The following is a 214,326-nucleotide window of genomic DNA, read 5'->3' as shown; positions in this document are numbered from 1 at the left end:
CATCGTCTCGTAAGCTTAGTTCGACGGCTTTGATTTTGAAATTAACAGGGTAAAACCATGTCCTTCTAGGTTGGGTATATTTGGGCATTGTAGCCTCCTCAAAGTGATGAGGAGGTGTCCACTAAAACGGGGGAAGAGCATGTTTTAACATTAACCACTTGTTATAATTAATACTTGGTTAGTCCCGCTTATGTCTTAATAGCAAATTTCACCAATTCACATTCTCCTTTAGTTGCAAAAAACTACTGTTCTCATAATGGGTTACACCACTTGTTACTTTAGGTTAGAGTCTCTGAGGTAGTTTCAATTTTTAGGCTTGTATAGCATGTCGAACTTTTTATCTTTAAGAGCTGTTTTTCCTGGGTTGTCTGTTTCGATTATTGTTGGTTTGGCAGCGCTATTTTTAAGCGAGCATTATGGCGCACCTGCTATGTTGTTTGCATTGTTGTTGGGTATCGCCATGTCATTTTTATATGAAGATACTCAATGTCAGCAAGGTGTTGAGTTTGCTGCAAACCATGTTTTACGGTTTGGTGTGGCATTGCTGGGGTTTAGGATTGCCTTTGGTGACTTACTTACTTTGGGCTGGAAGACTGCTTTACTATTGGCGTTTGTGATCGTTAGCACTATTACTATAGGGGTTGTGTTATCCAAGGCCCTTGGTTTAAATAAACGTTTTGGTGTCTTAACTGGCGGAGCTGTGGGAATCTGCGGTGCTTCGGCTACTATGGCTATTTCAGCTATTCTTCCTAATGATAAACATAAAGGCAGAGACACTCTTTTAACTGTGATAGGCGTCACCTCGTTATCTACAGTTTCTATGGTGCTATACCCTGTTATTGCAGATGCACTTGGATTAACGCAAACAGAAACTAGTATCTTTTTAGGGGGGACCATCCATGATGTCGCGCAAGTAGTCGGTGCTGGGTATTCTGTTTCAGAGCAAACTGGAGATTTAGCCACATTAACTAAACTAGTTAGAGTGTCTTTTTTAATGCCAGTTGTACTGTGTATATTATTGCTGCTTAAGTTGAACTTAGATAAAGGCATTGAGGCTAAAAGCCCTAAATTTCCTGCTTTTTTAATCTTTTTTGCCATATTTATGGGATTAAACAGCGTATTTGAGATCCCTGCTTTTGTGACCCAAGCAACAACCGACGTCTCTCGTTATGCTTTGGTTATCTCGATTGCTGCCATAGGCATGAAGTCAAACTTAAGACAAATATTAACTATAGGTGTAAAACCTATTTTACTGCTATTACTAGAAACGATTTGGATTGCCTTGGTTATTTTATTGGCATTGCCTTATTTATAATGATTAGTGTCACCTTTAAATGGCATGGATAATAAGTTAATCAAATTGCTGTTAGATTTTGCGCTAGAGTATTCTGTTAAACCAATATTGATGCCTTCATCACCATTGTTTGCTGATTCGGTGTAGCTACCGAATAGCCTGTCCCATATTGATAAATTGAAGCCAAAGTTACTGTCTGTTTCGCTCACAATTTGGCTGTGATGAATACGGTGCATGGTTTGAGTGACAATGATTTTACGCAGTGGTTGTTCAATACGCTTAGGGAGTGCAATGTTAGCATGGCTAAACATTGCGGTGGCATTGAGAAGTACTTCAAAAACCAATATTGCCAACAAAGGTGCGCCTAATACAATTACCGCAATGAGCTTAATGGCAATACTTAAAGCTATCTCAATTGGGTGGAACCTAAGGCCAGTGGATACATCAATATGAGGGTCTGCATGGTGAACCCGGTGAAGCCGCCATAGTAAAGGTACGCGGTGGAACACTCTATGTTGCCAGTAAATTAGGCAATCAAATAGCACAACAGTAATAGGTATTGACCACCACAAACCTACAGAAAATTGATTCCATAAACCTATATTCTGCTGTTGTGCCCACAGAGCTACCGCCGCCAAACCAGCAGGAATAAGCAAGCGCACGACTAATGAACCAATAAATATTAATCCAAAGTTAGTCGACCAACGAGCCAGCTTAGGTACCGGAGATTTTCGGTTAGGTGTGAGTGCCTCCCAACACATCATAATTGCTAAAATACCAATAAAAACACCGAGTCTTACCCACATTTCGGTTGTGCTACTAATTATCATATTTGTTTATGTCCTAACCTTTTATGGAACAATTCGTTTTGTGGTCATTATTTGTATATTATCATCGATTCGAATTGCTATTTATCATCACATCACAGGACCGTATTATTTATGAAAATTACTACCTTAATTGCAGGCATTTTTTCTGTACTTGCATTATTGCTGTCAGGCCCTTTGTATCAGGCTGAAGTTTTAGAGCTTAGGCAGGCCTTTATGGGGTTTCGTGTGGCGTTGATTATTGGTGGGATTACCCTAGTGTTGATTGTGATTCAACTTATCTTTATGCGTAAAAATATCGGTTGGGGATCGACAGGTTTAGCTGCATTGTGTGCTGTGGTCGCGATTGGTTTGCCTTTAAGTATGATGAATAAAGGTAAGTCAGTACCTGCAATTCATGACATTACTACTGATTTAGTTAATCCACCTAAGTTTAATGCCATTCTAGCTTTACGAGCAGACGCACCAAACCCTGCGGCCTACCAAGGTGAAGAAATTGCAAGCCAGCAACGCAGCGCTTACCCAGAGTTACAAACTCAAAGTTATAAAGAGTCTAGTGATAAAGTTTTTGATGCAGCGCTTGCCTCTATTGAGAATCTAGGTTTTGAAGTGGTAACAGCAAATAAAGCTACCGGGCAGATTGAGGCCTTTGATAAAACAACTTGGTTTGGTTTTATAGATGATGTGGTTGTTAGAATTCAATCTGCAGGTGATATGACTTTATTAGATGTACGCAGTAAGTCACGTATAGGTCGCAGTGATTTAGGTAAAAATGCCGAGCGAATTCATGCCATTTTAGATGGTATTGTGCTGTAGAAAAAAAGCTATTTTAACTCTCTGTTAATAGGTTTTTTGAATAAATGTTGTTGCGTAGACTACGCAACAACATTGTTACCAGAGCTCGATTGATGAGTGCAAATTTACCTGTAATTGCTTTATATAATTTTTATTTAGCTGCAATGTTTTTAGCGCTAAAATATCTAGAATCACTGAAGTCTTCGCCCTTTATTTGCGTCAACACATTCATGTAACTCCCCTCAATAAACATCTTTTCATATAACGAGACTAAATCTTGTTTAGTGGTTGACTTAACAAAGTTAATCAAGCGATTTTGGCTAGCGAAGTCTAGCTTGTTTTGCTCCCAATCTTGTAAAAATGGCACGACTTCAGTCAAAATATTTACTGGTTTTTTTTGTAACTCATCAGCGAGCGCTTTTGCTAGTGTCTCTACAGTGTCTTCGTTAATATTCTTTAATGTTAAGTAAAATCGATATTGAAAATCAATAATGTATTCTTTGAGTTTCTGTAGCTCAGTATTGTCACTAACGACTAAAATACTGAGGCTGGGGAAGCCATGTATGTTCTCTTCAGCACTTTTTACAATATAGCCAAGTTGCTTATTGGTTCTCAAATCATTAAAAAGAGGTGTCGTCATTAAACGGTTAATAACATGTAATTGTGATAAAACCTGTTCGGACTTCTCTGGGTAAATATAGGTATCAACAAGTCCCACCCCATCTTTGTTTGATACTACATTTTTAAAAAGCGCTCTGCCTTTATGCATCTTAAAATTAGAGCCAAGATGCCAAGGCTTGGTTTGGCTAGTTCCTAATTTTTCCCTAACGGACTTAGAAAACTCAACTATCTCTTCGGGAGAGAAGTTACCGTGAGAATAAATATCGATATAATTTTCTTTCAATATTGTTGCGTGCATTTTTTTAACGCTTTCTAAGGTGGTTTTGCTCAATGCTTCAAGAATCACATCTTTTTCAAAAAGATATGGAGGGCGATGTGTTGCGTTCATTGCATAATAATTTAGCTGGTCTAAAAGCTTTTGGTCACCAATACTTTCTAAGCTATCTTTATACAGTTTTACTGCATTTAGAAAGTTCTTTTCATTTATTTCGATATTAACAAAACCATCAATTAGTTTATTGGTAAGGCTTATCTGTTTTCTGCTTCGGCCAAACAAACGAAAAGTAGCATTGCCCGCGCCGTTTAACATGGTACTTATCATTACACCGTCTCTTTGCTGAGCTCGCTGAAATAAACGTTGATTCTTCTTTAAATAAATCGTGTTTAAGATATATGCATTTATTAAATTGTCTGCATTTTCAGCAGGAACATCTGATACAAGTGAAAGGTTTAGCACTCCATCCTTCCCTTTATGATGCAAACTTTCTGACATAAATGCGCGTACACCTGGTTCACTGTAAACTACTTGAGGAGTAGAAAAATCTCCATCTAATTTAACTATGACCTCTTTTTCTTGCCCTAACACTTGCGGAGTAGGTAAGTTCAAAGCGACTTCGGTTGATAACCAACTATCTTTTTCTTTTACAGATATTGGTTTTGTTCGATATTCACCGTCAGCGTATTCTAATTTTTTTTCTGCTTTTTCATTTGGGCTTATATGATAAATGCGAGCAGAATCAACGGTTAATTGAGACAGTACCTTGTTAATTTTTTCTTCTTCGAACCTATCAACTAAGTAGTCAGCATCAATAATATTCTTAACGGGGAAGTCAAAAACTCTTTGAGACAATGTCATGGCTAAGTTAGGTGCAGGAAGGGCTCTGTAGTCTTCAAATTGCATTGATTTTATTGCTGAGAGCTCATCAAAGTAAGCTTGCTTTATTCCAGATTGCTTAATTAGCTCTATATATTGGAAAGTATTACGTAATATATCATCTTGGTTATTCTGGCCTTTTTCAGTGAGTACATATTCTAAGAAGGCAGAACCAGTATGGCCCCAGATGTTTGGAGCAAATATACTTCTACCTGTTTGGATATAGCCTTGCTCTCGTAAAGTGAATAATAGCGAGCCTTCTTCTTCAGAATTTAACAAATGAGTTATATATTCATTGGGTTTGTTTTTCCAATCCGATAGGTTGTTTGCAACAGGAAACTCTATAGTTAAGATTGGTAGTTTAACTTTACTTTTTATATAGATGTGTTGACCTAAATTTTCAGCGTTATATGCATTAACTGAAGTGACTGGGCGATTTATCTCTTTGTTTTCTATGCTAGAAAAATATTCCTTTGCTAATTTTTTTAGTTGTTCAGAAGATTGTTTGCCAACTAAGGTTAATTTCATAATATTGGCTGAGTAATGTTGGTAGTGAAAATTTTTCAGTGCTGCTACTAAGTCACTCCCCTTTTTGTTTAGTGTTTTATTGTTACCCACACCTAGTTTGAATCTTGGGTGCGCAGTGTTACCTGTATGTGCTGCTACCCGCTGCCATATAAATTGGTCAGCTTGATAATGTAACAACCATTCTGAGTTTACTGCGTTTATTTCTTTCTCAATCATAGTCTTGTCAAACAACGGAGACGCTATGGCTGAGCTCAGGCGATCTAGTGCGGGTGCATATTGCTCAGCATTAATTGATAATAAATAAGTGGTTTGTTGTGGTGCGGTAAAGGCATTAGCATTACCTCCATTATTTTTTATAAATTCAAGATACTCATTTGGTTTGGGGTGTTTTTCTGAGCCCATAAAAATCATATGCTCTAAAAAATGAGCTAAGCCTTGGTGTGATTCTGGGTCTTGATATTGGCCGACTCCAACACTTATGGTAGCAGCCGAAGTAGTTAGTGATGGATCACTAACTGTTATCACTTCGATGCCATTCTTTAATGTAAACGTATCGTATGTACGGGAGTCTGCTGGGCTTTTGTTTATTAAATCAGCTGCAATGCCTGTAGACATTGTTAACAGAACTAAAACGATTGAAAACGCCTTAGTTAGTTTTATTAACGGATTTATCTTCTCGTGTGTTGGTAATCTTGAGCATAGGTATTGATGCTTAATAAACTTATTAATACTATGTTCTGAAGTAGTCGCTCTGTGTTTAATTGTTTTGTTTTTCTTTAGCATGTCGCCCCCGCGTTAAAAATGGAAATATGCTTATCAGGTAAGCATGCTAAAAAGGATAATAAACATACCTATTTAATACAGGCTGATTGTATGTAAAATCGAGATGACTATATTTAAATATGGGACAGTAGCTTGTTCATGTTTAATTTTAGGACATCACAATCAAAAATTGAGACAAATGAGTAAAATGACAACCTCCAAAACATTAAGTAAATTTCCAAAGTGATATTTTTTAGATTGCGAACTATTGTCCTTTATTTTTTTCTTTTAAGTGAATTTTCCTATAGCTCAACCTCTACCCTTAATTCTCAGAATGTTTTTTCGGACCAATCAATTGGTGTAATCAATGCAATACATCAAGGAAAAGACACTATTTGGTTAGCCACCGAAAATGGCTTGGTTGGATTATTAGGCTCACAAAAAACAGTGTATGACTCTACTAATAGTTTCTTAAGTGAAGAGAAAATTTATGCTCTACTTGAAGATGAACTTGGCAGAGTTTGGTTAGCCACCTATGGCGGGGGTATCTATATTTTTGATCCTTACACTCAGGCAATGCTTAACATCAGTACGAAAGATGGTTTGGTGTCAGATAATTGTTTTGATTTGGCAATGTCAGGCAAGGGCAAGGTTTATGCTGCCTGTCAAACTGGTTTAGCTTCAATAGATATCCATTCCCTTAAAACCGAAAACCTATTAGCTCATATTTCACAAGATACGTTAAAGCCGAGTTCTATTTATAGTTTAGCAATCGATACAAATGATGATATTTGGTTTTCTCAAGGTAATAGTGGTGTGTTTGTATATTCAAACGCAGACCATAACCTTACTAATTACAATACAGACAACGCTCAATTGCACGGTGTGCAAGTGCAAACTATATATGTTGATCGACAAAGCCAACTCTGGGTAGGTACTGAATTAGGATTAAATAAATGGGATGCTGATCATAGCCAGTTTTCTCATTTTCCTTATCAACCAAAAAGCGGCTCTGAGCATTATGAGAATGCAAGTTCTAACATCACCAGCATCTTTGAAGATAGTGCTGGAGTGTTGTGGGTTGGGGCAAAGAAACTATTAACAGTAAACCATATAAATCAAACTGTTGAACTTGCAGTTGCAATTTCTTCTCAATTACAAAACGAGCTGCTTAATATTTTTGCTATTGATGAATCAAATCAAGGGGAGTTACTTATTGCTTCTTTTAATATTGGTTTGTCAACATTACCAGCAACGAGAAGCGATATATTGTATCTCAATCTAGAAAAAGGTGGGTTAAAACGTTTATTTACTGCAGCTTACGTTGACCAAGAGCATATTTTATTAGGGGGGAGAAATAACCTTTACTCCTATAGTTTTTCAACTAAGCAACTAAAACCTTTAAAAACTAATATCGGTGAAGTCACAGTTACATCAGAAATGTTAAATAAAATTTACGTCGCGACAGATAATAAGCGATTTTTTGTTGTTACGAAAAGTGATATGTCAGTTCAAGAGCTGAAACTAAACGATATGACATTTTTAGAAGGGCCTAGGAGTACTACTACAGGATTAGTAGCTGACGCTGATGGAAACCTAATTTTTTTAGTGTATGGAACTAATGCCCCAGGCGTGTACAAAGTCACGCCTGAAGGTTTAGTCGTGCCAGTAATTATAGATATTCACCCTACCATGGGTATGTTCAATCATGCTGGTGAGCTTGTAGTTGCAACATTTGGACAAGGGCAGTTTGCAATTTCAGGTGATACTGTGCGGCCCATTGCTAATAATGAAGTTCTAAAAGACTTAATGGGAAGGTGCCAATACGAAGACCAATTAAAGAACTTATGGTTGTGCACAAATGATGGTTTAAAGGTGTTAGAAAAGGGAAGTACAAAATACAAAGCTATTGAGTCAAATTTAACCGGTAATGCAAACATGATTCATGACATAGTGCAAGATACTCAGGGCTATTATTGGGTGACAACCAATAAAGGTCTGGTTAGATATGACCATATTAAAGAGCACTCCATCAAAATCGGCATGGAAGAAGGGGTAATTGATACAGACTTTCAATTTGAGACTGCTTTGAATTTATTAGACAGCAAAATTTTTATAGGGGGCGATCTCAAAAGCTATGTTATCGATACGCGTGCGTTAAATGTGTACCTAGATAACCGTATAGATAGAAAAACTAAAGCTATTGTGACTGACATAGTCGTTTCAGATAGAGAAAGTGGCAAAAAAGAACTAAAAAACAGAGGCTTAAGTTTAAATAAGAATGAAACAAAACCCGCCTTAGAACTTAATCATAACGAGTACCTCTTAACCATAAAATTTACGGTTGATAACTATCATGAAAGAGCTCTGCTCGAGTATGAATATAGACTGCAAGGATTAAATGACGACTGGATAAACGCCAAAGCAAGAGAAAACTCTGCAACTTATACTACGTTACCAGCAGGGGATTACGAGTTTCATGTGAGGGTATTCGACCCTAAAAGCCAAGCTGTTCAACCCATCACTAGCCTTGCCATCAAAGTACATCCGCCCTATTGGCTTACATGGCAGGCTAAAGCGCTGTATCTCACTTTGCTGGTTTCTATTTTAGTTTTTATTTATTGGCTTAGAACTCGCCACTATAAAAAAATGAATGCGGCATTGGAAAAAGCAGTATTACAGCGAACCACAGAATTACAGAAAAGCAACCAACAAGTCTCAAGCCTACTCAAGCAAAAACAACATTTATTTGCCAATGTATCTCACGAAATCCGTACTCCACTTTCTCTTATGATTGGCCCACTAGAGCTGTTGTTAAATAAAATATCTGAACCAAATATGTTTCGGCAGGCTTCATTAATCAACCGAAATGCTAAGCGGCTGCAAAATCTGGTGGAGCAAATTCTTGAACTAGAGAAATTGGAAACAATTAATCAACCTAGTAGAAAACTCTACAGATACCCAGATGCTCTTAAACTAATAGTCGAGTCATTCACACCTTACGCTATCTCTAATGAGCAAGTATTAATATGTGACGCCACTGACACTGTGACGTTAGAGCTGGTGGAGGATTCATTTGAAAAAATCATTTCAAACTTATTGTCTAATGCTATTAAATATACACCTAAAGGAGGCACAATTAGTGTCACTAGTGAACATAAAAATGAGTGGTTATATATTCAAATAAGCGATACAGGGATGGGCATTGAAGCGGATCAATTGAAAAATATATTTGAAAGATTCACAAGGCTGCAAAGTACGATTTCTGTTCACGGTACGGGTATTGGTCTTGCTTTAGTAAAAGAATTAGTAAAAGCCAATTCGGGCAAAATTAGTGTCAAAAGTGAACAAGGTAAGGGTTCTGTTTTTACTGTAGAACTTCCGATATCGAAAAAAGATGCAACGCAACAGTTAGTAGACACCACTTTTAAACCTTCGGTGCTTGTTCCAACTGTCGAGTTACAACAGGATAGGTCTAATCTAGAGTCAATCGCTGAAAAAACAGAGAAAGCCTCTGTACTCGTGGTAGAAGATAACAATGATATGCGAGACTTTATCATGAGTTGCCTTGAGGATGAATACCATTGTATAAGCGCTGAAAATGGCCAAAAAGGCTTAGCTTTAGCCATTGAGACGATACCCGAATTAATTATCTCTGATGTCATGATGCCTGTGATGGATGGTTTTGAGTTAGCCAAAAATATAAGAGGTAATGAAGAAACCTCTCATATACCTATCATACTGCTTACCGCAAAAGGAGATGAGGATAGCCGGCTTAGTGGCTGGAGAAATGAAGTGGATGATTATATTGTAAAACCCTTTAACGTAAGTGAACTACACTTGCGAGTTGCTCGCTTAATATCCATAAGAGAAATATTGAAAAAACGCTATTCTCGAGAAGCCTTTGGGCAATCAGAAAAAACTATAACGGAGGGAAATGAGTTAAGTTTCCAGAATATTCAAGACCAGAAGTTTTATAATCGTTTTACTGCGTTAATTAAAGAACACTATACAGACGAGAATTTCAATCGGCGAATAGCTGCGGAAAAACTAGCTATCAGTGAGAGGCAGCTCAATCGTAAACTGGGAGCGCTCATAGATTATAACTTTTCGGAATTTTTGAGAAAATACAGATTAGAAGAAGCAAGAAAAGCAATAATAGCAGGTCGTCAAATTACAGAAGTCAGTTATAGTGTTGGATTTTCTTCCCCTTCCTATTTTAGTACCTGCTTTAAAGCAGAGTTTGGTGTATCACCCGCCAATTTAATTTTGTAGCCCAAAGAAAGAACCAGATTTTACAGAGTAAAATTAGAGTATTCGCGTAGAAAGTAGTTTTTAGTCTGAACAATAGGCTTATTTTAAGGGAGTAGTATAGAGCTGGGGCGCTTGTAGTGTTGTAAAGCAGACTGTATTTTTTATAAAAATCAATGCGTTTTGTTACATCTGCTTAGTATCGATAAGAATAAGTCGCATTGACAACCTGAGAATTTCAACGTAGTTTTATCTGCCTTCGAATTGGTTAATTTGATTCTCATAAGAAGTAACGGAGCGGTTTAAAAATGGAGCTTTTTTTAAGCGAAATATTTAGTTTTCCCATCATATTATTTACCATTCCTTTAATTGTATTAATGCTGTTTTGGCTAACGGCTTTTGCTGGTTTGATTGATATTGAAATTCTTGATTTTGATACTGACAGCGATGCTGAAGCAACCAGTGGCACGTGGATAGAAAGCCTAGGGTTAGATGGTGTGCCGTTAACGGTTGTCCTCACCTTAGTAGATATATATGCCTTCGCCTTTACCTATTTAGCCCGCAAATATTTAATGCCCTTATTCGATGGCGTGCTCACTGCTACCGCGGTTGGTTTTATTGTGGCAGTGTTTGCTGTGGTGATAGCGATTCCGTTTGCCGCTATATGTTGTAAACCTTTGCGTAAAGTTTTTCACACCCACGAAGCCGTCTCGAAAAAAGACCTAGATGGTGTGATTTGTACAGTTACCACACAAACTGTCACTGAGTCTTTTGGTCAAGCCACAGCTGACGACGGCATGGTGTACACCATTATGGCTAACGTTCCTAACGATTTAAGTAAAGGCAGCCGTGTTGTGTTGTTAGAGTATTCTGAAGGCACTGATAGCTATACGGTTGCCAGCGAAGCCGAGGTGATGGCGATGTCATCTGCAAGCGTATAACCCTTTCCCCAAATTTTAGTTGTTAATGGAGTCAACGAATGAATACTGAAAGTAATTTGATTTTTTGGATTTCTCTTGCCGTAGGCATTTTTGTATTAGTTATGGGGATCACGCTTATGCTTGCCCGTTTATACAAAAAAGTAGAGCAAGGCCGTGCCATGATCATTAACAAAATGGGTAACGAACCTACGGTTACTTTTACTGGTGGTGTTGTGATACCGGTATTTCATAAAATGGAAATTATGGATATCTCATTAAAAACGATTGAGGTTGACAGAAGCGGCTCTGATGGTTTGATTTGTAACGATAATATTCGTGCAGATATCAAAGTGGGCTTTTTTGTAAAGGTGAACAAAAACCGTGATGACGTAATGAAGGTGGCTCAAGCTATTGGCTGTGAGCGAGCGTCTAACATTGCCACATTAGAAGACTTGTTTAGTGCCAAATTCTCAGAAGCCCTAAAAACCGTCGGCAAGTCTTTAGAGTTTGAAGACTTATACGCCAAGCGTGACAAGTTCCGTGACATGATCATCGATAATATTGGCACTGACCTAAACGGTTATGTACTTGAAGATGTTGCTATTGATTACCTAGAGCAAACGCCCCTAGAAAAGCTTGACCCAAATAATATCTTAGACTCGCAAGGTATTCGTAAAATCACGCAACTTACAGCAGAGCAACACATAGAAACCAATGTGTTTCAACGTGATGAAGAGATGAAAATCAAGCGTAAAGACGTCGAAACCCGCGAAGCCATTTTAGAGCTAGAACGCCAGCAAGCTGATGCTGAAGCGAAACAAAAACGTGAAGTTGAAACTGTGGTTGCCCGAGAAACTGCGGAAACAGAACGCGTTCAGCATGAAGAAAAACTCAAATCTGAACAGGCACGAGTACAGGCAGAACAAGAAATTGAAGTGCAAGAACAAAACAAACAACGTGAAGTTGAAGTGGCCGAGAATAACCGCTTACGTGCCGTTGCCATTGAAGAAGAGCGTGTTGTAAAAGCCCGCGAGCTAGAGCAAATTGAACGTGAGAAAGAAGCATCGTTACAACGCATCGCTAACGAAAAGCTCCTAGAGCATGAAAAGCGTGAAATTGCCGATGTTATTCGCAGCCGAGTAGAAGTAGATAAAACCGTAGCTGAAAAAGAAGAAGAAATTAACGACGTACGTGTGGTTTCTGAAGCAGAGCGCTTGAAAAAAGCCAGAGTAATTGCCGCCGAAGCCGAAGCTGAAGAAGCCTTAGTGAAAGACATTAAAGCCGCCGAAGCCGCTGAGAAATCTGCTGAGTACATTGCCAAAGAGAAATCTGTGATTGCGATGGCTGACCTAGATGTGGCCGAGAAACTAGCTTTGTCACAACGTAAAGAAGCAGAAGGTAAAGAAGCGCTTGCTGCAGCTACTGGGTTAGCAGAGGCTAAAGTGATGGAAGCACAAGCCATTGCTAAAGAACAAGAGGGCATGGCCGAGGTTAGAGTACAAGAAGCCTTAGCCGATGCTGTTGAAAAAACCGGTGTGGCAGAAGCTGAAGTCATGGCCAAAAAAGCTGCTGCCGAAGCTGAAGGTATGACTAAGAAGTTTGAAGCTATGGGGACTATGTCTGACAGTCAGCGTTCACACGAAGAATTCAGAATGCGCCTAGACAAACATCACGAAGAAAACATGGAGTCTATTACTACCAACGTTGAAATTGCTAAACAACAAGCTCTAGTGTTATCTGAAGCCTTAAAAGAAGCAAACATCGACATTGTGGGTGGCGATACCAGTTATCTAGATAGCTTTGTTAAATCTTTGTCTGTGGGCAAGTCTATTGATGGCACCATAGGTAAAAGTGAAACGCTACAAACAGCCTTTGCAGATCACTTCAATGGCGATGCCAGCTTTGTAGAAGACGCCAAAGAGTTAATTGCTGGGTTTGGTGGTGCAAGTGGTAATGCTAAAGACACGGCTATTACCGCACTGGTTGCTAAATTTCTAAAAGAAGGCGGAGACAATCCCCAAATTATGGATTTAGTTGCCAATGCCTTAAGTAAAAAGAACGACAGCACTTCAAGCTAATAAACAGTGTTTGGGCAGTGATATCGCTGCTCGTTTTCATTAGCTGGGAGAGGCTTTATGGCAGAACAGGCTACAACAGATCAAAACCAAGTTGACCAAGCGGTTGCCGAGGGCGGGGCTTATGAAGTTATTCGCGCTCGCTTAAACGAGCAAGCGTCAGCTCTTAAACAAAAAGTTGATGCCCTTAATCAAGCTCGTATTGATGAGTTTGGTCAAGCGAAATTGGATGTACTTAGCCGAGTACGCGTCAGAACTGAAAACAATTGTGTAGCCAGAGATATAGTACCAGTTGGTGAGCATATTTTATTTGGCTACAACGTATTCATTGGCCTTAAAAAAGAAACCAAAGTACAAGATGTATTTGGTTTGTTTAAGCTCAAGCAAAGTGACGCAGGATATGATCTTGAAGCCCAAGACCTAGCAGGTAGCTTTTTAGCGGAGACTAACTTTGTTAAAGAGTTCAGTGAGCTATATGTTTATTACAAAGAAGCTCGATTAATTCAGCTTAAAGTACAAAATCAAACCCTTTTTGCTGTGTTTCAAATTGGCCGAAAAATTGAAGACACCCGAGTATTTCAATGGCGAGTAAACAAAGACGGTAGTGCTACCTACATAGATAATCGCGGTGAGCGGTCCATAAAAACCGCGCCATCACATGATTTTGAATGGTTGAAAGTAGGCCGCGAGCAACACGTAACAGGCCAGCATCCTCATGTTAATATTCTTGATTCTGTGTTTGTTGAAACCCTAAGCGGCCAGCTCACTATCAAGGTCGAAAATAATACAGAAGACGGCTTAGGCATTTATAATGAGCCAGTAGAAGATCAGACTCAAAGTCTTGCTGATGCCGATATTCAATACGCAAAAATTGGCACGCTAATACTGCTAAAAATTCAGCCTTATCGTGAAAAACAATACCGCTTTTTGGTGTTTAATACTCGCACGAATCAAATTAACCGAATTGATGCTATTGGGCTGGCTTGTGTTTCTTTGCCAGAAGACCACGGCATTATTTTCCCCGGTGGTTATTACCTACAAAATGGTGAAACTAAGTCTTTCCCAGATGAAATAGAAGGTTTACGTTTTAAGCGTACCATTCGCTCCCCTAATGGCGAGGATGTGCTTTACGTATTTTACGAACCAGAATCTGGATTGGTTGGCTTGTATTCTTACAATCTTATTCGTAAAGAGTTACAAAACCCTATTTATGCACATGGTTATAGCGTGTTTGAAAATGGCACTATGGTGGTGTTTGTGGCTGAAGACGAAGCAACTCGCGTACACCCTATGCAAGTATGGGAAACCCCCTACTTCAGCCAAGAGCATGCCGCTAAGCAACCCACAACCGATAGTTTTTTTAGTCGCATTGGCAATAAAGAATTAGTACGGGGTATTTCAGATTTGATTGCCATAAATCGTTCTGTGGCTAACCCAAATCCCAGTCGTAATTTATACGAAGACTTAATCAAAACCTGCCGCACTATGTTCGACAGTTATTATTGGTTATCGGAGCCAGAAGTTAACGGCTTAGGTGAGGTTGTACACAGTATTACTGCTACCGCTGAGCTGGTAATTGATGAGTTTATAAAGGTTGAGCAAATACGCTTACAGGCTGACAAAGCCCTAGCTCAAGCCGAGCAAAAACAGGCTGATGTGTTAGCTACTGTTAAGATTAGTGATTGGCAATCGCCCGAACAATACGTGGACTGCTTGACTGCATTACGTCAGCAGCGGGGCCATTTAATCACTTTGAAAGACCAGCGCTATATAAATAAAACACGCATCGCCGAATTAGATACTCAAGTAACTGAAAAATTCGAAGAGGTAAGCAGTGCTACCGTAGCGTTTTTAGCAGCTGATAAGGCGTTACAACCATACCATGACAAAATCTCCGCTTTAGAAGGTAACGTGGCAGTCGTGGCTCTAGTCGTAGATATCAAGCCTCTTATTGATGAACTAGATGGACTATCTGTTGGCTTAAATTTACTAACCGAAATATTAAACGGCTTAAAAGTTGATGATGCTACTGTAAGAACCAAGATTCTTGATGATATTTCTGAAATTTACGCCAAGTTAAATCAAGTTAAAGCCCAAGGCAAAAAACGTCGTAAAGAATTAGGGTCTGGCGAATCTTCTGCCGAGTTTGCTGCACAATTTAGGTTGTTTTCTCAAAGTATAAATAGCGCAATAGCTATGGTAGATACACCCGAAAAAGCTGACGAACAACTATCACGGCTAATGATTCAGCTCGAAGAGTTAGAGTCTAAATTTAGTGAGTATGACGAGTTTTTATCCGACATTATGGATAAACGAGAAGAACTTCACAGCGTATTTGAGAGCCGTAAACAAAGTCTGATTGAAGACCAACAGCGCCGCTGTCAAAACTTATTTGGCGCTGCTGAGCGTATTTTAAAAGGTGTTTCTAGGCGGGCTGCGGGGTTTAACGATGCCGATCAGCTCAATACTTATTTTGCTTCTGATCCTATGGTTATGAAGCTTGCTGACTTAGTTGCACAGCTTCGTGATTTGAACGATCCGGTTAAAGCTGATGATTTAGAGGCCCAGCTTAAAGCGGCTAAAGAACAAGGTATTCGTAGTTTACGTGATAAACAGGATATCTTTGAAGATGGCGGTGCTGTCATCAAGTTAGGTAAGCATAAGTTTAGTGTGAATTCACAAAATCTAGACTTAACTTTATTGCCCCGTGATGATGGGTTATATCGTCACTTAGTGGGGACGGATTATTTTGAGCCGCTCGACAGTCAAGAATTAAACGAACTCAAGCCGTATTGGCAACAGGCGTTAGTGTCTGAAAATGACCAAGTCAGTCGTATTGAGTATCTCGCCTCTTTAATTATTCGTGATGCAGAGCTGCAACAGAGTGGACAGTCTATTAACGGTTTGTACGAGTTAGCTAATGACTCAAAAGCGTTATTAGACTTAGTACGCGGCTATATGTCTGAGCGTTACCAAGAAGGCTACGAAAAAGGTGTTCACGACTCGGATACGGTAAAGGTATTACAGGCTATTTTGCCTGTGCATCAAAAAGCCGATTTATTACGTTACTCACCAAAATCCAGAGCGTTGGCAATGATGTTTTGGGGATTTTCTAGTCGAGACAAAAACCAAGAAAAAATCTGGCAAAGCCATGCCTTTAGCGCCCAGCTGTTGGCTAATTCTTTTAATAGCCTTAAGGGTTTTGAGCAATTACAACAAAGCTTGCAACATAAGCTACAAGAGTTTTGTGAGCGATTTGCTTTAACCTTCGCCCACAACGAAATTGAGCAAAGTAGTCATTATTTAAGCGCTGAATTAGCGCAACCTAAATTGGCGTTTATCAGCAGTCAGCCTGCCAAGGGGTTAGCTGCAAACTTTGCCAAGCAATTAGACACTCTAGGCCATGGTCATGAATTCCAATCTGCCATGGCACAGTTTAATCAATTAATTGAGAGCGCTTCGTCAAATAGTTTTGTTATACATGGTTTAGAGGAGCAGTGGTCACTTACTAATGCATGGTTGTCCGCTACTTTGTCAGAAAATGATAAGGCTCAATTAGGCCATTATTTACCAGAGGCTGCGGCACTTATTATTTGCCAAGATAAGCTCAGTACTCGGCCAAGTAAAGTAGACTTAAATATCACCATTGATGGGTTACTTAGCGATCATAAAAATATTAAAGATAGTCAGTTAAACATTGCTTTAGATGAATATAGTGAAAGGCTTAATCAGTATCATGTGCAACATGTGGCAAACTTTCATCGATATCATGAGTTACGCCAGCAACAAATGCAGCTAAGCAAACAAGAGTTACAACTGGATGCCTATAAGGCTAAGCCGTTAAGTTCCTTTGTACGTAACCGATTAATCAATGAAGTATATTTGCCCATTATTGGCGATAACTTAGCGAAACAAATGGGTACAGTAGGTGACAATAAGCGCACCGACTTAATGGGGCTATTATTATTAATATCGCCTCCCGGTTATGGTAAAACCACCTTGATGGAATATGTAGCCGACCGCTTAGGTTTGGTGTTTATGAAAATAAACTGCCCGTCACTTGGTCATGATGTGACATCTATCGACCCAGAAAATGCCCCTAATGCTACCGCTCGTCAGGAACTTGAAAAGCTAAATTTGGGCCTAGAGATGGGTAGTAATGTCATGCTGTATCTAGATGATATCCAACATACTCACCCTGAGTTTTTACAAAAGTTCATTTCTTTATGTGACGGGACCAGACGCATCGAAGGAGTTTGGAAGGGCCAGTCGAAAACCTATGATATGCGCGGCAAAAAGTTCTGTGTGGTCATGGCGGGTAACCCCTACACAGAGTCTGGGGATGTATTTAAAGTGCCTGATATGTTGGCAAACCGCGCTGACATTTACAACTTAGGGGATGTACTAGGAGGCAAAGAAGAGCAGTTTGCACTGAGCTATATCGAAAATGCCCTGACATCTAATCCTGTTCTTGCACCCTTAGCATTAAGAGATATGCAAGACGTATATAAATTCGTTGTTATGGCGCAAGATGGAGAGTCTAGTAGCAGTGATTTAAGTCATCAATATAGTGGCGCAGAAGTAAACGAAATCACCAGTGTGTTAAAGCACCTTAGCGCAATTCAAGATGTGATTTTGAAGGTGAACTTACAATATATTCAATCAGCGGCTACCGCAGAGGACTATCGCGAAGAGCCCCCGTTTAAATTGCAGGGTAGCTATCGAAATATGAACAAAATGGCCGAAAAAGTCTCGGCTGTGATGAATCACGATGAACTGATGCAATTGATTGGCGACCACTATACGGGTGAAGCACAAACACTCACCTCGGGTGCAGAAGAAAACCTACTTAAACTGGCAATCTTAAGGGGCGTAATGAATGCAGAGCAAACTGCTCGTTGGGAACATATTTGTAGTGCCTTTAGCAGTAAGCAAACCTTAAAAGTAGAAGGAGACCCCACTTCGCAAGCAGTGCAACAACTTGGCCAAATGGCGAGTTCGTTAGAAGCCATTAAACTAGACATGCAGCAATCCGATACCACTGACTTAATTAAGCCTATTAATAGGGTCGCCACTGCCATGCATTTATTAAGTAAAGTGTGGTCTGGAGCTAATGAAGATGATTTTAAGAAAAATAAGTAATATAGATGAAAACTTCTTTTAGGTTTCGAATCGATATTTTTGTATTACTATCATTAGGTTTAATATTGTTACCTCTTGGTGCGGTTGCTACTTACTTACAGCCAAAAGATGTCGATTTGATAAACGCGCCTATAAATTCAATACAAAAAACAATTTGGAAAGGGTTTCCTGTGATCATACATCGCAGAACTGAAGTGCAATTAGAGTCAATTAGACAATCCTTTAAAAATACACCTTTGGAAAAACAGCGTTTTCTAGCCTACCAATCGATAGCACGCAAAGAAGGAAATGTATTTGCTAGTGCGATCAGACAGTTTACTGAAAATTATATCGCCAAAAATAACCTGTATATGAGTGAAATTCCCGAATATGGAATTTATAGTCAAGTGAGTCCCGTACTGGGGTGTGCTATCTTTATGGAAGAGTTTGATTTCATCGACCCTTGTAACAACATTCGGTTTGATTTTGCTGGAAAAGTCAAGGCCCATAAAGGGTATGAACACTTAAGACTCACAATCCCCCCTCATAAAATTGTTAACAGTACCCTTATTTTTATCGAAGATTATGAAGTAGAAAACGTTATAGATTTTACTCCAGACATTTTAGAAATGAGTGTATCCAATATTGAAAAAGCGCTTCTTGCAATAGATTGGGAGAGGTTAGATATCCTAAAGGTAATTGTAGAAGATTCACCAGAGGTTTTAGTTCAAACAATTCAACATGGTTCAAATGTGCTCCACCTTGCAGCATCACATGAAACTACACTTGATTACTTGCTTGATTTTAAAAACGTTCAAGTTAATCAGATTAATAACTCAGGATACTCTCCACTTCTTTTTGCTATTTTGATGGAACATTATCAAAATGCAGAAAAGCTCATACAACGCGGTGCTAAGTTAGAAGCCTATTCGATAGGTGGTAAATCTGCTCCATCTGTTTTTGAATTCATAGTAAATGAAAAGCAACGCTCACAAGAATTTGCAAATGATGTTGTAGAGAAATTAAAGCAATTTAAAAAGAATAAATAGTTTCAAACCTTAAGTGGGCCAACCAAGGTGTGTTATAAATTAAGAATAAAGAGTCTTAAGTATAAATGGTGCAGGTGGTAGTTCCGGCGGTATCGTCTAACTTCAGTTTAAATTCACGTTTATTTGGGGGGCAATAAGCCCAGTGTTACCTGCGGTTTGATCATGGCCCTCTTTATATTTGGCATTGAATTGGTATTTTTCAATGTTAAAATTATGCTGGGTTGGTTGCTAACGTTAGGGTCAATCACCGCATTGATATTCGGCGTGGTTTTGTCAGTACGTCTTAATCTAAGAACTATGGCTTTTTTTGAACTCATATTGGTTTTAATACTAGCCTTGGGAGGTTTAGGACTAGTTTTACGGCCTTTGAAAAAGATTGATGCAAAATATAGCTGAGTTAGAAAATGTGTCTAAGTGCATATCAAATGAATATTAATACCCTAGTTAAGTTGTGCTGTGAATCTAGTACATTATTGATTACTCTGATATTCAATAAAGCGTAAAATAGGCCGATATGATGCTGTGCAAGGTACATTACCCGATAATAATACTTACGACTTCTACTCTACGTTGTTCACCTGTAAACTAATTTCAGATACTAGATGTATAATATCGAGAGCAATGCCTATAAGATCTCTATTTATCTGTTTAGCTAAATTTTATAGTTAGTTATTGTGCCAACTATGCTGGCAGTTGATGCCCAAATGTTACAGCATTGAGCATCGGCATAGTTTTTATTAAAGTTTTTTTTAATGGATAATTTACAATTAATATTTTGCTAAAACGACGACATAAGTGGATGTATTAAGATGAATGAGTCCGAGTATAGGGCGTTAGTAAATGAAAATAAGAAGCTAAAGAGTCAGCTTAATGACGCTTGCTTTGAAAGAGACAAATATAGAAAGTTATTTGATGTTTCTGCTGATGCCCTTTCAATCATAGACTTGAATTCTGGTGACTTTATTGAATGTAACTCGTCTGCCGTCACTATGCACGGGGTTGATAGTGAAGCGAGTTTTCTTAATCTAAAACTAGCTGACATATTTCCAGAGCTTCAACCTTGTGGGCGAAAATCTCAAAATATGGCAGCGGAATATATCGAAAAGGCTATTGGTGGTGAGCCACAAGTTTTTCAGTGGCTGCACGCTAAGTTAGATGGTTCAACATTTCCAAGCTTGGTGTCGTTAACTGCCATCCCTGTAGGAGACAGATCCCTTGTTCTTGCTGTAGTTAGAGATGTGTCTGATTTAGTGAAAACTCAGATCAAATTAGTTGATGCTAATGTTGATGCCAAACACTTTGAACGGGCATATTTATTAGAAAAAGAAAAATTTAAACAATTTGTTAATATAGCCCCTATTGGGGTAGCCATAAATAGAGTAGAAGATGGTCTGTTTGATTATGCCAATCAAGAATTAGTTCGTTTTTCTGGTTATGATTTAGAAGAGCTTAATGGATTGTCTTATTGGCAGCTCACTCCAGAAAAATATAGAGAATTAGACGAAGAACAACATCGTTTATTAACAGTTACAGGTCGCTACGGGCCTTACATAAAAGAGTATATTCATAAATCAGGGTATAGCTACCCAGTACAGATGTCAGGCGTTAAAATTGAAGGTGAGGATGGCAGAGATTATACCTGGTCAGTGATTCAGGATATAAGCGAACGGCACCAAACAGAAAGTTTACTTCGAGCAGCAAAGCAGCAAGCAGAAAGTTCTAATAGTGCTAAAAGCATGTTTTTATCAAATATGAGCCATGAAATACGCACCCCATTAAATGCCATATTAGGGATATTACAGCTACTACAGCACGATATAAGTAACGTTAAAAACCAAAGGTTAATTCCACAAGCAATTTTTTCTGCAAATTCTTTGCTGCGAATAATTAACGATATTCTGGATTACTCCAAGATTGAAGCAAACCAATTAACGGTAGAGAAAATTGAGTTCTCTATGTTAAGCATAATTGAGTCTGTTATCTCTGATATGTTACCCGTCGCACTTGAAAAAGATATTGGCATCAACGTATGTTTTGAGGAAGATTTTCCTAGAATTTGGGTCGGTGATCCGGTCAGAATTAGACAAGTTCTGCTTAATTTGGTTTCTAATGCTATTAAGTTTACTGAAGAAGGTGGCGTGACTATTCGCCTTAGTGATACTCAAAAGAATACTGTGCTGGGTGTGGCAATTGAATTAACAGATACAGGTATAGGCATGTCTGAAGAAGCGCTAGGTGGCCTATTCGACAGGTTTACTCAAGCTGATACTTCGATTACCAGAAAATTCGGTGGCACTGGACTTGGTATGTCGATTACTAAGGATTTGGTGTCTTTAATGGAAGGTGACATTAGTATTAAGAGTACCGAAGGTAAAGGGACTACATTTACTATTTTCTTACCTCTAACAAAATCGACAAAGGTGGAAGCTCCAAAAGCTGAAGTGAAGCCTATTGAAGTTCCTGATTTTAGCGGTAAGCGAATTCTTGTTGCAGAAGATAATATAATCAATCAAGAGATTATAAAGTCGATGTTAGATGAAACGAATGCAGAGCTTCATATTGCAGAAAACGGAGAAGAGGCCGTTGGTAAGTTTAGTTTATGTCATCCTGATATCATTCTTATGGATATTCAAATGCCAATCATGGATGGAAAGCAGGCCTTTAAAGTTATTCGACAACAGGACACAAATATTCCAATTGTTGCGTTAACCGCAAACGTAATGTCAGAAGATATAGATGAGTATATGTCCATAGGGTTCACTGGCTTTTTAGGTAAGCCCTTCGATATACAGAATTTATATTCTTATTTAAGTGAGCAATTTGCATTACAAGCTTCAAACATAAGTTAATAAGCAGCATAGGTGTGGTGAATACATAGACTACCTTTACGTTTTTTAATTTTGCCTTTGAGGTTTTTTGAGCTACAGGGGCAACCATAAAATTAGTTATGTATTTGGCTACAACGACTGGTTTTTCTTCTACTGTAAAATGCACTAAATCTAACAAGTGTAATTCTGCATTAGGTAACCTTTTAAGTCGGCTTGTGCACCATCCACGTTAAGGGCTGGACCCTTTTTACCCCATATTACTAAAGCTGGTGTTTATTCACTAAGATTTTCGTAATGATATTTTTAAAATGTTTGTAAGTGTTTACTTCTTACTAGCGTTAAGTAAAAATTGAGCCATTTTTTTTGCTGTTATTGCAGAATTTTTAACACCTCTAGTGTGTGCCATGACAATAGCCCCCTCAACGAGCAAACTAATTTGCTCTGCTTGACTTGTATCTGTTGCAGCTAACTGTGTCTTGATAAGGTCCACAACTGCTTGTTTATGTCGCGCGGCAAACACATGAATAGGGTCTAGGGAGGCGGCATATTCAGCGCTAGCATTTATAAAGTTACAGCCATAGAAATCATCACTATTGAACCATTCATCTAGTGCATCAAATATTCCAAGGACTGGATGCGTGCTTTTAAGAGCGGTGTGCTCAATCTTGCTGTTGATCATGGATAATATTTGATTATGGCGCTGGTCTAGTACCGCTAAAATTAATTCATCTTTACTGCGAAAGTGTTTATAGAGTGTCGCTTTTGACACTTTTGATTGGGCTAAAATTAAGTCGATACCAGTGGCGTGATAGCCATATTGATTAAATAAGGTTAATGCGGTGTCGACTAAATGTTGTTTTCGAGGCTGCATTTTATTTGGTCTTAGTGTTTCTAATTTTTATAAATTATAAACATTTTTGCCTTGACGTAAACAAGTCTGTTCACCTATTATGGGTGTACAGATTTGTTCACCTCCTGTAAATAACATTATTATTAAGGTCACTCTCTATGTGCAGTTCATCTACTCAAGCTAATGTTGATACAACCTCAATTACCACGTCAGGCATTCATCATTTAGGCTTAAACGTGCCAGATATTAAACAAACTGCGGCGTTTTTTATTGAGCAATTAAACTTTAAAAAAGTCGGTGAAAAGCCCGATTACCCTGCGATTTTTGTTTCTGATGGTACGGTAATGCTCACCCTCTGGCAGGTTGCTGATGTGAGTAATATGGTCTCCTTTAATCGCAAACAAAATGTTGGCCTACATCACTTTGCACTTAAGGTGGCAAACTTAGAGGCTCTAAATAGTGTGTATCAACGACTTAGGTTGCTTGATAGCGTTGAAATTGAATTTGCTCCCGAGCCATTAGGTGATTTACCTATTCAGCATATGATGTGTTTTATTCCTGGTGGGATCCGCCTCGAACTTATTACGGCTTAAGGAGTATCCATGAGTAATGAGCTGCTGTCAGTTTGGCATAAGGGTGAAAAGAATATTCAGAAAAGGGCTGGCACTTACCAGCGTATGGTTGATATTGGGCCTAAGTTTATCCGTGAGTTTATGCCGCAGCAGCATCGAGACTTTTTTAGCGATTTGACCATGATTTATATTGGTTATATGGATCATCGTATGCAGACACGGGCGAGTTTGTTGTTTGGGGTACCGAATTTTATCCAGTCACCGTCAGGTACTGAATTAGTTATCAATACTCAAAACTCGTTAGGAGATTTCATTAACGATGACATCAAAGTCGGTGACCGAGTGGGGTTATTGGGTATTGAATTTGACACCAAAAGACGTAATCGTGCTAACGCTGTAGTTACTGATATTAATCAAAAAAACATCCGTTTAACGATATTGCAAAGCTATGGCAATTGCCCTAAATATATACAGCCTAAAACGTTGCTGCATAATCATCATTACGGTGAGTTTTCTTTAGTCACAGACCTACATCTTAATCAGGCAGATAAAGACTTTATATCTAACGCCGATGCATTTTTTATTGCGAGTCATTTTGATGATGGGCAGCAAGGTAATAATCGTGGTGCCGATATTTCTCATCGTGGTGGCAGTGCTGGTTTTGTATCTATCAATTCAAAAGGACAATTGTTGATAGATGATTATCCTGGAAATGGTTTTTTTAATACGCTGGGTAACTTAATAGAAAACCCGCTTGCAAGCTTGTTGTTTTGTGATTGGTACAGTGGCCATGCATTACATATTAGCGTGTCGAGTAAAATTATTTGGCATAATGACGAAAATCATCGCAGCCATTTATTGACGACAAAAAAGGATACAGGCAGTGATCGAATCAAGCGTTCTTTGTGTTTTACACCCATTGAAGTAGAGCGCTTAATCAATGGTTTGGCTTATAAACAAACTCTACCTTAGGTTAATGGTGCGTTTAACGAGGTGTTAAGAATGATTGGTTTTTATTGATAGAACCAGTCGTGTTTGGGGTTGCAACTTGCCAATTAAAGTCTCGATAGGATTGTCCGTTCCCAGAAAGTTGTAATGAATGGCCTATCGGAGTAGAGCTAGTTTCACTGACGTTAATATCTATTGAAGTTAATCCATTAGCATCACCACTGGTGGCGGTTAAGGTGCCTTCGTAACTTAAGAATTGAATCACGCTACCTTTGTCATTGATTAAGGCTAAGGCGTCTGCTGCACCATTTTGTAAGCCACTGATATTGAATGCCAAAGTGCCAAATCCGTTTTGTTGATTGCTGATAGTGCCAGACAAGAATGTGGTTTTATAAGGGCTACCGTTATTCCCGTTGTAGGCCACTAATATCCAGCCATCTAGGTTGCTATTGGCAATACCTGCAATCTCAACAAATTCATTTTGGTCTGTGCCGCTATTGTCATAATGAAGTTCATTTATCCATGCATTGCTTAGACTTGGAGCTGTGAGATCAGGAGCCGAATTCGTTCCAGAACAATTGTTTTCAAATATGCAGCTGACATATTCGGGATGGTCGATAAAGGGATTACGATTACCTTGGTAAGTATAAACAGCGTTGTTGTGGCGGCGCTCGAAGTCATCAACTGGGTCGTCTTTGTGCCATTGAATTAAGGTACTTCTTAATCCCATGTAGGCGATGGATAAATTATCCCCAGTATTCGACTGGCCAATTAAGGCTCGGTTGTCTGTTAACCTAAGATCGGGTTCGGGTTTGCCTGTGACTGAGTGTGTGCCCCCCTCGTACCTGACGGCTAAGTACAGAAGAGCGCGAGCGGTGTCACCTTTACGTTCGCTCCATGTTTCCCAACTTCCTGTAAAACCTGAGCCGATAGTCCAATTAGATTCACTGTCATCGCCCCCTCGATTATGGTTTGCTGTGGTTACTTTTTCAGCACAGCCATAGTCACATTCAGCATAGGGTTTATTATTACGACTAGAGTTGTAGCCACTGTCAGCCAAAAATAGGTGATGAGCATCTGTATATGGATAATTACCAGAGCCGTTATCAGGAAACCCATAGGACTTTGGCCATGCATGTTCGCGGTTGTAATGGCTATTACCGCCGCCTGCTTTAGGGTAGGTTTTGTTGGTATAAATGCTAATAATTTTGCTTGGGTCGCTAGGGTTCTCATCGGCTTTTTCGAGTATATCCCAGGTATCGGTGGCACTAGATGTATAAGGAAATCTTTGATGGTCATTAATTATTTGATGCAAAGACTCTTGAAGGGCTTCTGCTGATTGAGAGTTGACCGAATCATAATAACCTGCAGGTATAGCCGCTGAGGTAAAGTCAGAAAAAACTACAGACGATGCAATAAATACCATCCACAGTATGTGACTTATTTTTTGCATGATGATTAACCTTTACGTTTTTTAGTGAGTTAAAAATGGTGATTTAAAATGGAAATTGGCTATCGCCATAACTTGCCGAATAACGATAGTATTTTTGCCTCGGGGAAATATACGTTCTTTAACTAAAAATTCAATATAAACAAATATTAACGGTAATTTTATTGCGCATTATTAAACTTTAAGAATGATTGTTATTAAAGGTGAGAATAAAAAGTATGTTTGCATTTAAGGAGAGGTTTTTAGAGGTTGTATTACAGCTATAAAAAAAGCGCCGCAGCGCTTTTTTAAAGTTGTTAACTAAGCTTGTTTAAATACTAGCTTTGCTCACGGGCAATAGCACGATAAGCAATATCATCACGATAGAACATGCCGTCCCAGCTAATAGTTTTTACAAGTTCATAAGCATTTTGTTGAGCTTCGGTCACTGTGTTACCTAATGCGGTAGCGCAAAGTACACGGCCGCCATTAGTGGTGACATTACCATCAATGTTTTTAGTGCCAGCATGAAACACTTTAGCCTCGCTATTACCTAACTCTAGGCCAGATATCACATCACCTTTGTTGTAGCTACCAGGGTAACCACCCGCGGCAAGTACTACACCAACAGATGCTCTTGGGTCAAATGCTGCGCGAATTTGGTCAAGCTTGCCATCAAGGGCTGCTTCAACCAATTCAACCAAATCAGATTGTAAACGTAACATGATAGGTTGAGTTTCAGGATCACCAAAGCGGCAATTGTATTCAATTACTTTAGGTGTGCCGTCGGCCATAATCATTAAGCCGGCGTATAAGAAGCCTACGTATGTATTGCCTTCAGCCGCCATACCATTCACGGTTGGGTAAATGACTTCATCCATCACTCGCTGGTGGATGTCTGGAGTCACAACGGGTGCTGGAGAATAAGCTCCCATACCGCCTGTATTGGGACCTGAGTCGCCATTACCTACACGTTTGTGATCTTGGCTAGTGGCAAAAGGTAAAACGTTTTTACCGTCAACCATAACAATAAAACTGGCCTCTTCACCATCAAGAAACTCTTCAATCACCACACGACTTCCGGCTTCACCAAATACGTTACCCGCTAACATATCGCGAATCGCATCTTCGGCTTCATCTAGTGTCATCGCAACTATGACGCCTTTACCCGCTGCTAAACCATCAGCTTTAATAACAATAGGTGCGCCTTTTTGCTGTACATAAGCAATAGCCGGCTCTATTTCAGTAAAGTTTTGGTAGTCGCCAGTGGGTATTTTGTGACGTTCTAAAAAGTCTTTAGTGAAGGCTTTAGACCCTTCAAGTTGAGCCGCGGCCTGAGAAGGACCAAAGATGGCTAAACCTTCAGCCTGAAACGCATCTACCACACCTAATACTAAAGGCACTTCTGGCCCAACTATGGTTAAGTCCATTTGGTTTTCTTTAGCAAATGCTAGCAATGCAGGTACGTCTTCAGCCCCTACATTAACATTGACTAATTTATCTTCAAGGGCAGTACCGGCATTACCCGGAGCTAAAAACACTTGGGTCACTTTGCTAGATTGTGCTGTTTTCCAAGCTAGAGCATGTTCGCGACCACCGCCGCCAATAATCAATACTTTCATCAAATTAGCCTTTAATGCTTATTTATAGAGAAACGGTTCTTAGTGCTTAAAGTGACGCATACCAGTGAAGACCATAGCAATGCCATGTTCGTCCGCTGCATCAATCACTTCTTGGTCACGCATTGAGCCGCCAGGTTGAATAATAGCGCTTATACCAGCTGCTGCAGCGGCATCAATACCATCACGGAACGGGAAGAATGCATCAGATGCCATTACCGAACCTTCAACTTGTAACTCTTCGTCAGAAGCTTTGATCCCCGCTATTTTGGCAGAGTAAACACGGCTCATTTGACCAGCGCCTACGCCGATTGTCATACTGTCATTACAATAAACAATGGCGTTAGATTTGACGTATTTGGCGACTTTCCAAGTGAACATTAGATCTTTAAGCTGGTGTTCGGTAGGTTTTACCTTAGTAACAACTTGCAGTTCGTCTTGTTCTACCATACCAAAGTCACGGTCTTGCACTAATAAACCACCATTAACACGTTTAAAGTCATGACCTTCGGTTAGCTGCCCTTGCCAATCACCGCATGCAAGTAAACGTACATTTTTCTTTGCTGCGACTACTGCAACAGCTGCATCGCTAATCGTTGGCGCGATAATCACTTCAACAAATTGACGGTCAACAATAGCTTGGGCTGTTGCTGCATCTAACTCGCGGTTAAAGGCAATAATGCCACCAAAGGCTGAGGTTGGGTCTGTTTTAAAAGCGCGGTCGTAAGCGGTTAAAATATCGTCGCCTAATGCTACACCACAAGGGTTTGCGTGTTTAACGATAACACATGCAGGCACATCAAATTCTTTAACACATTCTAAGGCAGCATCGGTATCGGCGATATTGTTGAATGATAGCGCTTTACCTTGAAGTTGAGTCGCAGTAGCAACCGAGGCTTCTTGAATGTTGTTCTCAACATAGAATGCTGCTTCTTGATGGCTATTTTCACCGTAACGCAAATCTTGCTTTTTAGTGAATTGCATATTGTAAGTACGTGGAAATTGGCTGCTCTCAGGCTCACAAGACTCCGCTTCTTCTATCATTGTGCCAAAGTAATTAGCAATCATGCCATCGTACTCTGCAGTATGTTCAAAGGCGGCTATGGCTAAATCAAACCGTGTTGCTTGGGTAACGGTGTTACTATTGGCCTGCATTTCTTTAGTTACACGTGCGTAATCTTTCGCGTTTACAACAATCGTCACATCTTTATTATTTTTGGCTGCGGCGCGCACCATAGTGGGTCCGCCAATGTCGATATTCTCAATGGCATCTTCTAAGCTGCAGTCGTCGTTGGCAACTGTTGCGGCGAACGGGTATAGGTTGACTACCACTAGATCGATTGGCTGAATATTGTTGTCTGCCATAACTTGTTCGTCTTGACCACGACGAGCGAGTATTCCACCGTGGATCTTAGGGTGTAAGGTTTTCACGCGGCCATCCATGATTTCAGGATGACCTGTATAATCAGAGGCTTCAATAACTGTTAACCCGTTGTCGCTAAGTAGCTTTGCGGTACCGCCTGTAGATAACAACTCTACACCTTGGCTTGCTAAAAATTGTGCAAACTCTAACAAACCTGTTTTATCAGATACGCTGAGAAGTGCTCTTCGGATGGGTGTTACTGGAGAATCATTTTGCATGCTGGTTCCACTATTAATTAAAGCCAAAATACGAAGATAGGGTTTACTTGACTATTTGGTCATAGTCTTTACAAACAAAAAGAGCACCATAAGGTGCTCTTTTCTATACAGACTGGCTTAGTTCATGCCGTACTGTTTTAATTTCTTGCGGAGTGTACCACGGTTGATACCTAACATGATTGACGCACGGGTTTGGTTACCACGAGTGAAGGTCATGATTTCTTCTAGCATAGGTGCTTCAACTTCAGCCATAACTAACTCATATAAATTTTCGATGTTAGTGTTATCAAGTTGCTTAAGGTACTTGTTTACAGCTTGTTTTACAGAGTCGCGAAGAGGCTTTTGAGCCTGAGTTTGCGAAGGAGTCGTTACCGTAGTGGTAAAAGGAGAAGTTACATTTTGTTCGAACATATAGAAATCTTGCTCTTTAAGTTAGTCGTTATCATACAGCAGTTGAAGTAAGCGCGCCCAAAGACGTTATAGCTTGTTCATCTGCCAATTTATCAAAGTACACCGCTAATTCATCGAGTTGCTGCCTTGCATCTTCGATAACATTAAACTTTGCACGGAACAGCCGTTGCTGATCTTTTTCTGCCAAATACCAACCCACATGTTTGCGAGCAATTCTGCATCCCATAAAATCACCATAAAATTGATGAACATTGGCGACGTGTTCTAGCAATACGCTACTCACTTCTTCAATGCTGGGGGCAGCCAGTATTTGACCTGTTTGCAGGTAATGTAAGATTTCTCGAAAAATCCAAGGGTGACCTTGGGCGCCTCGACCAATCATTACAGCATCTGCTTCGGTGTATTCCAGAACGTACTTAGCTTTAAGGGCGTCTGTAATATCACCATTGGCGACAACAGGAATAGACACAGCTTGTTTAATAGCCTTAATGGTGTCGTATTCTGCATCGCCTTTGTACATACAGGCTCGGGTGCGACCATGCACCGCTAATGATTGAATGCCGTTGTCTTGTGCAATTTTAGCTATTAATAAGCCATTGCGATTTTCGACATTCCAACCTGTGCGTATTTTTAAAGTAACCGGAACATTTACTGCTGCAACCACGGCCTGAATGATTTTCTCAACCAGAGCTGGGTCTTGTAATAAAGCTGAACCGGCTAACTTTTTATTTACTTTTTTAGCGGGGCATCCCATGTTGATATCAACAATTTGTGCCCCGTTTTTAACATTAAATTGTGCCGCTTGTGCCATTAGTACGGGATCAGACCCGGCAATTTGCACAGAACGTAAGTCTTCTTCACCCTCATGATCCATTCGTTGTTTGGACTTATCTGTGTTCCAAACCTTAGGGTTAGAAGAAAGCATTTCTGATACCACTAGGCCCGCACCTAAACGTTTACATAATTGTCTAAACGGGCGATCAGTTACTCCAGCCATTGGCGCGAGCATTAAATTGTTTTCTAACGTATGCGGACCTATCTGCATCATATAAGGAGTTGTTTGCCTTTATTTAAATCGTGCAAAAAATGTTCGTCATGTCAAAAAGGGGCGCAAGTTTACGGTTTTTTTGTGAGCTTGAAAAGGCTCCAAATAAAAGATATTTGTACTTTTTTTAGTCAAACCATATTGACTTTAAAAAAACATAGGTTTTTTGAGGGATTCTTTCGATTTGCAGATGGGTTGACTGTAGAAACGGTCAACTTCAAAAAATTTTAAAAGGGGATTTATTTAAAATACTATTATATTTAATATGGAGCTCGCTGCTCATTTTTACGCTCTTGTCGCTGTCTATCTATTTCTTTTTGGCTTTTTAGATTCCAGCCCCACTTTCCGCGATCAGATTCTTGAGTTTCTGAAGCTGGTATTGGCTCACTAGCCGTTCTAGAAGTTTTTGCACAACTATTAAAAATCAAAACTATAAGTACACATAATAAATATTTCATAAAACCTCCTAATAATAAAAAATCTGTATGTTCAGTCTTAAATATTACAGTACAGCTAAAAGGGAATTTTTCCAAGTAATATGTCTTTGAACATGACCCAATCACCTAATAGGCTGTAAAAAGGATGTTTAAACGTAGCGGGTTTGTTGTGTTCAAAAAAGAAATGTCCTACCCAAGCAAAGCCATAACCTAAAACGGGTAATAACCATAACAGTGACCACTGATCGGTTACTAAAGTGTAAGCAACTAATATTAAAATTAATGCTGAACCAACAAAGTGTAAGCGTCGACAGGTGTTATTTTTATGCTCTGACAAGTAATAAGGGTAAAACTCAGCAAAGCTTGTAAATGTTTGTTGGCTTGTGGTGGTCATAATTAACGTTCCGTTCAGCGATTGTTCAAAACGGTAACATAGTGAGGTTTATGGAAATGTCTACTTAGCGACAATTCAAACAATATATAAATGGGTGATAAACGTGAAGGTAGCTGTAAGGCCATCAATGGAGTGCTTAATTGATCCGCCAATATGGCGTGTCACCAAAATAAGCTACTAGAAAGTCTATAAGTCCCCTGACCCGTTGTGATAGGTGCCGAGTCTTAGGGTAAACAGCATAGGCATTAACTGCCTTACCTGTTAGTTGTTCACAAAATAGTGGTACTAACTGTCCGGCGCTTATGGCTTGATAACAAATAAAGTCTGGCCCTAACAGTAAGCCTCTGCCAGCAATGGCTTCTTCACATAAGTAGCTGCCATTATTTGAGCTCACTGTAACGGGGATTTTGATTGTCACTTCTGCACCATCACCTGAAGTAAATCGCCAAGCATCAGGGATGAGGTTATATCTCAAGCGAACATGTCCATTGTTTAAATCGCTAGGGGCTTTAGGTTCACCATACCTTTTTAAATAAGCGGGGCTAGCGCATAAAACAGGGGTCATAGAGGTTATCTTTCTGGCAATTAGGCGAGAGTCTGCCAAATTAGAAATTCTGATGGCCAAATCGTACCCATCCTCTATTAAATCCACTTTTCGGTCGTTGAAGTCCACATCAAAAAAGATATTGGGGTGCGCATCGTTAAATTGGCGTAGAGCGGGTGCTAGGTGTTTAAGCCCGAAGGAAAAGGGCACTGAAAGTCTAATTTTACCTGCGAATGAACAGTGCTCATCTTTTATACTAGACTCAACTTCGGCTAAGTCTTCTATGATACGAATACATTCTTGGTAATAATTGCGACCTGAATCAGTCAATATTTGCGAGCGAGTCGTGCGGGTCAATAATGTTACACCCAGACGCTTTTCTAATTCGGTTAACTTACGGCTTACCGCCGATTTCACTATGTCTAGCTGTTCTGCGGCTTTAGTAATGCTGCCTGCCTCAACAATACGTACAAAGGTTTGCATATCTTCAAATTGATTCATTCGCTTTTTAGTCCGCCCCTTTTCAGTTACCTCTAGCGAAGAGCCTAACATTTAGTATTATTGTTCACAACAGGAGAACAATGATTTCAGTTTTAGGTTATTTTTCTTTTTTATATCAACAGTAATATAGCTATCAGTTCAGAATCATTCCTTAAACTTTATTGGAGAATATAAAAATGAAAACAGTTTTATCAATTAATTCCAGCGGTCGTTACCAAGATTCTTTAACCAGACAAGTGTCTGCAAAGTTAATCGCAGAACTTAAAAGTCAGCATACAAATTTACAAATAAATGAACGGGACATAGCCTCAGGTTTATCTTTTATCGATGAGCAGTGGATTGGCGCAAACTTTACTGACCCTGAGCTAAGAGGGCAGCCTCAGAAGGAAGCGTTAGCTTTTTCTGATGTGTTAGTGAAAGAGCTGCAAGATGCAGACGAGATTGTCATCGGTTCCCCAATATATAATTTTGGTGTTCCTGCTGTCCTCAAAGCCTGGGTTGATTTAGTGGCTCGTGCTCGCGTCACTTTTCGTTATACCGAAAATGGTCCAGAAGGGTTACTAAAAAATAAAAAAGTGTACTTGGTTATGGCTTCAGGTGGTGTACCAATTAGCAGTGCAATGGATCTAGCGACTCCCTACTTAAAGCAGGTAATGGGCTTTATCGGGATCACAGACGTTACTGTCGTAGATGCGACTAAAATAGATTTAGGCAGCGATAACATACTTACCAACTCGCAATGAACTTAATCGTGCATATTTTTTAATTTGAAAAAAGGAGCCCCAAAATGGCTAAATTTAGAAATATACAACAGGTGTATAGAGGGCTACCTGCTTCAGATGGCGCTGGGGTGCAATTGACTCGTATTATTGGTACTCCTTATATCAATATGCTTGACCCTTTTTTATTGTTAGATGCCTTTGGCTCTGACCAGCCTCAAGATTATATCGCAGGATTTCCGCCTCACCCCCATCGCGGTTTTGAGACTGTCACTTACATGCTAGCAGGCAAGATGCGACATCAAGACAGTACAGGTAACAACGGCATTATAGAAGCTGGTGGGGTGCAGTGGATGACAGCAGGAAAAGGAATTATTCACTCAGAAATGCCAGAGCAAGAACAAGGTTTGTTGTCTGGGTTTCAATTGTGGGTAAACTTACCCAGCTCAAACAAGATGACCGAACCCAGTTACCAAGAGAAAACCCATGATGAAATTCTTATCGAAGAGCGTCAAGGTGTAAGTATAAAGGTTATTGCGGGCACCACACAAAATGGCACCCAAGGCATAGTAAATAATACATTTGTTGAACCGATTTATTGGGATATTCATCAGCAAGTAGGTACGAATTTTACTAATACTGTCACTCTAGGACACAATGCTTTTATCTATGTTTACGAAGGAGCCATTCTACTACATGGCTCAGAGGAGACTATTACCCATGGTCAACTAGCCGTGCTGACAGATGGTGATTCGGTTGATATAACCGCGATAAAGGATGCTAAATATTTGCTCATTGCTGGTAAACCATTAAATGAGCCTGTCACCCGTGGTGGACCTTTTGTGATGAATACTCAGGAAGAAGTCAATCAAGCATTTAGTGATTACCAAGTGGGAAAACTTGCTTAATGCCAACCCCCATTCATAAGTCGTTACTCAGCGAGAGTTTAAATGTGCTTAATCAAGGTGTTTGAATGAATAGTGGTGCTCTTTTGAGTCCGAGCAACCCAAAATCGCTGCAATATGAGTTGTTAGACTGCTTCGAAAACCAATAGGTATCCTGTATGCCCTAAGCAACTAGCCCCATCTAGAGAAGTGTATCAGGTGTCTAATAAACGACAATTTAAGTAATAATGAGACAAAAAAGCCACATCAGACAGTTTGGCTGATGTGGTTTTCTATAGATGCTTTATATGACAACATCTTAATGAGTCACTTTTCTACGGAAAAGCAAGGCTCCTAAGCCTAGTAATAAGAATCCTAGGCCAGTTGAACCACCTGAACCATTGTTAGATGAGGTGTCATCGTCTTCAGGTTCCTCTTCTGGCTCGTCAGCGGCAAACCTTACAGATACGATGAAAGGGTCGTGGTCAGAACTTCTATATGAGCCAAGGTCAGTAAAGGCATAACCATCTTTAACACTGAAGTAACTTAGTGCTTGGTCATATTGCAATTGGTAAACCTCAACAGAGTTGATGTTCCAGTGTGTGGCATCAACAATGTCATCCATAAATGCACTACTAGCTAAAACATGGTCTAAACTCCCCACCTGCATAGAACCGTAATACCAATAAGAGAAGCCTTCAGGATCAAAGGTTTCGGCTACGTTTTCATAACCATAAGTTGTGGTAACGTCTACCGAAGCACCTTCATCTAACTCTGTACGAGCTGCTGTGGTGATAGTGTATCCACGCTCTGCAGGGTCGTAATCAGTTAATACGGCAAGAGGATCTTCAGCTGAGTATGCATTCAAATCACCTAAAATCATCACTCTGTCTGTTAAATCAGCGGCCTCTAAGGCGTCACCTAAAGTCACGGCTGCTGATACACGTAGCGCATTACAACTACCTTGAATGCTATCAGTATCTGTTGTTTCTACAGAATCTTCATAACATCCTGAGCCTTTAGACTTAAAGTGGTTAACGACTACTGCAAATGACTCATTGCTTTCGTCATGGGTGAAGCTTTGTAACAAAGATACACGCATCTGTGCATAACTAGTGTCATCAGATAACAACTGTGATGGCATATCAATTTTAATAGCATCGCTTGATGGCGTAACAACAGATGCACGGTAAATTAAGCCAACGGCAATTGCATCACTACCTATTAAACTTTCGTCTTGGGTAGCAACAAAACTGTATGCATCAGTGTCGATTTGTTCTGCATTGATGGCATCAACAAGTGAGTGAATAGCACTAGTGTCATCAAAACCATCGTTTTCAATTTCCATTAAACCAATAACGTCAGCGTCCATTGAGGTAATGGCGGCTACTATGCGAGCTTGTTGTAATACAAATTCAGTCTTGTTTTCAGCTCCACGGTTGGTGTCGTAGTCGAATGTAATACCGCCATGACCATCGTCATCACCATTAAAATAATTCAGTACGTTGAAGGTGGCAATTTTCACGTCTCCTTCATCAATGCTTGGTGCGGCTTCACGCGCGCTTTGAACCGTAAAGCCTTGTTCTGTGGCGTTTATGCGGTACTTACCGGAGTAATAATTAAGTGGACCACTTGCAGATACGGTATCACCCACACCAATTGCATCGGTGTAACTAAAGTTATTATAAAAACTTAAGCTTTTTGGGTAACTGTTAGAGGTATTATCTTCAACGTAAATCGTTGTGGCCGCATTATCTAGAACTACCTTTTTATATTCGGTGGTTAGCGGTGCATAAAGGTCTGTTGGTTGGCGTTTAAGTCCTTCACTTAGTCCTAACTCTCCATATTGCCAAAGTGTTTTGGTATCAAATACGGTCAATTTTGAAACGCTTACTACCATGCCCTCGTAAAACTCTAAGTCATCACCTTCATCTAATGGCAGATTGACTGTAGCTGGGGTTGTTGCAGTAGCTTCTCCGCATTCTAGTACCTTTGTTACGTCTTTAACCTGAGTTAAATCGTGATATTCATCTACTGTACCCAGTAAACGTACACTTGTATTTATCGTCGGTAAATTGTCTGAGTAATAAACAAAAATTCCTTCTGAGGTTCGGCTGTCTTCATCTTCATCAGTTGTTTCTTCTTGCATGAAAAAGCCGTTATTACGAAGACCAGTTACCACCCCTTCAATGATCACTGGTGAACCATTTAGAGGAGACTTGGTACCTGTGCCTTGAACGGCGCTTATATATTGGAAGCCTTCAGAATCAGTCGCATGACATGCACCTATTGCTATTGGCTCTTCTGCGAATTCATTTAAATGTTGCTCAGCAATTATTTCTTCAGCGTAAATTAAAAGCAAAATAGCCAAAACTAAGTAAGTTGGAATAGCTTTTAACATGTTCTTCTCTCTTAAATATTGTGTTTATTTTTATGTTTCGGCTAAATTTTTAAAGACTATGAGAATCATTAAAACTCATGAGATTAGATAAGTTGAACTGTTTGGTCAAGTGTTGCAGTTTTGGCAAAAACTATAGATAGTTTGAGTCTTAAATTACATTTGAAGCATTGTGACATGAATAAATTGACTTGCTAATTAATTTTGTTTTTCAGCTAAAAGTTGCTCATTGGCAGCGGCTGTCTCTTCATTTCATCTAATGAGCAATTAGATAGTCCATATTGAGTAACCAAAAATTATTTTCAATCTTAAAAAGAGGCCTTCTTTCTGAGCCTGGTTGTGCGTTATATAATATGAGATTAATTAAGTCAGAGCTTACTGCTGGGTTACTATGAAAATAATCATGGCCAATAAAGCTATTAGATGTAGGTACTTTAATTAAGCTTACATTTCCAGCTGCTTTAAATATTTCTCGTTCATTCACGTTAATATCTTGGGTATTTAACCTTCCAAAACTAATCGTATTCGTTAACCATTGTGATAACCCCAGCGCGCTATCTTCTTGAGAGGTATAAATGGTGATCTTTCCAAATGCAGGCCCAAACTGCTCTGCCATAAGTCTTTGCTTGATAATGCCAAAATCTAAATCTGGGGCTGCGAGTATTAAGTTTTCAATACGCAAATCTTGCCTTGGATTTCCCCCTGCCGCTCTATTTTCAATAATGAGCTCTCGCAGAGTAGTTGTTACTACATCAGTCCCGCGGCTGTGGGCAATTATATGCATGTTTTCTATTTTAGGATTGTTGAACAATGCCCGTAAAGTTTCTTTCAAATGAAAAATGGTAAACTGGCCAGATTCTTTGTCAGCAAAGTAACCAGTTATACCACCAGCAGCGGCTGGCCATGAGTAAACAATAGGTACCCCTTGGCGCTGTAGAAAATGCCAAATTCCTGCAAGTGTAAAAATAGAGTCTTCAAACGTATTATTAAACCCATGTACAAATAAAATAACGTCATTGTTTGTAGAGAGTTCTAATTGGTCGTTAACTATTTTATTAAGTTCATTCTCATGGAATTGCTTTTTTTCTTGAACAGACTTATCAATACTTAGCCGCCCTTGTACTTGGGTAAACTTATATGGCGACATTGGGTAGCGGCCTAATTCCTCTGTTTTTTCTAATACATAGCCCAAATCAACAGACCGTTTAGGAGCGTTGCTTTGAGCTACCAGTTCGTTCCATGGTAACGAAGGCTCTTCAAAATTAACTTTTGCTATGCCGTAAGCCATAGATGATGACCGCTTAGCATTATATTTTTGGCCAACTTTCTGCGAGACTGCCCGATCGGTGACATAAATTAACTTCATACTTGTTTTGCGTAGAGCAACAGGTACTTTGCTTTCTAAATACGGTGTGTTGAGAAATACATTGGGTGTTGGCATTAGAGCAGGTTTTGAGGTACACGAAGATAATAAAAAGGCAAGTGCAGCAACAAAAATGTAATATGTATTTATACAACGATCAAACATATCTTGCCCCTTAGTAACTTTATGAGGTTATTTGATAGTGGAATATATAGATGTGAAAGACTAATTAGTTATTTTCATTCAACGAATCAATAAATCATTTATTTAATACACTACACCTTTGTGGGTAATGTTAGCACTGAAAATGTATTTTTTTCATTTAGAGATAAGAATGGGTTGGTTTATATTTCGTCAAAATGACAAAGTTACGCTCCATAAAAGGATTGCTGTTGTTCCTTGAAATCAGCGTTTTCGGCCCCATCCCCTTTTCAACAGAATTACTATGGATACCAATATGAATAGTGTTATCAACATCACCCCAGAAAACTTCCAGCAGGTTATCTTGCAAGACTCACAAACTAAGGTTGTGATGGTGGAGTTTTGGGCCGAAGGTTATGAGCCAAGTCAGCAACTTGCACCTGTGTTACAAAATGTAGCGGCTAAATTTAGTGACAACCTTATTCACGCCCGAGTCGATTGCCAGACTCAGCAGGAAATTGCGGGGCAGTTTGGTATTCAAAACTTGCCAACGGTTATGTTGATAAAAGAAGGTCAGCCTATTGATGGTTTTGCTGGGGTGCAAACAGAAGCAGAAATTATTGCCAGTTTTGAAAAGCATTTACCCAAACCAGAAGATGGTTTGTACCAACAAGCCGTTGAGCTGGTAACAAATGGTGATTATCAACAAGCGTACACGCTGCTAAAACAAGCTCATGAGCTTGATGCCACCCGCGCTGATATCAAATTATTACTTGCTGACTGTCAAGTTGAATTGGGGCAAATTAAACCAGCAAAAGCTTTGTTAGAGACAGTCGGTTTAGTTGATCAAGACGCCCTGTATAATAGTATTTTAGGTAAAATAGAGTTAGCCGAACAAGCTGCCGAGTCACCCGAAATAAAAGCACTTCAAGCTGAACTTGCAGCTAACCCTGATGACCTAGAGCTTAAAGTAAAGTTAGCAGTACAATTACATCAGGCCAATCAAACCGAAGAGGCGTTAGAGCTTATTGTTTCTGTGTTGCTAACAGACTTAAACTTTGGTGAAGCGAAAAAACTAACCTTAGATATGATTAATGCACTGCCCGATGGCGACCCGTTAAAATCAAAATATCGCCGAAAAATTTATAGTTTGTTGTATTAACACGTCAGGTTAGGCGCTGTTAATACAGCTTGTTGGTACAATAGATATTTAAAATTAGATTGAGACAATAGAAATGAATGATAATAATGAAGCATTAGTAGAAGAAAATAAAAGCTCTGGTTGCACCAACACTAGTTGTTGCCCCCCTAAAAACCCTATAGTACGTGACACTCCTAAAGTTGGCCGTAACGACCCATGCATTTGTGGCAATGGTCGTAAATATAAGAAGTGTTGTGGTAAGTAACTTCTCAAATTTAAATGTCTAGGGTAGAGAAGCTGGGTTTAAAAAAAGATTAGTATGGTTGGCGCTTTTTGCTAGGTTCGTGTTTTAGCAGAGTTTTGTGTTATCTCTACATTATGAGAAACCTCTTTTAAGCTATTATTTTGAGTATTACATAGCATGAGCCAACGTCCTCACAGTAATAATGGCAGGTAAATGTGCCTCATCTCGTCATTCTTACTTTATTGAGAGCATGAAAGTATTCTATTGCTGACATTGATTAAACGTTACTAATTAACGCTTTAATAAAAAAATTACCTGTTGTACATTAAGTTCTAAGATTAAAGTAAAGGGAATTAATCACGCATTTTAAATGCGACTCTCTTTGGTCTAATCATTTTGGCTGTTTTGAGGTATGACATAGAGAAAAGGGAAATTAAAACGCCAATATTGACTGCGGTAGTAGATTTTTTCTGCTCTTATTCCCCCTTTGGCTCTAATATTTATAATCGTGCTAGTTTTAAAAAATGACTTAAAGCTTTAAGTCATATCGATTACTAATTTATATATATACTTATCGAAACACAGTGAAATTTTAGTGTGTAGGGTACAATACAAGTTAATTTGAATTGCTTAGAGCTTCATAGAATGTAGTGAGAATTACATACAAAATGGGCTTGGTACTTTTAATAATTTATAGGTAATGGAAAATTGACTGCATATCAAAAAATTAAGAGCTCATCCAAATTGAAGCTTTATTTGCTGATTTCTATTTTGATGTTTTTATTCATACTTATGGGATTTGGCCCTGATTTTTATATGTCTGTCATGGGCGGTTTCCATCAAAGCCTAATGCTGCATATCCATGCCATTATATTTATAGGCTGGTTTGTACTTTTTGCCATACAAGCAATACTCCCCGCGTTTGGTAGATTGGATCTGCATATAAAACTAGGGCAGTTTGCTTTTTTCTATGCGATTTTAGTCGTTGCAAATGGGCTTTATGTCACGCTAACAACATTTCAATTTCGTATAGGTAATGTTGGTGAACATCTTGCTCGTTATTGGTTACTGCAGCCCTTAACGGATATGATAGTATTTCCTGCTTTGGTATCTGCAGCGTTTTATTATCGTAAAAAGCCAGAAATTCATAAACGTTTAATGCTCTTAGCTACTTTAGTCATGACCATTGTTTCTCTCGTTAGGGTGACGTATATACCGATGCATGGGGCTAAGCTTGTCATTTGGCTTGCGCCAATAATCATTGCTATGGGTTATGATTATTATACGAAAAAGATAATTCACCCTGTTTATATGTTTGGACTAGTTTTGTTTACTATTATTTATTGTAGAAAAACATGGCTTTTCGACACTCTGATTTGGACAAAATTTTCAACTTGGTTAGTAGTTGTAGTGGGGTGATCAACGCTATTGAAATGGGGTGTTTCAAAGCGTCATCTTAAATTGTAATGTATTAACTAATTTTTTGTTGTGCTTCTTTAGTTGGTTCATAGATGTGAATTAAAGTACTTTCATCTTTTTGTTTGATTATTATGTTGACTTAGAATAAGTCATAAAATTAAGCTCACATCTCTCCAAAATATTAGACGATATTGCGTTAATAACATGCTACATTTTTATCACTCTTGATTTTATAATGGCATTATTATTTGTTAACGATAATCCGCTCATTTTGTTTGTTACTTATCTCAATATTTAGCTCATGCTCAGTCGCTAAACAGGTTTCTATCTTAAAAGCCGACGGTTCTAATCAAGGGTTAACGGCCTACGAGTTAATTCAGAGTTTTGGTGGTAAACGGTCAATAGAATCTCCTGATTTATATCCAGACAATCACCCTAGTGAAAAGCATATTTATGAAGATAGCGACGATATAGTTGGCAACCACTTTGTCTTTGTCTTGCATCGCGATCTTGATAAAGATAGAGACAAATACGTCAAATTTGCTGATAGGCAACGCAATGAGATAAAAGCCTACGGTGGCTCTAAATCGAGTTTAAAAGGCCTTGAAGGCGAAACCATGACATACCGCTGGAAATTTAAGCTAGAACCAGAGATGTCACTTTCTAAAAATTTTAGTCACTTTTTTCAGTTAAAGTCGGTAGATGATGGCATTGGTATGCCTATTTTAACGATTTCAGCGAGGAGTTACCGAGGTGACAGATGGTTAGCTTTGTCACATGCGCCAATAAAAAAAGCCGTGATATTAGATAAGACTCTTTGGTCAGAGGTTGCAGATGTATGGTTAGAGGCTGAGTGTACCGTAATTTATGGAAATAATGGCGCGTTAGAAATTAGTGTTAAACGCATGCCTGATAAACAAACGGTATTGGCTTTTAAGTCAGAAAACATAGACATGTGGCGTGGCACCCAAAAAGACCATTTTGTAAGGCCTAAATGGGGTTTTTATCGCTCCCTTAAAAGCAAGGAAATGCTTAAAAATGAAAAAGATATAATTCGCTTTGCTGACTTTGAAGTGACTAAGCATTAAGCATCTAAAACGTTGCCTTATGCCATGGTCCACAATTGTATTGCCATAAGGGTTAATATGGCGGCCATTATGCTATCGAATAATCTCCAGCGGGCAGGTGAACTTAGCAACACTCTTAGCTTGGGGGCAAATGCTGTAAGGCTTCCAAACCAAAATGCTGAAGCTACACAAGCTCCCGCTGCGAAGTAAGCTGGGCTAGGTTGTAAAGCCCCTAAACTACCCAGTAGCACTACCGTATCTAGGTAAACATGGGGGTTAAGTAAGCATATAGCTAAAGCCGCTATGGCTGTCACCTTCCAGTTTTTAGCTTTACTGTCATTTATCTTTAACCCAGAGCTGCCTTTAATTGCGCGCATGGCCGAGCCAAATGCTATGTATAACAAAATCATTACACCTGCGTAGGTCAACCAAGGTATAAGTGAAGGCATGAGTAATTTGATTTCGTTAGCTGCAAACACGCCAACAACAATTAATAAGGCATCACAAATAATACATACAAGGGCAATGACTAAACGGTTAGCGCCTGACATACACTGACTTAACACCCATACATTTTGTGCGCCAATAGCGACTATCAAGCTTAAGCCAAGCATAATTCCAGAGAAAAAAGATCCCATTTTTATCCTACTTTTAGTTGTTCAGTGCAGTACTCATGACTTAACGTGATGCACTCGTCTCTCGTATCAATGACATTAATGATATCTTTTGTTTTGTTAGTAGTATAATGAATATAAATATCGTTACATGAATAAAACTCATGATTGATTACCCATTACTACAAGCCCTTGCTGCTGTGATCACTGAAAAAGGGTTTGAAAAAGCCTCTAAAAAACTCTTTATTACCCAATCAGCGGTCAGCAGAAGAATAAGGCAACTTGAGTCAACATTAGGTGAGCCTGTTTTAGTGCGCTCTCACCCTCCTAAATTAACCCTCACCGGTCAACGTTTACTGAATCACCTACAGCAAGTTATGCAGTTAGAGGTGTCACTAGGCTTGGCAAATTTTGCTGAAGATTTGGCGTACGATAAACCACTAACAGTAAGACTGGCTACTAACGCAGACTCGCTGGCCACATGGTTGCCAGAGGCTTTAGCGGTTCCTGATTCTGCTATGGCGGGTAAGTTAAAATTTGAGCTGGTGGTAGAGGACCAATCTGTAACCTTAAATAGAATGAAAGCTGGAGAAGTGATGATATGTATATCTTCTCATCCTGAGCCAGTTAATGGTGGCTTGGTAGATGTGCTTGGGGCGTTACCCTATAAAGCTGTGGCTAGCCCTGCTTTTGTAGAGCGTTATGGGGTAGATGCCGATTTATCCGTTTTGCCTTGCTTAGTATTTGACGAAAACGATTCATTGCAGCATCAATTTCTAGAAGATTTTAAGTACGACGAACCTAAATACATTCATTCTTGCCCATCTTCAGAGGGGTTTAAACAAATGATTGTAGCTGGGCTCGGGTACGGGTTGTTACCAGAGCTACAAATAGGCAACTCATTAGATAATGGCGAGTTAGTAGACTTAAAACCTAATTACGTTATCAACACGGTATTATTTTGGCACTATTGGAATACTGAAAGTCCACAACTTAAAGCATTACGAAAACACGTGTTGTCTGTGTCCAAGCATAGACTTAAGCAATCAACCTCTTTTGATAAAGCCTAATAATATTAAGGAGTTAAAGGTGAATCTAAATCAAGTTACATTACCTGTTACAAACATACCTCAAGCTGTTGAGTTTTATACAATTCTAGGATTCAACTTGATTGTTGATACCCCTCACTATGCACGGTTTGAATGTCCTGAAGGTGAGGCTACCTTTTCGTTAGTATTAGAAGTAGGCGCTGAACATGGCGCGGTTATCTACTTTGAGCATCAAGGTTTAGATGCATGGGTAGAGCAATTAATAGCTAAAGGGATTGAATTTAAACAGTTACCCACAGACCAAACCTACCTGTGGCGCGAGGCCATCTTATTTGACCCGTCGGGTAATAAAATTAAGTTGTATTGGGCTGGCGAAAACAGACTCAACCCACCATGGCGGGTGAATTAAGTGTTTACAATTTTAACAATTGGCCGTTTAAAGCTAGTGTCTTGTTTTCATGTAAGGCTTTTAACAACAAAGAGGCGAGCGTAGATGGCACTTGTGTATTTGGCCATAGCGCATACACAGGGCGTGTAAACAATACACCAGACCTATATTCATATTCGCATTCAGATTCTTCAAGCAATTGTTGTACTTCAGTCATGGGCAATAAGCCGGTTCCCATTTTATCTTGTACCATTAATCTGGCAACCGTGATGTCGTTGGTTTTTATCATTTTGGTGAAAGAGTTATGACTATCTGTTATGGCCCGATCGTGCTCAGAAAATTTATCGTATGGCGTGACTAATACCTCTTTTGATAAACAATCCTTTGCGCAAACTAAGGCTACAGCTATTTCACCTATGGCTTTTTGATAGTAGGCAGAGTCTTTTTGTTTACCAACACGGATAGCCATATCAAATGATGTTTGACTGAGAAGTACATTGGCATTTGAAGGCTCTAAGGTAATGTTTGTTACCATAAGTTCCGGCAAGCTAATAAATTGAGATAAGGCCTTATAAAATGGGCCTTGCATTAAATTTTGCGGACAATGTAGTATAAATCGACTAGGTAACGATGTATCTTTTGCGAGCAACGCATCATTTATTTCTAGTAAGCCGTTGGCATGCTTTTCGTACATATCTTGGCCATAACTGGTTAATGATAAGCCCCGTGAAGAACGAATAAATAAAGGCGTGCCTAAGCGGTCTTCTAAAAAGCTAACGCGCTTTGATAATGTTGGTGACGTTAGTCTAAGTGCTTTAGCAGTTTTTGAAAAACTGCCTCTACGGGCGACTTCTACAAACAATAAAAAATCATCTAGCATGGCAAATCCCTCATACTTAAGTTTCCAAAAACCTTGTTCTAGAAAATTCTAAACTCTATAACCTAGCATTTATTCTATCGCTAAATTGGTACGAGTAATGACTCGATTGATTTTTACTTTTTTATTTTCGTTTTGCCTGTCTTTGCTGATGTCTGCCTGGGTAACTTTTATCAATCTCGGATTCGTTTCTGATTTTCTAAACTACTGGATGATAGCGTTTATCAATGCATGGCCTGCCGCTTTTTGCGCGGCGCTTATTTTAACTAAGCCCATATCTAACGTTACGGCTTATACCACTACAAAACTGAGGTTCTCATGATCGATATTGTTGCATTTATTCACCCTAAACCAGAAAAATTTGCCCATTGCCGTACCCTAATAACAGAAATCTTAGCCCCTACCCGCCTAGAGAAAGGCTGCCAGCGTTTTGAGCTGTTTACCGAAAACAGTACCACCCTAGTGCTAGTTGAAACGTTTGAAAGTCAAGAGGCGTTAGATTTTCATTATAATCAAGACTACGTGAAATACGTATTCGCTGAGTATGAATTTGCTCTGGAGAAAGAGCCTGAAATACATAAGTTAATGCGAGTTGGAAGTTAATAAGCAGTATGTACTTATTTATTTAACGCAGAAAATGCACATTACTCTCTTGCTGTATCAAATGGTATTCTGGACAATTCATATAGGGGGGAGTAATCAATTTTCCCGGGGCAGTGTAAACTTTATATGGTCGAGTAATCTTTTATTAGATAAGGTGACTTAGTACAGGTACACAGCTAAATAATGTAAATTTAGCTTAGCTAATGTCATCAACTTTGGGGGTATGTGTGAGAAAAATAGGCGTTTTTATAATGTTGATTGGAGTGTTAGCTGCCTGTTCAAACACTAATTGGCGAGAAGCCAGTCGTGAGCCTGCAGGCTTGGCGGTAAATCCTGCCATCACCAAAGATGCCGTGATTGAATTTTATGCTGCAGACGCATTTAGTTGGCGCGGCTGGTTTGCAGTGCACACGTGGATTGCCGTTAAACCTGAAAACGCAACTGAATATACCGTTTATGAAGTAGTCGGTTGGCGAGTAAAGCAGGGGTTGCCTGCCCTAAAGCAATATCAAACCACAACGCCAGACCGTTATTGGTACGGTGCTAAGCCCGATAAAGTGTTATCTATTCAGGGTGACAAAGCTAAACAGCTGATACCCGAAGTCACCGCAGCGATAAATCGTTACCCATGGGCGAATGAATATACGCTATTTCCTGGCCCAAATAGTAATACCTTCCCACAGTGGGTGGGGTTGCAAGTACCTGAACTTGAATTAGAACTACCCTTTAGAGCCATAGGTAGTGGTTATGCTGATTAGGCACTTGCTTTTGTGCCTTTAAAATAAAAAATAACCACACCCACAATCCCTGCCAAACTTATTAGTGTTAAACATGCCGCAATATAGGTTACCATCTCGCTTTGAGCATCAGAGTTACTCAAAAAAAGCCCCCCTAATATCAAAAATGCAAGTGATACAAACGCGAATAATAGCTATATTATTTTGGTGCCAATGCTATCTACTTGTTTTTCATCCATCAAAATCATCTCCTTTTTATTATTGGCTAATTACTTTGGGCTTAAATACCTTCAACATATAGCTTAACACCCTTATGAATTACCGTTAGGAAAAGCGCCTTAAGATGTTTTAATCACGCTTTATGGTAGTTAGCGTTTTGTAGTAATAAATTTAAAATTATCATGAAGTTGGTTGTAAATATGTTGATGGGTTAAAGCCCAACTTACAGGTTCTTTGTATTCTTTTCATTGTCCCTACAGCGTATCTAAACAGCCTGCCTACCGCCTAGCTTTATTGGGATTCTCACTATTTGTAACACTAAACACACTAGAATTAGCACCATACCCAACCAGCCCCAGCTATTAAACTTCTCACCCACCACTATTACCGCCAGCAACGTAGCTAACACTGGCTCTAATAATGTGATCAAGGTCGCTTTGCTGGCTTCAATATGTCTTAAACCATAACCAAATAATAAGTAGCCAATGAACATAGGTACCACGGCCATATAGATAGATACAGCTGTGTTGGTTGGGGTGGCGAACAAGTTGTCACCTGTAATGAGTAACGAAGGCAGCAATAACACCGATGCAAGGCCAAACATACTCGCCATCGAGGCATTCGAACTAATGCCCTGGTCAATTATTTGCTTGGCGGCCCATGCATACGCGGCATAGGTTAACCCGGCAACAAGCCCTAAAATTAAGCCAAAGTGCGTAGCACTTAACCCTAAATATTCTGTATTGTTGATAAGCGTTGGCTGCCCATGTGATTGCTTACCCGTAGCGATTAAAGTAACTCCTATCACGCCAAAAACAAAGCTCACCACCCAGCGTTTTGAAATGGTAATTTTGTTGACGAGACGCTCAAATAAAACAGAGAAAAAGGGTGCAGAGCCTAACGACACGACTGTGCCTATCGCCACACCGGCGAGTTTCATCGAGCTATAAAATGCTAGAGGGTAGATCGCTATGGATAGACCACCAAGCACTAAAAAGGCCGGAACCTGTGTGAGTTGAATGCGCTCTTTAATGATTGTTCTAGAGGCGGTTGCTAACAATAACAATCCTGCGGCACCCATGGAAAAAGCACCTATGGCTAACGGGTTGATGGCAGGAGCAAAGTTGGCGGCTGTACCTGTGGTTGCCCATAATGCGCATGCGGTAACTATACAGATAACTGCAAAGGTGGCGTTACTTCTCAAGGTTAACTCCCTATATAAAAAACACGTTAGAGCTTTATGGTGTCTAAAATTCAATAAAGTTAGTTTACCTTTTCTTATCACATTAACTTTGCAGAAAAGACGCTTTTTTGTGCTGGCTCGACGCAATTATATTCAGCTATTTTGAAAATCGCCTAATTCGTGATTTTAGAAGGAGGTAAACCAAAATGTTGGGTAAAGCGGCGACTAAAAGCGGCGTAGTCTGAATAGCCCACTTGCTCTGCAATAATCTGTGTAGGGTAGTCTGTGTGAATGATTAGGGCTTGGGCTTTTTCCATACGCAGTTTAATGACATATTGCATGGGAGTGATCCCCAGTTGTACTTTGAATAGCTTTTTGAATTGAGTTGGGCTTAAGCATGCTATTTTTGCAAGTGCTGCTATGGGCATGACGTGAGTGATGTGTGCATCTATATATTCAAGTACAGCTCTAATTCTATGCTCAACTTGCTTTAGTGGGCGCTGTTCGCCAAGTAAAGCAAAAAAATTTTGGTAGCAAATATTCTCGATATCACGGTTTACTTGGTATTCTAATTGCGATTCGATAAATCTAAGGTAATGTAATAAAGGGGAATTAATTGAGAAGGCTGGTGAGGTTGATAAGGAAATGTTGGCAGGCAGAGTGGGCATATCTGCCACCACAAACCTTGCTTGTGCTTCAGCAGTAAAATGATGCAGACTGTGGGCTTTAATGACTACACATTCTCCCGGCGCAACCTTGCCTTTGAATTGTCCCACTTCAATATTTATGACCCCTCGAAGTGGTAATACAATCTGATGAAAATCGTGGGTATGTTTGACTTTTTGTCTACTGTAAGAGCGTATAGATATGGTGCTTGGCATATTTAAGTATTAGCTTAGTTACTCTGGCTGAAATCAAAATAATACAGCTTAGCGTCAAATGCTAGTCACGACGTTATACAAGCTCTGATAATACCTCTTCACTTCTTAACGTTAGGACTTCGAAGCCAGAGTCAGTCACAAGAATAGTATGCTCCCATTGTGCTGATAGCTTCTTGTCTCGGGTAACAACGGTCCAGCCGTCTTTCTTTTGTTTGGTGCGATAAGAACCCTGATTAATCATTGGCTCTATGGTAAATGTCATACCTGCTCTTAGAGTTAAGCCAGTGTGAGGCTTCCCAAAGTGCAGAATTTGTGGTTCTTCATGCATTTCTTTACCAATGCCGTGGCCGCAATATTCACGTACCACGCTAAACCCGTGTTTTTCGGCATAGCTTTGAATTGCGTGGCCTATATCTCCGGTTCTGGTGCCTGGCTTCACACACGCTATTCCTTTCCACATCGCTTGGTAGGTAACATCGACTAATTGTTTTGCAATAGGTAAGGCTTTGACCATAGTGTACATTTTGCTGCTATCTGCGATGTATCCGTTTTTTTCTAGTGTGATATCGATATTGACAATATCCCGCTCTTTTAGTTTTTTAGCCGCAGAAGGTACTCCGTGACAAATCACTTCATTAATAGACGAATTCAACACGTACTCATAGCCATATTGACCTTTACTTGCAGGCCTAGATTGTAATGTGGTTACGATATAGTCCTCAACAAAGTCATTGATGTCCATAGTAGACATGCCTACTTTGATTACTTTGTCTAGCTCACTAAAAACTTGCGCTAATAGTTTGCCTGATTCTCTCATTAAGGCTATTTGTTGTGGTGTTTTTATGAGGGCGTTACTCATTTATAAGCCTGACTTGGGTGACATTTTGAGTTTTCATTTCGCGGCTTAATATCTGCTCATAGGTCAGTGTGGGATTTTGTTCCGCAAGTCTGCCAATCTTTAACCAAAATTCAGCTTGTGAGTTGATAGAGCGCTCCATAACAGCACTGTTTTTACGCACTTCTTCGTGAAGTTCATTTGAGATTTTAACGATACCCATTAATAGCCGCGATATATATTTTGTAGTGAAATGTAGCATATCGCATGTTTTTAGATCTTGCTACTAAGTTTGTTTTCAATAACGAGCTAGGTTTTTGCAAACATTTTCCTGCTTTAGAAATTTGTATAGTTTTCGTGATACTTTCGGGATAGTTATCTGTGAAACTTCTCCTTGTTCTAACAAAAAACATGATTAAGCGAGGAAATTTTAATGAAAAAATTACAACAATTCTGTGCAGCCACTGCCTTAGCTGTGACTGCACTACCTACTTTAGCCGCAGACGTTACTGTTGAAATTCAAAACATCACTCAAGGTCTTCATTTTACGCCTATCGCTGCTGTTGCACATACACCGGACACCAGCTTATTTGAAGTGGGTGAAATGGCCAGTGCAGAGATTCAAGAAATGGCAGAAGGCGGCAGTCTAGCCGGTATTACTACAGTGGCCACATCAATAGGGGCTGACATGTTAGCTGAGCCTACCGCTGGACCGTTAGCACCAACTGAAAAAGTTGCTGGTACTTTTATGACAACAGATGGCAACAGCGTACTATCTATAGTGGCAATGATTTTACCTTCTAATGATGGTTTTATCGGTTTAGATAATTGGGAAATCCCAACTGAAGTAGGTACTTATACTATTTACTTAAATGCTTACGATGCAGGTACCGAAGCCAATGATGAGTTGGTAGGCAGTGGTATGCCAGGTATGCCGGGTATGCCAGCTCCACCTTTCTTAACGTTAGGTACAGGGGGTTCTGGTGTAGCAACTACTGAGGCCAATGCTACAGTACATATACATCCAGGTAATATTGGGGATGATTCTTTAACAGATGGCGCGAGTGATGTTACTAACTCAATTCACCGCTGGTTGAACCCCGTTGCCAAAGTAACAGTAACCGTTAACTAAGGAGGCTGTGATGTTAAATCAATTTAAAAATAAGCCCATCCGCATCGCTTTATTACTTGCATTACCTCTGGCCATCAGCGCTTGTAGTGATGATATTAGAGAGGTTGAAGTACCGGTTGAGGTAATTGTAGAAGTGCCGGCCCCAGAGCCCGTTCCAGTTGACATCAGTTACGAGATAACTGTTACTAACTTAACGAATTCTCAGCCTCTTTCTCCTGTTGCAGCGGTGTTACATGCTGATGGAAATCTTTTTTCTATTGGAGATGTTGCTTCGGTTGAACTAGAAAAAATGGCCGAAGGTGGAATGAACGATGGGTTACTAGCACTAGGTATGGCATCTACTTCTGGTGCTGCACCAATTGGCCCGGGTGGTAACGAAACTATCACTGTCACTGTTCAAGATGTTACTGATGCTAAATTATCTGTTTTAACTATGCTAGTGAATACAAATGATGGGTTTAGTGGTCTTAATGCATTGGATTTGAGTACATTTGAAATAGGCGACACGTGGACTGGCCTAGCTGGTGTATATGATGCAGGTACTGAGGTAAACTCAGAAGCAGCCGGCACTATACCTGGCCCTGCGGATGGCGGTGAAGGTTTTTCAGCTACTCGTACCGACACAGGGTATGTATCTATGCACCCAGGTGTTGTTACAAATGATGACGGCTTAAGCTCTTCTGTGTTAACTGTACAACATAAGTTTGATAACCCAGCTTTACGTATAGTAGTAACACGTACAGAATAAAGTGTTGAGTCAATTAAAAAGCGCTCAATACTATGGTGTTGAGCGTTTTTTGGTTTTTGATACAAATAACATGTAGTAGGAGTGAATGATATGTCTGACAACGTATTGTTAGTAGAAGACGATCGAGATATTGCAGAGCTAATTCGTGTTAATTTACAAGAATTGGGAGTCGAGGTTAGCATTCAAGAAAATGGGGCTAAGGCTTTATCCCTTGCTTTAGATAATGATTATTCACTACTAATACTTGATGTAATGCTACCCGAAGTAAGTGGGTTAGATATTTGTCGTCAAGTGCGGGATAAAAAGCCTTCTCAAGCTATTATTATGTTAACTGCTAAGACGTCAGAGATGGATCGTGTGCTAGGCTTAGAACTTGGGGCTGATGATTATATGACTAAGCCTTTTAGTGCTCGAGAGTTACAGGCTAGGGTTCGTTCTCAGTTACGTAAAGTACATGTGATGCAAACAGCAAATATTCACGTTGCCCCTGTTTCAGATGAAAAAATACTTACCATTGGTAGTTTACAAATCAATCAGAAAAATCACCAAGTCGTACTGGCAGATAACACCCTTGAATTAACCGCGACAGAGTTTGAATTACTGCATCATTTAGCGAGTCACCCTAATCAAGTATTCAATCGTAGTCAGCTTTTAGAGACAGTTTGGGGCTATCATCATAGTGGTTACGAGCACACTGTAAATTCACATATTAATAGGTTGCGAGCTAAGATAGAAGTAGATGCTACCTCCCCACAAATTGTGCAAACCGTATGGGGGGTGGGATATAAGTTTAACCCTGAAGGAGTAGTGCTCAATACTAACTAACAATGGTAGCTTGGGCTTGGTACTCACTATAGGTTAACCTGTGTGAGTCTTTAGTCGTTGAGCACGTTATTATGAGTTATACCCTAACCGAATCTTTATTAATTGCACTGGCTGCAGTGTTAGTAATTGAAGGTTTTGGGCCTATGTTGTTTACAAAGAAATGGCAGCAGTATTTGTTATTAATGTCACTACAGCCTATGAACCACTTAAAAACTTCAGGAGGTGTTTTAGTCACAATTGGCTTGGTAAGTTTGCTGTATCTTATATAGCCCTTTTTTATCCAGTCATATTTCTGTTAAATTGATTATAAGCTGCACGATTTAGCTATTTAGCTGCTGGATGTTTTTTGGTAGAATCCCCGCCTAATTTTTCTGACCCATCCAATTCCATGGCTAAAAATGTTGTTGTACTCGGAACCCAGTGGGGCGACGAGGGTAAAGGTAAGGTTGTTGATCTACTAACAGATCAGGCAACCTATGTAGTGCGTTATCAAGGAGGCCACAACGCGGGTCATACTCTGGTAATAGACGGTGAAAAAACAGTACTTCATTTAATCCCTTCTGGTATTTTACGTGAGAACGTAACATGTGTTATCGGAAACGGAGTAGTACTTAGTCCAGAAGCACTCCTTAAAGAAACGGCTATGCTCGAAGAGCGCGGTGTCCCAGTTAAGGAACGCTTGCGTATCAGTGAAGCTTGCCCGCTAATTCTGCCGTATCACATTGAACTTGATGTTGCCCGTGAAAAAGCTCGCGGTAATAAAGCAATTGGTACAACAGGTCGCGGAATCGGCCCTGCCTACGAAGACAAAGTGTCTCGTCGTGGTTTGCGTGTGGGTGACTTGTTTAATCCAGAAGATTTCGCTGTAAAACTAAAAGAAATCCTTGAATATCATAACTTTATGCTGACTAACTATTACAAAGTAGAGCCTGTAAGTTACGAGAAAGTTCTAGCAGACGCACTTGCAGTAGCTGATATTTTAAAAGCTATGGTAGTAGACGTTACAGATGTTTTAGACAAAGCCCGTGAGCGTGGCGATTGCATTATGTTTGAAGGTGCACAAGGTACATTATTAGACATAGATCACGGTACATATCCTTATGTAACATCATCAAATACGACAGTGGGTGGCGTTGCTACCGGAGCAGGCTTTGGCCCGCTGAACCTTGATTACGTATTGGGTATTGTTAAAGCCTATACTACGCGTGTTGGTTCTGGCCCTTTCCCAACTGAACTTGACTGTGAAGTTGGCCAACACCTTGGTGTTAAAGGTCATGAGTTTGGCGCAACCACAGGTCGTAAACGTCGTACAGGTTGGTTTGATGCGGTAGCTATGAAGCGCGCAGTACAAATCAACTCAATTACAGGCTTTTGTTTAACTAAGTTAGACGTACTTGACGGCCTTGAAAGCTTAAGTATCTGTACCGGATACAAAGACAAGCAAGGTAACATCAGCGATGTACCACCTATGGCTGCAGACGGTTATGAGTTAATTGAACCTGTATATGAGTCAATGCCTGGCTGGAGTGAAAATTCGTTCGGGGTAACAGATTATGATGAGCTACCTCAAGCGGCTAAGAATTATATTAAGCGCCTAGAAGAGTTGACAGGCGTGCCAATCGATATAATCTCTACTGGTCCAGACAGAAACGAAACTATTGTATTACGTCATCCGTTTGACGCATAAATAGTCGTTATTCACTGTTTGAAAAAAGGCTGCCATACGCAGCCTTTTTTGTGCCTGCAAGAATGTTGAAACACCCCTGTTATCTAATCTAGTTAGATCAGTTGAGGTAACTAGACAATCCACTTTATTTAATAGCAATATTCTGCATATCTAGCTTTGTAATGGCTTCTGATTTTTACGGGACAATCTTAAAAAATAAGGTAGACTTTTGTCTTTAAATTCAAATTTTGTAATTAACTAAGACTACACATGCCCTCTAAACGTTCTTCTCAGTTTTGTATTTTAGTCGCTGACGACAGGTCAGACGTACGCTTATCAGCACGGTTTGCATTAGAAGATAATAAATACCAAGTACATGAAGCTGGAAGCCCACAAATGGCAAAAGAATTAATTAAACAAACCCGCATTGATTTGGTCCTGCTGGATATGAATTATTCCCGTGATACCACATCAGGAGCTGAAGGTTTAGCGCTACTGGCTTGGTTACAAAAAGAAGAGTTGGGTATCCCCGCTGTTGCGATGACAGCGTGGTCGAATGTGGAACTGGCAGTTAAGGCTATGCAACTTGGAGCAGGTGATTTTCTTGAAAAACCATGGAAAAATCAGCGTCTTTTACAAGTTGTTGCGCAGCAAATTAAAGTCAATGGCCTTAAAAAACAAAATCAAAAACTTCAGCAACGATTAGATAATAACAATATCCAACAAGACCAATATCAGTGGCTATCGCCCTGTATGAATGAGTTAATGTTACAAATAAAGAGTGTCGCCAGAGCCAATGTTTCAGTCTTACTCACAGGCGATAATGGAACAGGAAAAAGTCAGTTAGCAAAGTATATTCATGCACAATCGCAAGTCGACAACGGCCCTTTTATTGCGGTAAACATGGGGGCAATATCAGAAACTTTATTTGAAAGTGAAATGTTTGGGCACACCAAAGGAGCTTTCACTGATGCTAAGTCTAGTCGTATAGGTCGCTTTGAATTAGCCAAAAATGGTACGTTATTTCTAGATGAAATTGCTAATATTCCATTATCACAGCAAGCTAAGTTATTGCGGGTATTAGAAACAGGTGAATATGAAGTGTTAGGCTCTAGCCAGACACAATTTTCTAGCATACGTTTGATCAGTGCCACTAACAGTCATTTCAAAGAGCTAATTGAAAAAGAGCTATTTCGCGAAGATTTATTTTATCGGATCAATACGATTGAGTTTAGAGTGCCATCTTTAAAAGAACGCTCATTGGATATTGTGCCTTTAGCTAAGCATTTCATTAATATGAACTGTAACAAGTATTCGAAGCAACTGGTTACCCTCAGTTCTGAGGCCGTTGATGCATTGCTGGGGTATCACTGGCCCGGGAATATTCGGGAGCTGAGCCACTTGATGGAAAGGGCGGTGTTACTTTGCCGAGATGATAGATTAACGGCCAGTGATTTGAATATTAAAACAGATCAGCAAGCACCTTCAAGAGGTGTTAGTTTACCCATGATGACCTTAGAAAATGCCGAAAAGCAACTTATCACACAAGCACTTAATCAGGTGAATCAGCATGTCCCTAAAGCGGCCAACTTATTGGGGCTCACTAAGTCGTCACTCTATCGAAGATTAGAAAAATATGCAGATCTTCAAAAGTAAAAGCTTAAACACCTATATTTCTACTATTTTAGGGAGCTTTGCCGTATTACTTTTATTTTTTATCGCTTGCTTACTTGTTGTTGCACACTGGCAACTGTGGAATATTGGGTTAGCTTTAGTGGTTATTGGTTTATTGTTATTTACGGGGATATTGCGATTTAAACACCGGGTGATGTCATCTTTCGACCGCGCTCTTTTGCATATCGAAGCGGTGAAAGTGGAAGACTATAACCAATACGCCAAATCTGAATTCAAAGAGGGCGTAACGGCTCATTTTCATAATGAGTTGACCCTCCTCAGTGAAAAAATGCAGACCCATAAATCACAATATGACCAACATGCTTTACTGTTGTATCAACTGATTGACCAATTAGACACGCCTATGCTGGTGTTTAATCAAAAGCAAAAACTCACTTACGCTAATGCCGCTTTTTCACCGTTATTTGGACAACCTTGGCAAATGTTACGACTTGCTTCGCCCAAATTATTGGGGTTAGTTCAAACGGATAAAGGCTGGATTTTGCCCAACAAAGGCCAGCAATGGCATGTGAGTCAAAGTGACTTTATTGACTCGGGGGAGCGTCATCAGCTGTTAGTTTTTACTAACATTGATTCAGCAATCCGTGCCAGCCAAATTAATGCGTGGCAACAAATTATCCGCGTGATGGGGCACGAAATCCGTAACTCTCTCACGCCTGTTTCTTCTTTAGCCGAAAGCCTCGAGAGTCATTCTAAATCCCCTCGGGAAAAGCAAGCATTAGCGGTTATTTCACAGCGATGCCATCATTTGCAAGATTTTGTTAATCGCTACTCGTCTTTGTCGCAAACTCTTAATTTGGACATACAACGTATTGATGTGACCACATTCGTATCCCGTCTTAAAGGCTTATTTACTCAAAATAATTTAACATTTTTTCATAAATCAAAGTGGTTATGGGCTGATCCAACTTTTATTGAGCAAGTGTTTATCAATCTACTAAAGAATGCTTTTGAAGCAGATGCCACACAAGTCAAAATTGAAATCAGCGAAAGAGGCCAAGCGTCTCTTATTAACATTATTGATGACGGCCATGGTTTGGCTAATACCGATAATTTATTTGTGCCGTTATTTACAACTAAGCAGCAAGGGCAAGGTATTGGTTTAACGTTTTGCCGGAATATCATTGAACAACATGGAGGCGTAATCGATATGAAAAATAATGCACTGCCTGCAACAGGTATGACGGTATCGATTGTATTACCTATGTCTTCGTAACGTCATACTTTCCCGTCTCGTTTTTAATGACGTGTTTCGATATCGAACTGAATTAGTCCGATATCGGACTGATTGATATTGATTCTATTCTATTTAATTCTTAACTACATGATATATATGGATTAAATATTTTGGCGCGGATCTTGTAGATAACCTAGCATCACTCGATTTTTTATATCGAGATAAAATCAGTTAGGGGAATAGAATGGATATAGCGAAGGCCAAAAAATCGTCTTCTTTACCGTTAAGTAAAGGCAACATCATAATCGGTTTAAGTGTTGTGATTGGTGTACTTGTATATTTTGCTATGGGCAAAAATGGTAGTGTATCCGTTGACCGTGAAAATGTGCTAATTGAGTCCGTTCAACGGGGGGATTTAGCCGTTTTGATAGAAGGTTACGGCACCTTAACATCAGATAAACAACAATTAATCACGTCATTTTCAGCGGCTACTGTGAAAGAAATTGTCTTAAAGCCGGGCGCTACAGTGAATACAAACAGCGTAATTGTTCGCCTAGAAAATCCAGAGTTGGTACAACAGCTAGAGAATGCTGAGCAAGAGTTAATTCAAACCAAAGCTAATTTACGCCAATTAAAGTTGAATAATCAGCGAGAAAAACTCAATGAATCGGCGAATTTAGCCGAGATCACTGCCAGTTTTGATACAGCTACGCTAAGAAGAGTGGCCGAAGAAAAGCTAGTTGAGCAAGGTATCGTTTCCCAGCTGACCTTCCAGCAAACAGTGTTAAATGAAAAACAACTCAAACAACGTATTGCCATTTTACAAGAACGCACCGAACAGCTTGATTTGGTACATGAAGAGTCGGTCAATATTCAACAAGAGCGAGTTAAGCAGCAACAAGGGCGTTTAAGCATTGCCCAATCACGTTTGGATAAATTAACGGTAAGAGCTGGGTTTGACGGCGTGTTACAGCGTTTGTCGGTAGAATTAGGACAAAGCCTTACAGCAGGTCAAGAGGTGGCTTTGATTGGCAGCGTGACAAGTCTTATTGCGCTTATTCAGGTGCCACAAAGCCAAGCACAGCTTATCACTGTAGGTAAAGAAGCTATCATTGATACCCGCCGCGACAAAATTGAAGGCGTGGTAAGCCGGATTAATCCTGTTGTAGAAAATAACACAGTAGAAATCGAAATTGCGTTACCTAATGTACTCCCCGCCAGTGCTCGGCCACAACTTAGTGTGGATGGCGTTATTGTTGCTGACACTCTGCAAAATGTTAATTACATCAAACGTCCAGCTGGTGCTAAATCAAATACGGGAGCATCACTATACCGCTTAGATACCCCACAACGTGCCACCTCACAAGATTTACGTTTTGGCGTGCAAGCTGGGCAATTTATTCAAATTCTATCTGGCGCATCGGCTGGCGAACAATTCATTATTTCGGATTTGTCTAATATGCAAACGATCAGCGAAACACTGAGTATTAATTAAAACCGTTCAAATATTTTAATCATTAACGTAATAAATTAACCATTAAGAAACTTACAGGAAAGCACTTATGAGCGATATTAAAATTCAAATGAAAAACATCTCTAAGGTTTTTGAAACAGATGAGCTTGAAACCCATGCTTTAAAAAATGTCGATATCACTATTAAATCTGGCGATTATGTGTCGATTTCGGGCCCTTCTGGTTGTGGTAAATCGACTTTATTATCCATTTTAGGTTTATTGGATATGCCTTCTGGTGGTGAATATTTCATTGAAGGAACCAACGTGACCGATTTGTCTCTCGATGAAGCCGCAGAAATTCGTAATAGTAAAATTGGGTTTATCTTTCAATCGTTTAATTTGATTGATGAATTATCAGTTTTCGACAATGTGGCCTTGCCACTGCGTTATAAAACGAAAGTGCCCAGCAATAAAGAAATCACAGACCGCGTGCATGAGTGCCTAGCGTTAGTCGATATGAGTCACCGTACAAGTCATAAGCCAAACCAACTATCTGGTGGGCAGCAACAGCGTATTGCTATTGCTCGTGCGCTTGTGGCCAACCCCGCAATTTTGCTGGTGGATGAGCCCACAGGTAACTTGGACTCTAAAAGTGGCGATCAGGTGATGGACGTACTAGAAAAACTAAACGACAGCGGCACCACTATTTGTATGGTGACGCACGACCCTCGTTATGCGGATATGGCGAATATTCAGCTTAAGTTATTAGACGGTTCCATATTGACCACACCTGAGTTGAAGGAGGCAGTATGAGCCAGTTCTTCTACCGGCAAAAACAAGCGTGGGTGAGCCTTAAGAAGAAAACAGGCTTTGTAGCCACAGTGGTAACGACTATGGGCACCACGTTAGGCGCATTATTATGTGTGCTGACTCTAGGCTACCTCCTGATTATCGAGCCTTTGCCTTACCCTGAGCAAGATAAATTATATAACGTGGTACATCATATTGGTGATAAAAGCGGTGAGACAAATGCCTCCTCGTTTACGTACCCTGGACTTATTCATTTGTACAAAAATCAAGATGTTTTTGATAACGTTGCGCTTATCCAATATGGGCAAGATGTACTCACATCTTTGCCTGACCAACCTACACTCAGAACGGGGTACGCTACGCCAGAGTGGTTCCAATTGTTAGGCGTGACAATGCAGATGGGACGACCTTTTGAAAGTACAGAAGCACTAGATACATTTAATCCTGTTGCCGTGCTGAGTTATAAAACATGGCAAGAAAAATTTGCATCGGCTCCTGATATACTTGATAAAAAAGTCTCTTTTAGCGGAGTAAGTTACCGGGTTATCGGCGTGTTAGGGAAAGACTTTGTTGAGCCTCAAATAAAGCAAACTGGGCGTGATGCAGGTATATGGTTTCCATGGGATTATAACCTTGATGTGAGTTTTAAAGAACGCTGGGGGAATATCAGTGGTGCCTTGACCTTTGTGGGTAAATTAAAAAGTACGTTAAGTGCAACACAAGCAGAACAAATTATTACACCACTGGTGAACGATACATGGGTTGAAAATGTTGCTTCTGTTGCGTTTTTCAATGGCTGGTCAATTAATATAGAGCTTGATTCTTTCCAAACTGCCATAGTGGGAGACAGTCAAAATACCGCATATAAATTATTAGCGGGGGTCATGGGATTGGTGCTCATTGCTTTTGCTAACATCGCAAATTTGTTTATGTCTCGTACAGCAGAGCAGCAAAGGCAACTAGCCATTTATGCAGCCCTAGGCGCTAAAAAATCTCATTTGTTTCGTAGTTTGCTGGCTGAGTCAGGATTGTTGATGTTTCTTTCGTTATTGCTGGCACTCGTTATTGCGTCTTTGGGGTTTTCTTTACTACAAACCAACTTGGCGTCTGAGTTACCCCGCATCAATGAACTTGGGTTAGATTTTATTACCTTTGCTGCATCGATCATTTTGGCGTTTTTATTTGCACTGTTATTTGCTTTTCTCAGCAGCAAAATGATTAATTACCGAGCACTAAATTCTATTCTTCAGTCTAGTGGTAAAGGCACAGGGGTACAGGTTTCTAAGCGTTTTAGGCAAGGGCTTATTGTGAGTCAAGTGGCGATAGCAACAGTACTGGTGTTTGCCAATATTACCCTGTTTAAAGAAGCCATTGATACGATCAATAAACCTGCTGGATACAGCGTAAACAATATGACACAAATGAGTTTATCAGTGTCAGCGCCAGAACTTCCTGCGCAAGAAGAAGTTGCCGCCACAATGATTGCGCTCAAAAAGAGGCTTTTGGCATTACCTCAAGTAGAAAGTATTTCACATTCAGGCTCGGTTTTAGATGGTTTTGGTTTATGGGCGTTAACCGCAGTAGCGACAGGAGAAAATTTCACACCTGAGACGACAGGTGCAAGTTACAACTATTTTACCATGATTGGTCAAGAGCTACTAGAAGGCGATTATTTCAGCAAAGCTGATGTGTCAGACCAAAATCGTGTGATGATAGTTAACGATGAATTTGCCAAACGTCTAAACCCAAATGGGAGCCCGATTGGTTTGCAGCTTTCCCCTGGAGCCGGACGAGATCCATTTACAATTATAGGTGTGGTAAAAGGGGTAAGAATGCCTGCCCAAAGTGACATACCAATGCGTGTATATATCCCAGCTAGGTTAAGCAGCACTCAAATGACATTAAAGTTACGTGATGGACAAAGTGTGAGCCGCACAGAAGTGGTGACGGCCATTAGTAGCGTGAGTAATTTGTATGCGCTGTTTAGTTTACAAACGTTAAATAGTCAGAAAAAACGCAGATTATTTACCCAGTATACTACAGCGGCTACTACCTCTGTGTTGGCTACTGTCACTCTGTTTTTAGCCAGTGTTGGCCTATACGGTATCTTGAGCTATGGCACTCAAATGCGCCGTTTTGAGCTAGGCACTCGGATGGCTATTGGCGCTAAGCGGAAGGTTTTAGTGGGACTGATAGTTAAAGATAATGGATGGGTAATTTTACTCGGTATTGCCTTAAGTGTGGTGATGATACTGAGCGTTTACATAGGCTACAAAGATATATTGTCTGCTTATATGAATATAGATGCGTTACCTTTGTTTATGATAACCGTATTATCTATCGTTTTACTGTCACTCTTTGCTTGTTATTGGCCACTGCGTCAATACATCAACCGCCCGGCAATTCACTCGTTGCGTGGTAGTGACTAAACGTGAGCCAGTATCTACATTGGCTAAAACAAGCTTGGGTGAGCCTTAAAGGCAAACCTGGGTTTGTTGCAGCTGTTGTGACGACTACGAGCCTAACATTGGGCGCCGATATGGCACTAGGGCGAGGGTTTGAGTCAACAGAAGCCCTTAATACTCACAACCCCGTCGCAGTACTGAGTTACGAAACTTGGAAAAATGAATTTGCACTTGATACCGATATCTTGTCAAAAAAAGTACAATTTAAAGACATCAGTTATCGAATTATAGGTGTGCTCAGCGATACATTCGTTGAACCTCATATTTATGGTGTGGGCAATAAATCCGGTGTTTTTTTACCGTTTGATTATAACTCTGTCAGTCTAAGTGAACGTAAAAAATGGGGTAATGATGATAGCGGGTTGATGGCTATGGGTAAGCTAAAACCTAATCAACCTTTAGCTCAAGTTGAACAGCAACTCACTATGCTAGTTAGTGATAACTGGCAACAACAGGTGGTAGGTCACGCATTTTTTAATGGGTGGAGCATAGGCATTAAACTCCACTCTCTAAAATCGATTATTCTGGAAAATAGTCAGAGCACCGTTTATTTGTTAATTGCAGGTGTGTTTGGTTTGGTGTTAGTCGCCAGCACAAATATTGCCAATTTGTTTATGTCGCGAACGGTACAGCGTAGCCGGCAAATCGCTATTTGCGCAGCAATCGGTGCTTCTCGTCGGCATATATTTAACATGTTGTTAGCGGAATCAGTTTTGCTGGTAGGGCTATCTAGTTTAATTGCTTTGTATATTGCCTCTTTAGGGTTTAAAGGCATGCAGCTTTATCTAAACCACTACTTACCAAGAATTGACGAGTTGTCATTACATTTCAGTACCCTTGCTTGCGCCTCAATTTTGTTGGTCGGATTTGCCCTGTTTTTTGCTTGTTTAGGCATGCGAATGATTGATTACCGTGTTTTAAATCAATCGATACAAAGCACAGGAAAGGGCACCGGTGTGCAAGTATCGAAGAGCTTAAGGCAGGGTTTGGTTTTGTGTCAAATCGCTGTAGTGACTCTATTAGTCTTTATTAATATCGTGTTGTTTAAAGAGGCGGTTATCACCATTAATCATCCTTCTGGATTTGAGACACAAGATAGGTCTTTTATCGTACTGTCTTTACCATCGGTAAGTGAAGCTGAGCGAGCCGGACTGGTGGCACATGTTGCTGATGTAAAGAGTAAATTAGCCGCATTGCCCCAAGTAGATGCAATAAGTCAGTCTATGGCACCTATGCCTTTTTTTACTCGGGCATTGAGTCGCTTGGGCGGTAAAGAGCGTTATTCAATTAAAGCGAAGGATGTCGATCACTCTTATTTTCAGTTGATTAACCAGCCGTTGCTTGAAGGTCATTATTTCACGGCTGCAGATGTTAAAGGTAGTAATAAGGTCATGATAATAAATGACGTATTTGCCCAGCAACTTGCGCCTAATGGCAGTGCCGTTGGTTTGAGTTTTGATAACGGTGCCACTGTTATCGGTGTGGTGAAAGGTATACTTGTACCAGCACAAAATTACATTCCCCCTCGTTTTTATTTCCCTGAATCACCCACACGAAACATGTTTTTAGTGAAAACCAAAGTAGGGCAGGCCATTACACCAGAGCAAGTGGTGAGCGTTTTACAACAAGTATCCAGCGAGTTGAAACTCTTTAGTTTGTCTACCCTTGATTCCCATCGTGTTGACCGTTTGTTTGGCCAATACACCACCGCCATAACGACAGGTGCTTTAGCGGTCATTACTTTTCTATTAGCTGGTATAGGGCTGTACGGAATATTAAGTTACAGCACCCAAATCCGCCGATTTGAAATTGGCACTCGGCTAGCCATAGGTGCCAAGCGTAGTGATGTTGTAAAACTTATCGTTAAAGATAACGCATCGATGATTCTACTGGGAATATTAACAAGTGTATTGGTATTGCTGGCACTGTATTTAGGTTTTAACGATAACTTAGATAATTACCTCGGTGGCAACTTAATCATCGCATTTGTACTGACCGTTGTACCCATAACCTTGCTGTCTTTATTTGCCTGCTATTGGCCATTACGCAAATATATCAATCAACCGGCTATTTATACGCTACGTGGTAGTGATTAAGGACTTATTTATGGATCAAATACCTTATTTATTCAAACAAGCTTGGGCAGGCCTTAAGACAAAATCGGACTTTGTGGTTAGTGTAGTTGTAACCTTAGGAGTAACTTTAGGTGCATTATTATGCGCAGTAACACTCAACTATTTGTTATTAATTGAGCCTCTTACTTACCCTGATCAAGAGCGAATAGTTGTCGTCGAACATCGAATTGTGAATGCTGAAAAAACAACGAAAAAGGTTGCTTTTAGTTACCCAGGTTTAGTGCATTTATATAAGAGCAATGAAGCCTTTGAACAATCGGCCATGATGTACTTTGCGCAAGATGTCATTACATCGACAGAACAGCAACCTTTGGTAAATGTCACTTTTACGACACCAGAACTACATCAATTTCTTTCGTCTTCAATGGCTATTGGGCGAGCCTTCGAAGAGTCTGAGGGGCTGAATAAAGACAACCCAGTAGCGATACTAAATTACAACACATGGCAACGAGAGTTTTATGGTCGCAAGGACATTTTGGCGCATAAAATTACCATAGGTGGTGTTAGTTATCGTATTGTAGGCGTTTTGGCTGAGGAGTTTGTCGAACCAGAATTGTATGCAATTGGTAGAAAAACGCATGTTTGGTTGCCTTGGGACTTTAACCATGCTGCCAGTAAAGACAAGGAGAGCTTTACTAATATTACTGAGAATTATCGGTATGTTGGACTTTTGAAAGAAGGCTTTTTTAAGGAACAAGCACAGATGGTGTTAATGCCTAAAGTGAGTGATCGTTGGCAAAAAGGCGTTGCGCATATGGCCTTTTTTAAAAATTGGTCAGTGATAGTTGAAGTGAGGCAACTAAAGGATGTCGTGCTAGGAAATAGCAGTTCAATATCAATCATGATATTAATTGGTGTTATCGGATTAGCGCTAATAACCTGTCTAAATATTTCCAATTTATTTATGGCTCGCATAGCGGAAAAACAACGCCAATTGGCTATTCAAGCTGCTTTAGGTGCGACTAAGGGACATTTATTTAAAGCAATATTCGCCGAAGTTAGCATCTTATTGTTTATGTCAATATTTCTTGCTCTTGTTGTCTCTCAAATCGGTTTTAATATTATGCAGCGGTATTTAAATGCAGTTTTACCTCGTATTGAAGAATTAACATTAAGCATAGTTACTTTTGGGAGCGCGATAATTTTATGCATAATGCTAGCTTTGATTTTTTCCAAATTGTCTTCCAATTTGGTTAACTACAAAGAACTAGAGAAATCTCTGCAAGAAGTGGTAAAGGGAGTGGTATACAAGTATCCAAAAAATATCGTCAAGGGGTAGTTACTAGCCAAATCGCACTTGCAACTGTTTTAGTTTTTGCCAACGTTACATTATTTAAAGATTCTCTAGAAAAAATTAATTCGCCTATCGGTTTTAATACAGAAAACTTGGCAACGTTGATCCTGAATTTTAATGCACCGCAACACCCCACTCAAAAAGAAGCAATGCCGATAATGGCTGAGATATTGGAAAGGCTAAGATCATTGCAACAAGTCGAGTCGGTAGCCCAAGGAAGCACGCCGTTGGATGGATTTAGTTTTAAAGCTCTTACTGTTAATAATGAGCAGTTTACACCATACCGTAAAATGATAGATGAGAATTACTTCAACTTGATAGAACAGCGATTAGTACAAGGAGACAACCTCAGTATAACTGATCGCTCAGACAACAGTCGTTCAATGTTAGTTAACCAAGCATTTGCTAATCAACTCAAAATACACGGAGATGTTATTGGAATGCGCTTAACGTCAATAAATGAGCCTGAGTATAAAATAATTGGAATTGTAGAAGATATCAATATCCCAGGAGAAACCACAATTGGAAGTGGCGATGCTAGCGTTCCACGAATGTACGCACCCAACACATTGAGTGAGCAGACCTTTATTTTGAAACTGAAATCAGGCCAAGGCTTAAGCCGTGAAGCACTGGCTAAAGTTATTGGAGAAGTGGATAAAAGGTATTCTGTTTTTGATTACATTATAGCGTCAGAATCTCTTACCAAAAGGTTATTTATAGACATCACCACCGTTGTAACAACCTTAGTTTTAGCATTTATTGTATTGGTTCTAGCGGGTATCGGAATATATGGAGTTTTGAGTTATTCCACGCAAATGCGCAAATTTGAGCTGGGAACTCGTATGGCTTTGGGCGCAAAGCGTAAACATATTATTGGCCTTATTTTAAAAGACAATGCTTGGGTTATTGTCATAGGTGTGACGAGCAGCATAGTGGTGATGTTATTACTTTATATTATTTATCAAGAGCAACTTAGTAACTATATCGGTTTGGAGTTGTTAGGGATGTTCGCCCTAACGGTGGGTTTTATCATTTTACTGTCACTTTTTACCTGCTATTGGCCACTGCGTCAATACATCAACCGTCCGGCAATTCACTCGTTGCGTGGCAGTGATTAGCAGGTTTACCTGATGCCCCGATACCGATAGGAATGTATGAATTTTTTATCATTTAAAACATTTGCTAATGTTAGTTAAGTTAGCTAATCAATAAGCTCAAAAAATCCCTAGCACTTTATAGCTTTTACGCAGTTATACTTTTTTTATGGAACAATTAGAGAATAAACAAGGATAAAGATGAAATACCTGCTTTTAGCTTTATTAGTTTTACCTATTTTAAGTCAGGCAGAAGCCCTGTAAAAGCTGAATTTTATCTGCCTAACGATTTGGGTTAACATGGTTTCTTAAATGCACTAGAGACAAAAGCTAGCTATGTTGACCGCCTCTTCTTCTCGAAATAACACCACAAATTTATCTCTAATAGGCCCAAAAATTGAGGGCTTGCGTCAGACGTTTGCTGCAGGCCATACAAAAAATATAGCGTGGCGTATTACGCAGTTGCAGCAGATCAAAAAACTTGTTGTTGAACAGCAAGAGGCAATATTACTTGGGTTGCAAAAAGACTTAGGGCGCTGTGATATGGAGTCTTGGACGGCAGAGCTAGGAGGCGTGATAAGCGAAGTAGAGCATACGGTAAAGCATTTAAAAAAGTGGATGAAACCCCGTAAAGTTTCCACTCCAGTCGTGACACAGCCTGCTAGTAGTTATGTGTTGCCCGAGCCTTTGGGAAGTGTCCTTATTATTGGTGCTTGGAATTATCCAATATTGTTAGCGTTGGGGCCTTTAATTGCGGCTGTGAGTGCAGGTAATTGTGCATTAATAAAACCGTCTGAATTATCACCCAATACATCAGCTTTAATAGCACAGCAAATTCCTAAATATTTGGATCAACAAGCCGTTGCAGTTGTGGAAGGTGCAGTAGATGAAACTTCTGAGTTACTGAAGCATCAATTTGATCACATTATTTACACCGGCGGAGAGCTCGTAGGCAAAGTTGTGATGCGCGCCGCAGCTGAGTTTTTAACCCCTATTACCCTTGAACTTGGTGGTAAAAGCCCTTGCATTGTGGACAGCAATACAAACCTTGAGGTCACAGCCGCACGAATTGTGTGGAGTAAGTTTATGAATGCGGGGCAAACTTGTGTGGCGCCTGACTATGTATTGGTAGAAAAGTGTTTTGCACCTCAGTTAATTGAGGCTATAAAGGTAAAAATTGAAGCATTTTATAGCGCTAATATTTCTGAAAGTAATGACTATGGGCGAATTGTAAATGGTCGACATTTTTCTCGTCTTGTTACCTATCTAGAAGGGCAAAATATAGTCTATGGCGGTGATAACGATGCTGATTCAAGCTATATCCAGCCTACCATTGTGCTTGATCCTGCTGTAGACAGTCCATTAATGGAGCAGGAAATTTTTGGCCCTATCTTGCCCATTATCACCCTTGAAAACATTCAGCAGGCTGTACCTTTTGTCACTAAAAGAGCAAAGCCTTTATCTTTATATTTATATACAAAAGATAAGAATTTTGAGCAAGTTGTACTAAAGCAAACCAGTGCGGGCATGGTGTGTATCAATGATGGTTTTATGTTTGCTGCTAATCCTAACTTACCCTTCGGGGGAGTAGGTGCGAGTGGAATGGGGGCGTACCATGGTAAAACAGGATTTGATAATTTTAGTCATTTAAAAACGATTATGAAGCGAAGCTTTTGGTTTGATATCCCGCTTAGGTACCCACCTTTCACATCAAGTAAATTTACACTTCTTAAAAAACTGCTATAGCTAAAAATGTAATAGGCGACCATTTCATCAAGCTATTCTAGTTATTGTGTAGAAGAAACGGCGGTGTCTTTTTCTGACTTTAGAATTGTCTTATTATTCATTTTTTTAGGTAACGTATAGGCTTGATAGCGGCCAGGTTTATGGTTTACGGCTACTAATAAATTTAAGGTAATCGCACCTAAAATGGATAAAAGCACCAAATCAAAACTAAATAGAAGCATTGAGGATAGTATAATTGTGGCGTCTACTATCAAACCAAAGTTTCCTGCGCGAACATTAAAGCGATTTTGCAAATATAGGGCGAGAATTCCTAACCCTCCCAAACTTGATTTGTGCCTGAACATAATGAGTACGCCCATACCAATCATGATCCCTCCCACCACGCTTGAAAAAATCGGGTCTACATTTGAAATATCAATGAAAGTATCCATTTGCTCTGTCATTACAGATACGACAGCGACAGATATAAAAGTATTGATAGTGAAACGTTTACTTAAACGAGTCCAAGCAATGTAATAAAAAGGTAGGTTGACTAAAAAAAATAACACACCAAAATTTAGGTTGGTAAGGTGGGTGGTAATAATCGCTATACCAGCGGTGCCTCCGGTAAGTAAGTTATGCTTACTAAATAACATGATCCCAAAAGATACCAACACACCCGCACAAAACAATGCGATTAAATCTTCATAAAACTTATGTGTTGGAAAATTCATCATGTTGCCTTTCATTGGAGTGATGTTTAAGGGCGCGGATTTTACACAAAGCGTCGTGGTTGAATAGCCTCCCCCTAGAGATAGGTAAGGGAGTTTTTAGCTGAAGTGTATAACTTTCTTTACGAATTACTGGTTAATAGTGGCACTAAAGTGATTTTTAGTCTGATAGCATTTAACCATCTAAATGCTCCCTGTTTGCCATTTAAAGAATTTAGATTTCTACAATTGTGACTTCTATTCCTAGTCTTTTTAAGCCATCTAAATAGTCTTGAGGAATGTTTTGATCTGTTACTATCCGACGAACACCTGCAGGCTCTAAAATTTTATGAAGGCAAACTTGGCCAAATTTTGAAGAGTCAGTTACAACGATCACTTCACTCGCTACCCGGCACATTAGCTTGTTAAGTAGAGCTTCTGCCTCAAAATGAGTAGTTATCCCTCGTTCCATATGGAAGCCGTCTACTCCTAGAAATAGTTTATCAACATGCAAGTCTCTTAAGGTGTTCTCAGCACAACTTCCAAAAAAAGACTGGCTCTTACGTCTAAGGGTGCCGCCAAGTAGCATGACATTAAGCTTTTCATGATGAGACAATTCATTCAAAATGTTTAAGCCGTTAGTCACAATAGTTACATTTTCTTTATTGGCTAAGTGAGTGGCTATTTGTAGCGTAGTAGAACCAGAATCTAAAATGATAGAGTCGCCATCTTTAACTAAGTCTGCTGCTACCGTTCCTATGCATGATTTTTCTTCAGCGTGTAAAGTTTGTTTATCATTAACAGTGACTTCTGTTTCAATTATGCCGTTTTCTTTAAGCATCGCACCACCGTATGAACGAGTGGCAATGCCTTGCTGTTCAAGAAACCTCAAATCTTTTCTGATGGTGACAGTCGACACGTTATATATACTAGCTAGGGCAGGCACTTGAACACTGCCTTTATCTTTAAGCATTTTAGAGATTTCTACCCGTCTTTGGCTAGTATCACGCATTAAAACTCCTTATGGTTCTTTCGATGTTATATGTTTTAGTCGATATGATACTCACAGTGAAACTTTTATTCAATAAATGCTTTCACTTTGCTTAACTGTCTTTCAGGTTTATAACGTTAAATTACATTTCAGCAATTAGTTTCTGTAAAACTGCTTCAATAAATGGTTTATGGTTTGGTTTAAACCCTCTATGTATAAGTCTTACGTTTCCTTTGGCATCAATAAATATACCAGTTGGCATGGCGTTAACACCGTAGGCTTTGTCAACACTGGTACCAAAACCATTAAGGTGCCCAAAAGACACAGGGTATTGATGCAAAAAAGCTTCTGCAAGCTGGGGATCTTCATCTAGGTTAATCGATACAATTTCAAACCCTTGTGCATTGTAGTTTTGATAAAGCTCAGACAGAATAGGGAAAGATGTTCGACAAGGGCCACACCAAGAGGCCCAAAAATCCAGATACACCACTTTTCCTGCAAAATCGCTTAGTTTAACAACATTTTCATTATGCATAGATGATAGAGAAAAATTTGGAGCGAGATCACCAGCCTCCAACGCATTCACCTGCTTGCTAAGTCCTGCACTAGTAAACATAATTAATAAGATAACTAACTTCATAGCCATAGTCCCTGATTATCTATTGAGTGATGGGAGTGAGTTCGAGCAGCAGGTAATCATTAAATGCTATTTCTAACATTGCATTGGGCCCACTGACTTTACCTAGATCTTGCTCATTGATGTAATCATAGACTTGATAGTGACCGGCTTGTAAACCGCGCAGTTCAATATCACCATTCCACTCTTTAGCATAAAACCCGTAGTAAAGGCGCTCACCTTTGGCGATAGCGTGAGCTTCTGGTAGGTCAAACCCAATATCGTAAAGTTCCCCTAAATACTCACCTTTAGGCAGCATTTTTTCGTTGTATAAGGCAATCCATTTACCCCACTCTTGTTCTTGTTGGGCATTTAATAGAAAGGCTTCTGCAGCTTTGTTCCCTGAAGGAATAGTAAACTTCGTTCCTACTACAGCTCCTATTCCTAGTGACGATGCAAAATCACTAGCATTATCACTTAATTCGACATGGTCACCATAATAAGGGGCTGAGTCTCCCATTAACCCTTTTAATGTTTTGCCCTTGAGACGAACTTGCCATGATGTCAGTGGATCTGAACTAACAGCTTGGTTCATGTAAGGTAAGTTATGAAACGCGTAAGAAGTGCCACATGGACATATTTCAACTACAGCTTGTTTGTCTATTTCAAGGGCAGTGTCGTACACCACTTTCCAAAATTCAGCTAGTTTTTCTACAGACTCATTCGGTGATTTATGATTGTGTTTAGGGTTATAACAGGGTGGCACCCCGTTTAAATGTTGACCGTCAATTTTTAACCCCGAAAAGCCCCAAGTGCCCATCATTTTTTTAACCAGTTCTTTGGTATATTCAATGGTGCCTTCATAGGCTGGGCAGAGGTAGAAGCTATTCCACCATGTCACATCATGCACTGCACCTTTTTCGTCAAGGAGTAACATGTCTGAATGCTCATGTAATAAGTCGGTACCTGGATCCACTGCTAATGGCGCCCACCATAACTTAGCTTTTAAACCTTGGTCGTTTATTTCTTTTACAAAGGCTTGCATATCTTTGTCGCCATTCGGGAACTTCTCTGGGTGTAAATACCAGTCACCTTCTGCTGTTTGCCAGCCATCATCTAATACAGCCCACTTTAGCCCCATTTCTTTGGCTTTAGGCAGAGTGGCCAGCACTTCGTCAACACTAAAATCTCGTTCGTAACCCCATGCACACCATATGGACTCATAGGCTGAATCGGGAATGTCATCCATTTTTAAGCCTTTATCAGCCATTGCGTTTCGATAATTTTTGAGAGTGGCGTAGTAGTCGCCTTTGTGTGCATTCACGAAGGTTTCAATTGTTTGAATCGATTGTCCTGGTGCCAGCCGAACGGTTTGCTCTAGCTCTATGTGTAACTGCGCTGTGTGACTATTTTCTGGGTAGCTAACGGGAATCGCTACCAGTTTAGGGTCCACTTCACTATGACCTACAGCTAGCCCTATGTCTTTTCTCCATATATCCGAAATTGCTGTACCGCTACCATAATCTGAAGCATTCATGCCCATATAATTTTGTTGCGAAAAGCCTGGTTTTAAAGGCATAACCCAATCACGTCTGTCAGAGAATGAAGCCCCTTGGTATGACCAAAATGCAGCTTGTTGTGACGTACTATCTGAGTCGCTAGTCAGTGCGTAGTGATTATTGACCCACTTTATAATTTGCATCGGTTGTTCTGAGGTATTCTCATAAATCAGGCTGAAAAATAGCATCGAAGGGTATGCATCGAAACGTCTTATTGAGATTGTTTTTCGTAACCCTGAAGTCGAATCTCCAAGTATAGTAACTTGCTTTCCTGGGCCTAGTTCAGTGTTAATGTCATGTTCAGAACGACTAATAAAAGCAAACTCACTTACGACCTTACCCCCCTCCAAGATTACATATTCACTGGCTTGAAAATTGCCAAGCTTCTGTATAGTGCCGTTTAGGTTAGAGATGACTCTGCTGTGTAAATTTTGGTCGTACTCAATGCTAATTAATTCGTTCGTTACTATGTAAGTAGCCTGTGGCCTATCGTGATTTTTCTCTACTAATGATTGGCTGGTGTGAGTGCAACCAATTATGCTTAATGTCAGCAAACTGCTGAACAACAAAATTACCATATGTTTTTTCAGAGTCATCTTCATAATACGTCCTATTGTAAAATTGAAAGATTAGTGCTTTTCAATTTTGTCTTTGTCTTCGGGTTCAATGGCGAGAATAACTGCGGCAATGATTGCCAAGGCTATACCTAGCATTTTTGCGTCTGAGGGAACGACACCCATTAATATAATGGCCAGCACAGCTGATATAAGGGGAGCACCCGCATTTGTTAGGGGAGACACTAAAATAGCTTTGCCGTGTCTAAATGCATAGACCAAGCAAAGCGCGCCAATCGAATTTAGTACTTGGATGCCTGCAGTGGTTAATAATACCGAGCCACTAGTGTTTATTTCTTGAGTGAAGTCCGTCATGGCATATGCCATAGGGATAAGCGCTAGTGCGGTGATTGTCATGTAAAAGAAAATACTTTCAGCACTCATGCTTTCATTCGAAAATTTCATAAAGAATGCCTGTAATCCCCAAGCAGCCATCACAAATAAAGCTAAGGCAAACCACAGCAAACCTTGGCTCTGAGACTCTGCTGGCCCAGCAGAGTATTCAAATAAAGGTAAGGCAATGAGCGCTAACACTATACCGAATGCTCCAAGCTTTCCGGTGCGCTCCCCTAATAGCCCAAAAGATAAGGCGATGGTGATAATGGGAGAAAGAGAAACAATGGGAAATATTAAATAAGCAGGGCCTACATTGACGGCTTGAAATAGCAACATTTGGCCACCGGAGCCAAGTAAACCAATTGAGCACCCAAGTATCACTGAGCGTTTATCATAATCTAATTTCCAAGCAATGAGCTTTAGAGCAATAAGGCAGGGTGGGATCATCGTTAATGCCCATATTGAATAGACCAAAGTAGAAGGGATGGTTTCATCAGCGAACAAGCCTGTCATAGCCCCCCATAGACCCCAAGATAAGGTGGTGATCAAGGCAAACATTAGCCACTTTTTTGATTTCATTTTTTTCTCCATAACATGCTATTTATAATCCGTTAGAAAATAAAAACATTGTTTTATTATAAAATTTTCACTCGTTCTCAATAAGCTGAAGTGTGCTAATAGGTCGCTTTGAAAATGTTTTTTTAAGACGAATTAAGTCGTATAAGTTGTAATGAGATGCAAGTAACGTATACGTAGGTGCAAGGTAGCCATGCTGATGTCCCAAGCTTAGTGCGTCTGGTGGGAGTTGCTGTAAAGCGCTTGCGTCGATGCTGTACATCCCATTAATGATACTTTTTTCACCGGATGAATATTTCATACCTAAACGCACAGGTTTCAGCAATGAGAATTCCAAAAGCCATTCAATGAATGCCATGCTCTGTAATTTTTGTTCATAGGTTTGCTTTAAACGCTGTAAGGTGGTGTTTAGTGTTTCACTAGGGCGACCGGAATTATAGAGTGGTTGCCCTTGATCATTGGATAACAGCGGGCTGCTGATATCGATATGGGGTGACCATTGGTTGTCAGGTGTTTTTGCCATAGTAAAAGGCCAACATTGCATACTTTCAGAAACATAACTTGCACGCCATTGTGTATCGCTGTAGAACAGGTTTTCTTTTTCTTCTAGCCCAAATAAAGCCACACTAAAGAGCTTTCCTGTTGTTCTGTCCTTAATGAAGTAAATTGGGTAACAGGTGCTGGCTGGAGCAAATTCATTTACATTTAATGGAGTAAACTGAATAGTTTTAGTGTAGGTAAATAGAGGGTCGACATTTAATTTTAAGTCTTTGTGGGTGCTAGGATCTAGGGCTTGTATATGAGAATTTACCATCTTAAATTTCCATGAATCCATACTGATGAATTTTATCTATTAATTCTCTGTGTTTAGGTAGCCTAATAGAAAGTTTTTGTTGTTCCTGTTGTCTCAAGTCAAAAAATTTATTCGCAAGTTCTGAATTGTCTAATGTGTGCTTGGCGGCGGCAAAGTTAGTTTTAAAACCCATACCATAGAGTACATATTGGTAACTTGGGGCTCGAAATATGTCTAGTTGACTAGCAAAGTCAATATCTGAGGGAGGCATATATTTCCAGTCTTCTAGTAGCGCTTGCAATGAGGTTGGTATTGAGCTGGCTTCGCGGTTGTCACGCCAATATTGTTCTGAGCGTTGGCTCAAAACGTAATGTAGTTTGAGAAAATCAATGACTCTGTGCCATCGATAGATAAAAGCATGGTTGAACCGCTTGGCACAACTCGGCATAGACTCATACGTAGCCGGAAATTGATCAGCGAGCATAGTGGCTGCGGTTTCTACAAACATTAATGCCGATGCCTCTAAAGGCTCGAGAAAGCCAGCAGATAGTCCAATGGCTACGCAATTATTTTTCCAAGATACCTCCCTGTGGCCCGCTTTAAATGAAATTTTACGAAATTCAGTGGGTACAGATTGAGTACCTATATACATCTGTAGCTGCTTTTTAGCTTGTGTGTCAGAGCAGTGCTGGCTTGAATAAACATACCCCACGCCCCGGCGGTGGGGTAAACCGATATCCCATATCCAGCCTGCAGGTTGGGCGCTAGAACGAGTAAAACAAGGAATAGACTGGTCTTCACTTGCATAGGGAACATGGGCGGTTATCGCGCTATCGTTAAAAAGGATATGCTGTTTAGAGATAAACGGCACATCAAGTGCCTTGCCTAACAAAATACTTGAAAAGCCACTACAATCTATAAATAAGTCTCCTTGCACAGTTTGATGATGCTGGGTAACTACTGCACTAATGTTTCCTGCTATACAGGTTTTTACGTCAACGACTTGGTCTTCAATATGTTTGACATTAAGCTTGGTTAAACAGTGCTTTTTTAAAAGAGAGGCAAATTTCACCGCATCTAAATGGTACCCGTAATTAGCCAAATCTTTGTATTCTGCGGTACTAATTAATTTGGGCGCTAAACCTTGTTCACATAATGATTCTTGGCAACTTACAGCCCTAGAGAATGAGGCGTCAATCGCACTATCTTGCCCCCAGAAATTAGCCAGGTTAATACGTGGGTATCCCTTAGTACTATTGAATGGGTGAAAATAAACATCTGATTTATCACCCGTTACCCATCCCTCAAATTTACTGGCTTGTTTAAAGGTAGCATCGCATTGGGTGATTAAATCAGTTTCAGTAATACCTATACGTTTTAACGTATTGCGCATGGTGGGCCAGGTCCCCTCACCCACTCCTACAGTAGGCACATTCTTTGACTCAATTAAGGTGACTTTAGGTGCTCCTTGGATTGAGGCGAATTTTTTTGCCAAAATGGCTGCGCTAATCCAACCTGATGTTCCGCCACCTACAATGACTATGTTATTGACTGATTTATTCATGACAAAAGAAGAAACTTTTATTGATTAACTCAAATAGCAGCAAAATGGGTGAGCATTTTGCTGCCAGCTATTGTTGTTAAAAAGTATAACGAGCGCCGAATTTTAACGTTCTACCGTAGACTTGAATATTGCCTGGCAGATCGTTGCGACCTTGGAATGTGCGGTTTGACTCGCCTAATAGATTGTTTCCTTCAACGAACAATTGGGCATTGTCATTTACGTTATAATTAAAAGAAGCACTTACCATGGATACGGCATTCGTCGTACTTTGATAGTCATCTCCAAGAGGGCTGAATGAATCTGCAACTAACTCACCTGTGTAGTCCAATGCTATTTGTGTACTGATTTTGTCTTTTTCGTAAATTAGAGATAATGAATAAGAATTGTCAGCCACCCCAACTAGTGCTCCGGCATCAACGCCATCGACTACTGTGCTAGAGTCGGTATAAGCATAACTTGCAGTTACACCAAAACCATTTTCAAAAAACTTCTGGATACCTAATTCAAACCCTTTAACTTTAGCCGTATCGCCATTAATTGGCTGAGTCACTGTAAAGTTTTCACCTGCAATAACTACATTGGTGGTATTCAAGGTGATAAAACCATCTAAATCTTTCCAAAATAGAGAGGCGCTGAGTAAGCTGTTCTCTTCAAAATACCATTCTAATGCCGCATCGATTTGATTTGAGTATACGGGCTCAATGTCAGGGTTACCGCTAATATTCATAGTGAATAATCCTGATTGAGCATTGTCTGTTGTTAAAGGAGCCATTTGGTCAATTGTGGGGCGAGATAGTGATTTTGCAGCAGCTGCTCTAAATAATAAATCTTCTTGCAGGTAAATGCCGAAGTTGGCCGCAGGTAAGAACTTTGTATAACCTCCTTTTGCAGTTTGCGCGGAACCATCAGAATATTCTACATCCCATGAAGGATTTGACGAGTCTGGATCAACAACGTCTATCGACAGAATGTTGTTATACGAATATGCGGCAGTCACATCGGTATCTATTACCCTTGCGCCAATATTTGCGTACCAATTGTCACCTTCTAAATTGGCTTGCGCATATAAGGCTGTTGTATCTTCTGTTATGTCATAAGAATTAACTGGGTTGTAGACTGGCTCCCAAAGAGCTGATTCATTTTCGCCAAATGTACGAGTGTTGCCGTTATAGTCTGTTAGTGTCATTCCGTCAGATGCAGCAAGTCCTAAAGCATAATCAGGAATACTGAAAATAGGGAACGATCTAGGAAAGTTGCCAGATTCGCCGTCGAAAAGGTTGTCGTAAGGAAAAGGTAATACAACATCAGCGCCCACTTCACCAAAAGTAAAAGGGTATCCACAATAATTACATGCTCCTGCGCTGTAGTTATCATAGGCTGTATTTGTTTTATTTCGACTGGTATATGCAATGCCAAAGTCTACACTCACCAAATAGTCATGACTGAATTGCCAATCACCATCCAAGGTATAACCAGTGACTTCATCTTCTATATCACTGCCATCACGTGCTGCCCAGTGAGGTGAAAAGTCATCATTTCCAAAGTCATCGGAGCTACGGCCTTCGGTCCAGTTAGGGATGTAATCTGGTAAGCCACCCGCATTTAGGCTATAGGTACCTGAGTGCGCACCAGGCGCACCCGCTACTACAAAGGTGTTTTTTCCTCCTGAATCACGCTCAGAGCTAGATCGGTAAATATCACCTTTAATGGTTAGATCATCAGTTACCATATACTCAGCACTTAACGCGAACATACTACTATCTACTGTGCGGTGTTCATCTAATGTTACTACTTCCATAGTCACATCTGCGATATCCATTTGAGTGACTACGTTACCATCTAATACAATGTTGGTAAGGCGGTCTTGTGCAGCACTTGCATCTACCATATAAAATGATTGAGTGTAGCCTGTAGAGTCCGCTTCTAATTGAGTTATCATCATATCTGCAGTGACTTCTAAACGGCTATTTGGGCGCCACTGTAATGAAGAGGTTAGGCCATTGCGTTTGAAGTCTGTGGCATAAGCACCTAGAGCGTATGACCCCGGGATCACTAAATTTTCTTCATCTGAACTAATCGTGCCATCATTGTTGACGTCATAACTCAAACCATCATTTACGCCAAACACATAGTTGTCTATCATCTCATCAGCTCTTTCAGTACCTGATGACGAACTAAGACTGACAATAAAGCCAAGAGTGTCATCCGCAAAAGTGTTACTGAATACACCATTGAATTTTTTACCTACCTCTTCAGAAAGGTCATTGTAATCGCCTGTGACAGATACAACTCCCTGCATGCCTGGATTATCAAATGCGCGGGCTGATTTGAGGTTTACCGCACCACCAATGCTGCCTTCAACATTTTTAGCTTGAACTGTTTTCCATACATCTGCACCGCTTATCATTTCTGAAGGGATAACGTCGAAAGCAAAATTACGCCCTCCATCGTCGGTCGCTAAAATTCGGTTGTTGAGGGTAACGATACTAAACTCTGGTCCTAAGCCTCGAATATTAACGTACTGAGCCTCCCCACCACGGGTCCTACTTACTGTAATACCAGAAATATGAGAAAGAGAGTCTGCGACATTGTCATCTGGAAAGCGTCCTAACTCCTCAGCTGCTATTGAGTCTACAAGAGATTTTGCTTCCTTTTTGTTAGACAAAGATTCTGCCAAGCTACTTCTCACTCCAGAGACTGAGATGACTTCTGTATCATCCTGTGCAATAGCCTGTGGAACTGACATAACGGATACAACCGCTATAGATAGTGCTGTTCTTCTAAACTTTCTTTCCAGTATTTTTATCATCTCTTCACCCTCTCATTTTTATTTCAGTTTGTAATGTTGTTTTAGTAGTCAAACAAAATTTGATAAGCTTCAATCGATAATGAAGCTAAATGAAATTTAAGTCAAGGCAATAAGAAATAAAATGAAGCGTTTAGGTTTTTTGGTTTCATTTATTGTTTTTTAATTTAGCTTTATTATACTTTCACTTAAAATAAATAAGAATATGAAACATTTTGTGTTATATTCTATTCGTTTTTGTTTCACTTTATTCCTTTGGTGGAGTTTAATCGTTAGATAAGAGGTAAAAGATTTGGAAGCATTATTACAAATGGTGCAAAGGCACAAAGCAGGTGAGGTAACCGGTGTTTATTCGGTATGTTCTTCTCACCCTTTAGTCATTGAGGCTTCAATGCGTCATGCGTTGAAGCAAGGCGAAACCTTAGTTATTGAAGCAACTTCTAATCAAGTGAACCAAGATGGTGGTTACACGGGGATGCGCCCTAATGACTTCTGTAATCTGGTTTTTTCGATAGCAGATACAGTAGGTTTACCGCGAAACCGTATCATCATGGGTGGTGATCACCTAGGTCCAAACTGCTGGCAAGATTTAACTGCTGAAGAAGCTATGCAGAAGTCAGATATATTAATTGCAGACTATATCAAGGCAGGCTTTAGAAAAATTCACTTAGACTGTTCAATGTCATGCAGTGATGACCCTGTGCCTTTAGGTGATGATTTGGTTGCATTAAGAGCGGCTAGGCTTTGTGCGGTTGCAGAACAAACGTGGCAACAAGTGGGTGGCGAAACACCCGTGTATATTATAGGAACTGAAGTGCCAGTTCCTGGTGGTGCTCAGGAAGGTTTAGATGAACTGACTCCCACTTCAGTAGAGGCGGCAACCGAAACCATTGCAATTCATAAACACGCTTTTTTTGATGCAGGCCTTAAATTAACATGGCCGAGGATCATTGCATTGGTTGTGCAGCCAGGTGTTGAATTCGATCATCATAAAGTGATGGCGTTTAAGCCAGAAAAAGCCCAGGCACTTAGTCAAAATATTGAAAATGATCCCCTTATGATCTATGAAGCGCACTCAACAGACTATCAAACTGCTGAGCACTTGGCTGATTTGGTTAAAGGACACTTTGCGATTCTCAAGGTTGGACCATGGTTAACCTATGCTTTACGTGAAGCATGTTGGGCGCTAGATTTAATCGAGCAAGAGTGGATTGAGCAGGCAAACCGTGCAAATTTGAAACAAACTTTACTGCAAGCCATGCAGGACAAGCCTGTCTATTGGAAGAAGTATTATTCACAAGACACCAAAGAACAGGCATTGGATTGTCAATATAGCTTGAGTGACCGTATTCGCTACTACTGGCCACAACCGGAGGTCACAGCTAGTTTGAATAAACTGATTGAAAACTTAGATAACACTCCTCCACCTCTAACATTAGTGAGCCAGTACTTGCCTAATCAGTATGGCGCTATAGTGAATGGAGAGATAGGTACCAGTACTCAAGAACTGATTTTTCATAAAATATCAGAAGTGTTAGCACAATATTCAGCTGCTTGTCATAGCAATTAAGCCGAACTACGAAGGAGGTGTAAAATTATGACCTATTTAGATTACTCAGAAGCAACATTACGAAGTATGGATGCTTATTGGACTGCCAAAGAAATTGAGCAGCAACCCGCGACATGGCAAAAAACTTATCAAATGCTAGAGGCTAACAAAGGCAAAATAGAAGCGTTTTTAAGGCCAGTGTTAGACACCAAAAATATTCGCATAATTTTGACTGGTGCAGGTACTTCAGCATTTGTAGGTGCCAGTATTGCCCCTGCTATTTTAAAAAGCTTTGGTGGTCGAGTTGAAGCCATTCCAACTACAGACTTGGTGTCTAATCCCCATGAGTTCTTTCAAGAGGATGTACCCACTTTATTAGTGTCATTTGCTCGTTCAGGGAATAGCCCAGAAAGTGTTGCAGCATTTGAGTGTGCAGAAAAACTGGTAAAAAACTGCTCTCAAATTGCGATTACTTGTAATGCAGAAGGGGCCTTGTATAAACGTTGCCAAGGTGACAATAAACTTGCGTTGCTTATGCCAGAAGAGACCAATGATAAGAGCTTCGCTATGACTTCAAGTTTTAGTTGTATGTTGTTGACTGCTCTTTACGTGTTTTGCCCCTCGGATGCTTTCGAACAGCACTTAACTGCAGCGATTAATGCGACCTCAGCATTATTGAAAACCTACAATATGATGTTGAAAAGTGTGGCAATGAAAAAGTTCGAGCGTGTGGTTTATTTGGGTAGCGGTGTATCTAAAGGCTTGGCTCAAGAGGGAGCTTTGAAGTTACTTGAACTAACAGACGGGCAAGCATTGTCTACCTTTGATTCACCTCTAGGGTTTCGCCACGGGCCGAAAGCAGTGGTTAATGATAAAACCTTAGTGATTATTTTTATTTCAAACGATCCATACACTCGACAATATGACCTAGAGTTACTCGCAGAATTGCAGAATGATCAAGAAGTTGGGCAGATTTTATCAATTACGGCTAAAAGTGACCCAGTGTTTAAACAAGGTGAGTGTGTGATGTTGGATAGTATGTCTGAGGTTGACGATACTTATTTAATATTCCCATTTATTGCGTCAGCTCAGGTGTATGCCTTACAACATTCTTTGGCGATAAATAATACGCCAGATAATCCAAGTTCATCGGGTACGATTAATCGTGTGGTTCAAGGAGTGCATATCCACGCTTTGTAAGTGAGATATGGTTAGAAGAGGTAAGTCTCATGTTTTTAGGTGTTGATGGCGGGGGTACAAAAACCGCGTTTGTGCTCATTGATAAAAATGGTCACATTTTAGCTGAACATTCAGAGCCAACCTGCTATCACATCCAAGTGGGACTTGATGGAGCAAGGAATGTCATTGAAAGTGGCATTTCAAAGACGCTACATTTAGCTAAAAAAAACGTTAATGACCTTACTTACGCTTTCTTTGGGTTACCCGCTTTCGGTGAAGATAGTGAAGTCGATAACCGCATCTCCGAGTTGCCCAGTAGTATATTGTCAGCAAAGCAATACCAATGTGACAATGATATGGTGAACGGCTGGGCAGCTGCATTTGGTGGGCAGGACGGCATTAATATTGTAGCTGGAACTGGATCTATTGCTTACGGCGTGCGAAAAAATCAGCGTGCTCGTTGTGGTGGTTGGGGAGAACTGTTTAGTGACGAAGGCTCAGCATATTGGGTTGCCATAAAGGGGTTGCGTGCATTCTCACAAATGTCTGACGGTAGATTAAAAAAAGGGCCTTTATACGAAGTCATTAAACAAGACTTAGCTATTGGGCAAGATTTAGATATTACCGGACTCGTATTGTCTAAGTGGCAAGGCGAGCGTAGCCGGATTGCAGCGGTATCAACTTTGGTGAGCAAAGCTGCGGGTTTAGGGGATTATGAAGCTTTGAGGATCATGGAAGAAGCCGGCAAAGAGCTAGCTAAAATTGTACTCAGTACCCGTGACGTGCTAGGTTTTACTGAAAATGAGCATGTTAACCTTTCATTTTCGGGCGGTGTGTTTCGCTCGGGCTCATTGGTTTCTAAGCCAATGAAAGACGCCCTTAATCAAACTACATTGCGTTTTTCTATTTCATCACCTTTGTATAGCCCTGTAATTGGTTCGGCTTTGTATGCTATGCATTTATCAGGTGAAACTGCCTCTAAGTCATGCTTACATAAGTTGCAAAACCTCTAAATTCAGAGTCATGCTAGCCAATCAAGTAACAGTCAGAAAAGCATAGTAAATGGTCATAGGTAATTTCTGACATCTGATTTTATCAAGATGAATCTAATTCTATTAACCCCATCCAATATGAACCACGCTTTTAGGGTGGTTTGCGTTACGCTCCGATGAGCCGCTCTATCGCCGGAGTATGTTTGGAAACCTCAATAAACCTGCAGTGATGATACGTTTCTTGAATGGGATTTAACCTTAACTTTAACGATATTCCCTAATTGCTGCAAAATGAAATTTACCATGTCTTTTCTATATAAAAAATCATTTTTTAATGTCACTTTTTGTTTCACTTATGTTTTTTTTGACTATTTATGTTTCGTTTTGATAATGTTTTGAGATTTCATTTGATTTCAGTGTTTCTTTTTGATAAAAAGTTTATGACATATTGATTACACATAATAAAAAACTAAATCGAGTGGTGAAAATATGAATAATAAATTTAGGAAAACAAGACTGACTCTGGCAATAAGCCTGCTATGTAGTTCGGCATTTACTTATGCTGCTGATGAAGAAGTCATGGAGGATGAATATGAAGTCATCACAGTGACTTCTTCTCAGAAAAGTCTTATCAAGGCGTTGGATGTGAAACGTGAGAGCGATTCTATTGTCGATGGCATTACAGCAGCTGAGTTAGGTGTTTTTCCTGATGCTAACGTAGCAGATTCGTTATCACACATCACAGGTATCACCATAGATAGAACATCTGGTGGTGAAGGACAAGGCGTGAGTATTCGTGGTTTGGGGCCAGAATTTAGTATTGTTACAATCAATAATCGTATTATGGCAACAGATTCATCAAGTCGTGACTTTGCTTTTGACGTTTTACCTTCTTCGGTTATTTCTGAAGCTTGGGTGCATAAATCAGTTACCGCTTCGCAATTAGAAGGCAGTATTGGTGGCGCTATCAATCTTAAAACTGCTCGACCGTTTGACAACGCTGGTACTCATGGTGCTTTCGGAGCAGAAGGTATATATCGAGAACAGGCAGATAAATATGGCTACAAGTTAACAGGCGTAGGTAGTCATACATTTAATGATGACACTATGGGTATTTTAGTTTCTGCACTATATAGCAGAGCGCCAACTCGAACTGATGAATTGTCAGATAATTGGTGGGAGCCTTCAACCAGTACAAATTGGTCTTGGGATCGAAATGGTGATGGCCTAACGAACGACCCTGCGGATAACGAGTTAATTTTCCCAGGTACCATTGCCTATACCGCTCGTGAAGAAAACAAAGAGCGTACAGCGATTTCTGCCGCATTCCAATACAGACCTAATAGTGATTTAGATATTGTTGTTGACGCATTATGGACTCGTTTAGACACGCCCAGTAAAGGCTATACCGAATCTTATTTTTTCCCAGACGTCATCGCAAGTGGCACAGATGCTACATATGGTGGAATAAAAACTGAGTTGAATCCGCTAGGCACATTAGTTACCGGTCTAACCGTGCAAAATCTCTTACCGCAATTGGTGACGCTTGAAGAGCATCGTGTTGTAGACACTGTCAATTTGGGGGCAAACTTTACCTATAACGTGACTGAAAACTCAGTGTTAACCGGTGATGTATATATGTCTAATGCAACTCGCGAAGCCGGTGGCAAAGATAGATTTGTTGTTTCTGTGCCTGTAGTTGCTGGTGAGACAACCGCTAGGATGGAATTAACAGATGGCGGTTTACCAAGCATTACCTTAGATTTTGCTGATAATGAGGGGGGGATCACTGAAGTCAGTGACATTGTTGGAAATGGTCAATTTGGTCCTCATTTTACTCGGTTAGAAGGCATTAATATTGACGATGAAGTGATAGGAGCTTCATTGGAACACCAGATTTTTTTGGATTTGGACGTTATAAATAGTGTCGAATACGGTGTGGTATACAACAAACGAACTAAAGAACGTGAGCAGTATGACAATAGCGCCAACATGTCATTGTATAGCGGAGCGCCATTTACATGGGACGATGTTGATGCTGATGTAGTAAAAGCTTTTCCGTTTGATAATTTTCTTGATGGCGTAAGTGGAGATTTTCCTCGCGAGTTTGCGATATTTGATGTTGCCAATGCATTTGAAGCTATCAAGTCAGCAGATGGGAATACTAATGTTATCAACCCTCTTACCGGTGAGCCCTATGTCGATGGCTACTCGGATGCATTGTTTCCCGTTTTTAACTCTAATTTGTCAGGCGCTGTTGAAGAAGAAACTGTGTCTATCTTTGTACAAGCTAACTTTAGCACCGAATTCGATTTTGTGAATATCTCCGGTAATCTAGGTGTGAGGTATGTGCAAACTGATGTGACATCCACTGGTTGGGATAGACCCATTTTAAGCGTATCAGAGGCGCCTGAGACTATTTGGGCTTCTGTAGTTGATTATGGGCCTACCGTTGCAATTTCGGTCGAAAATGATTACGACAAACTATTGCCTTCTATGAATCTTCAGTTCGAATTTTCAGAAGAGTTACTTGTACGTTTGTCATACGCCGAAGTGATGTCAAGGCCGGGCATAGACCAGCTATCAACACAGGTAGATCATGACGCGCTTACTTATAATCAATGGTACATCACTAATATTGGTGACCCCAATTTAAGCCCTGTAACCGCTCAGCAAGCCGATATATCTATTGAATGGTACTACAAAGAGGGTTCTTCGATTAGTGCCGCTGTATTTCAAAAAGACATTAGAGGCTTTGTGCAATCAGGTATAGATCTTTATCAAGATAATCCAGAAGATAAACCTACTTATCTTGTGGAAAACCCAGTACGTTGGGCCCCATCAGGTATGTATGAAGAAGTGGCCTTTACGATTGCAGGACCAAGAAATTTAGACCAAGCAAAAATCTTAGGATATGAATTTGCCTTGCAACACTTCTTTGATTCAGGTTTTGGTATTACATCTAATTATACTTATATCGATACAGAGTCTATCGTCAGTGGATTTTCAGTCGGTGTTTTAGAAAATATACCAGACACCTCTTACTCTCTCAGCCTACTGTATAACAACGATAAGATGAGTTTAAATTTATCGGCTTATCATTCAGAGGCTTTTGTAACCAGTCATTGGTCTCCACTCAATGTTTATGATGCAGATGGTAGTGTTACCGATACCTATAAAAGTATGGCTTCGCCAACTACATGGGCATCTGCATCGGCAACCTTCTATGTGGCTGAAGGTCTAGAAGCTTACGTGCAACTAGATAACTTATTAGATGAAGGCTGGCATGGTTTCAGTGGCACCACTAATTTACCGGGTAGTTATGCTGAGTGGGGCCGAACCGCAAAAGCCGGTGTACGTTATAAGTTTTAATCAATATACCCGATCCCTTAAAAATCATGATGGACACCCATAAAAAGTTGGCGTCTATATATTAGGCGCCCATCAATAAACATATACAGCAGAGCAATTTCTTATGAAGAGTTTAAAATATATATTTGTACTGAGTTTACTGTCTATAACGTTAAGCGGTTGCTGGGAGCAAGAGCTAGAAAGTAATGTAGAACCAGTTGATGAAGCGCTTGTCGCTGCTATTGCAGAAGCAGAAGCAGAAGCCGCTGCACAGGCGGAAGCAGAAGCCATTGCCGCAGCCGAAGCTGCAGAAGCCGCAGCCTTAGCCGCCGCAGAAGAAGCCGCAGCAAGTGCAGAAGTCGCACTACTTACCGAAACCGATGATGATATTAGCCCACTTGGAAATGATATTGACTATGTGTCTTATAAAGTTGTCGATACTGACTTAGTCATAACACAAGCTCATAAAGCTGCTAAAGACGCATGGCATACCATTCGAGTATATGTAAATACCGATGACACCGAGACCACAAGTACGCCGATAGCGGGCGGGGCGGCAAGCTTAACTGGCTTAGTTGCCGAATATGGATATAACTTTGAATATACTGGAGAAGGCTGGAACGCTTCGAAGAAAGACGTGGTTCAAGGTGGTTGGGTTGATGCAGATACAACTGCAACAGCGACAGGTGGTGACACTGTAATTACGACTATCACAATTCCATTAAGTGAAATTGGCGAACCAGTGGACGTCGCAGCATTCGATATTATGTTTGTAGGCACCGGAGCTGGGTGGGGAACAGATCAAGCCCCCAATGATGCAATGTTTCAATTTGATAAACCAATAACCATTGAAATTGAGGAAGCAGATGATGATATTACCCCTCTTGGTAATAACATTGAGTCAGTCACCGTTAATATAGATGACAGCGACTTAGTCATTACACAAAAGCATAAAGCTGCCAAAGATGCTTGGCATACGATCAGTGTATATTTGAACACAGATGATAGTGATACCACTACTGAACCTATGGCTGGCGGTGCGGCAAGCCTAACAGGCTTAGTTGCTGAATATGGATATAGCTTTGAATATACCGGAGAAGGCTGGAATTCTTATCAGAAGGTTGTGGATCAAAGCGTTTGGGTCGAAGCAGAAACCACGGCAGCTGCACAGGGCGGTGATTCTGTTTACACGACCATGTCTATTCCGCTAAGTGAAATTGGTAATCCTACAGATATAACGACAATTAAAATGATGTTTGTAGGAACAGGAGCTGGGTGGGGAACAGATCAAATACCTGATGCTGGTATGTATGATTATACTGCTGAAGCACCTTAAACCTGTCTATTAAGCTAGATAAAACGGTGCCTTGGTTAGGTGCCGTTTTTCTCAAAACATTCTCTATGTGAACCTTCTTCTTGCGTCAAAAATTCACACTATTGTGGAAGAGGTAAGGTTACATGCCAACAACAAAGACTCCTGTTCGTATTAGCGTCATATAAGGTTTTTATCTACTCATTTTCATTGGCAAGCTTGTCGACATTATTTCTGTGTTCAGGATAAAGCTGACTTAGACAGGGTACATTAGGAACTTATGATAAATTTTCAAAATATATTGGCACTTACTTTGCTGGTCGCAGTTTTATTAGGTTGCAGTAGCAGTAGTGTTGAAGAAAATGTAGGCGACAATGAGACGCCAACTATTCCGAGTGTTTCTGAGCCAGAAACAGCACCCGAAGCTGAATTATTAGCGGGCTTCTCTGTAACGAACAAATATTATATTAAATCTGATGAAGACATTGCTAACCCTAGCAGAGGTTTCTATCAGCACACAGAAACACAAACCAGTGCGTTTATACCTTTAAATAAAGACGATTTGGTCGCCAATAGAAATGGCTATCAAGCAGCTGATGCGAGTTATAGCGTTAATGCCACCATTATTTTAAGAGCTTTTATTTTAGATAACTACGTTGACAACGCAACGTTGTCGAGCCAGACCTTAAGCCAAATTCAAACTGATTTTGATACCGCCCGAGAAGCTGGCATTAAGATGGTGGTACGTTTTTATTATCATAAAAATGCTAGTGAGCCTTATGGCGATCCTGATAAAGCCACAATTCTAGCTCATATTGAGCAACTACAACCCATTTTAACCGAAAATGCTGATGTTATATTAACCATACAACAAGGTTTCATTGGTGCGTGGGGCGAGCAATACTACACCGATAACTTTAGTCCCGCCGGAGACGTTAGTGCTAGCTATACTGACCAAAATTGGAATGACAGAAGTGAAGTATTATCAGCATTGTTAGCAGCAACTGCCGAGTCAATTATGGCGCAAGTAAGAACACCACAAGCGAAACAAAAGCTTATATACGGCGCTGATGCGACAATTACTGCCGGACTGAGTGGAACAGAAGGTAGCTTAACGGCCGATAGCGCGTTTAGCGATGAAGATATTGCCCGAGTTGGTTTTCATAACGACTGCTTTTTAACCGATGCTTCTGATACGGGTACCTATGCTGATTATGGTACTGCCGGAGGAGAAAAACAGGGTAATGCAGTGGGCATTTTAAAGAGTTACCACCAAAACGATAGTCAATTTGTTATTGTGGGAGGAGAGACTTGTAAGGATGAGGATTGGGCTATTCCGCCAGTGTCTTATGCAAATGATTGTAGTGATGATGTGGTTAATACCATGGATGAGCTTAATTATAGTTACCTTAATACTGATTATAATAATTCCGTCAATAACGATTGGACCGAGGGTGATAATGCCTGCATGGACGAAATTAAAAATAGATTAGGATATCGCCTAGCGATGACTAGCTCTACTGCAGTGACTACAGCCAATGCTGGTAATTATGTACCGTTTTTGTTGACTGTTGATAATGATGGTTTTACGTCTGTTGTTACTGCCATGGAGTTACGACTTATATTAAAGCATCAAAGCACAGGACTAGAAACGACTATTGTTTTGGAGGCTGTAGGTCATGATATACGCACTTGGCAATCAGGCACCACAGAATTAGGTGAGTACATTAAACTACCTGATAATTTGGCCATAGGTAGTTACGATTTATTCTTACATATCGCAGACGTGTCGAATCATGGTGAGATAGCCACACGCCCTGAATATAGCATTCAACTCGCTAATGTTGGCTTATGGGATGAGTCAAACGGTTATAATAATCTCGAGCAAACTATTACTGTTGCGGCATACGTGGAGGGAGAGGATAAAAACACAAAGCCTACAGAGCCTTTAATCGAGTTTGAATCAGAACCGTCCATTCAGCCCGAGGTTGTGAATATTTTAATTGATGGTAATGCTGATGATTGGGATAGTATTTCGTTACTCGCTAGTGCCGAAAATCAACAAGTCACATCATTAAAAGTGGTTGCTGATGAAACATATTTATATATAGCGATGGCGGGTAACGAGATGGGGCCTTATTTTGACTTGTTTATCAACTTTGACGGCGACAATTCTACAGGTTTTCAATCATCTGATTGGGCGTTATCAGGTGCTGATTATTTAATTCAACAAGGCACTGGTGGCATAGTTACTTTATATAAATCAACGGGTTCAGATTGGAGCTGGGAGCCACAAAATACACATAGTATTGAAGCTAACAGTGCTACTAACTTTATTGAGCTAAGTATAGAACAGAGCGATATTGACCCCATTAACTCGAGCATTAATATCGGGGTAAATGATGTTGATGTTATGTGGCAGGTCCAATCACGGTTACCGCTGGCCAATGAAGTCATGTCGGCCTATAGTTTCCCTTTCACTGATTGAAATCAATCAGTGAGCAATCAGAGTACCTTCAGAGATGTCTAAATAGGGTGTTATTTTAAATTAAAACTTATTCGTACGGCCATTTACGCCCGTTAATCTGCTGAAAATCCAATAACTTGGCCCTCAACCAGATAGTCGCTTTCTATCGCAAAACTGGGTTTGTCACCCCCTGAATCTATGAGAAACTCTATAGTCTGATTTGGGAGTAACCCTTTTAATGATAAGTTCGATCGCACACCATTAACAGCAGGGTAGGCGTCGTAATAGAGAGGAGCGACGCCAATATTCGAAATGCTAATGCGACTTTGCTCGTTAGAAGCCTCAAAGCTGTTAACATGAAACTTGTAGCCCATTGACATAGAAGCTTCTCTAATTCGCTCTGGTGCTTGATAACGAAACTGATCATTACCAATGATGTAGCTAAGATGAAATTGATCGACAAAGGATTCAAAGCTTCTGCCCCAAGCACCACCGGGATAGGTAAGTACGCTTTTTTGATCATAATCAGAGTAGTAACTGAATTCACCGCCCATCATCCTTTTTTTGTAGCGTTCAATTCCAAAAAACTTCCAAGATGAGAGGTTGTATTCATCTTCAGTAACTGAGTGGGTTTTATGCATCATAGAGTCGTCAAATAAACCAAAGTTAAGGTTTGCATGTTCAGCTTTACTAGAAAATGGACCATAGTCAGAATTTGCAGCGTCAATAGATACGGACCACTGTGTTGTATCGAACTTGTCATTCATTGTTTTAAAAAAAGACGTCTGAAATTTCTTTGTAGGAAAGGTCTTACCGAGCACTCTCGGCCCATTATATAAGTGATATTCTGCGTAGGACCCAAAGCCTACTTGAATCATGGCCAATCTAGGATCACCGTCGTAGCGAGCGGCAAAATTGGCAAAAAATTGTGTTGTGAACGTCTCTAGTTCTTTAAAACTCCAGTCAGGCACAAAGGTTTTTTTATTTTCGACTGTTGCTGAGGTGCGGGCGTAATCTTCATCATTAAAGATATAAGCAGGTACTGATCTTTTGACTTTACCAGGATATGTATAGTGAAAACGTAATATTGCTTGATGTTTACGACTGGCAATATCATTGAGTAAATTGTCTATGACTTCCCATTTGTAATGACCTTTAGTTTCAATGACATCACTATAAGTTAAGTAAGAGAACTCTAGCTGAACAGTGTCTCCAAGGGCTTCAAGAGCTTTGTTGTTGCTTGCCCAAAAGGCTATACCCGTCATGGGTTGAACTTTGTTGATTGATGTCGACAATCGAATTGGGCTAAAGGTGTTTTCAGTACCATATAAAAAACCTTGATAAAACAATGTGATTAAATAAATCAGCTGTAAATGTTTCTTTTTCACCTTTATCACTCCCTATGTTTGAATCAGTCTCTGTAGCCATGGTTATTGCTAGTTTCACAGATGTAACTGGTTAACGTAGTGCCCTTTCAAATTAGACATAGTGGTTTTATGTTTCACTTTGAGCGAGCGTGCCTTTCAATTATTTTGCTTTGCTAGTCTTTTGTGGTTTCATTTGGTTGCGTTTTATTGAATTTTTGGATTATAATATTTAAAAAGAAATAAAAGAAACATAAACGTTAATTGTTTTCCTGAGAGTAAATATTATGTCGTCATTTTTTAACCTGAAAAAACTATTACTTCCAATCTTCATTGCTTTAGCTGTCATTGTTACGTTGGCGGCTTCTTATCAAGTGAAAGCAAAGCAAACTCCAGCTAAAAGTTCAGCTCAGAGTCTGTTTTGGTCGATTTATACAGATGGTGACGATATTGCTGAAGGATACAATAACCTGTTAAAGAATCGCCTAGTGAATGACAGTCAATTTTTGTACTTCTCTTTTGATAACAAAGACAATATTTCGAGTTGGCACCGTCATGAATTGTATTTCAGCATGGATACTAAGGGGCGCACTGCCAATCCTTTACCCGCAGGAGCTACGAGTCTTAAACAGTTAGATGCAAGTTATGGGTTTCGTTTTATGACAAACGATAGCATGCAATGGGTGGTTGAGCGCTATGAGGCTCAGTCTGGTAGCTGGTCATCTGCCCTACAAAGCAATGCATTAACTTCAAGTGTTGTTGATACTCCTAGGCAAATTAAAGGAAGAATTCCTTTAAGTGAATTGGGTTCACCCGTTACAGGTACTGCTATTAAAGTAAAATTTGTATCTACAGGAGAAGGTTGGGCGACCGATGAAAGCCCAGATAAGGCGATGGCAACATACACCTTTAAATAATATCAGACCAAATCACTCGATGAATATATCTAAAAATAAAATCGTCGAGTCCTTATTTGGGATGAGGTGACCTTTAGCATGTTCTCAAATTTTATATCAAAAATAGGTATTCTATGTTTAAAAAATTTTACGGCCCAGTTATAAACGCTGCTTGCCTAACCAAATCGTTTCTAGTGTTAGGTCTGTGCTTGGTGTTGTTCAGTTGTAGCTTAAATAGCAGTACCGGCCCTACCCATCAGGTTAAATATACTGTTTCTGACGAAGATATCATGAACCCAGGTCGTGGCTTCTACTATCCTTATGCAACGAAGGCTAGCAGTTTTGAGGCGGTCACTGAAGAGGAGCTGCTCAGGTTGCGTAATACGTACTCCACGCCTGTAGGCGGAAATTATCAAATCAGACATGGACTTTTTCTTAGGCAGTACATTTTAGATAGCTTTGTTAACACTAAAGAGCTGTCTGAGACCTTTTTACAGCAGTTACAACATGACTTTGATACAGCCAGAAAAGCTGGGGTTAAATTTATTGTTAGATTCTCCTATAACAATGTTCCACCAACGGGTGATTGTGGCTCTTGGATATGCCCTCCTTATGGTGATGCTAGTAAAGATATTGTCTTGGCGCATATAGAGCAAGTCTCAGAGGTATTGAGTAAAAACCATGATGTACTTTTGACTTGGCAGGCTGGTTTTATAGGAACATGGGGAGAGATGATGTTTACTGATCATTTTGGTGACTTTGATGCCCAAGGTAGGATTTACAATGAAAATTGGGATGACCGAGTTGAAATGGTTAAAGCAATATTAGACTCTGTACCAAAAGATATAACTGTACAAGTTAGAAAACCTCAATTAATTCAAAAGTTTATGCATGGACCTGAGGCTCCAGTCACTGCCGCCCCATTACACGAATTGCAGGCATTTAATGGCTCTGATGCTTCTAGGTTAGGTTTATACAATGATTGTTTTCTTGCTACATCAGATGATTGGGGAACATTTGCAGACTACGGATCATCTGCTAAAGCCCCAGTTAATAACGACAAAGTGGTAAATGCATTAAAAACTCATCAAGCTCAGCACAGTCGTTATACTATTGTGGGCGGAGAAACTTGTGATGACGGCTACTCTCCTCAAAACAACTGTAGTCATAACGTAGTCGATATTATAGATCGATTTAACTATACCTATTTAAACTCAGCGTATAACAATCAAGTTAATAATGACTGGCAAGACGAAGGCTGTATGTCGGATATCAAACGTCGTCTTGGTTATCGTTTAGCCATGGTGAAGGGTGAGTTCTCTAGTGTTGCGAATGCTGGTGGACTTATGATTTTCTCGTTAGATATAGATAATCTAGGTTTTACGTCTCCAATGTTCCCCATGCAGCTGAGGGTTATATTTACTCATAATACTAGCGGGCAAGAGTATGCAGTTGTGCTCGACTCTGAACGTTATGATATTCGAAGCTGGCGTCCAGAAAGTAACGTTAGAATTGAAGAGAATTTGCAACTGCCTGCCTCTATGGAGAGAGGCCAATACCATTTATCGCTGCACATAGCAGACGTGAGTAATGGTGGAATAATAAGTCATCGCCCTGAGTACAGTATTCAATTTGCGAATCAAGGTACATGGCAGCCTCAAAAAGGGTATAACTCGCTACTTCAAAGTATACAGGTAAATAATTGATTTCGTTTTCTTTCATTATTCAATCTTGTGAAAGATAATGAAGGGTGGTAAGGTTTCTTTATACATGTGGTAATTATTAATATATTGCCCCTTTTTTGTTTTATAACATAACCGGTGTTCTACATGACAAGCACAAATAATCATTCTTCTCGTAGTTTGCTCCCTATGCTGATAATCGGCATATTGTTTTTTATGTTTGGCTTTGTGACTTGGCTCAATGGGTCTTTGATTCCGTTTTTGAAGGTCGCGTGTGAATTGAGTCATTTTGAAGCTTTGCTAGTGACATTTGCCTTTTATATCTCATACACCGTGATGGCGTTACCTATGTCATATATTTTACGCCGTACGGGTTTCAAAGACGGTATGGTGCTCGGATTATTTGTGATGGTAGTGGGGGCCTTAATATTTATACCTGCTGCTTATTTTAGAATGTATAGCATTTTTTTAGTGGCTTTATTTATGTTAGGTACCGGTCTAACGATTCTGCAGACTGCTTCTAACCCTTATATCGTACTACTTGGTCCACGAGAAACAGCCGCTGTTCGCATTAGTATTATGGGTATTTTAAATAAAGGTGCAGGTATTGTTGCCCCACTTGTATTTACCGCGTTTGTGCTAACAGATATGTCTCAATTTACCGAAACTAGATTGGCCTCATTGGACATTGAGCAAAGAGCAGTGGAACTTGCAGAGTTGTCATCACGTTTGATCACGCCTTATTTGATTATGGCGGGGATGTTATTCGTACTTGGCTTGTTTATTAAATCGGTTCCTTTGCCTGATATCAATTCAGATGAAGAAGCAAATGAAGATGACGACAGCAGTATTTTGCAAAAGCCGCGGGTCATACTGGGTGCAATTGCGCTATTTTTCTACGTCGGTGTCGAGGTGCTTGCCGGTGATACAATTGGTTTGTTTAGTAAAGAGTTAGGTGTCGCTAATTTTGGTGAGTTAACCTCCTACACTATGGGTTTTATGGTTGTTGGCTACATGTTAGGAATGTTGTTTATCCCACGGATGATCAGTCAAAGCCTTGCTTTAGCAATTTCTGCAATCGCAGGGGTGACTTTTACAGTACTACTGTTGAATGCGAGTACTGTTTCAACAGACTTATGGGACGTACTTTTTAGTTGGACTGGAATTTCAGCTATTCCAAATGCGGTGTTATATGTCGCCTTACTTGGTTTATCTAACGCTTTAGTTTGGCCTGCCATTTGGCCATTAGCTCTTGTTGGTTTAAACCAAAAAGATACCAGCACGGCGTCTGCGTTATTGATTATGGGAATTGCTGGTGGTGCGATTGTTCCGTTGATTTATGGCTATCTCGCAGATGGTTCGGGTGACTTGCAAAGCCCTTATTGGATTATGCTGCCTTGTTATGCCTTTATTGCATTTTATGCAATAAAGGGACATAAATTGAAATACTGGCGAGCTAGTTAATTGCCTAAAGCGAATAGGCTTTGAGAAATAATAGTGAATAATGAGTTGGCTATCTCAGTTGCTCATATTGTAAAAATATAGGTTAGAAAAATTATATGCATTACGGTCTGGACGTAGGGGGCACAAAAATCGAATTGGCGATTTTTAATGCCGACTTCACACTAAACAACTCATGGCGAGTAGCAACACCAGTAGATAATTATCAACAGCTTTTAGCAACCCTAGCTGAAATGGTAAACAAAGCTGATGACAAAACTGGTTGCCAAGGGTCGGTAGGTATCGGGTTTCCGGGTATTGTTGATATAAATGGATGTGCTGTTTCAGCCAACATTCCTAGTATAAATGGCCGACCTTTAGTGGCAGATACCCTGAACATTTTGAATCGTCCTGTTGGGTTTGAGAATGATGTTAAAGCCTTTGTGTTATCTGAGGCTAATGGTGGTGCTGGTCAAGACAAGCAAAACGTATTGGGCTTAGTCTTAGGGACAGGAGTCGCAGGTGGGTTGTGCATTGATGGACAGCTTTACCGTAGTAAGCAAAATGTGGCTTGTGAATTTGGACATATTCCTTTGCCCGCGATTCTGCAGCAACGTTATCAGTTCTCGCTACGTCAATGTGGTTGTGGCTTATTGGGTTGTGTTGAAGAATATCTTGCAGGTCCAGGGCTACTGTGGATGTGCTCACACTTTGAGGCGGGTTATACATCTGTACCCGCTCTCATCAAAGGTTTACAAGCGGGTCAAAGCAAAGCGCAAGAAACCTTTCAGGCTTATATCGACTGCTTGGGCTGCTACTTGGCACAACTAACCTTGATGTATGACCCTGACACCATCGTTTTAGGAGGGGGACTATCAAATATTAATGAACTATACCCTCCTTTGGCTGCAGTAATGAAACAATACTTGTTTAAAGGGGTTACGGCTCCTGATGTTGTTGCCCCTAAATTTGGAGACTCTAGTGGTGTTAGAGGAGCAGCGTTTCTTGGAAAATGTGCAAATTAAGAAGCTTGCAGCGCTTAAGAAAATAACTTAGATAAAAATTAATAAAAGATGATTACAAGCTATGACTACAGCACTTATCAATGCTCAAATATTTACAGGTCAATCCGTACTTCAAGACCATGCCGTTATTGTAGATAGCGACAAAGTCGTTGCGGTAATACCTCAAAGTGAACTACCCGCTACAACAGAAATCCAATATAACTTGTCAGGACGTTATCTCGTTCCTGGGTTTATTGACCTTCAGGTTAATGGTGGTGGTGGTGTGATGTTTAACAATGCCCCAACTGTTGAAGGACTGCGAACTATCGCCAGTGCCCACCGACGATTTGGTACGACAGGCTTAATGCCGACTTTAATTACAGACAGTTTTGACGTCATGAGACAGGCTATTTCTGCGGTAAAGCAAGCTATTGATGAGGGGGTGCCTGGTATTTTGGGTATTCATTTAGAAGGGCCATTCTTGAACCCTGAGCGAAAAGGGGCTCACGCAGAAGAAAAGTTTTGCCTGATTGATGAAGAGGGCTTAGAGGTAGTTAGCTCATTAAATGTAGGAAAGACCATAGTCACAATTGCACCAGAGTTAACTACGACAGATATGATCAAGCGAATCAGCAATAAAGGCATCACGATTTGTGCAGGCCATACGGGAGCTGATTACGAGCAAACATGTGATGCATTAGCTGCAGGTGTAACAGGCTTTACTCACTTATACAACGCAATGACACCTCTTCAAAGCCGTGCGCCTGGTATGGTTGGAGCTGCACTTAACGATGAAAGTAGCTGGTTCGGAATTATTGCCGATGGTTTTCATATGCACCCTGCGGCGTTTCGTGTGGCTGTAGCAGCTAAGCAAACTGGCGGGGCGGTGTTGGTAACTGATGCTATGTCAACCGTGGGGGCGATTGATAAGTCTTTCGTGCTAGATGGTGAAACTATTCATGCAGTTGATGGGCGCTGTACTAATGCAGCCGGATCACTTGCTGGCTCAGATTTAGATATGAATGCAGCTATTAAAAACGCGATGAAGTTTGCTCGGATTAATTGGACTGAAGCGGTTCGGATGGCGTCTCTCTATCCAGCTCATGCTATCGGTTTGGAACATCAATTTGGCCGCATTAAATCAGGCTATCAAGCGAACTTTGTCGAACTAGATGAGGAACAAAATGTAATGGGCACTTGGGTTAGCGGCCAGAGATACTCTAGCTAGTGAGCATAATGTTTTTGCCTTTAACTTAAGAATAATACTGACTTACCTGTCGTTCTCTGTAGAAGATGCTTTGTTTTTAATCTGCGTTCGGCATTGGCCTTGCGCATTTCTTAATGGATAAATATTGATTATGAATAGAAGAAAATTTTTAGTTAACACTGCTGCAGGTGCAGCATTAGCGCTTTCAACTTCGCCATTTTCTTATGGCGCATCAACGGCTTCTACTAAATTACGTTTAGGTTTTATCGGAATTGGTGCGCGAGGAACAGGACAACTTGCCCTTACATTAAAAAGAGAAGATATTGTCGTAACTGCCGTGTGTGATGTAGACAAAGAGAGGCTCGAAAACTCCGCAAAAATGGTTGAGAGCGCAGGCATGGCTAAACCTGCCATGTTCGGTGCAGGCAATGAAGATTATAAAAACCTTTTGCTCAGAGATGATGTTGATGCGGTGATTATCTCAACACCTTGGGTATGGCATACACCTATGGCGATTGATGCAATGGAAGCTAAAAAAGCAGTCGGCCTTGAGGTAGCGGGCGCATTTGATATCGAAGAGTGTTGGGCATTGGTCGACGCCTATGAACGAACACAAACGCCTTTCATGATTTTAGAGAATGTTGCCTATCGCCGTGATGTGATGGCTGTTTTAAATATGGTTAGACAAAACCTTTTTGGTGAAATTGTTCACCTCCAAGGTGGTTATCAACATGACCTTCGTCATGTTAAATTTAATAATGGTAAGCAGTTGTATGGCGGTGGCGTAGAGTTTGGTCAAAAAGGATACAGTGAAGCGCGTTGGAGAACCAATCACTCGGCGCTTCGCAACGGCGACTTGTATCCTACTCATGGATTAGGTCCGGTAGCTAATTGTATTAATAATAATAGAGGTAATCGCTTTGAATACCTCACATCAACGGCTACAAAAGCCCGTGGTTTGAATGAGTACATTGATGAGCACCCAAAGGGTGGGGAATCCCATCCGAATGCTTCTGTTGATTTTAAGCTGGGAGATATAGTTACTACCGTTATTAAATGTGCTCAAGGTGAAACCATAGTGTTAACCCATGATACAAACTTACCTCGACCTTATTCTTTAGGGTTTAGGGTACAAGGCACTGATGGTATTTGGATGGACTTGAATAAAAGTATACATATTGAGGGCATGAGCCCCGCCCATGAGTGGGAAAAAGATGCTCCCTATATGGAAAAATACGACCATCCATTATGGAAAAAATATCAAGGCGATGCTGAGGGTGCAGGTCACGGTGGCATGGATTTCTTTGTTATCCATGCTTTTGTTGAAGCATTAAAAAGGAATGAGCCTATGCCGATGGATGTATACGATCATGCGTCTTGGGCTGCGGTCACTTGTATGTCTGAAAAGTCTATCGCTAGTGGCGGTAAGCCTATGCACTTTCCTGATTTCACCCGTGGTAAATGGTTAACACGACAACCTATATTTGGATTAGACGACAGGTATTAAATCGAAAAAAGTGTGTGTGATTAAATACACATTGTATTCTGTTACTTATATGTCTTTGTTAACAATAACAAACGCAATTGAAATATCGTGGGGGCCTGAAATAAAAATGAAAGTAAATTTCAGGTTTCTGTATCTAATGGATGTTAACGGAGTATTCGATAGACTTTGAATTACGTTTTTATTTTAAAGACTTAGATAGAAATATACGTTTGGGCTTTATGTGTAATATTTTAAGTTGACGAAACTCCAGTAACAATAAATTTTAGAAAGCCATGATATGTTTCTCAACTCTGAGAAATGACTATAAGGAGCAGAATGATGACACACATTTCCACCGAACAGATCCCCCAGCAAGCATTTGATTGGTACGATGATTACGCACATGGTGATATCGACCGTCGTACTTTTATGAGTCGTTTAGCGACATTGCCTATTGCTGGTCTAACATTTGGTGCGGTAGCCGGTGCACTCACTCCTAACTACGTATTGGCTGAGCAAGTATCTTTTAATGATTCGGCTATTAAAGCAACTTATGAAACCTTTGAGTCTACGAAAGGGCACGGTACTGGTCAGGGGTATTTGGTTTTACCTACTGAGCTAAAAGCCAAGGCTCCAGCGGTTTTGGTGGTTCATGAAAATAGAGGTCTCAATCCGTATATTAAAGATGTCGCTCGACGTCTAGCAAAACAAGGCTTTATTGCTTTTGCTCCTGATGCTTTATTTCCCCTTGGTGGATACCCAGGTAACGACGATGAAGGTCGTACTATGCAGCGGGGAATGGACCGTTCTAAAATAGAACAAGACTTTATTGCTGCAGCTGAGTTTTTGAAAAAACATGAGGCTACAACGGATAAATTAGGAGTGGTAGGTTTTTGTTTTGGTGGCTACATAAGCAATATGTTGGCAGCCGCAGCACCAGAGTTAATTAATGCTGCCGTACCTTTTTACGGAACGCCTGCTAAAGATGAGTTGGTTAAAAACGTAAAAGCTCCGATTATGTTGCAATTCGCTGAAAACGATAAGCGGGTGAATGCCAGCTGGCCAGCCTATGAAAAGGTTTTAAAAGCTAACGGAGTTACCTATCAAGCTAATGTTTATCCTAGTACCCAACATGGGTTTCATAATGATTCTACAAGCCGCTATAGTCCAGAAATGGCAGAGCTTGCTTGGTCTCGTACATTATCCTTTTTCAAACAGCATTTAGCCTAGATATCTAGCTTATGCAGATATAAAAAAAGCTCCATCAGGAGCTTTTTTAGTTTCATAATTAGTTTGCTGTTTCCTAAACCCGTTCAAACACTGTCGCGATACCTTGTCCCAGCCCTATACACATAGTTGCCAAGCCAATTGATTTGTCGTTAGCTTCCATCAAATTAATCAAGGTGGTTGAAATACGCGAACCAGAACATCCTAGTGGGTGGCCTAACGCAATGGCACCACCGTTTAAGTTGACTCTGTCATCGTAGTTATCAATCCAACCTAACTGTTTAATGCAGGATAGCGCTTGAGCTGCAAAGGCTTCGTTAAACTCAGCTAGTTCGATATCAGCCATGGTTAAGCCTGCACGTTTTAGCGCTTTTTGTGTGGCAGGTACTGGGCCAAAGCCCATAATTGCGGCATCACAACCCGCAACCGCTATGGCGCGAATTTTAGCTCGTGGTGTTAATCCAAGGGCTTTAGCTTTATCGGCAGACATAATTAACATAGCTGAGGCACCATCAGACAAAGCGGATGATGTACCAGCTGTTACTGTGCCGTTAACCGGATCAAAAACGGGTCTTAAGGCCGACATAGTTTCAACAGTTGAGTCAGGACGAATGACTTCATCTACGGTAATAGATTTTAATACGCCATCTGCATCATGGCCTTGTGTGGCTACGATTTCACTTGCCCAGCGGCCTTCAATGGTGGCTTGGTTAGCACGTTGATGTGAACGTGCCCCGAATGCATCTTGCATCTCACGGGTAATGCCATTTTGGCGACCTAGTAACTCAGCTGTCATCCCCATGCTACCAGAGGCTTTTGCTGCGTGTTTGGCGATCCCTGGGTGAAAGTCTAGGTTGAAATCCATGGGTACGTGGCCCATGTGTTCTACACCACCAATCATATAAACATCACCACGGCCAGACATAATACCGCTGGTGGCATCGTGTAGGGCCTGCATAGATGAACCACATAAACGGTTTACAGTAACTGCAGCCGTTGAGCGTGGAATGTCAGTCAGTAATTGTGCATTACGGGCGATATTAAAGCCTTGCTCTTTGGTTTGTTGTACGCATCCCCAAATGATGTCTTCTATCTCACTTGGGTCAAGGTTTGGATTACGTTCTACTAATTTTGACATTAAATGTGCAGATAGGGTTTCTGCACGGACATTTCTAAATATGCCTCCTTTAGAGCGACCCATTGGTGTACGAATACAATCGACGACTACGACTTCTTTCATGATCTTCTCCTTAGGCTATTGTGTAAAGTATGATTTATTAGAGGCGGCCATTTCGCGCACACCATCTGATATTTGATAAATAGGACCTAAGTCTGCGTATTTATCTGCTAACGCCACAAAGTTGGCTAAGCCCATAGTTTCAATGTAACGGAATATACCGCCTTTAAATGGAGGGAAACCTAATCCATAAAGCAAGGCCATATCTGCTTCGGCAGCACTGGCGACTATGCCTTCTTCAAGGCAACGAATGGCTTCGTTAGCCATAGGGATCATCACACGTGCGATGATTTCATCTTTGTCGAACGCTTGTGTTGCGGCACAATGTGGTGCAAACAATTCATAGGCTTCTGGTGCGGCTGTTTTAACAGGACGGCCGCGTTTGTCTAGGCTGAAGTTGTAAAAGCCTTTGGCATTTTTCTGACCAAAACGTTCTGCTTTGTATAGTAAGGTGACCGGGTCGTTAGCAATTTTTTGCATACGCTCTGGAATGCCATCAGCCATCACGCCAGATGCGTGATCTGCTGTATCCATGCCTACAACGTCTAGCAAAAATGCTGGGCCCATGGGCCAACCAAATATTTTTTCCATGACTTTATCAACGGCAACAAAATCGGCACCGTCCATCACTAACTTGCTAAAACCTGCAAAGTAAGGGAACAACACACGATTCACTAAAAAGCCTGGGCAATCGTTAACTACGATTGGGGTTTTACCCATTTTTAAGGTGGCAGCAACGACGGCAGAGATGGTGTCTTCAGTGGTATTTTCGCCGCGAATAATTTCAACCAAAGGCATTTTGTGCACAGGGTTAAAGAAGTGCATACCGCAGAAACGCTCAGGTTTCTGTAAACTCTCTGCTAATTTATTGATTGAAATGGTAGAGGTGTTAGAGCAAATAATGGCATCGTCAGCAACATGTGTTTCTGTTTCTGCTAACACTATGCCTTTAACTTTAGGGTTTTCTACAACCGCTTCAATCACAAGATCGACATCTTTTATGGCTGAATATTCAAGTGTGGGAGTGATGTTGTTTAGGGTGGTGGCCATTTTAGTCGCGTCCACTTTACCGCGCTTCATGCCTTTACCTAGTATGGTTGCGGCTTCTTTTAACCCTAAATCTAAAGCAGTTTGGTTGATATCTTTCATGATAACAGGTGTACCTTTAACCGCAGATTGATATGCGATACCACCACCCATTATGCCAGCACCTAAAACAGCAGTTTGCTTTACTGCTTTTGTGGCGGTTTTAGCTTGCTTTTTTCCTTTAGCTTTAACTAATTGATCTGCTAAAAAGATACCTACTTGAGCTCTAGCTTCATCGGTTTTAGCAAGGGTCGCAAACCCTTGGTTTTCTAATTTAAGTGCCCCTTCTCTATCAAGGCCTGCTGCTTTCGCTACGGTATCGACCATCATGTGAGGGGCGGGGTAATGTTTACCTGCTTGCGCTGCCACCATAGCTTTTGCTGTTGAGAAGCTCATCATAGCTTCGTTTTTGTTGAGTTTAAGAGGGGATGTTTTCTCAGTACGACGAGCTTGCCAATCAAACTCGCCAGCAATGGCATCTTTAAGCATGCTGACTGCGGCGTCTACTAGTTTTTCTGGAGCAACTACTGCATCCACTGCACCTTCTGCTAAGGCTTTAGCTGCTTTGCGATCGCGACCGGTAGTCATCCACTCTAGTGCGTTGTCAGAGCCAATTAACCTTGGTAAACGAACGGTGCCGCCAAAACCAGGCATAATACCTAATTTGACTTCAGGTAAACCTAGGCTAGCCGTTGTATCGGCCACACGAAAGTCACAGGCTAGGGTCATTTCACAGCCGCCGCCTAGGGCAAAGCCGTTCACTGCTGCGATAGTAGGGAAAGGTAGATCTTCAAATCTATCAAACACATGCGAGGTTTTAGCTACCCAGGTTAATACTTCTTTATCAGGCATATCGAACAAGCCCGTAAACTCTGTAATGTCAGCACCTACAATAAATGTGGACTTTGCAGAGCGTACAATCAACCCTTTTACATCTCCATTGGCTGTTAACGCTTGAGTGGCATTATTGAATTCAGCAACAGTTTGTTGATCAAACTTGTTTACTGAGCCTTGTGCGTCAAATACTAATTCAGCAATACCATCTTGCAGTAAATTAACCGAGAGGCTCTTACCTTCGTATATCATTATCATCTCCTATGAGCCAGAGCGCAGGATGCAGCGCGCACTCTCGTTCTTAAATTGTAGCGGCAGTGTTGTTAAAAAAAAGTTTCACCTGAAATTTAATTTTAACAATATTTACCAAGAATAATTACATGAGGGCAACTATACTGATTTCAACTGGTCATTCCAGTTAAACTTGATTGTTTTTGTGAAATTTTCAGCTTTCTTAAATTAGCAACGAAAAGACTTAGGTAAATTTGTTAGTATTACTGCTCGCCTTTGTTTAGTTTTCCTTAATAACTGTGGAACCTGTGATTACTCGTTATTTATATTGGTTAGTCGTATTGATTATCTTGAAGCCTCAGGTCAGTTTCGCTGCAACAAAACTGACCTTGGTGGAGCAAAGAGCGTTATTCATTGAGGCCGAAGCTTTCACCGATAAGCCTAATAGCAAAACGTATCAAAGTTATATGCAGCAGTTAGATGGGTATCCATTAAAGCCATACCTTGAGCTTAATACTCTTGCTAGATTTCCTATTATGGCGAATAAAGCTCAAATTGAATCCTTTCTAATAAAGTACGAATCTTCACCTCTCGATAGACCATTGCGTAAAAAGTGGCTTAATTATTTGCAGCAGCAAAATCATGATGAATTGTTTGTTGCTTCTTATCGTGACGTCGGTGATACAAAGTTAACCTGTCGTTATGCTGAACTTCTGATGAAAGATGAAGATACTAGAGCTAAAGCCTTAAAGCTGGCTGAAGCACTTTGGGTGGTTGCAAAGTCACAACCTAAGGTTTGCGATTCTCTTTTTAAAAAATGGCAAGGGCAGGGGCAACGTACTTCAGAACTTGTGTGGAAACGATTAGTTAAAGTGGCTAAGGGAGGCAAGCAAACCCTGATTCCATATTTAAAAACCTTATTGCCCCAAGAGCAAAAGTACTTGGCTGACCTTTGGTTAAAAGTTCGTCGACATCCAAGTCAGGTGAGTCGCCCTTCTAACTTTCCAAATACAATCTCTAACTTAGAAACCGAGATTGCTACTTATGGTTTAAAACGTTTGGTTTGGCAAGATAGGGATTTAGCCTTGCGTAGTTGGGATGAACTGAGTAAACGACTTGTTTTTACTAAAGATCAGCAGAAACAAATATTTCATAGGTTTGCCGTTGCTCTAGCCCTTAGCAACCATGAACAAGCGGATCTTTGGCTTGAGAAAGCCATTGAGTTTGGGGTCGACTCTGAATTATCTCGTTGGCATTTAGCCCATATGATTCGAAAACAAGATTGGCAACATGCTCTGGATGTGGCTGATTATGCCATTGGTCAAGGGGGCATAGACAATGTATTTAGATATTGGCAAGCCATAGCCTATAAGGAATTAGGGGCTGACGAACTTGCAGAGCAAGGGTTTCAATACTTAGCCAAACAACGTCATTACTATGGCTTTTTAGCCAGTGCCCAATTATCGGTGAACACCAGCTTAAACAATAACCCAGTTCACATCCCCCAAGCAGAGATTAATGTGCTGATGTCAGAGCCGTCGGCTCAACGGGCTTTTGAGTTTAGAGCACTAGAGCGAAATTTAAGCGCTAGAAGAGAGTGGTATTACTTACAAAGTAACTTGAATGAACAGCAGAAAGTGGCCGCTGCAGTATTGGCTGATCAACAAGGTTGGCATGCCCAAGCTATTTTTGGCTTTGCGAGGGTAGGTTATCTAGATGACTTAGATAAACGGTTTCCAATGCCTTTTGATAATGAAGTTCAAGTTAATGCTGAAAAAAATGATGTTGACGTTGCTTGGGCTTTCGCCATTGCTAGGCGCGAGAGCTCTTTTATGGCTGATGCAGCCTCCGGTGCTGGGGCATTAGGCTTAATGCAGCTTATGCCGGGTACAGCTCATTATTTGGCTAAGAAAAAAGTAAATAGAAAAGTGTTATTTGATCCACAGCAAAACGTAGAGCTCGGGACCCAGTACATGCGTTACTTGTTAGACAAAATGGATAATAACCCAGTACTTGCAACCGCTTCTTATAATGCAGGCTGGCGTAAAGTTAAAGAATGGCAACCTGAGATGGGTACTATGCCTCTAGATGTCTGGATTGAAACTATTCCCTACAAAGAAACACGAAACTATGTGAAGGCTGTTTTGGCTTATCAGCAAATCTATCATCAGCATCTCGGAAACAAAGATAATATGTTTCGAGATTGGGTGAAAATGCAAATAGCCCCCAAAAGTTAAGCTTTAGCCTATGGCAAGTCATCACTACCCTATCTGACAAGGTAGTTTTGACATAAAGTACAGTGTGTTAATCTACCTATTATTTATTGTCGAGAGTAACTTATGTCTTTATTGGCGCAGACTTACCCTGAGCATCTAGCTGAATTACAAAATCGAACTCAGGAAGCCCTTCAACGAGAAAGTATTGATGGGTTAGTCATTCATTCCGGTCAAAGCAAACGTTTGTTTTTAGATGACAATAATTATCCTTTTAAAGTAAACCCACAATTTAAAGCATGGCTACCCGTTCTTGATAACCCGAATTGCTGGTTGATTGTAAATGGGATCGATAAACCTAAACTTGTGTTTTATCGGCCAAAAGATTTTTGGCATAAAGTACCTGATGAACCTAATGATTTTTGGGCTGAGCATTTTGATATTATTTTGCTCACCCAAGCTAATGCAGTTGAAAAACATCTACCATTTGATAAGCAAAAATATGCCTACATTGGTGAGTATATAGAAGTAGCTAAAGCACTTGGGTTCGAGTTGGTTAACCCGGATAGAGTGATGCATTATTTGCATTATCAGCGTGCCTATAAAACAGATTATGAAATGCTGTGCATGCGTGAAGCCAATCGTATTGCGGTAGATGGGCACCGTGCTGCAAAGTTGGCATTTGAACAGGGCCTAAGTGAATTTGATATTAATTTAGCTTATCTATGTGCCGTTAGGCAGGGAGATAATCAGGTGCCTTATAATAATATTGTGGCCTTAAATGAAAACGCTTCAATATTACATTACACCGAACTTGCCACTAACCCTCCCACAAATTTTAATTCATTTTTAATTGATGCCGGCGCTAGCTTTAACGGTTATGCAGCAGATATAACCCGAACATATTGCCAGCAAGATAATCTGTTTTCAGAACTTATTAAGGCGATGGACAATATAACGACTACTTTGGCTAACGAGCTTAAGCCTAACGTGCCATACGCAAAAATTCACGAAAGTGCCCATGACAAAATTGCACAGCTACTGACAGACTTTAATATTGTGAATTTAGATGCAGCAGGTATCTTGGAGCAAGGTATTGTCAGTACGTTTTTCCCCCATGGAATTGGCCACTTTTTAGGGTTGCAAGTACATGATGTTGCAGGACACGTTTCTGATGATAGAGGCACGCCAAACCCTGCTCCTGCAGCGCACCCATTCTTAAGAACCACGCGAATTATTGAATCGAAGCAAGTGTTTACTATAGAACCCGGCTTGTATTTTATAGATAGCTTATTAAACGATTTAAAAAGTACTCAACAATCTCAGTTTGTTAATTGGAATATCGTTGACCAACTAAGGCCTTATGGCGGTATTCGAATTGAAGATAATATTATTGTGCATCGAGATAAGAATGAAAATATGACTCGAGACTTAAACTTAAAATAACGAACCATAGTTTGTCCAACTAACTGGTTGATCTAATGTATAGAAGTGTTTTTGATATGTCGCTACTCTACCATTCAAATTACGTATGAAGTGGGAACAAGCTTGAAACTGTGTCTATGGTATTCATATAAAATTAATCCTCTAACTAAAGTATTTGTAGGTTATTCTTACTCTGCTTACGAGGATGATGTCCTTAGTGCATCGGCTTAAGATCAGCGTTTGATATCTATGAAGCTAAGTTACGCTTGGATGAACTAGTGACGTAAATACAATTGATCACGCTACATTAACCACTCTTTTTGGTTATGTTCAGCTAACCAAACAAGTAAGTCATCTGCTTTGATTGGTCTACAAATATAATAACCTTGGGCTAGTTCGCATCCCCACTTGGCGAGAAGGCGCAACGATTCTAGATTTTCTACGCCTTCAGCAACGACATTCATATCAAAGTTATGGGCGAGATTGATAACTGTTTGTACAATCTTTTTATCGCCCTCTTGCTCATGTAAATTCATTACAAAACTTTTATCTACTTTTAAGGTATTAACGGGTAAGTTTTGGAGGTATGCCATTGATGAATAGCCTGTGCCAAAGTCATCAATGGCAAGCTTAAATCCAGCATCTTGGTAGGCCTGCATATGTGCAATAGCTTTAGCATGGTCTTTAACTAAGTCGCCTTCAGTTAATTCGAAAGACACACAATCTCTGGGGAGATTACGGGCGTCTATTAACTCCACAATTTGTGTGAGTAAAGAAGCGTTCATTATGTCTTTGGCTGATAAATTAATAGCCACCGATTGGGGAAAGCCTGCGTGATAGAATTTTTCAGCATCATTGATGGCCTGTTTAATCACCCACTGAGTGACATGTTGAATAAAGCCCGCTTGTTCAGCAATGGCTATAAAGTCTTCAGGTGATACAAACCCTAAGCGCGGATTGGTCCAGCGAATTAGGGCTTCAACATGGGTGACTTTTCCTGTTTGGATGTTTAATTTTGGTTGATAATTAAGAGTAAGCTCATGGGGTGCATTTTTAAGGGCATTTTTGAGCTCTGTAATGATAGCAAGGCGTCTTGAATATCTAGCTTCTAAGCTTGGGTCAAAAGGTAGAATAAATTGCCTTGTTATTTGTGCTTCATCTAATACTATATTCATACTTTTGAATATTTCTTCAGGGGTTTTGGCATCTTTGGGACATGTCATTAAGCCTAGTGCTACTTTAAGATCAATGTTGAATTCGCCAATGTTCACGGCGGCTTCTAACTTAGATTTCATAGTTGTTATAAAAGTATCGCTAGGAATGCCATCAGGTAACCATAGGAGTTCACCTCCAGTTAACCGAGCTGATATACCGCCAAAACTACTGAGCCTAAGAGCAAGTTCAGTTAAACATTTATCCCCATTGTGATAGCCAAAGATGTCATTAATACCCCTAAAACCAAAAATATTGATACCAATCACTAAGAAAGGGCTACCGGCCTCAAATTTTTTCTCAATTAAGGTTTCCACGAATTGGCGGTTATATAGTGAGGTCAAATTGTCGTGGCGAGCCTGAAAGGTGATCTTTTCTTCCCGCAATTGAATATTACCTTGCATCGAAGTAAATGCCTCTGATAACTGACTCACTTCTTCCGTTGAGCAATGCATGTCGATTGGATTAGAGTAATTCCCTACAGAAATTTCTTTTGCTTTTATTGCTAGTAAAGCCAAGGGTTTAGCTATTCTATTTGAAAATAATGCGCCCAATAAACTTGCCAATAAAATAGCTAGGGTTCCTGTTATAAATAACCTTAGTTGTAAGTCTGTAAAATCTGAGAATAATCTCTGTACATCTTCGGATAAGGTTAAAACGGTCTTATGGCCTAATTCATCACCGAGGATGAACTGTCTAGATATATAGGGAATATCCCGAGAAACTGTGATAGATAACCAAGAGGGCCGTGTTTCAATTTGAGACAAGGCTTTTTCCATATTAGGGGGACTAAGGGTACTAATCTGATAGGTTTCTTGTTTATTGTTAAATACCTGAAGGCTAGTGTTTAGCTTGGTTATTGCGGTTAACTCTTGCAGGGTGACTATATCTAGTTTAAAGCCAATTAATGCTAATGCTATAGGTCTTGGGGCATTTACAGTTAACATGATGACTTGGTATAGCTGCTGATCTAGCATCATTAGTACGCTAGTCCCTCCACCTTTCAAAATGTCGTTGAATATAGAAGTGTATGGAAAGTCTTTGTTTGGGGGTAATATATCTGGCGCACTGGTAATCGTCTTACCGTCTAGAGCGATAAGGGCCATAAGGTCTGCGTTTATTCTCGAACCATGGTTTTCCAAAGCGCTGTCTATAGTAGCCTTATCTTTTGAGGCTACAGCTTGCTTAAAGCCAAAGTCAGCGGCTAACACATGTGCTGAAGTAAAGAGTAAATCCTCTCTACTTTTTAAAACTCGTTCTAGTACGTTTTGACCAATTTCTAATCCCGCATCAAGGCGTTTTTGGGTTTGGTTTATTGTTGCCAGCCAAACTATTAAAAATAGCGTAATTGAAGTGAAAACAATTAAACCAACAACGAGCCGAAATATACTTTTGTTAAGGGATTTTCTAGCCAACTATTTATCCTTATTTACATCGGTAGGATTACATTAATACCATATAAATTTTAGCTGCTTAGCTAAAATTATTAAATTCGTACACACTAAATAAAAATTTATCATAAAGCGCATTCACTTAGCTCTGCTTGATGTCTTTGATAATGGGTTCTGGTTTATCAAAAGTGTTACTTATCTTTCTTTATTTGGCGACTTCCCCAGCAGTTATAGTCGCCATAAGCTGCAGAGCTTTAATGGGTACGTTAGGAATTAACATTAGGCCTTGTTTCATCTATCTCTCTTGGTCGAACACATTAACTGCTAAGAATGAGTCTTATTATAGTTACAATATCATCGTCTGTTTTAAATCGCTAAATTTTGAATTTACTTGGTATTAATTAATATACCTAAAAATTAAAATTCCTTAGCTTGATATCTGAGTATAGACCCAATGTACTGATATATATTTAAGTTATTGGCTCTTGTATTTAAGTGGTAAAACTCATATAAACGTAAGAGCTCTTTTATTGAAAGTACAATCGTAGATATTTTAAATGGCCGAACACAGACCTCTATTCAAACATATTAGAAATCATGACATCCTTTTTGCAGAGTTGGCAGTTGTTAGAAACGCCTATGCCCATAGTTTGGGATTAGCTCATTATGATTATCATAAAACCCCTAAATTTGTTACTGAGGATGGCCGTAGGCTTACTATCGAACCTGAGCGTAGTATTGTTGTGAATGATTATCGCGATTTACGTGGCGTCAGACATATTCTAGAGCGACAGATTCAAGGCTTGAATATTATTAGTAATAGTGACATTGGGTTTCGTTATCCAACCGCTGCAATTGCTGGGTTAGATGCTCCATTTATTAAACGGTTTCGATCAGAATTTTTTCATAAAATTGATGAAGATAGAAGTATTTGTCGACCTTTGAATTTGTCATATGGCATTAAAAGCCGTGGTAAAGCTGATAATCGTCAAGAATACGAAGTTTGGGTTGCCGATGATAATTTACAGCAAGACCCGTCACCATTGTTTATTGATAAGTATGGTGAAGACTTACCCGATGATATTCGTTTGTTTGCAGCAGAACAACCGATAGTTCATGGCTGGATGGGAGTAAAGAGAGCTGCATTTGAAGCCATCTATCAGGATAAGAAAAACATGGGAGATATTGCTATTAATATTGGGCTATCGGTAGATGCCTATAATATTGGTTCAATGCCTGACCTTTCCTATTCACCACTAACTGAAAGTTCTATTGCAGTTGGGAATGCTGAATTGGAATGGGAGGTTATGGGATATTATGCGCCTGCGGGTGTGCGAGTGGAACATGACCAAGTGTGGTCTGCTATCAATCACGCTATTGAAGCCGTTGGTGGGCCAATGGGTGATAATTATGCAAATGTGACTTTAGCGATCAATGAAAGCAAAACAGAGCGTATATTAAGTACTATACGTGACCAACAAGTTACAAATGAACACATTAGAGAGTTAGATTTGAAACCCTGGGAGTTTTTACAAACAGCAAGTGATCATAGACGTAAAGCCCATGACCCATCACGGACTGTTAATCTGTTAGGACGACTAAATCGACTTTTTTACCAAGAGTCTCATCAATTACCTTCGTTAAATGAAATCCATGATTTAATTGCGGATCCTACAGGTTGTTAGTCGATATTAATCGAGTAATGTTAATTGTGCCCTGATAAACTTTATGGTTTCGACGTTCAAATATTTTATGGTTGTCATGATTCCTCATTTAGTTGATTTATCTCCCGTGAGATTATGAAAAACCATTCGGTTAGAACTATTACTTGCCTTTTAGTTCTTTACCTAAAAACCTCAAAAGTGTAATAGAAATAACTTTATTTTAGGCTCTCATTGCCGTACCACAGGGCTTTCTAAAAAAATGAAATTTAAGAAGATATTATTGGTATTTGGTACCCGTCCAGAAGCCATAAAAATGGCTCCATTAGTACTAGAGCTGAAGAAACATTCAAAGTTGGATATTAAAGTATGTGTCACAGCACAGCATAGAGAAATGCTTGATCAGGTGCTTGATTTATTTGCAATTAAACCTGATTACGATCTTAATCTTATGCAGCCTGAACAGGATTTGTTCGATATAACCATCGGGGCACTGCAAGGATTAAAAACCGTCTATGCTGAGGCTAAACCAGATTTAGTGCTAGTTCATGGTGATACAAGCACTACCTTTTCTGCTTCTCTGGCCGCATTCTATCAAAAAATTGCAGTTGGCCATGTTGAAGCTGGATTGCGAACTGGTGATATAAACAGCCCATGGCCTGAGGAAATAAATCGTAAATTGACAGGCGCTTTGACTCAGCTGCACTTTACCCCTACAAAGCAGTCAAAATTAAATCTATTAAAAGAAAACATCAGCGAAGATACTATTTTTGTAACGGGTAATACTGTTATTGATGCCTTGTTACAAGTTGTCAACCTTATAAAAATCGATACTAAGCTTAATGAAAGTTTAACTAAGCAGTTCGATTTTTTGAACCCAACTAAAAAGCTGATTCTTGTAACTGGGCACCGAAGAGAGAGTTTTGGTCAGGGATTTGAAAATATCTGCCAAGCCATAAAACAACTAGCGAATAGAAATGATGTGCAAATTGTTTATCCGCTGCACTTAAACCCAAATGTGAAAGAGCCTGTTGAGCGTATTCTTGGTAATGTGACTAACGTGTTTTTGGTTAAACCCATAGACTATTTGCCTTTTGTTTATTTGATGAACTTGTCGTATTTAATTTTAACTGACTCTGGTGGCATCCAAGAAGAAGCCCCTTCTCTAGGTAAGCCTGTGTTGGTGATGCGCAATAGCACTGAGCGCCCTGAAGCGGTTGAAGCTGATACTGTGAAGTTGGTGGGGACTCAATTAGCTTGTATAGTTGAGCAGACTGTCAACTTGTTAGATAACAAAGAAGCCTATAAAAAAATGTCAGTTGCACACAACCCCTATGGTGATGGCAGGGCCTGTAAAATAATTACCGAAGTCATTGTTTCACAATGCTAGGCCTCTAAGCAACTTTCAGCCTAAGGGTAATGGACTATATGGCAAATATCGTAGTGAAAACGTCAGAGGTTTTTGACAGTGTTTTGAGTTCTCACTAGGGCCTGAGTTGGGATTTTTTCTAGCTGTAAAGGTCTCATTATTTGCCGATGTTTGCAGAAAGTTTTCAGAAATAACGCCGATATTACATCCCGCTTTTGCGATTACTTGATGGGCAATCGTGTCTTTTGTTAATCCATTGCCTTTTTGCAACCATAACTTGAATCCCATGCTAGTTAATTGGTTTATATCAAAAAGAGCGGCTTTCAGTGGTGTAGTCTCAGAAAGAAAATAGCTAACGGCTATATTTTCATCAATGGTCAAAATAAAGGATTGTAAAGCATGGTTCAGGTCTGCCCGACCTTGGTTAGGGGGAGATGTGAGATATTCATGGGTAAGTTCCATTGGGAGATACCAGCCAGCAAAGTTGTCCTTATTAATTAAAGATAAAACCTCTAACAAGCTAACTCGTCTGCTATTTTCTAATAATACTCTTTGGAAATACTCTCTAGAATCAGGCTTATTATTACCCATTATTTGATAGTAGTCGTCAGGTAGGTATAGCCCTAACCAAATACGAAAATGCTTATTTTCAGCCATGGTCAGTACTTCTTTTAAAAAATTGTTTTTGGTCGCAAAGTTAGTGGGGCCGTATTGGGTCCACTGGATTACGATTTCTCGGTAACCTTCTTCATAAACCTTATCTAATAATGCATTCCATTGAGGAACTGTTATGAGCGAATCCTGGCTTAAGGGTTGATAAAATATGGTGTCAGCAAATATTTTAGGTGCATGCAAACTACAGCATGCTAACAGCACAAGCAGGCCTTTGCTAAAGTAGAAAAGCAAGTTGCGGGTTGTGGATTTCATCCTAGTAAAAGTAACTACCAATTAAGAATATGCCATGATTGTCATTGGTCAGGTTTCCTGAAACTGTTAATCGCCACTCTAGAGCTAAGCTGTATGAATGCACTCGATCGTAGTAAAATTCGGGAGTGGTATACAAGTTCCATTTTAATCCTAAACCTAATGAACTTTGATTATAGTTAGATAGATTGCCTAATGGACCTATTTGTAGTCGACGAAAATCATATTGAGCTAGTCCATAGTAGCCGATAGTTTGTTTGGATGAGGTCTTTAGCGCTTCAGTATAGCCAATATCAAATCTACCTAAGCCTAACAATTGTTCTGATTTCGGAAGGTATAAAAAATCGAAATAAAACAGTCTTTGCCACCAAGCATCCTCAAAGCGCCAGCCATTGCGCCAACCTCCTTGATCGAACAAGCCACCATTTACTCGAACTATGGCTTCCCAGTCACCAGACACAAAGCGTTGCGCTCCTAGACTTGTTTTTATATTGTATTCATCAAATATTTTGTAACTCACTCCGAGTTCTTGGCTCCAATCACTCAAGGGGTGAGAATTACTACCGTTGGCTGAAAGTTGAGCGTATACAGACCATTTTTTATTAGTGGTGTTGAAAAAGTATTCAGCTCGGCTGCTTATATTGTTGGTCGGAAGTGAAGCTAGCCCTAAGTCACTATTTTCGTAAAATACATCTCCTAATATGGCTCCACTACCTTGAGAGAAGCTAGCGGTGAAATGCCAGTTTTGGGATAAATCTCGATAATATTGATGCAGATTCCAGTTTAGCTCTGCTGTTTTAGGCGCACTACCTTGGGAGTTAGTTTCTATTCCTTTTTTTACATAATGGATGGCGGCATCTTGTTGGTTATTTTTAGCTGCGATATAGCCTAATTGTTGCCATATTATGGTGTCTATTTCAGCTTCTCTCTCAGTCAGATTTTGGAGGATTTCATAGGCTTGTTGAGGTTGTGAATCAATTAAGCTATATGCTAAAGACAGTTGATAGGTTTCTTGTTCTGGAGCGAGTTTAGTGGCATTTTGCCATGCTCGTATTTCTTTGTTTTTTTGCCCTGTACCCTGATAAATTATGGCTTGCCTAGCCCATTGCTGTTCATTGAACTGATTTCTTTGGTTAATAAGCTGAGTCGATAGAGCTTGGGCTTTTGTGTATTTCTGTTGTTGAATTGCTAGCTCAATACCAAAATCTAACCAAGTCTCAGTATCACTCTCTGCTAAGAGCCAGAACTCCTCCGCTTTTTGGTAGTTTTGCTGTTGATAATACAATTGCGCTAAATTCAAAAAGTCTGGCTGAGTCCAGTTTGACTTACCCAGTTTATTTAGAGTATTTATGGCAGCAGTCGGATTGCCTAAGTTACCGTGTGCATAGGCTATGGCTCGTAATGTTTCATCACTGGGTGATTGTTCATATGATTTTTGCCAATATTTCAATGTTAGTACAGGGTCTTCGTTAGCACTGCACAGCGCTCGAGTGGTCCAACTAAGGGCGGTATTCATATTACTTTTCGCCAAAATATCTACGGCACTCTTACAATCTTGATTAAGTCTTAGCATTTCTGCGACAACATCTTGATAAAAACTAATTTTGGCTAAGCTTTTTATGGCAACTGAGGATAGTTTGTTTGTTTGTTGTTGGTATAACTGAGTCAGTCGTTCAACTAAATTTTGAGACATGCTTTGAGGCGCAGTAACCAGCCGCTTCTCAAGCAGCGATAAAGCTTCTTTATTTTTATTTTGCTTTAATAAAAGAAAGCTAGCGGTATCTAAATACTGGTCATTGTTGCTAGCATCATATAACTTCAAGAATTGCTCTGTTGCTAAATCAAGTTGCCCTAATTTTTCGTAACTAAAGGCTAGGGTTTCATTGTAGTTGCCTGCTAATTTGGCTTGGATTATTTGATTGATTGCAAGTTGATATTCTTGCTTAGCAACGTATCTTGAAATAAGTATTTTTGATATAGATGTGGAGTACTTGGCCCCGCTGGTAATGAGATCTTGTAACTGTTGATTACTTAACAGTGTTGCTGCATAGGTTAACCATAATTCCTGCTCCATGGTGTTTTCACAACGGACCAAATCTTGTTCTGCTCTACTTGTCCAATTAAAAGATAGGGCAAGTTCAATACGCCTTTGACAGCTTTTATGAAGTTGAGGCATGACAGCAAAGGCAGTGTCTCTGTCTTTGGTGTGGATGGCATGTTCAAATTTTTGTTCTAATAAGCTTGGGTTGAGCTGATGATATTTTTCAATCCATGCAAAGGCTACATTTGTTTCAGGTATATCACCATTTGCAATGTTAGCCTGCAAATACTGATAGTAAATATCAAAGCTAAGCCGTGATTTTGGCTTTTCTTGGGCAAAATTTAGTGCCGCTTGAGTTTTACCTATTTTGAGTAACGTAAATGCATATAGGCGCTCTGCATCTGTAGTGCGCTTCTCTAATGGAATGTCTAAAAAGTAATTCTCGACTTCACCAAACTCCCCAAGTTTGCTTGCTAATCTCATTTGTACTTCTAGTAGCTCTGGAGGTAAATTGTCAATTTCACTTAACCATTCATATGTTAAGGCGTCTTGCCCTTTTGCTATGAGTCTTGATGCAACGACTTGATAATGGTATTGACGATGCTGTGATGGTGTTTCTTCAATTAACTGTTTAAGTTCAGAAGATAATTGCAAGTTATTGTCTATAATTTGCGCTTCGATTAGGCGGTTTAATAGGGTTCCTCTTGAGTCTTTTGATATTGCGGTATAGACAGAAAACGCTTCATTGGTTTGATTATTCGCCAATAGCAACTCAAATAGTAAAATTTGATAGGGTTGATGTTCTGGTGCAAATTCAATGGCAGATTTTAATTCTAAAATGGCAGAAGAGTACTTACCTTCTCCTTGCAAACGATAAGCCTTCTCAAGGTAGGGATAAGATACAAACTGCTGATAGTCGTTCAGTTTTGCAAAAGTTGTTGGAGCAAATAAAAGTAATAAAATAACCGTAAAAGATAGACTCATTTGAAAACTCATTCTTTCTCCCTTTTCAGGTTTTCATAGTGGAAGATAAGAGAGTCGATGTTTTGTTGCCTTGAGTTTTGCAGCGCAATTATATCCTTTACTACTTGCTCACTGATTACTTGTTGTTTTACTAGGTAATCACCTAATCGCTGGTGACTAGAGTAATCAAACCCCAAAATGATCTGGTTAAAAACTGCGGGCTCTATGAAACCGGCTTGTTGCAAAGCATCACCAAACATAATTTGAGAGTTATAGTATTGGTCTAATATGACTTGCTGCATATCACTGGCTAAGGTGCCTGCTGCAACTTTTTGCTCGATTTTTGCCGTTGGGTTACTTTCTGCATCACCTAGGTAATGGTATCTAATGCCAACGGTGCATGCGCCAAGTTGACACAATTGATACTCTATTTTTTTGTTGAGCTGTCTTTCAATAGAAGCCATAGCTACTGGAGATAGCTTGTTCTCCCCGGTTAAAATAAGTAGGCCCTGTTCTTCTTTTAAAGGGAGTATGCGGTATTTTAGTGCTATGCCTTTGGGGACTAATTGGATGATGTTGGCTGAAATTTCGAACGGCGCAATTCGCTGATACTTTTTGCTCGCTTGTTCAGCTAATGCTTCACCTAACGTGTCCATATTGATAACGTTTAGACGAACAAGGGATTGCCCTAATTTTTCATCGGGTAAACGCTTTTCTAGCGCTACGGTTATTTGCTGTTCAGTTACCTGATGCTTTGATTTGAGAATACTTCCTAATGACTGTGTATGAACACGTTCACTTACAGTTGGATATTCGTGGTCTGTATTATCCCAGGCAACTCTACTAGGGTTTCCATCTTGCGCTACTACCAGTTTGATTGCACGACAGTTAGCCAAGAAGTTTATTAAATTGCCCCAAACTAGCCTAAAAGGGCTCACTAAGGCTTCTAACATACCGTAGTATTTTCTGACAAAAATTATTCTTTGTACTATGCGGTTTACAAAAAAGCAGAAGTTTATTTGTATCAATAAAACCGTCAACTCATCATCCATGAAGATAGACATGAATCGATACCCATCTTGGGTTGTGTGCTCAAAAATCCAGATGACGATTGCTTGCAGCGAAATTAAGGTTGCTAAAAAACTAAGAAAATATGCGATAACCCCTTTACGATCTCGCCACAAAAAGTAATTGAGTTTCCAATCTTTTGACCATTTATGGACTAGGGTACCTTGAAAAACAATGCCTACTATCCAGCGGCTTTTCTGCCTCACTGAGGTGCTTAGTGTTTTAGGAAAATATTCTCTTACGCACACTACATTTCCGTCTCGCTTGTTTCTGCTTATGGACTTTTCAGCATAACGAGCATATTTTTTATCGGTAACGGAAAAGCGAACAAATATTTCTTCCATACCCCACGTTTTCATTCTGAAACTAATATCGTAATCTTCGGTTAAAGATTGAATATCAAACGGTAAGCCATCCCCTTCTTCGGTTAGTTTGATAATCGCGCGGCGACTAAAGCATGTACCAACACCAGCACTTGGTACTTGGCCAACAAAAGATTCTCGTACGATAATGTCTTTGCCGTGCATTTCTGAAAATTCGTCTAGATAATGACCCGTTGTGAAGTGAAGTGGGCCTCTAGAAAATGGATACACGGGCAATTGAATTAGGTCTTTGCTTTCTAGTAGGTGATTAAATAGTCTTAATTCCATGGCTGATACAACATCTTCAGCATCATGGATGATAAAGCCGTCAAATTTTACTTTGGTTTTCTCTTCAAATGTTAGGATAGATGCGATGACATTGTTCAGGCAGTCAGCTTTACTGGTAGGGCCGGGACGAGCACAAACAACTTTGTGAACATTTGGATACTGTTTACAGACTAAATCGACATCAGCTTGAGTTGCTAGGTCGTTTGGGTATGTGCCAACAAATATTTGATAATTTTCATAATCTAACTCGGCTGCAGTAAATTCTGCCATCCTAGCTACTACTCCGACTTCTTGCCAAGCAGGTACCATTATGGCCAAAGGTTTCTCTTTGGCTTTTAGTAGGGATTTTTCATCAAATATTGGGCGCTTTCGGTATATGAATAAAGCGCGCCAAGCTTTACGTGCCCAATAATAAATATCGATAATCACATCATCGACAGCGGAGATTAACATTAACACCATCAAGAAAACGGCTATATAACGTAACGCGAACAGATAGTTCGCAAAAATGTCTACCCAACTCATTTAGATTTCAACCGCTTAATGCCTATTTTATATGGCACAAAAATGTGCAATTCATCCACCTAAGGCAAACTAAGCCTCTGGTGACTACATGTCAGCTATGTCTTACTTAAAATACTGTGCTCATTGAAGCTATTAGTTTTAGTAAGTTATGTTTCTTAGATACTAAAGGGTTAACCTACACTAAGTATCACTGCTGCCAAATACAGAATTTTATATATATTTAGGCAATCATTCCGTTTGAAATTTAGCTAAGGTCTCAACTAATTTAAGTGCGTCTTGAGCCAACCAACTTAGCAAAGTTATAGCTAATGAAATATTCTCTTTAGTTTTAAAAATTATGCCAAACTATTCAATAATTCAAAAGCTATCTCTTTAATTTAATTGTAGTTTCTTGAAGTAATCTATTCACCCGCAATCTGCATTTCGTTAATTAGGACTGAGCCTGTCTGTATACTGCCACGGGTTTCTTGAACTGCACCAATGGCTACAATATTCATTAGCATATCGGCAAGGTTGCCAGCGATAGTGATTTCGTGAACTGGATATTGAATTATACCGTTTTCAACCCAAAACCCTGCTGCACCGCGTGAATAGTCTCCCGTTACAATATTGACTCCTTGTCCCATGAGTTCGGTAACTAGTAAGCCTGTACCCAATTTTTGCAGTAAAGCTTGGTCTGATTCACCTGTATGTTTAATAAACCAGTTGTGGATGCCGCCCGCATGCCCAGTGGTTTGCATTTTTAGTTTACGAGCGGAATAACTCGTCAATAAGTAATGATTGAGGATTCCTTCACTGATTACATTTATGTCTTGAGTTTTTACACCTTCATGGTCAAAAGGAGAGCTGGCCAAACCTTTTAATATATGTGGTTTTTCGTTAATCTCAAACCAATCAGGTAAAATTTGCTGTCCTAACTTGTCTAGCATAAACGATGACTGTCTGTATAAACTGCCACCACTGATCGCGCTAATCAGATGACCAAATAAACCCGAAGCAATTTCACGATCGAATAATACAGGTACTTTGCAGGTTTTTACTTTACGAGCTCCTAAACGGTCTAAGGTAAATTTAGCCGCTTCTTTTCCTATTTGTTCTGGACTAGCTAAAGATGATGTTTCGCGACCGACAGTGTAGCTATAGTCTCGTTGCATATCTCCGTCTTGCTCACCAATAACCACACAGCTTAAGCTATAACGGCTGCTGTTATAGCCCACGTTAAGTCCATGAGTATTGCCATACACTTTAGTCCCTAAGTTGGCGTTATACGAAGCACCGTCAGAGTTGGTAATACGCTCATCAACACTTAATGCGCTGGCTTCGGCAGCTATTACTCGTTTGATGGCTAACTCGGTATCTAACTCTACTGGATGATATAAATCTAAATCTGGAGCATTAAAAGCCATTAAGGATTTCTCAGCTAAGCCTGAACAAGAATCATTGCTAGTGTGTTTGGCAATTTCTATGGCTTTTTCAACGGTCAGTTGTAGCGCTTTTGGTGATAGGTCGGCAGTTGAGGCACTCCCTTTTTTTTGGCCTTGGTAAACAGTAACTCCTAGGCCTCCGTCGTTAGTGAACTCTACGGTTTCTACCTCTTTAAGCCGTGAAGAGACGGCTATACCTTCCACTTTGGACATGCTGGCTTCTGCTTGAGTGGCGCCTTTATCTTTGGCCAGTTTTAATACGTCTTCTACGATATTTTGAATTTCTGTTAATTGTTGTTGCATGAGACCTTCGTTATCAATCTTCGGCTATGTTTCAAGCAGTTATTGTAATCATACTGGTTTCAAGACCTTATGAATGATTTTGCTTGTAGTTTATTCTTGCTTTGGGGGTTACAATCCTTGTTAGTGTATCACTAAAGACAAAGCCATGGTTGCACCTAAAAAAAACAAAGACGTTGAAGATGATTTTGACGTATCCGAAGAAGCTGAACAACTCAGTAAAACGCAAATCAAAGCGCAAATGCTTGAAAGACAAAAGTTGGGTGAGTCTCTTGTTCACCTTGGACAGTCATCATTAGCCAAAATCCCTATGGAAGCAGAGCTGCTTGATGCGGTGATGTTGGCTCGCAAAATTTTGCGTAAAAAAGAGGGGTATCGTCGTCAATTACAATTGATTGGAAAGATTATGCGCCATCAAGACATTGCACCAATAGAACAAGCAATGTTAAATATTAAGTCTGCTCATAAAAAGTTAAATGATGCTTTTCATGAACTTGAATTACTTCGTGATGCTATTTTGGCCGAAGGCGATAGTAAAATAGAAGAGGTGATTACAGATCACCCAATACTTGATAGGCAAAAATTGCGGCAGTATGTGCGTCAAGCCAATAAACAAAAATCTGAAAATAAGCCACCGAAGGCTTCAAGAGATCTTTTTAAGTATTTAAAACAAGAGATTGGTGAGTAATATCTGACTTATCTTTTTTAACGTTAGAGGCTAGTTTTTTTATTTCACATTACTATGTAATTAAATGAAAAAGCTAGCCACTATTGAGGCTGAAAGATTGTTTTTAACATTCATTCTATGTTTATCGAATACCAGCAGCGGCCTCTTTTAGCATAGCGCGGTTTTTATCACTCGCTTCAGGTTCGGACTCACCAAAAATGCTTGCCATCCAATGACCATCTGTTGGGTTAGGAAATAAAACATATTTTCTACCAAATAGGGTACGGTCTTCTTTCATTTTTTTCTTACGACCTTCAACATCACCTTTAATATAGTACTTACGACGAAAATCATTCAGATTGTCGCCGAGAAACACTGCAATATCATAGCCTTTCATTATTTCATTTTGGCGAATCTCTTTGTTAGAGCTTTCTCTTAACACGGTTAGATGAGACTCGTCTTTTAACGGAAACCCTAAATGACGAATATTACCCAATGCATATTCAAAGGTATTCTCACCCTGTTCACGGCTTGTAATATAAAATATTTCTACTCCATTTCTGTGACAGAATTCAAGAAACTCTTTAGCCCCTGGGGAGGCGACCATCTCATTCTTTGGGATCCATTTATCCCAAATAGCATCGTCAAAAAAGTCGATGTCTTTGTTTACCAAATGCCCCCAATAGGCAAGAGGTAGTGCCAAGGTATCATCAAAATCAGAAACGATAGCAAGAGGTTTATCCCCTTGCTTATGTTTCGCCAAAGCCAACTCCACATGCATTTTCGCTATATTAAAACCTTGATAATAGAGGGCCTCATATTCAGCAGACGCTTGCTTCCAAGCGAGAGAGTATAGCAAGGGGTTATTACTTACTTGCTCAGCGGCAAGAGCAGGAGTGCCAACCAATGCACTACAAAAAACAAACGACGTTAATGTTTTACGAAACAAGTTAGCCATGAACAATGTATTCCTAATAGATAGATTAAATTTTGAGGGAAAGAGTAAGCCTTTTAATTGCCATTTTAGGGCTGCTTATATAAAAGCTAAGCCGTTCCGCCTACGGTTAATTCATCAACTTTTAAGGTGGGTTGGCCTACGCCAACAGGCACACTCTGGCCATCTTTTCCGCATACACCTACACCTTTGTCTAAAGCTAAATCATTCCCTATCATAGATATCTTCTGCATAGCTTCTGGGCCATTACCAATTAGTGTTGCGCCTTTTATAGGTGTACTGATTTTGCCGTTTTCGATTAAGTAAGCTTCTGAAGTAGAAAATACAAATTTACCCGATGTGATATCTACTTGTCCGCCGCCAAAGTTGGGGGCATATATGCCTTTGTCGATAGAGGCAATAATTTCCTCGGGGCTATGTTCACCGCCCAACATATAAGTGTTAGTCATTCGAGGCATGGGTAAGTGCGCATAAGATTCACGTCGGCCATTACCTGTTGGGGCAACTCCCATTAGGCGAGCATTTTGTTTGTCTTGCATGTAGCCTTTGAGAACTCCGTCTTCAATCAATACATTGTATTGTGTAGGCGTGCCTTCGTCGTCAACACTTAGTGAGCCACGTCTATTTTCCAATGTACCATCGTCAACAACTGTGCAGCCTTTTGCTGCAACTTGCTCGCCAATGCGGCCACTAAATGTTGATGCGCCTTTACGATTAAAGTCCCCTTCGAGACCGTGGCCAACCGCTTCGTGCAATAGCACGCCAGGCCAGCCGGAGCCTAACACTACTGGCATTTTCCCCGCTGGTGCAGCGACGGCTTGCATATTAACTCTTGCCATATGAATGGCTTCATCGGCTACTTGTTGATATTTAGGTCTACCACCCTGCTCTGTTGAAAAATAATCATAAGCATAACGCCCGCCAGCTCCAGCGCTGCCTCTTTCTCTGCGGCCGTCTTTTTCCATTAAAACAGAACAATTTAAGCGAATTAATGGGCGAATATCGGTGCAAAATGTACCGTCTGTCGCAGCGATAAGAATTTCTTCGTACACCCCACTTATACTAATTATCACTTGGGTTAGCGCATTTTCTTGTTTACGTATATACGCGTCAACTGAACGGAGTAACGCTATTTTCTCTTGATCTTGCATGCCTAAAAGGGGGTTATCTGCACGGTATCTTGCTGTCTGGCTGGAAGGGGTGAGTGACTTAACTTGGTGTGTACCACCTGAGCTGGAAATACTCCGTGCTGCTTTTGATGCTTTTAATAATGCGCTAGGGGATATCTCGTCTGAGTAAGCAAACCCTGTTTTTTCACCACTTACGGCACGTACACCTACGCCACGTTCAATATTGTAGCTACCTTCTTTAATGATACCGTCTTCTAATACCCAAGTTTCATGTTGGCTGGCTTGAAAATATAAGTCAGCAAAATCGTTGTCGTGCTTGTATATACTATCTAGTGCTGTTTCAAGGTTGGAACGAGTTAAATCTGACGCATCCAATAAGTTAGTTTCCACTAGATTAGACAAGGTGACTCCTGAATTTGTTGTGTTGGTAGACTGGCATATTGTTGCGAATTTCAGTCAATAAATTATAGTCAATTGGGCTTTGAATTACCCCTGTTTCGGTTGGGAGTTCTGCTAGCTTTTCACCCCATGGAGAGATGATACAGGAGTGCCCGTAGGTTTGTCGCTTATTCCTATGTTCGCCAGTTTGATTAGCGGCCACTAGATAGCATTGATTTTCAATAGCTCTGGCAGTTAGTAGCGCATCCCAATGTGCGCTGCCGGTCTTTTGTGTAAAAGCAGCGGGTAGAGCTAGAATATCCAACTTATGTATGTCTGCCATTGCCTGAAACATAGCCGCGAAACGAATATCGTAACAGATCGCTAGGCCTAAAATACCGAAAGGGGTGTTAACAACGACTAGTTTGTTTCCTGCTTGGGTGTCACGAGACTCAAAGTAGCTACCTGTATTATCGGCAACTTGAACATCGAATAAGTGAATTTTTTGATATTCTTCAACAAGTTGTCCATCACTATCAATTAGTAAACAAGAAGCAGTGTATTTTTCTTTTAAGTTACAAGTAATTGGCATACTGCCTGCGACTAACCAAACTTCGTTTTGTTTGGCTAATGCCATTAGTTTACTTTGGATTGGCCCATGACCGAGATCTTCGGCTATGTCGAGAAGTTGATGCTCGTTTGCTCCAAAACAGGCAAAACATTCTGGCAAAACCACTAAGCATGGACGCTCAACCAATACGTTCTGTAATTGTTGTTCAATAAATAGTAAATTCTCTTCAACATTATTCGAAGAGTTCATTTGAATGGCAACAAGATTACTCACTAATTGGGTCCTCTTTGGGAACATCAATATCTGTTGGGACATTGAGCTCTTGATCTGTCGGTTGGAGAGGCGCAGGTATTTTTTGAGCGGGTAGAACGATTTCTCGACTATCGCGGCCTAACTCAGTAATGACTGGGGCGTCTATGGTACCCGTTAGTGAAAAGTTAATGTTAGAGATGACTTTTGCAGATGTTAACATTTGGTCGATGGCTAATGCTGCAATGGCTGTAGCTGGATTGACCATCCATGCGACGATGACTGGCAAACTTGAGGTGATCTTTGGCGTAAACTCGATGTTATAATTTAGCTCTCTGGCGGCTAAGTCAGTATACCCTTTCATAATAATTTCACCTGCGCCTCCATCCACTATTGTATCTCGGGTGTCTGCTATACCATCATGAACTTGAAAACTGCCATTAATTTTGTCGTAGAAAAAACCCTTTGCAAATACGTCCCTAAAGTCTAGTTTTAATTTACGTACTAAAGATTCAAAGCTGAGGATACTAAATATCCGTGAGCCTTTATCTGTAATTTCCGTGATGTAACCGTCACTTAAGCGCCAATCAATCTGTCCATTTAAGGTATCGAAATTAAAGTCATAAGGGGCTTTTTGCCAACTTAAATCGAAGGTTGACTGTGCTTTTGAGTCTTTTACACCTGAATTTATCTTGAAGCCTTTTAATAATGCACCAAAATCTGAACTATGAAATTCACCTTGTAGCCTAGTGCTACTTTTGCCGTTCGTTATAAACCAATCCCCAGCTCCAAAGAACAAACCATGGCCATTATCGACTCTAATATTGTCGATCTTCATACCAGTGGTCGAACGGGATAACTTAATATCTATTTTCCCTAGATCATTTTCCATAAAGCTACAACGTAGACATGAAAAATTAATAGGTGGTAAAGAATTGATTGAATCTTCAATTGATACTGTACTTGTGGTGGCATAATCATTTTTCACTTCAGGTTGCCAGCTATCTAGGGCGATAAAGTCTGCATTAATATCTATGCCTTGTTCTAACCAATCTTTGTGAAATGCAATATCCATTCTGGCTTGCTTGGCATTAATATCTAATAACCAGCTATCTGCGGTGTTTTTTGCAATACCTTCAAAATTACTCAGCTTCTGGGAGGAGATGGTAGCGACATCTGCATTAATAAAAATTCTTTTCGGGGCTTCAAGTATAGGTTTATGATCACTTGGTGAGTTTTCACTCAGTAACGTACGTATAGTGTTGAACCAAGGTGTTGCGTCAAATTCGGCAACATCTGCTGATATACTAAAACCGAGCCCCATCCCAATTAAGTCACTCTTTCCGATCGCTAGGTGCGCCCGTGAAAACTGTTTTTCTTGATGGGGCAATATACCGTTAAATTCAATTTCCTCTCCAAGGGAAATACTTACAGTAGACGCTTGTTGGTTACCTTCGCTAGTTATCATTAAGGGCAGGGCTTGCTCAGCTTGTTTGGAAAAAGGCTTGGGTAATGAAGACTGCAGAGCCTTTAAGTCGCTAGTTAACTTTGCTGTATATTGAAAGCCTTGACTAGGGATAGTTAATGCTACATTGGCTTGCCATTCTCCGCTTCCAGTTAGGTAGTTGGCAAGCGGCGGATGATACTCTTTCAGTATAGGTGTGATTTCACAATTACCCGCTATTTCTATATTTGTGTGATACCCAGAGGCTTGTTGGTCTCCTGTTAATGTAAGCGAAATGGGCTGTTCAAATAACCGCGCATCTATTTTTTCGATGTTAATTTTGCTATTTACAAAGGTAAGTTGTCCCTGACTTTCAGACAGAGATAAATTTAAATTTGGAATGCTGACACTATTACCAAGCAGGTTTACAGCGCCTTTTGCGATAATGTTTTTGCCCGTTAAGGGTATGTTTAAATCTAAATCTGTAGTCACAGGGCCTTCAACTATAACTTGTTGTAAGGTTTTACCTAATGTGTTCGCCAAGTTACTTTGTGAAATCAATAGACTCGCTTCTTGTCCAGTGGCTTTCGCTTTTGCTGCAATCTTGAGGGTGGCATTTTTTTTAAATGAGGGTATGGATGCGGTTAAGTCTACTAAAACTGCGTCCATTAAATTAGCTTGTTGGCTTTTAATAGTTAAACTTTCGTTATTAAACAGTAAGTTAGCGGAAATATTGCTTAGCACGGGCCATTGCGGAGCAAATTTAAACTGTCCGTCGGTCACATCAAACTGTGCTTGGAATATCCCTTGGTTATTTGTAAATGGAAAATCTGACATTACACCATGCCACAATAATTGGGCATTGTTGATAAAACCATCTTTTATGGCATTTACTAAATAATCTCGGGTTTTCTTACCTTTTTGTTCTATTGGGTAAAGTTGTGTCAGTGCAGATACGTGAATAGGATCAATTGTAGATTTGAACGCCAAGTATCCATTGCTTGTATCTAATGAAAAATCTGGATGGAAGGTGATGAGGTCACTTTTAAACACAGCATTATCAGTTTCAAACTGTATTCCCTCTGGAGAGGTCTGAATGTATAAGTCTGCATAAAGTCTTTGGTAGTCTATGTTTTCAGGTAATAGGTTATCTATAAAGAGTGTGCCGCTTTTGCTTTTTATTGTTAATTTGCCACTACCGTCATTCCAATTGAAATCTGCGTCTAAGTCACTTATTCCTGGTAGGTAATCATGTTGCTGCCAAGATAGATCTCCTATAGCGGCATTTATGGCTAAATTACCTTTGAGTGTTCGCTGAATGAATAGATTATTTAGGGTAGCTTCTGGCTGCATTTGCTCGAGTCGCAGCATATCTTCATGTTTTATACTTAGTGCTAACATCGGTAACAGAGTGGCAAGTTTAATGGGCGCAAGGTGCTGTATTGATGCGTTACCTAGAGCATCTATTTTCCCTTTCCAATTGGATACTGAAACTTGATCGTTTACTTGCAAGGTTAGGTTGTCAAAATTAAACACCCAATCGTCATTAATAGGGCTACCATTAATTTGACCTTGCAATATGTTGGCTTCTAAGGTTTTAGATGGCTGGCTGCCCTTTGGTGTTTTCCAGCCAAAGCGACTGTTAGCTAAATCCAGTTGTACAGATTTAATGGCTTTATTTTGTATGTCGGCCCACATCACAAAACTACCTCTGCTTTCAACTAGTTCGTGTTTACTAGTTACCCATTGTTGAATCCATGGAGAAAGGTCTACTTCTTTACCTTCAGCATAAAAAGTACCATACATTTCACTACTTTTACCGTATAGATCCAATACGAAAGATGCTGAATTTTTGGCTATTTCTTCGATTTGTAATTGGCCTGTTCCTTGGTGATGTTCATCTCTATTTAACCAAGAAACTTGGTCAATTAAGACAACTTGCCTCCCTTTTAAAGTATTGAGAATTATTTTACTGTCACTTACCGAAAACGATTGGAGTTGCTGTAGAAATAGCTCTTCGAGGGCTTCTACTATTGGGAAGCTGGATTGACCTGTTTTTAAAGTTGTTAAGTCCAATGAGAGCTGCATATTACGTAAATCAAATTCATTTGATTTAATTTGCATGGCAAGTATAGATTGCCAAAAGTCAACTTCAATGGCGGTTTCATCGATTAGTAGGCTTACGGGAGATTGCTGATTTTTAGTCAACTCTATATTTCGTAATACGATCGCAGGCCCTAAGCCTCTCCACTGAGCACTGATTTCAGCAATGGTAAGTTCTGCGCCCACTCTTTCAGATAACCAGCTTTCAAGGTGATGTTTTTGCTCGTTCATGTATGGCAAGGAATAACGCAATAAAGTGAGACAAACTGCAACCAATACAAGGCATAGAGCGGCTAAGCCCCAGAGTTTTTTTAATATGTATGCGACATAAAATGACGCAGATTTATGGTTAGTTTTCACTTTAGTTGATTGCGTTTTTGTATTCGGTTTAATTACATCATCACCACATCAAATTTGTCTTGGCTATACAAAGATTCTGTGTGGACTTTTATTTGTTTACTCACAAACAGCTCTAATTCTGCCAGCATATGTGACTCTTCTCCTAATAAAGCTTCTGTCACATTTGGTGCCGCGTATACAACAAACTTATCAGCATCATAAGCTCGATTGACTCTAACTATCTCTCGCATGATTTCAAAACAAACGGTTTCAATGGTTTTTACTGTACCCCGTCCTTTACAGACTGGGCACTCTCCACAGAGTACATGTTCTAAGCTCTCCCGGGTGCGCTTGCGAGTCATTTCAATTAAACCAAGGGCTGTAAAACCGTGAATGTTTATTTTGGCTCTATCGTTAACTGTAGCAACTTCTAAGCTATGCATGACGCGTCTTTTGTGATCTTCGACTGTCATATCGATAAAGTCGATTAGTATCATGCCTCCTAAGTTTCGGAGTCTCAATTGTCTTGCAATAGCCTGAGTTGCTTCAATGTTAGTGTTAAAAATAGTTTCTTCTAAGTTACGATGTCCTACAAATGCGCCTGTATTAATATCAATAGTCGTCATAGCTTCAGTTTGATCGATAATTAAATATCCACCAGATTTCAGATCGACTCGTCGCTCGAGTGAGCGTTGCCCTTCGTTCTCCACATCATACAGGTCGAATATAGGGCGATCGCCAGGGTAATATTCAAGTAACTTATTAAGTTCCGGTACATAATCTTTGGTGAATTGTTGCAGCTCTTGAAAGCTTAACTTGGAATCTACTCTAATACGGTCAAGTTCTGTGCCTACAAAATCCCTTAAAACCCGTCTTGCCAGGGGGAGATCTTCATAAAGCATGTGAGTTTTATTTTTTAGTCGCGAGCCAATCTTTTCCCATAAACGTCGTAAAAATTTTGCATCTTGTACTAATTCTTGTTCTTTTACTCCTTCTGCGGCTGTACGTAAAATGAAGCCGCCATCTTCACTGCAAAAATCTTGGACGATTTTCTTTAATCTTTCTCTTTCTTCTTCTTCCTCGATGCGTTGTGAAACACCTACATGTTCAACACTGGGCATAAATACTAAATATCGTGACGGAATAGTAATGTCTGTTGTGAGTCGGGCACCTTTTGTTCCTATTTGATCTTTTACCACTTGAACGACTATGTTTTGCCCATCTCTGACTAATTCGCGTATGTCGGGTTTTTCAATATCATTTGGTGAAACCACTTCTTCTACTTCGTTGTGGAAGGCAATATCTGAGGCATGTAAAAACGCGGCTTTGTCTAGGCCAATATCAACAAAAGCGGCTTGCATTCCAGGTAGAACTCGACTTACTTTACCGCGATAAATGTTCCCTACTAATCCCCGTTTAGTATGCCGCTCAATATGAATCTCTTGCAGAATGCCATTTTCAATTAACGCGACTCTTGATTCAGATGGCGTGACGTTGATTAATAATTCAGCACTCATAAGTGATCCCTAGCTCAGCTAATAAGGTTTTAGTTTGATACAAGGGTAGACCCACTACCGCACTATAACTACCTTGAATATGTTTCACGAACTGTCCTCCTAACCCTTGGATTGCATAACTCCCCGCTTTATCTTTAGGCTCACCCGTTTGCCAATACTGTTTAATTTGTTTTTGACTCAAAGACCCAAAGGTCACTTGCGTCGATACCACTAAATGTTTGTGTTGAGTGGCCGTGACAATGGCTATTGCCGTTAATACTTGGTGGGTATTATCCGACAATATACTTAGCATACGCATTGAGTCTGCTTGGTCTTTTGGTTTTCCAAAAATCTCGCCATCAATAGCAATTACTGTATCTGACCCTAACACCACATCTTTACTTTCACTTATCTGTAATGATGCTTTGGCCTTTTCTAAGGCCATTCTTAGCACATAAAGTTCAGGTTTTTCGTCTTTAGTTGGAGTTTCGTCTATGTTGACAGGCCTTTGTATAAACGGAATTTGAATTTGTTTTAGCAGCTCTGCCCGTCGTGGTGATTGTGAAGCGAGTATTAATGTAGGTTGACTTAACATAGTTACTTTAATCTTAATTGACGGCGTATTTTACGTAACAGCCAGAATAACCAAGGCCAGATGACCATTGAACTCGCAACAGGCCATAAGTATTCAAACAGAAAGTAAATATCAGTAATCAAGTGCTGAAACCAAAAAACTACTAGATTATACAAGGCTGACATAATGCCAATAATCATAGATTGCTGCCAAACTGAGTAGTTTCGTAAGCGCTGATAATTTGCAGCCAATACATAAATGCTTAAGCACATTGCAAAACTGTGGATCCCCATGCTTGTTCCAAGCAAGATATCTAATATTAGCCCAGTGATAAAAGCGACCCCAACACTGACTCTATTTGGCAGTGCTAAAGCCCAGTAACTTAATACTAATAAGACCCAATCTGGACGATATAAATCTACCACCGATGGCATGGGTGTTATTTGCAATACTAGAGCAATGAGTATACTCAGGGGAATGGTATAAGTGCGCAAACTCACAGGTTAGCTTCCTCTGTAGGTTCGTTGTTATTGATGTCACTCCACAACAATAATAAGTATTTAAGCCGGTCTAATTGCGCGATGGGTTTAGCTTTAACCTGTAAAAAAGGGCGACCTTCATCGCTAACAATAGAGGTTATTTCGGCTACAGGGTAACCTTCTGGGAAAACGTTGCCTAGGCCTGAAGATAACAATAAATCACCTTCATTCAGGTCGGTACTATGAGGCACATGTTGGATAATTAACTCATTTAAGCTTCCAGTTCCAGATACGATTAGACGTACATTATTTCTTGCCACTCTTACTGGTAAGGCGTGGGTCACGTCGGTAATCAGTAATACCCGGCTATTGGTGGAGCCCACTTGCATAATTTGCCCAACTATACCCTTATCGTCGAGAACCGGTTGGCTTTCATAGATGTCATTTAGTGCGCCTTTGTTTATTATTATTTGCAGGCTATAGGGGTTGTTATCTACTGCCATTAATTCTGCCACTTCTCGGCGGACATTATTTTTTACAGGGGAGTTTAATAAGCTTCGAAGACGGTCATTTTCAGCTTCTAAAAATCTAAATTTTTGCAGTTGCCCACTCGTTATAAGGGCTTCGCGAGTTAGCTGAGCATTCTCTTTGAATAACTGCTCATGGGAGACTAAGCGACTGGCACTGACACTTAACAGTTCGCCTGGTAGATTTGCTAAATATTGTAATGGACTAACAAAAGAATTGAGGTAAACGCGAGTCGTCGCAAACCCATTTAATTTATGGTCAAACAAGATAAGAAAAATGGATAACAGCAAACCTAAAACTAACCGGTTAGGTAGTGAAGGTCCTTTGGAAAACATCAAGTTCATTTATGGGCCTTGATAAAGTGCTTGTAAACTCTCGCTGAGTGATGACTGACTCTTAGAATAAGAGTAAGGTGGTGCGACACCACCTAAGTTCTATAAGCCGGTTTAAAGTTACTCTTCGTAACTAAAAAGGTCGCCTCCGTGAATATCTATCATTTCGAAAGCTTTACCACCACCTCTGGCTACACAGGTTAAAGGATCATCAGCTATTACTACAGGAATGCCAGTTTCTTCCATTAATAAACGATCTAAATCTTTCAACAAGGCACCACCGCCGGTTAATACCATTCCTCGTTCTGATATATCTGAGGCTAATTCCGGAGGAGATTGTTCTAAAGCAACCATGACTGCAGAGACGATTCCTGTTAAAGGTTCTTGTAACGCTTCTAGGATTTCGTTGCTGTTAAGAGTAAAACTACGAGGTACCCCTTCTGCTAAATTACGTCCTCGAACTTCTATTTCTTTAACTTCTTCACCTGGGTATGCAGCACCGATTTCATGTTTGATGCGCTCAGCAGTTGCTTCACCTATCAAAGAGCCGAAGTTACGGCGTATATAAGAAATAATAGCTTCGTCAAACTTATCACCACCTATTCGGACTGATGAGGAATAAACAATACCATTTAAGGAAATGATAGCGACCTCGGTAGTACCACCCCCAATATCAACCACCATGGAGCCTGTTGCTTCAGAAACAGGTAATCCTGAACCAATTGCCGCAGCCATAGGTTCGTCGATAAGGTAAACTTCTCGTGCCCCTGCTCCTAGGGCTGATTCTCTAATGGCTCTACGCTCAACTTGAGTTGAACCACAAGGCACACACACTAGCACTCTTGGGCTAGGGCGTAAAAAATTATTGTCGTGGACTTGTTTTATAAAATGCTGAAGCATTTTCTCAGTTACATAAAAGTCTGCAATTACGCCGTCTTTCATTGGCCTGATGGCTTTTATATTACCAGGAGTTCGGCCTAACATTTGTTTTGCTTCAACCCCTACGGCTGCCACACTTTTAGGACCGCCAGTTCGCTCTTGACGAATAGCAACAACGGAGGGTTCATTTAGAACTATTCCCTGATCTTTGATATAGATAAGGGTATTTGCTGTACCGAGGTCGATTGACAAATCGTTGGAAAACATTCCCCGAAGCTTTTTAAACATGAAAAAACCGCACTTTTATTGATAAGTTAAATATTGCGCTAACTGTACCAATGCACTGTGATTTGGGCAAGCAGTGTAAATCAACCATGCAATAAAAAAGGGGGTTTAGGGGAATATTTTGAGAATTGAGTATAAAACCAACAACATTTTCAGAAATTAAGCGGTGAATTACAAACCTTCTAATTAATTCAAGGTGTTTATATGTTTCGTCGTTAAGTGTGGCTCACAATACCATGTTAAATTAAAAGAAATTTAGCAACTACCAATAACAACTGTAATTATTGGCGGTGTGTATTCATTTTCAGCTTCTGTGTACAACGCATGGCAACTAAGGCCTGCTTCACTTGTTTCTGTAAAATCTACGTGAGTATAGCCTGTCGGAAAAAGAGCAATAGTGCCGCTGGCTGGAGCCTCTTTTGTGGGATGTGACACTGTACCTGCAAGGAGAGTTAATTGAGTCGAATGAATATTCCCCCAAGACTGAACTGAGGCAAGTGTAGCGACGTCAGCATCAGGGTAGCCAAAATCTGTTTCGATAGGACTGCTTCCTAATGTTATCTGGGAGGAGGTGTTGAAAGCTGATGGATTTTTTTGTTCACCAGCAACAACTGACTTAGCGTAAATGAGTTGTGAACCTACTTTCAGTGCAGCTTGCACGCCTTTTAGGGTTGACGCGTGTAAATCACTCTTAATATCAACAAATTTAGGGGTAGCTGAGGCCGCCGCAACACCTAAAATGGCCATCACTATTATGAATTCAATCAATGTAAAGCCATCTTTTTGTTTCATATTTTATCTCAAAGGTAAGGGGCAGATTAAAACTAATCTCAGGTTGGTTGTTATTTTAACTCGCAGTAGAGTTGTAACAAGTTAGTTTATCTATACCTCTGTATATTCAAGTTTAATGACGGGTTCAAATTTGCTGGGTGACGTTGTGACTGTCACTAAATGGTGAGTCTCTTAATTTTAGCATTAGCTTGTGCGGCTGTGGCAGTAGGCAAAAAGTTATTTCTAGCGAAAATAAGGAAGATCCATTGGTTTGGAATGGCTTTAAAACATCTATGTCATGAAGACTTAAGACTTAAGACTTAACTTGCGATACTTGCCCTGTATGTACCTTATATTCGAAATAGGGGCCAATAGATAATCTGTATCTACAGGTTGAATCTAATGGGTTATTTGTCAGTTTTAATCCATCATAATATTCGGCGATTACCTTGAAGCCTTCAATTGTCATGGGCGTATTTAGTACCATATCCCAAATTTTGGCACAACCTTTTGACGTAGAGTCTGCTTTGGGCCAACCATCGTGAGTCATAAATATTGGTTTTCGGGAGGTTTCGGTTACCTTCTCATTTTTGCCAAGTTGACTCGTATAAGACACTAACATTAATATTTCAGGCTTGCCTTCACCTTGCCATTGCCAATGCGCATTTTGGATATTCGTAGCAAATTTCTTAGCTAAATTTTCTATTGCGATACGTTTTATGTTTGTTGAGCCTGAATACAAATAAACTAAAGTGCCCAGCATTATGATACTAAAAATGACTATTGCGGAAATATTGAACAACAAGCTTCGAGTATTTATGTCTGACTTTTGATCTTTTTTCATAAGTTCGCTCAGGAGTTAATTCAACTCTAACTATTATATTTTAGACAGGAGTAAATATACCCCAAGTTGACGACAACACCAAAAGGGCAACCTGTATTCGCCCACTAAAAGTACACTCTAAACCTCTCGGTTTGACGATTTTAGTGGTTATTAAAAATTACTACTACAAGTATCCCAAAGTAGTTACGTTATTTTACTAGAATGAAACAATCTAAAATGTTTGTTTGGAAAAGATTAATCAGATTACAATATGATTGGAGATTTAAATGAAGTGCAGCATTAAGAATTATTGTTTAACAAAGAGTAAGGGCTAATTTTTATGAAAGATAAATCTAGCCCTTAAGAAGTAGTTACTTGATAACTAATCCTGTTTTCAAACAGCCATCTTTAAGTTCTTCGAACATTTCAATGTTTGCTCTAAGACGTTTAGCATGTTTAGCCGTTGATGAACCTACTTTTTCGCGAGCTTCCATTGAATCAAGTTTTTCTTGAACAATTTTGCAATTATGTGCTGAAACAGGTAATTGTGTTTTAGCAAAAGCACCTGTTGAGAAAATGACTAAGCTGATTAAGCCTACGTTTAATAATTTCATATTTTGGCTCCTTGGGTTGAGAACTAAATACTAGGGGATTTTTTGAAAAATGGTTACAAATTGATCCATACATGGTTACCTATAACAATACCTTTCAAAAATCGTATAAAATCCTTAATTCAACCCTCACTAAGCAGTATTCATGACGATTAGTTTTGGCTAATTAAAAGCCGCTTAATAGCGGCTTTTAAGAGTGTTTTTCAAGATTTTTAATTTTGTCTTTGACTAGAACGGAATGTCGTCGTCAAAGTCAAAATCTGGCTCAGGCGCTGGATTTGGCTTGCCTTGAGCCGGAGTCTGGTTAAAGCCTTGATTTTGCGCTGGCGCTTGGTTGAAACCTTGATTTTGAGCTGGGGACTGTTGATATTGAGGCTGTTGTTGCTGATAACCTTGGTTTTGCTGCGGTGCCGCTTGTGGTGCAGAGCGTTGTTGCCCCTGAAAGCCACCTTCAGATTGTGATTGTCCACCACTTTTACCGCCTAACATTTGCATTACACCGTTAAATGGGTCGAGTACAATTTCTGTGGTATAGCGATCTTGACCTTGTTGGTCTTGCCATTTACGTGTTTGTAATTTGCCTTCAACATAAATTTGGCTGCCTTTACGTAGATATTCACCAGCTATTTCGGCTAATTTTCCAAACATTGAAACTCGGTGCCATTCGGTTTTTTCTTGAACTTGACCACTTTGGTCTTTCCAGCTTTCTGAGGTGGCTAAAGTCAAGTTAGCGACCGCTTTGCCATTTGGGGTATATCTGACTTCAGGATCTTTACCTAAGTTACCTACTAAAATTACTTTATTTACGCCTTTACTCGCCATTATGACTCCTAATTATTCTGGTATGTTCAACAAGTCTCTGGCTTGCTGAATATCGAAATATTTACCATCTGCTTTTAAGTAAACAACTTGCTCACTAGGTACTAGGGTGATATCCATTACACCTTCTAATTTGGCAAGTTGTTGAAACGCTAGATCAGTGATTTGATTTTGTGTTTTTAGTGTATATCTTTTTAAACGATTAGTCGCCTGCAAACCACGTATTAAAAATAGCCAAAACACACATACAAGGCTGGCAATTACAAATACCCACTGCAGACCAAAATATTCGCTCACGCTACCAGATGTTACTCCGCCTATGAATGCACCAAAGAATTGAAAGCTAGCATAAATTCCCATTGCAGAACCTTTTTTTCCGGCAGGGGCAATATTAGACACCATAGCTGGGAAGTTGGCTTCCAGATAATTGAAACAAGTAAAAAATAAGCTTATTAAGATTATCAAATAAACCAAAGAATGATGGCCAAAAATCATACATGTGAATATTAAGGCAAGACCTAATACGCTAATTTGTAATACAGCACCCGGGTGTCTAGCCGCAAGCCTCATTAAACCTAGTAATCCTACTATGGAGGCAACTAAAACCACTAAATACACCTGCCAATGGCTAGCTAAAGGCCAGTTTAAGTTCACTAAAAATATAGGAATTTGGACAAATACTAAGGTGATCATCATGTGTAGCAATAACACACTAATATTCAGCCGCAGTAGTTGAGGGTGGGTAAATAGGCTTTTAATATCGTCAATAACTGGGAGGGTGTCTCCCTTTGGGGCAATGTTAACCGCATTTGGTACCGCAAATATCACTAATAAAATACATCCTAAAGCTAAAAAGCCGGTGGCCATAAATATGCCACTTAAGCCGAATTTACCCCCAATGATAGGGCCTAATAACAAGGCTAGATAAAATGAAAAACCAATTGAAATACCTATTACAGCCATTACTTTAGGGCGTTGGGGTTCGCGGCTTAAATCGCCTGCCAGTGCCATGATTGCTCCGGCAATTGCACCAGCCCCTTGTAAAAATCTACCTATTACTATCCAAGTTAAATTTTCAGATAACCCCGCTAAAATACTACCTAATGAGAATAAGATTAAGCCCCCAACAATTACAGGCTTACGACCTATCTTGTCTGAAAGTACCCCCATAGGAATTTGTAATATTGCTTGGGTTAGACCGTATCCACCTATGGCGAGGCCTACTAAAAATGCAGAGTAATCTACATAATTTGTGGCGCTAATCGCTAATACAGGCATCACCATAAATAAACCAAGCATGCGTAAAACATATACAAATGCTAAGGAGAATGCGGTGCGAAGTTCTATGGAGTTCAATGTAGAGAGTATCTGTTATTAGTTAATTTATAAGTGTGGTTAAACACGGGAAAAACTGGCCGAATAGTCTAACATAAGTTTTTGCACGACTCACCCAATTAGCGCTTTGCTGATTGGGTTGCAGTTTAGTCAATTTTATTAAAAAACATATCTAAGTACTCGTGGTTTTCAGGCTCTACTACCTTAAAGGGCGCTAAAGTGAATGAGGTTACAATACTGTTTACGTCAGTATTAAAGCGGATAAATGCATTGCTAGCGGCATTTTGATTGTCCCAAACTATTTTAAAGCTATGTTCATTAAATGGTTTTAGTGTTCCTTTAAGGCTCAACATCCGGTCTGAATGAATGCGTAATTTACCTTTAGTTTTTTCTATCATTATCTTTCCAAACCATTCGTCTTCAAATGTACCCACATAGTTTGATTGAGCTAACAAAACAGTGTTTGGGCCTTTGGGTTCTTGCCAATTTTCTAAGTACTTTTGCTTTCGTACTTCGCGATACTCAAACTCATCTTGTACCCAATCATAAGCATCATTTTGACTCACAAATGCTTTTATTATGGTTTGCATAATCGATGCTCTAGCGCCTGAATTTGAGCCATTACTAAGCAAAACAATGCCTAATTCTAATTTTGGCGCTATAGTAACAAAGGCCTGAAAGCCTGATATGGTGCCTGTATGTGAGGCTAGCTGCAGGCCATCAACATCAAATAATCGCCAACCTAAGCCGTAGGTCTTAATGTGAGTTTGGTTGTTCTCCTGCTCTCTTTTGGGTAAGGGGAGAATGGTAATAGGAGACCACATTTCTTTGAGTCTTTGAGGGCTAAACACTTTAGTGTTAAAGACTTCATTTTCTGAATTGAACTGTTTGTTTAAGGTTAATAAATGACTAGCCCATTTCAGCATGTCTTGCGCATTGCAGACTATACCGCCAGCTGCTGCCGACATTAATGTTTTGCCATTGATGCCATTACGGGGTATTTCAAAAAAATCATCAGTTGAGTTAATGCCATACCCTTTTGATACATTCTCAAGAGCTGCTTTTGGCATATCTCCGGCATAGCAATTCATATTGAGTGGCGCAAATATTCGGGTTTCTACGAATTGTTCCCAAGGCATATTAGTGATTCTGGCTACAATCTCAGCTGCGGTTATATACATTACATTGCTGTAAGCATATTGAGTTCTGAAACTATACTTAGGTGTTAAGTAACGTAGGTTATGGATAACCTCTTGGCGCGAAAAGCCTGAAGGCTCTGGCCAAATCATACTGTCACCGGCACCGCTGACTAAACCACTTTTATGGGTGAGTAAATCTCGGATGGTAAACTCCGCTGTTACCCATGAGTCCATCATTTTGAACTCTGGCAAGTGATCTGTGACCTTGTCTTCCCAGTTTAATTTACCTTCATCAACCAATATTCCTAGACTTGCAACGGTAAAGGCTTTGCTGGTAGAGCCAATACGAAATTGCGTTGTGGGCTTAACTGCTAAGTCACCTTTGATATCCCGTTTACCGTAACCTTCTAGATGAATTACCCTTCCCTTGTAAGTCACTCCCACTGCCATGCCGGGTGTAGCAAATTTATCTAGGGCCTGAGCAACTTGTGCTGGCAAAGACGTTAAATCAACCGGTTCCGATAACGGCTCATTAGCGTGAGATTTTAATAGTCCAACTGTGCTGAAAATCAAAAAAAAGCTAATAGGTTTAAATATTTGGGTCATTGAAAATCCGACTTGTTAAGAGTGAGTAGGTTAAAATTTTAGCTAAATCGTTGTTCGATATGATGACTTATTCATCTTACCTAGTCTAATCTGAATCTGTTTGGCAATCGTCGAGTGTATCAAAAGCAATGACGAAGGCCGTTATAGGGTTTTCAAAATACCATTATAAAGGTGTATAGCAGAAGTGGCGGTTATATAGACTATCAATCTATTGGCATTAAGATATTACTTGTGTCAGATTGTTTATCGATACAGCTTTGAAAGTTTAGCTTTAGTGAGTGAGTTGTCAATTTGTAATTTTTACTCATGGGTGGGCGCAATGATTTATCTTTTTGATGGATACAGTTTAGACACTAGTAAATTTGTGATCGCTAAAGATGGACAAAATATATCTTGTGAACCCAAGGTATTTAATCTAATTCTTTGCCTGATTGAAAACCGAGATAGGCTTGTCACTAGAGATGAGTTGTTTCAGAAAATTTGGGCTGGGAGAAGTGTGTCTGATACCTCTTTGAGTAATCATATAAAATCTGCAAGAAAGGTGTTGGCCGATGATGGACAAGCTCAAAGAGTAATAAAAACAGTCCACGGACGAGGTTATCAATTTATTGCCAAGCTCAGCCAAGAGCAACCATCACCTGTTAATAACCAATCGACTAGGAGTACTAAAAGACGTTTTATCTTAGGTGTTATCACTTTCTGTTTATTAAGTTTGGTTGTTAGCGTTTGGTTTTTAATAAATAAGAAGGAGCCCAACAATTATTTATTAGCTGTTTTACCATTTACTAACACTAAGCCTGATAAAAATTCTGATTATTTAGGTATGGCACTTGCTGATAGAGTGATTAATCAGCTGACATATAATAGTGCAATTAATGTGCGCTCATCCACCTTGATTAGAAAGTACTCAGGGCAAAGAGTCGATATTAAAAAAGTAGCAGATTCATTAAATGTCGAGTACGTATTGACTGGGTATTATTTAAATATTGATAATCGCATAAGATTAAATGTGGAATTGTTAGAGGCTTCATCGCATAAGTTGGTATGGCGATCTGGTGCAATAGAAGTGGATTATAAAGATGCTTTTGAGCTGCAAGATTTAGTCGCCAATAGCGTTCTAAAAGGTTTGGAACCTAACTTTCCTAGTGCAACGAAAAGCAAAGTTAACAAAAATAATGGTGTGAATGTCAGCGCCTTTGAACTTTATTTACGAAGTATAGCGCAACCTTTCTCACAGTCCGGGCATATTGAAGCAATTTCATTATTGAAAGAGTCTATTAAGTTAGATAGTGAATATGCGCCTGTTTATGTGCAACTGGGGAATCGAATCAGAAGTGTCGAACAATTTGCACTGATTAATACGGGTGAATCCTACGAGACAGTTGAGTATTACAAAAAGGCATTATCTATTAACCCAAACTTGTTAAGTGCAATGTCTCATCTTGCATTTGTTTATACTGAAACAAACCGTATTAACGAAGCAATGGAACTGGCCATTCGAATGTTAAAAATCAATCCAAATAACGCACAAACTCGATTTACTCTAGGGTATATATTTAGATATGCGGGACTTAATGATTATGCATTAATAGAAATGGAAAAGGCTCTGGAGCTTGATCCCAAAAATATAATGTTTCGGTCTGTTGTCTCTGTATATTCTGGAATGAACCAACATGAAAAAGCCTTAAAGCAATTAGAAAACTATCCTGATAGTGCCTTTAAATATGGTTGGAAAGGCATTCTTCTTTTGAAGTTAGGTAATACTCAAAAAGCGTTAGATTATTTTAACACTGTCATTTCTGATTCGCCTAATGGCTTATGGGCGCTGGTGGCTAAGGTTCACAAAGCTAAGCTCGATGGCTCAATAGAACAAGGCTTAGTTGCAGTACATAAGCTGGAACAAACTAACATAGCCGATTCTGAAACTGTTTTTTACAATGCGCTTTACTATTGTATGTTGGGAGATGAAGCTCGTTGTATTCAGTCTTATAAAAAGGCAGTCAGTGCTGGGTATTATAACACTATGCATATAGACCAAGGTCCCTCTATGGATAGTGTTAAGAATAACCCTGAATTTGCGAGTTTGTATCAGCTGGCTAAAAACAGAAGTAATAAGTTCAAACAACAATATGCATCTTTTTTAGCTAAGCTAACCTCAAATTGAATATTGATGGTCTTATCCTAATTTAGTCTTCTTGGTAAGCGTCCTTGTCATTATGTTTTAACAATATTGTTGCGAGTAACCTTTGGTTAGTAGGCACATACTCTCGAGTCAATACGTGTTTGAGTATTGCCACCTCTTGAGGGGTAAAACTATCATAAGCGTTATATAAATTATGTAATACCTGTTCTCTTTCGTGGCTATTGGTGCTGATACTTAGTATTGATATTAAGTGTTGTTTTACCGCTAAACTCTGTGAAGTCGAGTGTTCTAATAATTGTATTAAGGCGGCTCTAATATTTGCTTGTGGCTCTTTTTTTAGTTGGCTTAAAGCAGGTTTGGTAAACGATTCGTCATAGGGGATTTTTTTTAGTGCTTGAGTAATAGCTAGTCGCAACGGATCCAGATTATTGTTTAATTGAGCTAACAATAACGATTTTTCGTGATGATCAAACTCAGTTAAATAGTGACTAATGGCTTGTACGTAAGGAATTTTATCCTTTCCTGTTGCAGACTCTAATTGTGTCAGTAGAAATTTTTGAAGTTGCTTTATATTGTCTGGCGGCATTAAAATTCGCCGGTTAACCATCATGCCTAATGTGTTAATTAGCAATACATCATTGTCTAATAGTTCAATCTTATCACTGGATTTTGAAACAAGTTGTTGTAACTTTATTAAGTCTTTATGACTGACTCTAGCAGATGTTCTTGCTAGAGCTTGTATCGAGGCCTGTTTGGTTTCTGACTGTACAGGGCTGGCTATTATCGAAATTAGGGCGCTAATGGAAGCTTGTGTATTGATCTTTTGTAGCCCCAATATAACCTTACCTGTTAACGCTTCAGGCACTATGTTTTGCATTAGATAACGTCCGAAAAATGGCCAGCTAGGAGTGCTTTTTGTGATGATCGATAACGCCTGCTTTGTTTCTAAAGGCTTAGCTTGGAGCGTGATTAGCATTTTTTTTATTTTTGAAAAAGCTAATGCCTGAGTTATGGGTTTATTAATTTTGTAACCTGGCCACCGGGTAATGTTTGCTCTTAATTCATGAAATTGATGTGAGGGTGACCATTGACTTTGTGGTTGTGCGTTAATCGTGACTTGCCCTTCACCCTGCATATAAGCTTTAGGTGACATGTTAATAGTATAAGACTCTTGTGCTGTACTGCTTTGATAGAAACATTCAGTGTCACTCATGATGATCACTTGTTCATTGTTGTGCAGGCTGATGTTGTGTTCGGTATGGGTGTACCCTAAGTTTGATTTATAAAACTTTCTTGGGTTATCAACAGAGTAAGCCATATTGGCAGTATAGCGGCCATTGCCATTTAGGTATTGGTAGTTACCTTGTTGTGCGGAAAGCTGAAAAAAATCAAATATAGACATGTATTCTTTTAAAACACTTTCGTTTTTAGTTGCAGATTGCAAATCTATAAGATGTCCGGTGTCTTTATCCACTGTCACTAAAAAAGGATGCTGATAACGATCTCCTCGCTCTTGTGTGATTCCGTTTATTCGACTGGCAATAGGTTCTATCTGCATCACATATTGGGCGAGATTAGACGAGACTTTAACGGGTAATAGTTCGTTACTTTCTGAACTTACTAATGGTAGTACTTCTTTTACATGTAAATTATTTTGAATTTTTATTTGTTGAGCGTCTTGTATATCGCCCAAAAAAACACCTAAGTCTAAGGTTTGTTCAATATGGTAAACTGAATAGCAAAAATTAGGGCTAACCTTTCTCTCTTTGCTAGATAGTATAGCTGCACTGCTTACCATTAAAGTAAACAGTGCAGCACTAATACCAATACTTTGTTTGGATGTAAACTCCATTTTTATAAGTCAATTACGCTAACAGCTTGCTCACCTTTAAGTAAACTCGCATTAAAGTTAATTAAATAGTTAGAGCTAAATAAGGTTTTTTCTTTTCTAACTGTTTCTCCAATACTGCTGCAGAAGCAAATTCGTGGATATTCAACAAAGGCTAATAACTCTCCTTTTAGTACTTTAATGTCTATGGCAAGCTCACTCGCAACTTCGAAGGTTAGCTTTGCTGTTGATACATCAGAGTCGAATCCACCGCTAGCATCAAAAGAAATCGCCTTTTTAATGAGCTCTAATTCAGCTTCGACTCCTGCCGATGCAACAAAAGCATCAACTTCTGCGCTTACTGTAGCTGCTAATTCAAAGTTAGAGCTAGCTGATGTCTTTATGCCAACACCTTCAAAACGTAAATCGCCTAATAGTTGTAGTTTGCCTGCTGCGCCACCTTTAAAAGTAATAGGGATACCTGCAACTGCAACTGTGGCTGAAAATAACTCTTCATTAAAGTCGCCACTACCCATGTTAAGGTCTAATAAATCTTGATTAATACCTTCTCCATTTAATATGTCATTAATGTTTTCGGTTGGGTCAAAGCTTTCAGTTATGGTGGTATTGATCATCTCCCCTTTTGTAAACGGAAAGCCGAGTACATTAAAGTTGGCTAATGCGCCATTGCCCACTGTTATAGGATGCAAATTGCCAGAAACGGCTGATATTTGTTTTGTTAAGTATTGTTTTTGAATAAATTCAGCTGATGCGAGGTCTAAGTTAACACCAAATAAGTTGGCAGTTAAATATGCATATCCATTGTTTGTGATACCTATTACGGGGAGGTAATCCACATAAATTTCGCCACCATAGCCGATAGTTATTTTAGCAACGCCATCTTCACCAACAGATAATTCTCGATCGTCACCAAGATAAAATAACCTGCCATTGTTATCGATGACTAACCCCTCGGTGTCTCTAAATATATCAGTAGCTAAATCATGGTCATCAGTTAACTCGATATCAGCATTTAGGGTGTCAATGGCATTTACAATCACTTTTCGGTCGTTAAATAATAAAGTGATTTTATTATCAATAAAATTGAAACGTTGTTCATCGGCAGCTGTGCCTTCAGGTACTGGATTAATTAAAGTGCTTTCTTGGAAGCGACACTTCTTAACCCTTAACTCAGCAAAATTTCCAAATACGTTAGCTTGAGCTGTCTTAGTTATATTTTGAGATATAACGCTGACATCTATAGCTTCAATACAATAATTGTCTCCATTTAAATCTGTTTGGAAATTTATGAATTGTTTAGTAGTAGTATCGTATCGCCATAGCATTGGGCCTTCAGATGGCGCAGGAACTTTACATTCTGCAGGGATTAGGTCAGCTGTCGAGTCAACAGGAAATAGTCCTGAGTCGATGTCTAAATCACTACTGGGTATGGTGAAACATGCATCGTTTGAAGTGCCAGCTCTAAGTACAGTAAAACCAATTAACTCTTCAAAATTACGAGTTTGCGGTCTTAGATCTTGGTTAATTAAAGGTAAACTGAGGGGGATCTCTAACGTGGTACTTTCACCATTTTCTATTCCGATACTAAGTATAAATTCTGCAACCAATGCCTCTGTATTGGCTAAGTCTTGAATGTTAGTAGATAGTTGTAGCATTTCTTGGTAAGCCTCGGGAGTCGCATAGGCTGCGACCGGAACTTTAATTGCACTACCGCCATTTCGGGCAATGGTAAATTTAGCGGCGGTATTAATTTGGGCTTCCCCTTCTAGATCTGAGCTTACTAACCCCAACGGAAATTCTGATCCATCTGGTGCATGCCAAGCTAAGCTAACAACTAATTCTGCTGAGGCTTTAAAGCTAGTAACATCAACAGCGATTGATGTTTGAAATAAGGCTTCATTAGAAAAACCATCAGCAAACTCTTCCACTAAGTTATCTATAATTAACAATTGGGTGAAGTCATTATCGTCAATAAGTATCGGGGGGGTGATTACTTTTACTAATTCAACGTCTAGCCTAGTTATTACTAATGTCTCATCTGAAAAGTGAACGGTAATTTTCTGGAGCTCTTGTTTAATAGAGGCTGTACCATTTTCTAAAAATGGAATAGAAGGAGCAATCATCAGACGGTACTCTATATCTTTATCAAGAGTGGGTAATTTAGTGTGTATTAGGCCCCGCCCTGTACCGTTTTCTATACCCGATATAAAGGTGCCCCCAAGGTCAATTACCTCTTCGCCTTCTATTTCGATAAAATCTACATCAAGCATTTCTCCTAACGTATTCCCGGGGGCTTTTTGTTCAATTAAAGACATAGGGATAAGTTGCGCAGTTAACGCATACTCCTGTAATCCAATTAACTCGAAGCCGATATCGATTGTCACTAAGTCTCCAGATTCTAGTGAGCCTAGGTTAGCTGCGGTAAGCGTGCGATCGTCTAAGGTAACGTGGCCCTCATAAATCTGTATTTGATCGTATGTTATAGCTTGAGCACGCTCAATGAATTGGGGGTTGAGTGTAGGTAAAGTGGTAACCGAAAAAATGCTACTAACCCCGCCTACCGTTAAAACTGATTCGGTAGCAGTTAGAGGTTCACTTGATGATAATAGCCTTAATTGTATGGTTTGCTCTGGGCTAATGGTGGCACTTGAACTAATGAATGCTGCACCATCAATAGAATATTCGCCGCCTACAATACTGATGTCGGCTGGTGAGTCTATGCCTGTTATTGTTACAGTATCTGACTCAATTAAGGCATTGACCTCAACATCTATTTTCTCTGTAAATGTAAAATTGTTAGGTGTCGTATCTGCTATTTGCTGTGGGGGCGCTGTCATGCTGTTTTCGCCACTCCCCCCACCTCCGCATGCAAACAATATTGTCACTAAAAAGGTCATGCTGAGTTGATTTACGCATTTTATTTTATTAAGTATGTTCATGGTTTTCACCCTTTATAGAGCTTCTGGTTAGGTAAGTTTTACCAAATTTAGAAGTATGAATTTTTTACTTTAAGCAATAACGAGCCCTTGAATTAAAGCGTTACTTTGACTCAAGGGCTGATATCCATTTCACATAACGTTAAGTCAGGTCGCCAAATTAAACCTGAAGAATGCATATTTATTTGCTAATGATTGTGTGTTTTTTATGTAATGGATTATCAGCAAGTTATAAATTTTTGAACTTGAATACGGGGGGAAGAAATTAATTTAAGAATCCTCAAACTAAAGTGAGTACAGGGAATTAGTGTATCTTTATTGAATTTTGATAATTAACTTGCTTCATTAGGTTAATGTCCATAGAGCTAGTTTACAGATTGTGTAATACTTCTTCTTTTGCGGCGCATCTGGTAACCAATGGATAGAATTGAAGTACGTGGGGCTCGAACTCACAATCTAAAGAACATTAACTTAGATATTCCCAGAGATAAGCTGACAGTTATTACTGGTTTGTCTGGCTCAGGTAAGTCTTCTCTGGCTTTTGATACCTTGTATGCTGAGGGGCAGCGGCGTTATGTAGAATCTTTATCTGCCTATGCTCGTCAGTTTTTATCTATGATGGAAAAGCCTGATGTTGACCACATTGAAGGTTTGTCGCCTGCTATTTCTATTGAGCAAAAATCCACATCTCATAACCCACGTTCAACTGTAGGTACTATCACCGAAATATACGACTATTTAAGGTTGCTATATGCACGTGTGGGTGAACCTCGGTGCCCAGAACATCATGTTCCTCTAGATGCGCAAACAGTAAGCCAAATGGTAGACCGCGTGCTAGATATGCCTGCAGATACTAAGTTAATGTTACTTGGGCCTGTGGTGCAAGACAGAAAAGGCGAACATGTAAAAACTTTAGAAAATCTAGCCGCGCAAGGGTTTATTCGAGCGAGAATCGATGGCAATGTCTGTGACTTGTCTGATCCTCCAGAGTTGGATTTACACAAAAAACACACTATTGAAGTGGTGGTTGACCGCTTCAAAGTGAGAGACGATTTAAAGCTGCGTCTTGCTGAGTCATTTGAAACTGCATTAGGTTTATCTGGTGGTACTGCGAAAGTGGCTTATATGGATGAGCCTGAAAAAGATGAACTAGTCTTTTCTTCAAATTTTGCTTGTCCGCACTGTGGTTATAGTATGGCGGAACTTGAGCCAAGATTATTTTCGTTTAATAACCCTGCAGGTGCTTGCCCCAGCTGTGATGGTTTAGGAACAAGGCAATTTTTTGACCCAAGTCGGATTATTGCCAATGATGAAATAAGTTTATCTGGTGGCGCTATTCGTGGCTGGGACAAACGTAGTTACTACTATTTTCAAATGTTGCAAGCCGTCGCTGAGCATTATGACTTTGATTTAACGGTACCCTTTAAAGAGTTAGATGAAAATGCACGGAATATTGTGTTGTATGGTAGTAAAGGCACATCATTAAAGTTCAAATATATTAACGATCGTGGCGATATCATGGAGCGTAAACATCCTTTTGAAGGGATTATTCCGAATATGGAAAGACGCTATAAAGAGACTGAATCTAATGCTGTTCGCGAAGAGCTGGCAAAATATTTAAGTCAACAGCCTTGCTCTAGTTGTTCTGGCTCTCGCTTAAGATTAGAAGCACGAAATGTATTTATTGGTGATACGCCAATCAATGTGGTCTCTGATCTGTCTATAGCTGAAGCGTTAGAGTTTTTCTCTAGTTTAACCTTAACAGGAAAACGAGAAAAAATAGCTGAAAAAATATTTAAAGAAATCAATGACAGACTAAGCTTCTTAGTGAATGTTGGTTTGAATTACCTTTCGTTATCTCGTAGTGCCGATACACTTTCTGGTGGTGAAGCACAGCGTATTCGATTAGCCAGTCAAATTGGTGCGGGGTTAGTGGGGGTTATGTATGTGCTTGATGAACCGTCCATAGGTTTACACCAAAGGGATAACGAACGCCTACTTAAAACCCTTATCCATCTTCGTGATTTAGGTAATACAGTGTTGGTAGTTGAGCATGATGAAGATGCCATAAGAGCTGCTGATTTTGTATTGGATATTGGCCCTGGAGCAGGCGTTCATGGTGGTGAAATCGTAGCTCAAGGAACAATAGATGATATAAAGAATAGTGAGCATTCACTAACAGGAAAATATCTTTCTGGCCGTGAAAAGATTGATGTTCCTACTAAGCGAGGCACAGTTGACGAAGATAAGTGGTTAGAGTTAAAAGGTGCCTCTGGTAACAACCTTCAAGATGTTACTTTTAGGGCGCCTATAGGGCTAATGACTTGCGTAACAGGTGTATCAGGTTCCGGTAAGTCGACACTAATAAACGATACTTTCTATAAAATTGCACACCGTGATTTAAACAGAGCAACTACAGGAGAGCCCTCTCCGTATACCTCAATAACGGGTATGGAGATGTTAGATAAAGTAGTCGATATTGATCAAAGTCCAATTGGGAGGACTCCTCGGTCTAACCCCGCCACTTATGCGGGTATTTTCACTCCTGTACGTGAATTATTTGCTGGCACACAAGAAGCTAGGTCTCGTGGATATAAAGCAGGGCGTTTTAGTTTTAATGTGAAAGGGGGGCGTTGTGAAGCGTGCCAAGGTGATGGCGTTATTAAAGTTGAAATGCACTTTTTACCCGACGTTTATGTTCCTTGCGATGTTTGTAAAGGTAAAAGGTATAATCGCGAAACCTTAGAAATTCAATATAAAGGCTTGAACATACATCAAGTCTTAGAAATGACGATAGAGGAAGCCCGTCCGTTTTTTGACGTGGTACCAGCTATTGCCAGAAAACTACAAACCTTAATTGATGTTGGTTTGTCTTATGTGCGTTTAGGGCAAGCAGCCACAACTCTGTCTGGCGGTGAAGCGCAGCGGGTTAAGTTAGCGAAAGAGCTTTCGAAGCGTGATACCGGACAAACCTTATATATTTTGGATGAGCCAACCACTGGTTTGCATTTTCACGATATTAAACAGTTGTTAGAAGTACTGCACAGATTAAGAGATCATGGAAATACGGTAGTGGTTATTGAACATAACCTTGATGTGGTAAAAACAGCTGATTGGATTGTTGATCTAGGGCCAGAAGGAGGCTCTGGTGGAGGGCAAATCATTGCCCAAGGTACACCTGAACAAGTCGCTGAAGTTGAAGGCTCACATACCGCGAGATTCCTAAAATCCTTGTTGTAAGTTATGAGTTTGATCTTTTAGAATAATAAAAAACCGCAATTATGCGGTTTTTTTATTATTCTGATTATAGATATACCATTGGTCAGTTTAGAGCAATCAGCAGTGCCATCAATCATAGGTTTTGATGCCTTGCAGTAGCTTTTGGGTTTCAAAGAAGAATATTTCGATATTGTTCAGATGGTCTGTATCTACAGTAGTGACCGCACTTGTTTTTAATTCGTGACTCTATTCTTAATTAATCCATATTGATGCTAGTAAATATAGTAATCAATAACCTTAAATACGGTCGTTAAATCTCATGTTTATTCATAAATATTAGTCATATACACTAATATCCATGCCTTGTAGTGTATAGCCAACTGTAGCTAAATCACCTTGCCAAGTATTCGTTGACAAGGTCCCTGTTACCCAAACTGCATCATATAAATTTTGTATCGACACTTCTTTTGAAAACTTCACATATACAATTTGATTAGGTGGCGGGGGCGGTACATGTACACACGCACCAAAATAAGGAACTAACAAAAACTCTGTTATTTTTTCATTATCACCTTCAAGTGGCACCATAAAACCAGGTATTTGAACTAGCTTTCCATTTAGTTCAGGCACTGTTGGCGAGTCAAGGTTTTGTTGCTGCATACTATTATTATGAGTAAGTGGAATATTAGGATCAACATAGCCTTTAGGGACCATATCTTCCCAATACAATTCTAATGGTTCAGCAAAACTTATTTGAGTAATCAATAACAATATTGGAGTCAGTAATTTATACATTCTATGGTGTGCACTTATTTGTTTTAGGTTTTAGTGTAGTTGACCCACGATAAAGAGGGTTATACAAGTTTGTTATTTAAGCAAGAGTGCTTGGGGAATAGACAGTTGGTAAACCCTAAGTAATATAAAATATCATGCTAAGAGACATTGGTCATATTAATCTTTAGTTCAGTTAACTAATCAAAAATCAGTTAATTATTTTCAGGTTTATTTCTGTTTAATACAACTTACTTAATTGACTGCTCTTATTGAGTTAAAAATAATTAAATAAATCTCGATTTTTTGCCTCGCAAGCATTGACGGATATTTGTTCTAAGAAGAATGTTTTGAACATCTTATTTGCTATTTATATCCTAAAAACAGCTTTAATACCTTCTAGCGATGCAACCGTAAAAGCTATATTCTCATATTTACAAGAAATAGATAAAAAATATGATAGGAATACTTAATGATGACCAGTTTAAAATTTCTCCCTCTGAGTATGCTAACTATTGCAATATCTGCTTGCTCTCCGCAACCAATCGAGCAAGCTGAAAAATCAATTGTGCAAGCTGAGCAAAATGTTGCACAGACTGAATCTGAAAAATTAGCCCATTACTTTGCGGATATGTTTGACCAAGATTTAAAACGCTCACCCATAACACAGAGCTATTTAGGTTATAAATGGGATTACGATAAATGGAATGATATATCCGATGCCCACCAAGATGAGACGGTTGCGATTCAAAAAGCTCGCTTAAATGACTTACAAAAATTTGACCTAAGCCTGCTAACAGAGCAAGAAAAATTAAGTATTGATGTGGCTAAAACTGATATTCAGCGCCGTTTAGCGAATGATGAATATCGTAACCACACCTATATAATGCATCAGTTTAGGGCCTATCACACTATAGTTCCGAGCTTTTTGATTAATATCCATAGCGTTAAAAGTATCGCTGACGCTGAAGCCTATGTGGCGAGACTGAGTAATGTAAAACCTTTATTTGCTCAAGTGATTCAGCAAATGAAAAAACGTCAAGAACTAGGAGTGTTTCCGCCTAAGTGGGCTTACGATCAAATGATCCAAGCTTCTCATAATGTAATTAGTGGTAACCCGTTCGAAGAATCACCAGATGATTCAACTATCTGGGCTGATTTCACCGCTAAAGTGGATGAGTTAGGGCTAACTAATATGGAGACAGTTGGTTTAATAGCTGAAGCTAGAATGGCCATTGAACAGTCGGTGTTGCCTGCTTATAGAGATCTAATTGCAGAGCTTAAAATACAACAAAGCCTCTCGCCAGAAGGCGATGGAGTGTGGCGTTTACCTGATGGCGAAAAATGGTATAAAAACCGTTTAGAGTGGTTTACGACAACTGATTTAGATGCTGAGCAAGTCCATCAAATTGGCTTAGAAAATGTTCAACGTATTCATAAGTCCATGAATGTGATTAAACAACAAGTTGGGTTTGAAGGAAGTTTATTAGAGTTTTTCGAGTTTATGCGCAGCGATAAACAATTTTATTATCCCGCCACTGATGATGGCCGTAAGCGCTACATGGATGAAGCCCAAGCGCTAATTGATAAAATGGAAGATAAAGTACCAGAATACTTTGGACTAACCCCCAAAGCTCGCATGCAGGTAAAACGAGTAGAGCCTTTTAGAGAAAAATCAGCAGGAAAAGCTTTTTATCAGAGCCCTTCGAAAGACGGTTCTCGCCCAGGTACTTATTATGCGAACTTGTATAACATGATGGATATGCCTACTTATCAAATGGAAGCATTGGCTTACCATGAAGGTATTCCGGGACATCATATGCAGCGTTCAATAGCTCAAGAGTTAGAAGGTATCCCTGAATTTCAAAAGTACGTAAGCTTTACAGCGTATACCGAAGGGTGGGGCTTATATACTGAAGAGCTCGCTAAAGACATGGGCTTTTATGAAAACCCATATTCAGACTTTGGGCGTTTAGCTATGGAACTATGGCGAGCATGCCGGTTGGTCGTTGATACTGGGATACACGCTAAAAAGTGGAGCCGTGACCAAGGGATTAATTACTTAATTGACAATACCCCTAATCCCAAGAATGATTCTGTTAAGGCGATTGAGCGTTATATAGCGATGCCGGGTCAGGCAACAGCCTACATGATCGGAAAGTTAAAGATTATGGAACTACGAACCAAAGCTAACAATACCTTAGGTGATAAGTTCGATATTCGAGGGTTTCATGATGAAGTATTAAAAGATGGGCCTGTGCCACTTAATATCTTAGAAACTAAAATTGATAATTGGATTGAGCAAGAAAAGATGAAAGTCTAAGTTGTTTGTAGCAATTAAAATCATGCCGCTTATTTGATATGAGCGGCATGTTTCTCGTTATTTTAGCTATTTTTTATAATAGCTTAAGCAAGTTTCTACTTCTTTTTTAGAACCAATTAATACTGGGACACGTTGGTGTATTTCGGTTGGCATGACTTCCATAATGCGCCCTGCACCTGTATCCGCTAACCCACCTGCTTGTTCAACTAAGAACGCCATTGGGTTCGCTTCGTATAATAATCGTAATTTACCCGGTTTATTCGGATCTCGTTTGTCATAGGGATACATGAAAATTCCGCCTCGCGATAAGACTCTATGAATATCACCCACCATCGCTGCCACCCAACGCATATTAAAGTCTTTCTCTCGAGGACCATCGGTACCTGCAATTAAGTCGCTAACATATTCTTGTATTGGTGCTTCCCAATGACGCTGATTAGATGCGTTTATGGAATATTCAGAGGTTTGCTCTGAAATCATTATATTAGGTGTGGTTAACAGGAACCCACCGTGAGTTTTATCTAGTGTGTATAAATGCGTGCCTTTACCTGTAGTAAGCGCAAGCATGGCTGAAGGACCGTATAAAACATACCCAGCAGCAACACTTTGTGTTCCAGGCTGTAAAAATGCAGAGGGATCATCGGCGTCCATCCATTGTGGTGCATGGGTTATTGAAAATATTGTGCCGATTAAACTGTTTATATCTGTGTTTGACGAGCCATCTAATGGGTCGAAGCTAACTAAATACTTACCATCTGGATTACATGCCACTACATCATCTTCTTCTTCTGAGGATATAGCTTTTACATAACCAGATTCACTTAGGATATCTTTCAGGATTTGATTAGATATCACATCAAGTTTTTTTTGCGTTTCACCTTGAACGTTTTCACTTAAGGTTGAACCTAACACTCCAGCTAATGCTCCCTGACCGACCCTAAAGGATATTTCTTTGCATCCTGCTAATAGTGTTCTTATTAACAAGATCAGCTCCATTGGTGCGCCGTCTTCTTGTAGTTGCGAGTTAAGTCTTTTCATGCTTTTTTACGCCTTGTGTTGTAGGAACAGAGTAGGTGACAAGCTTATTCTTATTATTTTTGCCACGGGTTTCAATGATTGTACCTATAAAAATTAAGAAACTCAGCAACCTAAACGTATTCTTTATAACCGAATGTTAAGTTTGCTCAAAATGGCATATATTTTTACATTCAAGATTGGGTTCACCTTTGCTGTTCTGGTAACCTAAGAATATTGATTATATTGAACGACGAACTATGCATATACACATTCTTGGCATTTGCGGTACTTTTATGGGAGGCATCGCTGCATTAGCGAAGTCAATGGGACATAAAGTGACTGGCTCCGATGCAAATGTTTACCCCCCAATGAGCTCTCAATTAGAGTCTCTTGGTATTGAATTATTTGAAGGCTGGGATCCAAGCCAATTTAAAGTCGAATTAAGCTCAAGCGACGGTTCAGATACTCAATATGGTGAGCCAGATGTTGTCATTATTGGTAATGCTCTTTCTCGCGGCAATAGAGCCGTAGAATATGTATTAGACAGAAACTTACCTTATATAAGCGGCCCTCAATGGCTATTAGAAAATGTTTTAAAAGATCGTTGGGTACTGGCTGTATCTGGGACTCATGGAAAAACGACTACCTCAAGTATTTTGGCGTGGATATTAGAATATGCGGGGCTAGAGCCAGGTTTTCTAATTGGTGGGATACCACAAAATTTTGAGGTGTCAGCTCGACTAGGTAAACATCCATTTTTTGTTATCGAAGCCGACGAGTATGACAGTGCCTTTTTTGATAAACGCTCTAAGTTCGTTCATTACCGTCCTCGCACTTTAATCATGAATAACCTTGAGTTTGATCATGCTGATATTTTTGATGATTTAGCGGCAATTCAAAAGCAATTCCATCATTTACTTCGTATGGTCCCTAACAATGGGCTAGTGTTATCGCCCAAGTCAGATAAAGCTCTTTTGAGAGTGTTAGATATGGGCTGCTGGACACCAGTACAGTTTACAGGGACAGATTGGCAAGCCAATAATTTGATTGCTGATGGTAGTGAGTTTGAGGTTTTGTTCAAAGGCGAGAAGCAAGGGGTCGTAAAGTGGAATTTAGTAGGCGAGCATAATGTTAATAATGCGCTTATGGCAATAGCTGCTGCTCATCATGTTGGAGTGCAGTGCCCTATAGCGATTGAGTCACTTATCGAGTTTGTAAATGTGAAGCGCCGTATGGAGGTGAAGGGAGTTGTTAATGACGTAACACTTTATGACGATTTTGCTCACCACCCCAGTGCTATTGCAACGACCATAGACGGACTTAGAGCCAAAGTGGGTGATGGTCGTATTATTGCCGTATTAGAGCCCCGGTCTAACACAATGAAAATGGGAATACACAAAGATGTCTTAGCCAAGTCATGGAGCAATGCGGACCATGTTTTTATCTTTGAGCCTTCTAATTTAACTTGGTCAATAAACGATCTATTAGCCGAGAGTGATGTCACAGCTATGTTGTATAAAGATATGGATGTATTGATTAAATCAATTTTATCTTATGTACAACCTGGAGACCATATTTTGGTAATGAGTAACGGTAGTTTTGGCGGGATTCATAAGGTGTTATTAGAACAGCTTACATTAATTAAAAACGCTTAACTGAAGAAATAAATATGAAATTGAAACCAATAATTTTAGGTGTAATAGTTGCTGCAATGAGTTTTCACGCATTGTCTTGGGGGCAAATAGGTCACAGAGTGACGGGCGCTATCGCAGAGCACTACCTAACCCCCAAAGCGCAAGCCGCTATAGCAAAAGTATTACCAAACGAAACCTTAGCAGAAGCCTCTACCTGGCCCGATGAAATGCGTTCTAACCCTAGCCATTTTTGGAAAAAAACGGCAGGGCCGTATCATTATGTTACGGTTCCAGATGGTAAAAGTTATAAAGAGGTAGGTGCGCCAGCGCAAGGTGATGGATTCAGTGCTTTGCAAGCTTTTGCAAAGCAGATTAAAAGCGACCAAACCAGCTTTGAGCAAAAGCAATTAGCATTACGATTTATTATCCATATTATTGGAGATTTACATCAACCATTCCACGCCGGAAATGGCACTGACAAAGGCGGTAATGACGTAAAGCTTAAATTTTTTTGGCAGGACTCAAACCTACACAGAGTGTGGGATTCAGGGCTAATTGATAGTCAGCAACTTTCATATACCGAATGGAGTGCGATATTACTCGCTAAGATCAGCAAACAACAAGTACAGCAGTGGATGGATGTAGACCCACATATTTGGATTGCTGAAAGTGCTAAGCTACGGGCTGAACTTTACCCTGATTCAGATGAAATCTCATGGGACTACAAATACCAAAACTTACCTATCGTTAAAGAACGTTTGCAAATGGGCGGCGTGAGAATAGCGGCTTATTTAAACGCACTTTTCGAGTAATTAGGCCATTTCGTTGAGCGCCTCAAATTTGCAAACCTTACCGAATGTTCTCGCTGGTCCTATTGTTAGGCGGGTTACAACCCAGAGTGTAACGTTTTGGTTAGTCACCTCACACCCATATGGTTTTGACGTTTTGCTGCGTAATCTTGCTAATCAAGATGTATTATTTGAAGGTGCTTTAGAGTCAAAGCAGGTTTCACAAGTCCCAATTGGTAAACATGCTTTTGTGAATTTGCTGACGTTAAGTTTAAGTGCCAAGGTAAAATGTGGTACTCAAATTAGTTATGAGATTAAGCTACTTAGTGAGGTCGAGCCTGCCATTAGTCTTGTGGATTTGATGCCTGATTTACTTTATGCAAAGCAAGCTCAGCCAAGCTTTGTTGTTAAACAAAATTTGCGTCGTGTTTTACATGGTTCATGTCGAAAGCCACACCATAACAGTGAAGATGGTTTGCTGGTGGTTGATGCGCAGCTTGAAGCCGCTAAAGACAATAATGAGTGTGGTCCTGATTTGTTAATCTTGTCTGGCGACCAAGTCTATACCGATGATGTTGCGGGCCCTATGCTAGTGGCAATCAAACAAACCATTTCTCATCTTGGCTTGTTTGACGAGACGTTAACCGGAGCGGCGATAGATACAAGCCATAAGGTGTTCGAACACCCTCACTGCTATTATCAAAGACCTGAGCTTCTACCTGATGAGCCCTCTTCTGAAAATACTCAAAAGTTATTTTTTGGTGGCAAAAGGAAACCTATTTTCACTTCTGTAAATGCTAACAACCATCTGATTTCGTTTGCTGAAGTAATGGCGATGTACATTTTAACTTGGTCACCTGAAATGTGGCGTCATCTTGATATCGATGATAAAGATATTCCTGAGTCCTACCGATCCCTCTTTGCAACAGAAAAAGCAATCATAGCAAAATTCGTAACAGGTTTAGCGTGTGTGAGAAGAGCGTTAGCTAATGTACCGGTTTATATGATATTTGATGACCATGATATTACTGATGATTGGAATTTAACACGCGGCTGGGAAGAAGCCGTTTATGGTAATCAATTTGCTAAGCGGATTATTGGCAATGGGTTAATTGGTTATTGGTTATGCCAAGGCTGGGGAAATAATCCCCAAGGGTTAGATGAATTATATAAAAAATGTGGGGGGCACTTTAGTCATTTTGGCATTACTGAGCATGATAAATTAGTCGAACACGTTCTAGATTGGGAGCATTGGCATTATCACCTTGATAGCTCACCAAAGCTCCTTGTTTTAGATACAAGAACGCAACGTTGGCGGTCTGAATCTAATATGAATAAGCCTTCAGGTTTGATGGATTGGGAAGCATTATGTGAACTACAACAGGAATTAATAGGCCAAGAAGCGGTAATTATGGTGTCGGCGGCCCCTATTTTTGGTGTAAAATTAATCGAAACGATACAAAGAGTATTTACGTTTTTTGGAAAGGCATTAACCGTTGATGCTGAAAATTGGATGGCACACAAAGGAACGGCTAGTGTCATTCTGAATATCTTCAGAAATCGAAAAACGCCGCCTAACTTTGTTATTCTATCTGGTGATGTCCATTATTCCTTTGTTTATGATGTGAGTCTTAGGTTCAGACAAAACTCACCTAATATTACACAGATAACCAGTAGTGGAATTAAAAATCAGTTTCCTGACAAATTACTAATATGGTTTGACCGCCTGAATAGAGTACTTTATAGCAAATACTCACCGCTCAATTGGTTTACACAAAGGCGCAACATGCTGGTAAAACACCGCCGCCCCAATAATCATAAAGTTCGCACATTATTAAATGGCTCGGGTATAGGTTTACTTAAAGTAAATGGGGATTGTTCAGATGTTGAGGCGCAACAATTGTGCGCCTCGGGTAAGGTAGTAACCTTTGAGAAAAAAGATTAATTATTGATGGTAAGGTTTACTGTAGCGGTGAACGGCATCGACAAATACTTTTGCATTCTCAGGTGGAACATCTAAATGAATGCCATGGCCTAGGTTAAATACATGACCATTACCTTTTCCAAAGCCTTCTAATATTGTTTGTACTTCTTGTTCAATTCGTTCTGCTGGCGCATACAACATTGACGGATCCATGTTGCCTTGTAGGGCGACTTTATCACCAATTCGCTTTTTAGCGTCAGCCATATCAACGGTCCAATCTAATCCCACTGCATCGCAACCTGTATCGGCAATAGACTCTAGCCACAGGCCTGCGTTTTTGGTAAATAGGGTAACTGGTACTCGTCTACCATCGTTTTCGCGAATTAAACCATCTACAATTTTATGCATATATTGCAAAGAAAATTCTTTGTAATCACGCCCAGATAAGACGCCACCCCAAGTATCGAATACCATAACAGATTGCGCGCCAGCTTTAATTTGTGCGTTTAAATATAAAATAACCGAGTCAGCTAATTTATCTAATAATAAGTGTAGGGCTTGAGGATCGCTAAATGCCATCTTTTTGATTTTAGTAAAGGCTTTGCTTGAGCCCCCTTCAATCATGTAAGTAGCTAACGTCCAAGGGCTGCCGGAAAAGCCAATTAGAGGAACTTGTCCTTGAAGGTTTTTACGAATGGTGCGTACGGCATTCATTACATAGCCTAATTCAACTTCTGGATCTGGATTAGGTAGCTTTTGTATGTCAGCCATACACGTTAAAGGGCGCTCAAACTTAGGACCTTCACCCGTTTCGAAATATAGACCTAAACCCATAGCATCTGGAATGGTAAGGATATCTGAAAATAAAATCGCAGCATCTAACTCGTACCTACGCAACGGCTGCAAGGTTACTTCACATGCAAGCTCTGCATTTTTACACAAGGACATAAAGTCGCCAGCTTGTGCACGAGTCGCTTTATATTCAGGTAAATATCGGCCAGCTTGGCGCATCATCCATACTGGAGTGAAATCAACTGGTTGGCGCAATAATGCACGTAAATATCTGTCGTTTTGCAGTTCTTGCATAGGTTACCTCAGAAAGAAATTTTTGATTATAGCGGTATAGCTTAAAAACGGCCGTATTGTAGCGACTTTCAGAATATAAAGCTGAGTAAATTTGAAAAGTTATTGAATTATTTACACCACTTAACTGACTTTATAGGGAGACACCGATTTGTAAAAGTTAGATGAAAACGGAGTTATACAGATATCTTGACCGTTAATAAGCCCGTTTTAGTGAATTGAGGTAAACATGTTTGATTAATTTCCCTGACTTATTAATAGCTCAGTATCGTGTTCAATCTCTTTTAATGTATGTTGGATGAGCTGTCCAGAAATTGAATCTGTTGGGGGAATGTTAGGTAAAGCTTTTGGCTCAAACCACTCAGCCTGAAGAATTTCCTTCCCATCCACTCTTATATCGCCAGAGTCAAAATCAGCCAAAAAGCCCATCATTAATGAGTGTGGAAATGGCCATGGTTGGCTAGAAAAGTAGCGTAAATTTTTGACTTTTATACCTACTTCTTCGAATACTTCTCTATGGACGGCTTGCTCAAGTGTTTCACCACTTTCAACAAACCCAGCAAGTGTTGAAAACAGGTTTCTGGCTCGCTGAGGTTTACCTTGAGCTAGCAAAATCGTGTCATTGTGGCGAATTGAAACAATTATACAAGGAGATATTCTTGGGTAGCAGCGGTGTTGACACCTTGAACATTGTAGTGCCATTTCCCAATCAATTTGCTGCATGGCGCTGCCGCATTGACCGCAAAACCTGTGGGTGCGTATGAATAAAGCCACCTGCCAAGCTCTAGATAAAATACTAAAAAAAGCGTTGTCTATTTGGAATAATAAGGTGCGTATGGTTACGAGTGTATATTTATCATCTCTTATTTGTTCACTGCCCATGTCTATCAATAAACATGGAATATTTTGTTGGTTTCCTACTTGAATTATCTGATCTTGATATTCATGGGCAAAATCTAGGGCTCCCCAGGTACTGAATAATAGCTCGGAGCTATCTACCTTTTGAATTATTTTGTCACCATTTATAATTAACCAAATGGCTTTTGTATCGGATGTTACAGATATATTTTGTTCTATCATGCACTATTCTAAAAAGAGGTTTCAGGTTAGATTATCATATCTATTACAATGGATGCTTGCCTGTTCGTCTGTGAAGTATCTAATATGTATTAACTAGCAATGTTTATTTGTGTTGTTAAATTATCTATAAGGGCGAATCGGTAATTAAATAGTGATATTATTTGGCTGTTCATTTTGAAGGAAGTAATGTGACTACTGCAGACCACGAATGTATAGATAACCTAGTTTATAAAGCGCGGCAATTTTGCGAAGATAAGGGAGCAAGATTCACCCTGCTGAGAGAAAAAATATATGGTCTATTATTAGAGCAAGGTGGGGCTGTTGGAGCATACGAATTGTTAGATACCTTAAAATTAACCGAATCTAATGCAAAACCTGCAACTGTGTATCGTACCTTAGACTTCTTGTTAGAGTTTGGATTGATCCATAAAATTGAATCCACCAATGCTTTTGTTGCCTGTCATCATTTTGACTGTCTTCACCCTGTACAGTTTTTAATATGTGATACATGCGGTGAAGTGACAGAGATTCAGTCTGTTGGTCTTAAAGATACATTAGACAAACAAGCATCAAGTGTAGGATTTAATGTTGTTAAACAAACCATTGAGGCGCATGGTACATGCTCCGAGTGTAATAACTGACTTAACCTCTATAGAAGAGAAACCAAATAAATGAATGCTGAATTTATCAACCCTTTTGTAGCAGCGCTACTGAATGTTTTAAAAACTATGGCTCAAATTGAATTGGTACCAGGTAAGCCTAAAAAGAAAACTGATGAACGAGCTTACGGTGATGTTTCAGGCTTAATTGGTATGGTAGGTGATAATGTGCAGGGCTCTTTATCAATATCTTTTCAAGAAGAGCTAGTGCTTGAAATTATGGAAAAAATGTTAGGCGAAAAACCTGATACCATTGATTCTGATGTAAAAGATATGGTGGGTGAAATTACCAATATGATATGTGGCGGCGCTAAAAATGAATTAGACAAGAAAGGTTATGATTTTGGTATGGCCACACCTATTGTGGTTTCAGGTAAAGATCATAGTGTTCACCACCAAGTTGACGGTAAAAAAATGGTGATGCCTTTTTCCCATCCCTCTGGAAAAATGTTTTTAGAAATGTGTTTTAATAAATAGGCATTTGTTAAATGTCTGAATGGTTTCAAAAATCCATAGTATTAAGTAAAAAATCTCGCGGATATCACCTCATTACCAGTGAAGTATTAAAGAAATTGCCTTTTATTCAAGAGATTGATGTTGGTTTGCTTCACTTATTTATTCAACATACCAGTGCAAGTCTAACAATTAACGAAAATGCAGACCCAACGGTTAGAATAGACATGGAAACTCAAATAAATAAAATAGCACCAGAAAACATGGCTTATTATATGCATAACTATGAGGGTGCAGATGATATGCCTGCTCATTTAAAAGCCAGTTTGTTAGGGAATAATTTAACTATCCCTATTTCTGGTGGGCACTTAGCCTTAGGTACATGGCAGGGCATAATTTTAGGTGAACATCGTAATTTAGCCCAAAATCGTCACTTAATTGCGACAGTTTCTGGTAAAAAAAGGTAAAAAAACAATAAAGCGGTTGCTTTCATTTTAATCATATATATGATCGCGCCCATTGTTATAAATAGAGATACATAGGAATAGTTGAAATGAAAAAATTATTAATTACCAGTTTAGTAGCTGCTGCTATTAGCACTGCGGTTCAAGCAGAAGATAAGGCCAACGACAAATGGGTTGCTGGATTTGCTGAGTATTATCTAACTGATGAAAGTGAATCAGGTGCGCCTAATTTTTTAGATAACGGTACTGGAATTGGTGCTGAGTTTGGTTATAGATTTGCGCCAGAATGGGCAACAAGACTTGAATTCTCTCATTTAAACATTGACGCATCACCTGCTGATGAGTCAGGTAACCGTGTTGGTGTTGATGCATTGTATTTTCTACCAGAAGACCTTTTATATGTTTTTGGTGGTGTAAAGTACACTAAAATCGTTGATGGTGGCTCTATGTTTAACCTTGGTCTTGGTAAGCATTGGAATGTGAATGATGATGTTGCAGTTATTACTGAAATAGCTGCTTATCAAGGCATAGATGATAGCAATGATACACATGTTGGTTTTAAATTTGGTTTAGCCTACACATTTGGTGGAACGTCTACATCTACAACAAGCGCTGATACTGACAGTGATGGCGTTGCTAATGGTCAAGATAATTGTCCTGGTACAGCTTACGGTACGAGTGTTGACGCTTATGGTTGTGCGCTAGTTGCAGATGTTGCTCCAGCGGCAGTAGTAACTGATACAGATACAGATGGTGATGGTGTTGCTGACGATCTTGATGAATGTGCTAATACTCCAAGCACAGACGTTGTTGATGCAACGGGTTGTGGCGTATTTATTGAAGAAGAAGTATCTTCAAACATCGAAGTATTGTTTGCAAACAACAGCTCTGTTGTGACTAACCCTAATGATTCTCAGTTCCAAGATTTCGTTGATTTCATGAATCGTTATCCTTCAGCTGATGCTCTTATCGAAGGACATTCATCTGCTCCTGGTGCAGCTGATTATAATATGTACCTTTCTCAGAAGCGTGCTGATGCAATCCGTACATTGTTAGTAGAACAATACGGTGTTGATGCTGATAGATTGACGACTCAGGGTTACGGTGAGACTCAATTGTTAGATACTGCAAATACAGCAGAAGCTAACAAAAAGAACCGTCGTATTATTGCAATCGTATCTGCAAGCGAACGTGTTAAATTACAAAAGTAATTTAAGCTTTTAAATACAAAAAGAGATGCAATTGCATCTCTTTTTTTTATTTTAAATTTAGTAGTTAGATAACCTATTACTCTTTTGTAGGTTTTAATTAATACTCGTCATCTATAGCCGGGCCTGCATAATTATCAAATCTCGAAAACTGTCCTTGGAAAGTAAGGCGAGATGTTCCAATTGGCCCGTTACGTTGTTTTCCAATAATTATTTCTGCTATACCTTGTTCGGTACTTTGCTCGTTATAAACTTCATCTCGATATATAAACATGATCAAATCTGCATCTTGCTCTATTGAACCAGATTCCCTTAAATCAGAGTTAATTGGGCGTTTGTCACTTCGTTGCTCCAAACTCCTGTTTAGCTGTGAAAGAGCCACTACAGGTACCTCTAATTCTTTGGCGAGTGATTTGAGTGAACGTGAAATTTCGGCTATCTCTAACGTTCGGTTATCGCTTAAGCCAGGAACTTGCATCAATTGTAAGTAGTCAATCATGATAAGGCTGATACCACCTTTATCACGGGCCAGCTTTCTAGCCCGCGTACGTACTTCCATTGGTGTTAAACCTGAGGAGTCATCTATAAATAGGTTATCTTTGTCTTTCAACATTGCCATAGTATTTGACATTCGAGCCCAATCTTCATCATCTAGCTGCGCGGTACGGACTTTTGTTTGATCTACACGACTTAATGACGCTAACATCCTCATCATTATTTGCTCTGAGGGCATTTCTAGACTGAATACTAAAACCGGCTTTTCTTCCAACAACATGGCATTCTCACATAGGTTCATGGCGAATGTCGTTTTACCCATAGAAGGCCTGGCTGCCACTATAATTAAATCAGATGGTTGTAAACCACTAGTCTTTTTATCTAAATCTGTATATCCAGTAGATACACCTGTTACTTCTTTATTGCTTTTTACCAGTACTTCTAATCGGTCAATTGTTTTAGTGAGAACAGCCTCTACATTTTTAGGTCCTTCGTCTTTGCCTGTTCTTTTCTCGGCGATCTCAAAAACCTTGCTTTCAGCCATATCCAGAATTTCACCTGAATTTCGGCCTTCTGGATTATACCCAGTGTCTGCAATTTCGTGAGCTACCCCTATTAACTCTCGAGTAACTGCCCGTTCCTTAATAATACTGGCATAGGCTGAAACATTGGCGGAGCTCGGCGTATTTTTTGCTAATTCTCCTAGGTAAGCAAAGCCGCCAGCATCGTCTAGTTCGTCTAACTCTTCGAGGTTTTCAGAAACGGTAATCAGATCTATTGGCTGATTTTTAGTAAGCAAACGTATGATGGCAGCATAAATGATCTGGTGAGAGCGATTATAAAAGTCTTCCTCAACTACCATCTCAGCTACCTTGTCCCAAGAATCTGGAGCAATGAGCATACTGCCTAAGACTGATTGCTCAGCTTCGATTGAATGGGGGGGGACTTTTAGTTTCTCGACTTTGTCGTCCGAATTTTTCTTGGAGACTGCTTTTACAGGCATGGTTCTTTCAGCTAAATTATGGGGGATTAGTATGCGTTAAAAAGTGTTAAAAAGTAAACCATGAGTGATAGAAGTATGTAGACCATTTACTTATTAATATGTGCAGAAATAGTAGAAATAAATCGTTCTCCATAGCGGCTCAATTTTGTCTGTCCTACACCGTGGATATCTAAAAATTCAATTTCTGATTCAGGGAACTTATTGGCCATATCAGCTAAGCTGGCGTCACTGAAAACAACAAAGGGTGGCACATCGTCTTGCTCTGCAATTTTCTTGCGTAAATGTTTAAGTTTCGCAAAAAGAGCGCGATCGTAATCTGGAGTTTGCCACGATTTTTGTTTGCTAAAGTTCAAGTCGAGTCTAGGTACCGCAAGTTGCACGTTTTGAACTTGTTGTAAAATGGGCCTTGCCTCTTCAGTGAGTTTTAATACCGCATTTTGGGTAATATCCACACGTATAAAGCCTCGATGGATAAGTTGGTTGATGATATTGTGCCAATAGGCATCTGATTTATCTTTGCCTATAGCAAAGGTACTAAGTTCGTTATGCTGCTGCTCAATTATTTTTTTTAGTTGTTTACCCCTTAAAACATCAATTAAATATTGAGTAGCCACAGCTTGTTTAAGTCTAATAATACAGGAGAGAACTTGTTGTGCCTCAACTGTGGCTTCAAAAGCTTTGGGTGGGTCTAAACATATATCGCAGTTGCCACAATGGCCTGCTGAATATTCAGCAAAGTAATTGAGGAGGACTTGTCTTCGACAGGTTTGTGCTTCTCCAAAGGCCTCCATTGCGGCAAACTTTTGTAACTCGACTGTATTCCGTTCTGGATTTTCGCCACTGGATATCCATTGTCTAATTCGACTGATGTCTTTTTCATCAAATAATAATAAGGCCTCTGCAGGCATACCATCTCGACCGGCTCTGCCTATTTCTTGATAGTAAGATTCGATGCTTCTGGGTAAATCAAAATGTAATACAAACCGTACATTAGATTTGTCTATACCCATTCCGAATGCAACAGTAGCCACTATGACATCGATCTTATCTTGAATGAAATCTCGTTGAATAATATCTCGAATGTTTGGCTCTAAACCCGCGTGATAGCCAGCGCTGTTGATGCCTTTACGCGCAAGAGCCATGGCTAAATCATCTACTTTGCTACGGCTATTACAGTAAATAATACCGCTGCCTTCTTGTTGCTTTACAAAGCTAATTACTTGCTCAGTTGCTTTATATTTTGTGACCTGGTTATAGCGAATGTTAGGACGGTCGAAACTGCCTTTAAAAATGAAAGGGGAGTTTAAGTTAAGTTGTAAACTGATATCAGCTCGTGTTGCAAGATCTGCTGTTGCTGTTAAGCCCATCATTGGTACGTCAGGAAAATGGTGTTTAAGCTGCCCGAGGAGCCGATAGTCTTTTCTAAAATCATGGCCCCAGTGGGATACACAGTGGGCTTCGTCTACCGCAATTAAACTGATAGATAAACTTTTTAAGCGTGTAATAAACTCAAGTTGCATTAACCTTTCAGGAGCGACGTAAATTAACTTGTATTCGTTTTCCTGCATCCCTTTATATATGTTGTAAATATCTTCGTATGAAAGATTAGAGTTGATATAGGCTGCATTGACGCCATAAGTTAACAGCCCATCTACCTGATCTTTCATTAAAGATATAAGTGGTGAAACTACTATGGTTAAGCCAGGTAATAATAAGGCAGGTATTTGATAACAAAGTGACTTACCACCACCAGTTGGCATCAAAACTAAGGAATCTTTTTTATTTAAGGTACTAGAAATGACCTCCGATTGACCATCTCTGAACTGGTCGTATCCAAAAGTGTTTTTTAAAACCTCTCTCGCTTTATCTATAAGGGTAGTTGAAGTTGCAGAGTGGCTAGATGCTTGTTCAGACAAAGATTTCTCAATGGAGTTATATATCCGACAAGTTTACGTGTTTTTGACTGAGTGTTCACTTGCTATCACTCAAAAAAGCACTTTGAATTTATAGTGGTGAGGTGAGTGGTTATAACAGCATAAAAGTAGTGGGCCTCCGTATATGTTAAAATGCGATCAAATATTAGGGTTTAAGATTGAGTGTGTTGATAGAAACAAAGTGATAATTATTCTTCAGTGTAATGGAAAATCAATATGTACCCTGTACATAACATGCCGCATGGCGTTCTAACTATTACTGCTTTAGACGCCATTGTTCGTCTAGTCGTTTTCAAGTCATGTGTGGGTGATTTGCAAACTAAAAAAACATTTCCAAGAATTAGCTAATGTAATCACGTTACGTATGAGGAGGTATTACTTTGGCCTAGGAAAGGAGTGAAGGTTCATTGAAACAATATCACGAGCATAATGCTGCCTGTCGTAAAATAAGCTTAAATAATCAATCTAGTTTGTATAAAGGGATTATCACCATTACTTAGGTTATCTAACGCTTTGAAAAGTAGAATAATAATAGACTTGTAGCTGGAAATTATTAACTTAACTTGAGTGTTGAAAGGGTTATTAGCCTTTTTTTAAAAAAAGAAAACGCTTTATTGTTGCCGAATATTTAGACAATATGCAACTGTGCATTTAGTTAATCTAGTACTGGTCAATCGTGACGGGTACGTTATAGATTATATTTCAGGGAAGTTATGACGGTTTTTCAAAAAAATCTTACATTGCTGATTGTAGATAATGATGTTGTGAATATATCAACACTCACGTCCCTGTTTGCCAAAAAATATAGTATTGAAGTCGCTTATGATGGAAAGGCAGCGCTTCAAAGTATTTTGCTACAAGATATAGATTTAGTGCTTAGCAAAGTGGACGCGGCTATTATCAGTGGTCAAGAGTTATGTTCATTCGTAAAAGGTAATCGTTTAACTGCACACATCCCAATAGTACTACTAGCTCGAAATGCTACGTCTGATGAAGAAGAAGAGTGTCTAAGTATAGGTGCAATTGACTATATAGCGCTAAATGCTCGCCCTAAAACCATATTATTTAGAGTTAAAAATCATATGACCATGGTGGCTCAGCAGAAAAGGTTAGCTCAAGTATCATGTACTGATGGCTTAACGGGTTTGGCCAATAGAATGCAGTTAGACACAATGTTGAATAAAGAATGGTATGCCGCTGTACGTGGTGATCAATCAATCGCTATCTTACTGATTGATATTGATAACTTTAAATTATTTAATGACGAGTTTGGCCATTTAGAGGGTGATAAGTGTTTAAAAACTGTGGCGTCAATTATTGCTAAAAGTAAAAGGAGGGAAGGAGATTTTGCCGCTAGGTATGGGGGAGAAGAGTTTGTATTGTTGTTACCATTTACTGACCTAGAGGGCGCGATACAAGTGGCTGATAGTTTAACGTCTAACATTAGGAATAGAAATATCAAAGCAGCAAAAGGTGCTCACTTTCCTATGGTGACAATCAGTGTTGGTATAACTGCTTATGTTCCAAAACATCATAAAGGAATAATCAATAATCCAATTGACCTTCTTAACAATGCAGATAAGCATTTATTTAAAGCTAAACAAAACGGCAGGAATTGTTACTCTGCGTCTGAAGAATATTGAGGTGTGTTAAGTTTTACCTGTATATTGAAAAAATAATTAATATTCATTCTTCCTTGATTGCAATTCCTTAAGGCATAACTCACACTGCGCCACAAAATCATCCTAGTCTTTATTTGGTGCGTACTTTTGAATCAAAAATCTGTTAAATCTGGTGTACTGTTCGCTATTGCAGCTTATGTGATGTGGGGCCTAGCCCCCATGTATTTTAAAGCATTGAGTGAAATGGCAGCACCAGAAATTATGATGCATAGAGTATTTTGGTCTGTACCTGTCTTGTTTTTCTTATTGCTAGTTAGGCGTAAACTTGGGCAGGTGACTGCCGCAATTTTAAACTCCAAGATTTTAGTAGTGCTATTCATTAGTGGTTTTTTATTAGCAATTAACTGGTTGTTATTTATTTGGGCAGTGAATAATGGCCGTATGCTTGAATCTAGCTTAGGCTACTTCATTAATCCGCTTATAAATGTGGTATTAGCTCGATTATTTTTAGGTGAAACATTAACTAAAATGCAGAGCCTAGCTGTTTTGGTGGTATTTATTGGTGTAGCCAATTTAGTTATTTCTTATGGTCAATTACCATGGGTGTCACTTGTGTTAGCCCTAACATTTAGCTGTTATGGCTTGTTACGTAAAAAAGTTGCGGTTGAATCTATGCCTGGTTTATTTATTGAAAGTCTTTACATGTTTCCTTTTGCTGTAATTTATTGGTGCCTAGTACAGCCAGAGCATAGTAATTTGTTCATAAATGATATTGAGTTAAACAGCCTTCTTATGTTGGCTGGGGTGATTACTACCGTGCCACTGTTATGTTTTACAGCGGCAGCTAGACGTATTCGTTATACTACTTTAGGTTTCTTTCAATATATAGGCCCAAGCATTATGTTTGTATTGGCTGTGGGGATTTATGGAGAGCCAATTGATAATACGAAAATTTTTACTTTTATGTGTGTTTGGGCCGCTTTGGTAATTTATGTTTACGACCTACTTAGAGTATATAAACACGTTCCTAAAGTTTAATCAGATATGACTTTGTTTCGCCCGCTGCTTTTAGCTATATATAAGAGTTCATCGGCTTTACGTATCATTCCTTTTATACCGGCGTTATTGCTGTGAGTAAGGCCAATACTCACAGTACAAGACAATGATTGTTTTTCAAATGTTAGCTTTTTATTGCTCATAGCGATACGAAACTTTTCTATTATTTCCGACACTTCATCTCTAGGAACATTTGTAAAATATACACAAAACTCCTCCCCTCCAAACCTTGCTGCGGTGTAGTCAGAGAAGTACTCAGCAACTAATTTGGCTATTTCTTTTAGGGTGTAATCGCCACAATCATGGCCATATGTATCGTTAATGTTTTTAAAATGATCTACATCAATAATCGCTAAACCTTCTAATTTGGGATTGATTTTTTGTGCTGCTTCAACTCTTGTAAAAAAATAACGACGGTTAGGTAGTCCAGTTAAATAATCTGAGTTAGCAACTCTTCTAATGGTTTCAATATTCTCTAATCTTTCTATATTTTGCATAACTCTGCAAAAAAATTCTTCGTGGGAATAAGACTTATGAAGGTAATCCGTGGCTCCACTTTTTATGAAGCGTGCAGACAGGCCACTAGTAGTGTCTGCAGTTATGCCAATAATCCCTAAGTCTTCTTTGGAGTGGGTGAGGCGTAATTCTGAAATGAGTTGTATCGCAGACGTGTCAGATAAGTTTTCATCAATAATCACTAATTGAATATTAGAATTATTGCGCAAAGCTTGAATACTTTGTTCTGAGTTTACAGCCTCAAAAGTGATGAAGTTATGCCGTTTAAGTAAAGCTGTCATAGTATTTCGGCTATTTCTAGATTGATTTGCGACTAATACTGCTATTTTTTTATTCTTGTCTAAGCGACTTAACAAACGCGTTAAGTATTCATAAACTTGAGCGTTTTCTTTTGGAACATAATCGACAATATTTTTTTCAAGAATAATTTTTCTTGTCGTTTCATCTAAGTTTTCAGTGACGACTATCGTGGGTAGAAAAGAATCAATTGTAAAATCGATTGCTTCTCCGTTAGGGGCATCAGCTAAACTAAAATCTACAACTGCACATAAATAGTCTTCGGGTGTCGATTCCGAAAAAACATGCTTAGCTTCTATTAGGCTGTTGGTACAGATAGGTTCTAATTTAGCCTCGGTAATAAGGCGTTGCATAACCATCATACTTGATTGGCTATTTTCAATAATAAGGACTTTATGTTGCATTGAAAGGTTTACACTTTAGTTAATTTAGCGAAGGACATAACAAGCCATTTACTGCCAAAATCATCAAAATTGACTTGAATCCGTGCATGTTCACCAGTGCCTTCGTAATTGAGAACGGTTCCTTCAGCGAACTTAGGATGGATAACTCGCTCTCCTAATTGAAAAGCCGATGATTCAAATGCAGTATGTCCAGTTGTTGCTGTAAATCGATTGTGTACAGGACGAGAGATAGTGGTGCGTAGTCTTACCTCTTCTATGTGTTCTGATGGTATTTCTTTAATAAAACGTGATGGTGTGTGGTATTTGTCTTGCCCATATACACGCCTGTTTTCAGCGTAGGTTATATAAAGCTTTTGCATAGCGCGGGTCATACCTACATAACAAAGACGACGCTCCTCTTCAATCTTGCCTGGCTCTTCGTTACTCATTTGGCTTGGGAACATGCCTTCTTCAACACCTACCATAAACACTAAAGGAAACTCCAAACCTTTAGCGGTATGGATTGTCATCATTTGCACCGCGTCTTGGTGGCTGTCGGCTTGAGTGTCACCAGCTTCTAAAGATGCGTGGGCTAAAAACGCAGATAATGGTGTCATGTTGTCTGCTTCTTCTGGAACAACAAATTGTTTACATGCAGTGACTAGTTCTTCTAAGTTTTCGATTCTAGCTTGAGCTTTTTCACCCTTTTCAGCCTTGTACATGGCATATAAGCCTGAATGCTTTATAACATGGTCAGCTTGCTGCTCTAATGGAAGTTCCACAATGTCTTGCCTTAACTGCTGAATGAGTTTCATAAAGGCTTCAAGAGCATTTGATGCTCGGCCGCTTAGTCTCTTCTCTGCTAACAGTTTGGTACTCGCATCCCACATCGATAATTCAGCATCTCTAGCTAGCTCTCTTATCTGAGATAAGGTTTTGTCTCCTAAGCCTCGAGTTGGGGTGTTTACAATACGTTCGTAAGCTGCATCATCAATGGTTTGATTGATAATTCTTAAATAGCTTAATGCGTCACGGATTTCTTGGCGTTCGAAGAATCGTAAACCTCCATAAATTCGATAAGGTATCGACTCTTGAAGTAAGGCTTCTTCTAAAACCCTTGATTGTGCATTACTTCTATAAAGAAGAGCGCAATCAGTTAAAGCATTGCCGTTGTCACTCCATTCTTTAATACGTGAAACGTTAAAACGCGCTTCATCAAGTTCATTGAAACCGGCATAGAGAGATATCAATTCGCCCTGACTGTCTTCAGTCCACAACTCCTTACCTAGGCGACCACTATTATTATCAATAACTGCATTTGCCGCTTGTAATATATTGCCAGTAGAACGGTAGTTTTGTTCAAGTCGAATGGTTTTTGCGCCTTTAAAGTCTTTTAAAAAATGTTGAATGTTTTCAACATTCGCGCCTCTCCAACCATAAATGGATTGGTCATCGTCGCCAACAATAATCATATTGTTTGTAGGCGCTGCTAATAAGCGCAACCAAGCATATTGAATGTTGTTGGTGTCTTGAAATTCGTCTACCAGAATAGCGCTAAAGCGTTTTTGATAATGTTGTAAAATGTGTGGGTTGTTCAACCATAACTCGTGGGCTCTGAGTAGTAATTCAGCAAAGTCGACCAAACCTGCGCGATCACAGGTTTGTTGATAGGTTTGATAGATTTCTCGCATCTTTTGCTGAGTAGCATCACCATTGGTTTCAATATGTTGCGGACGTAAACCTTCGTCTTTATTACCATTGATGTACCACTGTATATGTTTAGGCGCCCAGTGTTTTTCATCTAGATTCAAGCTTTTTAGTACTCGTCTGACTAATCTATATTGATCATCAGAATCTAAAATGGTGAAGTTTTCGGGGAGGTTAACATCAGCATAATGGGTGCGAAGCAACCTGTGAGCAATGCCATGAAATGTCCCAATCCACATAGAATTAAGGGCAGAGCCCTGCAAATGCTCCACTCTGCCCCGCATTTCTTTGGCTGCTTTATTTGTAAAGGTTACTGCTAAAATGCCATAAGGGGCAATGTTTTCGACTTCCATTAACCAGGCAATGCGATGCACTAACACTCGAGTTTTACCGCTGCCGGCGCCTGCTAAAATTAGCATGTCAGATGCGGGAGCCGCTACAGCATCCCTTTGTTTATCATTTAATTGGTCTAGAAGGCGAGATACGTCCATTACACTACATGTCGTCAAAAAATTATGTGACTAGTATATCAGTAATACTGTATTTAATTACACTAGACTATAAAATTGTAAATCTGCCCCAATTATATTTAATAGATTCGTAAAAATGAGCTGTGCCATAATTTTATATTCTCAAAATGTAGGGTAAGCATTCCAGAAGTTATTGAATGTATAAATGGTTCTAATAATTAGTAACAAGCAAGGAGATGTATATGACGATTGAGTTTTGGCAACGTTTAAAGTCGGAAGCGCAAACGTTAGTGGCTAATGAGCCACTATTAGCAAGCTATGTACATAAGTGTATTTTAGCCCACCATAATTTCGAAACTGCATTGAGCTTTATTTTATCGACTAAGTTAGCGGACGATGTCATGGGGTCTTTGTCATTACGAGAAATGTTTGAACAAAGTTATTTATTACACCCCTCAATAGTTGAGGCAGTAATGGGCGACGTGGAAGCCGTTTATAACCGAGACCCAGCAGTCCATTCATATTTAACTGTATTATTAAACTTTAAAGGTTTTCACGCCATTCAAGTTCATAGATTGGCACATCAATTATGGTTAGCAAGTAGGCATGATTTAGCATTGTTTATACAGAGTAGAAATTCTGAAGTGTTCTCGGTAGACATTCACCCTGCAGCATGTATTGGCCAAGGTGTCATGTTTGATCACGCCACAGGGATAGTTGTGGGAGAAACCGCCGTTATTGAAAATAATGTCTCTGTAATGCAATCGGTTACTTTAGGGGGCACAGGTAATGAAGCAGGCGATCGTCACCCTAAAATTAGAGAAGGGGTGATGATTGGCGCAGGTGCAAAAATACTGGGGAACATCGTTATTGGTAAAGGAGCTAAAGTCGGTGCGGGTAGTGTGGTATTAAATGATGTGGCAGCTCACGTAACTGTTGCAGGTATTCCAGCAAAAGTAGTGGGTAAACCGACCTGCCAAAGCCCTTGCGAAACTATGAATCAAAATATACTTGAAGACTAGAGCTTAAAAGTAAGCTCAGGTTTGGCTTTGGTTGAACAAAAGGAATTTATATAAGTAAAAGTAGCTCTTCAAGTTTATTAAGCTGAATATGGGGTAAAGTCATGACCCTTTCATTTACTAATCCCATGTTTCTATTCTCGGCATACCAAGCGGTTTGGTAACCTGCTTTTAACCCGCCCCATATATCTTTTTGTAAATTATCTCCCACATGTAAAATATTATGTGCTGGCAATTTTAAAAATTGTTGAGAAAGTTGAAACATGGCGGCATCAGGCTTCATGGCTAAGTTTAATGACGCTTTAAAAGTTTTTGAAAAATAAGGTGCTATACCAATCTGGTCGAGGTTGACGTTACCATTTGTTATGGCCACAAGAGGAACCTTTTCTGATAACTCTTGCAATAAAGAGTGAGTAGACTCACTTAATGTGAAGTTGCTTCTTTGAAAATAAAAGTAATCAAAGCTCCGTTGAGCTGCTTTTTTAGCTGCCTCTGGTGACAAACCTAATTGGGAAAAGCCTGAAAGCATAGTGGTATAACGCAACTGCCCCATGTCATGCTTTAGCATCGGAGCGTTTTTTAGGGTTCTTTCTTGATGAGTTCTCCAAAAATTTTCACCGAGATGTTTAGCTTCGGGATAACTTTGTTTTAACCATCCTAAGAGAGCCTGATTTGCTTTTACTAAAATAGGATAGTTGTTATATAAGGTGTCATCTAAGTCAAAGGTCATAGCTTTAACTTTTTGTAGTTTTTTATAGAAAATCATTTGTGTTTAAGGAGTCTTATATATGAACATGTTAGCCCTTTATTTATTCTTTTTAGCTCTTGGGTGAGCTTTGTCATAAACCGAAGCCAAATGCTGAAAATTTAGATGAGTATACACTTGAGTGGTAGCAAGGTTAGCATGGCCTAAAAGTTCTTGAACACCTCTCAGATCCGAGCTTGATTCTAATATATGGGTTGCAAAGCTATGTCTTAATTTGTGAGGATTGACTGACTGTTCTAAATCTTGACTTGCTGCCCATAGCTTCATCCTTTTAGCCACTTGCCGGGTGCTGATCCTATTTTTTCGTTTACTTAGAAATAATGCTGGTTCAGACGCATTGGCGAATTCAGGTCTTAGTTTTAACCACTCCGATATGGCTACCATGGCCACTCTACCAATAGGTAATAAACGTTCTTTATTACCTTTTCCTATAACTCGCAACTGGTTGTCGGCTTCGATACTTTGTAAGTTAAGGGACACTAGTTCGGCTAACCGTAAGCCACAACTGTACATTAACTCCATGATTGCTTTGTCTCTAATTGCTAGTATGTCGTCATTTTTGATATCGAGTAGTTGATGCATTTCGTCTACGTTTAGTTGCTTAGGCAAGGGCTTACCTTGCTTAGGCGCACTAATCGAAGTAGCTGGATTTTGACTTAGGACACTTTGTTGAATTAAAAACGCGCAAAAGCCTCTAATTGCTGATAATCGTAACGCGATAGAACGCGGATTAAGGTTTGCTCTTCTGGCTTGATTCAAAATATGCCGAACGTCTTGAGTATCAAACAATTCCCAGCTAGCAATGTTTAGGTTCTCGAAAGCTGCATTGAGTTGCCTTTTGTAGCTATCGATAGACTTAGCCGCAAGGTGTTTCTCATATTTTAGATATAATAGATATTTGTCTAACCAAGGCTGTAAACTTGGCGAAAACATAATGATGAAATCTGTTAGTAGGTCAACATTTTAGGTAATAGCACACCTAAAAACTGTTGTAATTGGGTGATTAATAAAGTGTCCATATCTGGATTAAAGTGACTAGGGTCTTTGCTACCAATTGCTAAAATGCCTAGTTCCCCAACTTCGCCAATGAGTAATAATGCCACTGACTTGGCTTCTTGATCGTTAAACAGCAATTTACGTTCGTGCTCACTTAAGCGGCCGAAGAAGAATTGATTCTGCTGAAAACGCTTTTCAATAAATAGTCTGCGTTGAATTTCAGGAAGTGCATGAGGACCTTTAAACGGCTTAAGTGTTACAGCAGATAGCTCTAGGTTCTCTTGGATAACTTCTTCTAATATAAACTTAAGTTCATCCAAATCTTTACACTTTAAGATACGAAGATTTAAGTCTGCGTAAACTCGGTATATGGCTTCGTTTTGTTTAGCGATCGAAATTAATTGGTTTAGTTTATGATTTAATGTCCTAACCTTTTTACGTAATTGCTCACTCTGTAATTCAACCAGGGATACGCTACCTTTTAAACTGTGAGGAATTTTTATTTTTTCAATTAGTTGAGGGTATTGTACGAAAAAATCAGGGTTATTAAGTAAGTAAGTGGCTACTGACTCATGAGATAAAGATTCTTCATAATTCGTGTTTATATCCGTATTATTTTTATATTGCTCCAAAATCTCACTCATATGTTTATATGCCCATCAAATACATGTTCAGCTGTTCCCGTCATTTTTAAGACATTATCTTTGCCTTGCCAACGTATTTTTAAACTTCCGCCAGGTAAATCTACTCTAACATCTTTACTCAATTTGTTGTGTATTTGTCCGATAGCAACCGCGGCACAAGCCCCACTTCCGCACGCTAGTGTTTCACCCGCTCCACGTTCATAAACCCGCAATTTTACATGGTTAGGATTGATGATTTGCATAAACCCGACATTTGCCCCTTCGGTGAATCTTTCATGTCGTTCAAGTAAAGGCCCTATTCCTTCGACATCAGCTTTTTGAACATCATCAACTAATAATACACAATGAGGATTACCCATTGATACGGCGCCACAGAAAAATGTATGGTCTTCAGCACGCAATACATAAATTTTCTCTTGCTTCTTAGCTTTTATGGGCACCATATGTGGATCGAATTTAGGAACTCCCATATTGACAGTTACTTGGCCATCTTTTTCAAGATATAAAACCATACGACCTGCCTTGGTGCTGACAATTATTTTATTACGATTAATCAACCCTTTCATTTTTACAAATCGCGCAAAACATCGTGCGCCATTACCACATTGTGATACTTCTGAACCGTCAGCGTTGAATATTCTATAATGAAAATCTTGCTCAGGATCGTATGGAGGCTCGACCAATAAAAGTTGATCGAATCCTACTCCAAAATTTCTATCTGAGAGCTGTTGTATTTTCTCTTTTGAAAAGAAAACATTCTGGGTGACGTTATCAATGACCATAAAGTCATTGCCCAGGCCATGCATCTTTGAAAACTGGATTTGCATTGTCACTACTTAGCTATAATTGTTATCTAACCGCTTAAAGCAGGTCGTTAGATTCGTTACTAACAGTTATATCATTTCATATAAAGACTGACCATGCCTTTAACTAGCATCGGCAAAAATAATCTAAATAACTTTCTGTTTTAACATCACCTTGTAATAAACAAGGCAGCCAAAGAATTAAGTTGGTATGTGTTCATTCTCAAACAAACTTTCAATGGTCTCTCTTTCTCTAACTAAGTGAGCTTCGTTAACATCAATGAGTACTTCAGCGGCGCGGCCTCGACTATTGTAATTTGACGCCATAACAAAGCCATATGCGCCAGCACTTCTTACTGCTAGGAAATCGTTTGGAGCTATGGCAAGTTCTCGCTCCTTACCTAAAAAGTCACCGGTTTCGCAAATAGGCCCTACAACGTCATAAGTGGCTGCTACTCGGTTTACGCCAATGTTAAGTGGGATGATACTTTGCCATGCTGAATACAGTGAAGGACGAATTAAGTCGTTCATGGCTGCATCTACGATCGCAAAGTTTTTCTCATCACCTTCTTTTAAAAACTCTACCTTTGTCAGTAATACCCCTGCGTTTGCCATGATGGCTCGACCTGGCTCAAAGATCAGTAGCAAGTCTTCCCTACCTTGCATGCGCTCCGCAATTGCTTGGGTGTACTCATCTGGGTGAGGGGCTTTTTCGTCATTGTAGGTTACACCTAACCCGCCTCCCACATCTAAGTGCTTCAAGTGAATACCGTTTTCAGCCAACTCGTCAATTAAAGCTAACAAAATATCGAGTGCATCAATAAAGGGGGATAACTCCGTTAATTGAGAGCCAATATGGCAATCAATGCCGATAACATTCAGAAATGGCAGGCTTTTAGCGTATTGATAAATTTCAACCGCATTTTGACGTGCAACACCAAACTTGTTGGCTTTTAGGCCTGTGGAAATATAAGGGTGGGTGTTTGCATCGACATCAGGGTTAACCCTAATTGAAATAGGTGCAGGTTTACCCTGTTGCTCTGCTACTTCATTAATTCTAGCTAACTCGCTGCGAGACTCAACGTTAAAACACTTGATGTTATGTTCTAGTCCCAGTGCAATTTCTGCCTCTGTTTTACCTACACCTGAAAATACTACTTTTCCGGGGTCGCCACCCGCCTTAAGTACTCGTAATAATTCTCCTCCCGACACTATGTCGAATCCCGATCCTAACTTAGCCATTACATTTAATACCGCTAGGTTGGAGTTGGCTTTAACCGCATAACAGATTAGGTGAGGCTGGTCGCCAGCAGCCTTGTTGAACGCGAGCCAATGGCGTTCTATTGTTGCCTTTGAATAGACATAACAAGGTGTTTTAAATTTTTCAGCTACTTCTGTCAAAGAGACATTTTCAGCGTAGAGTTCTTGGTTTTTATATGCGAAGTAATCCATATTAATTGGTTCCTGTAGCAGGGGATTCGGTGGCTTCTTTAGCTTTAGTTTCAACTTTGTTGCTTTGAGGTGCTTCTGGAAGATAAAGCGCTCGCTTTTGACCACAAGCTGACATACCTACTAGGCAAGAAAATAGCATGAGTTGTGATGCAATTCTTAGAGTTTTTAGCATAACTACCACCGCAAAATAAATAGCTGGCAATAATGTCATTACCTAGCTAAAAAACAAGGGGTAGAGTGAGATGATTTGGCATTTTATGCAATAAGAAATAACTAAGTTTACCAATGTTTAAATTTATTGGGAAACTTGTCTTAATTGTTTTAATACCCACTCAGGGAATTTGACCTGGTGCCACAATGCCGCGTATAAGCCCTTGGTATCGTTCTATTGTCTATTCACAATCCAGTCTATTAGTGTATCTGGGGTTGAAGAAAATCGGATGGTGTCTGGTGTGTCACTTTGTAGTAATGATTTCATAAGGTAGCTCGAACAGTTACAAAGCTAAAATGATATTAAGCAAGGCTCATGAACCATATATGTCAATTTTGCTAAAACGTTATGACAGCCCTTAAGCATTCCTAGAATATTGATAAAAATACACTAGATTTGAATTTCTCTAGCAGTATACTCAAGACTAAACCTAGCAAACTTGGAATTTACATGGACTACAACACATCTACTTTATGCGATATTTTTGCGGACAGCGTTGACGTGGTTGAGCCCATGTTTATAAGTTTTGGAGGTAGATCTTCGTATGGCGGCGAAATTACAACTATCAAATGTTTTGAAGATAAAGGTCTGATCGATAAGACTCTAGAGCAACCAGGGGTGGGCAAAGTCTTATTAATTGATGGTGGTGGCTCTATGCGACGAGCTTTGATTGACGCAACTTCGGCACAACTCGCATTTGATAATGGTTGGGAAGGTATTGTGTGTTACGGCAGTGTCCGTGAAGTTTATGAATTAGAAGATATTAACATCGGAATTCATGCTATTGCATCTATACCTGTAGGAGCTGATGATCAAGAATTAGGTGATGTAGATGTTGCAGTGAATTTTGGTGGCGTAACTTTTCTCCCTGAAGACCATCTATATGCGGACCAAACTGGCATTATCTTATCTCCGGACTCCCTCGACCTTGAATAGCTTTATTATTTGCCTATAAAAAAGCCGTGTTTCAAAGAAACACGGCTTTTTCAATTATAGTAATGGCTAATTTAGTTTACTTACCAACCAATACAGAAACGTTTGCGATACCAGCTTTCTTAACTTCGTTAATTACTTCGGTTACGTCACCATGTTTTGCTTTAGGGTGAGCTTGAACAGCTGCTGAGTCTTGATTGTTTTCAGCCAAGAAACTTTGAATATTCGCTTCTACACGGCGAATATCAACCTGACGACCATTCACTACTATTGTTCCATCTTCTTCTACGCGAATAGATAAAGACTTTACATTAGTAGGTGGTGGGGGTGTATTAGAATCTTTAGGGCGACTAACTTCTAGTCCTTTCTCTTTTACGAAAGAGGTGGTCACAATAAAGAAGATAAGCATGATGAACACTATGTCCAACATGGGAGTCATATCAATTGCAGCTTCGTCGTCTGCGCTGCCGTGTTTTTTTCTTTTCATCGGTATAAATCGCCAATTGGGTTAATACGAATACTGCCTTTAAATTAAGACAGTTCATCTTCGGAGATCTTAATTGTTATTCAACAATTATCGGAACCCACTAAGGGTTAGTGTTTCTCACTTCCCTATAGCGTGCCCCAAATGACGAAAATAATCCAGTAGGTTTTTTGAAATTATTGTTCTATGTTCATCTACAGGGTAGATCCCTAACTTGGCCTCAGGGCTTTGCTTGGTACCTTGCACTAGAAATGCATTTTTTCTAAATTGGTCTTGGATACACGCCTCAAAGGCACGGGCGCTAAGCTCCTGAGGCTGAGCGTAATAGTACATTTTTAGTGTTTTATCAGCAAAAGCACAACGATTAACATAGTCATTTGGTTGACTTTTAGTGCTGCTTAAAAATATTGACTCAAAAACTCTACTGAGTTTGATATTTAAACCATGTTGTATTTGTTGGTTGTCTTTTAACCAGCTTTGCGAGGCAAATTGATGATTTTTAGTATTTACAAATAACTTGTTGCAAATGTAATGGTCAAAAGCATGGAACCATTCGTGGGCCAGTGCTCCTCCTCCGGCATTTTTTGCCAATGCTAAGGTTTTAGTTCGTGAGTCGTAGTGAGCACTACTGTGTTTTCTGCCACCACTGCCAAATGCTAGCGATAAATGATTATTCAGGGAGATGACCTGTTCAGGCACCTCCAGTATTTCCATTAAGTCGCACAAAGCATCAAAAAATAAATTGGCGGCAAGCTGTTGTTCTTCTTTTGTAACCCATTTGCCAATTGTGACTGTGCGAAACCCGAATATTTTTACGATATCTTGAAAACTTACATCAGCCCCGTCTCGATGTGAGGGGCCATTTCGATAATATGGCTGATGAATCCGTGACGGTTTGCTTGACATTGCTAAATGGCATCAAGCTCAGCTAATATTTGGGTACTCCATTCTTCTACTCGTTGTTCAGTTAAATCATATTGATTTTCATCGTCTAAGCTTAAGCCTACAAAAAAGCTATTTTCTGCCACCAATGCTTTTGAATGATTGAATTCATAGCCTACATTTGGCCAATACCCTACGAATTCACATTGCAAAACAGCTAATTCATCGTGCAGCATACCTAGCGCATCTTGAAACCAATCTGCGTAGCCAAATTGGTCTCCCAAACCATATAAAGCGACCTTTTTACCTGTTAGGTTTAAGTCTTTAATATCTTGCCAACTAGACTCCCAATCTTCTTGCAATTCGCCAAAGTCCCAAGTTGATATACCGAATATTAATACATCATATTGTTCTGACTCTTTAAGGTGGGTATCTTTAATATCAAATAAGTCAACCTTTGACATTTTTGCTAATTCGTGAATTTGAATTTGAATTTTTTCAGCCGCCATTTCTGTATAGCAAGTAGTGGAACCATAGAATAAACCTATCTTTAATGCTTGTATGGACATGTTGACCTTAGTGAAATTTTAATCAGAATCTAAAAAAACGCAGCATATTATACCTATAATTGTATATTACTCTTCGGGATTTTTATTTCCTTATGACTTCAGAGAAGCTCGTTTGGAAAAATAAAGCGATGCTATATGGTTTTCTTTTACATTTCTTTAGGTAATATTCGAGTGCTTGAAAACATGAGAGCGGTTTTCATTGAATCACTTATTTAATTTGTACGGAATATATATGAAACTTACCTCTGCATTATTTGCCTTAGCTAGCTGTTTATGGATGGTGGGGTGCAGCAAATCGTCTATCACTGACAATATTGATGTATACGGTTACTGGGTTATGGAGAATGATGGTTCTATAATGAAAGACCCTCAGCCCTCAGGTCTAAAGGCGTGGAAAGGTGGCCTATTAACTGTAAGTGATCGTAGTGCTATTCCTTCTCAGCGTTTACTGCTTCGAAAAATATCAACTAATGAAGCTCAATTAAATGGCCCTGATTTATCTATATCTTTGTCTGATAACTTAGCGCAAAGTTGTTTTGCAGCCTACATCAGTGGTAATCCAGATTTGGAAGCGCTGGCAATAGACCCGAATGATGACAAAATTTTTTATTTGGTTACCGAGGATGCCAGTGGCGCTGAGCCGATGTCGGTATCCTGCCAGAATAAATATTCAAATACCGGCTCTACATTGTACCCGAGGTTACTAATACGGTTAGAACAGCAAACAAGTAGCTCAGTTTTGATGACTCACGTCCGTCCAATAAAATTTACTCAAGAGATGCAGGTGGGTGATTTTCCTAACGATGGTATTGAGGCCTTAAGCTTTGGTAACAATAGAACCTTGTACTTGGGGGTTGAGAAGGATAAACAGTCACAAGCTCGTATTTTTTCTTTGAAAATGGATGAGGATTTCTGGGGCTCTGAGGATTTTGCTGTGGTTTCTGACTTACCTTTAAAGTTACCAAATTTTTCAGGGGGCAGACACCCAATCAATGGAATGGACTTTTACCAAGCACCAGCGGGACAAGAGTTTCTAATTGCCGCCGCCCGTAATGATGGAAAATTATGGATTATTGACTTAAGTGGAGAAAAAGAAACGCGTATATTACCACTCACATTTTACGCTGAATTAAAGAGTGGAAGTGAAAACTGCACAGGTTTTGAAAAAATGCATAACGCTTCGATTGAAGGTGTTGCGGTAATGAATGATACGCTTTGGATGGTTAATGACCCGTGGAAAGAAATGTATATTAAGAATATTCAATGCAATGAAAATAAAGAAAACTATGAAAATTATTCACCTTTGTTGTTTAGTTTAAAGATTCAAGCTGAGTGGTTTCAATAGTTAATTGTTAGGTTTAGTTGTGCACTAGCAGGATTGGTGCACAACAGATTACCGTGTTTACTTTAATCTACTGGCAAATTTTTTCTTAAATTTTAAAAGTTTAGGGGCAACAACCATATTGCAGTATTGGTTTTGTGGATTATTAGAGAAGTAATCTTGGTGATAGTCTTCAGCTTGATAGTAGTTATTCACTTCAGTTAATTCGGTGACAATTGGATCAGACCAAATTTTTTCCTCTTCAATTTCTCGTAAAATCTCACTAGCCATTACTTTTTGTGATTCATCATGGTAATAAATTGCACTGCGATATTGCGTTCCCACATCATTACCTTGGCGGTTGAGTTGCGTCGGATTGTGCAAGGCAAAAAATATTTCAAGAATGTCGCGATACGTAATTAAGTCTGTATCAAAATTCACTTGCACCACTTCTGCATGGCCAGAACTACCATTACAAACTTGCTCATAGGTTGGGTTATCAAGTTGCCCGCCTGCGTACCCAGCGTATGCTGAAACTACACCGTTAACACTGCTAAAAGCTGATTCAATACACCAGAAGCAGCCACCACCAAGAGTTGTGGTTTGAATTGTTGCCATTTTTTACTCCAACAAAATGTCTTTATAGTCATAATGTGGTTGTTACTGATACAAAATTCAAGATATAAATATTTCAAAAAATTTTAATTATGTGTCTGAATAGTCTTATCTGATTCGTTATTAAATAGAGAAGTTTGATAAGCAAGCTTTTTACTAACTAATTAAAAAAGGAAACTAATATGCAATTTTTAGCGTTGATTTATGCTGGTGAAGGCAAGGATGATGTGGACATGGAAACTCTAATAAGTCAGTACGAGTCTTTTGAAGAGGAAGCAAAAAATGTTGTTTTGGGGAGTAATGCTCTAGAGGCAGTAAGCACCGCCACTTCAGTGAGAGTGAGAGATGGAAAATCACAATTAACAGACGGTCCTTTTGCTGAGACTAAAGAGCAACTGGGAGGCTATTATCTATTTGACTGTAAAGACCTTGATGAGGCATTGCTTTGGGCTGCTAAAATTCCTAGTGCCCGTTATGGCACAGTTGAAGTGAGACCGGTCATGTTATTTGAATGATAGAAACTGACTGTTTTGCATATGGATGAGATAGCACGAATTTTTAGAGCTGAATCAGGCAAGGTTATTGCCTCTCTGGTTTATATTTCTAAAGATATACAGTTAGCTGAAGATGCGCTACAAGATGCCCTTGAACAGGCTAGTATCCATTGGCCCGTTCAAGGCGTACCTGCCAATAGTTGTGCTTGGCTTTATTTGGTAGCTAAACGTAAGCTTATCGACAATTTACGCAAAATAAAAACCTACAATGATAAACAAAATACCGATCTAATTAGGCAGAGTATTATCTCTATTGAAGGCACATCTGAGCTTGAATATGATGTACCAGATGAAAGGCTTAGATTAATATTTACATGCTGTCACCCAGCATTAAATGAGGATGCACAAGTCGCGTTAACTCTTAGGACTTTGTGTGGTTTAACAGTCAAAGAAATAGCTCGAGCTTATTTGATATCTGAAGTGGCCATGGGTCAACGGATCACTCGATCCAAAAGAAAAATTAAAAAAGCGGGTATCGCTTATGAAGTGCCTAGCCATGCACAACTCAACGCTCGTTTAGCCAGTGTGCTTAAAGTTATTTATTTGATTTATAATGAATCTTACAGCGCATTTGAAGGGCAAACACTGACTCGGCAAGATTTTGCTCAAGAGGCAATTAGGTTAAGCCGCTTGATGGTTAAGCTAACGCCATCTGCGGAAGTATTCGGCATGGTGGCATTACTGTTGTTTCATGATGCAAGAAGAGCGTCTCGTAGTAATAGCCTTGAGGCTTATATTCCGCTAGAACATCAAGATAGACAGTTATGGGATGACAAGCTGATTACCGAAGCGAATAAATATATGGATAAAGCATTGGCATATAAACAAGCTGGGCAATATCAAATACAAGCTGCAATCAGTGCCTTACATTGTAATGCACCTAGTTGGGAAGTAACTGATTGGAACCAAATTAGATTGCTCTATTTACGATTGTTAGATTTCAACGGCTCACCAATGGTTTTACTCAACTTATTGGTTGCTAAGTCTTATACAGCAGAGTTAGATAAGGTGTATCAAGAGTTACTATTATTGGAGACTCACTTGTCTGATTATCAACCCTACTATGCAGCGAAAAGCGATATAGAGGGGCGTCTAGCATTACCGGTAGCGGCAAATACCTCACTAGATAAGGCGATCAAATTAAGTAAGAATGGTAGCGAGCGAGACTTCTTATTGCGAAAAAGGGCCGCATCTCTCAAAAATTGAACCTACATCTTTGTTTCTACGTATTATTAATTTAAATGAATCTAATTGAATTGCTCTTATGTTAACTCACGAACTCACTATTTTTTATGATGGCTATTGCCCCTTATGTTTAGCTGAAATGCGTAAATTAAAGGAGTTAGATACGTCAAAGGCTATTTCTTTTGTTGATATCCAAGAAGACTGTTTTAATCATAACTACCCTCACTTGAATTGGGCGGCATTGAATGCCCGTATTCATGGTTATCTTGCTGATGGCAGGTTAATAAGTGGCTTAGATGTGACATATGTAGCATGGAAGCTGGTAGGTAAAGGTTGGGTATATGCACCCCTTAGATGGCCAGTAATTAGGTGGTTTGCAAATATGGCTTACAATGGTTTCGCGAAGCATCGATACACCATTTCGTTTTTGTTAACAGGCAAAAAGCGTTGTTTACCGTGTGAGCAAGTTAATAGAGGTTCACATGACAAAAACTAACGCTCTTGTGATTGGTGCATCTGGGGGCATTGGCGCTGCATCAGTTAATCAATTACAACACTCAAATGTGTATCATCAAGTACATGCTGTTTCTCGCAGTTTACCTGCTGAGCCTTTAAGCCATGTCTGCTATCATCAAGTGGACTCAGAAGATGATCATAATATTTTTGAATTATGCCAACAGCTTAATTCCCAAGGGATTCAATTTACACTTGTTGTTTGTTGTATTGGGGCGTTACATGGCCAGGTTGGCGAACATCTAGTTAAACCTGAAAAACGCATGGAAGATTTAGACTCTAAAAGCCTAGATTTTTATTTTTCAACTAACGTCATTACACCTGCTATTTGGCTTAAAAACCTAGAGAAGTTGTTGAAAGGCAAACAAGCCGCAAAACTAGTGTTTTTGAGCGCTAGAGTGGGCAGTATTAATGATAATGAGTTGGGCGGTTGGTATGGTTACCGCGCAAGTAAGGCAGCTTTAAATATGTTGATAAAAACGGCACAAGTTGAGTTGAAAAGGCGTGCTAAAAATGTCGCATTGGTTAGTTACCATCCCGGTACTGTAGATACTAATTTATCTAAGCCTTTCCAGAGCAATGTTCCTCAAGGTAAATTATTCACTGCTGATTTTACTGTGTCACAATTGTTAAATGTACTTTCAGACTTAACTGCAGAACATGCCCCTTATTATATAGATTGGCAGGGCAAAAGGATTTCTTGGTAGTGTTTAATCTTAACGATACTTGTAGTGATTTTTGTGGTTGAGGGGATGGATCTCTTAACAACAAAGACATTCTGAAATTCTGCTGGTAATATCTGCCTCCAATTATAAAAATAAAATAGGACTTGTTATGAGCGCACCTCGCGAACAATTTGGCTCTCGTTTAGGTTTTGTCTTAGCGGCGGCTGGCTCTGCTGTTGGTATTGGTAACCTTGTTGGGTTTCCAGTTGGTGCCGCTAAAAATGGTGGTGGGGCATTTTTGTTGATGTATGCCATATTTGTAGTGGCAATATGTGTTCCAGTGATGATTGCAGAAATGACCATCGGAAGGGCTAGTCAAAAAGATCCTCTTGGTGCTTTAACGTCACTTTCTGGGCGCAATAAAGGGTGGCGTTTGGCCGGATGGTTATCAATTATTACTCCCTTTATGATTGCGGTGTTCTACTTGGTTATTACTGTTTGGATTTTTGGTTATTTATTTGAATCTAGCATAGGAAACCTAGACTTACTGGCAGACCCCGCAACGTTTGGAAATTTTATATCTGGTAATAGCATCTTCATATACATGGCAGGTGTACTGGCAATTGTATATTTAATCCTGCAAGGTGGCGTAAAACAAGGTATAGAAAAAGCAGCTAAAATATTGATGCCAGCCTTGTTTATAATGCTGCTTGGCATGGTTGTGTTTGTCTTAACTCGAGACAACGCTATGGCTGGGGTATCGTTTTACCTTGTTCCTGATTTTGATAAAATTAATGCCAGTGTGATTAATGGTGCGCTTTCCCAAGCTTTTTTCTCTTTGTCTTTAGGGATGGGGATCATGATCACTTATGGTAGTTATATTGATAAGCGCTCTAATTTACCTTCTTCTGCAAAACTAGTTGCATTGACCGATACTGCTGTGGCTTTTACTGCTGGCTTGATGATCCTTCCAGCCATTTTTTCGTTTAATCCCTCTGTTAATCCAAGTGAGTTAAGTGAATCTTCAGTTTCAATGATTTTCTCTTATTTGCCGCAAATATTTTTAGCTTTGCAAGAGTCCTTGGGCTACACGGGGGCGAGTATAGTTGCCAGTACTTTCTTTTTATTAGTCTTTTTTGCAGCGATAACTTCATTAGTTTCGATCTTTGAAGTGCCTGTTGCCGCATTGATGAGCGAGAAAGGTATAGTTCGTAAAAATTCATTATTTATTTGTGGCATTTTACTAGTTGTTTTTGCGTTGATGTGCGCGTTTTCATTTGGCTTTTTTGAATTTTTTACGGCATTCATTAGTTATGGGGGCTCAGATACCCCAAAGTCTTTCTTTGACTTAGTGTATGACGTTTTTTATGACACCATTTTGCCTTTAAATGGATTATTGATTTGCCTATTTGTTAGCTATAAATGGAAAACTCATGCATTTAACAAAGAGTTAGACGAAGGCGCGCCTGATTTTAAAGGTAGCTTTCTGGCACGCTATGTAAATTTTGCACTTGGAACTTTTATTCCTTTAATTTTATTGGTTATTTTTGCAAATACAGTGGCTCTTAAATTCTTTGGTAGCGCACTGATTGGCTAGTAGTAATTTAAATCGTGCTATAAGGGATCTATGCCTTAATCATATCGTAAGGGCTTGGGTATTTAAGTGTTAATCCAAGCTTTTCAAGGCTATAAGTTGCATCAATTTCCTTTCCCGCAGCTGGTTGTTCACAAGCGATAAAGGTGGGTGCTGGCAAGGCTAGTTTTGCTGCTGACCAAGTGTAGTAGTCTTTTCTTGTGGGGTGCTGTAACGCGCTTAAATGTAATGTATGCCCCCAAAGGTTTTTCGTGATAACAAGGTAGATAGCACGGATCACATCATCTTGATGTATCAAGTTAGTCTTACCATTTGGGTTTGGTAGATTTGATTTACCTGCCAGATAATTGGCTGGATGCCTATCATGATTAACTAATCCTGAAAGGCGAATAATTGTGCTGCATTTAGGGAAGGCTTCGGTGACCAAGGCTTCAATAATCAGATTAGTTTTACCTGATGAGGTGACAGGCATGGTTGGGCTATGTTCCGTTATTACTTGGTCTTGGTCACCGTATACAGACGTAGTACTAATGAAAATCACTTGCTTAATTTGAGTACGCGAAGCGTGTTCGACTAACGAATGTATCTGCATAATAAAGCTATTCGGGGTTACTGCCTTGCGACCTACGGGGATGTTTAATATTAATGTATTGCTAGTAAAAATAGCACTAACAGCCGCAATGTTTAAGTCATCTCCTAGTTCAAATTTTACGGCTTCTAACCCTAAGTCATTTAAGGTTGTGCACTTTTGAAGTGAGCGGGTGGAGGCTACAATATTGTAACCAAATCCTTTTAACGTTAAAGCCAGCGGCTGGCCTAACCAACCACAGCCTACGATAGATATTCCCACAGAGTTATTCTCGTTATAAAAATTGAGTAGAGTTAGATTATCACATCAAATTCGTATTGTTTTTTACTTGTAACACATCTAAATTACTGAGCTGCTGAATATTTTGTTGTAATTTATTTTCTGCCATATCGATTTCAGCCAATGTGATGCATAAAGCATGGGCATTTTTCTCTAATACTGTGGCCTGTGCTTCAATTTTGTGTTCTATACGCTGGCCAAAATGCTCCATTTTATGTTCAAATTCTTCTAAGTCACCACCACCAAATATGATTTGAGTGCCTAGGGCTACCAATACATGTCCGATAGATTCAGATACTACTTCTTCAATTGCTTGTTCGAATTCTTGCTCCCATTGTTCTCCCATAAACACTCTGTCTTCAAAACCATCTGAGTCTATTTGTATATTGCCGTTGTCCCCATAAAAATTGTATTGGACTTGTTGGTCTAATTCATTCAATTTATCAGATAAGTCTTGCATGACCTGGCTATCAGAGCCTAACATTTCTTCAAATACTTCACTCATTGCACTATTGGCTAAAGCTATGGCATCTGTTGCGATATTTGCTGCTTGTGGCACTGCTTCATTGATGCCATTGTAATACTGATTTACCCATTGTCGTTGCTCGTTAGACAGGTCTATCTCCTGGTTATTGACATAAAGGACTTTGTCTTCAGTTATGGTGAGCTGATTGTCATGGTCAATTTGAACTTGTAATACCTTATCTTCAAGTTGCAATTGGCCGTTAAGTTCAATATTGCATTGATTGGCGAAAGCTGGAAGTGAACCAAAAGTTAAAGTGGCGGCTAAAATAATTGAACGCATGTTGTTCTCCAAGTATAAACGTCTTTTTTATTCACTTGAGCAAGGGCTACGCCAAGATTAATTTTCTATATAAAACAATAAGATAGATAAGATTTGCTAGTTGCCCATTAAAGTTAATATAAGTTTGTTAGCCAACGTGACTAATAAGTAGTTAGTTAGACCATCTATTTTTTTTATTTATGCTTTTCGTCCTTTGGTTTTTTGGTGCATAATATATATAGATAGTAATAACTAGGAATTAGCTAATGAGTAACTGGTATGAGCCCATTTTATTTGGATTCACATTAATCGCGTTTGTTTTGGGTCTGACTAGCCTCATCATGAGTTTCTTGCCTGTTAAAGAAGGCGAAGACCCTATGCAGTCTAGAGTAGAATATGGATTTTTTGGTGTTTCTGGTTTAGTTTTGTTTATCGTATTTATTTATGCTTTGGTAGTCGCTTAAACTATTTTTAGGGCCTGTCACTGACTCGTTGATAGGCTCTTAGTTTGAAGGTTGGTAATATAGCCAACAAATGATCAAAGATGTCGCTTTGTATCCCTTCGTAGTTCTGCCATTGCTTGTCTGCACAGAAACAATATATCTCAATTGGTACCCCTAATTCAGTTGCAGGTAGCTGGCGCACTATTAAGGTCATGTCGTTATTGATCATTGGGTGGTTTTCTAAATATGCGCGCATATAAGCACGTAACGTCCCTATGTTGGTTAGCCTACGACTATTTACCAAGTCTTCTGTTTTTATGTTTTGTACCTTGTGAAAAGTTTGTAGTTCTTCAAGTTTGTGCTGGATATAGGCTTTGATGTAGCGAATTTTTGAAAATTCTTGCAACGTATCTTGATCGCAAAACGCAATGCTCTGAATATCAATATATACAGAGCGTTTAATACGCCTACCTCCGGACTCTGACATTCCTCTCCAGTTCTTGACTGAATCAGTTATCAAAGCATAAGTTGGAATGGTAGAAATAGTTTTATCCCAGTTTTGAACTTTTACTGTGGTTAAGCCTACTTCTAGCACATCACCATCAGCTCCAAACTTTGGCATTTCTATCCAGTCGCCAGTATTTACCATGCGGTTAGCTGCAATTTGAATACCCGCCACAAAACCTAATATGGTGTCTCTAAACAATAATAGCAAGATTGCGGTTACAGCACCTAAACCAGAAATTAGTAACAGTGGTGACTTATCTAATAGGTTGGAAATAATAAGTAGTGCAGCCACGACAATGATGAATAGCTTACCAACTTGAATGAAGCCAGTAATAGGAGCTTTCTTGGCCAAGTTTGAAGCATTGTAAGTATCTTCTACTGTATTAAGTATGGCGCTTGCAGCTAATACAGAGGCGATTAATACATAGACCACAGCTGATTTTTGTAAAAACGTTAGTAATAGAGCGTTGTCTATTAAAAGAGAGCTTAATAAATACAGTAAAATAGCGGGCACAATATGGCCTACTCTTCTGAAAAAGTTATGCCTGTGTAACTCATCATCAAAGGTATTTTTACTTTTACTTATGATTAAACGAATACGGCTATGTAGAATACTTTTTGTGAGCCAATTGCTACCCCAAGCTAATACTAAAATACCTGTCAAGGCAGTGGCTTGGAAAAGCCAACTTTTTTCTGAAACATGAAAGCCAAAATACTCTATCAGTGATAATAATTTTTGACTGAGGAATTCACTTTTTTCCATTTTAATCTCGATGTATATTTAACTTATATTACTTGCGGACTAATCTGAGCCTTTGGTGTCTGACATTGATTGAAGGCGTTGGTCTTTTTGCAACCATAGATTAGTTAACCAGCGTTGAAACTTAACTCTTTGCTCTGGGTTATTGAAGTAATCAGGCCCATAAATATCATTTCTCAATATGTCTTCGATTGAATGAGTTTGAATATCTACTTTGATATAGCTCACTTTACCACACGTAAAATCCCAGAAACTAGGCGTACCCTGAGGGTAATGTATGGTGACATCTAACAATTTATGGAGTTGCTCGCCCATTGCACCTAATACAAACGCCATCCCTCCCGCTTTGGGTTTAAGTAAGTGTTGAAATTGACCAGAGAGTCGCTGCTGTTTTTCTTCTGTTAAGCGAGTCCCTTCAACAAAATTCATAATACTGACAGGTTTGTATTTGAATTTTTCGCAAGCTTTGCGGGTATTTTCTAAATCCTTGCCTTTTAAATGTGGTTTTTTAGCGATGAGTTTTTTGCTGTACCTATGCATAAATGGAAAATCTAGCGCCCACCAAGCTACCCCTAAAAATGGCACCCAAATTAATTCCTTTTTTAAGAAAAACTTCAAAAATGGAATTTTGCGATTAAATACTCTCTGTAACACTAAAATATCTACCCAAGACCTATGATTAGATATGACTAAATACCAGTCTTTTTGACTTAAGCCTTCTAACCCAGTGACCTCAATTTTGGTTCTGCTAAATAGAAATTGATTACAGCTGTTAACGCTTATCCAAAGTGTGGCGCATCCATCTAACAAGTAAGACATAAATGTACGCCATATCTCAATGGGAATAAGTTTAAGAAATGAAAAAATCAAAATGGGAATTAGCCAAAAAATGGTATTAAAAAAATAAATGATGACGGACAGTGCGCCCAATAAAGAAAAAATCATGGTCTTCAACATAATTACTACTCCAAAACTTGCATAAGTTTAAACTAAAATCATTCCAAATATGTAGAAGTTCTTGATAGGGATTTAGGTGTTATAAATGTTTTGTAACACTTCAAGGTGGGAACTATTAGGTAATAACCAAGCCTGATGGCTAGAAAGGCTTTTAATATGAGAGTTTGTATATCATTATTCCATTTGAAATTTTATTAAAAGGATATTATCCGTAGTGAAAAAACATGTTTTATTAACTGCTTGTATCGCAGCTATTTTGAGTTTAAACGCGTGCAGTGTGAAAGAGTCATATCTCGATTCTTCAGCTTCAAGCAATGATATCGTGATTCCTGCTGGTTTCAAAAAAATAACCTCTGTGGTGAAAAGCGCAGATGAACTGGTTATTCCTTTTAATAAATATGAATTAGATAATGGTTTAACTGTGGTATTACACCCAGATAAATCTGACCCACTGGTACATGTTGATGTGACTTACCATGTTGGCTCAGCTAGAGAAGAAGCAGGCAAGTCTGGTTTTGCCCACTTTTTTGAGCATATGATGTTTCAAGGTTCTGAAAATGTCGCTGACGAACAGCACTTTGCTTTAATTACTGAATCTGGAGGTACGTTAAACGGGTCAACCAATACGGACCGTACTAATTACTACGAGACGGTACCAGCCAATCAACTGGAGCGTATGCTTTGGTTAGAGTCTGACCGCATGGGCTTTTTCCTTGATGCGGTAACCACTGAAAAATTTGAAAATCAAAGAGAAACTGTTAAAAACGAACGGGGACAAAATTATGATAATCGCCCGTATGGATTGTTGAGAGAGCGTATAAATGAGGCAATGTATCCTGAAGGACACCCCTATTCATGGTTAACAATAGGTTATATTGAAGACTTAAACCGAGCTGATTTAAATGACCTAAAGAAATTCTTCTTACGTTGGTATGGTCCAAATAACGCTACGTTAACCATAGGTGGGGACCTGGATGAAGCCCAAACTCTAGCTTGGGTAAAAAAATATTTTGGAGGCATTCCAAGAGGTCCGGAGGTGATTGACCCCACTTATACTCAAGTTACCTTTTCTGAAGACCGCTATATTTCAATGGAAGATAATGTTTCTTTACCTTTGATGTATATGGCATTCCCTACTGTCCATCTGAATCACCCTGATGAAGCGCCCTTAGACGTTTTAATGTCAATTTTAGGCTCTGGTAAAACGTCTCTTTTATATAAAAACATGGTTAAAAATGGCAAGGCAGTTCAGGCCCAAGCTGGTCATGCTTGTCAGGAATTAAGTTGCCAATTTAGTTTATACGCTTTGCCTACACCAGGGACATCATTAGCGGAATTAGAAACGATTGCACGAGCGTCGTTAGAGGAATTTGAGAGCCGTGGGGCTGAAGATGATGACCTTGAACGCGTCAAGGCTGGTATAGTATCAGGTATGGTATATGGCCTTGAAAGTGTTAGTGGTAAAGTCAGTCAGCTGGCTGCGTATCAAACATTTCGTAATGATCCAAATGGTATTGGTGATGATGTAGCTCGTTATGAGAATGTCACCAAAGACGATGTGATGAGAGTTTATAAAAAATACATCAAAAGCCAACATGCCGTTATCATGAGCATCGTACCCAAAGGGCGAAGGGATAGTATCGTAAAGCCTGATACCTGGCAGCGTTACGAACGTACAATTCCGAAAAGTGGTGCAGAAACTGAGTTAGCATTGCGCCCAGGAAGTTCTGATTTTGACCGTTCAGTTGTACCTGCTTCAGGTAAGAATCCAAGTATTAGTGTCCCTGAGATTTATCGAACACAAACTAAAAATGGTATTCATGTTTTAGGCGCAATTAATAATGAAGTGCCAACCACTACAATTCGATTACTTATTCCTGCTGGGCAAACTAGAGAAACTGTTGAAAACTTAGGGTTAGCTTCGTTAACTGCAGCCATGATGGGAGAGGCTACCTTGCAATCTAGTGCTGAAGACTTATCCAATCAATTGCAAAAGCTTGGCTCACAGGTAACTTTTAGTGCAGGAGACCAGTTTACAACCGTTAATATCAGAACATTAACTAAAAATTTAGAAGCTACAGTTGCACTCGCAATTGAAAAACTAACCCAACCAAAATTTGCTCAAGACGATTTCTTACGTTTGCAAAAACAGCAGATTGAAGGCTTAAAAAATGCCAAGAAAAACGCCAGTACCACAGCAACTAATACCTTTAACAAGCTAGTGTTTGGTGCAAATAATAGTTTTGCTTACGATGGAAACGGCATAATTGATACCGTTGAAAAGCTTACCTTATATGATGTTAAGAGCTTTTACGCTCAGCACTACGGCCCTGCAAAATCAGAGTTAATAGTCGTGAGTAATCTTGATGAACAAGGTGTTAAGTTTGCGATATCTCCTTTAGAGTTATGGCAAGGTAAATCGAGCGACAACCCTGAAATTAAGGCATTCCCAACGTTAGCTGCTGGAACTTTGTATTTTATTGATAAACCCGATGCTGCACAGTCAGAAATTCGTATTGGTAAGCGAGCTCTTAAGTATGACGCTACTGGAGAGTATTACCGAGCAGATTTAATGAATTACAATTTAGGTGGTGCATTTAATAGCCGGATTAACTTAAACCTGCGAGAAGATAAAGGCTATACCTACGGTGCTCGTTCTTTCTTTAGTGGTAATGATATACGTGGCTATTACAGAGCTCAAGCGGGTGTACGTGCAGACACAACAGCGGATTCTATTGTGCAATTTAGAAATGAAATTGAAGCATTTGCCGAGAAAGGTATGACTGCTCAAGAGCTACAATTTGTCAAAAATGCTATTGGTCAAAGAGATGCTCGTAGCTTCGAAACACCTAGACAAAAGTTAGGCTTTTTATCAACTATAATGAATTATGATCTAGACACTTCTTTTAAAGATGAGCAAAACGCGATACTCGCTAATATTACCAAAGATGAACTCAACGAATTAGCGGTAAAGTACCTTGACGTAAACAACATGATAACTGTTGTTGTGGGTGATAAAGCGACGGTCTTTGAGACCTTACAACCTTTGTTTAATAAAATTGTAGAATTGGATGCCGAAGGTAACCCTTTATAAGACATTCTTAATTAATTTCGTCAAAGCCTCTGCATGATATGTGTAGGGGCTTTTTTATTGCCTTAAACACAGTATTTAGTTGGTGAATTGATTCTGTTCATACTGAGCTAGTGCTAGATTATAAAATAAGCTAAAATTCGCGCCCATTATTTTGAGGCACCTATGAGTCAAATTATTAATCGCACTATTTCAGTCGCCCCTATGCTTGATTGGACAGATAAGCATTGTCGATACTTTTTGAGACAAATCTCAAAACATACTTTGCTGTATACCGAAATGGTGACAACTGGCGCGATCATTTTTGGTAAAGGTGATTACTTAGCTTATAACCAAGCAGAGCACCCCATTGCTTTACAGTTAGGTGGGTCTGATCCTGTTGATATGGCACGTTGCAGTTCTAAAGCACAAAGTTACGGTTATGACGAGGTGAATATAAATGTGGGTTGCCCTTCTGATCGGGTGCAAAATGGTCGTTTTGGTGCTTGCTTAATGGCAGAGCCAAGCACTGTGGCATCGTGTATTAAAGCGATGCAATCTGAAGTTGATATACCGGTTACGGTAAAATCCCGTATTGGCATTGATGATATGGATGAATACAAAGACCTTAGCCACTTTATTGAAACGGTCGCTGAATCTGGTTGCCATACCTTTGTTGTGCACGCCAGAAAAGCTTGGCTTAAAGGTTTAAGCCCTAAGCAAAACAGAGATGTCCCTCCTTTAATGTATGACCGCGTTTATGAACTTAAACAAGAGTTTCCTGAACTGCATATTGGCATAAATGGCGGAGTAAAAAGCCTAGCAGATTCTGCAGAACATCTGAAACATATAGACAGCGTAATGATTGGTCGAGAGGTTTACAGCAACCCGTTTATTCTAGCAGAGGTTGATAGGCTGTTTTATCAAGATGAAGCCCCAGCTAAAACACGTTTTGAAGTGGTTCAAGCAATGTTGCCCTATGTTGAACAACAAATTACAGAAGGGGCGAGGCCATGGCATATAGCAAGGCATATGCTTGGGTTGTTTCAAGGTCAACCCGGTGGTCGAATTTGGCGTAGGTATTTAAGTGAAAATGGTACCAAAGCTGGGGTGGGGATTGAACTTCTGACAGACGCACTCGATGTGTTATTAGAAGCACAAAATAAAGCGAAGATATTTCAATCAGAAGCGCTTGGTTAAATTAACCTTGTGATTGGTTAATTTAACCAATAATTAGGAGTTAATAAACTTGCTTGTAAAATTGATTTCTAGTGTTTACGTAAAAATGTCTGTTAAATCAATTTCATAGAATTTTTTTTAGATTTGGCACAACTATCGCAATGGATACTGCGACTTAAACAATAACTATTACAAAAATAGTTATTCATTCATTTAACTAAAAGGAAATTATTATGTTCACTCAATCCAAAATTGCCGTTGTTGCACTAATCTCTACTTTAGCGGTTAGTTCGTCTGTTAGTGCTGACGAAGTGTCATTAGAGAATTATGTAAGTAGTATGGTTAGTCAGGTAATGGAAGTAGCACAACAAGAGTTTAAAAATACGTTACAAGAAAATATTTTGAATGTTGCCTACAACGTTGACTTAGACGAAAGCCAATCTTATAACGCAACAATTACCATTAAAGATATAGTCGTAAAAAGTGATGAGGCAACTGCCAATAAAGCTAAATAAGGAAGAGGTTATGTTTTATCAACTATCTTTATTTATTATGTTGTTAACACCGGTAATCGCTTATGTAGCAGGAGCGTTGATTTTTAGCATTGTTGTACAATTGAGCAAAGCTTCGGTGCTAACAACTTTTAATATCAGTATCTTCCAATGTAGAAACGGTCACTAACAGCTGTATTGACCGTTTCCCTATCAGTTTACGTTTGAGCCTAATCCTTCTATCTTCATTTTTATTAGTAAGCCTCTGTGCTCGACATTATTGCCCAAGTATTCTCACTATTCATATAAGCAAAATCGTAAGGCCATCATAAGCAAAGTGGTTGTAAGGCGGTTAGGGTCAGCAAGGGTTAGCGTTAGTGTGACCGACATTTCACTTGCCGTCTTTGTTACAGCGTTTAACAAAATGAAAAACTAAGCTTTGGTATCGAACTTGCCATTGATGAATTAACTGCAAATTTTACTTAGCAGTTAAGCTAACTAACCTGAATACTGGATAAGCCTAACCTCTCGCTAACGCTCTTTTTGTGCCCATCTGCGTTGGATTGTCTAGCAATAACACGTTAATACGTTCGACAATCCGCCTGGCTATACATTAATAATTTCGTCATCGAGTGAGACTTTAAGTGAAGATATTTGGATGGATAGTAGCAAGATATTGAAATATATCGTTAAAATAAGTTTTAACGATACTTCTTATCCTGAACTCAGGTTAACTATTTTACTAAAGTTCTTTGACAGGTTATTAATCAAGAAAGAGTTGTCCAATTGGTTACCCAAAAACGCATTTCTTGCTAAAAACCACAAGTTGTATTTTTCACTAACTCCTTGGTTTATTTGACCACTTTATTGTTTTTTTAAATTCAACAGAAAAGGCATCATTTGTTTGTTGCAAATAAACCCCATTTAAAACAATGGTTTACGATGTTGTGTTAAGTTGGCATATCACTTGTAATAGTTCTTGTACTAGCGCTGAAATCAGTCAGCACGAGAATAATCAAATCTAATAGGAGAGTTATTATGGGTATGTTTTCAAGAATGTCAGACATTGTACAAGCTAATATTAATGCCATTTTGGACAAGGCTGAAGACCCGGCTAAAGTGGTCAAGCTGCTGATTCAAGAAATGGAGGAAACCTTAGTTGAATTGCGCTCTGTGGCTGCAACGAATCTAGCTGAGAAAAAACAAGTTCAACGTCAGATCGCAAAACTTGAGCAACAAGTGACAAGTTGGCAAGCTAAAGCTGAGTTAGCACTAGATAAAGGTCGTGAAGACTTAGCAAGGGCTGCACTTACAGAGAAGAATGTAACGCAACAAAACTTTACTGCTTTATCAACTGAAATGGAAATCATTGAAGAGTCGTTAACCAAGTTACAAACTGACATGGGTAAATTACAAGAGAAGCTGGTGGAAGCAAGAGCTAAACAAAAATCTATGATTTTAAGAGAACGTTCCGTATCAGTGCGTATGCAAGTTAAGAGTAAAACTCATTCAGTCAAGATTGATGATGCCATTATTCGTTTTGAGCAATACGAGCGTCGGATTGATGACTTAGAGTCTCAAGTTGATGCTTATGATTTAGTTGACGAAGCAAAAGGCTTAGATGCCGAATTTAAACAGCTTGAAGTTGAAAATAAAATCGAAGAAGAGTTGGCTGCATTACGTAAAAAAGTTGCTTAGTAAGCAGCATAATCACTAGGTGGCAATTCAATTTGCTACTAGTTCAGAATTTCAAAGGAGAAAATTATGAGACAGTATATTGATGTAAATAGGTTATATAAGGATTCGGTACATGGCAAAATTTCAGGTGTTTGTGCTGGCTTAGCAAAGCACTGGAATGTGTCACGTTTACTAGTTCGCTGTGTTGCTGTTGTATGTTTGGTAATGTTGCCAGTGGTTACGGCAGTAGCTTATGTAACTGCGACTGTTTTAATCCCTAATAGGTAATTACTATGTTAAAAAATCTCTTATTAGCGGTATTGATTGCAGGGGTTTTAACATATTGTTTTGGTCATGTAGTGACGGAATGGTTCGATGTCCATCTAGTTTTATCCGATTATGAAGTTGAGTCATTCACGTCAATCATTGCTGCCACTGCTATCGTTGCATTACTAGTATTTATTGGGTTTATTGTCGCTTTTAGTGTTATCGCAGCAATGGTACTTATTTTTGTAGCATGCGCTATTGGATTGTTTGTAGCAGGCTTTGGGATGTTTTGGCCGGTTATTTTAATTTCGATTGTGATTTACTTACTTGTTAGAGAAAAGCCTGCAACTGCATATTAAATTTCGAAAGGTAAGTTGGAGGCTCTAGCAGAAATATATAAACAAGGCTTGGCATGTCTTAGTGATTGCTGAATAATCTAGGTCTGATTATTAGTTTGGAATGGAATATTAATGCTTCGAGTCTTTTCAATTTTATTAGGAATAAGCAGTTTTTGGTGCCAGGCAGAATTGGTTGTATCGAATGCAACAGTTAGGCTACTACCTTCTAGTGTGCCCAATACCTCAGCATATTTTTCAATTGAAAATCGTTCCAATAAAAAAGAAACAATCGTTGCGGCCACTTCTAGTATCGCAAATAAAACAGAAATTCATAATCACGTTTTAGTGAATAGTATGATGAAAATGCAGCAACAAGATTCAATTATAATAGAGCCAAGACAGACAGTTTATTTCAAACCAGGTGGGTTACATATTATGTTGTTTGGCCTTAAGCAAAAGCTAACAGAAAACCAAGAGGTTAGCTTACGCCTAATTACTCAAGATGGAGACAAAGTAGACTTTAAAGCTATTGTGTCCCGTCCGTCTCATGCTAAACATCATTAAGGATTTTGACATGAAAAAATATATCACCCCTCAACGCCTACTAAGTGCAACCGGGCTCCTTATTCTCTTACTGTGGATAGTTTCGATTTTCTGGAGCGTTGAGCCAGACCGTTTTGAGCCTAGAGAGTTGGCTCAGCAACAAGCGTTAGAAAAAAACGAAACGGTAGTGGCAGGATATACTATGACGACTAGCTTGATTACCGTTGCTGAGGCTTTACTTAATAAGTCTGGTGGGTACTTATCAAATGATGTCATTCCGCCAAGTGTGATGATGGACAACATGCCAAGTTGGGAGTTTGGCGCCTTAGAAATGACTCGTGATTTAGCCCTAGCTATGCGCAAAGATTTTAGTCGTTCACAAAGTCAGTCGGTAGAGAATGCCTACCTAACAAAGGCGCAACCGCAGTTTAATAATGATAGCTTAAGTTGGATATTACCCTCTGCTGAATCAAAATATCAAGAAGGGATAGATAACCTCTATCTTTATCGCGCAAGTCTTGCTGATGTCTCATTACAACAAGGCCAGTTTTATGCTAGAGCAGATAATTTAAGAGACTGGTTAAAGCAAATGGAGAAGCGTTTAGGTAGTTTATCGCAACGTTTGAGTGCCAGTGTTGGTCAGGACCGAATAGACACAAATTTAGCCGGTGATGCAGAGGCTAGCCAATCAACCCCAACAGCTCATAAATTGGTTGATAAAACCAGCTGGTGGCGTTTAGATGATAACTTTTATGAAGCTCGCGGTGCTAGCTGGGCTTTGCTTCATTTTTTAAAGGCTGTAGAAGTAGATTTTGCTGATGTTTTAGAAAAGAAAAATGCAAAAATTAGTCTTCAACAAATTATACGTGAGCTTGAAGCAACCCAGGAGGCTATCTGGAGTCCGATAATATTGAATGGCAGTGGCTTTGGTATGTTAGCTAATCACTCATTAGTGATGGCGAACTATATTTCTCGAGCAAATGCTGCTTTAATCGAACTAAGCGAACTACTGAATCAAGGATAAACCATGAAAAAAACGGCAATTACATTAGGGCTTATTACATTATGCTCCAGTTTCTCAAGCCAAGCAGATACTTTATTAGGCTTGTATGCAGGAGCTCAGGGTTGGAATATGGAAACCACTGGTGGTTTTTCTGACGACGGCGATAATAGAGATTTTAATTTCGATACTCAGACCAATACAAATATTTACGTGGCTCTTGAGCACCCAATTCCATTGATCCCTAATATCAAATTGCAGCGAGCCGACATGAGCACTGAAGGGGATGTTAATTTTGAAAGTAATTTTGAATTTAATGGTCAACTGTTTTCTGCAAGTTCAGATGCGTTTACCGAAGTTGATTTAACTGCCACTGATATTATTTTGTATTATGAATTTTTTGATAACGATTTAATTAGTTTTGATTTTGGTATTAATGCTAAATATCTCGAAGGTGAGTTTATAGTAACTGAAAAAGATGAACCTAATAGAACAGAAACGTTAGACTTTTCAGTCCCAATTCCCATGTTGTACTCTAGGTTAGCTCTTGGTGTTCCATTTACCGGATTTGGTGCCTTTGTTGAAGGTAGTTACTTAAGTCTTGATGATAATACATTGTCAGACTATCAAGCAGTTGTTACGTATAGTTTGATAGAAAACCTTGCCATAGATGTAACTTTTCAGGTGGGTTACAGAGCCGTGACCTTAGAATTAGATTACAGTGATGATAATAATAGGATTTTTTCAAATCTTGAATTTAAAGGGCCTTTTGCTGGATTAGAAATACACTTTTAACATTTTGTAATAATTTCATCTGATTTGGTTATAACGAATCAGCTTTTATTCTTTCATGTTATTCAGATAGATCGCTAATCTACCCTTGTATTAATAACAGTTAGCGATCTTATGACTTCACCAATAAATCAAACCCCAGGGTTTGCTGCTGGTTTAAATGATAACCAGTGGACTCAAATTAGTCAGGCTTCGGCCGCTCTTAATCCGCAGCAGCTTACATGGCTAAGTGGATACTTTGCAGGTTTGGCGCAAAATGGCCAGGCAAGCACTATACCAAGCGTGACGGCTGGTCCATCTCAATCTATGACTATCTTATACGGTTCACAAACTGGCAATGCCAAAGGTGTAGCTGAGGAATATAAAGCGAAATTAGACGCGCTAAATCTTCCTTCTAAGTTAGTTAGTATGGCTGATTACAAGCACAAGCAACTTAAAACAGAAAGCCATGTGGCTATCGTTGTAAGTACTCATGGTGAAGGTGAAGCGCCTGATGATGCCGTAGAGTTACATAGCTTTTTAGGTGGTAAAAAAGCCCCTAAGTTAGACGGGCTAAAGTTTGCTGTATTAGGACTAGGTGATACTAGTTATGAATTTTTCTGCCAAACTGCAAAAGATTTTGACAGTCGCCTGCAAAGTTTAGGTGCAACGCGAATTATTGATCGTGTTGACTGTGACGTGGACTATGATGAAACAACAACTGCTTGGTTTGATAGCTTAAATCATGAAGTTAAAGATGAGTTATCAGCACCTACCGCTGGTACTGTGCCTTCTTTAAATTTGGGGGCTCAGTCAGTCGCTGCCACTCAGTACACTAAAAAAGCGCCTTTTGCTGCATCTTTACTAGAAAGCCAAAAAATTACTGGCCGCGATTCTGTAAAAGATATTCGTCACATTGAAATTTCGTTAGAAGAGTCAGGTATTCAATATCGTCCAGGTGATGCGTTAGGCGTTTGGTTCCAAAACGATGAACAATTAGTCGCTGATTTGTTGGCTACGTTAGAATTAAATCCAGAAGAAAATATTACATTTTCTGGTGAAGAGTATTCCCTTAAACAAGTTTTGGTTAATAAACTTGAGTTAACTCAAAGCTACCCTAGTTTTGTGCAAGCCTACACTGGGTTTGCTAATAATGTTGAATTAAACGCTTTGATAGAAGATAAAGCGGTACTTCGAGAGTATTTGGCTGAACGTCAAATCATCGATATTGTACGTCAATATCCAGCCAAACTATCAGCACAAGAATTAGTTGACGCTCTACGTAGTATGACACCTCGTTTGTATTCTATTGCATCAAGCCAGGCAGAAGTGGAAGACGAAGTTCACCTTACAGTCGCTTTAGTTGAATTTGACGCCCATGGTTCTGTACACCAAGGCGGGGCTTCTAGTTTCTTATCAAAGCGGTTAAATGAAGGCGGTGAAGTGAAGGTGTTCGTTGAGAAAAACGACAACTTCAGATTACCCGATGACAGCAACACTCCAGTGATCATGGTTGGCCCCGGAACAGGTATTGCCCCTTTCAGAGCTTTCATGCAACAACGTGAAGCTGAAGAAGCTAGCGGTGAAAATTGGTTGTTTTTTGGAAACCCTAATTATACCCAAGACTTTTTGTATCAAACAGAATGGCAACGCTTTGTTAAAGAGGGCGTAGTAAATAAAATTACTTTGGCTTTCTCTAGAGACCAAGAAGAAAAAATTTATGTACAGCATCGCATGCTTGAACAAGGTGCGGAGTTGTATAACTGGTTAGAGAAAGGCGCGCACTTATACGTGTGTGGAGATGCCAATCACATGGCTAAAGATGTACAAGATGCATTAGTGAAAATTGTGATTGAGCATGGTGGCAAGACCGAAGAGCAAGCAGAGCAATACCTTTCAGACTTGCGCCGCGCTAAACGCTATCAGAAGGATGTATATTAATGAGCACTGATAATAAAAACTTCGTCGTTGAAGGTAAATTGGCAGACAACGAACGTCTGAAAACTGAAAGTAACTATTTACGTGGGACTATTGCAGAAAATCTCACTGATGATCTAACCGGCGCATTTGTTGGAGATAACTTCCAACTGATTCGGTTTCACGGTATGTATCAACAAGATGACCGCGATATTCGTGCTGAGCGAGCTAAACAAAAATTAGAGCCACTACAGAATGTGATGTTACGTGCCCGCTTACCTGGCGGTATCATTTCCACTGAGCAATGGTTAGCTATTGATAAATTTGCAGAAGATAAAAGCATTTACGGTAGTATTCGTTTAACTACTCGCCAAACGTTTCAGTTTCATGGCGTGTTAAAACCTAACGTTAAACCAATGCACCAAATGTTAAATCAAGTGGGTATTGATTCAATTGCCACTGCTGGTGACGTAAACCGAAATGTATTGTGTACCTCTAACCCTGTTGAGTCAGAGTTACATCAAGAAGCTTACGAGTGGGCTACTAAAATTAGTGAACATTTATTGCCTAAAACGCGTGCATATGCAGAGATTTGGTTAGATGGTGAAAAAGTTGAAACCACTGATCATGAACCTATTTTAGGAAGTACTTATTTACCCCGTAAATTTAAAACAACAGTGGTTATTCCTCCGCAAAATGATGTTGATGTTCATGCAAATGATCTTAACTTTGTAGCTATTGCTGAGAACGGTAAATTAGTTGGCTTTAACGTGTTAGTGGGCGGTGGTTTGGCTATGACCCATGGTGATACGTCTACTTTCCCTCGTAAAGCGGATGATTTTGGTTTTATCTCTCTAGAGCACACATTAGCGGTTGCAGAAGCAGTTGTCACTACCCAGCGAGATTGGGGTAACCGTGTAAACCGTAAGAATGCTAAAACCAAATATACCCTTGAGCGTGTTGGTGTAGAAAATTTCAAAGCAGAAGTTGAGAAACGTGCTGGCGCTACTTTTTCTGAGAGTAAGCCATATGAATTTACATCACGTGGTGATCGAATTGGTTGGGTGGAAGGCGTAGATGGTAAGCATCACTTAACAGTGTTTATCGAAAACGGTCGAATTCTTGACTACCCAGGAAAAACCTTGAAAACAGGTTGTGCTGAAATTGCAAAAATTCATCCGGGAGATTTTAGACTAACCGCTAATCAAAACTTGATTGTGGCTGGTGTACCTGCTGAATTGAAAGAGAAAATTGAAAAAATAGCCCGCGATAATGGCTTGATTGAAGACTCTGTTAGTAATCAACGCAAAGATTCAATGGCTTGTGTTTCACTTCCTACGTGCCCATTGGCAATGGCTGAAGCTGAGCGTTACTTACCTGATGCGGTTACTAAAATTGAAGGGTTTTTGGCAAAACATGGCTTACCTGAAGAAAGCATCATTTACCGTATCACTGGCTGCCCTAATGGGTGTGGTCGAGCGATGTTAGCTGAAGTAGGCTTAGTAGGTAAAGGGCCTGGTAAGTACAATTTCCATTTAGGCGGAGATCGTCAAGGTACACGTATACCTAGAATGTACCGTGAAAACATTGATGAAAAAGAAATTATGGAAGAATTAGATGTGCTAATTGGACGCTGGGCTAAAGAGCGCCAAGCCAATGAAGCATTTGGTGATTTCTTGATTCGAGCCGAAGTAGTTAAGCCAGTTATTAATTCTGCTAAGGATTTTCACGATGTCCCTAACTACGCAATCTGAGTTAGGTGTGAGTACTGTTAGACGTTTTTCTAGTGAAGAGTTAGCAGAAGTTAACTTGTCATTAGAAAAGCAGTCAGCAGAACAGCGTGTTACTTGGGCCCTTGAGAACTTACCTCAACAGTTCATGTTGTCTTCAAGTTTTGGGGCGCAAGCTGCAGTAATGTTGCATATGGTGACTCAGCAATGTCCAGATATTCCAGTTGTGTTAACGGATACAGGGTATTTATTTCCTGAAACGTATCAGTTCATTGAGCAAATGACAGAGCAACTTAACCTAAATTTAAAGGTTTATCGTTCAGAGCTATCCGCAGGTTGGCAGGAAGCCAAGTATGGAAAAATGTGGGAACAAGGGATAGAAGGTATTGAGAAATACAACACACTCAATAAAGTAGAACCTATGCAAAAGGCACTACAAGATTTGAATGTGAGAGGTTGGTTTGCAGGGTTGCGCCGTAGTCAGTCGGATATGCGTGAAAAGTTGTCTGTTTTACAACAGTTGAAAGATCAAACTAAGATTTATCCAATAATAGATTGGTCAAACCGTACCGTGCACATGTATTTGAAAGAGCATGGATTGCCATATCACCCTCTATGGGAAAAAGGCTATGTTTCAATTGGCGATTGGCATAGTACTCGTTCACTAGAAGAAAGTTTAAATGAACAAGACACACGCTTCTTTGGATTAAAGCGAGAGTGCGGTTTGCATGAATTTGGAGACGGTATCTAACGCCTTGTCCTTTTCATTGGTCAGCCCCTTTTATATTTAACTGGGGTTACTCAATGTTAAATGCTCTTCCTAAAGTTGATAATATTGCTTCTGTGTAAGCATCAAGCTTCTGTTTATTTACCAATTTGCATAATTCTGCACCTGTAGGTGTGAATTTATAATACAACAAAGTGGTGCCTTGATGTTTAGCGGCTAGTCTTAGTTTGGTACCGGCACAGCGCCATTCTGTTTGCGTGCTCGTACTTAGCTCTCCTGACTCAATCTCGCTATGATGAATCAAACCTAAATCCATTAAAGACAGTAGGTCTGGGTAACTCAGACCATATTCGGCTAAGTTAAGTTGTTTATTCTTAAAGGTATTAAAAAACGACCAAATATTGGATTTTTGATAGTAACCGATTAGAAGCCTAGGTGTAGACTCTCCTTTTTTATAACTTGTTAGGTTAACGGCTTGTCGAAAGATATGTGCATCTTTTTGAGTGAGTTGTTTCAGTAGTGTCAATGTTTTAAGGGAAAAACTACCGGGTTTTGCTGTTTCTACTGCGAATATTTTCCCCCAGAGTTCTTGCATAGCAGGGGAGAAAATTTCTTCTGCCATATTAACAAAACTAAAAAACCAATCTGGATCGATGGACTCCTCTTTACCGTCTTCTAAACAAAAGTCCAAAGCTCTGCCGAGTATGTTTTCTAGGTTAGCTATTTTACGACGAGCTAATATTTGAGTTTTGATGCGCACTTTATCATCTATACTTTGAGGCTTCGCATTCTTATAGCTGGTTTGAATCCCAGCTTGAGAAAACCATTTTGTTATCTTTTTTTGATTGTGTTGTTTATTTACCTTGTTTTTTACTGGTGGAGGGGAGGTGACCGCTGTATTATTTGACCCTGATCTCGTCCCTGAAATTTGAATTGGTGTAGGTGAATGATTTAATCCAATTTTCATAAAAATGTACGCTAAACTCTAAAAAAATGACCATGGGCTGTATATTGCGTTAATTCATGTTACATGAGCAATTAAAAATGTTAAGTTTGGCTTACTTCGCTCAGAAAAGCTTATTTACCCGGTGATAAGAGTTAGCTTAGTTTAGTGTTTGGTGGAGAGTAGATGAGCTTAAATAAATATGAAAATGACGAATTAATCTTTCTATCAGAAGATAGTCCTTCTGCTATGCATAGTCCTGCCGGAATGTGGAACATTTTAGTGGTAGATGACGATAAAGAAATCCACTCTGTTACACGATTAGCGTTATCAGATCTTATTGTAAATGATAAATCATTAAACTTTATTCATGCCTATTCAGGATCGCAAGCGCTAGAAGTCATTGAGGAAATGGGCGCTTCCATTGCGATAATTCTACTTGATGTTGTCATGGAGTCTGATGATGCTGGTTTGACGGTCGCTCGTAAAATGCGTGAAGAGCTTAAGATTATTGAGCCTCGAATTATTTTAAGAACCGGGCAACCTGGGTACGCACCAGAAGAAAAAATCATTAAAGATTATGATATTAATGATTACAAAACTAAAACAGAACTAACACGCAGCAAACTAGTTACTACAATTATTGCGTCTTTGCGTTCTTATCAACAGATACTGTCAATCAACCAAAGCAAACAAGGCTTACAAAAAATTATTAGTGCTTCAGCTAATTTAATGGAAGAGCATTCAATAAAAAGTTTTTGCAATGACGTACTTGTGCAAATTAACTCTTTAATTGGTGGCAATGCTTGTGGTTTTATATGTGCAAAGGCTGGAGTCGTCCTAGATAAGGATGATGAGGAATTATACATATTAGAAGCGACCGGTGAGTTTTTATCTTGTATCAATGAAAAATTAAATACGTTAGAAAATGCCGATCCTGTTAAGTTTGTACATTGTTGCCTAGAGACTAAAGAACATATATTTGAGAAAGAATTTACTGTATTTTATTTACACAGTGCAAATTATGAAGCGGCAATTTATCTGCAAGTTGGTAGCAATATTAATGTTATTGATAGGCAACTATTAGAAGTCTTTCTTGCTAGTGTATCTATTGGATATGAAAATGTTAATTTATTTCATCAATTACGAACTGCCGCATTTAAAGATTGGTTAACCAAGCTTCCTAATCGTAGTGAATTCATTAACATGCTTGACGACTGTTGCTCAGGAAAATTAAGAGGGACGGATTTCATCGTGGCCCTAATCGACCTTAATCATTTTGCAGACATAAATGATGGCTTAGGCCAAGAGGTTGGTAACAGTACTTTGATGGCTGTAACTAAACGCCTAGAAGACAAATTTATAGAAAATGTGCAGATAGCAAGAATAGGCTCGGATGTTTTTGGTTTGATTGGGTCTGAGTCATTTGTTAACCCCGAGTCTTTGAATGATATGTTTCTTTTGCCTTTTAAAGCAGGTGAACACTCATTATCGGTATCCGCTTCTTTCGGGTTTTGCCGGCTAGATGGAAGAGTTCAATCAGGGATCAACATTTTAAAGCAAAGCAATATTGCTTTAAACAAAGCGAAGAAAAACCTAAAGATAAACTACGAGTTTTATCGTCCAGAAATGGAGCAAGAAACTACTTGGCGTCTAGAAATGATTAGGCAGCTTACCCACGATTTTGAGTCGAAAAAGTTGCAGCTTTGGTATCAACCTCAAGTGGATCTTGTGACAGAAAAAATTGTAGGAATGGAAGCATTACTCCGCTGGCCAAGTATAGAAGGAAGGTTTGTATCTCCTACTATTTTTGTACCTTTGGCAGAATATTCAGGATTAATAGTTGATATTGGTATTTGGGTGTTAGAAGAATCCTGTAAGCATCTTAATAAACTCAAAATTAGAGGTTTTGACTCTTTGCGTATGGCCGTCAATATTTCTATGCCACAATTTAGAGACCCTAAGTTTGTGGAAACCGTTAAAACTATTATTAGTAAATACGGCATATCTCCTGAAAAAATAGAGTTGGAAATAACAGAAAGTGTGGTTATGGACGAGCCGCATATAGTGATTGAAGCACTACAAGAGCTAAAGAAGTTTGGTGTAAAAGTGGCGATTGATGACTTTGGTACGGGCTTTTCATCAATGAATTATCTACAAAAACTACCTTTAGACAGGCTCAAGGTGGATCGCTCCTTCGTGAACGAAATTACTCCAGGAAAAACAGCGTTCATTGCTGAAACAATTGTTACTCTGGGAACTAAATTAGGGCTAGCGACAATTGCTGAGGGTGTTGAGAAGCGAGAGCAAGCTAGCTATATGCTCAAATTAGGTTGTGATGAAGCGCAAGGTTATCTTTTCGCCAAACCAATGCCTTACAATGAGTTGCTTGAGTTCTTAGATAAGAATGGTGCCTAAGGCTTTAATAGGTGGTAAGACAGTTTAATTGTTATAGATAGCACCCTAGCACTTGCTGCATTTTTGGCAGTATTCTTTTTTCAAACCAGTCATGTCTTTTTAGCCAAATATTGTTTCTCGGTGATGGATGAGGAAGTACTATATATTTAGGTTGATAGTCCTCCCAATTTTGTAATCTTTCGGTTAGTTTTTTCTTGTCAGATAAGTAATAATCTTGTGCGTGTTTACCAACTAATACGATGAGTTTGGGATTAAGAGTTTTGAGTAACTCTCCATGCCATTTAGGGGCACATTCTGCTCTAGGAGGTAAGTCGCCGCTTGCTGCTCTGCCTGGGTAACAAAACCCGATAGGAAGGATAGATAATAAGCTTGGGTTATAAAAGCGAGTTTTGTCCAATTTTAACCACTCCCTCAAACGTTTACCTGATGCATCGTTCCATGCTTTATGACTGTTATGTGCCTTAATTCCTGGCGCCTGACCAATGATGAGTACCTTGGCTTGAGGTGAAAATTGAAAGATTGGGCGAGGTGGAAAAGGTAGATGATTTTTACATATTGAGCAGAGGCTAATTGCGTTAACTATATCCATTTCTTTCCTCAATAAAAAAGGCTTCCCAGGAAGCCTTTAAAGGGATTAATTCCAAAGTTAATCCGCACAGCCCGGCATAAAGTCAAACTGATTTAGCTGCAGCCACTTTTCTTTTTGTATCGCTAATTTTTGTTTCAATTCTTTGTATTTATAATGAATTTCTAAATTCTTATAGCTACGTTGCAATGACTGCTTTTTGATTTCCATCAATTGCTTCTTCGCTGCGTAATACTCTGTCATTCGTTGCGCCAATAATTCATATTCTGTTTGAACTCGAATTAAAACCTCTTCAGCATTTTGTAGCTTAGACACTTTTTCTTTGGCTAACTTTAACTGCATTGCTACTTTAGCTTTTTCAATGCGCTCTTCAGAGCACCGTCGCAAATTTTTTGCTAAACCTAAATATGCTAACCCCCTAATTAACCATTTTGTAGGATCAAATTGCCACCATTTTATGCCATTTCTGTAGTCATACTCAAAGATGTGATGATAGTTGTGATAGCCCTCTCCAAATGTAAAAAAGGCTAAAATATCGTTATCGCGAGCTGTATTTGCATCTGTATAGGGTTGCTTCCCCCATATATGCGCAAGAGAGTTTATAAAAAACGTTACATGATGAACCACTACAAGTCTAAAGACTCCAGCTAATAGCAACATACCCCAAATATCGCCATTCAACCAACCAAGCAATATAGGTATTCCAAAGTTTGCACTTAGCATAATGGCTAAATAATTATTGTGTTGCCACATTACAACTGTATCTTTTTTTAGATCTCGGCAGTTATTGTAATCAGCATATCTATGCTTTTGGTATTCCCTTAACATCCATCCTATATGCGAATACCAAAAGCCTTTCTTTGCTGAGTATGGGTCACGTTCGTTATCGTCAACATTTTTGTGGTGAATTCTATGGTCAGAGCACCAGTGTAAAATACTATTTTGCAGTGCCATTGCTCCGCCAATTGACAAAATAGTTTTTACAAAACTGTTTGCCTCAAATGCCTTATGGGACCAAAGCCTGTGATAACCAGCAGTAATAGACATCCCAGAGAAATAGATAAGAATAATACAAGCTACTATCTCATACCCATCAAATCCGTGTTGAATCGCTTCAAGGGGCACTAAAATTAGTGCGATAAGTCCGGTTATTATAAATACCAATATGTTGGTAATGATTAGACGTGGCTTTTTCATTTAGTGTCATTTTCAGCTTACAAGTGTACGCTATTTTACTTTGCTCCCGCACTTAAGCAAGCTAATTGTTGTATGTATAGGCTTTTATAGTGTCTATTCATTATCTTTTCGCGTTAGAATCAGCCACATGAAAGCTATAACAGAATTTCCATTAAGTCGCCAAGACCAGAAACTACGAACCCGCAGAACCATAATTGAAGCTGCGTTTTCTTTATTGGATGAAGAAAGAAGCCTATCCAGTGTAAGCCTTAGAGAGGTAGCGCGTGCTGCGGGTATTGCCCCTACTTCTTTTTATAGACACTTTAAAGATATAGATGAACTCGGTCTGACTTTGGTGGACGAGGCTGGATTGGCGCTACGCCAGTTAATGCGACAAGCGAGGTTAAGGATTGCATCCGGGGGAGGTGTTATAAACACTTCTGTAGATACCTTTATGGAATTTATTACTGCAAACAATAATGTGTTTCGTCTGTTATTGAGAGAACACACTGGTACATCTATGGCTTTTAGGGCGGCAGTTCTAAGAGAAATAAAGCACTTTACTGTGGAGCTTACTGATTACACCATTACCACGACAGGGCTTCCTTATAATATTGCAAACTTGCAAGCCGAGGCAATGGTGAAGCTTGTTTTTAGTGCAGGAGCTGAAGCCCTTGATGCAACCAAAGAGCAAAAAGAAAGTGTTGGGCGCCGCGTGAAATTACAGCTCAGATTTGTTGCTAATGGAGCGTTGCAAGCGTTTTCTGAGCAATCATCTAGGCATGTAAAATAACCTATAGTCTTTGCAGGTAAACTCCACATTCCGTATGGTGAGTATAAGGAAACTGGTCAAATAACGCGAAACGAATTACGCTATGTGTTTTTAAAAGTATATCTAAATTGTGTTTTAATGTTTCTGGGTTACAAGATATATACACAATGTTTTTATAGACTTTGATCATATCGACAGTGGCGGCATCTAAACCTGCCCTTGGGGGGTCGACTAATACTGTTTTACAGTCGTAGTCCTCTAATTCGATACCTTCAAGGCGGCGAAACTCTCTAACACCCTGTTGTGCTTGAACAAACTCTTCACTAGACATTCTTATTATCTTCAAATTATCAATCTTGTTATCTTTTATATTCTGTTGTGCAGCTGAAACAGAGGTTTTGGATATTTCTGTTGCTAATACCTTTTTAAAATTTTGTGCTAAAGGTACTGAAAAATTCCCTGCGCCGCAGTAGAGTTCAAGTAAATCACCTTCACTTTCCTTAGTGACATCTATGGCCCATTCGATCATTTTGATATTTACTTTTGCATTGGGTTGAGTGAAGCTATTTTCGATCTGTTGAAATGTAAAGGCCTGCTTATTTATAGTTAAGGTCTCTGTTGCATAATCTTTATCAAGTACAATTTTTTGTTTTTTTGCGCGGCCAATTATATCTAATTTGTAACTCTGCCTTAGCTTTTTCAATATTGTTTGTATTTCCGTTACCCAATCATCACCTAAAGCTTTGTGATATAGCAATGAAGCTACAATTTCACCACTCAAAGTGGCTAAGTAATCTATTTGAAATAACTTTCTGCGGGCTACATCGTTTATTTTCAGCTCTGCTATTAAGTCTTTCATAACGTCATTTATTAATTGACAGGCAGGGGGGAAGTTATGTACCTGATATTTTTCTTTGGTAGTTTGATCAAACATTACGTGATGAAGCTCATCACCGTCATGCCAAAGCCTAAATTCAGCGCGATATCTATAATGTAATGGATCTGATTCAAATGTTTCTAACTCGGGCATTGAAAACTTTGCAAACTCTTGCTTAACAAAATGATACTTTTGCTGTAACTGTTCGACATATGTGTCTGGATTAATTTCTGTCGGTCGCATGAATTGGCTTACCCTTTAATGTAAAAGCGGCAAGGTAATAGGTTTTGATAGAGACTTCAACACATTATAAAGTGCTACAAAACTAAGCTGGTGATATTTTATGCTAATACTACTAAATGTTGGGCACTAGCTGCCGATACTATTGGTTAAGGATAGTGAGGTATCTGAAATGAATATTAGTCAATTAAAAGCCTTTTTAGGTGATAAGCCCCAACATTTGGGGAACGAAAATAGCCTTCAAAACCAGCTGCGAGATTCTGGTTTAGAACAGGCTGCCCGTAATCAAAACAATATACAAAAATTACAAAGCGATACCTTTAGCTCTAGTAGCAGCTTTGGTGTGCGAATTTATTCAAACTCTCTGGGTAGCTCTTTAGAAGTGAATAGACAAAAACCAAATTTTTCAGTACCTGAGAAGGACAAATCTGAGGAGTCCTTATTTAACTTTGAAGAAGTCACAAAAAATGTAGTGAACTTTGTGACTGGTGCGATTACAAATGCTCAAAATAAGGGGGCTAGCGATGAAGAATTAAACGCCTTGTTCGATCAGGCATTGTCCGGAGTATTACGAGGTGTTGAATTAGCCGAACAAGATTTAGCTGGTTTCATGAATGACGACATTGCAGAAGGGATAAGTCAGAGTAAAGACTTGATTCAACAAGGCATTGAGCAATTAAGAAAAAAAGTATTCGGTAATGAAACAGAACTGAGTAATAGCGAGAAGTCGGATGTTTTGGTCTCTACTGATATTTCTAACCTAAAGTTAGAACAGGGAGAGTTGTATATTCGCACTAAAGATGGTGACCAAGTTCTGCTTACGTTTGACGATATAGAGCAGCTTGATATTAGTCAAAAAGATATACTTGAAAAGGTTGAAGAAGATAGCGAAGAAATAACGCCAATTGTGCCACAACTAACAACAGAGCTTCAGAGTCAGAATGCTGAAGATGATCTAGATAACCTGATTACCGAAGATGCTGAAGTTGTAAATGTTGATGAGCCAGAAGAGTCGACTGTCCTTCAACAAAGTGCGGTGTACTTTCAAGAGAGTTCACTTTCTTTTTCAGTTAAAGGTGAGCTAGATAAAGCCGAGCTTGAAGCTATAGCTGATTTAGTTGCCGATACATATGAATTAGCTGAAGAGTTTTTTAATGGTGATATTGAAACTGCTTTTAATCAAGCGCTAGAGTTAGGGTTTGATGAACAAGAACTTACAGGCTTTGCTTTACAGCTAACAAAGGTTGAAAACACTCAAGTGATTAAAACCTATGAAACAGTCTCTCGTTACGATAATGACAATGCAGAAAGTGAACCCGCTAAAGCGGTTTCACCTGTAGCAGATTATCTTGATAAATTACTAAATGTTTTAGGTGGCTCTAGAGCGCAGTTTGATAATAGTGAATCATATGAAAATGTAGTGAATGAGCTAATTAACAGCTTGGGAAGTGAAGTCGCGACACCTGATTTGATTTCAGCAATTAATCGTTTTAATGAGTTTAATCAAAGGCTAGTTAATAACTTACCAGTGGGTTTTCAACCTGAGGGTTAATTGGGTTATACGAAATAGATAAAGAAAACCTCTAATATTTTTTTCAAATATTAGAGGTTATTTTATATTTTTACAGTTTAAAAACTCTATCTGATTTAGCCTTCTACTTTATCCTTCGCAAGCCTGACTTTTAAGGTCCTTTCTTGGAAACTAGAGTCATTTAAATGTTTTATTGCTCTATTTGCTCCCTTAGCATCCATCTCAACAAAACCATAACCCTTCCTTTTACCAGTTCTTCTATCTTTCATTAGACGTACAGAAACAACTTTTCCTTGTTGTTCAAAATATTCCTGTACAGCTTGCTCGTTTGCACGGTACGGAAGGTTACCTACATATAAAGTGGCTACCTCTTCCGAAGTATCGCTTTCATTAGTCGATGAGTTAATTAGATTGGATACCAAAGGAGTGAAAATACCGCCAATTAATACACCTACAGATGCTGCTAAAGAATTGGAAATATCAGCAGTGATAACTGGTAATAAAAAGTACATGATTACAGCAATGACAATAGTAACAACAATATTAAAAATAAAAGAGGGATTCATATGCTCTACCTAAAAAGTGTTTATGGTTGATTAAGATTAAATAGCAACCACATGTTACTGATTTAATTAGCTTTCGCAAACGATTAGGAAGAAGACTTACCTATATATTTACCATTAATGGCTTAAAATGCTGCTTTTTTAGGTGTTTCGCTTGAAAAGTAGACGGTTGAGATAAAAAACGAAATAAAGTGTTGCATAGGAATGTGTTGTCTCTATAATGCGCCCTCGCTTCAAAGGAGACCGGTTAATACAACTTAGGTCTTCGGTAATAGATTAGGGTTTCTTAGTTTGTTGCATATACTTAAGATGTATATTTGAAGCGGGATGCAGCGAGATTTAATTTGAAGTATTTAAATTAAAATGTTGACATCAAGTTTTAACGGCGTATTATACGCCTCCCGCTTAAGAGGGTCTACGGACAACTTAAGCCGCTAACGAAGTTAGCAATGCTCTTTAACAATTAGAACAAGACAATCTGTGTGGACATTCACTTAGTGGATGTTTACCAAAAAAAATTCATATTTTCGAAATATTTAATTGAAGAGTTTGATCATGGCTCAGAT

At 39.5% G+C, this 214,326-nt stretch carries 168 protein-coding genes; 89 read left to right on the top strand and 79 right to left on the bottom strand.

Annotated elements, in window-relative coordinates:
- The first annotated feature begins 325 nt into the window (after nucleotides 1-325).
- Entirely contained in the window at nucleotides 326-1,315 is a 990-nt protein-coding gene (locus ABJD71_RS05760) for a putative sulfate exporter family transporter (protein WP_348165913.1), read from the top strand.
- Here ABJD71_RS05760 and ABJD71_RS05755 read toward each other — a convergent pair.
- Nucleotides 1,306-2,124, bottom strand: coding sequence for a sterol desaturase family protein (locus ABJD71_RS05755; RefSeq protein WP_348165910.1), 819 nt, complete (start codon nucleotides 2,122-2,124; stop codon nucleotides 1,306-1,308). The genes ABJD71_RS05760 and ABJD71_RS05755 overlap by 10 nt on opposite strands.
- A 111-nt stretch (nucleotides 2,125-2,235) precedes the next feature.
- Here ABJD71_RS05755 and ABJD71_RS05750 point away from each other — a divergent pair, with 111 nt between their 5' ends.
- Nucleotides 2,236-2,937 (top strand): DUF1499 domain-containing protein, encoded by a 702-nt coding sequence (locus tag ABJD71_RS05750; protein ID WP_348165907.1) that lies wholly within the window; start codon nucleotides 2,236-2,238, stop codon nucleotides 2,935-2,937.
- A gap of 130 nt (nucleotides 2,938-3,067) precedes the next feature.
- On the opposite strand, the gene ABJD71_RS05745 is transcribed toward ABJD71_RS05750, so the two are convergent.
- Nucleotides 3,068-6,001: an insulinase family protein gene (locus ABJD71_RS05745; RefSeq protein WP_348165904.1), complete on the bottom strand. Its 2,934-nt coding sequence runs from the start codon at nucleotides 5,999-6,001 to the stop codon at nucleotides 3,068-3,070.
- Nucleotides 6,002-6,238: 237 nt separating this feature from the next.
- On the opposite strand from ABJD71_RS05745, the gene ABJD71_RS05740 reads away from it, so the two are divergent.
- From ABJD71_RS05740 to ABJD71_RS05715, 6 genes are all read left to right on the top strand, one after another.
- Nucleotides 6,239-10,255 (top strand): ATP-binding protein, encoded by a 4,017-nt coding sequence (locus ABJD71_RS05740; RefSeq protein ID WP_348165901.1) that lies wholly within the window; start codon nucleotides 6,239-6,241, stop codon nucleotides 10,253-10,255.
- Between the two features lie 284 nt (nucleotides 10,256-10,539).
- Nucleotides 10,540-11,172, top strand: a complete 633-nt coding sequence (locus tag ABJD71_RS05735) for a hypothetical protein (RefSeq protein ID WP_348165898.1) — start codon at nucleotides 10,540-10,542, stop codon at nucleotides 11,170-11,172.
- Nucleotides 11,173-11,210: 38 nt separating this feature from the next.
- Complete coding sequence (locus tag ABJD71_RS05730) at nucleotides 11,211-13,229, top strand: hypothetical protein (RefSeq protein WP_348165895.1); 2,019 nt, start codon at nucleotides 11,211-11,213, stop codon at nucleotides 13,227-13,229.
- Between the two features lie 57 nt (nucleotides 13,230-13,286).
- Nucleotides 13,287-18,368, top strand: a complete 5,082-nt coding sequence (locus ABJD71_RS05725; RefSeq protein WP_348165892.1) for a DNA repair ATPase — start codon at nucleotides 13,287-13,289, stop codon at nucleotides 18,366-18,368.
- Nucleotides 18,369-18,373: 5 nt separating this feature from the next.
- Nucleotides 18,374-19,396 (top strand): ankyrin repeat domain-containing protein, encoded by a 1,023-nt coding sequence (locus tag ABJD71_RS05720; RefSeq protein WP_348165889.1) that lies wholly within the window; start codon nucleotides 18,374-18,376, stop codon nucleotides 19,394-19,396.
- A gap of 809 nt (nucleotides 19,397-20,205) precedes the next feature.
- Nucleotides 20,206-22,245, top strand: coding sequence for an ATP-binding protein (locus tag ABJD71_RS05715; protein ID WP_348165886.1), 2,040 nt, complete (start codon nucleotides 20,206-20,208; stop codon nucleotides 22,243-22,245).
- A 301-nt stretch (nucleotides 22,246-22,546) separates the two neighbouring features.
- On the opposite strand, the gene ABJD71_RS05710 is transcribed toward ABJD71_RS05715, so the two are convergent.
- Nucleotides 22,547-23,095, bottom strand: coding sequence for a TetR/AcrR family transcriptional regulator (locus ABJD71_RS05710; protein WP_348165882.1), 549 nt, complete (start codon nucleotides 23,093-23,095; stop codon nucleotides 22,547-22,549).
- A 137-nt stretch (nucleotides 23,096-23,232) separates the two neighbouring features.
- On the opposite strand from ABJD71_RS05710, the gene ABJD71_RS05705 reads away from it, so the two are divergent.
- Both ABJD71_RS05705 and ABJD71_RS05700 read left to right on the top strand, forming a co-directional pair.
- Nucleotides 23,233-23,667, top strand: coding sequence for a VOC family protein (locus tag ABJD71_RS05705; protein WP_348165879.1), 435 nt, complete (start codon nucleotides 23,233-23,235; stop codon nucleotides 23,665-23,667).
- Nucleotides 23,668-23,676: 9 nt separating this feature from the next.
- Complete coding sequence (locus ABJD71_RS05700) at nucleotides 23,677-24,618, top strand: pyridoxamine 5'-phosphate oxidase family protein (protein WP_348165877.1); 942 nt, start codon at nucleotides 23,677-23,679, stop codon at nucleotides 24,616-24,618.
- Nucleotides 24,619-24,631: 13 nt separating this feature from the next.
- Here ABJD71_RS05700 and ABJD71_RS05695 read toward each other — a convergent pair whose 3' ends face one another.
- The 8 genes from ABJD71_RS05695 to ABJD71_RS05660 form a co-directional block, all read right to left on the bottom strand.
- Nucleotides 24,632-26,047: an endonuclease gene (locus ABJD71_RS05695; protein ID WP_348165875.1), complete on the bottom strand. Its 1,416-nt coding sequence runs from the start codon at nucleotides 26,045-26,047 to the stop codon at nucleotides 24,632-24,634.
- A gap of 314 nt (nucleotides 26,048-26,361) precedes the next feature.
- Nucleotides 26,362-27,645 (bottom strand): phosphoribosylamine--glycine ligase, encoded by a 1,284-nt coding sequence (purD, locus tag ABJD71_RS05690; protein WP_348165872.1) that lies wholly within the window; start codon nucleotides 27,643-27,645, stop codon nucleotides 26,362-26,364.
- Between the two features lie 39 nt (nucleotides 27,646-27,684).
- The gene (gene purH / locus ABJD71_RS05685; protein WP_348165869.1) at nucleotides 27,685-29,283 is read right to left on the bottom strand and encodes a bifunctional phosphoribosylaminoimidazolecarboxamide formyltransferase/IMP cyclohydrolase; all 1,599 of its coding nucleotides are present in this window, start codon (nucleotides 29,281-29,283) and stop codon (nucleotides 27,685-27,687) included.
- Between the two features lie 117 nt (nucleotides 29,284-29,400).
- Nucleotides 29,401-29,694 (bottom strand): DNA-binding transcriptional regulator Fis, encoded by a 294-nt coding sequence (gene fis / locus ABJD71_RS05680; RefSeq protein ID WP_133469908.1) that lies wholly within the window; start codon nucleotides 29,692-29,694, stop codon nucleotides 29,401-29,403.
- 31 nt (nucleotides 29,695-29,725) lie between these two features.
- The gene (dusB, locus tag ABJD71_RS05675) at nucleotides 29,726-30,739 is read right to left on the bottom strand and encodes a tRNA dihydrouridine synthase DusB (protein WP_348165927.1); all 1,014 of its coding nucleotides are present in this window, start codon (nucleotides 30,737-30,739) and stop codon (nucleotides 29,726-29,728) included.
- Between the two features lie 260 nt (nucleotides 30,740-30,999).
- Complete coding sequence (locus ABJD71_RS05670; RefSeq protein WP_348165866.1) at nucleotides 31,000-31,197, bottom strand: hypothetical protein; 198 nt, start codon at nucleotides 31,195-31,197, stop codon at nucleotides 31,000-31,002.
- 55 nt (nucleotides 31,198-31,252) lie between these two features.
- Nucleotides 31,253-31,570, bottom strand: a complete 318-nt coding sequence (locus ABJD71_RS05665) for a DUF962 domain-containing protein (protein ID WP_348165863.1) — start codon at nucleotides 31,568-31,570, stop codon at nucleotides 31,253-31,255.
- 136 nt (nucleotides 31,571-31,706) lie between these two features.
- Complete coding sequence (locus ABJD71_RS05660) at nucleotides 31,707-32,615, bottom strand: LysR family transcriptional regulator (RefSeq protein WP_348165860.1); 909 nt, start codon at nucleotides 32,613-32,615, stop codon at nucleotides 31,707-31,709.
- Between the two features lie 176 nt (nucleotides 32,616-32,791).
- Here ABJD71_RS05660 and ABJD71_RS05655 point away from each other — a divergent pair, with 176 nt between their 5' ends.
- Together ABJD71_RS05655 and ABJD71_RS05650 are read left to right on the top strand one after the other, a co-directional pair.
- Nucleotides 32,792-33,358, top strand: a complete 567-nt coding sequence (locus tag ABJD71_RS05655; RefSeq protein ID WP_348165857.1) for an NAD(P)H-dependent oxidoreductase — start codon at nucleotides 32,792-32,794, stop codon at nucleotides 33,356-33,358.
- 44 nt (nucleotides 33,359-33,402) lie between these two features.
- A complete protein-coding gene (locus ABJD71_RS05650) occupies nucleotides 33,403-34,242 on the top strand; it encodes a pirin family protein (RefSeq protein ID WP_348165854.1) in 840 nt (279 codons plus the stop codon).
- A gap of 295 nt (nucleotides 34,243-34,537) precedes the next feature.
- Here ABJD71_RS05650 and ABJD71_RS05645 read toward each other — a convergent pair whose 3' ends face one another.
- Nucleotides 34,538-36,619, bottom strand: a complete 2,082-nt coding sequence (locus ABJD71_RS05645; protein WP_348165851.1) for an ExeM/NucH family extracellular endonuclease — start codon at nucleotides 36,617-36,619, stop codon at nucleotides 34,538-34,540.
- 253 nt (nucleotides 36,620-36,872) lie between these two features.
- Nucleotides 36,873-38,144: an alpha/beta hydrolase gene (locus ABJD71_RS05640; protein WP_348165848.1), complete on the bottom strand. Its 1,272-nt coding sequence runs from the start codon at nucleotides 38,142-38,144 to the stop codon at nucleotides 36,873-36,875.
- 292 nt (nucleotides 38,145-38,436) lie between these two features.
- Between ABJD71_RS05640 and ABJD71_RS05635 the strand changes: the two genes are divergently transcribed.
- From ABJD71_RS05635 to ABJD71_RS05620, 4 genes are all read left to right on the top strand, one after another.
- Nucleotides 38,437-39,282, top strand: a complete 846-nt coding sequence (locus ABJD71_RS05635; RefSeq protein ID WP_348165845.1) for a tetratricopeptide repeat protein — start codon at nucleotides 38,437-38,439, stop codon at nucleotides 39,280-39,282.
- A gap of 73 nt (nucleotides 39,283-39,355) precedes the next feature.
- A complete protein-coding gene (locus ABJD71_RS05630; protein ID WP_348165842.1) occupies nucleotides 39,356-39,526 on the top strand; it encodes an SEC-C metal-binding domain-containing protein in 171 nt (56 codons plus the stop codon).
- Between the two features lie 723 nt (nucleotides 39,527-40,249).
- Nucleotides 40,250-40,924 (top strand): hypothetical protein, encoded by a 675-nt coding sequence (locus ABJD71_RS05625; RefSeq protein ID WP_348165839.1) that lies wholly within the window; start codon nucleotides 40,250-40,252, stop codon nucleotides 40,922-40,924.
- 248 nt (nucleotides 40,925-41,172) lie between these two features.
- Nucleotides 41,173-42,012: a hypothetical protein gene (locus ABJD71_RS05620; protein WP_348165836.1), complete on the top strand. Its 840-nt coding sequence runs from the start codon at nucleotides 41,173-41,175 to the stop codon at nucleotides 42,010-42,012.
- A 17-nt stretch (nucleotides 42,013-42,029) separates the two neighbouring features.
- Here the strand turns inward: ABJD71_RS05620 and ABJD71_RS05615 are convergent, their stop codons facing one another.
- Nucleotides 42,030-42,629 (bottom strand): LysE family transporter, encoded by a 600-nt coding sequence (locus tag ABJD71_RS05615; protein WP_348165833.1) that lies wholly within the window; start codon nucleotides 42,627-42,629, stop codon nucleotides 42,030-42,032.
- Nucleotides 42,630-42,769: 140 nt separating this feature from the next.
- Here ABJD71_RS05615 and ABJD71_RS05610 point away from each other — a divergent pair, with 140 nt between their 5' ends.
- Together ABJD71_RS05610 and ABJD71_RS05605 are read left to right on the top strand one after the other, a co-directional pair.
- Nucleotides 42,770-43,675: a LysR family transcriptional regulator ArgP gene (locus tag ABJD71_RS05610; protein WP_348165830.1), complete on the top strand. Its 906-nt coding sequence runs from the start codon at nucleotides 42,770-42,772 to the stop codon at nucleotides 43,673-43,675.
- Nucleotides 43,676-43,694: 19 nt separating this feature from the next.
- Nucleotides 43,695-44,063 (top strand): VOC family protein, encoded by a 369-nt coding sequence (locus ABJD71_RS05605; RefSeq protein WP_348165827.1) that lies wholly within the window; start codon nucleotides 43,695-43,697, stop codon nucleotides 44,061-44,063.
- Nucleotides 44,064-44,067: 4 nt separating this feature from the next.
- On the opposite strand, the gene ABJD71_RS05600 is transcribed toward ABJD71_RS05605, so the two are convergent.
- Nucleotides 44,068-44,922, bottom strand: a complete 855-nt coding sequence (locus tag ABJD71_RS05600; RefSeq protein ID WP_348165824.1) for a LysR family transcriptional regulator — start codon at nucleotides 44,920-44,922, stop codon at nucleotides 44,068-44,070.
- A gap of 97 nt (nucleotides 44,923-45,019) precedes the next feature.
- Between ABJD71_RS05600 and ABJD71_RS05595 the strand changes: the two genes are divergently transcribed.
- From ABJD71_RS05595 to ABJD71_RS05585, 3 genes are all read left to right on the top strand, one after another.
- On the top strand, nucleotides 45,020-45,241 hold the full coding sequence (locus ABJD71_RS05595) for a DUF2798 domain-containing protein (protein ID WP_348165821.1): 222 nt from the start codon (nucleotides 45,020-45,022) through the stop codon (nucleotides 45,239-45,241).
- Nucleotides 45,238-45,522, top strand: coding sequence for a putative quinol monooxygenase (locus ABJD71_RS05590; protein ID WP_348165818.1), 285 nt, complete (start codon nucleotides 45,238-45,240; stop codon nucleotides 45,520-45,522). Before ABJD71_RS05595 ends, ABJD71_RS05590 begins: the two co-directional genes overlap by 4 nt.
- 203 nt (nucleotides 45,523-45,725) lie before the next feature.
- On the top strand, nucleotides 45,726-46,280 hold the full coding sequence (locus ABJD71_RS05585) for a DUF3750 domain-containing protein (RefSeq protein WP_348165815.1): 555 nt from the start codon (nucleotides 45,726-45,728) through the stop codon (nucleotides 46,278-46,280).
- A gap of 463 nt (nucleotides 46,281-46,743) precedes the next feature.
- On the opposite strand, the gene ABJD71_RS05580 is transcribed toward ABJD71_RS05585, so the two are convergent.
- The 4 genes from ABJD71_RS05580 to ABJD71_RS05565 form a co-directional block, all read right to left on the bottom strand.
- A complete protein-coding gene (locus ABJD71_RS05580) occupies nucleotides 46,744-47,682 on the bottom strand; it encodes an EamA family transporter (RefSeq protein ID WP_348165813.1) in 939 nt (312 codons plus the stop codon).
- Nucleotides 47,683-47,834: 152 nt separating this feature from the next.
- Nucleotides 47,835-48,542, bottom strand: a complete 708-nt coding sequence (locus ABJD71_RS05575; protein ID WP_348165810.1) for an AraC family transcriptional regulator — start codon at nucleotides 48,540-48,542, stop codon at nucleotides 47,835-47,837.
- A gap of 73 nt (nucleotides 48,543-48,615) precedes the next feature.
- Nucleotides 48,616-49,401, bottom strand: coding sequence for a type I methionyl aminopeptidase (map, locus tag ABJD71_RS05570; RefSeq protein ID WP_348165807.1), 786 nt, complete (start codon nucleotides 49,399-49,401; stop codon nucleotides 48,616-48,618).
- The gene (locus ABJD71_RS05565; RefSeq protein ID WP_348165804.1) at nucleotides 49,394-49,600 is read right to left on the bottom strand and encodes a ParD-like family protein; all 207 of its coding nucleotides are present in this window, start codon (nucleotides 49,598-49,600) and stop codon (nucleotides 49,394-49,396) included. The genes map and ABJD71_RS05565 overlap by 8 nt, the downstream gene beginning before the upstream one ends.
- 210 nt (nucleotides 49,601-49,810) lie before the next feature.
- Between ABJD71_RS05565 and ABJD71_RS05560 the strand changes: the two genes are divergently transcribed.
- From ABJD71_RS05560 to ABJD71_RS05495, 14 genes are all read left to right on the top strand, one after another.
- Nucleotides 49,811-50,509, top strand: coding sequence for a spondin domain-containing protein (locus ABJD71_RS05560; protein WP_348165801.1), 699 nt, complete (start codon nucleotides 49,811-49,813; stop codon nucleotides 50,507-50,509).
- Nucleotides 50,510-50,519: 10 nt separating this feature from the next.
- On the top strand, nucleotides 50,520-51,257 hold the full coding sequence (locus tag ABJD71_RS05555; protein WP_348165798.1) for a spondin domain-containing protein: 738 nt from the start codon (nucleotides 50,520-50,522) through the stop codon (nucleotides 51,255-51,257).
- Between the two features lie 90 nt (nucleotides 51,258-51,347).
- Nucleotides 51,348-52,082 (top strand): response regulator transcription factor, encoded by a 735-nt coding sequence (locus ABJD71_RS05550; RefSeq protein WP_348165795.1) that lies wholly within the window; start codon nucleotides 51,348-51,350, stop codon nucleotides 52,080-52,082.
- A gap of 71 nt (nucleotides 52,083-52,153) precedes the next feature.
- Entirely contained in the window at nucleotides 52,154-52,351 is a 198-nt protein-coding gene (locus ABJD71_RS05545) for a DUF2065 family protein (protein WP_348165792.1), read from the top strand.
- Nucleotides 52,352-52,470: 119 nt separating this feature from the next.
- Nucleotides 52,471-53,769 carry an adenylosuccinate synthase gene (locus ABJD71_RS05540; RefSeq protein WP_348165924.1) on the top strand — a complete coding sequence of 433 codons (1,299 nt, stop codon included), beginning with the start codon at nucleotides 52,471-52,473 and terminating at the stop codon, nucleotides 53,767-53,769.
- 249 nt (nucleotides 53,770-54,018) lie between these two features.
- Nucleotides 54,019-55,404 carry a sigma-54 dependent transcriptional regulator gene (locus ABJD71_RS05535; protein WP_348165789.1) on the top strand — a complete coding sequence of 462 codons (1,386 nt, stop codon included), beginning with the start codon at nucleotides 54,019-54,021 and terminating at the stop codon, nucleotides 55,402-55,404.
- Nucleotides 55,385-56,659, top strand: a complete 1,275-nt coding sequence (locus tag ABJD71_RS05530; RefSeq protein WP_348165786.1) for an ATP-binding protein — start codon at nucleotides 55,385-55,387, stop codon at nucleotides 56,657-56,659. Before ABJD71_RS05535 ends, ABJD71_RS05530 begins: the two co-directional genes overlap by 20 nt.
- Nucleotides 56,660-56,864: 205 nt before the next feature.
- Nucleotides 56,865-58,115 carry an HlyD family efflux transporter periplasmic adaptor subunit gene (locus ABJD71_RS05525; RefSeq protein WP_348165783.1) on the top strand — a complete coding sequence of 417 codons (1,251 nt, stop codon included), beginning with the start codon at nucleotides 56,865-56,867 and terminating at the stop codon, nucleotides 58,113-58,115.
- Between the two features lie 67 nt (nucleotides 58,116-58,182).
- On the top strand, nucleotides 58,183-58,887 hold the full coding sequence (locus ABJD71_RS05520; protein ID WP_348165781.1) for an ABC transporter ATP-binding protein: 705 nt from the start codon (nucleotides 58,183-58,185) through the stop codon (nucleotides 58,885-58,887).
- A complete protein-coding gene (locus ABJD71_RS05515; RefSeq protein WP_348165778.1) occupies nucleotides 58,884-61,313 on the top strand; it encodes an ABC transporter permease in 2,430 nt (809 codons plus the stop codon). The genes ABJD71_RS05520 and ABJD71_RS05515 overlap by 4 nt, the downstream gene beginning before the upstream one ends.
- A gap of 2 nt (nucleotides 61,314-61,315) precedes the next feature.
- Nucleotides 61,316-63,445, top strand: a complete 2,130-nt coding sequence (locus ABJD71_RS05510; RefSeq protein WP_348165775.1) for an ABC transporter permease — start codon at nucleotides 61,316-61,318, stop codon at nucleotides 63,443-63,445.
- Between the two features lie 10 nt (nucleotides 63,446-63,455).
- Nucleotides 63,456-64,763, top strand: a complete 1,308-nt coding sequence (locus ABJD71_RS05505; protein WP_348165772.1) for an ABC transporter permease — start codon at nucleotides 63,456-63,458, stop codon at nucleotides 64,761-64,763.
- Nucleotides 64,700-65,896: an FtsX-like permease family protein gene (locus ABJD71_RS05500; protein WP_348165921.1), complete on the top strand. Its 1,197-nt coding sequence runs from the start codon at nucleotides 64,700-64,702 to the stop codon at nucleotides 65,894-65,896. Before ABJD71_RS05505 ends, ABJD71_RS05500 begins: the two co-directional genes overlap by 64 nt.
- Before the next feature lie 312 nt (nucleotides 65,897-66,208).
- Nucleotides 66,209-67,618: an aldehyde dehydrogenase family protein gene (locus ABJD71_RS05495; protein WP_348165769.1), complete on the top strand. Its 1,410-nt coding sequence runs from the start codon at nucleotides 66,209-66,211 to the stop codon at nucleotides 67,616-67,618.
- 41 nt (nucleotides 67,619-67,659) lie between these two features.
- Here ABJD71_RS05495 and ABJD71_RS05490 read toward each other — a convergent pair whose 3' ends face one another.
- The 8 genes from ABJD71_RS05490 to ABJD71_RS05455 form a co-directional block, all read right to left on the bottom strand.
- Nucleotides 67,660-68,334, bottom strand: a complete 675-nt coding sequence (locus ABJD71_RS05490; protein WP_348165766.1) for a YitT family protein — start codon at nucleotides 68,332-68,334, stop codon at nucleotides 67,660-67,662.
- A 208-nt stretch (nucleotides 68,335-68,542) separates the two neighbouring features.
- Nucleotides 68,543-69,319 (bottom strand): transcriptional repressor AgaR, encoded by a 777-nt coding sequence (gene agaR, locus ABJD71_RS05485; protein WP_348165763.1) that lies wholly within the window; start codon nucleotides 69,317-69,319, stop codon nucleotides 68,543-68,545.
- 121 nt (nucleotides 69,320-69,440) lie between these two features.
- Nucleotides 69,441-69,938, bottom strand: coding sequence for a TlpA disulfide reductase family protein (locus tag ABJD71_RS05480; protein ID WP_348165760.1), 498 nt, complete (start codon nucleotides 69,936-69,938; stop codon nucleotides 69,441-69,443).
- Between the two features lie 19 nt (nucleotides 69,939-69,957).
- A complete protein-coding gene (locus ABJD71_RS05475; protein WP_348165757.1) occupies nucleotides 69,958-72,075 on the bottom strand; it encodes a glycoside hydrolase family 36 protein in 2,118 nt (705 codons plus the stop codon).
- Nucleotides 72,076-72,102: 27 nt separating this feature from the next.
- Nucleotides 72,103-73,002 (bottom strand): DMT family transporter, encoded by a 900-nt coding sequence (locus ABJD71_RS05470; RefSeq protein ID WP_348165754.1) that lies wholly within the window; start codon nucleotides 73,000-73,002, stop codon nucleotides 72,103-72,105.
- A 67-nt stretch (nucleotides 73,003-73,069) separates the two neighbouring features.
- A complete protein-coding gene (locus ABJD71_RS05465) occupies nucleotides 73,070-73,813 on the bottom strand; it encodes a SapC family protein (RefSeq protein WP_348165751.1) in 744 nt (247 codons plus the stop codon).
- Between the two features lies 1 nt (nucleotide 73,814).
- Nucleotides 73,815-75,356 (bottom strand): tryptophan halogenase family protein, encoded by a 1,542-nt coding sequence (locus ABJD71_RS05460; RefSeq protein WP_348165748.1) that lies wholly within the window; start codon nucleotides 75,354-75,356, stop codon nucleotides 73,815-73,817.
- A gap of 76 nt (nucleotides 75,357-75,432) precedes the next feature.
- Nucleotides 75,433-78,165, bottom strand: coding sequence for a TonB-dependent receptor (locus ABJD71_RS05455; RefSeq protein WP_348165745.1), 2,733 nt, complete (start codon nucleotides 78,163-78,165; stop codon nucleotides 75,433-75,435).
- 289 nt (nucleotides 78,166-78,454) lie between these two features.
- On the opposite strand from ABJD71_RS05455, the gene ABJD71_RS05450 reads away from it, so the two are divergent.
- The 6 genes from ABJD71_RS05450 to ABJD71_RS05425 all read left to right on the top strand — a co-directional run bounded on the left by ABJD71_RS05450 (nucleotide 78,455) and on the right by ABJD71_RS05425 (nucleotide 89,033).
- The gene (locus ABJD71_RS05450; RefSeq protein ID WP_348165742.1) at nucleotides 78,455-79,732 is read left to right on the top strand and encodes a D-tagatose-bisphosphate aldolase, class II, non-catalytic subunit; all 1,278 of its coding nucleotides are present in this window, start codon (nucleotides 78,455-78,457) and stop codon (nucleotides 79,730-79,732) included.
- Nucleotides 79,733-79,759: 27 nt separating this feature from the next.
- Entirely contained in the window at nucleotides 79,760-80,911 is a 1,152-nt protein-coding gene (locus ABJD71_RS05445) for an SIS domain-containing protein (RefSeq protein ID WP_348165739.1), read from the top strand.
- Between the two features lie 29 nt (nucleotides 80,912-80,940).
- Nucleotides 80,941-81,903 carry a BadF/BadG/BcrA/BcrD ATPase family protein gene (locus ABJD71_RS05440; RefSeq protein WP_348165736.1) on the top strand — a complete coding sequence of 321 codons (963 nt, stop codon included), beginning with the start codon at nucleotides 80,941-80,943 and terminating at the stop codon, nucleotides 81,901-81,903.
- A 468-nt stretch (nucleotides 81,904-82,371) separates the two neighbouring features.
- The gene (locus ABJD71_RS05435) at nucleotides 82,372-85,254 is read left to right on the top strand and encodes a TonB-dependent receptor (RefSeq protein ID WP_348165733.1); all 2,883 of its coding nucleotides are present in this window, start codon (nucleotides 82,372-82,374) and stop codon (nucleotides 85,252-85,254) included.
- A 103-nt stretch (nucleotides 85,255-85,357) separates the two neighbouring features.
- On the top strand, nucleotides 85,358-86,569 hold the full coding sequence (locus ABJD71_RS05430) for a hypothetical protein (RefSeq protein WP_348165730.1): 1,212 nt from the start codon (nucleotides 85,358-85,360) through the stop codon (nucleotides 86,567-86,569).
- Nucleotides 86,570-86,825: 256 nt separating this feature from the next.
- Entirely contained in the window at nucleotides 86,826-89,033 is a 2,208-nt protein-coding gene (locus ABJD71_RS05425; RefSeq protein ID WP_348165727.1) for a DUF4832 domain-containing protein, read from the top strand.
- A gap of 92 nt (nucleotides 89,034-89,125) precedes the next feature.
- Here the strand turns inward: ABJD71_RS05425 and ABJD71_RS05420 are convergent, their stop codons facing one another.
- Entirely contained in the window at nucleotides 89,126-90,400 is a 1,275-nt protein-coding gene (locus tag ABJD71_RS05420) for a hypothetical protein (protein WP_348165724.1), read from the bottom strand.
- Nucleotides 90,401-90,663: 263 nt separating this feature from the next.
- Between ABJD71_RS05420 and ABJD71_RS05415 the strand changes: the two genes are divergently transcribed.
- From ABJD71_RS05415 to ABJD71_RS05385, 7 genes are all read left to right on the top strand, one after another.
- Entirely contained in the window at nucleotides 90,664-91,293 is a 630-nt protein-coding gene (locus tag ABJD71_RS05415) for a hypothetical protein (protein ID WP_348165721.1), read from the top strand.
- Nucleotides 91,294-91,406: 113 nt separating this feature from the next.
- Nucleotides 91,407-92,978 carry a DUF4832 domain-containing protein gene (locus ABJD71_RS05410; protein ID WP_348165718.1) on the top strand — a complete coding sequence of 524 codons (1,572 nt, stop codon included), beginning with the start codon at nucleotides 91,407-91,409 and terminating at the stop codon, nucleotides 92,976-92,978.
- Nucleotides 92,979-93,101: 123 nt separating this feature from the next.
- The gene (locus ABJD71_RS05405) at nucleotides 93,102-94,418 is read left to right on the top strand and encodes a sugar MFS transporter (RefSeq protein ID WP_348165715.1); all 1,317 of its coding nucleotides are present in this window, start codon (nucleotides 93,102-93,104) and stop codon (nucleotides 94,416-94,418) included.
- A gap of 95 nt (nucleotides 94,419-94,513) precedes the next feature.
- Entirely contained in the window at nucleotides 94,514-95,419 is a 906-nt protein-coding gene (locus tag ABJD71_RS05400) for an ROK family protein (protein WP_348165712.1), read from the top strand.
- A gap of 61 nt (nucleotides 95,420-95,480) precedes the next feature.
- On the top strand, nucleotides 95,481-96,626 hold the full coding sequence (gene nagA / locus ABJD71_RS05395; RefSeq protein WP_348165709.1) for an N-acetylglucosamine-6-phosphate deacetylase: 1,146 nt from the start codon (nucleotides 95,481-95,483) through the stop codon (nucleotides 96,624-96,626).
- A gap of 130 nt (nucleotides 96,627-96,756) precedes the next feature.
- Nucleotides 96,757-98,112 (top strand): Gfo/Idh/MocA family oxidoreductase, encoded by a 1,356-nt coding sequence (locus tag ABJD71_RS05390; protein ID WP_348165706.1) that lies wholly within the window; start codon nucleotides 96,757-96,759, stop codon nucleotides 98,110-98,112.
- A 318-nt stretch (nucleotides 98,113-98,430) separates the two neighbouring features.
- Nucleotides 98,431-99,321 (top strand): dienelactone hydrolase family protein, encoded by an 891-nt coding sequence (locus ABJD71_RS05385; RefSeq protein ID WP_348165919.1) that lies wholly within the window; start codon nucleotides 98,431-98,433, stop codon nucleotides 99,319-99,321.
- Nucleotides 99,322-99,394: 73 nt separating this feature from the next.
- Here the strand turns inward: ABJD71_RS05385 and fadA are convergent, their stop codons facing one another.
- Both fadA and fadB read right to left on the bottom strand, forming a co-directional pair.
- The gene (fadA, locus tag ABJD71_RS05380) at nucleotides 99,395-100,558 is read right to left on the bottom strand and encodes an acetyl-CoA C-acyltransferase FadA (RefSeq protein ID WP_348165703.1); all 1,164 of its coding nucleotides are present in this window, start codon (nucleotides 100,556-100,558) and stop codon (nucleotides 99,395-99,397) included.
- A gap of 15 nt (nucleotides 100,559-100,573) precedes the next feature.
- Entirely contained in the window at nucleotides 100,574-102,727 is a 2,154-nt protein-coding gene (gene fadB, locus ABJD71_RS05375) for a fatty acid oxidation complex subunit alpha FadB (RefSeq protein ID WP_348165700.1), read from the bottom strand.
- 287 nt (nucleotides 102,728-103,014) lie between these two features.
- On the opposite strand from fadB, the gene ABJD71_RS05370 reads away from it, so the two are divergent.
- The gene (locus ABJD71_RS05370; RefSeq protein WP_348165697.1) at nucleotides 103,015-104,943 is read left to right on the top strand and encodes a transglycosylase SLT domain-containing protein; all 1,929 of its coding nucleotides are present in this window, start codon (nucleotides 103,015-103,017) and stop codon (nucleotides 104,941-104,943) included.
- Nucleotides 104,944-105,045: 102 nt separating this feature from the next.
- Nucleotides 105,046-106,365 (top strand): Xaa-Pro dipeptidase, encoded by a 1,320-nt coding sequence (gene pepQ, locus ABJD71_RS05365; protein WP_348165694.1) that lies wholly within the window; start codon nucleotides 105,046-105,048, stop codon nucleotides 106,363-106,365.
- Between the two features lie 281 nt (nucleotides 106,366-106,646).
- On the opposite strand, the gene ABJD71_RS05360 is transcribed toward pepQ, so the two are convergent.
- A complete protein-coding gene (locus tag ABJD71_RS05360) occupies nucleotides 106,647-108,971 on the bottom strand; it encodes an EAL domain-containing protein (RefSeq protein WP_348165691.1) in 2,325 nt (774 codons plus the stop codon).
- 533 nt (nucleotides 108,972-109,504) lie between these two features.
- Between ABJD71_RS05360 and ABJD71_RS05355 the strand changes: the two genes are divergently transcribed.
- Entirely contained in the window at nucleotides 109,505-110,632 is a 1,128-nt protein-coding gene (locus ABJD71_RS05355; protein WP_348165688.1) for a hypothetical protein, read from the top strand.
- Between the two features lie 238 nt (nucleotides 110,633-110,870).
- Complete coding sequence (wecB, locus tag ABJD71_RS05350) at nucleotides 110,871-111,998, top strand: UDP-N-acetylglucosamine 2-epimerase (non-hydrolyzing) (protein WP_348165685.1); 1,128 nt, start codon at nucleotides 110,871-110,873, stop codon at nucleotides 111,996-111,998.
- Between the two features lie 15 nt (nucleotides 111,999-112,013).
- On the opposite strand, the gene ABJD71_RS05345 is transcribed toward wecB, so the two are convergent.
- From ABJD71_RS05345 to pmbA, 4 genes are all read right to left on the bottom strand, one after another.
- Entirely contained in the window at nucleotides 112,014-112,904 is an 891-nt protein-coding gene (locus tag ABJD71_RS05345) for a DUF4434 domain-containing protein (RefSeq protein WP_348165682.1), read from the bottom strand.
- A gap of 1 nt (nucleotide 112,905) precedes the next feature.
- A complete protein-coding gene (locus ABJD71_RS05340; RefSeq protein WP_348165679.1) occupies nucleotides 112,906-115,938 on the bottom strand; it encodes a hypothetical protein in 3,033 nt (1,010 codons plus the stop codon).
- Nucleotides 115,935-118,148: a glycosyl transferase family protein gene (locus tag ABJD71_RS05335; protein ID WP_348165676.1), complete on the bottom strand. Its 2,214-nt coding sequence runs from the start codon at nucleotides 118,146-118,148 to the stop codon at nucleotides 115,935-115,937. The genes ABJD71_RS05340 and ABJD71_RS05335 overlap by 4 nt, the downstream gene beginning before the upstream one ends.
- Nucleotides 118,149-118,549: 401 nt before the next feature.
- Entirely contained in the window at nucleotides 118,550-119,875 is a 1,326-nt protein-coding gene (gene pmbA, locus ABJD71_RS05330) for a metalloprotease PmbA (protein ID WP_348165673.1), read from the bottom strand.
- 145 nt (nucleotides 119,876-120,020) lie between these two features.
- Here pmbA and yjgA point away from each other — a divergent pair, with 145 nt between their 5' ends.
- On the top strand, nucleotides 120,021-120,560 hold the full coding sequence (gene yjgA / locus ABJD71_RS05325; RefSeq protein WP_348165670.1) for a ribosome biogenesis factor YjgA: 540 nt from the start codon (nucleotides 120,021-120,023) through the stop codon (nucleotides 120,558-120,560).
- Nucleotides 120,561-120,681: 121 nt separating this feature from the next.
- Here yjgA and ABJD71_RS05320 read toward each other — a convergent pair whose 3' ends face one another.
- From ABJD71_RS05320 to ABJD71_RS05250, 15 genes are all read right to left on the bottom strand, one after another.
- Nucleotides 120,682-121,497: an HAD family acid phosphatase gene (locus tag ABJD71_RS05320; protein ID WP_348165667.1), complete on the bottom strand. Its 816-nt coding sequence runs from the start codon at nucleotides 121,495-121,497 to the stop codon at nucleotides 120,682-120,684.
- Between the two features lie 86 nt (nucleotides 121,498-121,583).
- A complete protein-coding gene (tldD, locus tag ABJD71_RS05315; RefSeq protein ID WP_348165664.1) occupies nucleotides 121,584-123,026 on the bottom strand; it encodes a metalloprotease TldD in 1,443 nt (480 codons plus the stop codon).
- Nucleotides 123,019-123,846, bottom strand: a complete 828-nt coding sequence (locus ABJD71_RS05310; RefSeq protein ID WP_348165661.1) for a carbon-nitrogen hydrolase family protein — start codon at nucleotides 123,844-123,846, stop codon at nucleotides 123,019-123,021. Before ABJD71_RS05310 ends, tldD begins: the two co-directional genes overlap by 8 nt.
- The gene (locus tag ABJD71_RS05305; RefSeq protein WP_348165659.1) at nucleotides 123,839-127,729 is read right to left on the bottom strand and encodes a YhdP family protein; all 3,891 of its coding nucleotides are present in this window, start codon (nucleotides 127,727-127,729) and stop codon (nucleotides 123,839-123,841) included. Before ABJD71_RS05305 ends, ABJD71_RS05310 begins: the two co-directional genes overlap by 8 nt.
- A gap of 32 nt (nucleotides 127,730-127,761) precedes the next feature.
- Nucleotides 127,762-129,225 (bottom strand): ribonuclease G, encoded by a 1,464-nt coding sequence (gene rng, locus ABJD71_RS05300; protein WP_348165657.1) that lies wholly within the window; start codon nucleotides 129,223-129,225, stop codon nucleotides 127,762-127,764.
- Nucleotides 129,215-129,799: a Maf family protein gene (locus ABJD71_RS05295; RefSeq protein ID WP_348165655.1), complete on the bottom strand. Its 585-nt coding sequence runs from the start codon at nucleotides 129,797-129,799 to the stop codon at nucleotides 129,215-129,217. The genes rng and ABJD71_RS05295 overlap by 11 nt, the downstream gene beginning before the upstream one ends.
- A gap of 2 nt (nucleotides 129,800-129,801) precedes the next feature.
- A complete protein-coding gene (gene mreD / locus ABJD71_RS05290) occupies nucleotides 129,802-130,278 on the bottom strand; it encodes a rod shape-determining protein MreD (RefSeq protein ID WP_348165653.1) in 477 nt (158 codons plus the stop codon).
- Nucleotides 130,275-131,129, bottom strand: a complete 855-nt coding sequence (mreC, locus tag ABJD71_RS05285; protein WP_348165650.1) for a rod shape-determining protein MreC — start codon at nucleotides 131,127-131,129, stop codon at nucleotides 130,275-130,277. Before mreC ends, mreD begins: the two co-directional genes overlap by 4 nt.
- Nucleotides 131,130-131,237: 108 nt before the next feature.
- A complete protein-coding gene (locus tag ABJD71_RS05280; RefSeq protein WP_133469822.1) occupies nucleotides 131,238-132,284 on the bottom strand; it encodes a rod shape-determining protein in 1,047 nt (348 codons plus the stop codon).
- A 252-nt stretch (nucleotides 132,285-132,536) separates the two neighbouring features.
- Nucleotides 132,537-133,073: a type II secretion system protein gene (locus tag ABJD71_RS05275; RefSeq protein ID WP_348165647.1), complete on the bottom strand. Its 537-nt coding sequence runs from the start codon at nucleotides 133,071-133,073 to the stop codon at nucleotides 132,537-132,539.
- A 292-nt stretch (nucleotides 133,074-133,365) separates the two neighbouring features.
- Complete coding sequence (locus tag ABJD71_RS05270) at nucleotides 133,366-133,896, bottom strand: hypothetical protein (RefSeq protein ID WP_348165644.1); 531 nt, start codon at nucleotides 133,894-133,896, stop codon at nucleotides 133,366-133,368.
- 350 nt (nucleotides 133,897-134,246) lie between these two features.
- Nucleotides 134,247-134,489, bottom strand: coding sequence for a hypothetical protein (locus ABJD71_RS05265; RefSeq protein WP_348165642.1), 243 nt, complete (start codon nucleotides 134,487-134,489; stop codon nucleotides 134,247-134,249).
- A gap of 225 nt (nucleotides 134,490-134,714) precedes the next feature.
- Nucleotides 134,715-135,308 (bottom strand): single-stranded DNA-binding protein, encoded by a 594-nt coding sequence (ssb, locus tag ABJD71_RS05260; RefSeq protein ID WP_348165639.1) that lies wholly within the window; start codon nucleotides 135,306-135,308, stop codon nucleotides 134,715-134,717.
- 12 nt (nucleotides 135,309-135,320) lie between these two features.
- Nucleotides 135,321-136,661, bottom strand: a complete 1,341-nt coding sequence (locus tag ABJD71_RS05255) for an MFS transporter (protein ID WP_348165636.1) — start codon at nucleotides 136,659-136,661, stop codon at nucleotides 135,321-135,323.
- Between the two features lie 125 nt (nucleotides 136,662-136,786).
- The gene (locus ABJD71_RS05250; RefSeq protein WP_348165633.1) at nucleotides 136,787-138,385 is read right to left on the bottom strand and encodes a serine hydrolase; all 1,599 of its coding nucleotides are present in this window, start codon (nucleotides 138,383-138,385) and stop codon (nucleotides 136,787-136,789) included.
- A 319-nt stretch (nucleotides 138,386-138,704) separates the two neighbouring features.
- Here ABJD71_RS05250 and ABJD71_RS05245 point away from each other — a divergent pair, with 319 nt between their 5' ends.
- A complete protein-coding gene (locus ABJD71_RS05245; protein ID WP_348165629.1) occupies nucleotides 138,705-140,549 on the top strand; it encodes a winged helix-turn-helix domain-containing protein in 1,845 nt (614 codons plus the stop codon).
- A 22-nt stretch (nucleotides 140,550-140,571) separates the two neighbouring features.
- Here the strand turns inward: ABJD71_RS05245 and ABJD71_RS05240 are convergent, their stop codons facing one another.
- Together ABJD71_RS05240 and ABJD71_RS05235 are read right to left on the bottom strand one after the other, a co-directional pair.
- Nucleotides 140,572-142,380 (bottom strand): hypothetical protein, encoded by a 1,809-nt coding sequence (locus tag ABJD71_RS05240; RefSeq protein ID WP_348165626.1) that lies wholly within the window; start codon nucleotides 142,378-142,380, stop codon nucleotides 140,572-140,574.
- A gap of 2 nt (nucleotides 142,381-142,382) precedes the next feature.
- On the bottom strand, nucleotides 142,383-145,316 hold the full coding sequence (locus tag ABJD71_RS05235; protein ID WP_348165623.1) for a hypothetical protein: 2,934 nt from the start codon (nucleotides 145,314-145,316) through the stop codon (nucleotides 142,383-142,385).
- Nucleotides 145,317-145,730: 414 nt separating this feature from the next.
- Here ABJD71_RS05235 and uvrA point away from each other — a divergent pair, with 414 nt between their 5' ends.
- The gene (uvrA, locus tag ABJD71_RS05230; RefSeq protein WP_348165620.1) at nucleotides 145,731-148,553 is read left to right on the top strand and encodes an excinuclease ABC subunit UvrA; all 2,823 of its coding nucleotides are present in this window, start codon (nucleotides 145,731-145,733) and stop codon (nucleotides 148,551-148,553) included.
- 315 nt (nucleotides 148,554-148,868) lie between these two features.
- Here the strand turns inward: uvrA and ABJD71_RS05225 are convergent, their stop codons facing one another.
- On the bottom strand, nucleotides 148,869-149,327 hold the full coding sequence (locus tag ABJD71_RS05225) for a DUF3299 domain-containing protein (protein ID WP_348165617.1): 459 nt from the start codon (nucleotides 149,325-149,327) through the stop codon (nucleotides 148,869-148,871).
- Between the two features lie 448 nt (nucleotides 149,328-149,775).
- On the opposite strand from ABJD71_RS05225, the gene ABJD71_RS05220 reads away from it, so the two are divergent.
- Nucleotides 149,776-151,626, top strand: coding sequence for a DUF885 domain-containing protein (locus ABJD71_RS05220; RefSeq protein WP_348165614.1), 1,851 nt, complete (start codon nucleotides 149,776-149,778; stop codon nucleotides 151,624-151,626).
- Nucleotides 151,627-151,692: 66 nt separating this feature from the next.
- Here ABJD71_RS05220 and ABJD71_RS05215 read toward each other — a convergent pair whose 3' ends face one another.
- Nucleotides 151,693-152,664 carry a class 1 fructose-bisphosphatase gene (locus tag ABJD71_RS05215; RefSeq protein WP_348165611.1) on the bottom strand — a complete coding sequence of 324 codons (972 nt, stop codon included), beginning with the start codon at nucleotides 152,662-152,664 and terminating at the stop codon, nucleotides 151,693-151,695.
- Between the two features lie 236 nt (nucleotides 152,665-152,900).
- On the opposite strand from ABJD71_RS05215, the gene mpl reads away from it, so the two are divergent.
- The 3 genes from mpl to ABJD71_RS05200 are packed head-to-tail and all read left to right on the top strand — an operon-like array spanning nucleotide 152,901 to nucleotide 157,010.
- Nucleotides 152,901-154,298 (top strand): UDP-N-acetylmuramate:L-alanyl-gamma-D-glutamyl-meso-diaminopimelate ligase, encoded by a 1,398-nt coding sequence (gene mpl, locus ABJD71_RS05210; protein ID WP_348165608.1) that lies wholly within the window; start codon nucleotides 152,901-152,903, stop codon nucleotides 154,296-154,298.
- A gap of 14 nt (nucleotides 154,299-154,312) precedes the next feature.
- Complete coding sequence (locus tag ABJD71_RS05205) at nucleotides 154,313-155,089, top strand: S1/P1 nuclease (RefSeq protein ID WP_348165605.1); 777 nt, start codon at nucleotides 154,313-154,315, stop codon at nucleotides 155,087-155,089.
- A gap of 13 nt (nucleotides 155,090-155,102) precedes the next feature.
- Nucleotides 155,103-157,010 carry an alkaline phosphatase D family protein gene (locus ABJD71_RS05200; protein WP_348165602.1) on the top strand — a complete coding sequence of 636 codons (1,908 nt, stop codon included), beginning with the start codon at nucleotides 155,103-155,105 and terminating at the stop codon, nucleotides 157,008-157,010.
- Here ABJD71_RS05200 and hemE read toward each other — a convergent pair whose 3' ends face one another.
- Nucleotides 157,011-158,075, bottom strand: coding sequence for a uroporphyrinogen decarboxylase (gene hemE / locus ABJD71_RS05195; protein WP_348165599.1), 1,065 nt, complete (start codon nucleotides 158,073-158,075; stop codon nucleotides 157,011-157,013).
- A gap of 234 nt (nucleotides 158,076-158,309) precedes the next feature.
- Nucleotides 158,310-159,152 carry an NAD(+) diphosphatase gene (nudC, locus tag ABJD71_RS05190; protein ID WP_348165596.1) on the bottom strand — a complete coding sequence of 281 codons (843 nt, stop codon included), beginning with the start codon at nucleotides 159,150-159,152 and terminating at the stop codon, nucleotides 158,310-158,312.
- A gap of 188 nt (nucleotides 159,153-159,340) precedes the next feature.
- Here nudC and ABJD71_RS05185 point away from each other — a divergent pair, with 188 nt between their 5' ends.
- From ABJD71_RS05185 to ABJD71_RS05170, 4 genes are all read left to right on the top strand, one after another.
- Entirely contained in the window at nucleotides 159,341-159,793 is a 453-nt protein-coding gene (locus tag ABJD71_RS05185; protein ID WP_348165592.1) for a transcriptional repressor, read from the top strand.
- Nucleotides 159,794-159,823: 30 nt separating this feature from the next.
- Nucleotides 159,824-160,288 carry a chemotaxis protein CheX gene (locus ABJD71_RS05180; RefSeq protein ID WP_348165589.1) on the top strand — a complete coding sequence of 155 codons (465 nt, stop codon included), beginning with the start codon at nucleotides 159,824-159,826 and terminating at the stop codon, nucleotides 160,286-160,288.
- 11 nt (nucleotides 160,289-160,299) lie between these two features.
- Nucleotides 160,300-160,731: a secondary thiamine-phosphate synthase enzyme YjbQ gene (locus ABJD71_RS05175; protein WP_348165586.1), complete on the top strand. Its 432-nt coding sequence runs from the start codon at nucleotides 160,300-160,302 to the stop codon at nucleotides 160,729-160,731.
- Between the two features lie 86 nt (nucleotides 160,732-160,817).
- Entirely contained in the window at nucleotides 160,818-161,939 is a 1,122-nt protein-coding gene (locus tag ABJD71_RS05170) for an OmpA family protein (protein WP_348165583.1), read from the top strand.
- A 97-nt stretch (nucleotides 161,940-162,036) separates the two neighbouring features.
- Here ABJD71_RS05170 and dnaB read toward each other — a convergent pair whose 3' ends face one another.
- Complete coding sequence (gene dnaB / locus ABJD71_RS05165; protein WP_348165580.1) at nucleotides 162,037-163,434, bottom strand: replicative DNA helicase; 1,398 nt, start codon at nucleotides 163,432-163,434, stop codon at nucleotides 162,037-162,039.
- Between the two features lie 86 nt (nucleotides 163,435-163,520).
- On the bottom strand, nucleotides 163,521-165,305 hold the full coding sequence (recQ, locus tag ABJD71_RS05160; protein WP_348165916.1) for a DNA helicase RecQ: 1,785 nt from the start codon (nucleotides 165,303-165,305) through the stop codon (nucleotides 163,521-163,523).
- 776 nt (nucleotides 165,306-166,081) lie between these two features.
- Between recQ and ABJD71_RS05155 the strand changes: the two genes are divergently transcribed.
- Both ABJD71_RS05155 and rarD read left to right on the top strand, forming a co-directional pair.
- Nucleotides 166,082-167,011 carry a diguanylate cyclase gene (locus ABJD71_RS05155; RefSeq protein ID WP_348165577.1) on the top strand — a complete coding sequence of 310 codons (930 nt, stop codon included), beginning with the start codon at nucleotides 166,082-166,084 and terminating at the stop codon, nucleotides 167,009-167,011.
- Between the two features lie 126 nt (nucleotides 167,012-167,137).
- The gene (rarD, locus tag ABJD71_RS05150) at nucleotides 167,138-168,028 is read left to right on the top strand and encodes an EamA family transporter RarD (protein ID WP_348165574.1); all 891 of its coding nucleotides are present in this window, start codon (nucleotides 167,138-167,140) and stop codon (nucleotides 168,026-168,028) included.
- On the opposite strand, the gene ABJD71_RS05145 is transcribed toward rarD, so the two are convergent.
- Complete coding sequence (locus ABJD71_RS05145) at nucleotides 168,025-169,263, bottom strand: diguanylate cyclase (RefSeq protein WP_348165571.1); 1,239 nt, start codon at nucleotides 169,261-169,263, stop codon at nucleotides 168,025-168,027. The two genes, rarD and ABJD71_RS05145, sit on opposite strands and share 4 nt — an antisense overlap.
- Before the next feature lie 8 nt (nucleotides 169,264-169,271).
- Complete coding sequence (uvrD, locus tag ABJD71_RS05140) at nucleotides 169,272-171,440, bottom strand: DNA helicase II (protein WP_348165568.1); 2,169 nt, start codon at nucleotides 171,438-171,440, stop codon at nucleotides 169,272-169,274.
- A 221-nt stretch (nucleotides 171,441-171,661) separates the two neighbouring features.
- Here uvrD and cysE point away from each other — a divergent pair, with 221 nt between their 5' ends.
- On the top strand, nucleotides 171,662-172,441 hold the full coding sequence (gene cysE / locus ABJD71_RS05135) for a serine O-acetyltransferase (RefSeq protein WP_348165565.1): 780 nt from the start codon (nucleotides 171,662-171,664) through the stop codon (nucleotides 172,439-172,441).
- A gap of 46 nt (nucleotides 172,442-172,487) precedes the next feature.
- Here cysE and ABJD71_RS05130 read toward each other — a convergent pair whose 3' ends face one another.
- The 6 genes from ABJD71_RS05130 to ABJD71_RS05105 form a co-directional block, all read right to left on the bottom strand.
- Nucleotides 172,488-173,204, bottom strand: coding sequence for an HAD-IA family hydrolase (locus ABJD71_RS05130; protein WP_348165562.1), 717 nt, complete (start codon nucleotides 173,202-173,204; stop codon nucleotides 172,488-172,490).
- A gap of 39 nt (nucleotides 173,205-173,243) precedes the next feature.
- Nucleotides 173,244-174,137, bottom strand: a complete 894-nt coding sequence (locus ABJD71_RS05125) for a tyrosine recombinase XerC (RefSeq protein WP_348165559.1) — start codon at nucleotides 174,135-174,137, stop codon at nucleotides 173,244-173,246.
- Between the two features lie 14 nt (nucleotides 174,138-174,151).
- Nucleotides 174,152-174,844, bottom strand: coding sequence for a DUF484 family protein (locus tag ABJD71_RS05120; RefSeq protein WP_348165556.1), 693 nt, complete (start codon nucleotides 174,842-174,844; stop codon nucleotides 174,152-174,154).
- Nucleotides 174,841-175,671 (bottom strand): diaminopimelate epimerase, encoded by an 831-nt coding sequence (dapF, locus tag ABJD71_RS05115; protein ID WP_348165553.1) that lies wholly within the window; start codon nucleotides 175,669-175,671, stop codon nucleotides 174,841-174,843. The genes ABJD71_RS05120 and dapF overlap by 4 nt, the downstream gene beginning before the upstream one ends.
- 177 nt (nucleotides 175,672-175,848) lie before the next feature.
- Entirely contained in the window at nucleotides 175,849-177,099 is a 1,251-nt protein-coding gene (gene lysA / locus ABJD71_RS05110; protein WP_348165550.1) for a diaminopimelate decarboxylase, read from the bottom strand.
- Nucleotide 177,100: 1 nt separating this feature from the next.
- Complete coding sequence (locus ABJD71_RS05105; RefSeq protein ID WP_348165547.1) at nucleotides 177,101-177,271, bottom strand: hypothetical protein; 171 nt, start codon at nucleotides 177,269-177,271, stop codon at nucleotides 177,101-177,103.
- Between the two features lie 489 nt (nucleotides 177,272-177,760).
- On the opposite strand from ABJD71_RS05105, the gene rraA reads away from it, so the two are divergent.
- Nucleotides 177,761-178,246 (top strand): ribonuclease E activity regulator RraA, encoded by a 486-nt coding sequence (gene rraA, locus ABJD71_RS05100; RefSeq protein ID WP_348165544.1) that lies wholly within the window; start codon nucleotides 177,761-177,763, stop codon nucleotides 178,244-178,246.
- Between the two features lie 76 nt (nucleotides 178,247-178,322).
- On the opposite strand, the gene ABJD71_RS05095 is transcribed toward rraA, so the two are convergent.
- From ABJD71_RS05095 to fldB, 3 genes are all read right to left on the bottom strand, one after another.
- Nucleotides 178,323-178,730: a biopolymer transporter ExbD gene (locus ABJD71_RS05095; protein ID WP_348165541.1), complete on the bottom strand. Its 408-nt coding sequence runs from the start codon at nucleotides 178,728-178,730 to the stop codon at nucleotides 178,323-178,325.
- Between the two features lie 117 nt (nucleotides 178,731-178,847).
- Nucleotides 178,848-179,633: a CLCA_X family protein gene (locus tag ABJD71_RS05090; protein ID WP_348165538.1), complete on the bottom strand. Its 786-nt coding sequence runs from the start codon at nucleotides 179,631-179,633 to the stop codon at nucleotides 178,848-178,850.
- Nucleotides 179,634-179,635: 2 nt separating this feature from the next.
- Nucleotides 179,636-180,178: a flavodoxin FldB gene (fldB, locus tag ABJD71_RS05085; RefSeq protein ID WP_348165535.1), complete on the bottom strand. Its 543-nt coding sequence runs from the start codon at nucleotides 180,176-180,178 to the stop codon at nucleotides 179,636-179,638.
- Between the two features lie 232 nt (nucleotides 180,179-180,410).
- On the opposite strand from fldB, the gene ABJD71_RS05080 reads away from it, so the two are divergent.
- Nucleotides 180,411-181,523: a hypothetical protein gene (locus ABJD71_RS05080; RefSeq protein ID WP_348165532.1), complete on the top strand. Its 1,113-nt coding sequence runs from the start codon at nucleotides 180,411-180,413 to the stop codon at nucleotides 181,521-181,523.
- Nucleotides 181,524-181,580: 57 nt separating this feature from the next.
- Here ABJD71_RS05080 and msrA read toward each other — a convergent pair whose 3' ends face one another.
- Nucleotides 181,581-182,117, bottom strand: a complete 537-nt coding sequence (gene msrA, locus ABJD71_RS05075; protein WP_348165530.1) for a peptide-methionine (S)-S-oxide reductase MsrA — start codon at nucleotides 182,115-182,117, stop codon at nucleotides 181,581-181,583.
- 179 nt (nucleotides 182,118-182,296) lie between these two features.
- On the opposite strand from msrA, the gene ABJD71_RS05070 reads away from it, so the two are divergent.
- From ABJD71_RS05070 to ABJD71_RS05050, 5 genes are all read left to right on the top strand, one after another.
- Nucleotides 182,297-182,629 carry a YciI family protein gene (locus ABJD71_RS05070; protein ID WP_348165527.1) on the top strand — a complete coding sequence of 111 codons (333 nt, stop codon included), beginning with the start codon at nucleotides 182,297-182,299 and terminating at the stop codon, nucleotides 182,627-182,629.
- Nucleotides 182,630-182,650: 21 nt separating this feature from the next.
- Entirely contained in the window at nucleotides 182,651-183,874 is a 1,224-nt protein-coding gene (locus tag ABJD71_RS05065; protein ID WP_348165523.1) for a sigma-70 family RNA polymerase sigma factor, read from the top strand.
- A 58-nt stretch (nucleotides 183,875-183,932) separates the two neighbouring features.
- Nucleotides 183,933-184,349, top strand: a complete 417-nt coding sequence (locus tag ABJD71_RS05060; RefSeq protein WP_348165520.1) for a DUF393 domain-containing protein — start codon at nucleotides 183,933-183,935, stop codon at nucleotides 184,347-184,349.
- Entirely contained in the window at nucleotides 184,336-185,073 is a 738-nt protein-coding gene (locus ABJD71_RS05055) for an SDR family NAD(P)-dependent oxidoreductase (RefSeq protein WP_348165517.1), read from the top strand. Before ABJD71_RS05060 ends, ABJD71_RS05055 begins: the two co-directional genes overlap by 14 nt.
- 127 nt (nucleotides 185,074-185,200) lie before the next feature.
- Complete coding sequence (locus ABJD71_RS05050; RefSeq protein ID WP_348165514.1) at nucleotides 185,201-186,628, top strand: sodium-dependent transporter; 1,428 nt, start codon at nucleotides 185,201-185,203, stop codon at nucleotides 186,626-186,628.
- Nucleotides 186,629-186,656: 28 nt separating this feature from the next.
- Here ABJD71_RS05050 and ABJD71_RS05045 read toward each other — a convergent pair whose 3' ends face one another.
- Complete coding sequence (locus ABJD71_RS05045) at nucleotides 186,657-187,475, bottom strand: NAD-dependent epimerase/dehydratase family protein (RefSeq protein WP_348165511.1); 819 nt, start codon at nucleotides 187,473-187,475, stop codon at nucleotides 186,657-186,659.
- 40 nt (nucleotides 187,476-187,515) lie between these two features.
- Entirely contained in the window at nucleotides 187,516-188,298 is a 783-nt protein-coding gene (locus ABJD71_RS05040) for a YggN family protein (protein WP_348165508.1), read from the bottom strand.
- A gap of 245 nt (nucleotides 188,299-188,543) precedes the next feature.
- On the opposite strand from ABJD71_RS05040, the gene ABJD71_RS05035 reads away from it, so the two are divergent.
- Nucleotides 188,544-188,741, top strand: coding sequence for a hypothetical protein (locus ABJD71_RS05035; RefSeq protein WP_348165505.1), 198 nt, complete (start codon nucleotides 188,544-188,546; stop codon nucleotides 188,739-188,741).
- Nucleotides 188,742-188,748: 7 nt separating this feature from the next.
- Here ABJD71_RS05035 and ABJD71_RS05030 read toward each other — a convergent pair whose 3' ends face one another.
- Both ABJD71_RS05030 and ABJD71_RS05025 read right to left on the bottom strand, forming a co-directional pair.
- On the bottom strand, nucleotides 188,749-189,990 hold the full coding sequence (locus tag ABJD71_RS05030; protein ID WP_348165502.1) for a mechanosensitive ion channel domain-containing protein: 1,242 nt from the start codon (nucleotides 189,988-189,990) through the stop codon (nucleotides 188,749-188,751).
- A 39-nt stretch (nucleotides 189,991-190,029) separates the two neighbouring features.
- Entirely contained in the window at nucleotides 190,030-190,944 is a 915-nt protein-coding gene (locus tag ABJD71_RS05025) for an acyltransferase (protein WP_348165499.1), read from the bottom strand.
- 214 nt (nucleotides 190,945-191,158) lie between these two features.
- Here ABJD71_RS05025 and ABJD71_RS05020 point away from each other — a divergent pair, with 214 nt between their 5' ends.
- The 12 genes from ABJD71_RS05020 to ABJD71_RS04965 all read left to right on the top strand — a co-directional run bounded on the left by ABJD71_RS05020 (nucleotide 191,159) and on the right by ABJD71_RS04965 (nucleotide 204,678).
- Nucleotides 191,159-194,038, top strand: a complete 2,880-nt coding sequence (locus tag ABJD71_RS05020) for a pitrilysin family protein (protein WP_348165496.1) — start codon at nucleotides 191,159-191,161, stop codon at nucleotides 194,036-194,038.
- A gap of 162 nt (nucleotides 194,039-194,200) precedes the next feature.
- Complete coding sequence (gene dusA, locus ABJD71_RS05015) at nucleotides 194,201-195,214, top strand: tRNA dihydrouridine(20/20a) synthase DusA (RefSeq protein ID WP_348165493.1); 1,014 nt, start codon at nucleotides 194,201-194,203, stop codon at nucleotides 195,212-195,214.
- A gap of 212 nt (nucleotides 195,215-195,426) precedes the next feature.
- Nucleotides 195,427-195,708 (top strand): hypothetical protein, encoded by a 282-nt coding sequence (locus ABJD71_RS05010; protein WP_348165490.1) that lies wholly within the window; start codon nucleotides 195,427-195,429, stop codon nucleotides 195,706-195,708.
- Nucleotides 195,709-196,722: 1,014 nt separating this feature from the next.
- Nucleotides 196,723-197,382, top strand: a complete 660-nt coding sequence (pspA, locus tag ABJD71_RS05005) for a phage shock protein PspA (RefSeq protein ID WP_348165487.1) — start codon at nucleotides 196,723-196,725, stop codon at nucleotides 197,380-197,382.
- 66 nt (nucleotides 197,383-197,448) lie between these two features.
- Nucleotides 197,449-197,649 carry a PspC domain-containing protein gene (locus ABJD71_RS05000; protein WP_348165484.1) on the top strand — a complete coding sequence of 67 codons (201 nt, stop codon included), beginning with the start codon at nucleotides 197,449-197,451 and terminating at the stop codon, nucleotides 197,647-197,649.
- 5 nt (nucleotides 197,650-197,654) lie between these two features.
- Nucleotides 197,655-197,987 (top strand): hypothetical protein, encoded by a 333-nt coding sequence (locus ABJD71_RS04995; protein WP_348165481.1) that lies wholly within the window; start codon nucleotides 197,655-197,657, stop codon nucleotides 197,985-197,987.
- A 111-nt stretch (nucleotides 197,988-198,098) separates the two neighbouring features.
- Nucleotides 198,099-198,530: a copper chaperone PCu(A)C gene (locus tag ABJD71_RS04990; RefSeq protein WP_348165478.1), complete on the top strand. Its 432-nt coding sequence runs from the start codon at nucleotides 198,099-198,101 to the stop codon at nucleotides 198,528-198,530.
- 10 nt (nucleotides 198,531-198,540) lie between these two features.
- On the top strand, nucleotides 198,541-199,533 hold the full coding sequence (locus ABJD71_RS04985; protein WP_348165475.1) for a DUF2333 family protein: 993 nt from the start codon (nucleotides 198,541-198,543) through the stop codon (nucleotides 199,531-199,533).
- 3 nt (nucleotides 199,534-199,536) lie between these two features.
- On the top strand, nucleotides 199,537-200,304 hold the full coding sequence (locus ABJD71_RS04980; RefSeq protein ID WP_348165472.1) for a TIGR04219 family outer membrane beta-barrel protein: 768 nt from the start codon (nucleotides 199,537-199,539) through the stop codon (nucleotides 200,302-200,304).
- A 111-nt stretch (nucleotides 200,305-200,415) separates the two neighbouring features.
- Nucleotides 200,416-202,221, top strand: a complete 1,806-nt coding sequence (locus tag ABJD71_RS04975; RefSeq protein ID WP_348165469.1) for an assimilatory sulfite reductase (NADPH) flavoprotein subunit — start codon at nucleotides 200,416-200,418, stop codon at nucleotides 202,219-202,221.
- A complete protein-coding gene (cysI, locus tag ABJD71_RS04970) occupies nucleotides 202,221-203,951 on the top strand; it encodes an assimilatory sulfite reductase (NADPH) hemoprotein subunit (RefSeq protein ID WP_348165466.1) in 1,731 nt (576 codons plus the stop codon). The genes ABJD71_RS04975 and cysI overlap by 1 nt, the downstream gene beginning before the upstream one ends.
- On the top strand, nucleotides 203,929-204,678 hold the full coding sequence (locus ABJD71_RS04965) for a phosphoadenylyl-sulfate reductase (RefSeq protein WP_348165463.1): 750 nt from the start codon (nucleotides 203,929-203,931) through the stop codon (nucleotides 204,676-204,678). Before cysI ends, ABJD71_RS04965 begins: the two co-directional genes overlap by 23 nt.
- 46 nt (nucleotides 204,679-204,724) lie before the next feature.
- Here the strand turns inward: ABJD71_RS04965 and ABJD71_RS04960 are convergent, their stop codons facing one another.
- Nucleotides 204,725-205,621, bottom strand: a complete 897-nt coding sequence (locus ABJD71_RS04960; protein ID WP_348165460.1) for a TIGR03899 family protein — start codon at nucleotides 205,619-205,621, stop codon at nucleotides 204,725-204,727.
- 162 nt (nucleotides 205,622-205,783) lie between these two features.
- Between ABJD71_RS04960 and ABJD71_RS04955 the strand changes: the two genes are divergently transcribed.
- Complete coding sequence (locus tag ABJD71_RS04955) at nucleotides 205,784-208,015, top strand: EAL domain-containing protein (protein ID WP_348165457.1); 2,232 nt, start codon at nucleotides 205,784-205,786, stop codon at nucleotides 208,013-208,015.
- Nucleotides 208,016-208,046: 31 nt separating this feature from the next.
- Here the strand turns inward: ABJD71_RS04955 and ABJD71_RS04950 are convergent, their stop codons facing one another.
- Both ABJD71_RS04950 and ABJD71_RS04945 read right to left on the bottom strand, forming a co-directional pair.
- The gene (locus tag ABJD71_RS04950; protein WP_348165454.1) at nucleotides 208,047-208,604 is read right to left on the bottom strand and encodes a uracil-DNA glycosylase family protein; all 558 of its coding nucleotides are present in this window, start codon (nucleotides 208,602-208,604) and stop codon (nucleotides 208,047-208,049) included.
- 57 nt (nucleotides 208,605-208,661) lie between these two features.
- The gene (locus ABJD71_RS04945) at nucleotides 208,662-209,798 is read right to left on the bottom strand and encodes a fatty acid desaturase (protein ID WP_348165451.1); all 1,137 of its coding nucleotides are present in this window, start codon (nucleotides 209,796-209,798) and stop codon (nucleotides 208,662-208,664) included.
- A 127-nt stretch (nucleotides 209,799-209,925) separates the two neighbouring features.
- Here ABJD71_RS04945 and fabR point away from each other — a divergent pair, with 127 nt between their 5' ends.
- Entirely contained in the window at nucleotides 209,926-210,570 is a 645-nt protein-coding gene (gene fabR, locus ABJD71_RS04940; protein ID WP_348165448.1) for an HTH-type transcriptional repressor FabR, read from the top strand.
- Between the two features lies 1 nt (nucleotide 210,571).
- Here fabR and trmA read toward each other — a convergent pair whose 3' ends face one another.
- Nucleotides 210,572-211,669, bottom strand: coding sequence for a tRNA (uridine(54)-C5)-methyltransferase TrmA (gene trmA, locus ABJD71_RS04935; RefSeq protein WP_348165445.1), 1,098 nt, complete (start codon nucleotides 211,667-211,669; stop codon nucleotides 210,572-210,574).
- 169 nt (nucleotides 211,670-211,838) lie between these two features.
- Here trmA and ABJD71_RS04930 point away from each other — a divergent pair, with 169 nt between their 5' ends.
- The gene (locus ABJD71_RS04930) at nucleotides 211,839-213,218 is read left to right on the top strand and encodes a DUF5610 domain-containing protein (protein ID WP_348165442.1); all 1,380 of its coding nucleotides are present in this window, start codon (nucleotides 211,839-211,841) and stop codon (nucleotides 213,216-213,218) included.
- A 95-nt stretch (nucleotides 213,219-213,313) separates the two neighbouring features.
- Here ABJD71_RS04930 and ABJD71_RS04925 read toward each other — a convergent pair whose 3' ends face one another.
- The gene (locus tag ABJD71_RS04925; protein ID WP_348165439.1) at nucleotides 213,314-213,763 is read right to left on the bottom strand and encodes an RNA-binding protein; all 450 of its coding nucleotides are present in this window, start codon (nucleotides 213,761-213,763) and stop codon (nucleotides 213,314-213,316) included.
- Nucleotides 213,764-214,326 lie beyond the last annotated feature (563 nt).

The sequence above is a fragment of the Paraglaciecola sp. genome (assembly GCF_039943935.1).
Lineage (GTDB): Bacteria > Pseudomonadota > Gammaproteobacteria > Enterobacterales > Alteromonadaceae > Paraglaciecola.
The sequence above is the reverse complement of the archived record's forward strand: the minus strand, read 5'-3'. Positions and strand labels throughout refer to the sequence as shown.

Coding starts and splice junctions, on each gene's coding strand:
- ABJD71_RS05760 (WP_348165913.1), top strand. CDS start 326: ATGTCGAACTTTTTATCTTTAAGAGCTGTTTTTCCTGGGTTGTCTGTT.
- ABJD71_RS05755 (WP_348165910.1), bottom strand. CDS start 2,124: ATGATAATTAGTAGCACAACCGAAATGTGGGTAAGACTCGGTGTTTTT.
- ABJD71_RS05750 (WP_348165907.1), top strand. CDS start 2,236: ATGAAAATTACTACCTTAATTGCAGGCATTTTTTCTGTACTTGCATTA.
- ABJD71_RS05745 (WP_348165904.1), bottom strand. CDS start 6,001: ATGCTAAAGAAAAACAAAACAATTAAACACAGAGCGACTACTTCAGAA.
- ABJD71_RS05735 (WP_348165898.1), top strand. CDS start 10,540: ATGGAGCTTTTTTTAAGCGAAATATTTAGTTTTCCCATCATATTATTT.
- ABJD71_RS05730 (WP_348165895.1), top strand. CDS start 11,211: ATGAATACTGAAAGTAATTTGATTTTTTGGATTTCTCTTGCCGTAGGC.
- ABJD71_RS05725 (WP_348165892.1), top strand. CDS start 13,287: ATGGCAGAACAGGCTACAACAGATCAAAACCAAGTTGACCAAGCGGTT.
- ABJD71_RS05720 (WP_348165889.1), top strand. CDS start 18,374: ATGAAAACTTCTTTTAGGTTTCGAATCGATATTTTTGTATTACTATCA.
- ABJD71_RS05715 (WP_348165886.1), top strand. CDS start 20,206: ATGAATGAGTCCGAGTATAGGGCGTTAGTAAATGAAAATAAGAAGCTA.
- ABJD71_RS05710 (WP_348165882.1), bottom strand. CDS start 23,095: ATGCAGCCTCGAAAACAACATTTAGTCGACACCGCATTAACCTTATTT.
- ABJD71_RS05705 (WP_348165879.1), top strand. CDS start 23,233: ATGTGCAGTTCATCTACTCAAGCTAATGTTGATACAACCTCAATTACC.
- ABJD71_RS05700 (WP_348165877.1), top strand. CDS start 23,677: ATGAGTAATGAGCTGCTGTCAGTTTGGCATAAGGGTGAAAAGAATATT.
- ABJD71_RS05695 (WP_348165875.1), bottom strand. CDS start 26,047: ATGCAAAAAATAAGTCACATACTGTGGATGGTATTTATTGCATCGTCT.
- purD (WP_348165872.1), bottom strand. CDS start 27,645: ATGAAAGTATTGATTATTGGCGGCGGTGGTCGCGAACATGCTCTAGCT.
- purH (WP_348165869.1), bottom strand. CDS start 29,283: ATGCAAAATGATTCTCCAGTAACACCCATCCGAAGAGCACTTCTCAGC.
- fis (WP_133469908.1), bottom strand. CDS start 29,694: ATGTTCGAACAAAATGTAACTTCTCCTTTTACCACTACGGTAACGACT.
- dusB (WP_348165927.1), bottom strand. CDS start 30,739: ATGCAGATAGGTCCGCATACGTTAGAAAACAATTTAATGCTCGCGCCA.
- ABJD71_RS05670 (WP_348165866.1), bottom strand. CDS start 31,197: ATGAAATATTTATTATGTGTACTTATAGTTTTGATTTTTAATAGTTGT.
- ABJD71_RS05665 (WP_348165863.1), bottom strand. CDS start 31,570: ATGACCACCACAAGCCAACAAACATTTACAAGCTTTGCTGAGTTTTAC.
- ABJD71_RS05660 (WP_348165860.1), bottom strand. CDS start 32,615: ATGAATCAATTTGAAGATATGCAAACCTTTGTACGTATTGTTGAGGCA.
- ABJD71_RS05655 (WP_348165857.1), top strand. CDS start 32,792: ATGAAAACAGTTTTATCAATTAATTCCAGCGGTCGTTACCAAGATTCT.
- ABJD71_RS05650 (WP_348165854.1), top strand. CDS start 33,403: ATGGCTAAATTTAGAAATATACAACAGGTGTATAGAGGGCTACCTGCT.
- ABJD71_RS05645 (WP_348165851.1), bottom strand. CDS start 36,619: ATGTTAAAAGCTATTCCAACTTACTTAGTTTTGGCTATTTTGCTTTTA.
- ABJD71_RS05640 (WP_348165848.1), bottom strand. CDS start 38,144: ATGTTTGATCGTTGTATAAATACATATTACATTTTTGTTGCTGCACTT.
- ABJD71_RS05635 (WP_348165845.1), top strand. CDS start 38,437: ATGAATAGTGTTATCAACATCACCCCAGAAAACTTCCAGCAGGTTATC.
- ABJD71_RS05630 (WP_348165842.1), top strand. CDS start 39,356: ATGAATGATAATAATGAAGCATTAGTAGAAGAAAATAAAAGCTCTGGT.
- ABJD71_RS05615 (WP_348165833.1), bottom strand. CDS start 42,629: ATGGGATCTTTTTTCTCTGGAATTATGCTTGGCTTAAGCTTGATAGTC.
- ABJD71_RS05610 (WP_348165830.1), top strand. CDS start 42,770: ATGATTGATTACCCATTACTACAAGCCCTTGCTGCTGTGATCACTGAA.
- ABJD71_RS05600 (WP_348165824.1), bottom strand. CDS start 44,922: ATGCTAGATGATTTTTTATTGTTTGTAGAAGTCGCCCGTAGAGGCAGT.
- ABJD71_RS05595 (WP_348165821.1), top strand. CDS start 45,020: ATGACTCGATTGATTTTTACTTTTTTATTTTCGTTTTGCCTGTCTTTG.
- ABJD71_RS05590 (WP_348165818.1), top strand. CDS start 45,238: ATGATCGATATTGTTGCATTTATTCACCCTAAACCAGAAAAATTTGCC.
- ABJD71_RS05585 (WP_348165815.1), top strand. CDS start 45,726: ATGTCATCAACTTTGGGGGTATGTGTGAGAAAAATAGGCGTTTTTATA.
- ABJD71_RS05575 (WP_348165810.1), bottom strand. CDS start 48,542: ATGCCAAGCACCATATCTATACGCTCTTACAGTAGACAAAAAGTCAAA.
- map (WP_348165807.1), bottom strand. CDS start 49,401: ATGAGTAACGCCCTCATAAAAACACCACAACAAATAGCCTTAATGAGA.
- ABJD71_RS05565 (WP_348165804.1), bottom strand. CDS start 49,600: ATGGGTATCGTTAAAATCTCAAATGAACTTCACGAAGAAGTGCGTAAA.
- ABJD71_RS05560 (WP_348165801.1), top strand. CDS start 49,811: ATGAAAAAATTACAACAATTCTGTGCAGCCACTGCCTTAGCTGTGACT.
- ABJD71_RS05555 (WP_348165798.1), top strand. CDS start 50,520: ATGTTAAATCAATTTAAAAATAAGCCCATCCGCATCGCTTTATTACTT.
- ABJD71_RS05550 (WP_348165795.1), top strand. CDS start 51,348: ATGTCTGACAACGTATTGTTAGTAGAAGACGATCGAGATATTGCAGAG.
- ABJD71_RS05545 (WP_348165792.1), top strand. CDS start 52,154: ATGAGTTATACCCTAACCGAATCTTTATTAATTGCACTGGCTGCAGTG.
- ABJD71_RS05540 (WP_348165924.1), top strand. CDS start 52,471: ATGGCTAAAAATGTTGTTGTACTCGGAACCCAGTGGGGCGACGAGGGT.
- ABJD71_RS05535 (WP_348165789.1), top strand. CDS start 54,019: ATGCCCTCTAAACGTTCTTCTCAGTTTTGTATTTTAGTCGCTGACGAC.
- ABJD71_RS05530 (WP_348165786.1), top strand. CDS start 55,385: ATGCAGATCTTCAAAAGTAAAAGCTTAAACACCTATATTTCTACTATT.
- ABJD71_RS05525 (WP_348165783.1), top strand. CDS start 56,865: ATGGATATAGCGAAGGCCAAAAAATCGTCTTCTTTACCGTTAAGTAAA.
- ABJD71_RS05520 (WP_348165781.1), top strand. CDS start 58,183: ATGAGCGATATTAAAATTCAAATGAAAAACATCTCTAAGGTTTTTGAA.
- ABJD71_RS05515 (WP_348165778.1), top strand. CDS start 58,884: ATGAGCCAGTTCTTCTACCGGCAAAAACAAGCGTGGGTGAGCCTTAAG.
- ABJD71_RS05505 (WP_348165772.1), top strand. CDS start 63,456: ATGGATCAAATACCTTATTTATTCAAACAAGCTTGGGCAGGCCTTAAG.
- ABJD71_RS05495 (WP_348165769.1), top strand. CDS start 66,209: ATGTTGACCGCCTCTTCTTCTCGAAATAACACCACAAATTTATCTCTA.
- ABJD71_RS05490 (WP_348165766.1), bottom strand. CDS start 68,334: ATGATGAATTTTCCAACACATAAGTTTTATGAAGATTTAATCGCATTG.
- agaR (WP_348165763.1), bottom strand. CDS start 69,319: ATGCGTGATACTAGCCAAAGACGGGTAGAAATCTCTAAAATGCTTAAA.
- ABJD71_RS05480 (WP_348165760.1), bottom strand. CDS start 69,938: ATGAAGTTAGTTATCTTATTAATTATGTTTACTAGTGCAGGACTTAGC.
- ABJD71_RS05475 (WP_348165757.1), bottom strand. CDS start 72,075: ATGAAGATGACTCTGAAAAAACATATGGTAATTTTGTTGTTCAGCAGT.
- ABJD71_RS05470 (WP_348165754.1), bottom strand. CDS start 73,002: ATGAAATCAAAAAAGTGGCTAATGTTTGCCTTGATCACCACCTTATCT.
- ABJD71_RS05465 (WP_348165751.1), bottom strand. CDS start 73,813: ATGGTAAATTCTCATATACAAGCCCTAGATCCTAGCACCCACAAAGAC.
- ABJD71_RS05460 (WP_348165748.1), bottom strand. CDS start 75,356: ATGAATAAATCAGTCAATAACATAGTCATTGTAGGTGGCGGAACATCA.
- ABJD71_RS05455 (WP_348165745.1), bottom strand. CDS start 78,165: ATGATAAAAATACTGGAAAGAAAGTTTAGAAGAACAGCACTATCTATA.
- ABJD71_RS05445 (WP_348165739.1), top strand. CDS start 79,760: ATGACCTATTTAGATTACTCAGAAGCAACATTACGAAGTATGGATGCT.
- ABJD71_RS05440 (WP_348165736.1), top strand. CDS start 80,941: ATGTTTTTAGGTGTTGATGGCGGGGGTACAAAAACCGCGTTTGTGCTC.
- ABJD71_RS05435 (WP_348165733.1), top strand. CDS start 82,372: ATGAATAATAAATTTAGGAAAACAAGACTGACTCTGGCAATAAGCCTG.
- ABJD71_RS05430 (WP_348165730.1), top strand. CDS start 85,358: ATGAAGAGTTTAAAATATATATTTGTACTGAGTTTACTGTCTATAACG.
- ABJD71_RS05425 (WP_348165727.1), top strand. CDS start 86,826: ATGATAAATTTTCAAAATATATTGGCACTTACTTTGCTGGTCGCAGTT.
- ABJD71_RS05415 (WP_348165721.1), top strand. CDS start 90,664: ATGTCGTCATTTTTTAACCTGAAAAAACTATTACTTCCAATCTTCATT.
- ABJD71_RS05410 (WP_348165718.1), top strand. CDS start 91,407: ATGTTTAAAAAATTTTACGGCCCAGTTATAAACGCTGCTTGCCTAACC.
- ABJD71_RS05405 (WP_348165715.1), top strand. CDS start 93,102: ATGACAAGCACAAATAATCATTCTTCTCGTAGTTTGCTCCCTATGCTG.
- ABJD71_RS05400 (WP_348165712.1), top strand. CDS start 94,514: ATGCATTACGGTCTGGACGTAGGGGGCACAAAAATCGAATTGGCGATT.
- nagA (WP_348165709.1), top strand. CDS start 95,481: ATGACTACAGCACTTATCAATGCTCAAATATTTACAGGTCAATCCGTA.
- ABJD71_RS05390 (WP_348165706.1), top strand. CDS start 96,757: ATGAATAGAAGAAAATTTTTAGTTAACACTGCTGCAGGTGCAGCATTA.
- ABJD71_RS05385 (WP_348165919.1), top strand. CDS start 98,431: ATGACACACATTTCCACCGAACAGATCCCCCAGCAAGCATTTGATTGG.
- fadA (WP_348165703.1), bottom strand. CDS start 100,558: ATGAAAGAAGTCGTAGTCGTCGATTGTATTCGTACACCAATGGGTCGC.
- fadB (WP_348165700.1), bottom strand. CDS start 102,727: ATGATATACGAAGGTAAGAGCCTCTCGGTTAATTTACTGCAAGATGGT.
- pepQ (WP_348165694.1), top strand. CDS start 105,046: ATGTCTTTATTGGCGCAGACTTACCCTGAGCATCTAGCTGAATTACAA.
- ABJD71_RS05355 (WP_348165688.1), top strand. CDS start 109,505: ATGGCCGAACACAGACCTCTATTCAAACATATTAGAAATCATGACATC.
- wecB (WP_348165685.1), top strand. CDS start 110,871: ATGAAATTTAAGAAGATATTATTGGTATTTGGTACCCGTCCAGAAGCC.
- ABJD71_RS05345 (WP_348165682.1), bottom strand. CDS start 112,904: ATGAAATCCACAACCCGCAACTTGCTTTTCTACTTTAGCAAAGGCCTG.
- ABJD71_RS05340 (WP_348165679.1), bottom strand. CDS start 115,938: ATGAGTTTTCAAATGAGTCTATCTTTTACGGTTATTTTATTACTTTTA.
- ABJD71_RS05335 (WP_348165676.1), bottom strand. CDS start 118,148: ATGAGTTGGGTAGACATTTTTGCGAACTATCTGTTCGCGTTACGTTAT.
- pmbA (WP_348165673.1), bottom strand. CDS start 119,875: ATGCAACAACAATTAACAGAAATTCAAAATATCGTAGAAGACGTATTA.
- yjgA (WP_348165670.1), top strand. CDS start 120,021: ATGGTTGCACCTAAAAAAAACAAAGACGTTGAAGATGATTTTGACGTA.
- ABJD71_RS05320 (WP_348165667.1), bottom strand. CDS start 121,497: ATGGCTAACTTGTTTCGTAAAACATTAACGTCGTTTGTTTTTTGTAGT.
- rng (WP_348165657.1), bottom strand. CDS start 129,225: ATGAGTGCTGAATTATTAATCAACGTCACGCCATCTGAATCAAGAGTC.
- ABJD71_RS05295 (WP_348165655.1), bottom strand. CDS start 129,799: ATGTTAAGTCAACCTACATTAATACTCGCTTCACAATCACCACGACGG.
- mreC (WP_348165650.1), bottom strand. CDS start 131,129: ATGAACTTGATGTTTTCCAAAGGACCTTCACTACCTAACCGGTTAGTT.
- ABJD71_RS05280 (WP_133469822.1), bottom strand. CDS start 132,284: ATGTTTAAAAAGCTTCGGGGAATGTTTTCCAACGATTTGTCAATCGAC.
- ABJD71_RS05275 (WP_348165647.1), bottom strand. CDS start 133,073: ATGAAACAAAAAGATGGCTTTACATTGATTGAATTCATAATAGTGATG.
- ABJD71_RS05270 (WP_348165644.1), bottom strand. CDS start 133,896: ATGAAAAAAGATCAAAAGTCAGACATAAATACTCGAAGCTTGTTGTTC.
- ABJD71_RS05265 (WP_348165642.1), bottom strand. CDS start 134,489: ATGAAATTATTAAACGTAGGCTTAATCAGCTTAGTCATTTTCTCAACA.
- ssb (WP_348165639.1), bottom strand. CDS start 135,308: ATGGCGAGTAAAGGCGTAAATAAAGTAATTTTAGTAGGTAACTTAGGT.
- ABJD71_RS05250 (WP_348165633.1), bottom strand. CDS start 138,385: ATGACCCAAATATTTAAACCTATTAGCTTTTTTTTGATTTTCAGCACA.
- ABJD71_RS05245 (WP_348165629.1), top strand. CDS start 138,705: ATGATTTATCTTTTTGATGGATACAGTTTAGACACTAGTAAATTTGTG.
- ABJD71_RS05240 (WP_348165626.1), bottom strand. CDS start 142,380: ATGGAGTTTACATCCAAACAAAGTATTGGTATTAGTGCTGCACTGTTT.
- ABJD71_RS05235 (WP_348165623.1), bottom strand. CDS start 145,316: ATGAACATACTTAATAAAATAAAATGCGTAAATCAACTCAGCATGACC.
- uvrA (WP_348165620.1), top strand. CDS start 145,731: ATGGATAGAATTGAAGTACGTGGGGCTCGAACTCACAATCTAAAGAAC.
- ABJD71_RS05225 (WP_348165617.1), bottom strand. CDS start 149,327: ATGTATAAATTACTGACTCCAATATTGTTATTGATTACTCAAATAAGT.
- ABJD71_RS05220 (WP_348165614.1), top strand. CDS start 149,776: ATGATGACCAGTTTAAAATTTCTCCCTCTGAGTATGCTAACTATTGCA.
- ABJD71_RS05215 (WP_348165611.1), bottom strand. CDS start 152,664: ATGAAAAGACTTAACTCGCAACTACAAGAAGACGGCGCACCAATGGAG.
- mpl (WP_348165608.1), top strand. CDS start 152,901: ATGCATATACACATTCTTGGCATTTGCGGTACTTTTATGGGAGGCATC.
- ABJD71_RS05205 (WP_348165605.1), top strand. CDS start 154,313: ATGAAATTGAAACCAATAATTTTAGGTGTAATAGTTGCTGCAATGAGT.
- hemE (WP_348165599.1), bottom strand. CDS start 158,075: ATGCAAGAACTGCAAAACGACAGATATTTACGTGCATTATTGCGCCAA.
- nudC (WP_348165596.1), bottom strand. CDS start 159,152: ATGATAGAACAAAATATATCTGTAACATCCGATACAAAAGCCATTTGG.
- ABJD71_RS05180 (WP_348165589.1), top strand. CDS start 159,824: ATGAATGCTGAATTTATCAACCCTTTTGTAGCAGCGCTACTGAATGTT.
- ABJD71_RS05175 (WP_348165586.1), top strand. CDS start 160,300: ATGTCTGAATGGTTTCAAAAATCCATAGTATTAAGTAAAAAATCTCGC.
- ABJD71_RS05170 (WP_348165583.1), top strand. CDS start 160,818: ATGAAAAAATTATTAATTACCAGTTTAGTAGCTGCTGCTATTAGCACT.
- dnaB (WP_348165580.1), bottom strand. CDS start 163,434: ATGCCTGTAAAAGCAGTCTCCAAGAAAAATTCGGACGACAAAGTCGAG.
- ABJD71_RS05155 (WP_348165577.1), top strand. CDS start 166,082: ATGACGGTTTTTCAAAAAAATCTTACATTGCTGATTGTAGATAATGAT.
- ABJD71_RS05145 (WP_348165571.1), bottom strand. CDS start 169,263: ATGCAACATAAAGTCCTTATTATTGAAAATAGCCAATCAAGTATGATG.
- uvrD (WP_348165568.1), bottom strand. CDS start 171,440: ATGGACGTATCTCGCCTTCTAGACCAATTAAATGATAAACAAAGGGAT.
- cysE (WP_348165565.1), top strand. CDS start 171,662: ATGACGATTGAGTTTTGGCAACGTTTAAAGTCGGAAGCGCAAACGTTA.
- ABJD71_RS05130 (WP_348165562.1), bottom strand. CDS start 173,204: ATGATTTTCTATAAAAAACTACAAAAAGTTAAAGCTATGACCTTTGAC.
- ABJD71_RS05125 (WP_348165559.1), bottom strand. CDS start 174,137: ATGTTTTCGCCAAGTTTACAGCCTTGGTTAGACAAATATCTATTATAT.
- ABJD71_RS05120 (WP_348165556.1), bottom strand. CDS start 174,844: ATGAGTGAGATTTTGGAGCAATATAAAAATAATACGGATATAAACACG.
- dapF (WP_348165553.1), bottom strand. CDS start 175,671: ATGCAAATCCAGTTTTCAAAGATGCATGGCCTGGGCAATGACTTTATG.
- lysA (WP_348165550.1), bottom strand. CDS start 177,099: ATGGATTACTTCGCATATAAAAACCAAGAACTCTACGCTGAAAATGTC.
- ABJD71_RS05105 (WP_348165547.1), bottom strand. CDS start 177,271: ATGCTAAAAACTCTAAGAATTGCATCACAACTCATGCTATTTTCTTGC.
- rraA (WP_348165544.1), top strand. CDS start 177,761: ATGGACTACAACACATCTACTTTATGCGATATTTTTGCGGACAGCGTT.
- ABJD71_RS05095 (WP_348165541.1), bottom strand. CDS start 178,730: ATGAAAAGAAAAAAACACGGCAGCGCAGACGACGAAGCTGCAATTGAT.
- ABJD71_RS05090 (WP_348165538.1), bottom strand. CDS start 179,633: ATGTCAAGCAAACCGTCACGGATTCATCAGCCATATTATCGAAATGGC.
- fldB (WP_348165535.1), bottom strand. CDS start 180,178: ATGTCCATACAAGCATTAAAGATAGGTTTATTCTATGGTTCCACTACT.
- ABJD71_RS05080 (WP_348165532.1), top strand. CDS start 180,411: ATGAAACTTACCTCTGCATTATTTGCCTTAGCTAGCTGTTTATGGATG.
- msrA (WP_348165530.1), bottom strand. CDS start 182,117: ATGGCAACAATTCAAACCACAACTCTTGGTGGTGGCTGCTTCTGGTGT.
- ABJD71_RS05070 (WP_348165527.1), top strand. CDS start 182,297: ATGCAATTTTTAGCGTTGATTTATGCTGGTGAAGGCAAGGATGATGTG.
- ABJD71_RS05065 (WP_348165523.1), top strand. CDS start 182,651: ATGGATGAGATAGCACGAATTTTTAGAGCTGAATCAGGCAAGGTTATT.
- ABJD71_RS05060 (WP_348165520.1), top strand. CDS start 183,933: ATGTTAACTCACGAACTCACTATTTTTTATGATGGCTATTGCCCCTTA.
- ABJD71_RS05055 (WP_348165517.1), top strand. CDS start 184,336: ATGACAAAAACTAACGCTCTTGTGATTGGTGCATCTGGGGGCATTGGC.
- ABJD71_RS05050 (WP_348165514.1), top strand. CDS start 185,201: ATGAGCGCACCTCGCGAACAATTTGGCTCTCGTTTAGGTTTTGTCTTA.
- ABJD71_RS05040 (WP_348165508.1), bottom strand. CDS start 188,298: ATGCGTTCAATTATTTTAGCCGCCACTTTAACTTTTGGTTCACTTCCA.
- ABJD71_RS05035 (WP_348165505.1), top strand. CDS start 188,544: ATGAGTAACTGGTATGAGCCCATTTTATTTGGATTCACATTAATCGCG.
- ABJD71_RS05030 (WP_348165502.1), bottom strand. CDS start 189,990: ATGGAAAAAAGTGAATTCCTCAGTCAAAAATTATTATCACTGATAGAG.
- ABJD71_RS05025 (WP_348165499.1), bottom strand. CDS start 190,944: ATGTTGAAGACCATGATTTTTTCTTTATTGGGCGCACTGTCCGTCATC.
- dusA (WP_348165493.1), top strand. CDS start 194,201: ATGAGTCAAATTATTAATCGCACTATTTCAGTCGCCCCTATGCTTGAT.
- ABJD71_RS05010 (WP_348165490.1), top strand. CDS start 195,427: ATGTTCACTCAATCCAAAATTGCCGTTGTTGCACTAATCTCTACTTTA.
- pspA (WP_348165487.1), top strand. CDS start 196,723: ATGGGTATGTTTTCAAGAATGTCAGACATTGTACAAGCTAATATTAAT.
- ABJD71_RS05000 (WP_348165484.1), top strand. CDS start 197,449: ATGAGACAGTATATTGATGTAAATAGGTTATATAAGGATTCGGTACAT.
- ABJD71_RS04995 (WP_348165481.1), top strand. CDS start 197,655: ATGTTAAAAAATCTCTTATTAGCGGTATTGATTGCAGGGGTTTTAACA.
- ABJD71_RS04990 (WP_348165478.1), top strand. CDS start 198,099: ATGCTTCGAGTCTTTTCAATTTTATTAGGAATAAGCAGTTTTTGGTGC.
- ABJD71_RS04985 (WP_348165475.1), top strand. CDS start 198,541: ATGAAAAAATATATCACCCCTCAACGCCTACTAAGTGCAACCGGGCTC.
- ABJD71_RS04980 (WP_348165472.1), top strand. CDS start 199,537: ATGAAAAAAACGGCAATTACATTAGGGCTTATTACATTATGCTCCAGT.
- ABJD71_RS04975 (WP_348165469.1), top strand. CDS start 200,416: ATGACTTCACCAATAAATCAAACCCCAGGGTTTGCTGCTGGTTTAAAT.
- cysI (WP_348165466.1), top strand. CDS start 202,221: ATGAGCACTGATAATAAAAACTTCGTCGTTGAAGGTAAATTGGCAGAC.
- ABJD71_RS04965 (WP_348165463.1), top strand. CDS start 203,929: ATGTCCCTAACTACGCAATCTGAGTTAGGTGTGAGTACTGTTAGACGT.
- ABJD71_RS04960 (WP_348165460.1), bottom strand. CDS start 205,621: ATGAAAATTGGATTAAATCATTCACCTACACCAATTCAAATTTCAGGG.
- ABJD71_RS04955 (WP_348165457.1), top strand. CDS start 205,784: ATGAGCTTAAATAAATATGAAAATGACGAATTAATCTTTCTATCAGAA.
- ABJD71_RS04950 (WP_348165454.1), bottom strand. CDS start 208,604: ATGGATATAGTTAACGCAATTAGCCTCTGCTCAATATGTAAAAATCAT.
- ABJD71_RS04945 (WP_348165451.1), bottom strand. CDS start 209,798: ATGAAAAAGCCACGTCTAATCATTACCAACATATTGGTATTTATAATA.
- fabR (WP_348165448.1), top strand. CDS start 209,926: ATGAAAGCTATAACAGAATTTCCATTAAGTCGCCAAGACCAGAAACTA.
- trmA (WP_348165445.1), bottom strand. CDS start 211,669: ATGCGACCGACAGAAATTAATCCAGACACATATGTCGAACAGTTACAG.
- ABJD71_RS04930 (WP_348165442.1), top strand. CDS start 211,839: ATGAATATTAGTCAATTAAAAGCCTTTTTAGGTGATAAGCCCCAACAT.
- ABJD71_RS04925 (WP_348165439.1), bottom strand. CDS start 213,763: ATGAATCCCTCTTTTATTTTTAATATTGTTGTTACTATTGTCATTGCT.